Source organism: Brachybacterium sp. J144 (assembly GCF_036321705.1).
GTDB lineage: Bacteria > Actinomycetota > Actinomycetes > Actinomycetales > Dermabacteraceae > Brachybacterium.
Window position 1 is genome coordinate 1 of the sequence record NZ_JAZDCG010000005.1, and the last position, 175,824, is coordinate 175,824.

The 175,824-nt window shown below is 71.4% G+C and carries 165 protein-coding genes and 4 tRNA genes; 104 read left to right on the forward strand and 65 right to left on the reverse strand.

Going from position 1 to position 175,824, the window contains the following annotated elements; all coding sequences use genetic code 11:
- Positions 1-385 precede the first annotated feature (385 nt).
- Positions 386-2,077, forward strand: coding sequence for an alanine/glycine:cation symporter family protein (locus V1260_RS03065; protein WP_329745328.1), 1,692 nt, complete (start codon positions 386-388; stop codon positions 2,075-2,077).
- Positions 2,078-2,169: 92 nt separating this feature from the next.
- Complete coding sequence (gene ilvD / locus V1260_RS03070; RefSeq protein ID WP_329745329.1) at positions 2,170-4,002, forward strand: dihydroxy-acid dehydratase; 1,833 nt, start codon at positions 2,170-2,172, stop codon at positions 4,000-4,002.
- A 123-nt stretch (positions 4,003-4,125) separates the two neighbouring features.
- Here the strand turns inward: ilvD and cobA are convergent, their stop codons facing one another.
- The 7 genes from cobA to V1260_RS03105 form a co-directional block, all read right to left on the reverse strand.
- Positions 4,126-5,751: a uroporphyrinogen-III C-methyltransferase gene (gene cobA, locus V1260_RS03075; protein WP_329745330.1), complete on the reverse strand. Its 1,626-nt coding sequence runs from the start codon at positions 5,749-5,751 to the stop codon at positions 4,126-4,128.
- Positions 5,748-6,164, reverse strand: coding sequence for a nitrite reductase (NAD(P)H) small subunit (locus V1260_RS03080; protein ID WP_329745331.1), 417 nt, complete (start codon positions 6,162-6,164; stop codon positions 5,748-5,750). The genes cobA and V1260_RS03080 overlap by 4 nt, the downstream gene beginning before the upstream one ends.
- Positions 6,164-8,839: a nitrite reductase large subunit NirB gene (gene nirB, locus V1260_RS03085; protein ID WP_329745332.1), complete on the reverse strand. Its 2,676-nt coding sequence runs from the start codon at positions 8,837-8,839 to the stop codon at positions 6,164-6,166. The genes V1260_RS03080 and nirB (V1260_RS03085) overlap by 1 nt, the downstream gene beginning before the upstream one ends.
- 202 nt (positions 8,840-9,041) lie before the next feature.
- Positions 9,042-10,367 (reverse strand): sulfate adenylyltransferase subunit 1, encoded by a 1,326-nt coding sequence (locus V1260_RS03090; RefSeq protein ID WP_329745333.1) that lies wholly within the window; start codon positions 10,365-10,367, stop codon positions 9,042-9,044.
- Positions 10,367-11,293 carry a sulfate adenylyltransferase subunit CysD gene (cysD, locus tag V1260_RS03095; protein ID WP_329745334.1) on the reverse strand — a complete coding sequence of 309 codons (927 nt, stop codon included), beginning with the start codon at positions 11,291-11,293 and terminating at the stop codon, positions 10,367-10,369. The genes V1260_RS03090 and cysD overlap by 1 nt, the downstream gene beginning before the upstream one ends.
- On the reverse strand, positions 11,290-12,168 hold the full coding sequence (locus V1260_RS03100; protein WP_329745335.1) for a phosphoadenylyl-sulfate reductase: 879 nt from the start codon (positions 12,166-12,168) through the stop codon (positions 11,290-11,292). The genes cysD and V1260_RS03100 overlap by 4 nt, the downstream gene beginning before the upstream one ends.
- The gene (locus V1260_RS03105) at positions 12,165-13,913 is read right to left on the reverse strand and encodes a nitrite/sulfite reductase (protein WP_329745336.1); all 1,749 of its coding nucleotides are present in this window, start codon (positions 13,911-13,913) and stop codon (positions 12,165-12,167) included. Before V1260_RS03105 ends, V1260_RS03100 begins: the two co-directional genes overlap by 4 nt.
- Before the next feature lie 338 nt (positions 13,914-14,251).
- On the opposite strand from V1260_RS03105, the gene V1260_RS03110 reads away from it, so the two are divergent.
- The 17 genes from V1260_RS03110 (at position 14,252) to V1260_RS03190 (ending at position 35,522) form a co-directional block, all read left to right on the forward strand.
- Entirely contained in the window at positions 14,252-16,015 is a 1,764-nt protein-coding gene (locus tag V1260_RS03110) for an acetolactate synthase large subunit (protein ID WP_329745337.1), read from the forward strand.
- Positions 16,016-16,056: 41 nt separating this feature from the next.
- Positions 16,057-16,572: an acetolactate synthase small subunit gene (ilvN, locus tag V1260_RS03115; RefSeq protein ID WP_329745481.1), complete on the forward strand. Its 516-nt coding sequence runs from the start codon at positions 16,057-16,059 to the stop codon at positions 16,570-16,572.
- Between the two features lie 143 nt (positions 16,573-16,715).
- Positions 16,716-17,747 (forward strand): ketol-acid reductoisomerase, encoded by a 1,032-nt coding sequence (gene ilvC / locus V1260_RS03120; RefSeq protein WP_329745338.1) that lies wholly within the window; start codon positions 16,716-16,718, stop codon positions 17,745-17,747.
- A 108-nt stretch (positions 17,748-17,855) separates the two neighbouring features.
- Positions 17,856-18,014, forward strand: a complete 159-nt coding sequence (locus tag V1260_RS03125) for a hypothetical protein (protein ID WP_329745339.1) — start codon at positions 17,856-17,858, stop codon at positions 18,012-18,014.
- A gap of 39 nt (positions 18,015-18,053) precedes the next feature.
- Positions 18,054-19,175 (forward strand): hypothetical protein, encoded by a 1,122-nt coding sequence (locus V1260_RS03130; RefSeq protein ID WP_329745340.1) that lies wholly within the window; start codon positions 18,054-18,056, stop codon positions 19,173-19,175.
- A gap of 151 nt (positions 19,176-19,326) precedes the next feature.
- Positions 19,327-20,934 (forward strand): phosphoglycerate dehydrogenase, encoded by a 1,608-nt coding sequence (serA, locus tag V1260_RS03135; protein WP_329745341.1) that lies wholly within the window; start codon positions 19,327-19,329, stop codon positions 20,932-20,934.
- A gap of 41 nt (positions 20,935-20,975) precedes the next feature.
- Positions 20,976-22,046, forward strand: a complete 1,071-nt coding sequence (locus V1260_RS03140) for a 3-isopropylmalate dehydrogenase (RefSeq protein WP_329745342.1) — start codon at positions 20,976-20,978, stop codon at positions 22,044-22,046.
- Between the two features lie 54 nt (positions 22,047-22,100).
- Positions 22,101-23,192 carry a branched-chain amino acid aminotransferase gene (locus V1260_RS03145; protein WP_329745343.1) on the forward strand — a complete coding sequence of 364 codons (1,092 nt, stop codon included), beginning with the start codon at positions 22,101-22,103 and terminating at the stop codon, positions 23,190-23,192.
- A 1-nt stretch (position 23,193) separates the two neighbouring features.
- The gene (gene cimA, locus V1260_RS03150) at positions 23,194-24,825 is read left to right on the forward strand and encodes a citramalate synthase (protein ID WP_329745344.1); all 1,632 of its coding nucleotides are present in this window, start codon (positions 23,194-23,196) and stop codon (positions 24,823-24,825) included.
- 25 nt (positions 24,826-24,850) lie between these two features.
- Positions 24,851-25,372, forward strand: coding sequence for a glycine cleavage system protein R (locus tag V1260_RS03155; protein ID WP_329745345.1), 522 nt, complete (start codon positions 24,851-24,853; stop codon positions 25,370-25,372).
- Between the two features lie 224 nt (positions 25,373-25,596).
- A complete protein-coding gene (locus V1260_RS03160; protein ID WP_329745346.1) occupies positions 25,597-26,838 on the forward strand; it encodes a nitrate/nitrite transporter in 1,242 nt (413 codons plus the stop codon).
- 27 nt (positions 26,839-26,865) lie between these two features.
- Positions 26,866-30,603, forward strand: a complete 3,738-nt coding sequence (locus V1260_RS03165; protein ID WP_329745347.1) for a nitrate reductase subunit alpha — start codon at positions 26,866-26,868, stop codon at positions 30,601-30,603.
- Between the two features lie 26 nt (positions 30,604-30,629).
- Entirely contained in the window at positions 30,630-32,264 is a 1,635-nt protein-coding gene (gene narH, locus V1260_RS03170) for a nitrate reductase subunit beta (protein WP_329745348.1), read from the forward strand.
- Complete coding sequence (gene narJ / locus V1260_RS03175) at positions 32,264-33,112, forward strand: nitrate reductase molybdenum cofactor assembly chaperone (protein ID WP_329745349.1); 849 nt, start codon at positions 32,264-32,266, stop codon at positions 33,110-33,112. Before narH ends, narJ begins: the two co-directional genes overlap by 1 nt.
- Positions 33,109-33,840, forward strand: coding sequence for a respiratory nitrate reductase subunit gamma (gene narI, locus V1260_RS03180; RefSeq protein ID WP_329745350.1), 732 nt, complete (start codon positions 33,109-33,111; stop codon positions 33,838-33,840). Before narJ ends, narI begins: the two co-directional genes overlap by 4 nt.
- Positions 33,840-34,121 carry a DUF6457 domain-containing protein gene (locus V1260_RS03185; RefSeq protein ID WP_329745351.1) on the forward strand — a complete coding sequence of 94 codons (282 nt, stop codon included), beginning with the start codon at positions 33,840-33,842 and terminating at the stop codon, positions 34,119-34,121. Before narI ends, V1260_RS03185 begins: the two co-directional genes overlap by 1 nt.
- Positions 34,122-34,253: 132 nt before the next feature.
- Positions 34,254-35,522, forward strand: coding sequence for an MFS transporter (locus tag V1260_RS03190; RefSeq protein ID WP_329745352.1), 1,269 nt, complete (start codon positions 34,254-34,256; stop codon positions 35,520-35,522).
- Here the strand turns inward: V1260_RS03190 and V1260_RS03195 are convergent.
- Both V1260_RS03195 and V1260_RS03200 read right to left on the reverse strand, forming a co-directional pair.
- The gene (locus tag V1260_RS03195; RefSeq protein WP_329745353.1) at positions 35,491-38,046 is read right to left on the reverse strand and encodes a DEAD/DEAH box helicase; all 2,556 of its coding nucleotides are present in this window, start codon (positions 38,044-38,046) and stop codon (positions 35,491-35,493) included. The two genes, V1260_RS03190 and V1260_RS03195, sit on opposite strands and share 32 nt — an antisense overlap.
- Before the next feature lie 16 nt (positions 38,047-38,062).
- Entirely contained in the window at positions 38,063-38,623 is a 561-nt protein-coding gene (locus V1260_RS03200) for a hypothetical protein (protein WP_329745354.1), read from the reverse strand.
- 466 nt (positions 38,624-39,089) lie between these two features.
- Between V1260_RS03200 and V1260_RS03205 the strand changes: the two genes are divergently transcribed.
- A complete protein-coding gene (locus V1260_RS03205) occupies positions 39,090-39,281 on the forward strand; it encodes a hypothetical protein (RefSeq protein ID WP_329745355.1) in 192 nt (63 codons plus the stop codon).
- A 73-nt stretch (positions 39,282-39,354) separates the two neighbouring features.
- Here the strand turns inward: V1260_RS03205 and V1260_RS03210 are convergent, their stop codons facing one another.
- Entirely contained in the window at positions 39,355-40,302 is a 948-nt protein-coding gene (locus V1260_RS03210) for a 3-methyladenine DNA glycosylase (protein WP_329745356.1), read from the reverse strand.
- A 190-nt stretch (positions 40,303-40,492) separates the two neighbouring features.
- Between V1260_RS03210 and V1260_RS03215 the strand changes: the two genes are divergently transcribed.
- Positions 40,493-41,068: a DUF2199 domain-containing protein gene (locus V1260_RS03215; RefSeq protein WP_329745357.1), complete on the forward strand. Its 576-nt coding sequence runs from the start codon at positions 40,493-40,495 to the stop codon at positions 41,066-41,068.
- A gap of 36 nt (positions 41,069-41,104) precedes the next feature.
- Here V1260_RS03215 and V1260_RS03220 read toward each other — a convergent pair whose 3' ends face one another.
- Positions 41,105-42,199, reverse strand: a complete 1,095-nt coding sequence (locus tag V1260_RS03220) for an LLM class flavin-dependent oxidoreductase (RefSeq protein ID WP_329745358.1) — start codon at positions 42,197-42,199, stop codon at positions 41,105-41,107.
- 122 nt (positions 42,200-42,321) lie between these two features.
- Here V1260_RS03220 and V1260_RS03225 point away from each other — a divergent pair, with 122 nt between their 5' ends.
- The 6 genes from V1260_RS03225 (at position 42,322) to V1260_RS03250 (ending at position 46,135) form a co-directional block, all read left to right on the forward strand.
- Positions 42,322-43,107, forward strand: coding sequence for a fumarylacetoacetate hydrolase family protein (locus V1260_RS03225; protein WP_329745359.1), 786 nt, complete (start codon positions 42,322-42,324; stop codon positions 43,105-43,107).
- Positions 43,108-43,141: 34 nt separating this feature from the next.
- Positions 43,142-44,671 carry a glutamate--tRNA ligase gene (gltX, locus tag V1260_RS03230; protein WP_329745360.1) on the forward strand — a complete coding sequence of 510 codons (1,530 nt, stop codon included), beginning with the start codon at positions 43,142-43,144 and terminating at the stop codon, positions 44,669-44,671.
- 178 nt (positions 44,672-44,849) lie between these two features.
- Positions 44,850-44,921, forward strand: a tRNA-Gln gene (locus V1260_RS03235).
- A 35-nt stretch (positions 44,922-44,956) separates the two neighbouring features.
- A tRNA-Glu gene (locus V1260_RS03240) sits at positions 44,957-45,029 on the forward strand.
- A 26-nt stretch (positions 45,030-45,055) separates the two neighbouring features.
- A tRNA-Glu gene (locus V1260_RS03245) sits at positions 45,056-45,128 on the forward strand.
- Positions 45,129-45,316: 188 nt separating this feature from the next.
- On the forward strand, positions 45,317-46,135 hold the full coding sequence (locus V1260_RS03250; protein WP_329745361.1) for a universal stress protein: 819 nt from the start codon (positions 45,317-45,319) through the stop codon (positions 46,133-46,135).
- Between the two features lie 48 nt (positions 46,136-46,183).
- Here V1260_RS03250 and V1260_RS03255 read toward each other — a convergent pair whose 3' ends face one another.
- Positions 46,184-46,918 (reverse strand): IclR family transcriptional regulator, encoded by a 735-nt coding sequence (locus tag V1260_RS03255; RefSeq protein ID WP_329745362.1) that lies wholly within the window; start codon positions 46,916-46,918, stop codon positions 46,184-46,186.
- Positions 46,919-47,057: 139 nt separating this feature from the next.
- Here V1260_RS03255 and leuC point away from each other — a divergent pair, with 139 nt between their 5' ends.
- The 7 genes from leuC (at position 47,058) to V1260_RS03290 (ending at position 53,959) form a co-directional block, all read left to right on the forward strand.
- A complete protein-coding gene (leuC, locus tag V1260_RS03260) occupies positions 47,058-48,470 on the forward strand; it encodes a 3-isopropylmalate dehydratase large subunit (RefSeq protein WP_329745363.1) in 1,413 nt (470 codons plus the stop codon).
- A gap of 10 nt (positions 48,471-48,480) precedes the next feature.
- Positions 48,481-49,095, forward strand: coding sequence for a 3-isopropylmalate dehydratase small subunit (gene leuD, locus V1260_RS03265; RefSeq protein WP_329745364.1), 615 nt, complete (start codon positions 48,481-48,483; stop codon positions 49,093-49,095).
- A gap of 97 nt (positions 49,096-49,192) precedes the next feature.
- Positions 49,193-50,509: a UDP-N-acetylglucosamine 1-carboxyvinyltransferase gene (murA, locus tag V1260_RS03270; protein ID WP_329745365.1), complete on the forward strand. Its 1,317-nt coding sequence runs from the start codon at positions 49,193-49,195 to the stop codon at positions 50,507-50,509.
- A gap of 4 nt (positions 50,510-50,513) precedes the next feature.
- Positions 50,514-51,068: a hypothetical protein gene (locus tag V1260_RS03275; RefSeq protein WP_329745366.1), complete on the forward strand. Its 555-nt coding sequence runs from the start codon at positions 50,514-50,516 to the stop codon at positions 51,066-51,068.
- Between the two features lies 1 nt (position 51,069).
- On the forward strand, positions 51,070-51,843 hold the full coding sequence (locus V1260_RS03280; RefSeq protein ID WP_329745367.1) for a lysophospholipid acyltransferase family protein: 774 nt from the start codon (positions 51,070-51,072) through the stop codon (positions 51,841-51,843).
- The gene (locus tag V1260_RS03285; RefSeq protein ID WP_329745368.1) at positions 51,840-52,829 is read left to right on the forward strand and encodes an NAD(P)H-dependent glycerol-3-phosphate dehydrogenase; all 990 of its coding nucleotides are present in this window, start codon (positions 51,840-51,842) and stop codon (positions 52,827-52,829) included. The genes V1260_RS03280 and V1260_RS03285 overlap by 4 nt, the downstream gene beginning before the upstream one ends.
- A 14-nt stretch (positions 52,830-52,843) precedes the next feature.
- Positions 52,844-53,959 (forward strand): D-alanine--D-alanine ligase family protein, encoded by a 1,116-nt coding sequence (locus tag V1260_RS03290; RefSeq protein ID WP_329745369.1) that lies wholly within the window; start codon positions 52,844-52,846, stop codon positions 53,957-53,959.
- Positions 53,960-54,019: 60 nt separating this feature from the next.
- Here the strand turns inward: V1260_RS03290 and V1260_RS03295 are convergent, their stop codons facing one another.
- On the reverse strand, positions 54,020-54,511 hold the full coding sequence (locus tag V1260_RS03295; protein ID WP_329745370.1) for a DUF3515 family protein: 492 nt from the start codon (positions 54,509-54,511) through the stop codon (positions 54,020-54,022).
- A 27-nt stretch (positions 54,512-54,538) separates the two neighbouring features.
- Between V1260_RS03295 and thiL the strand changes: the two genes are divergently transcribed.
- Positions 54,539-55,501, forward strand: a complete 963-nt coding sequence (gene thiL, locus V1260_RS03300; RefSeq protein ID WP_329745371.1) for a thiamine-phosphate kinase — start codon at positions 54,539-54,541, stop codon at positions 55,499-55,501.
- Between the two features lie 36 nt (positions 55,502-55,537).
- The gene (locus V1260_RS03305) at positions 55,538-56,617 is read left to right on the forward strand and encodes an NAD(P)-dependent alcohol dehydrogenase (RefSeq protein WP_329745372.1); all 1,080 of its coding nucleotides are present in this window, start codon (positions 55,538-55,540) and stop codon (positions 56,615-56,617) included.
- Between the two features lie 225 nt (positions 56,618-56,842).
- Here the strand turns inward: V1260_RS03305 and rpmB are convergent, their stop codons facing one another.
- Positions 56,843-57,037, reverse strand: coding sequence for a 50S ribosomal protein L28 (rpmB, locus tag V1260_RS03310; protein WP_329745373.1), 195 nt, complete (start codon positions 57,035-57,037; stop codon positions 56,843-56,845).
- 216 nt (positions 57,038-57,253) lie between these two features.
- Here rpmB and V1260_RS03315 point away from each other — a divergent pair, with 216 nt between their 5' ends.
- The 9 genes from V1260_RS03315 to V1260_RS03355 are packed head-to-tail and all read left to right on the forward strand — an operon-like array spanning position 57,254 to position 64,367.
- Positions 57,254-59,425, forward strand: coding sequence for an ATP-dependent DNA helicase RecG (locus tag V1260_RS03315; RefSeq protein WP_329745374.1), 2,172 nt, complete (start codon positions 57,254-57,256; stop codon positions 59,423-59,425).
- A 1-nt stretch (position 59,426) separates the two neighbouring features.
- Positions 59,427-60,017 carry a 16S rRNA (guanine(966)-N(2))-methyltransferase RsmD gene (rsmD, locus tag V1260_RS03320; RefSeq protein WP_329745375.1) on the forward strand — a complete coding sequence of 197 codons (591 nt, stop codon included), beginning with the start codon at positions 59,427-59,429 and terminating at the stop codon, positions 60,015-60,017.
- Positions 60,018-60,026: 9 nt separating this feature from the next.
- Positions 60,027-60,626, forward strand: coding sequence for a GNAT family N-acetyltransferase (locus V1260_RS03325; RefSeq protein ID WP_329745376.1), 600 nt, complete (start codon positions 60,027-60,029; stop codon positions 60,624-60,626).
- Positions 60,623-61,003 carry a DUF3224 domain-containing protein gene (locus V1260_RS03330; RefSeq protein ID WP_329745377.1) on the forward strand — a complete coding sequence of 127 codons (381 nt, stop codon included), beginning with the start codon at positions 60,623-60,625 and terminating at the stop codon, positions 61,001-61,003. Before V1260_RS03325 ends, V1260_RS03330 begins: the two co-directional genes overlap by 4 nt.
- 18 nt (positions 61,004-61,021) lie before the next feature.
- Positions 61,022-61,504, forward strand: a complete 483-nt coding sequence (coaD, locus tag V1260_RS03335; RefSeq protein WP_329745378.1) for a pantetheine-phosphate adenylyltransferase — start codon at positions 61,022-61,024, stop codon at positions 61,502-61,504.
- Between the two features lie 25 nt (positions 61,505-61,529).
- Positions 61,530-62,069: a YceD family protein gene (locus tag V1260_RS03340; RefSeq protein ID WP_329745379.1), complete on the forward strand. Its 540-nt coding sequence runs from the start codon at positions 61,530-61,532 to the stop codon at positions 62,067-62,069.
- The gene (gene rnc / locus V1260_RS03345) at positions 62,069-62,821 is read left to right on the forward strand and encodes a ribonuclease III (RefSeq protein ID WP_329745380.1); all 753 of its coding nucleotides are present in this window, start codon (positions 62,069-62,071) and stop codon (positions 62,819-62,821) included. The genes V1260_RS03340 and rnc overlap by 1 nt, the downstream gene beginning before the upstream one ends.
- A 2-nt stretch (positions 62,822-62,823) precedes the next feature.
- Complete coding sequence (gene mutM / locus V1260_RS03350; RefSeq protein WP_329745381.1) at positions 62,824-63,747, forward strand: bifunctional DNA-formamidopyrimidine glycosylase/DNA-(apurinic or apyrimidinic site) lyase; 924 nt, start codon at positions 62,824-62,826, stop codon at positions 63,745-63,747.
- Positions 63,748-63,779: 32 nt separating this feature from the next.
- Positions 63,780-64,367 (forward strand): response regulator transcription factor, encoded by a 588-nt coding sequence (locus tag V1260_RS03355; protein WP_442878111.1) that lies wholly within the window; start codon positions 63,780-63,782, stop codon positions 64,365-64,367.
- A gap of 29 nt (positions 64,368-64,396) precedes the next feature.
- Here V1260_RS03355 and V1260_RS03360 read toward each other — a convergent pair whose 3' ends face one another.
- The 5 genes from V1260_RS03360 to V1260_RS03380 are packed head-to-tail and all read right to left on the reverse strand — an operon-like array spanning position 64,397 to position 71,463.
- Positions 64,397-65,518 carry a sensor histidine kinase gene (locus tag V1260_RS03360; RefSeq protein WP_329745383.1) on the reverse strand — a complete coding sequence of 374 codons (1,122 nt, stop codon included), beginning with the start codon at positions 65,516-65,518 and terminating at the stop codon, positions 64,397-64,399.
- Complete coding sequence (cydC, locus tag V1260_RS03365) at positions 65,515-67,113, reverse strand: thiol reductant ABC exporter subunit CydC (protein ID WP_329745384.1); 1,599 nt, start codon at positions 67,111-67,113, stop codon at positions 65,515-65,517. The genes V1260_RS03360 and cydC overlap by 4 nt, the downstream gene beginning before the upstream one ends.
- Positions 67,110-68,798 (reverse strand): thiol reductant ABC exporter subunit CydD, encoded by a 1,689-nt coding sequence (cydD, locus tag V1260_RS03370; protein WP_329745385.1) that lies wholly within the window; start codon positions 68,796-68,798, stop codon positions 67,110-67,112. The genes cydC and cydD overlap by 4 nt, the downstream gene beginning before the upstream one ends.
- A gap of 35 nt (positions 68,799-68,833) precedes the next feature.
- Entirely contained in the window at positions 68,834-69,892 is a 1,059-nt protein-coding gene (cydB, locus tag V1260_RS03375) for a cytochrome d ubiquinol oxidase subunit II (RefSeq protein ID WP_329745386.1), read from the reverse strand.
- A 14-nt stretch (positions 69,893-69,906) separates the two neighbouring features.
- Positions 69,907-71,463 (reverse strand): cytochrome ubiquinol oxidase subunit I, encoded by a 1,557-nt coding sequence (locus V1260_RS03380; RefSeq protein WP_329745387.1) that lies wholly within the window; start codon positions 71,461-71,463, stop codon positions 69,907-69,909.
- Positions 71,464-71,849: 386 nt separating this feature from the next.
- Between V1260_RS03380 and V1260_RS03385 the strand changes: the two genes are divergently transcribed.
- The 5 genes from V1260_RS03385 (at position 71,850) to proB (ending at position 78,323) form a co-directional block, all read left to right on the forward strand.
- Complete coding sequence (locus V1260_RS03385) at positions 71,850-74,678, forward strand: Rne/Rng family ribonuclease (protein ID WP_329745388.1); 2,829 nt, start codon at positions 71,850-71,852, stop codon at positions 74,676-74,678.
- A gap of 234 nt (positions 74,679-74,912) precedes the next feature.
- Positions 74,913-75,221 carry a 50S ribosomal protein L21 gene (gene rplU / locus V1260_RS03390; RefSeq protein ID WP_329745389.1) on the forward strand — a complete coding sequence of 103 codons (309 nt, stop codon included), beginning with the start codon at positions 74,913-74,915 and terminating at the stop codon, positions 75,219-75,221.
- 44 nt (positions 75,222-75,265) lie between these two features.
- Entirely contained in the window at positions 75,266-75,520 is a 255-nt protein-coding gene (gene rpmA / locus V1260_RS03395) for a 50S ribosomal protein L27 (RefSeq protein ID WP_329745390.1), read from the forward strand.
- A gap of 107 nt (positions 75,521-75,627) precedes the next feature.
- Positions 75,628-77,136, forward strand: a complete 1,509-nt coding sequence (obgE, locus tag V1260_RS03400; protein ID WP_329745391.1) for a GTPase ObgE — start codon at positions 75,628-75,630, stop codon at positions 77,134-77,136.
- A gap of 2 nt (positions 77,137-77,138) precedes the next feature.
- Complete coding sequence (gene proB, locus V1260_RS03405) at positions 77,139-78,323, forward strand: glutamate 5-kinase (protein WP_329745392.1); 1,185 nt, start codon at positions 77,139-77,141, stop codon at positions 78,321-78,323.
- 3 nt (positions 78,324-78,326) lie between these two features.
- On the opposite strand, the gene V1260_RS03410 is transcribed toward proB, so the two are convergent.
- Positions 78,327-78,956 carry a DedA family protein gene (locus V1260_RS03410; protein WP_329745393.1) on the reverse strand — a complete coding sequence of 210 codons (630 nt, stop codon included), beginning with the start codon at positions 78,954-78,956 and terminating at the stop codon, positions 78,327-78,329.
- A 50-nt stretch (positions 78,957-79,006) separates the two neighbouring features.
- Here V1260_RS03410 and V1260_RS03415 point away from each other — a divergent pair, with 50 nt between their 5' ends.
- From V1260_RS03415 to V1260_RS03455, 9 genes are all read left to right on the forward strand, one after another.
- Positions 79,007-80,275, forward strand: coding sequence for a glutamate-5-semialdehyde dehydrogenase (locus V1260_RS03415; RefSeq protein WP_329745394.1), 1,269 nt, complete (start codon positions 79,007-79,009; stop codon positions 80,273-80,275).
- A 55-nt stretch (positions 80,276-80,330) separates the two neighbouring features.
- Complete coding sequence (locus V1260_RS03420; protein WP_329745395.1) at positions 80,331-80,516, forward strand: hypothetical protein; 186 nt, start codon at positions 80,331-80,333, stop codon at positions 80,514-80,516.
- Positions 80,517-80,520: 4 nt separating this feature from the next.
- Positions 80,521-81,144, forward strand: coding sequence for a nicotinate-nucleotide adenylyltransferase (nadD, locus tag V1260_RS03425; protein ID WP_329745396.1), 624 nt, complete (start codon positions 80,521-80,523; stop codon positions 81,142-81,144).
- Positions 81,122-81,721: a hypothetical protein gene (locus V1260_RS03430; RefSeq protein ID WP_329745397.1), complete on the forward strand. Its 600-nt coding sequence runs from the start codon at positions 81,122-81,124 to the stop codon at positions 81,719-81,721. Before nadD ends, V1260_RS03430 begins: the two co-directional genes overlap by 23 nt.
- On the forward strand, positions 81,718-82,095 hold the full coding sequence (gene rsfS / locus V1260_RS03435) for a ribosome silencing factor (RefSeq protein WP_329745398.1): 378 nt from the start codon (positions 81,718-81,720) through the stop codon (positions 82,093-82,095). The genes V1260_RS03430 and rsfS overlap by 4 nt, the downstream gene beginning before the upstream one ends.
- Entirely contained in the window at positions 82,092-82,727 is a 636-nt protein-coding gene (locus tag V1260_RS03440; RefSeq protein ID WP_329745399.1) for a histidine phosphatase family protein, read from the forward strand. The genes rsfS and V1260_RS03440 overlap by 4 nt, the downstream gene beginning before the upstream one ends.
- Before the next feature lie 70 nt (positions 82,728-82,797).
- Positions 82,798-82,873: transfer RNA gene (locus tag V1260_RS03445), tRNA-Ala, on the forward strand.
- Positions 82,874-83,098: 225 nt separating this feature from the next.
- On the forward strand, positions 83,099-83,770 hold the full coding sequence (locus V1260_RS03450) for a hypothetical protein (protein WP_329745400.1): 672 nt from the start codon (positions 83,099-83,101) through the stop codon (positions 83,768-83,770).
- Between the two features lie 794 nt (positions 83,771-84,564).
- A complete protein-coding gene (locus V1260_RS03455) occupies positions 84,565-84,918 on the forward strand; it encodes a hypothetical protein (RefSeq protein WP_329745401.1) in 354 nt (117 codons plus the stop codon).
- Positions 84,919-84,931: 13 nt separating this feature from the next.
- Here the strand turns inward: V1260_RS03455 and V1260_RS03460 are convergent, their stop codons facing one another.
- Positions 84,932-85,339 (reverse strand): MerR family transcriptional regulator, encoded by a 408-nt coding sequence (locus V1260_RS03460; protein WP_031306891.1) that lies wholly within the window; start codon positions 85,337-85,339, stop codon positions 84,932-84,934.
- 63 nt (positions 85,340-85,402) lie between these two features.
- Between V1260_RS03460 and fdxA the strand changes: the two genes are divergently transcribed.
- From fdxA to V1260_RS03500, 8 genes are all read left to right on the forward strand, one after another.
- Positions 85,403-85,723, forward strand: a complete 321-nt coding sequence (gene fdxA / locus V1260_RS03465) for a ferredoxin (RefSeq protein WP_031306890.1) — start codon at positions 85,403-85,405, stop codon at positions 85,721-85,723.
- 84 nt (positions 85,724-85,807) lie between these two features.
- Entirely contained in the window at positions 85,808-86,824 is a 1,017-nt protein-coding gene (locus V1260_RS03470) for an arsenic resistance protein (RefSeq protein WP_017822359.1), read from the forward strand.
- A 130-nt stretch (positions 86,825-86,954) separates the two neighbouring features.
- Positions 86,955-88,076 (forward strand): tyrosine-type recombinase/integrase, encoded by a 1,122-nt coding sequence (locus V1260_RS03475; protein ID WP_329745402.1) that lies wholly within the window; start codon positions 86,955-86,957, stop codon positions 88,074-88,076.
- Positions 88,054-88,404 carry a helix-turn-helix domain-containing protein gene (locus V1260_RS03480; RefSeq protein WP_017822357.1) on the forward strand — a complete coding sequence of 117 codons (351 nt, stop codon included), beginning with the start codon at positions 88,054-88,056 and terminating at the stop codon, positions 88,402-88,404. Before V1260_RS03475 ends, V1260_RS03480 begins: the two co-directional genes overlap by 23 nt.
- The gene (locus tag V1260_RS03485; RefSeq protein WP_329745403.1) at positions 88,401-89,894 is read left to right on the forward strand and encodes a hypothetical protein; all 1,494 of its coding nucleotides are present in this window, start codon (positions 88,401-88,403) and stop codon (positions 89,892-89,894) included. The genes V1260_RS03480 and V1260_RS03485 overlap by 4 nt, the downstream gene beginning before the upstream one ends.
- Before the next feature lie 128 nt (positions 89,895-90,022).
- Positions 90,023-90,382, forward strand: a complete 360-nt coding sequence (gene cmtR / locus V1260_RS03490; RefSeq protein ID WP_329745482.1) for a Cd(II)/Pb(II)-sensing metalloregulatory transcriptional regulator CmtR — start codon at positions 90,023-90,025, stop codon at positions 90,380-90,382.
- On the forward strand, positions 90,379-90,981 hold the full coding sequence (locus tag V1260_RS03495; RefSeq protein ID WP_193866805.1) for a cadmium resistance transporter: 603 nt from the start codon (positions 90,379-90,381) through the stop codon (positions 90,979-90,981). The genes cmtR (V1260_RS03490) and V1260_RS03495 overlap by 4 nt, the downstream gene beginning before the upstream one ends.
- A 362-nt stretch (positions 90,982-91,343) precedes the next feature.
- Positions 91,344-93,335, forward strand: coding sequence for a cytochrome c oxidase assembly protein (locus tag V1260_RS03500; protein ID WP_329745404.1), 1,992 nt, complete (start codon positions 91,344-91,346; stop codon positions 93,333-93,335).
- Positions 93,336-93,381: 46 nt separating this feature from the next.
- On the opposite strand, the gene V1260_RS03505 is transcribed toward V1260_RS03500, so the two are convergent.
- Complete coding sequence (locus V1260_RS03505; RefSeq protein ID WP_329745405.1) at positions 93,382-94,035, reverse strand: copper resistance CopC family protein; 654 nt, start codon at positions 94,033-94,035, stop codon at positions 93,382-93,384.
- A gap of 166 nt (positions 94,036-94,201) precedes the next feature.
- Between V1260_RS03505 and V1260_RS03510 the strand changes: the two genes are divergently transcribed.
- Both V1260_RS03510 and V1260_RS03515 read left to right on the forward strand, forming a co-directional pair.
- Complete coding sequence (locus V1260_RS03510; protein WP_329745406.1) at positions 94,202-94,576, forward strand: ArsR/SmtB family transcription factor; 375 nt, start codon at positions 94,202-94,204, stop codon at positions 94,574-94,576.
- The gene (locus tag V1260_RS03515) at positions 94,576-95,508 is read left to right on the forward strand and encodes a cation diffusion facilitator family transporter (protein WP_329745407.1); all 933 of its coding nucleotides are present in this window, start codon (positions 94,576-94,578) and stop codon (positions 95,506-95,508) included. The genes V1260_RS03510 and V1260_RS03515 overlap by 1 nt, the downstream gene beginning before the upstream one ends.
- Positions 95,509-95,605: 97 nt before the next feature.
- On the opposite strand, the gene V1260_RS03520 is transcribed toward V1260_RS03515, so the two are convergent.
- The 10 genes from V1260_RS03520 to V1260_RS03570 form a co-directional block, all read right to left on the reverse strand.
- Entirely contained in the window at positions 95,606-96,433 is an 828-nt protein-coding gene (locus tag V1260_RS03520; protein ID WP_329745408.1) for a C40 family peptidase, read from the reverse strand.
- A 340-nt stretch (positions 96,434-96,773) separates the two neighbouring features.
- Complete coding sequence (locus V1260_RS03525) at positions 96,774-97,616, reverse strand: cytochrome c biogenesis CcdA family protein (RefSeq protein WP_329745409.1); 843 nt, start codon at positions 97,614-97,616, stop codon at positions 96,774-96,776.
- Positions 97,613-98,212, reverse strand: a complete 600-nt coding sequence (locus tag V1260_RS03530; protein WP_017822345.1) for a TlpA family protein disulfide reductase — start codon at positions 98,210-98,212, stop codon at positions 97,613-97,615. Before V1260_RS03530 ends, V1260_RS03525 begins: the two co-directional genes overlap by 4 nt.
- A gap of 67 nt (positions 98,213-98,279) precedes the next feature.
- Positions 98,280-98,915, reverse strand: a complete 636-nt coding sequence (locus tag V1260_RS03535; protein ID WP_031306885.1) for a vitamin K epoxide reductase family protein — start codon at positions 98,913-98,915, stop codon at positions 98,280-98,282.
- Positions 98,896-99,543, reverse strand: a complete 648-nt coding sequence (locus V1260_RS03540; protein ID WP_329745410.1) for a DsbA family protein — start codon at positions 99,541-99,543, stop codon at positions 98,896-98,898. The genes V1260_RS03535 and V1260_RS03540 overlap by 20 nt, the downstream gene beginning before the upstream one ends.
- Positions 99,540-101,582 (reverse strand): heavy metal translocating P-type ATPase, encoded by a 2,043-nt coding sequence (locus tag V1260_RS03545; protein ID WP_329745411.1) that lies wholly within the window; start codon positions 101,580-101,582, stop codon positions 99,540-99,542. The genes V1260_RS03540 and V1260_RS03545 overlap by 4 nt, the downstream gene beginning before the upstream one ends.
- Complete coding sequence (cmtR, locus tag V1260_RS03550; protein WP_031306883.1) at positions 101,579-101,959, reverse strand: Cd(II)/Pb(II)-sensing metalloregulatory transcriptional regulator CmtR; 381 nt, start codon at positions 101,957-101,959, stop codon at positions 101,579-101,581. The genes V1260_RS03545 and cmtR (V1260_RS03550) overlap by 4 nt, the downstream gene beginning before the upstream one ends.
- A gap of 414 nt (positions 101,960-102,373) precedes the next feature.
- Entirely contained in the window at positions 102,374-103,033 is a 660-nt protein-coding gene (locus V1260_RS03560; protein ID WP_329745412.1) for an arsenate reductase ArsC, read from the reverse strand.
- A 9-nt stretch (positions 103,034-103,042) separates the two neighbouring features.
- Positions 103,043-103,474, reverse strand: a complete 432-nt coding sequence (locus tag V1260_RS03565) for an arsenate reductase ArsC (protein WP_329745413.1) — start codon at positions 103,472-103,474, stop codon at positions 103,043-103,045.
- Positions 103,475-103,502: 28 nt separating this feature from the next.
- Positions 103,503-103,868, reverse strand: a complete 366-nt coding sequence (locus tag V1260_RS03570; protein WP_087484024.1) for an ArsR/SmtB family transcription factor — start codon at positions 103,866-103,868, stop codon at positions 103,503-103,505.
- 81 nt (positions 103,869-103,949) lie between these two features.
- Between V1260_RS03570 and arsB the strand changes: the two genes are divergently transcribed.
- Genes arsB through V1260_RS03585 form a run of 3 tightly spaced genes read left to right on the forward strand, consistent with a single transcriptional unit; the run spans position 103,950 to position 106,859 of the window.
- Complete coding sequence (arsB, locus tag V1260_RS03575; RefSeq protein WP_329745414.1) at positions 103,950-105,041, forward strand: ACR3 family arsenite efflux transporter; 1,092 nt, start codon at positions 103,950-103,952, stop codon at positions 105,039-105,041.
- A 22-nt stretch (positions 105,042-105,063) separates the two neighbouring features.
- Positions 105,064-105,492, forward strand: a complete 429-nt coding sequence (locus V1260_RS03580; RefSeq protein WP_329745415.1) for an arsenate-mycothiol transferase ArsC — start codon at positions 105,064-105,066, stop codon at positions 105,490-105,492.
- 26 nt (positions 105,493-105,518) lie between these two features.
- Complete coding sequence (locus V1260_RS03585) at positions 105,519-106,859, forward strand: FAD-dependent oxidoreductase (protein WP_329745416.1); 1,341 nt, start codon at positions 105,519-105,521, stop codon at positions 106,857-106,859.
- A gap of 244 nt (positions 106,860-107,103) precedes the next feature.
- Here V1260_RS03585 and V1260_RS03590 read toward each other — a convergent pair whose 3' ends face one another.
- Both V1260_RS03590 and V1260_RS03595 read right to left on the reverse strand, forming a co-directional pair.
- On the reverse strand, positions 107,104-109,569 hold the full coding sequence (locus tag V1260_RS03590; RefSeq protein ID WP_329745417.1) for a heavy metal translocating P-type ATPase: 2,466 nt from the start codon (positions 109,567-109,569) through the stop codon (positions 107,104-107,106).
- Positions 109,570-109,609: 40 nt separating this feature from the next.
- Positions 109,610-109,819 (reverse strand): heavy-metal-associated domain-containing protein, encoded by a 210-nt coding sequence (locus V1260_RS03595; protein WP_329745418.1) that lies wholly within the window; start codon positions 109,817-109,819, stop codon positions 109,610-109,612.
- Positions 109,820-110,026: 207 nt separating this feature from the next.
- Here V1260_RS03595 and V1260_RS03600 point away from each other — a divergent pair, with 207 nt between their 5' ends.
- Complete coding sequence (locus V1260_RS03600) at positions 110,027-110,359, forward strand: hypothetical protein (RefSeq protein WP_329745419.1); 333 nt, start codon at positions 110,027-110,029, stop codon at positions 110,357-110,359.
- Here V1260_RS03600 and V1260_RS03605 read toward each other — a convergent pair.
- Positions 110,356-110,781, reverse strand: a complete 426-nt coding sequence (locus tag V1260_RS03605) for a heavy metal-responsive transcriptional regulator (protein ID WP_329745420.1) — start codon at positions 110,779-110,781, stop codon at positions 110,356-110,358. The two genes, V1260_RS03600 and V1260_RS03605, sit on opposite strands and share 4 nt — an antisense overlap.
- Positions 110,782-111,027: 246 nt before the next feature.
- Here V1260_RS03605 and merA point away from each other — a divergent pair, with 246 nt between their 5' ends.
- Together merA and V1260_RS03615 are read left to right on the forward strand one after the other, a co-directional pair.
- Entirely contained in the window at positions 111,028-112,470 is a 1,443-nt protein-coding gene (gene merA, locus V1260_RS03610; RefSeq protein WP_329745421.1) for a mercury(II) reductase, read from the forward strand.
- A gap of 94 nt (positions 112,471-112,564) precedes the next feature.
- Positions 112,565-112,954, forward strand: a complete 390-nt coding sequence (locus tag V1260_RS03615; protein ID WP_329745422.1) for a heavy metal-responsive transcriptional regulator — start codon at positions 112,565-112,567, stop codon at positions 112,952-112,954.
- Between the two features lie 546 nt (positions 112,955-113,500).
- Here the strand turns inward: V1260_RS03615 and V1260_RS03620 are convergent.
- On the reverse strand, positions 113,501-113,980 hold the full coding sequence (locus V1260_RS03620; protein ID WP_329745423.1) for a GyrI-like domain-containing protein: 480 nt from the start codon (positions 113,978-113,980) through the stop codon (positions 113,501-113,503).
- On the opposite strand from V1260_RS03620, the gene V1260_RS03625 reads away from it, so the two are divergent.
- Complete coding sequence (locus tag V1260_RS03625) at positions 113,967-114,458, forward strand: alpha/beta fold hydrolase (protein ID WP_329745424.1); 492 nt, start codon at positions 113,967-113,969, stop codon at positions 114,456-114,458. The two genes, V1260_RS03620 and V1260_RS03625, sit on opposite strands and share 14 nt — an antisense overlap.
- Here V1260_RS03625 and V1260_RS03630 read toward each other — a convergent pair.
- The 6 genes from V1260_RS03630 to V1260_RS03655 all read right to left on the reverse strand — a co-directional run bounded on the left by V1260_RS03630 (position 114,421) and on the right by V1260_RS03655 (position 119,165).
- Complete coding sequence (locus V1260_RS03630) at positions 114,421-115,035, reverse strand: endonuclease III (protein ID WP_329745425.1); 615 nt, start codon at positions 115,033-115,035, stop codon at positions 114,421-114,423. The two genes, V1260_RS03625 and V1260_RS03630, sit on opposite strands and share 38 nt — an antisense overlap.
- Positions 115,032-116,042: an ABC transporter ATP-binding protein gene (locus tag V1260_RS03635; protein WP_329745426.1), complete on the reverse strand. Its 1,011-nt coding sequence runs from the start codon at positions 116,040-116,042 to the stop codon at positions 115,032-115,034. Before V1260_RS03635 ends, V1260_RS03630 begins: the two co-directional genes overlap by 4 nt.
- Positions 116,039-116,809: an ABC transporter permease gene (locus tag V1260_RS03640; RefSeq protein ID WP_329745427.1), complete on the reverse strand. Its 771-nt coding sequence runs from the start codon at positions 116,807-116,809 to the stop codon at positions 116,039-116,041. Before V1260_RS03640 ends, V1260_RS03635 begins: the two co-directional genes overlap by 4 nt.
- On the reverse strand, positions 116,806-117,579 hold the full coding sequence (gene modA / locus V1260_RS03645; protein WP_329745428.1) for a molybdate ABC transporter substrate-binding protein: 774 nt from the start codon (positions 117,577-117,579) through the stop codon (positions 116,806-116,808). Before modA ends, V1260_RS03640 begins: the two co-directional genes overlap by 4 nt.
- Positions 117,576-117,995, reverse strand: coding sequence for a TOBE domain-containing protein (locus V1260_RS03650; protein ID WP_329745429.1), 420 nt, complete (start codon positions 117,993-117,995; stop codon positions 117,576-117,578). Before V1260_RS03650 ends, modA begins: the two co-directional genes overlap by 4 nt.
- Before the next feature lie 117 nt (positions 117,996-118,112).
- Positions 118,113-119,165 (reverse strand): YeiH family protein, encoded by a 1,053-nt coding sequence (locus V1260_RS03655; protein ID WP_329745430.1) that lies wholly within the window; start codon positions 119,163-119,165, stop codon positions 118,113-118,115.
- Positions 119,166-119,236: 71 nt separating this feature from the next.
- On the opposite strand from V1260_RS03655, the gene V1260_RS03660 reads away from it, so the two are divergent.
- Genes V1260_RS03660 through V1260_RS03680 form a run of 5 tightly spaced genes read left to right on the forward strand, consistent with a single transcriptional unit; the run spans position 119,237 to position 122,767 of the window.
- Positions 119,237-120,154, forward strand: coding sequence for a LysR family transcriptional regulator (locus V1260_RS03660; protein WP_329745431.1), 918 nt, complete (start codon positions 119,237-119,239; stop codon positions 120,152-120,154).
- Between the two features lies 1 nt (position 120,155).
- Complete coding sequence (locus V1260_RS03665) at positions 120,156-120,521, forward strand: cupin domain-containing protein (RefSeq protein WP_329745432.1); 366 nt, start codon at positions 120,156-120,158, stop codon at positions 120,519-120,521.
- A gap of 4 nt (positions 120,522-120,525) precedes the next feature.
- Complete coding sequence (locus tag V1260_RS03670) at positions 120,526-121,443, forward strand: NYN domain-containing protein (RefSeq protein ID WP_329745433.1); 918 nt, start codon at positions 120,526-120,528, stop codon at positions 121,441-121,443.
- A gap of 4 nt (positions 121,444-121,447) precedes the next feature.
- The gene (locus V1260_RS03675) at positions 121,448-122,332 is read left to right on the forward strand and encodes a uroporphyrinogen-III synthase (protein ID WP_329745434.1); all 885 of its coding nucleotides are present in this window, start codon (positions 121,448-121,450) and stop codon (positions 122,330-122,332) included.
- Between the two features lie 60 nt (positions 122,333-122,392).
- Entirely contained in the window at positions 122,393-122,767 is a 375-nt protein-coding gene (locus V1260_RS03680) for a DoxX family protein (protein WP_329745435.1), read from the forward strand.
- Between the two features lie 22 nt (positions 122,768-122,789).
- On the opposite strand, the gene V1260_RS03685 is transcribed toward V1260_RS03680, so the two are convergent.
- Positions 122,790-123,947, reverse strand: coding sequence for a benzoate/H(+) symporter BenE family transporter (locus tag V1260_RS03685; protein ID WP_329745436.1), 1,158 nt, complete (start codon positions 123,945-123,947; stop codon positions 122,790-122,792).
- Between the two features lie 83 nt (positions 123,948-124,030).
- Between V1260_RS03685 and V1260_RS03690 the strand changes: the two genes are divergently transcribed.
- Entirely contained in the window at positions 124,031-125,017 is a 987-nt protein-coding gene (locus V1260_RS03690) for a squalene cyclase (RefSeq protein WP_329745437.1), read from the forward strand.
- Here V1260_RS03690 and V1260_RS03695 read toward each other — a convergent pair.
- On the reverse strand, positions 124,992-125,933 hold the full coding sequence (locus V1260_RS03695; protein ID WP_329745438.1) for an SMP-30/gluconolactonase/LRE family protein: 942 nt from the start codon (positions 125,931-125,933) through the stop codon (positions 124,992-124,994). The genes V1260_RS03690 and V1260_RS03695 overlap by 26 nt on opposite strands.
- 124 nt (positions 125,934-126,057) lie before the next feature.
- On the opposite strand from V1260_RS03695, the gene V1260_RS03700 reads away from it, so the two are divergent.
- Positions 126,058-126,429: a YciI family protein gene (locus V1260_RS03700; protein WP_329745439.1), complete on the forward strand. Its 372-nt coding sequence runs from the start codon at positions 126,058-126,060 to the stop codon at positions 126,427-126,429.
- Positions 126,426-127,688, forward strand: a complete 1,263-nt coding sequence (locus V1260_RS03705) for an RNA polymerase sigma factor (protein ID WP_329745440.1) — start codon at positions 126,426-126,428, stop codon at positions 127,686-127,688. The genes V1260_RS03700 and V1260_RS03705 overlap by 4 nt, the downstream gene beginning before the upstream one ends.
- Positions 127,689-127,692: 4 nt before the next feature.
- Here V1260_RS03705 and recQ read toward each other — a convergent pair whose 3' ends face one another.
- Positions 127,693-129,525 (reverse strand): DNA helicase RecQ, encoded by a 1,833-nt coding sequence (recQ, locus tag V1260_RS03710; protein WP_329745441.1) that lies wholly within the window; start codon positions 129,523-129,525, stop codon positions 127,693-127,695.
- 36 nt (positions 129,526-129,561) lie between these two features.
- The gene (locus tag V1260_RS03715; RefSeq protein ID WP_329745442.1) at positions 129,562-129,951 is read right to left on the reverse strand and encodes a hypothetical protein; all 390 of its coding nucleotides are present in this window, start codon (positions 129,949-129,951) and stop codon (positions 129,562-129,564) included.
- Positions 129,952-130,131: 180 nt separating this feature from the next.
- Here V1260_RS03715 and V1260_RS03720 point away from each other — a divergent pair, with 180 nt between their 5' ends.
- The 3 genes from V1260_RS03720 to nirD are packed head-to-tail and all read left to right on the forward strand — an operon-like array spanning position 130,132 to position 133,975.
- On the forward strand, positions 130,132-131,004 hold the full coding sequence (locus V1260_RS03720) for a formate/nitrite transporter family protein (RefSeq protein ID WP_329745483.1): 873 nt from the start codon (positions 130,132-130,134) through the stop codon (positions 131,002-131,004).
- Positions 131,001-133,559: a nitrite reductase large subunit NirB gene (nirB, locus tag V1260_RS03725; RefSeq protein WP_329745443.1), complete on the forward strand. Its 2,559-nt coding sequence runs from the start codon at positions 131,001-131,003 to the stop codon at positions 133,557-133,559. The genes V1260_RS03720 and nirB (V1260_RS03725) overlap by 4 nt, the downstream gene beginning before the upstream one ends.
- Positions 133,559-133,975: a nitrite reductase small subunit NirD gene (nirD, locus tag V1260_RS03730; protein WP_329745444.1), complete on the forward strand. Its 417-nt coding sequence runs from the start codon at positions 133,559-133,561 to the stop codon at positions 133,973-133,975. Before nirB (V1260_RS03725) ends, nirD begins: the two co-directional genes overlap by 1 nt.
- Before the next feature lie 19 nt (positions 133,976-133,994).
- On the opposite strand, the gene V1260_RS03735 is transcribed toward nirD, so the two are convergent.
- Complete coding sequence (locus V1260_RS03735; RefSeq protein ID WP_329745445.1) at positions 133,995-135,902, reverse strand: glycoside hydrolase family 127 protein; 1,908 nt, start codon at positions 135,900-135,902, stop codon at positions 133,995-133,997.
- Positions 135,903-136,015: 113 nt separating this feature from the next.
- Between V1260_RS03735 and V1260_RS03740 the strand changes: the two genes are divergently transcribed.
- On the forward strand, positions 136,016-137,017 hold the full coding sequence (locus V1260_RS03740) for a LacI family DNA-binding transcriptional regulator (RefSeq protein ID WP_329745446.1): 1,002 nt from the start codon (positions 136,016-136,018) through the stop codon (positions 137,015-137,017).
- Between the two features lie 55 nt (positions 137,018-137,072).
- Here V1260_RS03740 and V1260_RS03745 read toward each other — a convergent pair whose 3' ends face one another.
- A complete protein-coding gene (locus tag V1260_RS03745) occupies positions 137,073-138,386 on the reverse strand; it encodes an ROK family transcriptional regulator (RefSeq protein WP_329745447.1) in 1,314 nt (437 codons plus the stop codon).
- Positions 138,387-138,561: 175 nt separating this feature from the next.
- Between V1260_RS03745 and V1260_RS03750 the strand changes: the two genes are divergently transcribed.
- From V1260_RS03750 to V1260_RS03765, 4 genes are read left to right on the forward strand one after another with little or no spacing between them, the layout of a single operon-like run.
- Positions 138,562-139,521, forward strand: a complete 960-nt coding sequence (locus tag V1260_RS03750) for a Gfo/Idh/MocA family protein (protein WP_329745448.1) — start codon at positions 138,562-138,564, stop codon at positions 139,519-139,521.
- A 32-nt stretch (positions 139,522-139,553) separates the two neighbouring features.
- Positions 139,554-140,561: a Gfo/Idh/MocA family protein gene (locus V1260_RS03755; protein ID WP_329745449.1), complete on the forward strand. Its 1,008-nt coding sequence runs from the start codon at positions 139,554-139,556 to the stop codon at positions 140,559-140,561.
- Between the two features lie 32 nt (positions 140,562-140,593).
- Complete coding sequence (locus tag V1260_RS03760; protein ID WP_329745450.1) at positions 140,594-141,496, forward strand: endo alpha-1,4 polygalactosaminidase; 903 nt, start codon at positions 140,594-140,596, stop codon at positions 141,494-141,496.
- A 28-nt stretch (positions 141,497-141,524) separates the two neighbouring features.
- Entirely contained in the window at positions 141,525-142,700 is a 1,176-nt protein-coding gene (locus tag V1260_RS03765; protein ID WP_329745451.1) for an AI-2E family transporter, read from the forward strand.
- Between the two features lie 4 nt (positions 142,701-142,704).
- Here the strand turns inward: V1260_RS03765 and V1260_RS03770 are convergent, their stop codons facing one another.
- The gene (locus tag V1260_RS03770; protein WP_329745452.1) at positions 142,705-144,357 is read right to left on the reverse strand and encodes an ATP-binding domain-containing protein; all 1,653 of its coding nucleotides are present in this window, start codon (positions 144,355-144,357) and stop codon (positions 142,705-142,707) included.
- Positions 144,358-144,470: 113 nt separating this feature from the next.
- Between V1260_RS03770 and V1260_RS03775 the strand changes: the two genes are divergently transcribed.
- Positions 144,471-145,136, forward strand: a complete 666-nt coding sequence (locus V1260_RS03775; protein ID WP_329745453.1) for a hypothetical protein — start codon at positions 144,471-144,473, stop codon at positions 145,134-145,136.
- A 20-nt stretch (positions 145,137-145,156) separates the two neighbouring features.
- Here V1260_RS03775 and V1260_RS03780 read toward each other — a convergent pair whose 3' ends face one another.
- The 8 genes from V1260_RS03780 to V1260_RS03815 form a co-directional block, all read right to left on the reverse strand.
- Entirely contained in the window at positions 145,157-145,855 is a 699-nt protein-coding gene (locus V1260_RS03780; protein ID WP_329745454.1) for a YesL family protein, read from the reverse strand.
- The gene (locus V1260_RS03785) at positions 145,852-146,796 is read right to left on the reverse strand and encodes a carbohydrate ABC transporter permease (RefSeq protein WP_329745455.1); all 945 of its coding nucleotides are present in this window, start codon (positions 146,794-146,796) and stop codon (positions 145,852-145,854) included. Before V1260_RS03785 ends, V1260_RS03780 begins: the two co-directional genes overlap by 4 nt.
- A gap of 10 nt (positions 146,797-146,806) precedes the next feature.
- On the reverse strand, positions 146,807-147,799 hold the full coding sequence (locus V1260_RS03790; protein ID WP_329745456.1) for an ABC transporter permease: 993 nt from the start codon (positions 147,797-147,799) through the stop codon (positions 146,807-146,809).
- Between the two features lie 31 nt (positions 147,800-147,830).
- Positions 147,831-149,459 (reverse strand): extracellular solute-binding protein, encoded by a 1,629-nt coding sequence (locus V1260_RS03795; protein ID WP_329745457.1) that lies wholly within the window; start codon positions 149,457-149,459, stop codon positions 147,831-147,833.
- 59 nt (positions 149,460-149,518) lie between these two features.
- The gene (locus V1260_RS03800) at positions 149,519-151,441 is read right to left on the reverse strand and encodes a glycoside hydrolase family 127 protein (protein ID WP_329745458.1); all 1,923 of its coding nucleotides are present in this window, start codon (positions 151,439-151,441) and stop codon (positions 149,519-149,521) included.
- A gap of 132 nt (positions 151,442-151,573) precedes the next feature.
- On the reverse strand, positions 151,574-152,596 hold the full coding sequence (locus V1260_RS03805) for a LacI family DNA-binding transcriptional regulator (protein ID WP_329745459.1): 1,023 nt from the start codon (positions 152,594-152,596) through the stop codon (positions 151,574-151,576).
- Entirely contained in the window at positions 152,593-153,588 is a 996-nt protein-coding gene (locus tag V1260_RS03810; RefSeq protein ID WP_329745460.1) for a LacI family DNA-binding transcriptional regulator, read from the reverse strand. Before V1260_RS03810 ends, V1260_RS03805 begins: the two co-directional genes overlap by 4 nt.
- 98 nt (positions 153,589-153,686) lie before the next feature.
- Positions 153,687-155,231, reverse strand: a complete 1,545-nt coding sequence (locus tag V1260_RS03815) for a UDP-N-acetylglucosamine 1-carboxyvinyltransferase (RefSeq protein ID WP_329745461.1) — start codon at positions 155,229-155,231, stop codon at positions 153,687-153,689.
- A 100-nt stretch (positions 155,232-155,331) separates the two neighbouring features.
- Here V1260_RS03815 and V1260_RS03820 point away from each other — a divergent pair, with 100 nt between their 5' ends.
- Positions 155,332-155,949, forward strand: coding sequence for a DUF1345 domain-containing protein (locus tag V1260_RS03820; RefSeq protein WP_329745462.1), 618 nt, complete (start codon positions 155,332-155,334; stop codon positions 155,947-155,949).
- Positions 155,950-155,992: 43 nt separating this feature from the next.
- Here the strand turns inward: V1260_RS03820 and V1260_RS03825 are convergent, their stop codons facing one another.
- Entirely contained in the window at positions 155,993-156,520 is a 528-nt protein-coding gene (locus tag V1260_RS03825) for an HNH endonuclease (protein WP_329745463.1), read from the reverse strand.
- Between the two features lie 335 nt (positions 156,521-156,855).
- Here V1260_RS03825 and V1260_RS03830 point away from each other — a divergent pair, with 335 nt between their 5' ends.
- From V1260_RS03830 to V1260_RS03845, 4 genes are all read left to right on the forward strand, one after another.
- On the forward strand, positions 156,856-158,559 hold the full coding sequence (locus V1260_RS03830) for a cation:proton antiporter (protein WP_329745464.1): 1,704 nt from the start codon (positions 156,856-156,858) through the stop codon (positions 158,557-158,559).
- Positions 158,560-158,596: 37 nt separating this feature from the next.
- Positions 158,597-159,925: a hypothetical protein gene (locus tag V1260_RS03835; RefSeq protein ID WP_329745465.1), complete on the forward strand. Its 1,329-nt coding sequence runs from the start codon at positions 158,597-158,599 to the stop codon at positions 159,923-159,925.
- 95 nt (positions 159,926-160,020) lie between these two features.
- Positions 160,021-160,269: a hypothetical protein gene (locus V1260_RS03840; RefSeq protein WP_329745466.1), complete on the forward strand. Its 249-nt coding sequence runs from the start codon at positions 160,021-160,023 to the stop codon at positions 160,267-160,269.
- Positions 160,266-160,445: a hypothetical protein gene (locus V1260_RS03845; protein ID WP_329745467.1), complete on the forward strand. Its 180-nt coding sequence runs from the start codon at positions 160,266-160,268 to the stop codon at positions 160,443-160,445. The genes V1260_RS03840 and V1260_RS03845 overlap by 4 nt, the downstream gene beginning before the upstream one ends.
- Before the next feature lie 68 nt (positions 160,446-160,513).
- On the opposite strand, the gene V1260_RS03850 is transcribed toward V1260_RS03845, so the two are convergent.
- Entirely contained in the window at positions 160,514-162,049 is a 1,536-nt protein-coding gene (locus V1260_RS03850) for a peptide MFS transporter (protein ID WP_329745468.1), read from the reverse strand.
- A 105-nt stretch (positions 162,050-162,154) separates the two neighbouring features.
- Entirely contained in the window at positions 162,155-163,660 is a 1,506-nt protein-coding gene (locus V1260_RS03855; protein WP_329745469.1) for a phytoene desaturase family protein, read from the reverse strand.
- 69 nt (positions 163,661-163,729) lie between these two features.
- On the opposite strand from V1260_RS03855, the gene V1260_RS03860 reads away from it, so the two are divergent.
- From V1260_RS03860 to V1260_RS03875, 4 genes are all read left to right on the forward strand, one after another.
- Positions 163,730-164,578, forward strand: coding sequence for a siderophore-interacting protein (locus V1260_RS03860; protein ID WP_329745470.1), 849 nt, complete (start codon positions 163,730-163,732; stop codon positions 164,576-164,578).
- A gap of 104 nt (positions 164,579-164,682) precedes the next feature.
- Entirely contained in the window at positions 164,683-165,990 is a 1,308-nt protein-coding gene (locus tag V1260_RS03865; RefSeq protein WP_329745471.1) for an O-acetylhomoserine aminocarboxypropyltransferase/cysteine synthase family protein, read from the forward strand.
- 59 nt (positions 165,991-166,049) lie between these two features.
- Positions 166,050-167,192 carry an FAD-dependent oxidoreductase gene (locus V1260_RS03870; protein WP_442878110.1) on the forward strand — a complete coding sequence of 381 codons (1,143 nt, stop codon included), beginning with the start codon at positions 166,050-166,052 and terminating at the stop codon, positions 167,190-167,192.
- Between the two features lie 10 nt (positions 167,193-167,202).
- The gene (locus tag V1260_RS03875) at positions 167,203-167,952 is read left to right on the forward strand and encodes a PIG-L deacetylase family protein (protein ID WP_329745473.1); all 750 of its coding nucleotides are present in this window, start codon (positions 167,203-167,205) and stop codon (positions 167,950-167,952) included.
- A 55-nt stretch (positions 167,953-168,007) separates the two neighbouring features.
- Here V1260_RS03875 and V1260_RS03880 read toward each other — a convergent pair whose 3' ends face one another.
- The 3 genes from V1260_RS03880 to V1260_RS03890 all read right to left on the reverse strand — a co-directional run bounded on the left by V1260_RS03880 (position 168,008) and on the right by V1260_RS03890 (position 171,353).
- Positions 168,008-168,796, reverse strand: coding sequence for a Fic family protein (locus V1260_RS03880; RefSeq protein WP_329745474.1), 789 nt, complete (start codon positions 168,794-168,796; stop codon positions 168,008-168,010).
- 65 nt (positions 168,797-168,861) lie between these two features.
- The gene (gene metG, locus V1260_RS03885; protein ID WP_329745475.1) at positions 168,862-170,661 is read right to left on the reverse strand and encodes a methionine--tRNA ligase; all 1,800 of its coding nucleotides are present in this window, start codon (positions 170,659-170,661) and stop codon (positions 168,862-168,864) included.
- Between the two features lie 11 nt (positions 170,662-170,672).
- Positions 170,673-171,353 carry an HAD-IA family hydrolase gene (locus tag V1260_RS03890; protein ID WP_329745476.1) on the reverse strand — a complete coding sequence of 227 codons (681 nt, stop codon included), beginning with the start codon at positions 171,351-171,353 and terminating at the stop codon, positions 170,673-170,675.
- Positions 171,354-171,473: 120 nt separating this feature from the next.
- Here V1260_RS03890 and V1260_RS03895 point away from each other — a divergent pair, with 120 nt between their 5' ends.
- Positions 171,474-172,355 carry a DUF817 domain-containing protein gene (locus V1260_RS03895; RefSeq protein ID WP_329745477.1) on the forward strand — a complete coding sequence of 294 codons (882 nt, stop codon included), beginning with the start codon at positions 171,474-171,476 and terminating at the stop codon, positions 172,353-172,355.
- A gap of 3 nt (positions 172,356-172,358) precedes the next feature.
- Here V1260_RS03895 and V1260_RS03900 read toward each other — a convergent pair whose 3' ends face one another.
- The gene (locus V1260_RS03900) at positions 172,359-173,150 is read right to left on the reverse strand and encodes a DUF899 family protein (RefSeq protein ID WP_329745478.1); all 792 of its coding nucleotides are present in this window, start codon (positions 173,148-173,150) and stop codon (positions 172,359-172,361) included.
- A gap of 191 nt (positions 173,151-173,341) precedes the next feature.
- Here V1260_RS03900 and V1260_RS03905 point away from each other — a divergent pair, with 191 nt between their 5' ends.
- Complete coding sequence (locus tag V1260_RS03905) at positions 173,342-174,724, forward strand: UTP--glucose-1-phosphate uridylyltransferase (protein ID WP_329745479.1); 1,383 nt, start codon at positions 173,342-173,344, stop codon at positions 174,722-174,724.
- A 530-nt stretch (positions 174,725-175,254) separates the two neighbouring features.
- Here the strand turns inward: V1260_RS03905 and V1260_RS03910 are convergent.
- The coding region (locus V1260_RS03910; protein ID WP_329745480.1) for a transposase at positions 175,255-175,824 on the reverse strand (570 nt) is incomplete at its 5' end.

The window sequence follows — 175,824 nt, forward strand, 5'->3', positions numbered from 1 at the left end:
CAGGAGCCGCGTAGGGGGATCACCACCCCGCTGGGGGGGCTTCGCCGCTCCTGGCATGTCCGGGGTGACGACGGCCGACGAGCTCGCCACCTCGCGCCCTGCCGCGTCGGGACTCCCGACCGCAGAACTATGAGGTCGGTCACTCCGAAGGTCAACAGAAGGTCACGAATCTGCGCGGCGGATTGTCCGACGATCGGCACGTTCGGTTCGGCGAAAGTCCACGTCATGCAGGCCTTCCCGCTGGCCGTCGGCGCGATGCGCGGGCCGCGGGGCGGCGACTACTCCTCGGTACATTCATCTGTCGCATGCCGCAGGCACTGACCTCACGGTGCTGCGTCCCCGATCACCGAGCAGGCGGTGACCCCGCCGAAGGAGTGCCCGCCCGATGTCTGGAATCGATGCCGTCGTCGAGACGATCTTCGGCCCCATCGCCGCTGTCCTCAGTGCCGTCGTGTTCTACGAGGCCCCCATCTTCGGCGGCGTGCCGATCATCGTCGTCTGGCTCATGGCGGGCGCGGTCTTCCTCACCGTCTGGCTCCGCTTCCAGCCGATCACGGGCCTCAAGCACTCGATCGGCGTGATCCGCGGCCGCTACACCGCCAAGACCGACCCCGGTCAGGTCTCCAGCTTCCAGGCCCTGGCCACGGAGCTCTCCGGCACCGTCGGCCTCGGCAACATCGCGGGCGTGGCCATCGCGATCACCGTCGGCGGACCCGGCGCCGCGCTGTGGATCGCGATCTTCGGCTTCTTCTCGATGAGCGTGAAGATGGCCGAGGCGACCCTGGGCGTCATGTACCGCACGATCAACCCCGACGGCACCACCGAAGGCGGGCCGATGCACTACCTGCGCGACGGCCTGGCGCAGATCGGCCGGAAGCGCCTCGGGCGCGTCCTCGCGGTGATGTACGCGATCTTCGCGCTGTTCGGCGTCTTCGGTGCGGGCAACCTCTTCCAGGCCAATCAGGTGGCCGCGATCGTCGCCTCCTCCACGGGCAGCGATTTCCTCGGTGCGAACCAGTGGCTGATCGGCGCGGTCATGGCGGTCGTCACCGCGATGGTGGTCCTCGGCGGCGTCAAGAAGATCGCGCAGTGGACCTCCGCGATCACCCCGGCCATGGCCGTCCTGTACGTGGCGTGCACCCTCGCCATCATCGTCCTGAACATCGGGGCACTGCCCGGGGCGATCTCCACCATCGTCACCAGCGCCTTCACGGCCGACGGGGTCACCGGCGGCATCGTCGGCGTCGCCGTGGTCGGCATCCAGCGCGCCCTGTTCTCCAACGGCGGCGGCATCGGCACGGCGGGTATGGCCCACAGCGCCTCGAAGACGAAGGAGCCGGCGACCGAGGGCTTTACCGCCCTGTGGGAGCCGCTGATCGACTCGATCGGCGTGTGCATGCTCACCGCGCTCGCCGTGGTGATCACCGGGGCCTATCGCGAGGGCGGCGAGGACGGCGTGGCCCTCACCGCGAGCGCCTTCGCGACCGTCGCCGACTGGTTCCCGGTGCTGCTCACCGTCGCAGTCGTGCTCTTCGGCTTCTCGACCATCCTCGCGTACGCCTACTACGGCGAGCTCAGCGCGAAGTACCTCTTCGGCAGCTCGGCGCTGGTGCAGAACGGCTTCCGCATCGCCTGGGTGCTCGCCGTCGTGGTCGGTGCCGCGATCTCCCTGGACTCCGTCATCGCGTTCTCCGACGCGATGTTCTTCCTGATGTCCATCCCGAACCTGCTCGGCATCTACTTCCTCGCGCGGACCCTGCGCCTGGAGATCCTGCGCCACAAGTACCGCGTGAGCGTCGGCGCACTGACCGAGGTCGAGCCCGCGCTGCAGGTCGGCATGGGCGATCATGAGCCCACCGCGGAGCAGGTCGCCGCCGAGGAGCGCCTGACCCTCACCGAGGAGCTGCGTCTGGCCGAGCTGCACCGCCAGCTCGCGGAGGACCCGGACTTCCCCGTCCGCGCCGATCACCACGACGACGACCTCGCCTCGCCGATGGGGGAGACGGACTACGAGGGCTGGGGCGAGGAGCCCGACCCGGAGGGCGAGGCGCGGACCCCCGCGCCCGCCGGCACCTGAGTCCGACGGGGACGCAGCAGGGGCTTCGGCCGCACTGTCCACGTCCGGATGCTGACATCCCCATCTCGCATCTCGGAGAGTAGACTCGGCGCATGCCTCAGCTCCGTTCCCGCACCTCGACCCACGGCCGCAACATGGCCGGCGCCCGCGCCCTCTGGCGCGCCACCGGTATGACGAGCGGCGACTTCGGCAAGCCGATCATCGCGATCGCGAACTCGTACACGCAGTTCGTGCCCGGCCACGTCCACCTCAAGAACCTGGGCGACCTGGTCGCGAGCTCGATCGCGGAGGCCGGCGGCATCTCCAAGGAGTTCAACACCATCGCGGTCGACGACGGCATCGCGATGGGCCATGGAGGCATGCTCTACTCGCTGCCGAGCCGCGACGTCATCGCCGACTCGATCGAGTACATGGTCAACGCCCACACCGCGGACGCGCTGGTGTGCATCTCGAACTGCGACAAGATCACCCCCGGGCACCTCATGGCCGCGATGCGCCTGAACATCCCGGTCATCTTCGTCTCCGGCGGTCCGTCCGAGTCCGGGAAGCCCGTCGAGGGCGTCACCGAGCACCGCCTGGACCTGGTCGACGCCATGTCGCTGTCGGCGGACGACTCGATCACCGACGCGCAGCTGGCCGAGGTCGAGGAGAACGCCTGCCCGACCTGCGGCTCGTGCTCGGGCATGTTCACCGCGAACTCCATGAACTGCCTGACGGAGGTGCTCGGCCTCTCCCTCCCCGGCAACGGCACCACGCTCGCCACCCACGCCTTCCGCAAGGAGCTCTTCCTCGAGGCGGGGCGGAAGATCGTCGAGCTCACCAAGCGCTACTACGAGGACGACGACGAGTCGGTCCTGCCCCGCTCGATCGCCACCAAGGCCGCCTTCTCCAACGCCATGGCGATGGACGTGGCGATGGGCGGCTCGACCAACACGATCCTGCACATCCTCGCCGTCGCGATCGAGGGCGGGGTCGACTTCGGCCTCGACGACATCGATCGCATCTCCCGGTCCGTGCCGACCCTGTCCAAGGTCGCGCCGAACGGTACCGCGCACGTCGAGGACGTCCACCGCGCCGGCGGTATCCCGGCGATCCTCGGCGAGCTGGATCGGGCCGGGCTGCTGGACCACACCGTCCACACCGTGCACTCCCCGGACCTTCAGAGCTGGCTGGACGAGTGGGACGTGCGCGGCGGGAAGGCCTCGAAGAAGGCCGAGGCCCTGTTCCACGCCGCTCCGGGCGGGGTGCGCACCACCCAGGCGTTCTCCACCACGAACACCTGGGACGAGCTCGACCTCGACGCCGAGAACGGCGTGGTCCGCTCCGTCCCGCACGCGTACACGAAGGACGGCGGCCTCGCGGTGCTCAAGGGCAACCTCGCCCGCGAGGGCGCCGTGTTCAAGACCGCGGGCGTCACCGAGGACCTCTTCCACTTCGAGGGCACCGCCGTGGTCTGCGACTCCCAGGAGGAGGCGGTCCAGAAGATCCTGGACAAGACCGTGAAGGCCGGCGACGTGGTGGTCATCCGCTACGAGGGCCCGCAGGGCGGTCCCGGCATGCAGGAGATGCTCTACCCCACCTCCTTCCTCAAGGGGCGAGGCCTCGGCAAGACCTGCGCGCTGATCACCGACGGCCGCTTCTCCGGCGGAACCAGCGGCGTCTCCATCGGCCACATCTCCCCGGAGGCGGCCGAGGGCGGGCTGATCGGCCTCATCGAGGACGGCGACCGGATCATCATCGACGTCGACAAGCGCCTGCTCGAGCTCGACGTGCCAGGCGACGAGATCGCCCGCCGCCGGGAGAAGAAGGGACCGCTGCCGTGGCGTCCCGAGCACCGCGAGCGCCAGGTCTCCCAGGCCCTGAAGGTCTACGCGCACCTGGTGCGCTCGGCGACCTACGGCGCGACCCGCCGCCCGCTGGACTGAGAGCGAGGCGCGCGGCGCCAGTCTGACGGTCGCGCCCGGACGCGATGACGGCGGGGGACCCGCGAGGCCCGGAGGGGGCTCGCGGGTCCCCCGCCGTCACGTCTGTGGGGGAGGGCCGCCGGCTCAGGCCCCCAGCGCGGCCTCGTAGCGCTCGAGCGCGATCTCGGCGACGAGCTCGTGGTCGCCGAGGGGTGCGGCGACCACATCGGCCCCGGCACCGGAGACCAGGTCGTGGAAGTGGCCGGGGGCGAGCACATAGCTCGCGACCACCACCCGCGACCCGTCGGCCAGCCCCGCGCGCGCCGCGGTGACGGCGTCGGCGACCGAGGGCGTCGCGGCATAGGCGAAGCCGACGGTGACCTCCCGGCCGAGTCGCGCGGCGAGCTGCCGCGCCGCCTCCTCGACCTGGGCGACACCCTCCGGATCGCGGGTGCCGGAGCCCGCCATGACCACGGCGTCGCCGTCCCGCAGCCCGGCGTCGTCGAGGCGCTGCGCCATCACCTCGGCCAGGCGCGGATCGGGGCCGAGCGGTCCGGTGGCCGTCGCGGCACGGCCCGCGACCGCCCCGCCGATGTCGTCCTTCACGTGATAGCCGACGGAGAGCAGCAGCGGCACGACCACGGCCTGCACCGTCTCCGCTTCCCGGGTGCGCATCTCGGCGAGCTCCGCATGGGCGGCGACCACGGCCGCGACGTCGGGGGCCTGCACGTCCACGAACGCCTCGCGCACGGGACCCGGGGCGTGTGCGGCGATCCGGGTCAGCAGGGCGCGCAGCACGTCGCGGCCCTCGCGGGAGCGAGTGCCGTGGGAGCAGCCGATCAGCACCGGCGCCGTGCCGGGAGCGACGGGCGTCGGGAGACCGTCGGCGGGCAGGCCCTCGGCGATCTCCGCACCCTCCGCGAGGGCCTCGCGCCCCGCGCCGTGCGCCGGGGCGTCGGCCGCGGCGGCGAGTTGCTCCGGGTGCAGGAAGCCCTCCGCAGCGGTGCGCCCCACCACGATCACCGCGGGATGCCCGATGCCGGCGCCTTCGACGACCCGCTCGATGTCCGCGAGGGTGCCGCGCACCGTCCGCTGGGTCGGGAGGGTCGCCTCCTGCACCACCGCCACCGGGGTGGCGGGGTCGACGCCGTTCAGCAGCGCCTGGGCGACGAGGCGCGGCAACCAGCCGACCCCCATCATCAGCACCGTCGTCGTGCCCGGGTCGGCCAGCGCCGCGAGGTCCGCGGGGCCGAGGTCGCCGTGGGCGTTGACGATGTGCACGGCGACGGCGGTGCCGCGCTGGGTGACGGGCACGTCGCCAGCCGCGGGACCGGCGAGGGCCGAGGTCACGCCCGGCACGACCTGGACGTCGATCCCGGCGGCGCGGCAGGCGAGGACCTCCTCGCCGCCGCGGCCCAGCACGAACGGATCCCCGCCCTTGAGGCGCACCACCCGGCGCCCGTCCTGCGCGAGCCGCACGAGCAGCGCCCCGATCTCCTCTTGGGAGAGGGGATGCGCGCCGGGCCGCTTGCCGACGTCGATCACCTCGACGTCGTCCGCGAGCTCATCGAGCAGGGAACGCGGGCCGAGCCGGTCGGCGACCACCACGTCGGCCTGGCGCAGCAGCGTCAGGCCACGCACCGTGATCAGGTCCCACGCGCCGGGGCCGCCGCCCACGAGGGCGACGGTCCCGGGCTCGAGGCGAGCCTCGACCAGGCGGGCCTCGACCTGTGGGTCCTCAGCAGGGTGGGACGCGGGCTGCCCGCTCACGCCTCGTCATCCTGCGGCCCCGTGCCCGGGCGCGGGGCCGCAGCGACGTGCACCTGACCGTCGCGGACCTCGACGTCGAACACCCGGATCGGCTTCTTCGCACCGCCGCCGGCATCGATGACGGCTCCCGTCGAGAGGTCCCAGGTCTGCTTGTACATGGGGGAGGACAGGGTGGGGACGAGCCTCTCCGCGTCCTCGCCCTCGACCGTGAGCCGGTGGGTTCCGACCAGGCCGCGGGAGAGGATGTTCGATCCCGAGTAGGGGTCGTGCTGCTGGACGGCGTGCACGCTGCCGTCATCCAGCAGGAACACCGCGATCTGGGTGCCGTCCGGCAGGAGCGCGGCCGAGCCCCGCTCCGGGGTCAGGGCCTCGAGCGGGCAGATCGCCACGAGGGAGTCGGCGGGGGCGGTCATCACTGGTCCTCCTGCGAGAGATGGGCGGCGCCCGCGAGGGCGTGCTCCTTCGCCGCGAGCGGCGTCGGGAAGGTGTCGGCCGGATCGTCCTCGGGACGCGCGGGGCGGATCTGCTCGCGTTCGATCACGTAGCGCAGGCTCTTGTCGTGCAGGTCCGGGGCGTTGATGAACGACACGAACTTGGCGCGGCGCTCGGGGTCGTTGACCGCCTCGGCCCACTCGTCGACGTACGAGTCGGCGTGGCGCTGCATCGCGGCCTCGAGCTCCTCGCCGATGCCGAGGGAGTCCTCGACGACCACGCGTCGCAGCTCGGCGATGCCCCCCGGGTACTCCTCGACCCAGCGGGCGGTCCGCTGGAGCTTGTCCGCCTGGCGGATGTAGAGGATCAGGAAGCGGTCGATGCAGCGCTGCAGCGTCTCGTCGTCGAGATCCTCGACGAGCAGCTGGGCGTGCGCGGGCTGGGCACCGCCGTTGCCGCCGACGTACAGGTTCCAGCCGCGGTGCGTCGCGATCACGCCGACGTCCTTCGCCTGGGCCTCGGCGCACTCGCGGGCGCAGCCGGAGACGCCGATCTTCAGCTTGTGCGGGGAGCGCAGGCCGCGGTAGCGCGCCTCGAGGCGGGCGGCCATCGCGGTCGAGTCTCCGACGCCGAAGCGGCACCAGTTCGTGCCGAGGCACGACTTCACCATGCGCAGCGACTTGCCGTAGGCGTGGCCGGACTGGAACCCGGCTGCGACGAGGCGTTCCCAGATCTCGGGCAGCTGCTCGAGGCGCGCCCCGAACATGCCGATCCGCTGGGCGCCGTTGACCTTCACGTACAGGCCGTAGTCCTTCGCGACCTGCGCGAAGACGAGCAGCTTCTCCGGGGTGACCTCGCCGGCGGGCATCGCGGGGATGACCGAGTAGGTGCCGTCCTTCTGGATGTTCGCCATGACGTGGTCGTTCGTGTCCTGGAGCGAGCCGAGCTGGCGGCCGACGGGGTTGTGCCGCTTGCCCGCGAGCGCCCCGAGCGAGGACAGGATCGAGGCGACCGTCGGGCGGCACACCGCGCAGCCGCGCCCCGCCCCGGTGCCGTGCGCGGCGACGACCTCGGTGAACGTCTCCTGGCCGCCCTCCTCGACGAGCTTGTACAGCTCGGCGCGGGAGTGGTCGAAATGCTCGCACAGGGCGCGGGAGACCTCGATGCCGCTCTTCGCGAGCTCCTGGTTCAGGATCTTCGTGAGGGTCGGGACGCACGAGCCGCAGACGGTGCCGGCGGTCGTGCACTCCTTGATCGCGCCGACGGTGTGGCAGCCCTGCTCGTTGACCGCGTGGCGCACGGCGCCCGCGGCGATGTTGTTGCACGAGCAGACGACGGCGTCATCCGGCAGCTCGGCGCCCGCGAGCGCGTCGCCGCCGCCCTCGGGGGCGATCACGGCCGACGGGTCCGCCCCGAGGGCGCGCCCGGTCAGCGGCCGCAGCTGCGAGTACAGGGAGATGTCGCCGACGAACACCCCGCCGAGCAGGATCGTCGCGTCGTCGGAGAGCACCAGCTTGCGGTACTGGCGGTGGACCGGGTCGACGAAGGACACCTCGAGCGCGTCCGGGGTCATGGCGTTGACGTCGCCGAAGGCCGCGGCGTCCACGCCGACGCCCTTGAGCTTCGTGCCGTCCTCGGCGCGGGAGTGCGTACGGGCGCCGCCGAGGAAGCGGTCCACGACCACGTCGGCCATGTCGTTGCCGGGGGCGATCAGGCCCGCGCACACCCCGTCGAAGGAGGCGCACTCGCCGATCGCCCAGATGTCCGGGTCGGAGGTCTGGCAGCTCTCGCCGACGACCACGCCGCCGCGCTCGCCGATCACGAGCCCGGCCTCGCGGCCGATCCGGTCGCGGGGGCGGATTCCGGTGGAGAAGACCACGATGTCCGCGGGCAGCTCGCTGCCGTCGGTGAGCTCGGCAGTGCCCATCGCGCCGTCTTCGGCCGGGCGGAACGCGGTCGCGCCGACGCCGGTGCGCACGTCGATGCCCTTGTCCTGGATCAGCAGGCGCAGCATCTCGCCGCCGCCGTCGTCGAGCTGGACGGCCATGAGGCGGTCCGCGAACTCGACCACGGTCGAGTGGGCGCCGAGGCCCTGCAGCGCGGCCGCGGCCTCGAGGCCGAGCACGCCACCGCCGACGACGACGCCGCGGACCTCGCGGCCCAGCGTCTCGCCGCGCTCGGCGACCCAGGCGGCGAGGGACTCGACGTCCGCGACCGTGCGGTAGCTGAACGAGCCGGGCAGGTCCTTGCCCTCGGCGCGCGGCGCCCAGGCCCAGGAGCCGGTCGCGAGCACGAGCCGGTCGTACTCGTGGACGGTGCCGGAGGCGCAGGTGACGGTGTGCGCGGAGCGGTCCAGGGACTCGGCCTTGTCGCCGGTGACGAGCGTGATGCGGGGGTCGTCCCACACGCCGGTGTCGAGGGACAGGAGGTCCTCGCGGCGATGATCGAACCAGTCCGACAGGTGCACGCGGTCGTACGGCCGCTGCGGCTCCTCGCCGATCACGGTGAGGGTCCAGTCGCCGTCCGGATCCGCGGCGCGGAGCCGGGCCGCGAAGCGGTGGCCGGTCATGCCGCCGCCGACGACGACGAGCTGCTGGCCGGCCAGCGGGTGCTGCTCCGGGGCGGGGGCAAGGGGGGAGTGTCCGGGGGTGCTCATGCTCAGCTCACGTGCCTCTTTCCAGGGGATCGACAAGAGCCACCGTACGTGGAACCGAGCGCTGTGCGCAGGGACTTTCGGACGTTGGACCGGTCCCGTGGAGGTGATGCGCCGGGCCCCGCGCTAGGCGACGGCGCGCCCGGCGCGGGGCCGTGAGGCGACCGATGCCGGCCCGGCGCCGGAACAGCGGGGGAGCGGAGCGTCAGGCGCGCAGCCGGGCCTGCACCATGCCCGCGGCGAGCGTGGTGCCGGACTGCGGGTCGATCACGAGGAACGAGCCGCCGTCGCGGGTCGCCGCGTAGGGCTCGAGCGGCAACGGCTCGGCGAGCTGCAGCTGCACCTGCACGAGGTCGTTGAGCTCCGCCTGGTCGGCCGCGACGGTCTCGAGCGACTCGATGTCGAGGCGCTCGGTGATCGCCGAGACGCGCGCCTGCACGGTGCGGGTGCCGTGCTTGACGAGCACTCGGGCCCGCTCGCGCAGCGGGGTCTCCGCGAGCCAGCAGAGCACCGCCTCGGTCGTGTCCGTGGGGGAGGGGGCGGCGCCGCCCGCGAGGACGTCCCCGCGAGAGATGTCCAGCTCGTCGGCGAGGCGCAGCGTGACCGAGAGACCCGCCGCGGCCTGCTCGACCGGGGAGCCGGCGACGTCGATACCGGTCACGGTCGTCGAGCGGCCGGAGCCGGCGACGGTGACGGGATCGCCGAGCGCGACGGTGCCGGAGGTGATCAGCCCCGCGTAGCCGCGGTAGTCCACGTGCGCGGGGTCCACCGCGCCGTGCTGCGGGCGGATCACGAGCTGCACGGGCAGGCGCAGGTCGCCCTCGCGCTGGTCGGCGCCCGGGGGGAGGGTCTCGAGCAGTGCGAGCAGCGTCGGCCCCTCGTACCAGGCGGTGCGCTCCGAGCGGGTCACGACGTTGTCGCCGTGCAGCGCGGAGACCGGGACGACGTGCAGGTCGCGCAGCGCGAGCGAGTCCGCGATGCGGCCCAGGTCGGCGCTCACCTGCGCGTGGACGGCCTGCGGATCGTCGACGAGGTCGATCTTGTTGAGCGCGACGAGCACGTGCGGGACGCGCAGCAGGGCCGAGATCGCGAGGTGGCGGCGGGTCTGCTCGACCACGCCGTTGCGGGCGTCGACGAGCACCACGACGACGTCGGCCGTCGAGGCGCCGGTGACCGTGTTGCGCGTGTACTGGACGTGCCCGGGGGTGTCGGCCAGGACGTAGGAGCGCTCGGCGGTCGCGAAGTAGCGGTAGGCGACGTCGATCGTGATGCCCTGCTCGCGCTCGGCGCGGAGGCCGTCGGTGAGCAGTGCGAGATCGGCAAGCTCGCCCTTCCAGCCCCGCTGGCGGCTGGCCGCCTCGACGGAGGCGAGCTGGTCGGCGAAGACCGACTTCGTGTCGTGCAGCAGGCGGCCGATGAGAGTCGACTTGCCGTCGTCGACGCTGCCGGCGGTCGCGAGGCGCAGGAGGGTCGGGCCGGGATGGCCCGCGCCCGTGCCCTCGGGGGCGAGGAGCAGATCGGCGGTGGTCATCAGAAGTAGCCCTCCTTCTTGCGGTCCTCCATGGCGGCCTCGGAGATCCGGTCGTCCGCCCGGGTGGCGCCGCGCTCGGTGATGGTGCTGGCGGCGACCTCGGCGAGGACGGCCTGTACGTCGAAGGCCTCGGAGAGCACGGCCCCGGTGCAGGACATGTCGCCGACGGTGCGGTAGCGGACCGTGCGCCGGGTGGTCTCCTCGCCCTCGCGCAGGCCGCCCCAGTCGCCGGGGCTGAGCAGCATGCCGTCGCGCTCGACGACGTCACGCTCGTGCGCGTAGTACAGCGAGGGCAGTTCGATCTGCTCGCGGGCGATGTACCGCCACACGTCCAGCTCGGTCCAGTTCGACAGCGGGAAGACGCGCACGTGCTCGCCGGGACGGTGACGGGTGTTGTAGAGGTGCCAGAGCTCGGGCCGCTGGTTCTTGGGGTCCCACTGCCCGAAGGCGGAGCGCAGGCTCATGATGCGCTCCTTGGCGCGGGCCTTGTCCTCATCGCGGCGGCCGCCGCCGAAGACCGCCGTGAAGCGGTGCTCCTCGATCGCGTCGAGCAGCGGCATGGTCTGCAGCGGGTTGCGGGTGCCGTCGGCGCGCTCCTCGAGGCGACCGTCGTCGAGATAGTCCTGCACGGAGGCGACGAGGAGCTCGACGCCCATCTCGGCGACGGTCCGGTCGCGGAACTCGATCACCTCGGGGAAGTTGTGGCCGGTGTCGACGTGCAGCACCGGGAAGGGGATCGGGGCGGGCCACAGCGCCTTCGCGGCGAGGTGCAGCATCACCACGGAGTCCTTGCCGCCGGAGAAGAGCATGACGGGACGCTCGAGCTCGGCGACGGTCTCGCGGATGATGTGGATGGCCTCGGCCTCGAGGGCGTCGAGCAGGCCGGCCGGGGCGTCCACGCGCGGCGCGGGGGCGAGGGCGGTCATCGGTCCTCCTGGGTGGGGCTGAGGGAGATCAGGACGGGGGCGGTGCGGATGGCCGGGGCGGATCCAGCCGACGATCCCGCGGCGGGGTCCGCTTCGGTGCCGCCGTCGCCGGGGTGGAGTCCGCACTCGGTCTTCTGGGTGCCGGCCCAGCGGCCGGCGCGGGGGTCCTCGCCAGGGGCGACGGGACGGGTGCAGGGGGCGCAGCCGATGCTCGGGTAGCCCTGGTGCAGCAGCGGGTTCTCCGGCAGGGAGTGCTCGCGCGAGTACGCCATGAGCCGATCGTAGGACCAGGTGACGAGCGGGTTGATCTTGACGAGCCCGAAGGCCTCGTCGAAGGTCACCACGGGGGAGCCGGCTCGGGTCGGTCCCTCGTCGCGGCGCACGCCGGTGACCCAGGCGTCGTAGCCGCCGAGCGCCTTCTTCAGGGGGGCGACCTTCCGCATGCCGCAGCAGGACGCGGGATCGCGGTCGTGGAGCTTCGCGCCGTGCTCGGCGTCCTGCTCGGCGACGGTGCGCTCGGGCAGCACGTCCACCACCGTCACGTCGAGCTCGCGGGCGACACGGTCGCGGGTCGCGAGGGTCTCGGGGAAGTGGTAGCCGGTGTCGAGGAAGAGCACGTCCACGCCGGGGCGGTGGGCGGCGACGACGTGGGGGAGCACCGCATCGGCCATCGAGCAGGCCACCGTGAGAGAGTCCCCGAACGTCTCGGCGGCCCACCGAGCCGCGGCGTCGGCGAGCTCATCGGGGCCGAGCTCCGCCTCGAGGGCCGCGAAGCGCTCGGCGCCCTTCGCCGCGAGGGTGCGCAGGCGGGCGATCCGCTCCTCGGGGGTCTCGGCGGAGCCCTCGTCCTGGTGGGCGCGTTCGGTCGTGGTCATCGCAGCTCCTCCTCCTCGGCACGGTGCGCCCAGGCTGCGAAGGTCTCCCCGTCGGTGCGACCGTCCGCGAAGCGGCGGACGACGCGCTCGACGTAGTCCGGCAGCTCCGTGGCGGCGACCTTGTGCTGGCGCAGCGTGCGCCCCAGCTGGGGCCCCTCGAGACCGGGTGCTGAGAGCGATCCTCCCAGATGGACCTGGAACCCCGGGACCTGCTCGCCGTCGTCGGTCGTGATGATCTGTCCCTTGAGCCCGATGTCTGCCGTCTGGATGCGGGCGCAGGAGTTGGGGCAGCCGTTCAGGTGCAGGCTGATCGGCTGTCCGAGGCGCGGCTCGACGTCTGAGAGGCGGCGCTCGAGCTCGTCGACCGCCGCCGTCGCGGTGTCCTTGGTGTCCACGATCGCGAGCTTGCAGAACTCGAGGCCGGTGCAGGCCATCGTCGAGCGGCGCAGGGCGCTGGGCCGGGTGCGCAGCCCGAGGGCCTCGAGGCCCTCCACCGCGTCCTGGACGCGGTCGGCGGGGACGCCCAGGACCACGAGCTTCTGGAAGGCGGTCAGGCGCACGGAGTCGGCGCCGACCTCCTCCACCAGATCGGCGAGGCGGGTCAGGAGGTCGCCGCGGATCCGGCCGACCGTGGGGGCGGCGCCGATGTACGAGCGGCCGTCCTTCTGGAGATGCACGCCGACGTGGTCGCCCGGCCCGGTGGCCGGGGCGGGGGCCGGACCGTCCGGGAGGGCGTAGCCGAGGTACTCGGACTCGAGCACCTCGCGGAACCGCTCCGTGCCCCAGTCGGCGAGCAGGAACTTCAGCCGCGCCTTGTTGCGCAGGCGACGGAAGCCGTAGTCGCGGAAGATCCGCACCACGCCGTGCCACACGTCGGGTGCCTGCTCCTCGGTGACGAAGACGCCCAGGCGCTCGCCGAGCCGCGGGGCGGTGGAGAGCGCGCCGCCCACCCAGAGGTCGTAGCCGGGGCCGAGCTCGGGGTGGACCACGCCCACGAGCGAGATGTCGTTGATCTCGTGGGCGACGTCGAGGCTGGGGTGCCCGGTGATCGCGGTCTTGAACTTGCGCGGCAGGTTCGCGAGCTCGGGGTCGCCGATGTAGCGGCGCTTGATCTCGGCGATCACCGGGGTGGGGTCGATGATCTCGTCGGCGGCGATGCCGGCGACGGGGCTGCCGAGGAAGCCGCGCGGGGTGTCGCCGCACGCGGTGGTGGTCTCGAGGCCGACGGTGTCCAGCCGGCGCCAGATCTCGGGCACGTCCTCGATCTCGATCCAGTGGTACTGCACGTTCTGGCGATCGGTGAGGTCGGTCGCGCCGCGGGCGAAGTCGGTGGAGATCGAGCCGAGCACGCGGAGCGCGGCGGGGGAGAGGGCGGCACCGTCGGTGCGCACGCGGAGCATGAAGTAGCGGTCCTCGAGCTCATGCGGCTCGAGCTGCGCCGTGCGGCCGCCGTCGATCCCGGGCTTGCGCTGGGTGTAGAGGCCCCACCAGCGGAAGCGGCCGTGGAGGTCGTCACCGGGGATCGCGTCGAAGCCCTCGCGGGCGTAGGTCTCCTCGATGCGGGCGCGCACGTTGAGCCCGTTGTCCGCGGCCTTGAACTCCTCGTTGGGGTTCAGCGGCGCCGTGCCGTCGACCTTCCACTGCCCCTGCGGCTTGCCCGAGCGGGAGGGGCGCACCCGCGGTGGGGCGGCGTGCGCGGGAGCTCCGTCGGCGGGCGGACGGGTGCTGAGATCGGTCGACTCCATGCCCACAGAATGACGAGTAATGGAGGCAATTACAAACGCTTTGGTCATCCGGTGTCATGCACGGCACTCCCGCGTCATGCGCGGGCATCGGACGTCTCGCATCCCGGACCGGGGTGGCTCGGCGGGGGTGAGGGCCTATGCTGTCGCCATGCATCTCGACATCCTCGTAGTTCTCGAGCGCGGCTGACGCCCGTTCGTCCTTCGAGCACGTCACCGCGCCCCTCCCTGAGCCCCAGGCGGAGGGGCTTTTTCGTGCCCCCGGTCGGGTGCGATCCCTCGGGAGGGGAACGGCCGCAGTCCCCGCCACGACCACCGTCCGAGACGACGAAGGAGTTCCGATGACCGGACAGCAGATGACGGGCGCCCAGGCGCTGGTCGAGTCCCTCGAGCATGCCGGGGCCGAGGTCGTCTTCGGCCTCCCCGGCGGGGCGATCCTGCCCACCTACGACCCGTTGATGGACGCCAAGAAGCTGCGCCACGTGCTGGTCCGCCACGAGCAGGGCGCCGGCCACGCGGCGAGCGGCTACGCGCACGCCACCGGCAAGGTCGGCGTGTGCCTGGCGACCTCGGGCCCCGGGGCGACCAACCTGATCACCGCGATCGCCGACGCGCAGATGGACTCGATCCCGCTCGTCGCGATCACCGGCCAGGTCGGCTCGTCCTTCATCGGGACCGACGCCTTCCAGGAGGCCGACATCGTGGGCATGACCATGCCCGTGACCAAGCACAACTTCCTGGTCTCCGACGCCGACGAGATTCCCAAGGTCATCAAGCAGGCCTTCCACATCGCCTCGACCGGCCGGCCCGGCGCCGTGCTGGTGGACGTCACCAAGGACGCGCAGCAGGCGATGACCGAGTTCGTCTGGCCCGAGACGCTCGACCTGCCCGGCTACCGCCCCGAGTCGCGCCCGCACAGCAAGCAGATACGCGAGGCGGCGACCCTCCTGCTCGAGGCCAAGCGTCCCGTCTTCCTGCTCGGCGGCGGCGTGCTGCGCGGCCGCGCCTGGGAGGAGGTCGGCGAACTGGTGGACGTCTCTGGTGCCCCCTTCGTCACCACCCTCATGGCCCGCGGCGCCCTCCCGGACTCGCACCCCAGCCACCTCGGCATGCCCGGCATGCACGGGACCGTCGCGGCGGTCTCGGCCCTGCAGCGGGCGGACCTGATCGTGAACATCGGTGCCCGCTTCGATGACCGCGTGACCGGTCGCCTGGACTCCTTCGCCCCGAACGCGGCGATCGTCCACGCCGACATCGACCCCGCGGAGATCTCCAAGAACATCGAGACCGACGTGCCGATCGTGGGCCAGGCCGCCGATGTCGCCCGGGCCCTCACCGCCGAGCTGCGCAGCCGGCTGGATGCGGCGGAGAGCGACCCCCGCGACTACGACGCCTGGTGGAGCGCGCTGGACCTCCTGCGCGACAACTACCCGCTGGGTTGGACTGAGACCGACGACGGCCTGACCGCCCCGCAGAAGGTCATCTCCCGCCTCGGCGCGCTCTCCGGACCCGAGGCGATCATGGTCGCCGGCGTCGGACAGCACCAGATGTGGTCCGCGCAGTTCGTCCAGTACGAGAACCCGCTCACCTGGATCAACTCGGGCGGCCTCGGGACCATGGGCTACTCGGTGCCCGCCGCCATGGGCGCCAAGGTCGGCCAGCCGGACCGCGTGGTCTGGTCGATCGACGGCGACGGCTGCTTCCAGATGACCAATCAGGAGCTCGCCACCTGCGTCATCAACGACATCCCGATCAAGGTCGCGGTCATCAACAACTCGAGCCTCGGCATGGTGCGCCAGTGGCAGAACCTGTTCTACGACCAGCGATACTCCAACACCGAGCTCAACACCGGTCACGGCAGCCGCCGCATCCCCGACTTCGTGAAGCTCGCCGACGCGTACGGCGCCGCGGGCCTGCGCTGCGAGCGCGACGAGGACATCGACGACACCATCCGCCAGGCGCTCGAGATCAACGACCGCCCCGTGGTCGTGGACTTCACGGTGAGCGCCGACGCGATGGTGTGGCCGATGGTCCCGGCCGGCGTCTCCAACGACGAGATCCAGATCGCCCAGGGCATGAGCCCCGAGTGGGAGAGGGACATCTGATCATGAACGCCGCTTCCGCCCCGTCCACCTCGGAGTACGTGATGACCCCCCACAGCCAGACCCTGTCCGTCCTGGTGGAGAACAAGCCCGGCGTGCTCACGCGCGTCGCCGCCCTGTTCTCCCGCCGCGGCTACAACATCTCGTCCCTCGCCGTCGGCCCCACCGAGCACCCGGAGATCTCCCGTATCACCGTGGTGGTCGACGTCGACCAGCGTCGTCTCGAGCAGATCACCAAGCAGCTCAACAAGCTCGTCAACGTGCTCAAGATCGTCCAGCTCGAGCCCCGCCAGACCGTCCAACGCGAGCTGATCCTGATCAAGGTCACCGCGGACTCCTCGAGCCGTACCTCGGTGCTCGAGATCGTCCAGATGTTCCGGGCGAAGGTCGTCGACGCGGCGACCGACTCGGTCACCATCGAGGCGACGGGAACGCAGGACAAGCTCTCGGCGCTGCTGGGGATGCTCGATGAGTTCGGCATCCGCGAGATCGTGAAGTCGGGTGAGGTGGCCATCGGCCGCGGCGCCCGGGCGATCACGGACCGCGCGCTGCTCGGCTGACCGCGAGCCGCTCGCGGGGTCTCACATCCGGAGACACCCTCTCATCATGCAAGACTTCCGGCGCTAGGATCGACCTGACGCCGGCGCCGCTGCACCGCATCGCGGGCGGCGCGGACCCCGACCCACAGAACAAGGAGCACATCGTGGCGGAGATCTTCTACGACGACAACGCTGACCTCTCGATCATCCAGGGCAAGAAGGTCGCGGTGATCGGCTTCGGCTCGCAGGGCCACGCCCATGCGCTGAACCTGCGCGACAGCGGCGTCGAGGTCCGCGTGGGCCTCCGCGAGGGCTCGAAGTCCGCCACGAAGGCGCAGGAGGAGGGCCTGGGCACCGGCACCGTCGCCGAGGTCTCCGAGTGGGCCGACCTGATCATGATCCTCACGCCGGACCAGGACCAGCGGAAGGTCTTCGCCGAGTCCATCCAGCCGCACCTCAGCGAGGGCAAGGCGCTCGCCTTCGCGCACGGCTTCAACATCCGCTTCGGCTACATCGAGGTCCCCGCCGGCGTCGACGTCCTGCTGATCGCCCCCAAGGCCCCCGGCCACACCGTGCGTCGCGAGTTCGTCGCCGGCCGCGGCATCCCGGACATCGTCGCCGTCGAGCAGGACGCCACCGGCTCCGCCTGGGACCTCGCGCTGTCCTACGCCAAGGGTATCGGCGGCACCCGCGCCGGCGTCATCAAGACCACCTTCACCGAGGAGACCGAGACCGATCTCTTCGGCGAGCAGGCCGTGCTCTGCGGCGGCATGAGCCACCTGGTCCAGGCCGGTTTCGAGACCCTCTCCGAGGCGGGGTACCAGCCGGAGATCGCCTACTTCGAGGTCCTCCACGAGCTCAAGCTGATCGTCGACCTGATGTGGGAGGGCGGCATCGCCAAGCAGCGCTGGTCGATCTCCGACACCGCCGAGTTCGGCGACTACGTCTCCGGTCCCCGCGTCGTCACCGACCAGACCAAGGCCGACATGAAGGCGATCCTCGCCGACATCCAGTCCGGCGCCTTCGCGAAGCGGTTCATCGAGGACCAGGACAACGGTGCGAAGGAGTTCCAGGAGCTGCGCGCCAAGGAGGCCGAGCACGAGATCGAGAAGGTCGGCCGGGACCTGCGCAAGATGTTCTCCTGGTCCACCTCGGGCCTGGATGACGACTACACCGAGGGCAGCGCCGCGCGCTGATCCCACCCGGTCGCCCGACGGCGGCGGGCGCACCCCAGGGTGCGCTCGCCGCCGTTTCTCATGAATGATGTCGTGGACAGCTGTCCGAGATATCAGGGGGATCAGAGGATGAGCATCAGGTCGATCGCACGGCCGACGACGCGACGGACCGCGATGGCGGGCCTGGGGGCGCTGAGCGTCATGACAGCGGCCGGGGCCCGCGCGCTGCTGCCCAGCGCCGAGCCGTCGGACGCCGAGGGCCAGGATGCGGAGGAGCAGGCGGACTAGACCACGCCGCCGAGCCCCGAGGGGGAGGAGCCGACGCCCGTGCCCGGCGGCACCTTCGCGGGCTGGGCCGCCGAGGTGGACCTCCAGCTCGTCGAGCTCGACACCGCGGCTGCGGATGAGCGGTTCGGCACCCAGCAGGGGATGCTCGTGCGCACGGATCGCTTCGGGACCTGGTGGTCCCCGGGATTCGCCGAGGACTCTCCGGTGTTCACCGCCGCGCCGGTGCAGATCGACCCCGCGGCCGAGGAGGCCCTCGGCGGGAGCGAGGCCCTAGCCGGGGCCGCCACGGGCGTCCTGGTCCAGAGCATCCTGCACGTGCTCGACACCCCGCTGCTGCTCGAGGCGGACAACTCCCGCTCCGGCGAGATCGCCTCTGCTCTCGTCGAGTCGCTCGGGCTGGACGAGGCGTTCCTCCCGGCCTTCGACGATCTCTTCGCAGAGAACCCGATCGCCGGAGCCCTCGTCGACGGGGAGGGACTCCCGGAGCAGTACGGCATGGAGCCGCTCCCGTACCCCGAGGACGGCCACCGCATGCACCTGCTCGACGCCGTCACCGAGGTCGAGATGCTCGAGCTGCCGGAGCTCACCGGACCCCTCCTCCTCGCGTCCTCCCGGGGTGCCCTCCCGGTGGAGACCGCCGAGGGGGAGCGGCAGCTCGTGTGCACCGCGACCTTCGGCCTGGCCCTCGCGGTCGACGGCCGCAGGGCGCTCATGCTCTTCGCGACCGGTGCGGCGCCGAGCGTCCACCTCGAGGACCCCACGGCCCTGCCGGTCGTCGCGGGCACCGCGGTCCCCGAGGACTGGGAGGAGCACACCCTGCGTGATCTCAGCGTGGCGCTCCCGCCCGGGCTCGGCGACCCCGAGGTCTCGGAGATCGCGCTGAACTTCTCCGCCGGCGAGCGCCGCGCCACGATGGCCCGCCATCGGCTCCCGATCCCCTCCCCGTACCCCCTCGCCGCCACGCGGAACGTCGCTCGTGCCCAGATCCCCGGGGCGGAGCTCGCCGCGATCGAGCACGGCAGGGGCCCGGGCGGCCGCTTCTCCGTCGGCGTCACGGTTCATCGCGGGGATGAGCAGTTCTCGGTCCGCCTCCATGACCTCGCCGACGATGAGAGTGCTCTGTTCGCCCATCAGCTGCTGGCGGGGCTGCGCCTCGGCTGATTGCCTCGGAGGGCGACGCGGCATCCAGGTCTCGCATCGTGACCGCCGTTCCCGCATGGCGGACACGCGACTACTCTGGTCCCGAAGGCCCTGAAACCCGTCGCCCCCGAGGATGAGTGCGACGACCACCATCCGCACCGGAGGAGATTCCGTGACGCGTCCTGTCGTGCTCATCGCTGAGGAACTGTCGCCCGCCACCGTCGAGGTCCTCGGCCCCGACGTCGAGGTGCGCAGCGTGGACGGCACCGACCGCCCGGCGCTGCTCGCCGCCGTGGCCGAGGCCGATGCCCTGCTGGTCCGCTCCGCGACCCAGGTCGACGCGGAGGTCTTCGCCGCCGCGGGACGGCTCAAGGTCGTCGCCCGCGCCGGAGTGGGCCTGGACAACGTCGACGTCGCCTCCGCCACGACCGCCGGGGCGATGGTCATCAACGCTCCCACCTCGAACATCGTCTCGGCGGCGGAGCTCGCCGTGACCCTGATCCTCTCCTCGCTGCGCCACCTGGCCCGCGCCGATGCCTCGGTGAAGGCCGGCAAGTGGGAGCGGAAGCAGCTCACGGGCGTCGAGCTGCTCGGCAAGACGGTCGGCGTCGTCGGCTTCGGCCGCATCGGCCAGCTCGTGGCCGAGCGCCTGGCCGGTTTCGGCGTCGAGCTGCTCGCCTACGACCCCTACGTGAACCACACCCGGGCCGCCGAGCTCGGGGCGCGCGTGGTCGAGCTCGACGAGCTCATGCGCGCCTCCGACATCGTCACCGTGCACATGCCCAAGACCCCGGAGACCACAGGGCTGATCGGCGCCGAGCAGTTCGCGCTCGCCAAGCCCACCCTGCACATCGTCAACGCCGCCCGCGGCGGGCTGATCGACGAGGAGGCGCTGTACACGGCGCTGACCACCGGGCAGATCGCCGGTGCCGGCCTGGACGTCTACACCTCCGAGCCGCCCGCCACGAGCGAGACCGCAGCGCGCCTGCTCGAGCTTGACAACGTCACCCTCACCCCGCACCTCGGCGCCTCGACGGCCGAGGCGCAGGAGAAGGCCGGCGTGGCCGTCGCCAAGTCCGTGCGCCTCGCTCTCGCGGGCGAGCTCGTCCCCGACGCCGTGAACGTCGCCGGCGGTGCGATCGACGACCTGGTCCGCCCGGGCGTGGCGCTCGCCGACCGCCTCGGCCAGCTCTTCACCGCGCTCGCGGCCGAGTCGCCCGAGCTGCTCGAGATCGTCGTGCGCGGCGAGATCGCCACCCACGACGTCACCGCGCTCAAGCTCTCCGCCCTCCGCGGACTGTTCCGCGGCGTGGTCACCGACCAGGTCAGCTACGTCAACGCCCCCGTCATGGCCGAGGAGCGCGGCATCACCGTGCAGCTGCAGACCGAGGAGGCCTCCGAGCGGTTCCGCAACGTGATCTCGCTGCGCGGCACGCTCCGCAGCGGCGAGGTCGTCTCCGTCTCCGGCACCCTCAGCGGCGTCGAGCAGGCCCACAAGCTCGTCGAGGTGGGCGGCCACGCGCTCGAGGTCCCCCTGAGCGACCACCTGCTGCTGATCCGCTACGAGGACGGACCGGGCCTGATCGGCCAGTACGGCGCCCGACTGGGCGAGGCGGGCGTGAACATCGCCGGCATGCAGGTCTCCCGCGCGGGCAAGGGCCCCGGCGCCGAAGCCCTCGTGGTCCTCGACCTGGACTCCTCCGTGGACCGCGAGCTCGCCGAGCGCATCGGCGAGGACATCGGTGCCCACTCGATCCACGCCGTCGACCTCGTCTACTGACCCCGACCCTCGCGCCCGAGCGTCCCCGAAGGAGCACCACCATGAGCACGACCTCCGCGTCCACCACCCTGCGCCTCGCCGTCATCGAGGGAGACGGCATCGGTCAGGAGGTCGTCCCGCAGGGCCTGCGAGCCCTCCGGGCGGCCCTGGAGCCGGCCGGCGTCACGGTCGAGACCACCGACTTCGACCTCGGGGCCGGCCGCTGGCACCGCACCGGCGAGACGCTCACCGACGAGGACATGGCCCGCCTCGCCGAGCACGACGCGATCCTGCTCGGCGCGGTCGGCGATCCTGGGGTCCCCTCGGGCGTCCTCGAGCGCGGCCTGCTGCTGAAGCTCCGCTTCGGCTTCGACCACTACGTGAACCTGCGTCCCACCCGGCTCTTCCCGGGCGTGGCGACGCCGCTCGCCGAGCCCGGCGAGATCGACTTCCTGGTGGTGCGCGAGGGCACCGAGGGCCCGTACGTCGGCAACGGCGGCTCGATGCGCACCGGCACCGAGCTGGAGGTCGCCACCGAGGTGTCCCTCAACACCGCCGTCGGCGTCGAGCGGGTGGTCCGCTACGCCTTCGAGCAGGCCGCGGCCCGCCGGGGGAAGCTCACCCTGGTGCACAAGCACAACGTGCTGGTGCACGCCGGGCACCTGTGGCGGCGGATCGTCGAGCAGGTCGGGGCCGAGTACCCCGCGGTCGCCGTCGACTACGCCCATGTCGACGCGATGATGATCTATCTCGTGCAGGACCCCTCGCGCTTCGACGTGATCGTCACCGACAACCTCTTCGGCGACATCGTGACCGATCTCGCGGGCGCCATCGGGGGCGGCATCGGTCTCGCGGCGAGCGGCAACGTGAACCCCACCGGGGCCTTCCCGTCGATGTTCGAGCCCGTGCACGGCTCGGCACCGGACATCGCCGGCCAGGACAAGGCCGATCCCACCGCCACGGTGCTCTCGGTCGCGCTGATGCTCGACCACCTGGGGCACGTCGAGCCGGCCGCCGCCGTGCGCGCCGCGGTCGAGAACGACCTCGCCGCCCGGGCCGAGGACCCCTCGCTCTCCACCCGCGGGACGGTCGCGATCGGCGACGCGCTCGTCGCCGCGATCTCCGGGCGCTGAGCCCGCACCTGCCACACTGACCCCACCCGCCCGATCCTCGAGGAGGACCCACCCGTGAGCGCGCTCGCCTACCCCCAGTCCGACACCACCCGTCGCATCGGCGACGACGAGCGCGCCCGCATCCTCGCCGCCCCCGGCTTCGGCCAGCACTTCACCGACTTCATGACCCATGCCCGGTGGACCGTCGAGGGCGGCTGGGCCGGGGGAGAGGTCATCCCGTTCGGACCGCTCCAGCTCTCCCCGGCCTCGGCCGTGCTGCACTACGGCCAGGAGATCTTCGAAGGCCTCAAGGCGTTCCGCCACGCCGACGGCTCGGTGTGGACCTTCCGTCCCGAGCGCAACGCCGAGCGGCTCGCGGCCTCCGCCCGTCGCCTCGCGCTGCCCGAGCTGCCGGTCGAGGACTTCCTCGCCTCGCTGCGCGCGCAGGTCGCGGCCGACGAGCCGTGGGTGCCGGAGCCGACCGGCGAGCAGTCGCTGTATCTGCGTCCGTTCATGATCGCCAACGAGGAGTTCCTCGGGGTCCGGGCCTCCCACGTGGTCGACTATTACGTCATCGCCTGCCCGGCGGGCGCCTACTTCCCGCGGGGGGTGCAGCCTCTCGTCGTGTGGATCACCGACGAGTTCGCCCGCGCCGGGGCCGGGGGCACCGGCGCCGCGAAGTGCGGCGGCAACTACGCGTCCTCCCTCCTGGGCAAGGCGCAGGCGGCCGAGCACGGGGCCGACGAGGTGCTCTTCCTCGACTCCGAGACGCACACCTCGATCGACGAGCTCTCGGGCATGAACGTCTTCGCGATCACGGTCGACGGCCGGATCCTCACGCCGTCACTCAGCGGCTCGATCCTCGAGGGCGTCACCCGCTCCTCCATCCTCACCCTCGCGGCGGATCGCGGTCTCGAGCCCGTCGAGCAGCGCCTGGTGATGGACGACGTGCTCGCGCAGCTCGCGAGCGGCGAGATCACCGAGATGTTCGCCTGCGGCACGGCCGCCGTGATCACGCCGATCGGGGAGTTCCGCCATCCGGGCGGCGCGCAGCCCGTCGGCGACGGCGGCTCCGGCGCGACCACCCTCGCCCTGCGCCAGGAGCTCACGGACATCCAGTACGGCCGGGTGCCCGACCGTCACGGCTGGCTCACCCGGCTGGTGTGAGATGACGAGCACCGCCCGCCCCACACCTAGCGCCGTGGACGGCTTCCACCTCTACGACACGACTCTGCGCGACGGCTCCCAGCAGGAGGGCCTGACGCTCTCCGTCGCGGACAAGCTCGCCGTCGCGCGCCTGCTCGACGAGCTGGGCGTGACCTACATCGAGGGCGGCTGGCCGGGCGCGGTCCCGCGCGACACCGAGTTCTTCGCCCGGGCGGCGACCGAGCTCGAGCTGCGCACCGCCCGTCTCGCCGCCTTCGGCGCGACCCGCAAGGCCGGCGTCATCGTGACGGAGGACCCGCAGGTCGCGGCGCTCGTGGACTCGGGAGCCCCGACTATCACGCTCGTGGCCAAATCGGATCTGCGCCATGTCCTCGACGCCCTGCGCACCACGGCCGAGGAGAACCTGGCGATGGTGCGGGACACCGTCGAGCACCTGCGGGGACTGGACCGCGAGGTGTTCGTCGACGCCGAGCACTTCTTCGACGGCTACCTGCACGATGCCGACTACACCGTCTCCGTGGTGATCGCCGCCTACGAGGCCGGTGCGGCGGCGGTCGTCCTGTGCGACACCAACGGCGGGATGCTCCCGCACCAGGTGACCGAGATCGTCGAGGACCTCCGCGGCCGACTCGACGCCGCCGGGCTCGCCGACGCGCGCCTCGGTGCCCACACCCACAACGACTCCGGCTGCGCCGTCGCGAACGCCCTCACCGCCGTGCGCGCGGGCATCACCCACGTGCAGGGATGCGTCAACGGCTACGGGGAGCGCACCGGCAACGCGGACCTCGTCACGCTCCTCGCCGACCTCCAGCTGAAGATGGGCCTCGAGCTCCTCCCCGCGGAGACCCTCGCCGAGACGACGCGCATCGCCCACGCGATCGGGGAGATCGTGAACATGCCGGTCACCTCCCGCGCGCCCTACGTGGGGGCGAGCGCCTTCGCGCACAAGGCCGGCCTGCACGCGAGCGCGATCCGAGTGGACCCGGATCTCTACCAGCACATGGATCCGCGCGAGATCGGCAACGACATGCGCATGATCATCTCGGACATGGCCGGCCGCGCCTCCATCGAGCTCAAGGGCCGCGAGCTCGGCTTCGACCTCGCGGGGGATCCGGAGCTGCTCTCGCGGCTCGCGGCGACCGTCAAGCAGCGCGAGGCGGAGGGCTACTCCTACGAGGCGGCCGACGCCTCCTTCGAGCTCCTCGTCCTGGACCAGCTCGGTCAGGTGCCGTCCTACGCGACCGTCGAGTCGTGGCGCGCCACCTCCCAGCAGCTGCGCGACGGCACCCTCGAGTCCGAGGCGACGGTGCGCCTGCTCGCCGGGACGGGCGAGGACGCGGAGCGGCGGGTCGCGATCGCCGAGGGCAACGGCCCGGTCAACGCCCTGGACCTCGCCCTGCGCTCCGCCCTCCGCGAGCGCTACCCCGAGATCGACGACTTCGAGCTGCAGGACTTCAAGGTGCGCATCCTCGACGCGCAGCACGGCACCGATGCGACCACCCGGGTGCTCGTGCGGACCTCCGGGCGCGGTCTCGAGTTCCAGACCGTGGGCGTCGGCCCGAACGTCATCGAGGCCTCGTGGGAGGCCGTCTTCGACGCCTACACCTACGGCCTGTACAAGTCGGGCGTCTGAGCCCTCGAGCCACTACCCTGTGACCATGACCACTTTCGTGCTGACCGCCATCGGCGAGGACCGCCCCGGCCTCGTCTCCGCCCTCGCCTCCGTCGTCGACGAGCACGGAGGCAGCTGGGTCGACAGCCAGCTCGCCCTGCTCGCCGGTCACTTCGCCGGGATCGTGCAGGTCGAGGTCCCGGCCGAGCGGACCGAGGCGTTCCTGGACGCCCTCCCCGCCCTCGCGGGAGAGGTGGGTCTGCAGGTCGAGGCCGCGAGCGGGACCGGCGCGGCGGCGCAGGGCGGGGAGTCCTTCCGTCTGCACCTGCTCGGCCAGGACCGCACCGGCATGGTGCGCGAGGTGACCTCGGCGCTCTCCGCGCAGGGCGCCACCATCGACGGTCTGCGCAGCTGGACCCGGGACGCCCCCGAGGGCGGCGGTGTGCTCTTCGAGGCCGAGGCCGAAGTGCGCCTGCCCGCGGGCGGTTCGGATGCGGCGGTGCGGGAGGCCCTCGAGCAGATCGCCGCCGAGCTCATGGTCGACCTGGAGCTCGACGCCCCGGAATGAGGCGTCGAGAGCGCGAGGAGGACGAATTAGGTGATCTCCGGATCGCATAATTCGCTGCTTTCCGACGAGTGACAGAAGAATTCCTCGAGAAGGGGCTCCATCGGGACGGAAGTCCCCTATGGTGGCCGTACGGGCCGAGAATGCTGGAGGCGCACAGTCCCCCTGTGGTGCGTCGTCGAGAACAGGTCGGCCCGCGCGTCCGCACTCGCCCGAGGAGCGCCTCGATGTCCGGGTCCCCACCCTCCGCCGTCACCTCGACCACCTCCCCGTCGACCGTCCCGCCCGGGGCCTGGCGAGCCCTTCTGCTGGTCACCCTGGGCTTCGGAGTGAACTTCTGGGCATGGGCGCTGCTGAGCCCGCTCGGCCCCGTCTACGTCGAGCAGGGCCTCGCCCAGGATGCCTCGCTGATCGTCGCGCTGCCGGTCCTGGTGGGCTCGCTGGGCCGGATCCTCATGGGCGCGCTCTCGGACCGCTTCGGCGGGCACCTGATGTTCCCGCTGGTCTCCCTGCTCACCGTGATCCCGGTGCTGTTCATCGGCCTGATCGGCCAGTACTCGTATTCCACGCTGCTACTCGGCGGATTCTTCCTCGGCATCGCCGGCACCACCTTCGCCATCGGCGTGCCCTACGTGAACTCCTGGTTCCCGCCTGCGAAGCGCGGCATGGCCACCGGCCTCTACGGCGTGGGCGTGGGCGGCACCGCGATCAGCGCCTTCACCACCGTGCCGCTGGTCGATGCCATCGGGGACGTCGCCCCCTTCGTGCTCACCGCGATCGCGCTCGTGGCCTACGCCGTGGTCGGCTGGCTGTTCATGCACGACGCCCCCACCTGGACGCCGTCGAAGCGGAGCATCATCGCCCAATCCCTCGCGGTGATGAAGCTGACGGTGACCTGGCAGGCTTGCTATCTCTACGCCTTGTCCTTCGGCGGCTACGTCGCCTTCTCCGTCTTCCTGCCCACGATGCTGAAGAACTGGTACGGGCTGGAGACCGCCGACGCCTCCTTCCGGATGGCCGGATTCGTCATCGTCGCCGTGATCATGCGCCCGCTCGGCGGGACCCTCTCGGACCGCCTCGGCGCGGTGCGCACCCTGCTGATCTCCTACACCGCTGTCGCTCTCGCCGCGCTGCTTCTGGCCTTCCAGCCCGCGCTGATGCCGCTGGGCACGATCGCCTTCATCGTCATGGCCGCCGGCCTCGGACTCGGCTCCGGCGCCGTCTTCGCCCTGGTCGCGCAGACCTCCGAGCCCTCCGTGGTCGGCTCCGTGACCGGCTTCGTCGGCGCCGCGGGCGGCCTGGGCGGATTCGTCCCGCCGCTGGTGATGGCCGCGATCCACGCCGGCAGCGGCAGCTACTCCCTCGGCATCGTCCTGCTGCTGCTCGCCACGCTCGGAGCGATCGTCGTCACCCTCTTCGTCGCGCGCGGCGCCCGCTCCGCCGCTCCCTCCGACGCCCCCGCCACCTGACCCCGTCCCCTCCCGGGAGGAGCACCCATGAGCATCCAAGACCGCACCAATCCCGGCGGAGGGATGGACTCGCCGCTGTTCGACGCGCTGATCGGCGCCCGGCGCATGTTCAGCCGGTCCGAGCGGATCAGCGAGGACAACCGCGAGACCCATCGCGTGGGCGGCCGCGGCGGCGACTCCTTCTACCGCGAGCGATGGAGCCACGACAAGGTGGTCCGCTCCACCCACGGCGTCAACTGCACCGGCTCCTGCTCCTGGAAGGTGTACGTCAGGGACGGGGTGATCACCTGGGAATCGCAGGAAACCGACTACCCTTCCGCGGGCCCCGACCGGCCCGAGTACGAGCCGCGCGGCTGCCCCCGAGGCGCCTCCTTCTCCTGGTACACCTACTCGCCCACCCGGGTGCGCTATCCCTACATCCGCTCCGAGCTGCTGCGCATGTTCCGGGAGGAGAAGGTGAAGGCCCCGGGGAACGACCCGGTCGAGGCGTGGAAGGCGATCGTCTCCGACCCCGAGAAGGCGAGGCGCTACAAGCGCGTCCGCGGCAGAGGCGGCCTCGTGCGGGCGAGCTGGGAGGAGGCGGAGGAGCTCGTCGCCGCCGCCTACGTCCACACCGTCAAGGAGTTCGGCCCCGACCGCGCCACCGGCTTCTCGCCGATCCCCGCGATGAGCCAGGTCTCCTTCTCCTCCGGCGCCCGCTTCCACCAGCTCATCGGCGGCTCGATGCTGTCCTTCTACGACTGGTACGCGGACCTCCCGCCCGCCTCCCCGCAGGTCTTCGGCGACCAGACCGACGTGCCCGAGTCCGGGGACTGGTGGGACGCGGCCTACCTGATCATGTGGGGCTCGAACGTGCCCCTGACCCGCACCCCGGACGCGCACTGGATGGCCGAGGCCCGCTACCGCGGCCAGAAGGTCATCTCCGTCGCCCCCGACTACGCCGAGAGCGTCAAGTTCGCCGACGAGTGGCTCGCCCCGCATCCCGGCACCGACGCTGCGCTCGCCATGGCGATGGGCCACACCATCCTGCGCGAGTTCTACGTCGAGAAGCAGGTGCCCTATTTCGAGGAGTACTCCACCCAGTACACCGACCTGCCCTTCCTCGTGCAGCTCGAGCGGCGCGAGGACGGGAGGCTCGTGCCGGGCAAGTTCCTCGTCGCGAGCGAGGCGGGGGAGCACCGCACCGCGGAGGCCGCGACCGAGCACGCCGACTTCAAGCCCATGATGTTCGACCGCGCGAGCGGCGGGGTCGTCGTCCCGAACGGCACCCTCGGCCACCGCTTCAGCGCCGACGGGGAGGGCCGCTGGAACCTCGAGCTCGGCGATCTCGACCCGGCACTGTCGCTGCTGGGCCACCACGAGGACGTCGCCGAGGTGCTACTGCCCCGCTTCGACACGGCCGGCCAGGGAGGCCGCGGCGACGTCGCCCGCGGCGTCCCCGTGCGGGAGATCGACGGCCGGATCGTCACCACCGTCTTCGACCTGCTGCTCGCCGAGTACGGGGTGGGCCGCGAGGGCCTGCCGGGGCAGTGGGCGCGGGGCCTCGACGACGCCGAGGCGCTCTACACCCCCGCCTGGCAGGAGACCATCACCGGCGTGCCCGGCGTCGCCGCCGCCCGCATCGCCCGCGAGTTCGCGCAGAACGCGATCGACTCCGGCGGCCGGTCGATGATCATCATGGGCGCCGGCACCAACCACTGGTTCCACTCCGACACCATCTACCGCTCCTTCCTGACCCTCACGAACCTCTGCGGAACCCAGGGCGTCAACGGCGGCGGCTGGGCCCACTACGTCGGCCAGGAGAAGGTCCGCCCGATCACCGGCTGGCTCCACCTCGCCAACGCGCTGGACTGGACCCGGCCGCCACGCCAGATGACCCAGACGACGTATTGGTACATGCACACGGACCAGTGGCGCTACGACCGCTTCGGTGCCGACACCCTCGCTGCGACGACGGGCGCGGGCCGCTTTGCGGGCACCACCACGGCCGATGCCGTCGCCCTGTCCCAGCGCCTGGGCTGGCAGCCCTTCTACCCCCAGTTCGACATCTCGTCGCTCGACGTCGCCGACCGTGCCGCCGAGGCGGGCCAGGAGACGATCCCGTACCTCGTCGACCAGCTTCGGAGCGGCGGCATCAGCTTCGCCGCCGAAGACCCGGACGCCCCGCAGAACCATCCGAAGATCTGGTCGATCTGGCGGGCGAACACCCTGGGCTCCTCCGCCAAGGGCGATCAGTACTTCTTCCGTCACCTGCTCGGGGTCGACTCCGCCGCCACCGAGGAGGAGACCCCGGAGCACCTCCGACCCCGGGACGTGCGCTGGAGGGACGAGGCGCCGATCGGCAAGGTCGATCTAATGCTCACCCTCGACTTCCGCATGACGAGCCACACCCTCCACTCGGACGTCGTGCTGCCGGCGGCGACCTGGTACGAGAAGCACGACCTGTCCACGACGGACATGCATCCCTTCGTGCACTCCTTCAACCCGGCGATCTCCAACCCTTGGGAGTCGCGCACCGACTGGGAGACCTGGGCCGGGATCGCGCGGCGCTTCAGCGAGCTCGCCGAGACCCATCTCGGCACCCGCACCGACGTCGTGGCCTTCCCGCTCCAGCACGACACCCCCGGCGAGCTGGCGACCCCGCACGGGCGCGTGCGCGACTGGAAGAAGGGGGAGTGCGAGCCGATCCCGGGCCTGACGATGCCCACCCTCGTCGAGGTCGAGCGGGACTACACGCAGATCCACGCGAAGTTCACCTCGATCGGCCCGCTGCTGGAGACGCTCGGGATGACCACCAAGGGCATCACCTACGACGTGAAGGACTACGTCGCCGAGCTCGGCCGCCTCAACGGCGTCCACCGCCACGGCTCCGCCGCCGGGCGGCCGAGGCTCGAGACCGACCTGCAGGCCTGCGAGTTCATCCTGGGCTTGTCCGGCACCACCAACGGCCACATGGCTACCGAGGGCTTCAAGACCCTCGAGAAGCGCACCGGCATGGCCCTGCACGACCTCGCCGCCGAGAACGAGGGCAAGCGGATCCATTTCGCCGACACCAAGGCCGCCCCGGTCCCGGTGATCACGAGCCCCGAATGGTCGGGCTCGGAGTCCGGCGGGCGCCGGTACAGCCCCTTCACCATCAACGTCGAGCGCAAGAAGCCCTGGCACACCCTCACCGGCCGCCAGCACTTCTACCTCGACCACGACTGGATGCTCGAGATGGGCGAGGCGCTGCCGGTCTTCCGGCCTCCGCTCGACATGACCGCCTTGTTCGGCGAGCGCGCGCTGGGCACCACGGACGAGGCCGGGACATCGATCTCGGTGCGCTACCTGACCCCGCACAACAAGTGGGCGATCCATTCGATGTACATGGAGAACTTCTTCATGATGAACCTCTCCCGCGGCGGCCAGACGATCTGGATGAGCGTCGAGGACGCGGAGGCCGTCGGAATCACCGACAACGACTGGATCGAGGCCACCAACCGCAACGGTGTGGTCGCCGCCCGGGCGGTGGTCTCGCACCGCATGCCGAAGGGCACCGCCTTCATGCACCACGCCCAGGACCGCACCGTGAACGTGCCGCTGACCGAGCGGGACGGCATGCGCGGCGGCATCCACAACTCCCTGACCCGGATCATGCTCAAGCCCTCCCACCTCATCGGCGGATACGGCCAGCTGTCGTACGCCTTCAACTACTACGGCCCCACGGGGAACCAGCGCGACGAGGTCACGATGATCCGCCGGCGCACCGCCCCCGTCGAGTACTGAGCTCCGAGAGCACAAGGAGAGACGACATGAGAGTCATGGCCCAGATGTCGATGGTGATGAACCTCGACAAGTGCATCGGCTGCCACACCTGCTCGGTCACCTGCAAGCAGGCCTGGACCAACCGCTCCGGCACGGAGTACATCTGGTTCAACAACGTCGAGACCCGTCCCGGGCAGGGCTATCCGCGCGGGTACGAGGACCAGGCGACGTGGAAGGGCGGCTGGGAGCTCGGCGCGAACGGCCGGCTGAAGCCCAAAGCCGGCGGGCGCCTCTCCAAGCTGCTGCAGCTGTTCTCGAACCCGAAGCTGCCCGGCATCGAGGACTACTACGAGCCCTGGACCTACGAGTACGACAACCTCCTCAACGCCCCCGCGCAGCAGTCGGCCATCCCCACCGCGCCCCCGAAGTCCCTCATCACGGGGGAGCGCACCCAGATCCAGTGGTCCGGCAACTGGGACGACGACCTCGGCGGCACCTACCTCCACAAGGACAAGGACCCGATGCTCAAGGGCATCGAGGACAAGGTGCAGTTCGAGTTCGACCAGACGTTTATGTTCTACCTGCCCCGCATCTGCGAGCACTGCCTGAACCCCACCTGCGTGGCCTCCTGCCCCTCCGGCGCGATCTACAAGCGCGAGGAGGACGGCATCGTGCTCGTGGACCAGGACGGCTGCCGCGGCTGGCGCATGTGCATCACCGGCTGCCCGTACAAGAAGATCTACTTCAACCACCGCACCGGCAAGGCCGAGAAGTGCACTTTCTGCTATCCCCGCATCGAGCAGGGGGAGCCGACGGTGTGCGCCGAGACGTGCGTGGGACGCTTGCGCTACATCGGCCTCGTCCTCTACGACGCCGACCGCGTCACCGAGGCCGCCTCGACCCGGGACGAGAAGGACCTCTACCGCGCCCAGCGCGACCTGATCCTGGATCCGAGCGACCCCGAGGTGATCGCGGGCGCGAAGGCCTCCGGGATCCCACACGACTGGATCCTCGCCGCCCAGAAGTCGCCGACCTATCGGCTCATCAAGGACTACGAGGTCGCGCTCCCGCTGCACCCCGAGTACCGCACCATGCCGATGGTCTGGTACATCCCGCCGCTGTCGCCGGTGGTTGACGTGGTGCGGGACACCGGCTACGACGCGGAGGACGCGGAGAACCTCTTCGCCGCGATCGACGCGCTGCGCATCCCGGTGGAGTACCTCGCGAACCTCTTCACCGCCGGGGACGTCCCCACGGTGGAGCGGGTGCTGTACCGCATGGCGGCGATGCGCTCCTACATGCGCGACATCAACCTCGACAGGGAGCCGAAGGAGGGCATCGCGAACGCCGTGGGGATGGACGGCGAGAGCATGCAGGAGATGTACCGCCTGCTCGCCATCGCGAAGTACGAGGACCGCTACGTCATCCCCGTCGGCCACCACGAGTCCGCCCACGACCTCGAGTCCACCGGCACCGACTGCCCGCTGAACGCTCCGGGCGGCCCCGGCATGGGGATGTCCCCGCCGGAGGAGACGATGGGGCTGTCCGGCCCCGGCTACGCCACCAAGCGCCAGCAGAACGGTCCCGAGCGACCTGAGGGCGTCCGGATCAACCTGCTGAACTGGGACGGACGCGGCCGGCCCGACGGGCTCTTCCCGAGCCCCGCCGCAGGGGGTGCCTGATGGGTGCGCTCGCCCGCCTGCTCGGCCGGCGCACGGCCGACAACGGCTCCCCAGGCGGCGGCGGGACCGGCACCGCCACCGTGACCCCGCCCCCGACCCGCGGTCGCTCGCCGCAGGACCTGCTGCATGCCGCGGGTCTGTCCACCGAGGAGCTGCGCATCACCTGGCTCGCGGTCTCTTGGCTGCTGAGTTATCCCGACCAGGACGTCCGCTCCCGGTTCGGCGACCTCCGCACGCTGGTCCAGGATCTCCCAGACCGCGTCCGGGAGCCGCTCGAGCTCACTCTGCGCGCCCTGACGGTGAGGGATGCCGTCGCCGTCCAGGAGCAGTACGTGGACACCTTCGACACCCGGCGTCGAGGTTGCCTGCACCTGACCTACTTCAGCCACGGCGACACCCGCCGCCGCGGCATGGCGCTGCTGCGCATCAAGCAGGACTTCCGGGCCGTCGGGGTGGAGATCGATGACCGGGAGCTACCTGACCACCTGCCGCTCGTCCTCGAGTTCGGCGCTGGGCACGACGCGGAGCGGGGCGCGAAGATCCTGCGCTCGAACCGTCCCGGGGTGGAGCTGCTGCGGCTGCACCTCGAGGACATCGCCTCTCCATGGCACGGGGCGCTGGTGGCGCTGTGCGCGACGCTCCCGCCCCTGGATGCTGAGGACCGCGCCGCGGTGCTGCGCCTGGCGGAGGAGGGGCCGGAGGAGGAGACCGTAGGCCTGGACGGTTACGGGCTCGACGCCGACGCCGCGGCGCTGGGCGGACAGACCTTCGCCGCGAACGGCTGCGACTCCCGGGCCACCGCCCCCGGCCCGGTTCCCGTGGACCTCCTGAGAGGACGACCGTCATGACCGACACCTCGACCCTGGACCTGCTGCTGTGGGTGGTGCTGCCCTACATGGTGCTGGTGGTCTTCGTGCTCGGGCACGTGTGGCGCTTCCGCGCCGACCGCTTCGGCTGGACCACGCGCTCGAGCCAGATCTACGAGTCCAAACTGCTCTCGATCGGCTCGCCGATGTTCCACTTCGGCATCATCGGGATCTTCTTCGGCCACGTGGTGGGGCTCGGGATCCCCAAGTCCTGGACCCGCTTCCTCGGCATCTCCGACCACCTCTACCACCTCATGGCGGTCACCATCGGACTCGCCGCGGCGGTCGCCTGCGTGGGCGGGCTGCTGATCCTGCTGTATCGCCGGCGCACGAACACCCGCGTGTTCGGCGCGACCACAGTGGGGGACAAGATCATGTACCTGCTGCTGACCTCCACCATCCTCTGCGGGGTGCTCGCCACGCTGGTGCACACCACCTTCGGCGCCTACGACTACCGAGAGGGCGTCTCGATCTGGTTCCGGGACTTCTGGACCTTCCGGCCCGATCCGTCGCTGATGGGAGAGGCTCCGATCTTCTTCCAACTGCACATCCTCTCCGCGCTGCTGCTCTTCGCGGTGTGGCCCTTCACTCGCCTGGTGCACGTCTTCGCCGCCCCGGTGGGGTACCTGAACCGGCCGTACATCGTCTACCGCAGCAAGGACCCGCGACGGGAGTCCGAGCGCCGCGGGTGGGAGAAGGTGGACTTCTGATGGCGGCGAGAACCCCCGTGACCCGGCAGTGCGACTGGGAGACCGAGCTGCTGCCCTGGCTGCGGGAGACCTCCGCACTGCTCGAGGTCGGCGGCGTGGACCTCGACGTGGACCGGGTGCACCGGATGACGGGCGTGGTCGCCGAGGGCGTGCAGCGTTCGATGGCACCGATCGCCGCGTTCCTCGTCGGGGCGGCGGTCGCCCGGGGTGCCGGCCTCGAGGAAGCCTGTGCAGCGGTCGAGGAGCTCACCCACGCCCGGGCGGCGACCACGGTGTCCTGAGCCGACGAGCTGTCGAGGGCTTCGTGACCGAATCGTGATCGGTGGTCTTGCCGGCGACCGGGGGACTGGTCCGGGGGCGCGGGCGCTCCCACGCTGAGGGCTCACCCGCCGTCCCGTGAGAGCTGAGTCCCCGTGACCTCGTCGCCGCTCGCCCCGCCTGCCCCGCCTGCCCCGCCTGCCGATCTCGCCCTGCCCCCAGCACCGAGCGTCGCCCTGCCCGCCGGGGCGGTGCGCGCCCTCGTGCTCGCCACGCTCGGTTTCGGCGTGAGCTCGTGGGCCTGGGCGCTGCTGAGCCCGCTCGGTCCGGTGCTCGTGGAGCGCGGCACGATCACCGACGCCTCCCTCGTGGTGGCCGTGCCCGTGCTCGTCGGCGCGCTCGGCCGGGTCCCGATCGGAGCCCTCACGGACCGGTTCGGCGGTCGGGTCATGTTCACGGCCGTGTCGCTCGCCGCCGTCGTGCCGGTGCTGCTGCTCGGCCTCGTCGGCCAGGACTCGCTCGCCGGACTCCTGCTCGGCGGGCTGCTGCTCGGCATCGCCGGCACGGCCTTCGCGATCGGCATCCCCTACGTGAACTCCTGGTTCCCGCCCTCGCGACGCGGGATGGCGACAGGCGTCTACGGGGCGAGCATGGGAGGCACGGCGATCGCCGCCTTCACCACGGTGCCGCTCGTGCGGGCCGGCGGAGAGGCGGCGCCCTTCCTCGTGGCCGCCGCCGCGCTCGTCGTCTTCGCCGTGGTCGCGGCGACGTCGATGCGCACCGCGCCGACGTGGCGCCCGGCGCTCGGTAACCCCGCGCGGGCGACGGCAGCGGCTCTGCGCCTGGCCGTGACCTGGCAGGCGAGCGCGCTGTACGCGCTGTCCTTCGGCGGCTACGTCGCGTTCTCCGTCTTCCTGCCGACGCTGCTCGTGCGCTGGTACGACCTGGAGCCGGGGGAGGCGGCGCTGCGCACTGCGGGCTTCGTGGTGATGGCCGTGCTGCTGCGCCCGCTCGGCGGGGTGCTCTCGGACCGGTTCACCGCCGCCCGCACGCTCCTGGTGTCCTATGCGGCGCTGACCCTCGCCGCCGCCGTCCTCGCGCTGCACCCGCCGCTCGCCCCTACCGGCACGCTCGCGCTCCTGCTCGCCGCCGGCGCCCTCGGCCTCGGCGCCGGCGCGGTGTTCGCTCTCGTCGCCCGCGTCGCCCCCGCCGGGGAGATCGGCGCCGTGACCGGCGTGGTCGGCGCTGCCGGCGGGCTCGGCGGATTCGTCCCACCGTTGCTCATGGCGGCGACGATGCAGGGTCTGGGCAGCTATGCGCCGGCGCTCGTGGCGCTTCTGCTCGCGGCGGTCGGGGCGATGATCCTCACCGTGCGCGTGGGACGCCAGGGCGTCAGCGGGAGCTCATGTCCCCCACGTGGGTGATGGCGAGGACCGGTTCCCCGGCTTCGTCGGTCGCCTCGAGGTCGAGCTCCGCCTCGATCGCCCAGTCGTGGTTGCCGTCGGGGTCGTCGAGCACCTGCCGGATCTCCCAGCGCCGCGACTCCTCGGTGATCTGCAACAGCTTGGGGGAGCGGGCGGGGGCGTCGATGCCGACGTGGTCGTAGGTGTCGTAATAGGCGTCCATCGCCTCGGCCCACGCGGCCCGGTCCCAGCCGGAGGCGCCGTCGAGCTCCGCGAGGCGCTGCTCCCGCTCGAAGGCGAAGTGCTCCACGCGCTGCCACATGGCGGCCCGGACCATCGTGCGCAGCACCTTGGTCTGCGCGGAGAGGCCGCGCGGGGTGCTGGGGCGCACCTCCTCCTCGGCGGCGGGTCCGTCCTCGGGATGGCTCAGCGCCTCCCACTCGTCCAGCAGCGAGGAGTCGATGCCGCGCACCAGCACTCCGAGCCATTCGATGAGGTCCTCGAGCTCCCCGGTGCGCAGGTCCTGGGGGATGGTGCGGCGGAGCGCCTGGTAGGCGTCGGAGAGATAGCGCAGCACGATGCCCTCGGAGCGCTGCAGCCCGTACCGCTGCACGAACTCGGAGAAGGTCTGTCCGGTCTCGTGGATTTCGCGCACGATCGACTTGGGGGAGAGGTCGTCCTCGCGCACCCACGGCCGGGTGCGGGCATAGATCGCGAGAGCCGCCTCGAGATCCTCCGCGAGGGGCTTCGGCCAGGTCACCTCGTCCAGCTGTGCCATCCGCTCGGTGTACTCGACCCCGTCGGCCTTGAGCTCCGCGAGCAGCTCGCCCTTGGCGGCGTTCTGCTGGGCGAGCAGGATCTGGCGGGGGTCCTCGAGGATCGCCTCGATGATCGAGACGGTGTCCAGGGTGAGGCTCTCGGACTCCTCGTCGAGCGAGTCGATCATCGCGATCGCGAACGGGGCGAGGGGCTGGTTCATGGTGAAGTCCAGCTGGAGGTCCTCGGTGAGGGCGAGGCGCCGTCCCAGGTGGTCCGGATCGGGGAGTCGCTCGACGATCTCGGCGTCGAGGAGGCCGCGCAGGATCGTCAGCGCCTCCCGCTGCAGGCGCAGCTTCTGGGCGCGGGTCTGGTGGCTCGCGTGGATCAGGTGCCGTCCGGCGGCGATCGCGTCCCCGGGGCGGGCGATCAGGGCGAGCGCCATGCCGGGGGTGATCTTCAGGTGCGGCCGCAGCGGCTCCGGCGCGTTCTCGACGAGCTTGGTGAGGTTCTGCTCGGACCAGGAGACGGCGCCCTCGGGCACCTTCGGCTTCGGCTCCTTCTTCCGCTTCTTGGCGGAGTTCGGGGCGGTGCCGGACTCCTCGCGGGCGCGCTGCTTGGCGAGCTGCCGCTCAAACTCGACGGTCCACGGCGGCGCCTGCACCACGACGTGGCCGATGGTGTCGTAGCCGGCGCGGCCCGCGCGTCCGGCGATCTGGTGGAACTCGCGGGCGTTCAGCAGCCGCATCCGGTTGCCGTCGAACTTCGCGAGCCCGGTGAGGAGCACGGTGCGGATCGGCACGTTGATGCCGACGCCGAGGGTGTCGGTGCCGCAGATCAGCTTCAACAGCCCGGACTGGGCGAGCTTCTCGACGAGCCGGCGGTACTTGGGCAGCATGCCCGCGTGGTGCACGCCGATGCCCTCGCGCACGAGCTTGGAGAGCACCTGGCCGAAGCCCTTGGCGAAGCGGAAGTCGCCGATGATCTCGCGCACCTGCTCCTTCTCCGCCGGCGTGAGCACCTTCTGTCCCAGCAGCGCCTGGGCCTGCTCGAGCGCCTCCTTCTGGGTGAAGTGCACGATGTAGACGGGGGCGTCGCGATCCTGGAGGATCTGGGCGATCGTGTCCGGCAGCGGGGTGAGCGCCCAGCGGAAGTCCAGGGGCACCGGCCGCGGTGCGTCGGCGATGACGCTCACCTCGCGGGAGGTGCGCGCCCGGAGATCGTCGACGAGCGCCGTGACGTCCCCGAGGGTCGCGCTCATCAGCACGAACTGGCAGGCGGGCAGTTCGATCAGCGGCACCTGCCAGGCCCAGCCGCGCTGGGGGTCGCCGTAGTAGTGGAACTCGTCCATCACGGCGAGGCCGACGTCGGAGGTGGGGCCGTCACGCAGGGCGTGGTTCGCGAAGATCTCCGCGGTGCACACGATGATCGGGGCGTCGTGGTTGACGCTCGAGTCACCGGTCATCATGCCCACGTTCTCGGCGCCGAACTGCGCGACGAGATCGAAGAACTTCTCGCTCACGAGAGCCTTGATCGGGGCGGTGTAGTACGAGCGCTCACCCCGCGCCATCGCGGCGAAGATCGCGGAGTAGGCGATCGTGGTCTTGCCCGAGCCGGTGGGCGTCGCGGCGATGACGTGGTCGCCCGCCGCGATGGCGAGCAGCGCCTCCTCCTGATGGGGATAGAGGGTGCGGCCCACCGCCTCCTGGGCGGCGACGAAGCCGTCGACGATCGCGTCCTGTCCGTTCGCGGGGGAGCTCGGGGGGAGGAACGGGGTCAGGGTCGCCATGGGGCCAGTCTGCCAGTCAGCGCTGTCTCTGGCCGGACAGCCAGCGCCGATGCGCGTCGATCGCCTGCCGGGTGGGCAGCTGAGGGAGGCGCCAGTCCCGGTAGGCGGGATCCCGTCCTTCGCCCCGCAGGAAGAGGTTCTGGAAGGCGGTGACGATCGAGATGATCCGTTCCCCGTCCACGGTGACGATGCGCGTGGCGCGGCGCCAGTACCAGTGATCCGCGGTCTCGACCAGCGCGACGCGCTCCCAGGGGATCCAGTGGTCGCGCAGGAAGCCGCGCGCCTCGATGCCGGCGGTGCGCACTACGAGCGCCATCCGCGCCTGACGCCAGGTCATGAGGAGCAGGGCTCCCCACGACAGCAGGATCACCACGCCGAGAGCGACGAGCATCGCCAGGAGAGCGGGGGGCGGGTCGGCCGTGAGCAGGTAGACGACGACGGCGACGAAGCCCAGCAGGATCAGGCTCGCGAAGCCGGCGCCGAGGAGCTGCAGCACGCGCAGCACGGGGAGGAACTGCGCGGTGTACAGGACCTCCCCGCGATCTGCAGGGTCGGGACCGGCGGCTCTGACGGGCATTCCTCCATTCTGCCGCTACGCCGAGCACTCGCCGACGGAAGGAACGCCATGCCGGCCAGACGCTCCGAGGATCCGCGGTTCGATCCCGCTCGGGAGACCGCGGAGGTAGTGCGCGAGCACTGGGACGACGCGGCCCGCCGCGCCGCGCGACCCGCCCCCATCGAGCGATCGTTACCTGATCGTGACATGAGTCACGATCCGTCGGAGAGCTCCGGGCAGGGTGACCCCCCGGGGCGCCGAGGTGACCAGCACGATTGCTGCGCCCGGCGAGCCGGAGGCGGATGTCCAAAAAGCTACCGATCGGTAGCAAACGGGAAGTCAGGCGGATCGTGCGAGTCCGGAGATGCCCGACTCCCCAGGGGTCGTGACCCGCATCACGCGACATAGCGTGCCGCCACGGCCCAACCGGGTCGTCATCCCTCGTCCTCCGTCTCCTCCGGAGGATCCCTGCGAGAGGCGTCCGCTGATGCACACCTCTCCCCTTCGCCGCTGCACGAGACTCCTGGCCGGCGCCGCCCTCGTCGGCGGCCTCGCGATCGCCGGTGCCGGTGCCGCCACCGCCGATGGCGCGGACGTCGAGCGCACCGCCTTCTCGAGCGCGGCGCAGTCGGACAGCGACGAGTACTGGACCTCCGCCCGGATGGAGGCGGCCGCTTGAGCGACCACCCCCGACGTCGACGGGCCGGCAGCCGTGTGCTGCCGGTCCGTCGACGTCCCGGTGACCGACGCGATCAGCCCGCGGGGGAGGGCAGGCCGTCCAGCGCCGCGAGGATCCTCCCGCGCAGGGTGTCGGCCGCCACTGCGAGATCCCGCTGTCGCCGGACGTACTCGGCCTTGCCGGCCGGGGTCTCGATCGGCACCACCCCGTAGCCGAGGGGGCGGACGTCATAGGGGCTCGCCTCCATGTCGAGCACCCGGGTCGCGCGCGCGTGCTCGAAACAGTCCAGCACCAGCTCGGAAGGGACCAGCGGGGTCAGCTTCGCCGCCCACTTGTAGAGGTCCATCCCGACGTGCAGGCACGCGGGGTTGTCGAGCTCGACCTGCCGCGCGCGGGTCGGTCGGAGAGCGTTCCGGGGCGCCGACGTGGGGGTGAAGAAGCGGAAGGCGTCGAGGTGGGAGCAGATCAGGTTCTCCCGCTCGACCACGGCATCGGTCTCCGCCTGGCCGAGCCGCAGAGGGAGGTCCTCATGGCGCTGCTCGCCGGGGCGGAGGCCGTGCACCATCGCCCACTCGTGCAGGCCGAAGCATCCGAACTCGGGGCGCCGGTTCGTCAGCGAGGACGCGCGCAGGAGGCGGGTCATGAAGCCCAGAGCATCCGCCCGCTCGGTCAAGAAGCGGCCGACGTCGGCCCGGCGGCGCTGCGGCTCGCCGGGCAGGTCGACGTACCAGGAGCGCCGGCCCTGCTCGTCGACGTCCGCGATCGTGGGGGTGCCGTCGGCGCCGCGATCCGCGGCGACCTCGTACGCGGTGCCCCAGCCGGGATGCCAGCGCCGCAGCCGCGCGGGGGAAACGGGGTAGTAGGTGAACAGGAAGTCCTCGACGGGATGCTTCTCCCCGCGCGCCTTCCGAGCGCGATGCGCCGCCGTCAGGTCGTCCGTGCGCTCCTCGTGGGCCTGGCGGGCAGCGCGGGCCGCCGCGGCGTCGAGCACGACGGCCGGGCGGGGGAGGACGGGAGACATGACGGTTCCTCCTCTTTCCGGTCGCTGGGCGGGGACATCCTACGGACCCGGTCCCCGGGGACCGTTCCTCCCCAGGACCCTGCTGTCCACACCGCCGCCCCGCGCCCGGTGACGGGAGCGCCCGGCGACCTACGGTTCCCGGACGGACCGGGGCGCGCCGTCTCGGCCGACCGATCACGAGGGGACTGCCATGGACTTCTACTGCGACGATTGCCTGCGCACGCATCATGGGGCCGACGGGACCGAGCACGCCCCGTGGCCCGTGCACGACTACCTGGGGCCGGATGTGCTCGCCGAGCTAGGGCCGCTGGAGATGATGTCCCTGTTCCTCGAGGGCGGCCTCTGCCTCGTCGCCGGACCCGAGGGCATCGAGTGCTACGTGCAGGTGCTGCTGACGCTTCCCGTCTTCGGGGAACCGGGACGTGCGCTGCACTACGCGCCGTGGGCGCGCGTCGCCCCCGAGGATCTGCTCGAGCACATGGCGGCCCTCCGGGAGGCGGAGCGGCGCCGCGCCCGCCGGAGCGCGCGGCGACGCCACCCGGTGCTCTCCGAGTTCGACGGCGTGCTCGCGACGGCCCTTCCCGACTACCCGGACAGCCTCGGGCAGCCGGTGCGTCTGATCGCTCGGGAGCAGGGGGAGCCGACGACGATCGTGCCCGACCCGTCCTCGGAGCATCCGCTCGCCCGCGACCTGCGCGACGGGATCAGCCTCCAGGAGGCGGAGCTGCGGGTGCGCTCCCTGGCGCTGACGGACCTCGCGGCCTGAGGGAGGGGCGCGGGCTCGCCCCTCCCGCCGCGGCCGTCACGAGGCGAGCAGCTCCCGCACGCGCGGGATGACCTCGGTGCCGTAGAGCTCGATCGAGCGCATGAGCTGCTCGTGCGGCATCGGTCCGCTCGCGTACTTGAGGTCGAAGCGATCGATGCTGAGGGTGCGGATCGTCCCCGCGATCTTCCGGGCGACGGTCTCGACGCCGCCGGCCACGAGCGCCCCGTGGTGCATCTCCTGGTCGAACTCCGCCATCCCCGCCGGCGGCCAGCCACGCTCGCGGCCGATCTCGGTGCGATTGCGGATCCAGTGCGGGGCGAGCTGCTCCCGGGCGGTGGCATCGTCCTCGGCGACGTGGCCGGGGGAGTGGACCCCCACCGGCAGCCGATCGTGTCCGAACTGGGCGACCGCGTCGTGGAACAGGTCGACGAAGGGAGTGAAGCGTTCGGCCGGGCCGCCGATGATCGCGAGCATCAGCGGCAGGCCGTGACGGGCGGTGCGGATCACGGAGTTGGGGCTGCCCCCGACGGCCACCCAGGTGGGCAGCGTCCGCTCCATGCGCGGGTGCACCAGCTGGTCCTTCAGTCCGGGCCGGTGGGTGCCGGACCAGGTGACGGGCTCCTGGGGGAGGAGCGCCGCGAACAGCTCGAGCTTCTCCTCGAAGAGCATCTCGTAGTCCTGCATCGAGTAGCCGAACAGGGGGAAGGACTCGGTGAACGAGCCGCGGCCGACGGTGATCTCGGCGCGTCCCTCGGAGAGTGCGTCCAGGGTCGAGAAGCGCTCGAACACGCGGATCGGGTCGTCGGAGGAGAGCACGGTCACGGCGGTGCCGAGCGTGATGCGCTCGGTGCGGGTCGCGAGACCGGCGAGGACGATGTCCGGGGCGCTCACGGCGAAGTCCGGGCGGTGGTGCTCGCCGATCGAGAAGTGGTCGATGCCGACGCGGTCGGCGAGCTCGCCCTGGGCGACGATGTCGCGGATCACCTGGGCGGGGGTGACCGGGTTCCCGTCGAGATCGACGGTCACGTCGCCGAAGGTGTCCAGGCCGAAGGTGATGCGCGCGGGATCGAGCGGGGCGCGGTCGGCGGGAGCGGTGCTGTCGCTGCTGCTCGTGCGGTCGGTGGTGCTCATGATGCTCCGTCCCGGGTCAGGACCCGACAAGAGGTAGTTGATAGTTGAATCATATGGCATCGGGTCCCGGAGGGACAGGCCCCGCGTCGGCCCGTCGGGGACCGGGACCTAGACTGGCGAGCATGCGCATCGCCCGATTCACCACCGGTGAGGACCCCATGTACGGGATCGTCCAGGAGAAGGACGGCCGGGACATGGTCTACGGCATCACCGGCGACCCCCTGTACACCGAGATCCGCCCCACCGGCACCATCACGCCCCTCGAGGACGTGCGCCTGCTCGCCCCGGTCATCCCGCGCTCGAAGGTGGTGTGCGTGGGTCGCAACTACGCCGCCCATGCCGCTGAGCTCGGCAACGAGGTGCCCGACCAGGCTCTGTTCTTCCTCAAGCCCAACACCGCCGTCGTCGGCCCCGGAGACCCGGTGGTCGTGCCCTCCTACAGTCAGGAGGTGAGCCTCGAGGCGGAGCTCGCCGTGGTCATCAAGCGCATGGCCAAGGATCTCTCCCCGGAGCAGGTCGCCGATCATGTGCTCGGCTACACCTGCGCCAACGACCTCACCGCCCGCGACGCGCAGCGCGGCGAGAAGCAGTGGTTCCGCGCGAAGGCGTTCGACACCTCCTGCCCGATCGGTCCCTGGATCGAGACCGATCTCGATGTCGCCAGCCCCGGAGGCCTCTTCATCTCCTCGGCGGTCGACGGCGAGACCGCCCAGCAGGGCAGCACGGCGGACATGATCCGCTCCGTCGCCGAGCTCGTCGCCGAGATCTCCTCCGTCGTCACCCTGCTGCCGGGCGATCTCGTGCTCACGGGCACCCCCGCCGGGGTGCGCACGGTCGAGCCGGGCGCCGTCATCGACGTGACCATCGAGGGTATCGGCACCCTCAGCAACCCCCTCGTGCGCCGCTGAACGGCGCCCACCGCACACCCCAGGAGCGTCCCGCGTGACCACCGCCCCCGTCGTCCCTTCCACCGCGCCCTCCGACGAGGTCCGCGTCCGGTTCTGCCCGAGCCCGACCGGCACTCCCCACGTCGGCCTCGTGCGCACCGCCCTGTTCAACTGGGCGCACGCCCGCCACCACGGCGGCAAGCTGATCTTCCGCATCGAGGACACCGACGCCGCCCGCGACAGCGAGGAGTCCTACCGCCAGCTGCTCGAGGCCATGCGCTGGCTCGGCATCGACTGGGACGAGGGGGTCGAGGTGGGCGGACCCGACGGCCCCTACCGCCAGTCCCAGCGCGGCGAGATCTACCAGGGCGTCATCGCGAAGCTCAAGGACGCCGGGCACATCTACGAGTCGTTCTCGACCGCCGAGGAGATCGCCGAGCGGCACCGCGTCGCCGGCCGCGACCCGCAGCTCGGCTACGACGGCTACGACCGCGAGCTCACCGAGGAGCAGAAGGCCGCCTTCCGTGCCGAGGGTCGCGAGCCCACCTGGCGCCTGCGCATGCCCGACGAGGACCTCAGCTTCGTGGACCTGGTGCGCGGCGAGATCACCTTCAAGGCCGGCTCCACCCCCGACTACGTCGTGGTGCGCGCCAACGGGCAGCCGCTCTACACCCTCGTCAACCCCGTCGACGACGCCCTCATGCGCATCACCCATGTCCTGCGCGGGGAGGACCTGCTCTCCTCGACGCCGCGCCAGATCGCGCTCTACCGGGCCCTCATGGACGTCGGCGTCGCCGATCGCATCCCGCAGTTCGGTCACCTGCCGTACGTGATGGGGGAGGGCAACAAGAAGCTGTCCAAGCGGGACCCGGAGTCCAACCTGTTCCTCTACCGGGATCAGGGCTTCACCCCCGAGGGCATGGTCAACTACCTGGCCCTGCTCGGCTGGGGCTACAGCGCGGACCAGGACATCTTCTCCCGCGAGCAGTTCGTCGAGCGGTTCGACGCCTCCGACGTCAACCCCAACCCTGCGCGCGTGGACCGCAAGAAGGCGATGGCCATCAACGCCGACCACATCCGCCTCCTGCCCGAGGCCGAGTTCGTCGAGCGCCTCGTGCCCTACCTCCAGGCCGGCGGAGTCCTCGGCGAGGTCGTCACGCCCGAGCAGCAGGCCCTGCTGGTCGCGGCCGCGCCGCTCGTGCAGACCCGGATGAACCTGCTCGGCGAGGCGCCGGACCTGCTCCGCTTCCTCTTCGCCGCCGATGAGGACCTCGAGGTCCAGGACGAGGCCCTCGCGAAGATCGGCGACGACCCCGTCGCGGTGCTCGAGCGGGCCATCGCCGAGATCGAGGCCGTGCCGGCGGACTCCTTCACCGCCGAGCTGCTCGAGCCGGCCCTGCGCCAGGCCATCGTCGAGGACATGGGCATCAAGCCGCGCCTCGCCTTCGGGCCGCTGCGCAGCGCGATCTCCGGCCGTCGCATCTCGCCGCCCCTGTTCGAGTCGATGGAGCTGCTCGGCAAGCCCTCGAGCCTCACGCGCCTGCGGGCGCTGCGCGACCGTTTGAGCGCGGTGTCTCCGGAGTGAACCGACGGTGACGCGAGGGGGTGCCGAGCCTCACAGCCCGAAAGGCCCCTCTCGCTTTGCCCCTCCGGCCGCGAGCCGCTAATGTTGTACCTCGGTACGGCACCGCGGGAGATCGCGGACCGGAGGGCTCCAGAGGGCCCGAGGGTTCGGGAAACACCTCGGAATCGTGCTCTCACCATGGGGTATGGTGTAATTGGCAACACAACGGTTTCTGGTACCGTCATTCTAGGTTCGAGTCCTGGTACCCCAGCGCTGAACGTCTCCTCCGGGAGATGGACAGTCCGCGCCCCGTTCGTCTAGCGGCCTAGGACGTCGCCCTCTCACGGCGGTAACACCGGTTCAAATCCGGTACGGGGTACGAGCGAGATCCTCGGATCTCGCGGCGCCCCGTTCGTCTAGCGGCCCAGGACGTCGCCCTCTCACGGCGGTAACACCGGTTCAAATCCGGTACGGGGTACGGACAAGGAGTCGATGCCACTGGCATCGGCTCCTTTTTCTTTGCGCTCATTGCGCTTGCTGCGCTCGTTGCTCTCTTGGCCCTCGTCGGTCGTCGCGAAAGCTCAGTCCTCACGGTTCGCGCAGTTCCCCTCCGCGTCCTTCCCGATCCGCGTTCCCTGCGCAGGTCATCCGGAGTATCGTCGGGACATGACGAACACCTCACCGCCGAGAGTGACCGTAGGCCTCGCCGATGCCGAGGAGTCCGACCTCGCCGTCCGCTGGGCGGCCCGGCATGCACAGCGCATCGGAGGCACCCTCCACCTCCTCCACGCCTTCATGTGGACCGAGCTCGACGTCGACACCGACCCGATCCCCGGGATGGTCGGCTCCGGCATCCGCCAGGCCGCCCAGACCCTCGTGAAGGAAGCCGTCGCGATCGCCCGCGCCGAGGTGCCCGATCTCGAGATCACCTCCGAGGTGGTCGACGGCAACGCCGTGCCCGTCCTCGTGGCCGGCAGCACGGGCTCCGAGGTCATGGTCGTGGGCGGTCGGGGCATGGGACGGCTCATGACCCTCGTCGTCGGCTCGAAGAGCCTCGCCCTCGCCGCCCGCGCGCACTGCCCCGTCGTGGTCGTCCGCGGACATCTGGGGGAGGAGGGGCCGATCGGCGTGGTCCACGACGGCACCACCGCCGTCGCCCTCGAACGCGCCGCGGATCTCGCCGCCGCCTATGACCGGGACCTCCACCTGATCCTGCGGGCGGATACCGCCGCCGATGCCGCCGAGTCGATCAGGGTCGAGGTCGCCGAGCGCCTCGCGCTGAGCCATCCCGGCGTGTTCGTGCGCGGGGTCACCGTCGCCGCGACCGAGAGCGCGAAGGAGCTGATCCGGGCCAGTGAGGATGCGGCGCTCATCGTCGTCGCGGGAGAGCACGCCAAGGGACCCGACGGGCCGATCTCCGCGCCGCGTCGCCTCGTGACGGTGCTGCGCTATGCGCACGCACCGGTGTGGATCGAACGAGCCTGACCCGATACCGGGACGCTCGCTCGGTTCGCCGTCACATCGCGGCGGCGATCAGCCGCCCGCGCGGCGCAGCAGCTCGGTGAGGTGATTGGCCGAGCTCATCACCGAGGCGGCGTGGAGGCGCCCCGGCTGCCGCGTGAGACGCTCGATCGGCCCCGAGATGCTCAGCGCCGCGACGACCCGGCCGTTCGGGCCGCGCACCGGGGCGGAGACCGAGCCGACGCCCGGCTCGCGCTCGCCGATGGACTGCGCCCAGCCGCGCCGGCGCACGGCGGACAGCTGCGTGGCGGTGAAGCGCGCGCCGAGCAGGCCGCGGTGGAGCCGGTCCGGCTCCTCCCAGGCGAGCAGGATCTGCGCGGCGGAGCCCGCCTTCATGGTGAGGGTCGATCCCATGGGGACGGAGTCCCGCAGGCCGATGGGGCGCTCGGCCGCGGCCACGCAGATGCGGTGGTCGCCCTGGCGCCGGTAGAGCTGTGCGGACTCGCCGGTGTGGTCCCGGAGCGCCGCCAGCACGGGGCCGGCGGCCGCGAGCAGACGGTCCTCGCCGGCGGCCGCGGCGAGCTCGCCGAGGCGGGGGCCGAGGATGAAGCGGCCCTGCATGTCGCGGGCGACCAGATGGTGGAACTCGAGGGCGACGGCGAGGCGGTGGGCGGTGGGGCGCGCGAGACCGGTCGACTGCACGAGCTGGGCCAGGGTCGCGGGGCCCGCCTCGAGGGCGCCGAGCACGACGGCGGCCTTGTCGAGCACGCCGACGCCGCTGCCGTTCTCCTCCGGGGTGTTGTCCATGCTCCGATATTGCCGTCTTATTCCCTGAGACGCAAGTGCAGGGGCATCCCGGTCGGATGACGATGGTCGGGCGCTCGCACCCCGAGCGCGTTCCAGCAGGCGGACACGTCCCCGACCCCGGGGGCAGGGAAGGATCGACATGGCGGGGACTCTCGCGGAGAAGGTCTGGGCGGATCATGTGGTCCGTCGCGGGGAGAACGGGGAGCCGGACCTGCTCTACATCGACCTCCAGCTCCTGCACGAGGTGACCAGCCCCCAGGCCTTCGACGGCCTGCGGCAGGAGGGGCGCGCCCCGCGCCGCCTCGACCAGCAGCTCGCGACCGAGGACCACAACACCCCCACGATCGACATCGACAAGCCGATCGCGGACCTCACCTCGCGCACCCAGATCGACACCCTGCGCCGCAACGCCGAGGAGTTCGGCGTGCGGATCCATTCCCTCGGGGACAAGGACCAGGGCATCGTCCACGTCGTGGGACCGCAGCTGGGGCTGACCATGCCCGGCATCACCGTCGTGTGCGGCGACTCCCACACCTCGACCCACGGCGCCTTCGGGGCGCTCGCCTTCGGCATCGGCACCTCCGAGGTCGAGCACGTGCTCGCCACGCAGACCCTGCCGCTGAAGCCCTTCCGCACCATGGCTGTCACCGTGAACGGCTCGCTGCGCCCCGGCGTGACCGCGAAGGACATCATCCTCGCCGTCATCGCGAAGATCGGCACCGGCGGCGGTGCGGGCTACGTGCTCGAGTACCGCGGCGAGGCCATCCGCGCCCTCTCCATGGAGGGCCGCATGACGATCTGCAACATGTCCATCGAGGCCGGCGCCCGCGCGGGCATGATCGCGCCCGACGAGACCACCTTCGAGTACGTGAACGGCCGCCCCCACGCCCCCCGCGGCGCGGACTGGGACGAGGCCGTCGCCTACTGGCGGACCCTGCGCAGCGACGACGACGCCGTCTTCGACGCCGAGGTGATCATCGATGCCGACGAGCTCGAGCCCTTCGTCACCTGGGGCACGAATCCCGGTCAGGGCCTGCCGCTCTCGGCGACCGTCCCCGCCCCCGAGGACTTCACCGACGACACCTCGCGCACCGCCGCCGAGAACGCGCTGACCTACATGGATCTGGTCCCCGGCACCCCGCTGAAGGACATCCGGGTCGACACCGTGTTCATGGGCTCGTGCACCAACGGGCGCATCGAGGACCTCCGCGCCTTCGCCGAGACGATCAAGGGGCGGAGCAAGCACCCCGAGGTGCGGGTGCTGGTCGTCCCCGGCTCCGCCCGCGTGCGGATCCAGGCCGAGCAGGAGGGTCTGGACCAGGTGTTCCTCGACTTCGGTGCCGAGTGGCGTCAGGCCGGCTGCTCCATGTGCCTGGGCATGAACCCCGATCAGCTCAAGCCCGGCGAGCGAGCCGCCTCGACCTCCAACCGCAACTTCGAGGGCCGGCAGGGCAAGGGCGGTCGCACGCACCTGGTGTCCCCGGTGGTCGCCGCCGCGACCGCCGTGCGCGGCACCCTGTCCTCGCCGTCCGACCTGCTGACCAACGCCTGAGGAGCCCGCCATGGAAGCCTTCACCACCCATACCGGCATCGGCGTCCCGCTGCGCCGCAGCAATGTCGACACCGACCAAATCATCCCCGCCGTCTACCTCAAGCGGGTCACGAAGACCGGCTTCGACGACGGCCTCTTCAACGCCTGGCGCAGCAACGATCCCGACTTCGTGCTGAACCGCGAGCCCTACACGCGGGGCTCCGTGCTCGTGGCGGGCCCCGACTTCGGCACCGGCTCCTCCCGCGAGCACGCCGTCTGGGCGCTGCGCGACTACGGCTTCAAGGCCGTCCTCTCGAGCCGCTTCGCGGACATCTTCCGCGGCAACTCGGGCAAGCAGGGCCTGGTCGCGGGAGTCCTCGCCCAGGACGACATCGAGCAGCTGTGGAAGATCCTCGAGGAGGCCCCGGGCACCGAGGTGACCGTGGACCTCGAGGCGCGCCAGGTGCGCGCCGGCGATGCGGTCTTCCGCTTCGAGATCGACGACTACACCCGCTGGCGCCTGATGGAGGGGCTGGACGACATCGGCCTCACCCTCCGCCACGAGGAGGACATCACCGCGTTCGAGGCGAAGCGCCCCTCGTGGATGCCGAAGACGCTGCCGGCCCGGACCGCCGAGACGGAGTGATCCTCTCCCGGAGGTCGGGGGCGGGCCAGGGCGCTCCGGTATGGTGTGCCGGTCAGACCCGGGTGCCTGGGCGCCCGACCTCCGAGGACAGGACACCATGAGCTCGACTTTCCATGTGCGCGGCGGACGGCCGCTCGACGGCGAGATCACCGTCCGCGGCGCGAAGAACCTCGTCTCCAAGGCGATGGTGGCGGCGCTGCTCGGCGAGGCCCCCAGCGTGCTGCACTCGGTCCCGGACATCCGTGACGTCCAGATCGTCTCCCAGCTGCTCTCGATCCACGGGGTGAAGGTCGAGCGCGACGTGGAGGGCGGGGTCCTGCGCATGGACCCGTCTAACGTGGAGCGCGCCCACGCCGCGGAGATCGACGCCCATGCGGGCAGCTCCCGCATCCCGATCCTCTTCTGCGGCCCGCTCCTGCACCGTCTCGGCGAGGCGATCATCCCCGACCTCGGCGGCTGCCGCATCGGCGACCGGCCCATCAACTACCACCTCGACGTGCTGCGCAGCTTCGGCGCCGAGGTCGACAAGCGCGAGCTGGGCATCTACATCACCGCCCCGAACGGCCTGCACGGCACGACCATCAACCTCGAGTACCCGAGCGTCGGGGCGACCGAGCAGGTGCTGCTGACCGCGGTCCGCGCCGAGGGCATCACCGTCCTCACCAACGCCGCGGTCGAGCCCGAGATCGAGGACCTCATCTCGGTGCTGCAGAAGATGGGCGCGCTCATCACCCTGCAGACCGACCGCACCATCACCATCGAGGGCGTCGCGCACCTCGGCGGCTACGAGCACGTCGCCCTCCCGGACCGCATCGAGGCGGCCTCGTGGGCCTGCGCGGCCCTGGTCACCAAGGGGTCCGTGTTCGTGCGCGGGGCGCAGCAGAAGCCGATGTCGACCTTCCTGAACACCTTCCGGAAGATCGGCGGCGGCCTCGACATCACCGAGGCCGGCATCCACTTCTTCCACCCCGGCACCCCGCTGCGGGCGATCGCGGTCGAGACCGACGTCCACCCCGGCCTGATGACCGACTGGCAGCAGCCGCTCGTGGTCGCCCTGACCCAGGCCGACGGCATCTCGATCATCCACGAGACGGTCTACGAGAACCGGCTCGGCTTCACCTCGGCGCTCAACGACATGGGCGCCCACATCCAGGTGTACCGCGAGTGCCTCGGCGGGTCCTCCTGCCGCTTCGGCCGCCGCAACTTCAACCACTCCGCCGTGATCTCCGGCCCCAAGCCGCTGCGCGGGGAGGAGATCACCGTGCCCGACCTCCGCGGCGGGTTCTCGTATCTGATCGCCGCCCTCGGGGCCGAGGGCGTGTCCACCATCCACGGCATCGATCTGATCGACCGCGGCTACGAGTCCTTCCGCGACAAGCTGACGGCGCTCGGCGCCGAGTTCTGGGAGAAGTGACCTGATGACCCTCGACGGCTCCCGCGGCGCGGCCGGCTCGCTTGCCCTGCGCGACATCCCGATCCCCGACTACTGCGATGTGGTGATCGTCCCCACCCGCGGGGTCGAGGAGTCGGATCCGCGGGTGTGGGCCGAGGCGATCTTCTCCCACGAGAACACGCCGCTGTCGAAGCGGGGGATGCTCGCGCTGCGCGACGAGGCGATCCGCCTCTTCGACATGGTGCCGCCGCCGGAGAAGGACTTCGTGGCCGACGAGGTGGTGGGCTCGGAGGCGCTGATCAAGGACGACGACGCGAACCTGCAGGTCCGCATCGGGATCGCCCTGCTGCCCGGCGGGGACCTGCTCCAGGTCACCACCGCCGTGAAGTACCGCTCGGTGCGGGGCCGCATCGCCTTCGCCCCGCGTCGGCTGATGCATGCCGCGGCGGTCAACACCCTCGCCCGTCGGGCGCCGACGACGCTGCGCCGCCGGACCGTCACGTCGACCTCGACGGTCCGCCACCTCACCGGTCAGGCGACCCGCAAGGCCCTCGGCCGCTCCACCGCCACGGAGGACTGACATGCCGCGGCGCGATGTCAGCCGCCGGGCCGGATGGGTCATCGCCCTCGCCCAGATCCCGCTGCGCCCGCTCCTCGCGCTGCTGACCCGGCCCCGCTGGATCGGGGTGGAGAACCTCCCTCCCACCGGGGCGGTCATCGCGTGCGGCAACCATCTCAGCGCCCTCGACGCGCTCTCCTACGGCCATCTGCTGCAGGCCGGCGGCATCGCCCCGCGGTTCCTGGCCAAGGAGGCGATGTTCCAGGTGCCCGTGCTCGGCGCGCTGCTGCGCGGCGCCCAGCAGATCCCCGTCTCGCGCGGCACGGGCCGCGGGGCCGACGCCCTCACGGCCGCCAAGCGGGCGCTCGGCCGCGGGGAGATGCTGATGGTCTTCCCCGAGGGCACCTACACCCGCGACCCCGAGCTCTGGCCCATGCAGGGCCGCACGGGGGCGGCGCGCCTGGCTCTCGCGACCGGGGCGCAGCTGCTGCCGATCGCCAGCTGGGGCGGTCGCCGCCTCTGGCCCGTCGGTTCCCCGATACCGCATCCCGGCCCGGGCCGCCGCCTCACCGTGCGGGTGGGGGAGGCGTACTCCGTCTCCCGCCTGGCGGGGGAGACCGAGCAGCAGGCGGCGCTGCGGATCACCGAGGACCTGATGCGGCGCATCACCGCCCTGCTCGGCGAGATCCGCGGCGAGGAGCCGCCGTCGGCCCTGCACGATCCGCGCGGCGATGCGCACCGCCCCGAGATCGGCCGCACCGATCCGGGCTTCCGACCTCCGAGGCAGCGGTCATGAGGCGCCTCGCGGTCCTCGGCGCGGGCAGCTGGGGGACGACCTTCGCCCAGGTGCTCGCCGACGGCGGCTCCGAGGTGATGCTCTGGGCGCGCCGCGAGGAGGTCGCGGCAGAGGTCCGGACCGAGCATCGCAACAGCGCGTATCTCGGCGAGCACCTGCTCCCCGAGGCGGTCGGCGCCACCTCACGGATCGACGAGACGCTCGAGGGGGCCGACGGGATCGTCCTCGCCGTCCCCGCCCAGTCGCTGCGCGCGACCCTCGCGGCCTGGCCTGCGCTCCCGGAGGTGCCAGTGCTGTCGCTGATCAAGGGCATCGAGCGCGGCACCGACGCGCGGATCAGCGAGGTGATCGCCCAGGCCGGCCGCACCGACCCCGCACGGATCGGGGTGCTCTCCGGCCCGAACCTCTCCGGGGAGATCGCTCGCCGCCAGCCCTGCGGCAGCGTCGTCGCGGCTCCCGACCATACCCTCGCCGAGTCGCTCGCCATGTGGTGCCAGACGTCCTACCTGCGGGCCTACACCTCCACCGACGTGATCGGGGTCGAGATCGCCGGAGCCGTCAAGAACGTCATCGCGATCGCCGTCGGCGCCGCGACCGGGCTGGGGCACGGCCACAACACCACCGCCTCCCTGATCACCCGGGGCCTCGCCGAGATCACCCGGCTGGGCGTCGCCCTCGGCGGCCGCCCCGAGACCTTCGCGGGCCTCGCGGGGATGGGCGACCTGGTCGCGACCTGCTCCTCCCCGCTCTCCCGGAACCACCGCCTCGGCCTCGCCCTCGGACGCGGGCTCGACGTCATGTCCGCCGCGCAGGAGGTCGGCCAGACGGCCGAGGGGGTCGCCACGGCCCGCGCCGTCGGCGATCTCGCGGCGCGGCTCGGGGTCGACATGCCGATCACCCGCGCGGTCGTGGATGTCGTCGATCACGGTGCCCGCATCGAGGACGTCACCACGGCCCTGCTGTCGCGGTCGATCCGCCCCGAGTGATTACCCTGGCCAGCATGAGAACCACCGTCGCCCTCCTGTTCGGCGGCCGCAGCGGCGAGCACGGCATCTCGTGCGTGACCGCCGGCGGCATCCTCTCCGCGATCGACCGGGAGCGCTTCGACGTGCTCGCGATCGGCATCACGCGGGCGGGGCGCTGGGTGCAGGTCTCCGCCGACCCCTCCGACTGGACGCTCGTCGACGGCAACGCCCCCGAGGTCCACGACACCGGGGTCGAGGTGCTGTTGCCCGCCGTCCGCCACCGGGCGGGGGAGCCGATCGTGCTGCGTGCGCTCGACGACGGCGCGGTCCGCGACCTGGCGGAGGTCGACGTGGTCTGGCCGCTGCTGCACGGCGCCTACGGCGAGGACGGCACCGTCCAGGGCCAGCTCGAGATGCTCGACATCCCCTACGTCGGCTCGGGCGTAATGGCCTCCGCTGCGAGCATGGACAAGGCAGCGACGAAGACCCTGCTGCGCACCGCGGGCCTCGAGTGCGCCCCCGGCATCGTCGTGCACGAGGATCACTGGGCCCGGGAGGAGGGCCGCGTCCTCGCCCATCTGCAGGAGCACCACCCGCTGCCCTGGTTCGTCAAGCCCGCCCGCGCCGGCTCGAGCCTCGGCGTCTCCCGCGTCTCCCGCCCGGAGGACCTCGGCGCCGCGATGAAGACCGCCTTCGCGGAGGATCCGAAGGTGCTCATCGAGCAGGGCATCGTCGGCCGCGAGGTCGAGTGCGGGGTGTTGCAGGGACGCGACGGCGGCGAGCCCCGCACCACCATCCCCGGCGAGGTCACCGTGGGCGACGACCTCGAGTTCTACGACTACGAGTCGAAGTACTTCGGGAAGGGCACCGTCTCCATCGACGTGCCGGCCTCCCTGCCCGATGCGGTCCTGGAAGAGGTGCGCGAGGTCGCCTCCCGCGCCTTCACCGCCCTGGGGCTGGAGGGCCTCGGCCGGGTGGACGTGTTCGTCACGGAGGACTCCCGCGTGGTGATCAACGAGGTCAACACGATGCCCGGCTTCACGCCGTACTCGATGTTCCCCGTGCTCTGGAAGAACATGGGACTGTCCTATGCGGACCTCATCGCGGACCTGGTCGAGCAGGCCGCGGCACGGCGGCTCGGCCCCCGCTGAGCCGGAGGAGCGGCGCGGCCCGGGGCAGCGCGGGGCGTCGTGTCCCGGCCGCCGACGGCCTCAGGCAGCGTCGCCCGGACCGATGCAGTAGGTGGAGGCGACCGTGTTCGCGCTGACCACCCGGGAGAGGTCGAGCGCCGCCGCCGAGGGCTGGTCCGGGGCGGCCGAGCTCGGCACCGACACGTCGATCGCGGGCTCCCGGCCGTAGGTGGTGTAGAGGAAACCGCCGTCGATCTCCGAGACGATCCAGTCGATCCGGACCCCGTCCCCGTCCTCGAGGGTCGTGCACCGCTCCGTAGTGGGGCCGGGTGGGGTCACGCCGCAGCGCATCACCACGGTGTCCTCGCCGGAGCCCCAGGCGGCGGTGCCCTGGCTGGAGGTCTCCGTGCGCGCCAGGCCCAGCACCTCCTGCGGCGCCCCGATCACCACGTCGGCGCAGGTGGGGTCCGCGGCGAACTCTCCGGAGGGCACCGTCACGGTGCCGCAGGCGGTCAGGGTCGCGGCGAGCACGCCGGCGGCGGCCAGGGCGAGGGGACGACGGAGGACGAGCACCCGTCGAGCCTACGGCACACTGGCCCCATGACCTCGACGCCGCCCTCCGGGGAGGCGGGCCTGCTCGCCCGCATGCTCCCGCACCTGAGCCCCTCCCCGCTCGCCGAGGTCGGTCCGGGCGACGATGCGGCGGTGCTCCGCCTGCCCAGCTCGCGCCTGGTCGTCTCGACCGACACCCTCACCGAGGGCGTGGACTTCCTGCCCGGGGTGATCACCCCGACCCAGCTCGGCCGCCGCGCCGCGGTCCAGAACCTGGCCGACATCGCTGCGATGGGCGCCCGTCCCCACGCCCTCGTCGTCTCGGTCACGGCCCCCGCGGGGACCGACGGGGGCGTCTTCGAGGAGATCGCCGCCGCCCTCGGAGCTCGCGCGGAGGCCGACGGCGCGCACGTCGTCGGCGGCGACCTGGGCCGCGGCGACCTGCTCTCGCTGACCGTCACGGCGCTCGGCACCCTCGCCGCGGGGGAGGTCCCCGTGCTGCGCTCCGGCGCCCGCCCCGGGGATCTGCTCGCCGTCGGCACCGAGCGATTGGGCCGCTCCGCCGCCGGACTCGCTGTCGTGCTCGCCGGCCGCGACGAGCCCGCCGAGCTGGTGGCCTTCCACCATGCCCCGGAGGTGGACCTCCGCCTCGGCTGGACCGTCGGGCGCGCGGCGAGCGCGATGCTCGACCTCTCCGACGGGCTGGTGCGCGATGGCGGCCGGATCGCCGCCGCCTCCCGGGTCGTGATCGACCTCGACCCCGATGCCCTCGCCCCCGACATCGAGGCCCTCCGGCCCCCGGCGCGGGACGAGGCCGAGGCGCGCGCCTGGGTGCTGCACGGCGGCGAGGAGCATGCGATGCTCGCGACCTTCCCACCGGGCGCGGTCCCCGCGGGCTTCCGGGTGCTCGGCGCGGTGCGCGCCCCGGCGGCGGGGGAGGAGCCGGCGATCCTGCTCGGCGGTGACCGCATCCCCGGAGGTGGTTTCGACCACTTCGCGGACGGGTCGTAGGCTGGACGGCGGTCCGTTCCCCCGAAGGAGACATCCATGCCGATCACCGTGAAGGCCCTGCAGAAGACCGGCCCGGAGCAGCCGTTCCGCGTCACCACCATCGAGCGCCGCGATCCGCGCCCGACCGACGTCGTCATCGACATCAAGGCCGCCGGCATCTGCCACAGCGACATCCACACCATCCGCAACGAATGGGGCGAGGCGCACTTCCCCCTCACCGTCGGCCACGAGATCGCGGGCGTCGTGTCCGCGGTCGGCGCCGAGGTCACCGACTGGTCGGTCGGCGATCGCGTGGGCGTCGGCTGCATGGTCGACTCCTGCGGCGAGTGCGCGCAGTGCCTCGCGGGCGAGGAGCAGGCGTGCCTCGAGGGGAACGTCGGCACCTACAACGCGAAGGACGTCGACGGCACGATCACCCAGGGCGGCTACGCCGAGAAGGTCGTGGTCGACCAGCGCTTCGTTCTGCGCATCCCCGACGCCCTGGACTTCGACGTCGCCGCGCCGCTGCTCTGCGCCGGCATCACCAGCTACTCGCCGCTGGCCCGCTGGGGCGCCGCGGAGAAGCGAGCCGACGGCTCGCCGAAGAAGGTCGCGGTACTCGGCATGGGCGGTCTCGGACACATGGGCGTGCGCATCGCCGCCGCCATGGGCGCCGAGGTGACCGTGCTGTCCCGCTCCCGCAAGAAGGAGCAGCTCGCCCTCGACCTCGGCGCCCAGCGCATGCTCTCGACCACCGAGGACGGCTTCTTCTCCGCGCACCGCGGCGAGTTCGACCTGATCCTCAACACGATCAGCGCCGACATCGACGTGGACGCCTACCTGCGCCTGCTCGTGCCGCGGGGCGTGATGGCGGTCGTGGGCCTGCCGCCCGCGAAGCAGCAGCTCTCCTTCGGCACGCTGATCGGCGGCGGCCGGGTCCTCGCCGGCTCCAACATCGGCGGCATCGCCGAGACCCAGGAGATGCTCGACTTCTGCGCCGAGCACGGCTTCGGCGCCGAGATCGAGGTCGTCGGCGTGGACGAGGTCGACGCGACCTACGACCGCGTGGTCGCCGGCGAGGTGTTCTTCCGCGCGGTCATCGACACCTCCACCTTCGCGGGCGCTGCCGCGGAGTGATCCTCAGGCACAGCCCCCTACGGCTGTTCTGCTGCGAACAGCGGACGAACAGTGGAATGATCCGCAGGGGGCCGTGCTCTCGGGCCCCGCTCCGTAGGCGGTAGCCGGGCCGCGCTGGGCCGGACGCCTCCCGGGCCACGGTCCCGGAAGGCGGCCCCGGAACACGAAGGAGCCCCCACCCGATCGGGTGGGGGCTCCTTCGGAAAAAGGTCCTGGCGGTCTCGCTCAGGCGCCGAGGGTGCTGACCTTGCCCGCCTTGAGGCAGGAGGTGCAGACGTTCACCTTCTTGCTGGTGCCGTTGATCACGGTCCGGACGGACTGGATGTTCGGGTTCCAGCGACGCGAGGTGCGGCGGTGCGAGTGGGACACGCTCTTGCCGAAGCTCGGGCCCTTGGCGCAGATGTCACACGTGGAAGCCACTGTCGTCTCCTGAAAGTCGAATGCTGATCGAGGTGCCCGACCATCTCTGGGGTGCAGAGTCGGCGACCTCGGAGGTCAGGGCAACCACGGCATCGTAGCCCATCCATGCCTCCCGACTGAAGGGGAGAGGGGGCCCGACGGGCTGTGGACTCCGACACAGCCCGCGGGCCAGGTGGCACGATGGGCACATCATCGCACGTCGGACGGAGGAAGCGGATGGCCAGAACGCCCCGGACCACCTCGGGATCGATGCCGCTCTCCGAGCTGTTGATCTCCAAGGAGTCCCGTGCGATGGCGTCCTTCGCGGTGCGCGATCTCGACGAGATGCTGCGTTTCCCGCCGCGGCGCTATGTCACCCCCGCGCCGCTCCGTTCCCTGCGCGAGGTGCAGGACGGCGAGGAGGTCTCGGCGATCGTGACCGTCGGGTCGATCCGCGACCGCAGCATGCGCTCGCGTCGCGGCCACCTGCTCGAGGTCGAGGTCTCCGACGGCAGCGACACCCTCGAACTGGTCTTCTTCCTCAGCCATGCCGGCCAGGTCGAGTGGCATCGTGCCCGGATGGGGCAGGGCGGCACGATCCTCGTGCGCGGCACGGCGCACCGCGATCAGCGGCGGGGCCGCTTCCAGATCGCCCACCCGGAGTACGAGCCCGTCGACGACACCCCGGCCGCGCGGGCCCAGGCGCTGCGACCCCGGCCCGTCTACCCGCTGAAGAAGAACATCGCGCAGGCCACCATGCGCTCGGCCACCGCCGTCGGGCTTGAGAACGCGAAGCTGCTGCGCCGCCCGGTGCCTCCGGAGGTCCTCGCCGCCCGGGGGCTGCCCGCCCTCGAGGACGCGGTGCGCCTGCTCCACGATCCCGCCGATCTCGACGAGGCGCGGCGCGGCCGCGACGTCCTCGCCTTCGAGGAGGCCTTCGTGCTGCAGGCGATCTTCGCCGAGCGCCGCGCCCGCGACGAGCGCACCCCGGCCCCTGCGCTGCGGGCGGACGGTCCGTTGCAGGGCGAGTTCGATGCCCGGCTCCCCTTCGCCCTGACCGCCGGTCAGATCACGGTCGGCGAGGAGATCGCCGAGCGCATCGCCCGCGAGCACCCCACCTCCGTGCTGCTCCAGGGGGACGTCGGCTCCGGCAAGACCGTCGTCGCGCTGCGGGCCATGCTCCGCGCCGTCGACTCGGGTCACCAGGCGGTGCTGCTCGCTCCCACCGAGGTGCTCGCCGAGCAGCATCACCGCACGATCACGGCGCTCCTCGGCGATCTCGCCGGGGCCGGGCGTCTCGACGGCCACGCCGACGCGACCCGGGTACGCCTGCTCACCGGCTCCCAGCGCACCGCCGACCGCCGCGAGACGCTCCTCGACGTCACCAGCGGTGCCGCCGGTATCGTGATCGGTACCCACGCGCTGCTCACCGAGACCGTCGAGTTCGCGGCCCTGGGCCTGGTGGTCATCGACGAGCAGCACCGCTTCGGCGTCGATCACCGCCGGCGCCTGCGCGCCAAGGGTCCCGAGGGGCGCAGTCCCCACGTCGTGGTGATGACGGCGACGCCGATTCCGCGCACGGCGGCGCTCGCGACCGTCGGCGATCTCGACGTCCTCTCCCTGCGGGAGAGCCCCGGGCACCGCCGCGGCGTGACCAGCTTCGCGGTGCACGAGTCCCTCCCCGCGTGGGAGCGGCGCATGTGGGAACGGGCCGGGGAGGAGATCAGCGAGGGCCGCCAGGTGTTCGTGGTCTGCCCCCGGATCGACGAGGACGAGGAGGTCCCCGAGGGGGAGGAGCCTGCTCGCGGCGTGCTCGCGACCGCCGAGCGGCTGGCCCGTCGGCCCGAGCTCGGCGGCGCCCGGATCGGCGTCCTCCACGGCCGGATGAGCGCCGAGGAGAAGCAGGAGACCATGGCGCGCGTCCTCGACGGTCGCCTCGATGTGCTGGTGGCGACCACCGTCATCGAGGTCGGGGTCGACGTGCCGAACGCATCGGTGATGATCGTCCTGGACGCGGAGCTCTTCGGCGTCTCCCAGCTGCACCAGCTGCGCGGCCGCGTCGGCCGCGGCGAGCACCCCGGCCTCGCCTTCCTCGACACCCGCGCCGTGCCCGGCTCCGAGGCGTCCCGGCGCCTGGAGACCATCGCCGGGGCGACCGACGGCTTCGAGCTCGCCGAGAAGGACCTCGCCCACCGCGGCGCCGGCGACCTCGTGGGGGAGGAGCAGTCCGGGCTGCAGCGCACCCTGCGCCATCTCGACCTGCGGCGCGACGCCGAGCTCGTCGAGCAGGCCCGCGAGGACGCCTTCGCCCTGCTCGAGCAGGACCCCGAGCTGACCGACCACCCGGCGCTCGCGGCCGCCATCGCGGACCGCCTGCGCCATGCCGACCCCGACGTGGAAAGGAGCTGAGATGCCGCGGCTGATCAGCGGAGACCTCGGCGGACGCACCATCCCCGGACCGCCCGGGAAGGGGACCCGCCCCACCTCCGACCGGGTGCGGGAGGCGCTCTTCTCCCGCCTCGACGGCTGGGACGCGCTGCGCGGCGCGCGCGTCCTGGACCTCTACGCCGGCACCGGCGCTCTCGCGCTCGAGGCCCTCTCCCGTGGCGCGGCCCGCGCCCTGCTGGTCGAGCTGCATCCGCCGACCGCGAAGCAACTGCGGCGCACGCTCGAGGAGCTCGGCCTGCGCGGCCGCGCGGAGGTCCGGGCCGGACGCGCCGAGACGGTCGCCGCACAGCTGGCCCCCGGCGCGGACTGGGACCTGGTCTTCCTGGACCCTCCCTACGACGTGCCCACCTCCGCCCTCGAGGAACTGCTGGAGGTACTCCGTCCGGCCCTCTCCGACGAGGCGCTCGTGGTGATCGAGCGCTCGAGCCGCACCTCGCCGATCACCTGGCCCACCGGCTGGACCGACGACGGCACGAAGACCTACGGCGAGACGGTGCTGCAGTTCGGCGGGCCCGATGTGCGCGTCGACGGCACGGCGCACGCGGAGGACTAGCCTGAGCGTGTGACCCGCACCCTGCTCGAGCTGACCTGGCCGAGGCGCACCGACCGCCTCGCGCTGCGCCCCGCCGAGGCCGCCGACGCCGCACGCATCTGGCCCTGGTACGGACGGCCGGAGGTGCAGGAGTGGACCACCACCCTGCCCGAGGACCTCCCCGCCCTCGAGGCCTGGTGGACCGACCCGGACCGGCTCGGATCGACCTTGGTCGCTCTGCGCGGCGAGGAGATCGTCGGCACCGGCATGATCAAGGTCGGCGACGCCTGGAGCCAGGCCGACATGGTCGAGCGGGCCCGCGGCACCGTGGCCGAGCTCGGCTGGACCCTCGACCCCGGACACCAGGGCGAGGGCCTCGGCACCGAGCTCGCCGCCGCCCTGCTGCAGATCGCCGTGGAGGACCTCGGACTGCGCCGCGTGACCGCCGAGTGCTTCGCCGACAACGTCGCCTCGCGCCGCGTCATGGAGAAGATCGGCATGCGCCAGGAGGCGCACAGCCGCCAGGACTCCCTGCACCGCAGCGGGCAGTGGCTCGACGGCGCCTCCTATGCCGTCCTCGCCGAGGAGTACTGGGAGCAGCGCACCGGAGGGGGCAGGATGGCCCCATGACGACGCTCACGGCCACCTTCACCATCGCGATGACCCCCGGCGACCGACTCCACCCCGCCGAGGCCCGCCTCGACCTCGAGAAGACCTGGACCGGGGATCTCGACGGCACCAGCCGCGGCCTCATGCTCACCGCCGGTGATCCCGCGACCGGCAGCGCCGGCTACGTCGCCCTCGAGCGCTTCGAGGGCACGATCGGCGGCCGCCGCGGCGCCGTGACCCTCCTCCAGCTCGGCACCATGGCCGAGGGCGAGCCCGAGCTGCGCTACGCGTTCGCACCCGGCTCCGGCACGGGAGAGCTCGCGGGCCTCACCGGCACCCTCGAGATCGGCGAGATCGACGACGCCGGCGTGCACACGGTGAGCATCACCCTCGGCTGACCGCACTACAGTGTCGGCATGCGCACCGTCGTCCTGCCCGGGTCCTTCGACCCCCTGACCCTGGGACACGTGGACCTGATCCGCCGCGCGGCCGCCCTGGACCTGCACGTGATCGTCGCCGTCTCCCACAACCCCGCGAAGCAGGGTCTGCTGGGCCTCGATGCGCGCCGCCGGGTCATCTCCGAGACGCTCGCGGCCGAGGGCCTGGACAGCTCCGCGGAGGTCCGCACCCTCCCCGCGGGCCTGCTGGTGGACTTCTGCCGCGAGGTCGGGGCGGGCGCCGTCATCCGGGGCCTGCGCTCCCAGCTGGACCTCGCCTACGAGGAACCGATGGCACGGATGAACCACCACCTCGCCGGGGTCGACACCGTGCTGCTGCTGACCGACCCGACCCTCGCGCACATCTCCTCGAGCCTCGTGCGCGAGGTCCACGCCCTCGGCGGCGACGTCTCCGACATGCTCCCCGCCCCCGCCCTGGCCGCGCTCCGCGCCGCCTCCTGATCCGACTCCCGAGAGGACCCCTCCCATGAGCGTCGCGTCCGACCTCCGCTTCGATGCCGTCGACCTGATCGGCCGCACCGGATCCCACCGCCACGTCGAGCGCACCGTCGCCGCCGGCGCCCCCGAGAGCGATGCCGTCGCCATGACCGTCCCCGAGGGCGGCGAGCTGTTCGTCGAGGCCGAGCTCGAGTCCGTGGTCGAGGGCATCTACGTCCACGGCACCGTGACCGCCCGCCTCCAGGGCGAGTGCTCCCGCTGCCTCGACCCCGTCGAGCAGGACGTCGTCGCCCGCGTCGACGAGCTGTTCCTGTACCCGGAGAAGGTCAAGGCCGCCGACCGCGAGGACTCGGTGCTGCTCGAGGGCGACGAGGTCGACCTCGGTCCGCTGGTGCGCGACGGCCTCGCGATGGAGGCCGAGGAGCGCCCCCTGTGCCGCGAGGACTGCCCCGGCCTCTGCCCCCAGTGCGGGTTCCGCATGGAGGACGACCCGGAGCACGGCCACGACGTGACCGATCCGCGCTTCGCGGCGCTCGAGGGCTTCTTCGACGCCGGCGAGGAGCGCTGATGGCGCGCAGGCGCCGCGCCACCGAGGCCGCCGACCCGGCGGGGCTGCTGGATCATCTGCCGCTCGACGGTGCGCAGTCCGCGGATCTGCGCGCCTCGGGCCTGCTCGACCTCGCCCTGACGCACCGCTCCTGGTCCTACGAGAACGACGAGGTGCCCCACAACGAGCGCCTCGAGTTCCTCGGCGACGCCGTGCTGCAGCTCGCGATCACCGAGAAGCTCTACGCCGACCACCCGACCCTCCCGGAGGGCGACCTCGCCCGGCGCCGCGCCGGCACCGTCTCCACGCGCGCGCTCGCCGTGATCGCCTCCCGCCTGGACCTCGGCGCGTACGTGAAGCTGGGCCGCGGGGAGGACCTCACCGGCGGCCGGGCGAAGGCCTCGATCCTCGCCGACACCACCGAGGCCGTGATCGGCGCGGTCCATCTCGCGCTCGGTCAGTCCGTCTCGCGGCGCTTCGTGCTCGAGCTGATGGAGCCGCTGCTGAGCTCCGACGAGTTCCTCGAGACCAGCTACGACTTCAAGTCCCGCCTGCAGGAGATCGCGGCCGCCGCCGGGCAGTCCCCGTCCTACGTGCTCACCGAAGGCGGGCCCGAGCACCAGAAGCTGTTCACCGCGACGGTGACCGTCGCCGGGGTGGTCACCGCGAGCGGCGAGGGCGCCTCGAAGAAGGACGCCGAGCTCGCGGCCGCCCAGCAGGCGGTCCGCGCCGTCCTCGCCGAGCGCGGCGAGTCCCTCATCCCGCGGGGCTGAGCGTGCCCGAACTGCCCGAGGTCGAGGTGGTGAGGCGCGGTCTCGCGCCCCGCACCGTCGGTCGGACCATCACCGCGCTCGAGGTCCTCGATGCCCGGTCCCTGCGCCGCCAGGACGGGGGTGAGGACCGGTTGCGCGCCCTGCTCGTCGGTCGCTCGATGACCGCGGCCGCGCGCCGCGGCAAGTTCCTGTGGTGGCGGCTCGCCGAGGCCGACGGCGCCGAGTCCGGCGAGGCTCTCCTCGCCCACCTCGGCATGAGCGGCCAGCTGCGACTGGTCACCCCCGGCGGCCCGGATCCGCAGCGCCATCGCCGGGTGAGCCTCACCCTCGACGACGGGGCGCGGGTGGACTTCATCGACCAGCGGCTCTTCGGCGGGCTCTGGAGCAGCGATCTGGTCGAGGCGGCCGACAGGCGCCTCGCGGCGCTCGGCAGCCCCGATGCCCTGCTGCCCGTCGACGCCGCGCACATCGCCCGCGACCTGCTCGATCCCGCTCTCGACCTCGCGGAGGTCGCCCGGACCCTGCGTGGCCGTCGCCGCGCGGTGAAGTCGCTGCTGCTGGACCAGGGGATCGTCTCCGGGATCGGGAACATCTACGCCGATGAGGCGCTGTGGGCCGCCCGGGTCCGCTACGACACCCCCGGCTCCGCCCTCTCCCAGCGCACGGCGCTCGCGCTGCTGCGCGCCGCCCGGGCCGTGATGGAGCGGGCCCTCGACGTGGGCGGGACGAGCTTCGACGCCCTCTACGTCAACGCGCAGGGGGAGCCGGGGTACTTCGCCCGCAGCCTCGCCGCCTACGGACGCGAGGGGGAGCCGTGCCGACGGTGCGGTAGATTCATCGAGCGGGCCATCTCCCAGGGCCGAAGTAGCCATTATTGCCCCCGCTGTCAGCGCAGCACGGGCGTGACCAGGAAGGACGCCGAGTGAGCGCGACCGACGAGCAGGCCCCGATCCGCGTGATGCTGGTCGATGACCACGAGGTGGTCCGCCGCGGCATCGTCATGGCGATCGAGGCGTCCGCGTCTCTCAAGGTGGTGGGGGAGGCGTCCTCGGTGGCCGAGGCCCGTCGTCGACTGCCCGCGATCCGTCCCGATGTGCTCGTCGTCGACCTGCAGCTGCCCGACGGCACCGGCATCGACGTCATGCGCATCGCTCGCGAGCTCGACCCCGAGCAGCAGATGCTGGTTCTGACGAGCTTCGACGACGACGCCGCGCTGCACGAGTCGCAGGCCGTCGGCGCCCGCGGCCTGATCCTGAAGTCCGCGCGCTCGCAGGAGATCGTCGAGGCGATCCGGGCTGTCCGCGCGGGCCGCACCCTGTGGCCCGCCGATCAGGACGAGGGCACTCCGGAGCTGTCCCCCTCGGACCAGCGGATCGTCGACCTGATCGGTGACGGCCATTCCAATCGCGAGATCGCCGAGCAGCTCGGCATCGCCGAGAAGACTGTGAAGAACCGGGTCACCGTCATCCTGCAGACGCTCGGGATGCAGCGCCGCACCCAGGTCGCGGCGATGGTCGCGGCCCGTCGGCGCGCCGGCTGGAAGTGACCCTGCGCCGCCGGTAAGCGGCACGCGCCTCAGCCCGTCGGGAGCGTGACCCGCCACGAGATCATCGTGCCGGGCTCGAGGCTGATCGCATCGACCCAGCCAGAGTGACGGCGGGCGCGGCTGGACATGTTCGCGAGGCCCGAGCGGCGCCGCACCGTCGGATCGATGCCGCGGCCGTTGTCGGAGACGTTGACCTGCACGACCCGGTCCACCCCCTCGGAGAAGACGCTGATCGAGACGGCGACGGCCGTGGCGTGCGCGTGGCGGGCGGCGTTGGCGAGGCACTCGCGCACCACCGCAACGACGTCCTCGGCGATCTCGGGCGGCAGTTCGGCATCCATCTCGGAGGGGTGCGGGGGCAGCCGCAGCGCGGGCACGAAGCCGAGCCCGGAGGTCGCCAGTCCCACCTCGTGCCGCAGCTGCTCGGTGAGGGTCGCCTCCGCCCGCTCGCGGCGCAGCGACTGCACGATCTGACGGATCTGGGCGACCGCGTTCTCGACCCCCTGCACGGAGGAACTGATCGAGGCGCGCAGGCGCGTGTTCGAGGGCGGCTCGCCCTTGTCGGAGAGCGCATCGGTGAGCCCCTCGAGCTCCATGCCGACGGCGAACAGTTCCTGGATCGCGAGATCGTGGAGGTCGCGGGCGATCCGCGAGCGCTCGTCGTCGAGCTCCGCGGACGAGCGCAGCGACGGCACGCGCAGGGCGAGCGCGATGAGGCCGGCGAGGGCGTCGAGCCGCTCCCGGTCCGCGGCGGTGAACGGGGCGGCGTCCTCTCCGCGGATCGCCGCGAGCGCTCCCAGTCCCTGATCGGCGCCGTCGATCACCGCGCACAGCGCGGTCGTCCCCAGCAGCTCGCCAATCACCTCGATCCGCTCCGCATCCGCCTCGAGCAGGGCCCGGCCCAGCGGACCTCCGGGGCCGATCTCCTCCCCGAGCAGCTTCTCCTGGTCGGCGCCCTCGACGATCTCGACCGACCAGCGGCCCTCCTCGAGGGGGAGCACCAGCAGGGCGCTCCTCGCCGCGAGGTCGGTGCGGGCCGAGCCCACCAGGAGCGTGAGCAGGTCCTCGGTGTCCCCGCCGGCGAGGACGGCGCCTGCGAGGTCCTGGATGCGCGGTCGGTCGGCGCGCGCCGGGGGAACGGTCGGGCTCATGGGCTCTCCTCGAGGTGCAGGACGGGGGCGGAGGCGGGGATCGCCTCGGTGCGGTGGGTGACCACCACGACCGTCGACGCCGCCGGGACCAGGCTCTCATCACCGGGGGTGAGCAGCGCGCGGAGCAGGGCGTCGCCCCGCTCGGGGTCGAGATGCTCGGTCGGCTCGTCGAGCAGCAGCACGGGGCCGCGGCGGAGCAGGGCGCGGGCGAGCAGCAGGCGGCGTCGCTCGCCGCCGGAGACGGTGGTGCCGTCCGGCCCGAGCATCGCATCGAGCCCCGCCCAGTCCTTGAGGCCGACGGCGGCGAGGGCCGCGCGCGCCTCCGCGTCCGTCACGTCGCGGCGCACCACCTTGAGGTTCTCGCGCAGCGTGGTCGCGAAGACGTGCTGGTCCTCGGCGAAGAAGGTGACGGCCTCGCGCAGCGAGCCGGCGTCGGTGGTGACCGTGCCGTCGAGCGGGGAGAGGAGCCCCGCGAGGGTCGCCAGCAGTGTCGACTTGCCGACGCCCGAGCCGCCCGTGATCGCCAGGCGCGCCCCGGGTGCCAGGTCCAGGTCGAGATCCTGCACCCGCGGCGAATCGGCGCTCCAGCCCGCGGTCAGGCCGCGCGCCGTGAGCCGCGCGCGCTCGCGCCGCTCGGTGGGGACGGCCGGCTCGCTCTCGCCCTCGGGGCCGAGCAGCGCGGTGAGCCGCCGCTCCGCCGCCCGGGTACGGGCGAGCTGCGAGGCCGCGGCCGGCAGGGCCGTGGAGGCCTCGAAGGAGGACAGCGGGAGCAGCAGCAGGATGCCGATCTGCCCCGCGGAGAGCGCTCCCGCCTCCCAGGCCGCGCCCGCGGCGAGCAGCGAGCCGAGGACCGCGAGGACCATCGCGGCGGGCACCGCGGCGGCGGCGATCGCGGCGGGCAGGGCCGCCCGGTCCACGGCCCGGTCATGGCCCTCCTGGCGGGCGGCGAGCTCGACGAGGACCTCCTCGAGTCGACCGTCGAGACGCAGCGAGGTCGCGTCGTCGAGAGCCTCGAGCGCCGCGGCGGTCACTCCGGAACGGCTCTCGAGCACCGCCTCCTCGGAGAGGCGCGCGGCCCGGTGCGCGGCGAACGGGGCGAGGAGGCTCGCCGCGGCGAGGGAGAGGAGCATCGCTCCGGTCGCCGCGAAGGACAGCGGCGCGAAGGTCGCGAGGACCACCACCGCCATCACCGCGGCCACGAGGGCGGGCACGACCGCCTTGATGACGTGGTCGCCGAGTTCCTGGGCGTCGTCGCCGAGCCGGGCGAGGAGGTCGCCGCGGCGCAGCCGGGTCAGGACATCCCCGGGCCGGGTCGCGAGGGCGGTGAAGAGGTTCGTGCGCAGCGTGACCACGCCGCGCAGCGCCACGTCGTGGGTGAGCATGCGGTCCAGCCAGCGGAAGACGCCGCGGGAGACGCCGAGCGCGCGCACGCCGACCACGGCGACGGTCAGGTCGAGCACGGGCGGCATGGTCCAGGCGCGGGTCACCAGGTAGGCGGAGACGGCGGCGAGCGCGAAGGCGGCGCCGAGGGTGGCACAGGCGGCGAGCACGGCCGCGGCCAGCCGGCCGACGGGGATCTCGAGTATGCGGATCATGCCAGGGCCGCCTCGATGTCGGCCCGCGCCACCGCGGTCTCGTCGTCCGCGCGGGCGACGAGGGCCGATCGGTGCGCGATCACCAGGACGGTCCGCCTCTGCGCGCGCAGAGTGTCGATGAGGTCGAGGACGACCGCCTCGGACGCTCCGTCGAGGTGGGCGGTGGGCTCGTCGAGGACGACGAGCGGGGCGGGGGAGAGGAGCGCCCGCGCGAGCGCGAGCCGCTGCCGCTCCCCGAGGGAGAGCCCGTGCCCTGCGCGACCCAGCACGGCGTCCCGGCCGCGGGCGGCGATCACCCGGTCCAGGCCCGTGGCCGCCGCGGCCGCGGCGAGCTCTGCCTCGGTGGCCTCGGGGCGCGCGGAGCGGAGCACCTCCCAGAGGGTGCCCGGCGGCAGCACGGGACGCTGCGGGAGATGGGCGACCTGGTCCCAGAGGCTGCGGCGCTCGAGCTCGCGCACGTCATGGACAGTGCCGTCGGCGGCGATCACCTCGGCCCGGCCGTCATCGGGGGCGAGCAGGCCCAGGAGCACCTGCACGGCGGTGGTCTTGCCGCTCCCGGAGGGCCCGGTGAGGGCGTGGACGAGGCCGGGGCGCAGCTCGAGATCCGCCCGCTCGGGGGCGAGGCCGTCCCGCGAGCGGACCGACACCCCGCGCAGCGCGAGGGTCGCGCCGCGCAGGTCCGGGGCGGGGAGGGTGCCGTCCTCCGGGATCGGCTCCTCGAGCACCTCGAAGGCGGCGTGCACCGCGGCGAGGCCGTCGGTCGAGGCGTGGTACTGGGCGCCGACGTTGCGCAGCGGCAGGTACAGCTCCGGGGCGAGGACCAGCACCGCGAGGGCGGGGGCGAGGTCCATCTCGCCGTAGACCAGGCGCATGCCGATGCTCACGGCGATGAGCGCGACGCACAGGGTGGCGAGCAGCTCGAGCACCATCGAGGAGAGGAAGGCGTAGCGCAGCGAGCCCATCGCGGAGGCCCGGTGGCGGTCGCCGAGGGTGCGCACGGTCAGCTCGGGCCCGCGCTCGCGGCCGAGGGCCCGCAGCGTCGGCAACCCGTCGACGAGGTCCAGCAGCTGGGCCCACAGCGCGCGCATGTCGGCGATCAGCGCCTCGGAGCGGCCGACGGTCAGCTTCCCGACCAGGATCATGAACAGCGGCACGAGCGGCAGTGTCACCACCGCGATGACGGCGCTCAGCGGGTCCAGCAGGCCGATCGTGAGCAGGCACAGCGGGGTCACGGTGAGGGCGAGCAGCAGCTGCGGGACGTACCCCACGAGGTAGGGGCGCAGCTTCTCCAGGCCCGTGGTGGCCAGCGCCGCGAGGTCGGCGCCGCGACCGGCGCCGGCGCGCGGGCCGAGCTCGGCCGCATGCGCGACGACCCGGCGGCGCAGCTCGCCGATCGCGTCGGTCGCGGCCCGGTGCGCGGTCCGTTGCTCGACGAGCACGGCCGCCGCACGGACCGCGAGTGCTCCGAGGAGCCCGAGGAGCAGGGCGGGGGAGTCCCCGGGCAGGCGGTGGTCGATGAGCAGCGCCGCGCCGAGGCGAGCGATCAGCAGGGCCGTCGCGATCACCGCCGCCGCCTGCACCAACCCCAGGACGACGGTGAGCGCGACGTGGCGCCGGGCGGCCCGCACCTCCCGCACGAGGCGGGGGTCCAGGGGCGCCCGGCGCGCCGGGGAGGAGCTGCTCACGGGGGTCAGGATGCTCGAACACCCGCCAGTAGGGGTCAGGGACGGTAGGCGCCGCGGGCCCGCTCCATCAGCGGGGAGCCGGACGCGGGGCCGGAGTCCTCGCCGATCCGATGGCGGAACACCCGGTAGGTCCAGATCGTGTACGCCAGGACGATCGGGAGCAGCACCGCGAGCGCCGCCAGCATCAGGGTGAGGGTGTGCGGGGTCGAGGAGGCGTTCACGACGGTGAGCGAGTTCGCCTGATCGTTCGTGGCCGGCAGGACGTACGGGAACAGGCCGCCGAAGAGGGTGACCGCGGCAGCGATGATCGCGGTGGCGGTCGCGCCGAAGGTGAGCCCCTCGCGCCGCATCCGGGTCAGCGGCACGACCGCGACCAGGGCCAGGGCGGCGAGCAGCAGCGGGATCCAGGTCAGGCCCGAGCGGGAGTGGGCGAGCTGGAACCAGAGCAGGAAGGCGGCGCCGGCGACGATCGTGGGCCAGACCAGCACCGCGGCGCGGCGGTGCATGTCCTCGCGCAGCGGCCCCTCGAGCTTGAGGGTCAGGTACACCGTGCCGTGCAGCCAGAAGAGGAGGACGAACACGACGCCGCCGAGCAGGGCGAAGGGGTTGAGCAGGCCCAGCAGGGACGTGGTCACCCAGTGGTTCTGGTCGATCGCGACGCCGGCGACGATGTTGCCGAAGGCGACGCCCCACAGCAGTGCAGGGGCGAAGCCGCCGATCACGTGGACCACGTCCCAGGAGGTGCGCCAGCGCTCGGAGTCGACCTTGTCCCGCCACTTGAAGGCGCAGACCCGCACGATCAGCACCAGCAGGAGCAGCAGCAGGGCCAGGTAGAACCCGGAGAAGAGCGTCGCGTACCACTCGGGGAAGGCCGCGAAGAGGAGCGCGCCGCCGGTGATGACCCACACCTGGTTGCCGTCCCAGACGGGGCCGATGGTCTTCACGATCGTGCCGCGCGCACCGGAGCCGCGCCGCCAGGAGGCGGCCACGTTCATCTGCACGCCGAAGTCGAAGCCCTCGAGGACGAAGTAGCCGGCGAAGAAGAACGCGATGATCGCGAACCAGGCGGTCTGCAGGAGAGTCGGATCGAGCATCGTCGGGTCCCTTCTCAGTAGTCGAAGGCGAGGGTGGGGGTGTCCAGCTCGTCCGTGTCCGGATCCCGCTGCGGCAGCGGCACGCCCTTCAGAGCGGCCTGCTGCATCATCCGGAACCAGATCACCGCGAGCACGCCGTACACCAGGGTGAAGGCGACGAGCGAGGTCACGACCATCCACGCGGGATGACCGGAGACGCCCTGCAGGGTCATGAGGCGCACCGTCGGATCGTCCGGATTGGGGTGGACCACCCAGGGCTGACGGCCGATCTCCGTGAACACCCAGCCCGCGGCGTTGGCGAGGAAGGGCATCGGGATCGCGAGCACCGCGAACCACTTCAGGGCCCTCGACCCGGTGGTGCGGGCGTTCTCGCCCTTCCCGCGGGTGACCCACAGCGCCCAGACGGCGAGGATCCCGCTGAAGGCGGCGAGCCCCATCATCAGGCGGAAGGACCAGTAGGTGACGAACAGGTTCGGTCGGTAGTCGACCTCCACCTCGTTACCGTGCACGTCGATCGCGGTGGCGCCGAACTCCTCCTTGTAGAGCTCGTTGAGGTCCTCCACGCCCATCAACGTCGCGTCGAAGGTGTGCGTGGCGAGGAAGGAGGTCACGTACGGCACCTCGATGAGGTGGGTGACGTCCTCGCACTGCTCGGAGAAGGCGTCGGGGCCGCCGACGGTGAGGATCGAGAAGCTCGCCCCGGTCTCGGTCACGCACAGCGCCTCGGCCGACGCCATCTTCATCGGCTGCTGCTTGAACATGATCTGGGCCTGGAAGTCGCCCGAGACCACCAGCACCACGGCGGAGAGGAACATCATCGCCACGCCGAAGCGGAGGGTGGGGCGGAAGAGGTCGCGGGCGGCGAGATGGTGATCACGCCCCTCGGCGGTCTCGCGGCCCAGCTCGTCGGCCTTCCGATGATGCTTGACCATGTGCCAGGCGGCGATGCCGGTGACGAAGGCGCCCGCCACGAGCCACGCCCCGGAGATGACGTGCGGGAAGGCGGCGAGCGCGGTGATGTTGGTGAGGACCGCCCACAGCGAGCCCTGGGAGGGGTCGAGCTCGGCCCGCCCGGTCTCGGGGTTGAGCACGGCGCCGACGGGGTGCTGCATGAACGAGTTCGCGGCGATGATGAAGTACGCCGAGAGCATGGTGCCGATCGCGACCGCCCAGATCGTCAACAGGTGGATCTTCTCGGGCAGCTTGCCCCAGCCGAAGATCCACAGTCCCAGGAAGACGGACTCGAGGAAGAAGGCCGCCAGGCCCTCGAGGGCGAGCGGCGCGCCGAAGACGTCGCCGACGTAGCGCGCGTACTCGGACCAGTTCATGCCGAACTGGAACTCCTGGACGATGCCGGTCGCGACGCCGATGCCGAAGTTGACGATCAGCATCGAGCCGAAGAACTTCGTCACGCGGGTCCAGGCGTCCTTCCGGACGGGGTCCTTGGCCCGGACCGCGAAGGTCTGCAGCAGGGCGACCATGAGCGAGAGGCCGATGGTCAGCGGCACGAAGATGAAGTGGTACACGGTGGTGATGCCGAACTGCCACCGTGCGAGATCGAGGGCTTCCATAGGGATCCTCCCGGGAGTACGACACGCTGTCACGAAACCTACGGCGCAGGTCGCGGGACCTCGGGGACCATGGTCCTCTCCCGTGCCCCCGAGGGCCAGCGGCGCGCGCCGGACCGGAGACCCGACGCACCGGGGCGGGAGCCCCTCGCTGTGCCATACTGACCACGGCGCTCCTCCGCCCCGCACCGGGTGGAGGAACCTCCCGGCGTCGGACCCGTCGGTGCACCGGCCACGCGAACCTCGCGACCGCTGTGCTCCCGCGACCGGCATCGCTGCGCTCCCTTCCAGGGAGCTGCGCGACGGCGAGGGCCTCAGACTTCCGTCCCCAGGGACGATGATCATCCGGGACCAGGGTGCGCTGGACCCGCCAGAAGGAGACGGCCCCCATGGCTGACAGCACCACCACCCCCGATCCCGAGCAGACGGGACAGGATCCCGAGGCCCCGGCCCCCGCGCGTCGTCGCCGCCGCGCTGCGGGCGCCCCCGCGGGCGCTCCCGCCCCGGTCGTCGTCGAGGAGGCGGCGCCGAGCGCGCCCCGCACCGTCGTCGCCGCGCAGAGCGAGGAGCCCGCGGAGCCGACGATCATCGCCCCCAAGCGCACCCGTCGTCGGGCCGGCGCACCCGCCGGTGCCCCCGAGCCGGTCGCCGCACCGGAGCCGTCGGCCGCGTCGAGCCGTGTGGCCGAGGAGGTCGACCGGGCCGACGAGATCAACGCGGCTGACGAGGTCGACGAGTCGAGCGAGACCAGCGAGGCGCAGGAGACGACGGAGACCGAGCCGCGCCCCGACTCCGTGGTCGAGGACCTCCGGGCCCTGGCCTCCTCGCGCTCCGAGGAGAACGCCGACGAGGACGAGGACCGCGCCCGCCGCCGCGAGCAGGTGCAGCTCGACTTCGCGTCCCTGCTCTTCCAGGCACCCACCCCGCGCCCCGCCGTCGAGCGCTCCGCCGAGGACCCGCGCCGCGGCGCCGAGGACGAGGACGACGACGTGCAGGAACGGTCTGACCGGGCTGATCGGGCTTCCCGCCGCGACCGCAACGACCGGGACGACCGGGACGAGAGCGACTCCTCCGACGGCGAGGACCGCGACGGCTCGACCGAGGACTCCTCCGACGAGCAGCAGAGCTCGTCCGGCGGGTCCCGCCGTCGCCGTCGCCGCGGCGGCCGCGGACGTCGCGGCCGGGGCCGGGGCGAGGACGGCCGCGGCGAGGACGAGGACTCCACCGAGGGCAGCGAGGACTCCGGCTCCGCCGCGGACACCGAGCGCTCCGCGGAGCGCGGCGACTCCGCCGACGCCACGGACACCTCCGAGACCGGGGACTCCGAGGATGAGAGCGGCGAGGACGGCGGCTCGGGTTCGGGTTCCACCAGCTCCCGCCGTCGGCGTCGCCGCCGCCGCTCGGGCAGCTCCTCCGACGACTCCACCTCGCCCGATGACCCGCCGAACACGGTGGTCAAGGTCCGCGAGGCCCGGGACGAGGTCAAGGCCGTCAAGGGCTCGACCCGCCTGGAGGCCAAGCGCCAGCGCCGCCGCGAGGGCCGCGACGCGGGCCGCCGCCGCAACGTGATCACCGAGGCGGAGTTCCTGGCCCGCCGCGAGTCGGTCAAGCGCTCGATGGTCGTGCGCGAGCGTCCGGGCCGCACCCAGATCGCGGTGCTCGAGGACGACGTGCTCGTCGAGCACTACGTCGCGCAGAAGGCCCAGACCTCGATGGTCGGCAACGTCTACCTCGGCAAGGTGCAGAACGTGCTGCCGTCGATGGAGGCCGCCTTCGTCGACATCGGCAAGGGCCGCAACGCCGTGCTCTACGCGGGCGAGGTGAACTGGGATGCCGTGGGCCTCGAGGGGCAGCCGCGCCGCATCGAGCTCGCCCTGAAGAGCGGCGACTCGGTGCTGGTCCAGGTCACCAAGGACCCGATCGGCCACAAGGGCGCGCGTCTGACCAGCCAGATCTCCCTGCCCGGGCGCTATGTCGTCTTCGTGCCCGGCGGCTCCATGACCGGCATCTCCCGCAAGCTGCCCGACACCGAGCGGGCGCGCCTGAAGAAGCTCATGCGCCAGCTGATCCCCGAGGACGCGGGCGTCATCGTGCGCACCGCCGCCGAGGGCGCGAGCGAGGAGGAGCTGACCCACGACGTCGAGCGCCTCCGCGCCCAGTGGGAGAAGATCACCAAGGCGCAGAAGTCGAAGTCCGCGCCGGTGGCCCTCTCCCAGGAGCCGGACATCGCCATCAAGGTCGTGCGCGATGTCTTCAACGAGGACTTCACCTCGCTCATCGTCGAGGGCGCCCAGGTCCACGACGACGTCCACGAATACGTCTCCGATGTCGCCCCGGATCTCCTCGAGCGGGTCACCCGCCACGTGGGGGAGAAGGACGTCTTCGCCAAGCACCGCATTGACGAGCAGCTGCTGAAGGCTATGGACCGCAAGGTCTACCTGCCCTCCGGCGGTTCGCTCGTGATCGACCGCACCGAGGCCATGACCGTGGTCGACGTCAACACCGGCAAGTTCACCGGCTCCGGCGGCTCCCTCGAGGAGACGGTCACCAAGAACAACCTCGAGGCGGCCGAGGAGATCGTGCGCCAGCTGCGGCTGCGCGACATCGGCGGCATCATCGTCATCGACTTCATCGACATGGTGCTCGAGTCCAACCGGGACCTCGTGCTGCGTCGCCTCGTCGAGTGCCTCGGCCGGGATCGCACCAAGCACCAGGTCGCCGAGGTCACCTCGCTCGGCCTGGTGCAGATGACCCGCAAGCGCGTGGGCCAGGGCCTCGTCGAGACCTTCTCCACCACCTGCGAGCACTGCCACGGCCGGGGTCTCGTCGTCGACCTCGACGGCGAGCACCAGCACTCCGGCGGAGGCAACGGCTCGGGCGGCAGCGGCGGCGGATCCGGCGAGGAGGGCTCCTCGAAGTCCTCCAAGCGGCGCAGCCGGCGCTCCCGCGGCGGGGCGAAGGAGGAGTCGACCTCGCACGAGGAGCTCGACGGCGAGGTCCACCGCCTCGCCGGCGACGCCGACTCCCGCGCCCTCGCCCGCGCGACCATCGCCTCGATCGCGGCGGCCTCCGCGGGGCATGCCGCCCCCGAGGTCACCGTGGACGGCGAGGTCGTGGCGGTCGCGCAGGACGCGGCTCCCGCGTCGGGCGACACGGCCGAGGCGGAGTCTGACGATGAGTCCCAGGCGTCGCCGGAGACCGGATCCGCGGGGGAGTGACCCGTTCCACACCGGGTGTGACCGCGTTCTCGCAGGTCGCAGGCTCCCAGTGGTTGACCGGCCGTTCACGGGATCGTAAGCTGATCCCTGGCGCAAACGCGTCGCAGTCGTGTCCCCGGTGTGCACCGCGCGACCGCATCTCCCGCTCTCGGGCGGTCGACGGTCGCAGGTCCGCGGTTCGCTCCGAGCGGGGCGCATGACTCATGAGCAGAACTCACAAGATGGAGCAGTGACGTGGTGTACGCAATCGTCCGCGCAGGCGGTCGTCAGGAGAAGGTGTCGGTCGGCGACACCATCGTGATCAACCGCGTGGCCGGCGAGACGGGCGACAGCATCGAGCTCGCTCCCGTGCTGCTGGTCGACGGTGACAAGGTGACCTCCGCCCAGGCCGATCTGGCCAAGGTGACGGTCTCCGCCGAGAAGGTCGAGGACCTCCGCGGCCCGAAGATCCGCATCCTCAAGTACAAGAACAAGACGGGCTACAAGAAGCGCCAGGGCCACCGCCAGGAGCTCACGCGCCTCAAGATCACCGGCATCGCCTGATCACCCCCAGAGACGTCTGAAGACTCGAGAGAAGGTCATCCCTCATGGCACACAAGAAGGGCGCAAGCTCCTCCAAGAACGGTCGCGACTCGAACGCCCAGCGCCTTGGCGTGAAGCGCTTCGGCGGCCAGGTCGTCGGCGCCGGCGAGATCCTCATCCGCCAGCGCGGCACCTCGATCCACCCCGGTGACGGCGTGGGTCGCGGCAAGGACGACACCCTGTTCGCGCTCACCGCGGGCACCGTCCAGTTCGGTCGCAAGCGCGACCGTCGCGTGGTCAGCGTCGTCGAGACCGCCTGATTCACCCGTCCCGGCCCGCCGGGACACCCAGCGTTCCCTCGAGGGGCGGAGCCGACCGTGCTCCGCCCCTCGCGGCATCCCACCCCAGCAGCAGGGAGATCCCACCCATGGCCACCTTCGTCGATCGCGTCGTCCTCCAGGTCGTCGCCGGGTCCGGCGGCCACGGCGCCGCCTCCATCCGGCGTGAGAAGTTCAAGCCCCTCGCGGGCCCCGACGGCGCCAACGGCGGCCGCGGCGGCGACGTGATCCTCGAGGTCGACGCCTCGACCACGACCCTGCTGAGCTACCACCACAAGCCCCACCAGCGCGCGACGGGCGGCCACTTCGGCATGGGCGACCTGCGCCACGGGGCCCGCGGCGAGGACCTCATCCTCCCCGTGCCCGACGGCACCGTGGTGAGCGACGACCAGGGCCGCGTCCTCGCGGACATGGTCGGCATCGGCACCCGCTTCATCGCCGCCCGTGGCGGCAACGGCGGCCTCGGCAACGCGGCCCTCGCCTCGAAGCAGCGCAAGGCCCCGGGCTTCGCCCTGCTCGGCGAGCCGGGCCAGGAGCGCACCCTCACCCTCGAGCTGAAGTCCGTGGCGGACGTCGCCCTCGTCGGCTTCCCGAGCGCCGGCAAGTCCTCGCTCATCGCCGCGATGAGCGCGGCCCGGCCGAAGATCGCCGACTACCCCTTCACCACCCTGGTCCCGAACCTCGGTGTGGTCGAGGCGGGGGACCACCGCTACACGATCGCCGATGTGCCCGGGCTGATCCCCGGCGCGAGCGAGGGCAAGGGCCTGGGCCTGGACTTCCTCCGCCACATCGAGCGCTGCCACGTGATCGTGCACGTCCTGGACGCGGCGACGATGGAGACGGACCGCGACCCCGTCGGCGACCTCGAGACCATCGAGGCGGAGCTGCGCGCCTACGACGCCGAGCTGCCGCTGATGGACCGCCCCTCCGTGATCGTGCTGAACAAGACCGACCTCCCCGACGGCGAGGACATGAGCGAGATGGTCCGTGACCGCCTCGCCGAGCGCGGGGTGCCGGTGCTCGAGGTCTCGGCCGTCTCCCGCAAGGGCCTGCGTGAGCTGTCCTTCGTGCTCGGCGATCTGGTCGAGCAGGCACGGGCGGCGCTGCCCGCCGCTCCGGTGGCCCCGATCGTGCTGACCCCGGAGGCCGTGGACGCGGTGGAGTTCCGTGTGGTCACCGAGCAGTACGACGGCGCGACCGCCTACCGCGTGCGCGGAGACAAGCCCGAGCGCTGGGTGCGCCAGACCGACTTCACCAACGACGAGGCCGTCGGCTTCCTCGCCGATCGCCTCGCGAAGCTCGGCGTCGAGGAGAAGCTCTTCGCCGCCGGCGCGGTCGCCGGCTCGGCCGTGATCATCGGTCCTGGACAGGACGCCGTGGTCTTCGACTGGGAGCCCACAATGGTGGGCGGCGCCGAGCTGCTCGGCGCCCGCGGCTCGGACCGCCGGCTGGAAGACCACCACCGCCCCACGCGCGATCAGAAGCGCGAGGAGCAGAAGGAGCGCACCGCCTCCCGCCTGGCCCGTCTCTCGGCGATGGAGGAGGAGCGCCGCGCCGGCCACTGGGCCGATCCGACGATCGACGACGAGGAGAACTGACCATGGTCACCGTCCCCGCGGAGCCGCATCAGCCGGCGCGTCTGCTCGCGCGCACCGACATCCCCGGACCGCGCCGCGCGGTGGTCAAGATCGGCTCCTCGAGCCTCACCCGCGCCGACGGGCACCTGGACGAGACGGCGCTGCGCCTCATCGCCGACCAGGTCGCCGAGCTCCTGCGCCAGGACTGGGACGTGGTGCTGGTGTCCTCCGGCGCGATCGCCGCGGCGCTCGGCCCGCTGGGTCTCGAGACGCGTCCCCGGGACGTGCCCACCCAGCAGGCCTGCGCGGCCGTCGGCCAGACCCTGCTCGCGACCGCCTGGGCGGCGGCCTTCGGTGCCCATGGCCGCCGTTCGGGACAGCTGCTGCTCACCGAGGCCGACGTGATCCGCCCCGACACCTATCGCAACGTGCGCTCGGCCCTCGAGGCGATGCTCGCCATGGGCGTCATCCCGGTGATCAACGAGAACGACACCACGGCCACCCACGAGATCCGCTTCGGCGACAACGACCGCCTGGCCGCGCTCGTCGCCCAGCTGCTCGGCGCGGACCTGCTGGTGCTGCTCACCGACGTCGACGGGCTGTACACCAAGAACCCCGCCGACCCCGATGCCGAGCGGATCAGCGTGGTCGACGACTTCGCCGCCCTCGTGGATGTCAAGGTCGGCTCGGTCGGCTCGAAGGTCGGCACGGGCGGGATGGTCACCAAGCTCGACGCCGCCCACCACGCCGCGACGACCGGCACCGCCACCGTGCTCACCCGCGCCTCCCGCTTCGGCGAAGCGGTCAGCGGGAAGGACGTCGGCACCTTCTTCCCGGCGCAGACCGGCCGGCGCCGCTCGCGCCTGGTGTGGCTGCGGTACGCGACCCGCGGTGCGGGCACCCTGCGCCTGGACGAGGGTGCGGCCGCCGCGATCAGCTCGCGCCGACGCTCCCTCCTCGCGGTGGGCATCACCGCCGTGGACGGCGCCTTCTCCGCCGGGGTGCCGGTCGACCTCGCCGCGCCCGACGGCACCGTGATCGCCCGCGGCCTCGTCGCCTACGGGAGCGAGGACCTGCGGGTCATGGCCGGGCTGACCACCGCGGAGCTGCGGGAGCGGCTCGGGGAGAACTACGGCCGCTCGGTGGTGCATCGCGATGCGATGGTCATCCTCGGCTCCCCGTTGCGCCCCACCGACGCGAGCGCCTGAGGTTCAGGCCTCGGGGAGGACCACGCCGGGTGAGCGGTCCCCGCGGGCGGCTCGGCTCGTGCGGACCCGCTCGATGATCAGGCCCACCAGCAGCGCAAAGCCGACGCCGAGCAGCACGCCCAGCAGCGGCTGGTCGCGGAAGGCGAGCCCGCCGATCATGCCGATCCCGACGTTGTAGATCGCCCAGGCCGAATCGGCCAGCAGCGCCCAGGCCACGAACCGCCAGCGCGGGTAACGGACCATGCCCGAGGCGAGCGAGGTCGCGGTGCGGCCGCCCGGGATGAAGCGGGCGCCGACGATCAGCATGCCGCCGCGGCCGAGCAGCCCCCGCTCGGCCCAGGCGAAGAGCTTCTCCCCGGCCTGGAACCGACGCAGGCGCTGGGCGAGGGGCCCGGCCCGCCGACCCAGGTGTTGCGCCGTGACATCGCCGATCAGGGCGCCCGCGACCGTCGCGGCCAGCAGCCACCAGGCCTCGGGGGAGGACTGCACCACGGCGTACGCCCCCGCCGTGATCACCACGGTCTCGCCCGGCATCACCGGGAGCACGGAGTCGATCGCCACCACCGTGAGCACGACGAGGTAGAGCCATGGCGACGCCATGACCACGTCGAGCAGGTGCATCACGGAGTCCATCGACCAGACGCTACGGACCCCACCTGGGGGAACCCTCGTAGACTCCCCGCATGGACGCTGAGACCCTCGTGACCGACGCCGCCCGTGCTGCGAAGCGCGCCCAGCCGCAGCTCGCGCGCCTGCACCGGGACCGCAAGGATACGGTCCTGCTCGCCATGGCGGACGCCCTGGTCGCCCGCGCGGACGAGATCACCGCCGCCAACGCGCTGGACCTCGCGGCCGCCGACGACTCCGGGATGGCCGCGGGCCTGCGGGACCGCCTCGCCCTGGATCCGCAGCGGGTGGCGAGCATCGCCCAGCAGCTGCGCGACGCCGCCGCCCTGCCCGATCCGGTCGGGGAGGTGATCCGGGGCTCCGTGCTCGCCAACGGGCTCGAGCTGCGCGAGGTGCGGGTCCCGCTCGGCGTGGTCGGCATGGTCTATGAGGCCCGGCCCAATGTCACCGTCGACGCCGCGGGCCTCGCCCTGAAGTCCGGCAATGCCGTCGTGCTCCGCGGCGGCTCCGCCGCCCTCCACTCCAACACGGCGCTGATCGCCGTGCTGCGCTCGGTGCTCGCCGATCACGGCCTGCCGGAGGACCTGGTCGTCGGGATCGACGAGCACGGCCGCGAGGGGGTGGACGTGCTGATGCGCGCCCGCGGCCTGGTGGACGTGCTGATCCCGCGCGGCGGGGCGGGCCTGATCCGTCGCGTCGTCGAGAACTCCCTCGTGCCCGTCATCGAGACCGGCACCGGCAACACCCACGTGCTGGTCGACGCGAGCGCGGACCTGGACCAGGCGGAGGCGATCGTGCTGAACGCGAAGACGCAGCGGATCGGCGTGTGCAACGCGCTCGAGACCCTGCTGGTCCACCGCGGGATCGCCGAGCAGGCTCTGCCCCGCCTCGGCACCGCCCTCGTCGGCGCCGGCGTGACCCTGCACGCGGATCCCGCCGCCCGCGAGATCCTCGCCACGGCGGGCGTGGAGTCCACCCCGGCCGAGCCCGCGGACTGGGACACCGAGTACCTCGCCCTCGATCTCGCCGTCGCGGTGGTGGAGGATCTCGACGCGGCCCTCGAGCACATCCGCGAGCACTCCACCGGGCACACCGAGTCGATCCTGACCAGGGATCTCCCCAGCCAGCAGCGCTTCCTCGCCGAGGTCGACTCCGCCGTGGTGATGGCGAACGCCTCGACCCGCTTCGCCGACGGCGGGGAGTTCGGGTTCGGCGCCGAGATCGGCATCTCCACCCAGAAGCTCCACGCCCGCGGGCCGATGGGGTTGACGGAGCTCACGACCGGGAAGTGGATCGTCGTGGGACAGGGGCACGTGCGCCCGTGAGGCCTGGCGGTTGTGGGATGATGGCCCGGTCCACCATGGAAAGGCCCCGTTCACAATGATCGACCAGCTCCTGATCCTCGCCGAAGCCGGCTCGCACTCCGCCGAGGGCGGTCTTCCCCCGGCCGTGATCGGCCTGGGCATGTTCGTCTCCCTGATGATCCTGCTCGGCGTGACCCTGCTGACCGGCGGTCTCAACCAGCGCAAGCGGTCCGGGGAGAACGACCACTCCGGCGATCACTGAGCGCGTGGAGCTGCAGCGCCGACGCATCGGCGTGATGGGTGGGACCTTCGATCCGATCCATCACGGGCACCTGGTCGCGGCGAGCGAGGTGCAGAGCGTCTTCGGCCTCGACGAGGTGGTCTTCGTCCCCACCGGTCGTCCCTGGCAGAAGGCGGATCGGGAGATCTCCGATCCCGAGCACCGCTACCTGATGACCGTCGTCGCGACGGCCGCGAACCCCGTGTTCACGGTCTCCCGCGTCGACATCGACCGGCCCGGCTCCACGTACACCATCGATACCCTGCACGACCTGCGCCGCCAGCATCCCGACGCGGACCTCTTCTTCATCACCGGCGCCGACGCGCTGCAGTCCATCCTCACCTGGAAGGACTCCGAGGAGATCTTCTCCCTCGCGCATTTCGTCGGCGTGACCCGGCCCGGCCACGAGCTGGACACCGAGGGGCTCCCGGCCGACGGGGTGACCCTCATCGAGGTGCCGGCGATGGCGATCAGCTCGACCGCATGCCGCGAGCGGGTCGCCGCCGGTGCGCCCGTCTGGTACCTCGTGCCCGACGGGGTGGTGCAGTACATCAACAAGTACGCCCTCTACACAGGAGGTGACCGCGATGACCGAGTCGGAGACGACTGAGAGCGCACCGCGCCACGGCCGGCGCGCCCGCGCGCTGCCGCCCGAGGAGATCACCGGCCCCGTCGCTGTGACGGCCGCCCCGGGGATCCGGGGAGCGGTCGCCGCGCCGACGGCCGACGCCCCCGTGCCGACCCTGCGCAAGTTCGGCCGCCGCGCCCGCATCATCGAGCTGAGCGAGGCGCCCGAGTCCGTGCCGAGCGCGCCCGTCGAGGGGTCTGCGGCGGATGACTCCGCGTCGGGACAGACGGCGGGTGCGGAATCCACGACCGCGACCGTCGTCATCGACCGCGACAAGGACGGCGTGGAGCTCGGCGAGCTCTCCGTCTCCGAGGCGCCCGATCCGCGCCCCGCGCCCCGCTTCGAGGGGCAGGTGCTGCACCGCCCCGAGCGCTCGGGCGGTCGCCCGCTGCTGTGGCTGGTGTGGATCCTCATCGCCGCGGCCCTGGTGGCTCTCGTGGTCCTGCTGCTGACCGGCATCATCGGCCCCGCCCAGGCGCAGGCCCTCGCCGGGCTGCTGCCCGTGCACCCGATCGACCCGTCCCTCGTCCCGCCCCTCCTGGAGGAAGCATCCGCGTGAGCGCCCCCGAAGAGTCCCTCGATCTCGCCCGCGTGGCCGGCCAGGCCGCCGCCGACAAGCTCGCGGCGGAGGTGATCGGCCTCGACGTCTCCGAGCAGGTCGTGATCACCGACGTCTTCCTGGTGTGCAGCGGCGACTCCGAGCGGCAGGTCTCCGCGATCGTCGACGGCGTCGAGGAGGAGCTGCTGAAGCAGCGCCGCCGCAAGCCCCTGCGCCGCGAGGGGGAGCGCGACGCCCGCTGGGTGCTGCTCGACTACGGCGACATCGTCGTGCACGTCCAGCACGCGGAGGACCGCGCCTTCTACGCTCTCGAGCGGCTGTGGCGCGACGCCCCCGTGATCGATCTACAGATCGACGCGGACCGCGGGGAATGAGCTCCGCCGCCCCGACGCGGCTGGTGCTGGTGCGGCACGGCCAGACGGACTACAACCGCGACGGCCGCCTGCAGGGGCAGGTCGACATCCCCCTGAACGAGACCGGTCGCACGCAGGCACGGGCGGTCGCACGCGCCGTCGCCCAGAACCCGCCCGATCTGATCCTCGCGTCCCCGCTCGGCCGCGCGCTCGAGACGGCGCGGACCATCGGCGAGGCGTGCGGACTCCCGGTGAGCACCGACCAGGCTCTCGTCGAGCGCGGCTTCGGACAGTGGGAGGGCCTGCACAGCGATGCGATCCGCGCCCGCTGGCCGCAGCAGCTCGCCGACCACCGCGAGCATCGCCGGGTCGACGGGCTCGGTATCGAGAGCCGCGAGGGGGTCGCCGAGCGCTTCGCGGCGAGCTGCCTACGGCACGTGGGGGAGAACCCCGGGCAGACCGTCCTGATCGTCGCGCACGGCGCCGCGATCACCCTCGGCATCACCGAGCTGCTCGGCCTGCACACCTCCGAGTTCCGCGGCCTCGCGGGCCTCGAGAACTGCCACCGCTCGGTGCTCGAGCCGCTCTCCGCGGACCCCGAGGGGCGGCGGATGAGGTTGCTGTCACACAACCTCAGTCCCGATTTCACCTGAGTCCAGGGACGATGTAATATCGACGAGTCGCCTCGAGGGGCGGCACCGACGTGGTGCGAGAGCACCGCACGGGGCTATGGCGCAGTTGGTAGCGCGCTTCCATGGCATGGAAGAGGTCAGGGGTTCGAATCCCCTTAGCTCCACCATCTGGTCGAAGTTCCAACCCTGCCCCACTGATCGTGGGGCAGGGTTTCTTCGTCGTGCTCCAAGTTGATGTCGGGGTGGAGTTGGCCGGTGCGTTGCCAGAACTCGGCGTGAGTCGGTTTGTGGGGTCGAGGATGGTCTCGTAGATGCCGGTGAACTCCGAGGTCAGGTTGAACCGTCGGGACCGCGATGCACGGTCTGATCCCGCCCCTACGCATGGAGGCATGGTGACCCGGCTCGAAGTTCTCGGGGAGCTGCAAACCGATCCCAACGGGCCGCTGGCAAAAAGGGGGCGTGGCGGGGAAGACCTATGGAGCCTCCTGGTCGCGTACGGACGGATGCTCTGGCCGCCGGAAGGGCGGGCCGGGTGGTTCTCCGGGCTCGACGCCCAGCTCCGGGACGCGTCCAGAACTGACGGACCACTGGCGATCATTGAGACGACTGCACCCGCCGAAGATGCCCTCCTGACGAGCCTGGTCCTCAGCGTCGCGCAGGTGCTTCGTGCCTGCGGCCGGGCCGAGATCACTGGATTACGGGTCTCGACTGAGATCACCGACACCGGACCGAGCTGGCAGCCGAGGAGCTGGATCGCAAACCTCGCCCATCGCACCGACAGTGCAGAAGGAATCAGGGTGTCGCTGCACTGCCCTTCATCGACGGGCGCCGACGTCCTTCCCACTACAGGCCATTTCGGGGACGGAATCCGTGAGCTTCTCTTCCTTGGAGGCAGGGACTATCCCCGCTCGACTGAGGCCACGTCGTCCGGTGTGGGCCTGCTCGTCGAGGAGATGAGGTGGACCGAGCTGCACGGCGCCTACCTCATCGACCTCTCGGTCCTCGCAATCCATGCCGCAGGGTTTCGCGGCGAGGTGACGATCTCCGCGCAACCGCCCGACTGAGGCCGAGGGTCAACGCCAGATCGGCGCCGACTCCTCGGCGTCACCGCTACGCGGCGCTGCCTATCGCGAAAGCCTGTTCTTGGCGGCGGTCGGTGCGACACTCGTCATCGGAGTGGCACTCCTGTTGGGGTGCGCATCCCGCTCCAAGGGACAGAAGACGTCGAGCGGGGTGCCCGAGGGACAGTCGACAGCCGATCAGCGCTGGCTGACGCACCCATAACGCCTCCCTCACTCGTCCCAGGACTCACGCGTCTTCGGCCACGGCCAACCGCAGCTCCGGCTGCTCCACGCAGCTGTACAGCGTTGATCGGCTGATTCAATTCTCTGAAGCTCCCTCGGCTTCGTGCCTCGTCGACTCGGCCGCGCGATGGCCCGCCTTTCTCGCCGAGTGTTGCGTCTGAACCACTTCCGCCCTCGGAATCCGGTCCAGATGCAGCACTCGATGCCGTCCGGGGGAGGGCGCGGGTGGTCTAGGGCGGAGCTCGCCGGACGCGCGGGGGTCGCGGGAGGGACACTCGTGCGCATCGGGGACGTGCAGGGCGGAGCGGGTCGAGAGGAGAGCGGCGTGGGATATGCGGACTGGCCCGGGGTGATCGACCCGGAGGCGCTGTCCTCCGGGTTCGTGGCGGAGGTGCATCGCCTGGCCGATGCGGCACGGGCGGGGGCCTGGCCGGAGGTGCTCGAGGCGCTCGACTCCTCCCACTGGCTCACCGTGAACCAGTGGCGGATCGGCGGCGACTCCTGGTACGCCCCGCTGCACCAGGCCGCCTGGCGGGGGGGCGCCGCGGAACGTGGTGGAGGCGCTCCTGCGCCGTGGGGCGTGGCGGTCGCTGCGCACCGCCGACGGCGACCGGCCCGTGGATCTCTCGACCCGGCGCAGGCACGACCACCTGGAGGATCTGCTCGCCGTGGCGGATCTCGAGCCCGGGGAGGTACACCGCCATGACGCCTGGGACCGGCACATCGCCGCCCTGATCGCCGCGCGCACCGCGCATCTGGACCCGGTGCGGCTCCGGCCGGTGCCCACCGAGCTCCTGGCCCGCGAGAGCGACCTGCGGCTCTGGCTCGCCGTCCCGGGCATGTACGGCGGATTCGGCATCACGCGCAGTCTGAGCATTATTGATCAGATGCAACCCTGGTGTTCGTGAGTCGCTTGGCTTCCTAGTGCCCGGCGAATGCCCTGAACGCGCACTCCGACCGGCAGCGCTCGTCGCTGTCCGGGCAAGCGTCGACGTGAGCCTGCGCCTTATGTAACTGTCCTTGCAGGTCAATCAGGGTTCGCAGCTGTTTCTCGACAGCGGTGATCTGCATGGCCAACAGTGGCTGGAGCGTGGCCTTGACTCCCGTGCAGGTGCCGTTGTCCGCGAGGTCGAGGAGGCGGCGGATCTCGGGCAACTCGAGGCCGAGCCGCTTCGCCGAAGCGATGAAGTCCAAGCGCTCCAGGTGGCCCACGTCGAAGTCCCGGTATCCGTTGGCGCTCCTGTGCGCGGTGAGGATACCGAGCCGCTCGTAGTAGCGCAGCGTGCTCGTGGGCACTCCTGTGCGCTCGGCGACCTCGGAAATCCTCATGCTCCGACCATAGGGGGCTCCGGCTTGACCTTCAACCTGGGTTCAAGGTTTAACGTCCTGGGAATGACGTATGTGATTGCGCCGCCCTGCGTGGATGTGAAGGACCGTGCGTGCATCGATGAGTGCCCGGTCGACTGCATCTACGAGGGGCAGCGAATGCTCTACATCCACCCCGACGAGTGCGTCGACTGCGGAGCCTGCGAGCCGGTCTGCCCCGTCGAGGCGATCTACTACGAGGACGACCTGCCCGACCAGTGGTCCGACTACTACCAAGCCAACATCGAGTTCTTCGACGAGATCGGCTCGCCCGGCGGGGCAATGAAGCTGGGCATGATCCGCAAGGATCACCCGATCGTCGCCGCACTGCCACCGCAGAACGGATAGAACAGCGGGTCCTGACCCAGGCCGCTCGACCCTGGATGCGATTGCGCATCCAGCACTGGTACGAGAAGGAACCTAAGGAGACTCATGCGCGCGAGCGTGGAATGGATGGAGCGGCACCAGGTGGTGCTCTACGTGGCGGGCCTGGCTCTCGGGGCCATCGTTGGATTGGCCTGGCCTGCGGTTGCTCATCCTGCGGAGCTGGCGATCCACCCGGTGCTGGCGCTACTGCTGTACGCCACGTTCCTCGGGATCCCCTTCGGCAGGATCGGGCGGGCGTTCCGGGACTGGCGGTTCCTTTCGACGATCCTCGTCGTCAACTTCGTCTTGGTGCCGTTGATCGTCTGGCCGCTCTCAAGGATCGTCGCCTCCGACCAGGCACTCCTCGTTGGCGTCCTGTTCGTGCTGCTCACCCCTTGCATCGATTACGTCATCGTCTTCTCCGGCCTCGCGGGCGGCGACGAGGAGCGGCTCCTGGCTGCGGCACCGTTGCTGATGATCGCTCAGATGCTCCTGTTGCCGCTGTACATGTGGCTCTTCGTGGGCGCGGAGTTCGCCAGCTCCATCGAGGTCGCGCCGTTCGTAGAGGCGTTCGTGCTCATCATCGCGCTTCCCTTCTTGGCCGCGGCACTGACCCAGCTCGCCGCTGCCCGGTCACGGGCCGGCAGGAAGCTCGAACAGGTTGCTACCGCGGGGATGGTGCCGCTGATGGTCACGACGCTGGCGGTCGTCGTCGCTTCGCAGATCTCCGGCGTGAGCGCCCGGCTCGGTTCACTGCTCCTGGCGGTGCCGGTCTACGTCCTCTTCGCTGCAGTGATGGTGCCGGTCGGGATGCTGGCCAGCCGCATTGCAGGCCTCGACGTACCTGGAAGGCGTGCGGTCGTCTTCAGCGGCGCGACTCGCAACTCACTCGTCGTTCTGCCACTGGTGCTCGCCTTGCCGGCTGCGTTCGACATTGCTCCTCTCGTGGTGGTGACCCAGACGCTCGTCGAGCTCGTCGCCATGGTCGTCTTCATCCGGCTCATCCCGCTCGTCATCCCCGCGCGGCCGGGAGCCGGTACTGACCGGACCCTTGCCGCACAAACCTCAGAGATCGAGACGTAGTCCCGGTCCAAGGTGCTCGTGAGCGATGACCGCATCCCCTCAGCGCCCGTGGACGTGTTGGCGGTACGGGCCACCCGACGCGACCAAGGTTTAGGTGCATCATTGTTGCGGTAGATGCAATACTGGGTAGATGGACCAGGACCCCCGTGGCGTCTCACCACTTCGCCAGCTTCGCAACGTGCGGGCGCTGGACGAGGGGCGCTTTGTGTTCGAGGCGATGCTCTCGGGCTGGGCGGATCAGCAGAGCAGTCGAGGACTCGCTGAGCGGACGATCGGGAGCCGTGAGTTGGTCATCCGGAGGTTCGAGGAGTTCGCAGGACGTTATCCGTGGGAGTGGTCGCCGGGTGACTTGGAGGATTACACGACCCAGGCGAAGTCTCGACAGCGGCCGGCGACCCCCTCCACGATCCGCGGGTATCACTCCATCATCCGGCTGTTCTGCGACTACCTCACCGATCCTCGGTACCGGTGGGTGGCGGACTGCGAAGAGCGCTTCGGATCAGCGCCGCAACAGGTCTGCCACGAGTGGAACACGCTCGCGCACCTGGTTGACTACGAGGGCCGTCCGCAGCGGCGAGCACTTACCTATGACGAGATTGAGCAGTTCTTCACCGTTGCCGATCGCCGCGTCGAGACGATCCTCCAGCGGGGCCGGAAGGGAGCCCTCGCAGCGCTTCGTGACTCCCAGATCTTCAAGATGATCTACGCCTACGGGCTGCGTCGGGCTGAGGCTGTGGGTCTGGACGTGGCGGACCTGCGGCCCAACGGTGTGGCTCCGCGCTTCGGACGCTTCGGTGCTGTCGATGTGCGCTGGGGCAAGGGTGCACAAGGCTCGGGCCCGCGACGCCGGTCGGTACTCACGATTCCCGAGCTGGACTGGATCACGGAGGGACTGGCCCAATGGATCGACCACGCCCGACCTCGCTTCACCGCCGGATCGGCGGGGCCTCTGTGGCTGACCGAGCGAGGTACGCGTGTCTCGCTGCGCTACATCGACCTCCGCTTCGCCCAGCTCCGCGACGAAGCAGAGCTGCCGTCAGAGCTCAGCGTGCACGCTCTGCGCCACACGTACGTCACCAACCTCATCGAGTGGGGATACGCCGAGAAGTTCGTGCAGGACCAGGTCGGGCACGCGTACGCCTCGACGACCGCGATCTACACCTCCGTCGGCGACGACTTCAAGAACCGCATGATCAACCGAGCACTCTCCCGGATCTATGGAGGACCCCATGCCGAAGACTCCCGCCCCTGACGCGCCGATCACCTGGAACCTGCGCCCGCTCATGGCTGCGGCCGGGATGTTCCAGACCACAGACCTGATCGAACCGCTGCTCGCCCAGGGAGTACATCTTTCCCGCGAGCAAGTGTTCCGCCTGGTGACGAAGACTCCCGAGAGACTGAACGTCGAGGTGTTCGCCGCTCTCTGCCGGATCCTCGAATGCACCCCCAACGACCTCATCAAGATCCCGAAGGTCCAGACCGAGCGACCACGCCGAGCAGCCGGCGCTCCAGATGCCTCTGGCCCGGCAATCGGTGACCTGCGTCCGATCCGCGCCAAGCTGCACCGCCCACACGAGTGAACCGAACAGGGCGCACCGATGGCCACCAGGTCGGCTGCGACAGGTGCACCCGTCACGTCGCAGCCCGGTACTGGATCCTTGAGCAGCACATCTGCAACTCCTGCTACTCAAGGCTCCGCCGACACCCCGGACGCTGCCCCGAGTGTGATCAGGTCAAGGTCCTGGCTTTCTACGACTCGGACCGGCACATCGTCTGCGCGACCTGCGCCGGCGTACCGCCGCGGTTCGCGTGCACCACCTGCGGAAGCGAGGAACAGCTCACCGGATCCCAGTGCGGCACCTGCCGACTGACCGAGCGCCTTCGTGCTGCCCTCGCAGACGACAGCGGTGAGATCCATCCCGGCCTTGCCACCCTGTATGACCACCTGCTGACGGCACGCGACCCGCGCACGGTGGTGCGATGGCTGCGCAAGGAGCCGGCCGGGACGACGCTTCGCGCTATGGCCGCTGGCGATCTTCCGATCAGCCACTCCACGCTCGATGCCCTCCCGCTCTCGCCTCGCGTGCGGTACTTGCGCCACATGCTCATCAGCGCCGGAACGCTCCCGGCCATTGACGTACTGCTCAATGACCTCGAGAAGCACGCCACCGCCTTCATTGCCAGCCTTCCCAGGGAGCACGGCGCGGTCACCGGCCAGTACTTCCGCTGGCAGCTGCTTCGCAAGGCCAGACAGCGATCCGCGGTGCGAGCAGTGACCCCTGGGGTCTACAGCACACGCTCCACCGAGCTACGCAAGATCGCGGGCTTCCTCTCCTGGCTCGACACGAACGGGCTCTCCCTGTCATCGCTGGACCAGGCTTCCGTTGACCGCTTCTTCGCCCACCACCACTCCCAGGCGGCAGTTGGCACGTTCCTGAACTGGGCGATACGGCAAGGCCTGACAAATCCGGTGCAGATCCCTGGACGGAAGCCGGCCCCGCCGCGCCCCCCGGTCCCCGACGACATCCTCTGGGCCAAGGTCGACCAGCTCGTCGATGATGAGTCCATCCCGCTGGGAAGTCGCCTCATCGGCCTGCTCGTCCTCGTGTTCGCCCAGCGGATCAGCGACTGTGTCCGCCTGCGCCGCTCGGACGTCACGGATGACGAGACGATGCGGATCGCGCTGGGACGGACTCCACTCACCCTTCCCAGCCCCATCGCCGCGCTGCTGCGGCATCATCTCGAGGAGCTGAGCACTCGGCGGCCCTACCTCGACGGCGGACCAGATTGGCTCTTTCCCGGGGCCACGCCTCACTGCCACGTCAGCGAAGCCAGCGTCGCCCTCCACCTCGTCCCGCACAAGATCCATGCCCGAGAGATCCAGCAGGCCCGGATCGACCACCTCGTGCAAACTGTGCCGGCCAGCGTCGTTGCAGACATGCTCGGCATCAACATCAACACAGCAGTCAGGCATGCCGCGCGCACCAACTCGAGATGGGGCAACTACCCCGAACTACGAGCGTCGCCCACTGGGGAATGGTGCACGGGCGAACGATCCCGTCCGCGATGACCGGGGACACCCCGGTGAGGCGGCGGGAGAGGTCTAGCCGGCTGTGGGTTTTCTTTGGCAGGGAGCGGGTGAGGGATCGCCTCGCCGCCGTCGACACACTGTTCAGTTTTCGGTATATAGTTCAGTGCATGCTGACTATAGCTTCTCGTCTCGATGTGATGAACCGGTTGGGTCGCGCGCTGGCCGACCCGACCAGGTCCCGGATTATCCTGGCTCTGCTCGATGGGTCCGCGTATCCGGCGGAGCTGGCCCGAGATCTGGAGCTGACACGTTCCAACGTGTCCAACCACCTCGCATGCCTACGCGATTGCGGGATCGTGGTCGCCGAGCCCGAGGGTCGTCGGACACGATATGAGATCGCCGATTCGCACCTGGCGCAGGCCCTGACGGCACTGGTCGATGCCACCCTGGCAGTGGACGAAGACGCCCCGTGCATCGACCCTGCCTGCTCGCTTCCCGGATGCGACGCAGCTGGGGAGGGCGCATGATCCTCACCTCGGTCTTACAGGCGATGGGCCTCTTCGCAGCGACCAACATCGACGACATCATCGTGCTCTCCCTCTTCTTCGCTCGAGGGGCAGGCCAGCGCGGCACTACCGCCCGCATTCTGGTCGGCCAATACCTCGGGTTCGCCGGCATCCTCGGTGCCGCGGTCCTGGTGACCATCGGTGCCGGAGCGTTCCTGCCCTCGGCAGCCATCCCGTACTTCGGTCTCATCCCTCTGGGCCTCGGCCTGTGGGCCGCGTGGCAGGCCTGGCGCGGAGACGATGACGATGACGACGACGAGGCCAAGGTCGCCGGCAAGAAGGTCGGCGTGTGGACAGTCGCAGGCGTCACCCTTGCCAACGGCGGCGACAACATCGGCGTGTACACCCCTGTCTTCCTCAGCGTGGAACCTCTCGCAGTAGTCGCCTACTGCATCGTCTTCCTCGCCCTCGTCGCGGTCCTGGTGGCCCTGGCAAAGTTCGTCGCCACTCGCCCACCGATTGCCGAAGTCCTCGAACGCTGGGAGCACATCCTCTTCCCCATCGTTCTTATCGGTCTCGGCATCGTCATCCTTGTCAGTGGCGGAGCTTTCGGCCTCTGACTCAGCTAAAGCAAACACAGGTCCCGGGCTCGATAGATCGGTCCCGGAACCTGGACCCGGGACACTTCGTCGCGTCGGCATCGTCCGAGCGGAGTCCGGATCTGAGCCCCGACGAGTTCCCACCGTTCAACGGGGAGGGCTTGCTCATGGTGAGCTCGTCTGAGTTCCAGCGCGCACCGGTCGATGGCTAGCCTGACCGGGGCTAGTGGAGTAGCTGGCGCAACGGTGAACGGGAGACAGGACAGCATGAGGATGATCGGTACGCCCCGGGGGCTTGCCCATGCGGCGAACGCAACGACCGCAGAGACGGTCGTCTCGCCGGTACGCGCAGCGGGCGCCGAGACGCGCTGCGGGGTGACCTGGTGACCTCGACGCGCACCAGGATTCTCGTCGTAGGTGCTGCGGTGCCGTGGGCTCTGCTGTGGACGGTGATCGCGGCCGCTATGGCGGGAGCACCGGTCTCGATGGAGCTGATCGATGCGGGCCCGGTGGTGCGGTGGGGATTGCCGATCGTCGATGTCCTTGGTGATCTGGTCGGTGCCGCTACCGTGGCGTGCCTCGTGCTGGCGCTCGTCGTGTTGCCCCGCCGTGCGGAACCGTCCGCGTCGGAGGCTGGTCAGGATCACGCTGCTGTCTCTCGATTCCATCCGGCGTACGAGCGGGCACTCGACATCGGCATGGGCCTGGCAATGGTGTGGTCGATGCTGCTGGTCGTCCGGATGGTCCTCGGCTATGCCTTGGCGGCGGGCCAGGCACCGTTCTCACCGCGCTTCGGCTCTGATCTCCTGATGTACATCACCCGGCTCGAGCTCGGTCAGTACCAGCTCGCCGGCGCGGTGTTCGTCGCTGCCGCCTCGACGATGTTGATCGTCGTGAGGTCCCGCGCAGGGCTCCTGATCGCGTTGGGCTTGGTGTTCGCGACGTTGGTGACGAAGTCGATGACGGGGCATGCCGCGGGGCAGACCTCTCACGAGGCGGCCACGAGCGCGATGATCGTGCACCTCGTGGCTGCCGGAGTGTGGCTGGGCGGCCTGGCGCTGCTCGTGCTGCTCGTGGGGCGGCTCGGAGCACGACTGGGGGACGCCGCCGAACGATTCAGCGTCCTGGCACTTGCTTGCTACGGAGCGTTGGCCGCTAGCGGCGTCGCCTCTGCCCTGGTCCGGCTCTCCGCTCCCCTGGATCTCGTGACCACGGCGTACGGGTGGATGCTCGTGCTGAAGACGGCGCTGCTGGTGCTGCTGGGTGGAGCAGGCTGGTGGCAACGCCGTCGGGTGCTGGTCCGCCTGCGGGACTCGGACCGCCGGAGAGACTTCCTGTGGCTCGCTGCGGGGGAAGTCTTCCTGATCGCCGCGGCGACTGGACTCGCTGCCGCACTGTCGAACACGGCGCCTCCGGTGCCGGACGAGCCCGAACCGGTCACCTCGACGGCTGAGGCGCTGACCGACTACCCCTTGCCCGCTCCGCCCGAGCTGACGGCACTGCTCACGACCTGGCGTGTTGACGTCGCCGGAATGGCGCTCGCCCTCGGTCTCGCTGTCATCTACCTCTGGGTACGCGTGCGCCGCCCTGTGAAGGACACGGGCGGACGGCCATGGCTCGTGGGCAGGACGTCCGCGTGGATCGTGGGATGCGTGGTCATCTTCTGGGCGACGAACGGGGCACCGGGGGTGTACGCACCCGTGCAGTTCTCCGTGCATCTGGGCCAGCACGCCCTACTTGCTCTGGTGGCAGTCCCGCTGCTGGTCGCCGGTCGTTTCGGTGACCTCGTGCGGGATCGGATTGCTCCTCGGTCGGATGGTTCTGCAGGACTGCGCGAGCTCGTCGACTGGAAGCCTCGCTCCCGCGTGGGTCAGCGGCTCGCCCATCCGGCGGCGTTGGCGCTGCTCGGCGCGGCGGGATTCGCGGCGATCTATCTGACCCCGGCGCTCGGCGCGGGATTGCATACCGCGCCGGGCCGACTGATCGTACTTACTGCCGCCGTGCTGGCCGGTGTTGCTGTGGCGCTGCCGTTCCAGGGCAGGGCGCTGGGCGGGGGCACGGTCGCTGGGGTGGAGCGCTGGGTGGCCTTGTCTGTGGGGACCGGCATTCTTGCTGGCTTGGCGCTTGTGGTGGCGCTGGCGCTCCCGGTCGTGGAGCCCGACTGGTTCGCGGCGATGGAGCGGACCTGGGGCACCGATGCGCTCGGCGATCAACGACTCGGTGGCCGGGTCCTGCTGGCGATGGTGCTGGTGCTGGCGGTCCTGCACGGCGCACTGATACCGCGTTCACGCCGACGCAGCGACGGACTCTCGGCCGATCGTGACGCCCCAGCGTGGCAGCGAGCTCGCTCAGCCCCTAGGCCCGGCTCGTCGTGACGAGTTGCCCCTCAGCGGGTGCCTGGTGGTCAGGTGGTGAGGCGGGTCAGTCGGTGCCGCGACCGGAGTTGCGGCGGAGGCGAACGGTGATCGCGCCGATGACGGCGAGCACCAGGAGCAGGGCGAGGCCGCCGAAGATGATCCCCAGGGGGAGGCCGCTCTCGCTCTGCGGGGCATCTGCCTGCTCGGCAGCGGTGGCTTCGGCGCTCGACTCCTCCGTGCTGGGGGCGGGCGCCTCCTCATCTGATTTGGAGTCTGCTGTGGCCGTGGTCTCGGCGCCGACCGTGACGGTGAAGTCGACTGTGCCCTCGATCGGGTGGCCGTCCGAGGAGACGACACGCCACAGGACCTGATAGTCGTCGGCGGGCAGCGGCGGCAGGTCGATCGATGCCGTGTTACCGGACACGGTGGGCGTCGCGGTGAAGATCTCCTCGCCGGCGGAGGTGGTCAGTCGAATGACCGGAGTGAGGTTGAGAACCTCGTCGCTGTAGGTGAGCTCGAGCATCTCGGGAGCCTGCTCGAAGCTCTCACCGGCTGCCGGGCTCGACGAGATCAAGGTGTCGTGCGCCGATGCTGCGGGCAACAGGGTGGGCACCCCCAGCGGCATCAGCACGGCGGCGAGCAGCCCGACCAGGCTGGCCAGCATGATACGCGCCGTCGCCTCGGTGGTTCGGCGCGCAGCCGTCGTGTCCGCCGTCATGAATTTCTCCTCCTCGGGTGACCCCTCGTGCGGGCTGTTTTGTCCCCGTGACCGGGGCGCATCGAGTGTAGCGACGTGCCACGAGCGACCCCTTCGCTCATCTCCCAGGATCGACTCGTCCAGTCCCACCCCTTTACAGAACCCCACACGACGATATCATCGTCATATGACGATTGATTCGATCCCGGCCGAGCCGCAGTTCGAGGTGGCAGACAGTCATGCCGCGCTCTTCCATGCTCTCGCCGAACCCACACGCTTGGCTCTCCTTCAGCACCTCTCGACCGGTGAGCACCGAGTTCGCGACCTTGTCGAGCACATGCACCTTGCCCAGTCGACCGTCAGCAAGCATCTCTCGTGCCTGCGCGACTGCGGTCTGGTCACCGCGCGCACTGAAGGCCGCGCATCCTGGTTCGCCCTCGCCGATCTGCGCCGACTGAGCGATCTGCTCGAGGTGGCGGACGACCTGCTCGATACCTCCGGGACCACCCTGTCCCTGAAGAACCACCGCAACCACGAGAACCTCGAGGACGGGGACCTCTGATGAACTCAGGACACGACCACTCGCACGGCGGCAGCGGGTCGAGCACCGCCCGGACGCGACTCGCCATCGCCTTCGCGATCACCGCCGTCATCGTGCTCGCGCAAGCGGTCGGGAGTGTCGTCACCGGCAGTCTGGCCCTGCTCACGGACACGGCGCACGCCCTCGTCGACGCCTCCGGTCTGCTGGTCGCGCTGATCGCGGCGACCATGATGCTGCGCCCGGCGAGCAGCGGCCGGACCTGGGGTTTTGCTCGTATCGAGGTGCTGGCGGCCTTGGCCCAGGCCACGCTCCTGATCGTGGTCGGCACCTACACCGCCGTTGAGGGCATTTCGCGACTGACGGATCCCCCAGAGATCGCCTCGGGTGAGCTGCTCATCTTCGGTGTGATCGGGCTGGTCGCGAATATCGCCGCGATCCTCATCCTGGCCGGAGGCAAGGATTCGAGCCTGAACATGCGTGCCGCGTTCCTCGAGGTTCTCAATGACGCTCTCGGTTCGCTCGGCGTGATCACGGCCGCGATCGTGATCCAGGTGACCGGGTTCCAGCAGGCCGATGCACTGGCCGGTTTGTTCATCGCCGCGTTGATCGTGCCTCGGGCGTTCCGCATCATGGCCGAGACGCTGCGGATCCTCATGGAGTACACCCCGAAGGGTGTGGATCTCGATCAGGTGCGCGAGCACATCCTTGCGCTCGACCACGTCCAGGATGTCCATGACCTGCATGCCTCGGCGATTGGGAGCAATCTGCCGATCTTCTCGGCGCACGTCGTCGTCGGGGAGGAGTGCTTCGAATCAGCCCACGCACTGCGGATCCTCGAAGAGGTCCATGTCTGCGTCAGGACGCACTTCCCGGTAGCGTTCGAGCACGCCACGATCCAACTGGAGAGCCCGTCCGTGCATCGAGGTGAATCCGAACGTCCATTGCACTTCTAGCGCCTACGGATCCGATCATCACTTGACCGCAGGCGAGAGCGACAAAAGGCGCGCACCCCACTCGATGGTGGGGTGTGCGCCGCGGTAGTCGCTGGGCTCAGCGGAAGGAGACGAAGGTGGGGTTGCCCCAGATGGTGCGCTCGGTGACGGCGCCGGGGGAGCGGCCTGCATCGACGACCTTGTCGCCGCCGGCGTAGATGCCCATGTGGCCGGGCCATACGACGAGGTCGCCGGGCTGGGCCTCGGACTTGGAGATCTGGGTGCCGGCGTCGACCTGCTGACCGGAGGTGCGCGGAAGGTCGATGCCGACCTGCTTGTAGGCGTACTGGGTCAGGCCGGAGCAGTCGAAGCTCACGCCCGGGTTGCTCGAGCCCCAGGAGTAGGCGGCACCCATCTGGGTCCGTGCGGCGTCGACGATCGCCTGCCCGGTGCTGCTGGAGGAGGATGCGGGCGTAGGAACCGACGCACCACCACCGCCGATACCGGGCACGGAACCGTTGAGCGAGCCGCGCGTCTCGGGACCCACCACGCCATCGACCTGCAGTCCGTTGGCCTGCTGGTAGTCCTTCACCGCACCATGGGTGCGCGGGCCGAACTTCCCATCGACGGCGAGTGAGGCACCTTCATCGTTCAGTGCGGACTGGAGCTGCTCGACCGAGGCACCCTGGGATCCCCAGCGAAGCTTCTCGGAGGAGTCCAGAGCCTGTGCCGGCGCCGGAGCAGCGGGTGCGGCGGCCTGCGTGACCGCGGAAGGCACGGTTGCGGGAGCTGCGGGTGCTGCCTGGGCCGCGCCACCGGCGAAGGCGGAGCCGAGGAGCACGGTGCCGAGGACGGCGGCGCCGCCGGTGCCGCGCAGGGCGCGTCCGCTGTGGCGAAGGGGGGTGATTGCGCGGCCAGCCGCGCGATGGGAATTGCTCGTGGCCATGAATGTTCTCCGTGAATATCCCCGCACATGCACGGGGCTGTCTGGCATTTGGTCGCGGCAACGTCGACAGCAGAGGAAGCGTCGGGAAGGAATCTCGCACCTCGTCACCGGTGCAACCAACGTACCGACCGAAACACCCTCGCAATAGCGTCATGTGCGACCCCGACCGACGATTTCGCCTTCTCTTGAACACTCTCGCCACATGGGCCCCGGGGTCACATCCTCTCTTTACCAAACGCCGATGCCGCAATGGGGTAGACGTCACGAGTGCAGTCGAGGTGGACGGACCCCATGTCGGTCACCGGCAGCAGATCGGCAGGAGAGAATGCCTTCGTGAGGCTCACACGACGGGCTGGAACGTGGCGATGGAGCCTTGCAGCTGATCCATCCATGAGGCCCACATTCCCGTGAGCAGCAGCAGGCCGATCGCCATGAGTAGCGCCCCGGATAGAACTCCAATGAGGCGGCGATGGCGTGCAAGTGCCCTGCTCACGCCCATCGCCCTGTCAAGCAGCAGGGCACTGAGGACGAAGGGAACACCCAGTCCGAGCGAGTACGCGAGCGCCAGGGTCGCGCCCCGAGCTGCGGACGCTCCGTCGGCGCCGGCATCGAGGGAGAGCGCGATGATCGCGGCGTAGGTGGGGCCGATGCATGGGGTCCAGCTCAGCCCGAAGACGAAGCCCATCAATGGGGCTCCCAGAAGGCCAGCATCAGGACGTTTCCTGGACACCTGGAAATTTCCTGTCAATCGAGGGAACGCGCCCATGAAAATGAGTCCCATGAACATGACGACCACGCCTGCCACCCGATTGATCCATACTGCGTGCGCCTGAAGGAGATATCCCATCGCGCCGGCGAACCCGCCCAGCGCCATGAATACCACCGCGAAGCCCGCGACGAACAGCAAGCTGCCGCCCAGCATTCTCCCAGTTCCGGCACGGAAAAGGGTCGTCGGTCGTTGCGCCTTCCCAGTATTCTCAGGCGTTTGCCGGGGTGGCTTGGTGGTCTTCAGTCCTTGTCCGGCGAGCCCGGAGACGTAACCGAGGTAGCCCGGCACGATGGGCAGCACGCACGGTGAGAGGAACGCGATCAGGCCTGCGATCGCGGCGACGGTGATGGCCAGCAGAAGGGACCCGGACAGGGCGATCGACTGGAAGGTCTCCGCGAGTCCGTTGATGCTCACGCGGCTCCTTCGGCGAGAACGGCGTCGAGCATCGATCTCAGGATGGAAGGGTCGATCGCTCCAGAGATCCGACCTGCGACTCGGCCGTCATGGTCGAGGACGAGAGTAGTGGGAACTGCGTTGGGCGCGACTTGGCCGCGCAGCTGGTACATGATCTCTGCGTCAGAGTCCGGCAGCGAGGGATAGGTGATGCCGTAGGTCTCCTCGAAGGCCCCGGCGGGACCTGCCGAGTCACGGACGTTGATCCCGATGAACGACACGCCCTGGTCGGCGTACTCCTCGTGGATCGCTTGAAGATCCGGGGCCTCCACCCGGCATGGCGGGCAGGAGGCGTACCAGACGTTGACCACCAGCACCGATCCCCAGTGGTCTGAGGAGTCGAACCGTTCGCCCTCGTAGCTGGTCCCGGTGAACACTGTGGGTTCGGCGCGATCGGCGGGAGCGATCTCTGTGGTCACGCCGTTGCCGGAGACGTATCCGGCGTCCTCGGAGTCGTAGCGGTCTCCGGTATCAGTGCTGCCGCAGGCAGTGAACAGACCGGTGGCGGTCAAGAAACCGGTGGCGTACAGAATCCGTCGCCGGGAGTGGGCGCGCATGTGCTCGCTCCTTCAAGGTGATCGAGAGGGGATTGGTGGGTGGGCGGAGATGTGAGCTCTCCGGCGCTTAGAACAGCGTGGACCAGTAGTCCCAGAACCTCACGGCGATGAGTGCCAGGATCACGAGGTACCAGGCCACAAGCATCGGGATGCGGAACTCGATTACGAGACGGGCACCCCGGCGAATGGCCGGGGTGGAGCTGTCTGCCAGAGCGCGGAGATGGTGAATCGTGGTGAACCAGAACAGCGGGATGGTCACTGCCCACACGACCATGCAGTAGGGGCACAGTGCCCCGATCTCGTACAGGCTCTGCCCGATCAGCCACTGCACGAAGAGCACCGCAAAGGTCACGCCTGCCTGGATGAGCACACTCATCCAGCGCGCCACACGGGCGCCGGCGAGGAACGCGAATCCGAGCGCGAGAACGGCCGCGAAGCCGGCGATGCCGAGGATCGGGTTGGGGATGCCGAAGGCTGAGGCCTGCGGGGTGTCCATCACGGAGCCGCAGGAAAGCACCGGATTGAGACTGCACGAGGGGACGTAGCTGGGGTCCTCGATCAGAGCAATCTTCTCGACCAACAGCACAACGGCCATGACCAGGCCGATAGCGCCGCTGACGGTGAAGAGCATCCCCAGGCCGCGCGGAGCCCTCGAATCCCGAGGCTCCCCGGCGGCCGGGCCGTCAGCCTTCAAGTGCGGCATCGAGAGGATCCGTGAGGTCCTCGACGCGGGTGGGCTCCAGGCGCTCCCCGTCGACGAAGAAGGTGGGAGTGCTGGTCACGCCGAGCGCCTCCGCGTCGGCAGCACTCTGCTCGATGCGTTCGAGGGTGGCCGGATCGTCATAGACTTGCTCGAAGCGTTCCATGTCGAGCCCGAGCTCCTCGGCGTACCCGAAGAACGCCTCCCGCTGCGAGGTCTCCTGGTGACTCCACTCGGCGGAATTCTCGAACAGCGCCTTGTACATGGCTTCGAACTCGCCCTGCTCTCCGGCGGCCTCAGCCGCCTTGGCGGCTTCGACAGAATTTCCGTGCAACGGCAGGTACCGCACCACAAAGGTCACGCGGTCGCCGTACTCGGCGCGAATCTCCTCGATCGTGGGGTACAGGGACAGACACGCCTCACATTCGAAGTCCAGGTACTCCACGAAGACGGCATCGCCACCTTCGGACAGCCGGGGACTGTCTTCTCGCACGAGCTGGGCTGACGCGGAACCCGTGCCCTCGGCCGGCGCCGATTCCTGCTCGTCGGGGTTGAGGAAGATGATGAACCCGGCGAGGACCAGCGCAGCTGCTGCGATCAGTCCCAGGGTGAATTTTGTGCTCCTGCTCATGCGGCGGGTCCTCCCACAGTCGACGTCTCGCGCAGATCCTGCCGGATCGGCCTGGACGGCCCCTGCGCGCCCACCCCTTGTGTGCGTGCGGCCCGCATGCCGTTGGCGATCACCACGACTTCGGCGACCTCGTGCACGAGCACCACTGCGGCCAGACCCAGCACCCCGAACAGTGCCAGCGGGAACAGCACCACGATGATCGCCAGCGCGAGGGCGATGTTTCCGGTCATGATGCGGCGGCCCCGGCGAGCATGTGCCAGAGCGGCCGGGATCTGTCGCAGGTCCGTGCCGGTGAAGGCGACGTCGGCCGACTCGACTGCTGCTGCCGTGCCGGTCGCTCCCATCGCGATGCCCACGGTCGCTGACGCGAGGGCGGGCGCGTCGTTGATGCCGTCTCCGATCATCGCGGTCGGAGCCTGCTCCGAGAGGCGACGGACGTGGGCGGCCTTGTCGGCGGGCAGCTGCTCGGCATGGACTTCCTCGATGCCGGCCTCTGCCGCGATCGCGCGAGCGGTCAGGGTGTTGTCTCCGGTGAGCATGACGGTGCGGATGCCTTGGGCATGCAGCGCAGCAACCGTCGCGGCAGCTTCCGGGCGCAGCTCGTCGCGGACGCCGACAGCGCCGATCACCTGGCCGTCCTCCTCGACCAAGACGACGCTCATTCCACCTGCGGCCATCTCGTGGGTACGGTCCTCGAGCTGGCCAGGGGAGATCCAGCGGGGACTTCCTACGCGCATCAACCGGCCACCGATGTTGCCGGTGATGCCGTGTCCGGGGGTTTCCTGGACATCGTCGGCGTCCACCGTGGTATCTGTTGCGGCGAGGATGGCGGTGGCGAGGGGGTGAGCGCTGGCGGATTCGAGAGCAGCGGCCGCTACGAGGACCTCCTCGCGGCTGCGGCCCTCGCTTGTGGCGACATCCACGACCCTGGGTTCGTTGCGGGTGAGCGTCCCGGTCTTGTCCAGTGCAACAGTGCGGATCGTCCCGAGCTGTTCGAAGGCGGCGCCGGACTTGATGACCACGCCGAGCTTGCTCGCGGAGCCGATCGAGGAGATCACCGTCACCGGCACGGCGATCGCCAACGCGCAGGGCGACGCGGCGACGAGCACCACCAGGGCACGCTCGATCCAGATCGCCGGTTCTCCGGTGAGGACGCCGATCAGTGCGACCAGTGCGGCGACGATCAGCACCACGGGGACGAGGGGGCGGGCGATGCGATCAGCGAGGCGCGCACGTTCGCCCTTGGCGGCGTGGGCCTGCTCGACCAGGCGCACGATCTGGGTCAGCGAGTTGTCTCGGCCGTCAGCCGTAGCGCGCAGTGATAGAGAGCCCGAGCCGTTGACCGAACCGGCATGCACCTCATCCCCAGGGCCGACCTCGACCGGTATGGACTCGCCCGTGATCGCGGAGGTATCCATCCAGGAGCGCCCGGAGACGATGACCCCGTCCGTGGCCACCTTGTCGCCCGCGCCGAGCAGGAGCACGTCGTCGGTGCGGACCTCCGCAGCCGCGATGGTCTCGGGACCTCCCGGGCGTGAGACGCGGGCAGTCTCGGGGATGAGCGCGAGCAGTGCCCGCAGGCCCTGCTTCGCGCGATCCATCGACCGGTCCTCGAGCGCCTCTGCGAGGGAGAACAGGAACGCCAATGCGGCGGCTTCGCCGATGTGCCCCAACAGCACCGCACCGAGCGCGGCAATGGTCATCAGCAGGCCCACGCCGAGCCGACCGCGTCCACGGCCCTGCACAAGGCGACGCAAAGTGCCGGGGACGAAGGTCCAGGCCCCGGCCAGCAGGGCGAGAACGTGGGCCGCGAGAGCGACTGTGCTGAGCCCTGCCCAACCGATCAAGAGCCCCGCTACCCACAAGACACCGGATGCGACCGGCAGCATCAGCGCACGATCGCGCCACCACGGTGAGAGCTGTTCGAGCTCGAGTGCCTCCGGCGGATCCGTCAGGCCGCTACTTCCGCAACATGCATCCTCCACCACTGGGGCCACGGGCGGTGCGGGCTTCTCGGGGCCGCAGCATTCGTCGCTCATCGCGTGCCCGCCTTGGAACGCACCTCGACGGAGGCATCGCAGCACAGCGGGATGCCGCAGTCCTCATCGGTGCACGGACGGCCATCATCGACCGCCAGCACAGTCTCGACCAGCCCTGAGAGCGCCTTGGTCAGATGCGCGTCGGCGATCTCGTAGCGCGTGCGCCGCCCCTCGGGGGAAGCGACCACGATGCCACAGCCGCGCAGGCAGGAGAGGTGATTGGACACGTTGGTACGGGTCAGCGACAGCTCTTCCGCCAGTACGGCGGTATAGCCGGGATGGTCGAGGATCGACAGCAGGATGCGGGACCGGGTTGGGTCGGCCATGGCACGGCCGAGACGATTCATGACCTCGAGGCGCGAAGCTTTAGTCAGCATGCACTGACCATACAGCTGCGGCTGCCGCCAGCGGTACCGCCTTGACGCGGGCAGTGATGTTCTCAGCCGCCACCCGCAACTCACAGATGGTCCTCCCGCTCGCGCTATCGCTTCCCGATGCCCTGGCGATCGCACCACGCGCAGTGGTTACTCAGACTCTCGTCGAACTCATCGCCATGATCGTCCTCGTCCGCCTCCTACCTGCCACCGTCCCGAGGAAGACGACAATCCCGTAACTGGTCGTTTAGGACACGGGTGCCCGCCGGGATGCCCCTCGGCGGTGCACGCAGACTGCAACGTCGCCACGAGCTGCGTTCACCGCTGTGCGCGGCTCGGCGGAGAGTAATTCTCAACCGAACGATGCCGACCCCCGGTAACCGGGGAATTATGAAGTTATGTCTCTCCTTGCGTTGGTCAGTGGGACGTCGCGGATTCAGGGAGGATTTCGGCCAATAGGTTGCGAACGTGGGTGTCGATGTCGTCGCGGACTTGGCGTGCTTGCTCGAGTGTGCTGTCTGCTGGGTCGCGGAGGTCCCAGTCTTCGTAGCGCTTGCCGGGGTAGATCGGGCAGGCATCCCCGCAGCCCATGGTGATGACCACGTCTGCCGCGCGGACGACATCGTCGGTGAGGGGCTTGGGGAACGCGGAGGCTAGATCGATCCCGATTTCTCGCATGACTTCCACGGCCCGCGGGTGCAGTGCATCGCTGGGTGTGGAGCCGGCGGATCGGACGTGCACTCGACCAGCAGCGTGGTGATCCAGCAGTGCGGCGGCCATCTGGGAGCGGCCTGCGTTCTGGACGCACACCAGCAGCACTTCGGGGACATCGTGCGGGGCGGCGCCCTTGGACTGGGCGAGCGCGGTCAATCGGTCTCGAGCGAAGCGCTCGGTGAGTGAGGGCAGGTGTGAGGTGATCTTGGAAGTGCGAGCCAGGGCGGTGTAGGACTCGAAGACGTATTGGTCGACCGTTTCGGTGGCGAACACTCCGGTGAAGCGGCGGGAGAGGTCCTCGGTGATGCTGTGGAGGACGTGCTCGGCGCTCAGGAGCGAAGGGGTCTCACGCTGCGATGTCATCTTGACCCCTCAGTTCTGAGCCGGGGCGGTCGGGGCGTCCTGCGGGAGGAGGCTGGCAATGAGTTCCTCGATGCGTGCGCGGATCTCATCGCGCACGGGGCGAACCTCTACGACTCCTTTGCCGGCCGGGTCCTCGAGCTTCCAGTCCTCGTACCGCTTGCCGGGGTAGAACGGGCAGGCATCCCCGCAGCCCATGGTGATGACGACGTCGGAGGCCTGGACGGACTCGGGGGTGAGGATCTTCGGATTCTGGTGGGAGATGTCGATGCCGACCTCGGCCATCGCCTCTACTGCGGCGGGGTTGATCGAGTCGGCGGGCGCGGAACCGGCGGAACGCACCTCGATGCGGTCACCGGCGAGCTCACGCAGCCATCCCGCCGCCATCTGGGAGCGGCCGGCGTTGTGGACACAGACGAACAGGACACTGGGACGTGCGGTCACGAGGATCTCCAAAGCAGGCAGTAGGGAATCAGGCGATATCGAGGAAGGCGCGGAGTTCTGCGAAGGCCGACGGAACGACGGAGTAGTGGGCCCAACGACCCTTCTGCTCGCGCGTGAGCAGGCCGGCGTCGACGAGCTTCTTCATGTGGTGGCTGACGGTGGGCTGGCTGATCCCGAGCGGTTCGGTGAGGTCGCATGCACAGACTGAATCGCAGCCCTGGGTGGCGACGTGGGAGAGGAGCCGGAGGCGTGTGGGATCGGACAGCGCCTTGAGCAGGGACGCGATCCTCTCGGCGTCGACGATGTCGACGGGCCCGGCGGACAGCGTGCAGCACTCGTCGGACGGGGTGCTCTCCTTGATCCCGGCAGCAACAGTCTGGGTCGTCGTGGTCATGCCCTCACCTTACATTGACAGTCATCGATGTACAGCATAGCGTTCGGATCGATATCCGTCGATGGAAGGTGCCGAACACTGATGAGTACGACCACCAAAAACGTGGAGCAGCCACGCGTGATGAAGGAGATGTCCTTCCTGGATCGCTGGCTGCCGGTATGGATCCTGGCCGCAATGGTCGTAGGGCTCCTGCTGGGACGGTTCATCCCCGGCCTGAACACCGCTCTGGAAGCGGTGAAGATCGGCTCCGTCTCCCTGCCTATCGCGATCGGGCTGCTGGTGATGATGTATCCGGTCCTCGCTAAGGTCCGCTACGACGAGACCCGCCGCATCGGCGCGGACAAGCGACTGCTGATCTCTTCGCTGGTGCTGAACTGGCTGATCGGCCCTGCACTGATGTTCGCGCTGGCGTGGATCTTCCTGGCCGACCTGCCGGAGTACCGCACGGGCCTGATCATCGTCGGCCTCGCCCGCTGTATCGCCATGGTGCTCATCTGGAACGATCTTGCCTGCGGTGACCGCGAGGCTGCCGCCGTGCTCGTCGCGATCAATTCCGTCTTCCAGGTCATCGCCTTCGGTGCCCTGGGCTGGTTCTACCTCCAGGCGCTCCCCTCGTGGCTGGGGCTGCCGACCACGTCGGCAGAGTTCTCGATCGGCGCGATCGTCCTCAGCGTGCTGATCTTCCTCGGGATCCCCCTGGTCGCCGGGTTCCTCACGCGCGTGGTCGGGGAGCGAGCGAAGGGCCGTACCTGGTACGAGGAGCGCTTCCTCCCGAAGATCGGCCCGTGGGCCCTGTACGGGCTGCTGTTCACCATCGTGTTGCTGTTCGCGCTCCAGGGCGACGCGATCATTTCCGCTCCGGGGGACGTGGCCCGTATCGCCCTGCCGCTGTTGGTCTACTTCGTGGTGATGTTCCTGGGGTCGTTCCTGGTCGGCCGGGCGATCGGCCTGAACTACGCGAAGTCCACGACCGTCGCCTTCACCGCCTCGGGCAACAACTTCGAGCTCGCCATCGCCGTCGCCATCGGCACCTTCGGCGTCACCTCCGGCCAGGCTCTCGCGGGTGTCGTCGGCCCCCTGATCGAGGTCCCCGTCCTCGTCGGCCTCGTCTACGTCGCCCTTGCGATGGGTCGCCGCCTGTTCCCCGGCGACGCCACCGTCCCTCCCCGATGACCAGCAGAAAGATCGAGTCACGATGACTACGAAACGTCCCGCAGTCCTGTTCGTGTGCGTGAAGAACGGCGGCAAGTCCCAGATGGCCGCGGCCCTCATGCGCCACCACGCCGGAGACGCCGTCGAGGTCCACTCCGCCGGCACCCGGCCCGGCAGCTCCATCAATGCGCAGTCTGCGGAGGCGATCGCCGAGGTCGGTGCGGACATGTCCTCCGCTGTTCCGCAGCCGGTCACCCCGGAACTGCTGCGCAGCGTCGATCACGTGATCGTCATCGGTGGCGAAGCCGTCATCGAGCCGGTCGACGGGATGGCAGCGCCGGTGACCACCTGGCACACCGATGAACCCTCCCACCGCGGCATCGAAGGGATGGAGCGCATGCGCCTGGTCCGCGACGACATCGACGCTCACGTCCGCGCGCTCCTGACCGACCTCACCCAGACCTCGAACTGACCTCACCAGCAGCAAGGAGTCCCATCGTGCTCACCACCGCAACGACCTCGCATCCCGTAGTCATCATCGGCGCCGGCCCCATCGGCCTGGCCGCCGCCGCCCAACTCTCCGAACGCGGCCTGCCGTTCGTCGTCCTCGAGGCCGGATCCACGGCAGCAGCGGCGATCACCGATTGGGGACACACCAGGCTGTTCTCCCCGTGGCAGTACAACCTCGATGCCGCCGCACAGCGCCTCCTCGAGGCCAGCGGCTGGATCGCCCCCGATAGCGAGGCTCTGCCGACCGGTCACGAACTGCGCGAGCAGTACCTCGAACCTCTCGCGCACCTTCCTCAGATCGCCGAGTCGATCCGTTACGACGCGCGAGTGACCGCTGTCTCCCGCGCTGGCATGGACAAGACCCGCACTGCACGTCGCGAGGAGACACCCTTCCTGGTCCGGATCCAGACCGCTGATGGATACAGCGACGACGTGCTCGCCTCCGCCGTCATCGATGCGTCCGGCACCTGGTCCGCGCCGAATCCGCTGGGCCAGGCGGGGCTCCTCGCTCCCGGTGAACGACAGGCCCTCGCCGCGGGTCGCATCACACCGCCACTACCCGACGTGCAGGGCCGTGATCGCGAGCGCGTCGCCGGCAAACGCGTCATGGTGACGGGTGCCGGCCACTCGGCCGCCAATACCCTGCTGGACCTCGCAGAACTGGACGCCGCCACCACGATCATCTGGGCCGTTCGCACCGCTGACCTCACCCGCGTGTACGGGGGCGGCGAGCAGGACGAGCTCGCAGCGCGGGGAGCCCTCGGCTCACGACTGCGCCAGCTTGTCGACTCCGGACGCATCGAGGTCCTCACCTCGTTCACCATCACCCACTTCAGCCTCGAGGACTCGTTGACTGTTCATGCGGTGACCCCGAACGGGAAGCGAGAGGTGAGCGTCGATGTGCTGGTGCCAGCCACCGGGTTCCGCCCCGATCTCGGAATGCTCGCTGAGCTTCGCCTGAACCTGGACCCAGCCGTCGAGGCACCTACGCAGCTGGGACCGCTCATCGACCCCGAGTTCCACTCCTGCGGTTCGGTCGAACCCCACGGGGAGCGAGTCCTCGCCCACCCGGAGAAGAACTTCTACATCGTCGGCATGAAGAGCTACGGACGCGCGCCCACGTTCCTCATGGCGACCGGCTATGAGCAGGTCCGCTCCATCGCGGCGGCGCTGGCCGGCGACCGCGAAGCAGCAGACGCGGTCCACCTCGAACTGCCAGAGACCGGCGTGTGCACCACCGACCTCGGCGGCAGCTGCGACGCCCCCGCCCCAACCAGCGACGCCTGCTGCTCCAGCCCGCAACTGGTCGAGCTCTCCGTCGGCCGATAAATAGACAGCGGGACGGCACAACGCTCAGTGCCGTTCCGCTGGGCTACACCCGAGGGCGCAAACCTGTGCCAGATCGGCCGTAATTGGCGCTGTGGGACGGGAAGATCTATAGGCACAGATTCCGGTGAAGCGGAGGGAGAGGTCCTCGGCGATGCTGTGGAGGACGTACTCGGTGCTCAGGAGCGAGGGGGTCTCGCGCTGGTACGCCGAGAGGGAGATGCTCCTGTCCGGCCCTCTGGCTGGGTCACGTCAGGTGCGTGCCCAGCGGCTCGGGTTCGGTGTCTTCCTCTGGGGTGCGTCCGACGCTGCCGATGGCCTGGAACAGGAGGGAGGGTCTCCCGCCGAGAGAGTTGACGAAGATCGTGGTCACGGACAGGGCCATCGCGACCATCGCCCAGACCGGGTAGACCAGCCCGGTGGCGGCGGCGGGGATGCCGATGCCGTTGAACACGAACGCCAGGGCGACGTTCTGCCGGGTGCGGTGGTAGCTGGACCGACTCAACTGCTGTGCGGTCAGGATCGCGCGTAGGTCGTCGCGGACGATGACCACGTCGGCGGACTCCATGGCAATGTCGGTCCCGCCGCCCATGGCGATGCCGACGTCGGCCTGCATCAGGGCGGGGGCGTCGTTGATGCCGTCCCCGACCATCGCCACCCGGGTGCCGCCAGCCTGGAGCTCGCGGACGAGGTCGGCCTTGTCCTCGGGCAGCACCTCGGCCCGGACCTGCTCGATGCCGACCTGTGCGGCGACGTGGGCGGCGGCCCGCTCGTTGTCGCCGGTCGCCAGCACCGGGGTGATGCCTGCTGTCCGCAGCTGCTCGACGGCCTCGACCGCCTCGGCGCGAATCTCGTCGCCGAGGGCGATGACACCCAGCAGGTGCCCGTCGGCAGCGACGGCCACCACGGTCCGTCCGATGTTCTCCAAGCGCTGGACGGTGGCCGCGACGGGGGTCAGGTCGATGCCGTGGTCGGTCAGGAAGCCGGGCCGCCCCACCACCACGGTCTGCCCGTCGACGGTGGCGGTGACACCGAAGCCGGTGACCGAGGCGAAGTCCCGGGCGGCCGGTACCGGCAGGCCGCGGGCGGCGGCGGCGGTGACGATGGCCCGCGCCAGCGGATGCTCGGAGGGGGCCTCGGCCGCCGCGGCGGTGGCGAGCACGTCCGCCTGACCGGTGCGGGCCTCGATCTCCCGGACGGCGGGCCGGCCCTTGGTGAGGGTGCCGGTCTTGTCCAGCACAATGGTGCGGACCTGTCCGAAGGTCTGGAACGCCTCCCCGGTGCGCATGATGATGCCCCGGTCGGCGGCCTCCCCGGCGGCGCGCACGATGGCCAGCGGTGCGGCGATCCCCACCGCGCACGGGTAGCCCATGACCAGCACGCCGATGCCGGCGAACACCGCCCGGCGCACGTCGGGCTCCCCGGCCAGCGCCCAGGACCCCAGCAGCCAACCGACCAACGCGAGAGCGGCCACGATCAACACGGTGGGGGTGTAGACCCGCAGCACCCGGTCGACCAGGTGCAAGATGCCGGGCTTGAGCGCCCGGGCGTCCTCGACATGGCGCACCACCTGGGCCAAGAAGCTATCCGCCCCGGCCCGGGTTGCCTGCACCAGCAGGGTGCCGGCACCGTTGATGGACCCGCCGATCACCTCGCCGCCGGCCGACCGTTCGGCCGGGACCGGCTCGCCGGTGACCAGGGACAGATCGAGGGTGGAGTAGCCCTCGACCACCCGGCCGTCGATCGGTACCCGGTCCCCGGGCCGGATGCGCACCAGGTCACCCTCCGCGACCTGGGCGACGGGGACCTCCTGCTCGGCACCGTCGCGAACCAGGCGGGCGGTGTCCGGCTGCAGGCTTAGCAGCTTGCGCACGGACTGGCTGGAGCGGGTCTTGACCAGCAGGGAGAGCCACTCGGAGAAGATGTGGTAGTTCGTGACCAGCACGGTCACCGCGAAGAAGGGCGCGGTCGGGTAGTCCGGAAAGGCGCCGGTCAGCCCGATGATTCCGCCGATGATGCCGGCGAACGCGCCGACCTCCAGCAGCACGTGCTGGTTGAGGATGCCGCGCCGTGCGGCCTGGTAGGCCATTCGCAGGATGTGTGGGGCGACGGTGAACACCACCGTCAGGGCCAGGGCCCCGGTCAGCCACCCGGCGGCCGGTTCCCCGATCAAGCCCCACTGGCGAGCCGTATAGGCCAGTGCGGCCGGGGCGAGCATCGCCACGGCACCGAGGGCGGCGCGGACACGGCCGGCTGGGCGCAGGATCGCGTAGGAGACCGGGACCATCAGGGCCACGACCGACGCGGGCACCAGCACCGACCAGATGCCGGAGACCTCCAGGATCAGGGCAATGGCGGTGAGGCTGACCGCGATCGCGGCCAGCAGGCGCTTGCCCTCCCGGACGAGCTCGGCCTCCTCCTCCTCGAACGGGCGGAGCTTGCGCGGGTCGTACAGGTCGTAGCCGATGTCGCGCAGTATGCCGAGGATGGCCTCCGGCCGGATGAGGCCCGGGTCGTAGTCGACCAGGGCCTGCTCATGGGTGAGGCTGACCGCGACCTTGTCCACGCCGGGCTGGCGGCCCAGCGCCTTCTCGATGGTGCCCGTGCACAGTGAGCAGTGCAGGCCCGCGATCCGTGCCCGGAGCCGGGCATGCCCGGCCAGGTGATTGGGCTCCTCCGCCCACAGCTGGTCTTCCTGTTCCGTCTGAGTCACAGTGCTCGTTCCTGTCTCGGAGTCGTTGCCCTGCGCCGGTTCACTCGATGACCGGGTAGCCGGCCGCGGCGAGCCGCTCGGCAATCGCTGCGGTGCTGGTCTGGGAACTGTCGAAATCCACCCTCACCTGGTTGGTGGCGGAGTCCGGGGCAACGTCCCGCACGCCACCAAGGCGGGTCAACGCCTTGCGGATCGCGTTCTCACAACCGCCGCAGTGGATGTCCTCGACACGGAACGTCTGAGTAGTCATCACACACACCTCCTGTAGGTGCGACCGAGCATAAACCTTCCATTCGACTGGAAGGTCAAGCGGGGGGCCTCTATCCCGCGATTGGTGACGAGGCCGCCCGGGCTCGACCGGGCGGTTGGCCCTCCCGTTCTCAGGAAGGCCGAAGGCGGTCATGGCCGGTAGAAGAGCGCCCGCGCTGGAGGGCCTGCACGAAAGGGCCGAACCGCCATGCCACTTAGCGACCACCGAGCCCAGCAGGTGATGAACACCCTGGCCGCATGTGTCGTGAAGCATGCGGAGTGCGCCAAGGACTGCGCGAACCAAGGCAACGCGGACCTGGCCGACTGCATCTCGCCGTGTTCTGACTGCGCCCCGCTGGGTCGGGCGTGCATCCCGCTGCTCGCCCGCGGCAGCGAGTTCTCCGCCGCGATGTGCGGCACGTGCCCCGACGCTTGTGAACGATGCGCGCAGGAGCGCGGCCGTGCCGGCATGCTCGAGTGCGCCGAGGCCAGCCGGGCCGCGGCGGAGGCTTACCGACAGGTGACCGGTGCCGCCGCCTAACCCACCCGGGGCCGCTTGGGCGAGGCCGCCTTGTGTCGGACGTGCTCGATCAGCCGGCAGGTCCCGCTGGTCTCCGGCAGACGGTCGGCTTCGGCCGCAAGCTCGGTCAGCTGCCGACGAAGGCCTTCCAGCTCTCGGATTCGGCGGTCGATGGTCTCCACCTGGGCATCCAGCACACCGTGCACGTAGGAGCACGGGGCCTCTCCGCGTTCGCGGAAGGTGAGGATCTCCTTGACCTCGTCCAGGGTGATGCCCAGACGCTGGGCCGTGCGGATGAACGTCAGCCGGTCGGCGTAGGACCCGTCATAGTCCCGGTAGCCCGACGGGGTGCGAGCCGGCGCCGGCAGCAGCCCGATGGACTCGTAGTACCGGATGGTCTTCGGATTCACGTCACCAAGCCGGGCCAGCTCTCCGATCTTCATCCTCGTATATTACAGCCAGATGGAAGGTTTTGCGGTCGCGGCGGACCCGCTCCGCCAAGACGCGGCGGCGTCGAGTTCGATGAAACGACCTCTCGGCGTGTGCGGGCGGGGCTCCCGAAACCAGTGCTTGCGAGATGCGGTCACCTCGGCGGCTTGACCTTCCCCTCCAGGGCAAGGTGCAGGCTGAAGGCAACACTGCACACGGGAGGCGCCACGGGGGCCTCCCCAAAGGTTTTGGGAGGACCCATGTCGGACGCTGTCACCTCAGAGGTCGACCTGGCGATCATCGGGTCCGGGGGCGGTGCCTTCGCCGCCGCGATCCGTGCCACCACGCTGGGCAAGCGGGTGGTGATGATCGAGCGGGCCACGGTCGGGGGCACCTGTGTGAACACGGGGTGCGTGCCGTCCAAGGCGCTGTTGGCCGCGGCCGCGGCCCGGCACACCGCGCTCGACGCCACCCGGTTTCCCGGGATCACCGCGACCGTGGGGCCGGTGGACATGCCGGCTCTGGCCACGGGCACGGCCGAGCTGGTCGAGACGATGCGGGCCGAGAAGTACCTCGACCTGATCCGGGAGTACGGCTGGGACCTGATCCGGGGCGAGGCGGCGTTCGCCGGCACCCCCCAGGACCCGGTGCTCGAGGTCACCGGGCCCGATGGCGCCCGGTCACGGGTGCGAGCGGCCCACTACCTGGTGGCCACCGGCTCTGCCCCGGTCGTCCCGGAGATCCCGGGCCTGGGCGCGGTCGACTACCTGACCTCGACCACTGCCATGGAGCTGGCCGAGCTGCCGGAGTCGCTGCTGATCCTCGGCGGCGGCTACGTGGCCCTGGAGCAGGCGCAGCTCTTCGCCCGGCTGGGCGCGCGGGTGACCCTGGTCGTCCGCTCGCGGCTGGCCTCCCACGAGGAGCCCGAGGTCTCCCGGACCCTGGCGAGCGTCTTCGCCGACGAGGGGATCCGGGTGCTCCGCCGCGCCACCCTCTCCTCGGTCGCCACCGACCCGGACACCGGGGAGGTGCTCGCCAGCGTCACGGGACCCGGCGGGCCGGAGACGGTCCGGGCCTCCCACGTGCTGGTCGCGGTCGGGCGGCGCCCGGTGACCGAAGGGCTACACCTCGCGGCGATCGGAGTCGAGACCGGTGCGGACGGGGAGGTCCTCATCGATGTCCGCACGCGCACCTCCCACCCCCGGGTGTGGGCTGCCGGGGACGTCACCGGCCACCCGCAGTTCGTCTACGTCGCCTCCGCCCACGGGGTCACCGCAGTGGAGAATGCCTTCAACGACGCCGGCCAGGAGCTGGACTACACCCACCTGCCCCGGGTCACCTTCACCACCCCGGCCGTGGGCGCGGTCGGGATGACCGACCAGCAGGCCCGCGCGGCCGGCATCCGCTGCGAGTGCCGGGTCCTGCCCCTGGAGCACGTGCCGCGGGCCCGGGTCAACCGCGACACCCGCGGGTTCGTCAAGATCGTCGCCGACGCCGACACCGGGCGCATTGTTGGCATCACGGCGGTGGCGAAGGAGGCCGGAGAGCTCGCCGCGGCCGGGGTCTACCTCCTGGCCGCGGGCATGACGGTCGACCAGGTCGCCACCCTGTGGTGCCCGTACCTGACGATGGCCGAGGGGCTGAAGATCGCCGCCCAGTCCTTCCGCACCGACGTCTCCAAGCTCTCCTGCTGCGCCGCCTGAACCCCGGCACCCCCGCCCCCGGTCGTCCCCCCGCCGGGCAGTAGCCTTGTCCCGAGGAGACCGGCCCGGAGGCGGTCCTGGAGCGAGGTGTGCCGTGCGTATTGGTGAAGCCGCCGCAGCGGCCGGCCTGACCCCCAAGGCCCTGCGGTTCTACGAGCAGCAGGGACTGCTGCCCCCGGCCGCACGCTCGGCCAACGGGTACCGCGACTACCCGCCCGCGACGCTTGCGCGCCTGCGCTTCATCCGCCGCGGCCGGGCCGCCGGACTCACCCTGGCCGAGATCCGGGACATCCTGCGGACCCGCGACGCTGGCCAGCCCCCGTGCGCCCACGTGGCCGACCGGCTGGCCCGACAGCTGACGGCCCTGGACCGGCAGATCGCCGAGCTCACCGCCCGGCGCGCCACCGTGGCCGAGCACTACGAGACCGCCGCTCACGGCGAGCCCTCCCGGTGCGATGCCCAGCAGATCTGCAGCTATTTGTGAAGCGGGCCCGCACGCATACCGGTCCATGACGGGTTTCCTCGCAGACGCAGACCGCCACTTAGCGATCACAGAAGACCGCCATGTAGCGATCACATCCACACATCGTGCCCACCGTCGTCCCGATCAAAAAGACGGCTGTTCCATAACGGGCTGTCTAGGACACGGGCGCTCTGCCCCGCTGGGGTATACCCAGTGGCGCACCCAGACCGCGACGTCGCCACGGTTGAGAGCATGGCCCCGCAGAGCATTTCGTGACAGATCTGTCTACCGTGCAGCGCCGAACACCTCAACGTGACATCCGGAGGACCTGCTCCCTGGCCAACCGAGCACCCGCGGCACGAGATGCATCACTGTTGCGCGCGGATCAGCCGGAGAATAATTCTCAACCAAACGATGCCGGTCCCCGGCAACGGGGATCGGCTGCGCGTGACGAGCACGAGTCGGATCGTCGGCGGCTGGGGACAGGAACACGAGATCACCGAGGCCGGCTGCGAGCTCGTGGCGGACGGCCTGGACTGAGCCGAGCCGTCCCGGGACGGTCTCGCCTCAGGGCTGGAGTCGGCGCACCGGCTGGCGCAGCACCGTGCGCAGACGCTCTGGGGCGGCCCGTCGCGGATCCCCGAGATAGATCTCGTGGTGAAGGCCGGTCCGCTCGAGGCCGCGAGACGGAATCTCCTCATCGTGCATCCGCTCGAGCACGGGCCCCTCGGCGTCATACGGGCCGACGTGCAGGGTCTGCACGCAGAGCCCTCCCTCGAACTCCTCCCAACGGACCGCGGAGCCCTCCCTCACCGCGTCCACGTCGGCGGCGGTGATCCACTCGGGCGTCATGAGCATCAGCCGCCACTGCCAGCGGTCCTTGTCGCACCGGGAGGTGAAGGCCTCCATATCCTCGGCCCACCACAGACCTTCGAGCGGCGGGACCACGTCATCCCGGCCCAGTTCCCGCGTCGAGCGGAACGTCAGCCGGTAGGCGAGCGGGTAGAGCGCCCCGAGCGCCGCCTTGTACTCCGTGATCAGCCGCACCGGGACCAGCGAGCCGGAGTTCGCCGACCCCTGGGCGCTGCAGGCCTTCGCCGACTGGCGCGAGGCGGAGCAGGGCCGGGACGCCGAGGCGTGGATCGCTGTCTTCCAGCGCTTCACGGCGGGACCGCATCGCACCCGCGAGCAGGTCGATCCGGCGGTGTGGGAGCTCATCGACACCATGGCCCGCGACACCCTGGCCGAGCACCTGCGGGTCGGACCCGACGGGCTGCCGCTGCCGCCGGAGCCGCCCACCCCGGTCACCGGCACCTGGGATCGCCTCGGGTCGATCACCGTCCCCGTGCTCGCCCTCTCCGGGGCGCTCGACGGGGACGACCATCGCGCGATGGGCGCGCGGCTCGCGCGCTCGGTCGGCGGGCCCTCCCGCCATGTCGAGATCCCCGAGGCGGCCCACTACCCGAATCTCGAGGCGCCGGAGCGGTTCACGGGCGAGGTGCTCCGGCTCCTCGGCGCCCTCTGAGCTTCCCCTCCTCGACGATCAGCCCGTGCAGCTCCGCGAGCTCCGGCACGCTGAATCCCGCCACCGCGAGCGCGGGGCGGATCGCCCGGGCGAAGGCTCGGTAGGACCCGGGCACCTCGGCGCCCCGGGCTGCGAGGGCCCGCCGGGCGTACTCGTCGCACAGGAACGCGGGCCGACGGAAGCAGTAGAGCGAGATCGCGTCGGCCGTCTCCTCGCCGATACCCTCGACGCCCAGCAGCTCGCGACGCAGCGCCTCGTCCGGGAGGTCCGCCGCCGGGACGGCGCGCGCCGCCCACCAGGTGGCCAGCGCCTGCACGCGACGCGGTTTCGTGCGCGGGAAGCCGGCGGCGCGGACCAGCTCCCGCACCCGCTCCTCCTCGGCCGCGGCGAGCGGGGCGGCCTCCCGGAGGCCCGCGTCGGCGAGCGCCGCGAGCGCCGCGGCGGCCTGCTCCCAGCGGCTGCGCTGGACCAGCACCGCGCCGAGCGCGATCTCGAAGGGCTCCTCCCCGGGCCACCACCAGCCCAGCGGGCCGTGGCGGGCGAGCAGCTCCCGCTGCAGGTCCCGGAGGTCGATCACGCCTCGTAGGCTGTCACGTCCTCCGCGGCGACCGCCAGCCGCACCGCGGTGCCCGGCACCAGATGACGGCGGGCGACCTCCTGGGGAGGGAGGTCGGCGGCGAGGTCCTCGGTCTGCACCCGCACCAGGTCCCCGCGCGGGGCGAGGCTCTGTACGGTGCGTGGCAGTCCGCCGTCCTCGACGAGCCGCACCGCGGCCGGGCGGAAGGCGGCGAGGACCGCCGTGCCCGGGACGAACGCGCAGCGGGCGGAGAGGCCCTCGCCGCCCCCGAGCGCCACGCGACTCCCGTCCCAGGTGCCGCTGACCAGGTTCAGCCCGGCGAAACGGGCCGCGAATGCCGTACGGGGGCGGGCGAGCAGCTCGGCCGTCGGCCCCTGCTCCCGGACCGTGCCCTGATCCAGCACGATGACGCGGTCGGCGAGGGTGAGCACGTCGAGCACGTCGTGGCTGACGATCAGCGCGGTCCGCTCGGCGAGGAAGTCGCGCAGCTGCTCGCGGAGCGTCGGCGCGACATCGACGTCGAGCGCCGCCATCGGCTCGTCCAGCAGCAGCAGCCGGGGATCCGCGGCGAGGGCGCGGGCGATCGCGACCCGCTGCGCCTGCCCGCCGGACAGCTGCGTCGGCCGACGCCCCGCGAGCGCACCGATCCCCAGCTCGTCCAGCCAGCGATGGGATTCCTCCCGCGCCCGCGACCGCGCCATCCCCTGGGAGCGCAGGGCGAAGCGGATGTTGCCCGCCGCGGTGAGATGCGGGAAGAGCACCGGATCCTGTCCGAGGGTCGTCACCCGGCGCCGGTGTGGCGGGACCCACGCGCGGGGCCCCGAGAGGATCCGCCCGTCGAGCGCGACCTCGCCGGAGGACGGGCGGAGGGTGCCCGCGACGAGGGCGAGAGCCGTCGACTTCCCCGCCCCGTTCGGACCGATCAGCGCGACGGTCTCCCCGGCGGCGACCTCGATCTCCAGGTCCACCCGGCGCTCGGTGACCGCGGCGCGCAGCGACAGGCTCATGCCGCACTCCGCCGGTGTGCGAGGGCGATGACCACGATCGCGACCAGCATCAGCAGGAAGGACAGCGCGACGGCCGCCGCGGGGTCGCTCTCGCGTCGGAGGTAGATCTCGAGCGGCAGGGTCCGGGTGGTGCCCTGCAGCGAGCCGGCCACGGTGATCGTCGCCCCGAATTCGCCGAGCGCCCGGGCGAAGGACAGCACGGTCCCGGAGCCGAGGGCGGGCAGCACGAGCGGCAGCGTGATGTGGGTGAGGACGCGCGTGGGCCGCGCGCCGAGAGACGCGGCGGCCTGCTCGTAACGGGTCCCCGCCGTGCGCAGCGCCCCCTCGAGGCTCAGCACCAGGAAGGGCAGCGCCACGAAGGTCTGGGCGAGCACCACGGCGGTGGTGGAGAAGGCGATCTGCACCCCCAGCACCTCAAGGTGCCGCCCCAGCAGACCCTGCCGGCCGACGGTGTAGAGCAGCGCGATGCCGCCCACCACCGGCGGGAGCACCAGCGGGATCAGCACGAGCGAGCGCAGCAGCGACAGCCCGCGGAAACTCGACCGGGCCAGCAGCAGCGCCATCGGCACCCCCAGCAGCACGCACAGCACCGCGGTGGTGAGCGAGGTCTGCAGGCTCAGCCGCAGCGCCGCGAGCGAGGACTCCGAGGTGATCAACGCCCAGTACCCGGTCCACTCCACCCGGCTCGCGAGCGCGAGGAGCGGCACGAGCACGAACAGCCCGCCGAGGACAGCGGGGATCAGGACCCAGCGGGGGAGGGAGCTCATGCGCCGCCGAAGCCGTACTCGGCGAGGACCGACTGCCCCGCCTCACCGGTCACGAGGTCGATGAACTCCTGGCCCAGCTCGGCATGCGCCGCGTCCTTCACCGTCGTGATCGGGTAGACGTTCACCGCCTTCGAAGCCTCCGGGAAGGCGATGCCCTCCACCGCGTCCCCGGCCTTGCGGACGTCGGTGACGTAGACCAGGCCCGCATCCGCCTCGCCGCTCGTGACCTTGTTCAGCACGTCGGTGACGGACTGCTCCTCGCTCACGGGGGAGAACTCGAGCCCGGCCGCCTGCTCGACGGTCTCGGACGCGGCGCCGCACGGCACCTCCGGCGCGCAGACCACGAGGTTCAGCCCCTCCTCGGTGAGGGAGGCCAGATCGGTGACGCCCCCGGGGTTCCCGGCCGGGACGGCGATCATCAGGGTGTTCGTCGTGAAGTCGACGGGATCGGCGGCCTCGAGCCCGACGTCGGTGAGCTTGGCCATGTTCCGTTCGTCGGCGGAGGCGAAGACGTCTGCGGGGGCGCCCTGCTGGATCTGCTCGACGAGGGTCGAGGAGCCGGCGACGTTGAACTCGACGGTGACGCCGTCGTGCTCGTCCTCGAACTGCTGCCCGAACTCCTCGAACGGCTCCTGCAGGGACGCGGCGGCGAAGACCTGCAGGGTGACCGCCTCCTCGGCGGATCCGGCCTCCTCGCCGCCGCCGCCGCAGCCGGCGGCGAGGAGGGCGAGGGCCGCGGCCGCGGCGAGCAGGCGGATGGGGTTCCTCATCGGGAGGCTCCTTCTCGGAGCTCGGGGGCCGCCTCGATGACGACCGTGGTGGCCTTGACGACGGCGCTCGCGACCTTGCCGGGCTCGAGCCCCAGCTCGCGCGCGGCCTCGCTGCTCATCAGGGACACGACCCGGAAGGGGCCGCACTGCAGCTCCACCTGGGCCATGACGGTGTCCATCACGACCTCGGTCACGAGGCCGACGAATCGGTTGCGGGCTGACGAGGCGGTCCGCCCGTGCGCCTCGGGGGTCACGGCCAGCTTGCGGGCGAGCCGCGCGACCTCCGTGCCCTCGAGCACCCGGCGCCCGGCGGCGTCGGTGCCCGCGGGCATCGTGCCCTTCTCGATCCATCGGCGCACCGTGTCCTCGCTGACCCCGAGGAAGGTGGCCGCCTCGCGTACCCGCAATTGCGTCATGAAGGGCAGTCTAAACCCGCAGGTGCGGCGAACAACAGGCAGACCGTCCTCAAGGAGCGGTGGGACTCTCCGCGGCGCGAACGGTGCGGACCGTGAGCGGTGCGGTGGGCCGACGGATCAGCCGGCCAGCAGCACGCCGCCGAGCCCGATCCCGGCGACCAGCAGCGTCGAGAGGGCGGCGAGCACGACGGGCCGGCCGCCCACCTGCAGTAGCCGCCGCAGTCGCACCCCGGTCCCGAGGGCGAACATCGCCGCGGCCAGCAGCAGGGTCTGCAGGAACGAGCCGGCCTCGAGTGCGACCGACGGCAGCGGGACGATCGAGCGCAGCGCCACCATCGCCAGGAAGCCGAGCACGAACAGCGGAACCAGCGGAGGCCGCGTCCCGTCGGCCCGCCCCGCGCGGCGCTGCTGGAGGCTGAGCACCGCCATCACCGGGGCGAGCAGCACCACCCGGGCGAGCTTGACAACGACCGCCACGGCGAGCGCCCCGCCGCCGAGGGCGCCGCCCGCGGCGACCACCTGGGCCACCTCGTGGATCGAGGCCCCGGCCCAGCGCCCCGCCGTCCCGGGCGCCAGATGCAGGAGCGCGGCGAGGGCCGGCACCGCCGCGATCATCACCGTCCCACACAGCACCACGAGCGCGATCGCGGTGATGGTGCGCTCCTCGTGCTCGTCTTCGGGATCGGTCACCCCGGCGGCCGCGGCCACGGCGGCGGCCCCGCAGATCGAGAAGCCGCAGGCGATCAGCAGCGTCAGCCCGCGCTCCACGCCGAGCAGCTGGCCGAGCCGCACCGTGCCGAGGATCCCCAGGGTCACGACCGCGAGGACCACCAGCAGCATCGGGGCGCCGAGGGCGAGGAGGTCGCCGAGGGCGACCTGCAGCCCGAGCAGCACGATGCCGACGCGCAGCAGGCGCTTCGCGGCGAGGGAGAGACCGGGCGCGAGGGTCTCCGGGAGGGAGGTGGCGTTGGCCAGCACGATGCCGACGACGATCGCGACCACGAGCGCGCTCACCCCCGGCAGCAGTGGCACGAGCAGCATCGACCCTCCCGCGACGCCCAGGGCGAGCAGCAGACCGGGGGTGATCCTCCGCAGATCCCCCGCGACACGGGACGGGCGATGCTCGCGGGTGTCGACGGCCGGGGCGACGGGGGAGAGGGTCTCGTGCATGTGACCTACTGTGTCGGCGTGAGAACGCTTCCGGTAGAGAGCAGTTCGCGAGCGGGGCATATGATTCTGATATGCCTGAGGTGCCCTCCCGACTCCCGAACCTCGCCTCCCTGCAGCTCTTCCTCGCCGTGGTCGACGAGGGCGGCCTCGGGGCGGGTGCTCGGCGCCTCGGCCTCCACCAGCCCAACGCCAGCCGGGTCATCGCCCAGCTCGAGGCCGAGGCCGGCACCGCGCTCCTCGAGCGCGACCCCCGCGGCTCCCGCCCCACCTCCGCCGGACTGCTCTACGCCGCCCACGCCCGGGAACTCATCGCGGTGGCGGACGAGTTCTCCGCGTGGCTGCAGCACAGCCGCGACGAGGACTCCCGCGAGCTGCACGTGGGCGTGAGCATGACCATCGCCGAGCACCTCCTGCCCGCCTGGCTCGCCGAGCTGCGGCGCCGCAGCCCCCGCGTGCGGGTCGACCTCGAGGTGCTCAACTCCACCCGCGTCCTCGCCGGCATCCACGATGGCCACCTGCAGCTCGGATTCGTCGAGACCCCGCACGTGCCCCGCACCGTGCACGCGCTCATGCTGCGCGAGGACGAGCTCGTGGTGGTCGTCGCCCCCGGCCATCCCTGGGCCTCCCGGGAGGAGCCGCTGCCGCTCGCGGAGCTCGCCGCGACGCCGCTCGTGGTGCGCGAGGGCGGCTCCGGCACCCGCGACGCCTTCGAGGAGCTCGTCCCCGCCGCCGCCCGCACCGACCCCGTCCAGGAGCTCGGCAGCAACGCCGCGGTGCGCATCGCCGTCGCCTCCGGCGCCGGACCCGCCGTGCTCTCGATGCTCGCCGTCCGCGACGCCCTCGGCTCCGGACAGCTCCACCGCGTCCCCGTCGGCGGTGCCCGCCTGCGCCGCCCCCTGACCGCCGTGTGGAAGGGACCGCGCCGCCTCAGCGGCCCGGCCGCCGACCTCCTCGACGTCGCCACCTCGCCCCCTGCCCCCAGGAGCTGACATGCCGATCCTCACCCGCACCTCCGAGCAGCCCGACCTGCCGCGCCGCGGCGCCGTCTGGTCCCTCACCGGCCACGACCGCGAGCTCGACGCCAACCTCATCCGCCTGCCCGCCGGGGACGAGATCCCCGCCCACCTCGGCGCCGAGGTCGACACGCTGATGCACGTCGTCCGCGGCTCCGGCACGCTCGTCACCGACGACGGCGAGGAGGAGCTCGCCCCCGGCGACCTCGCGCTCCTGCCGCGCCGCACCCGGCGCGGATTCCGGGCCGGGGCCGACGGGCTCGAGTACCTCACCGTGCACCGCCGCCGGCAGGCGCTGCGTATCGGTCGGCGCGAGGACCTGCCCGCACCTGGGGCAGACTGACCCCATGGCAGAGATCCACGACCCCCGCATCGCCGTCTACCTCGACTTCGACAACATCGTCATGTCCTGGTACGACCGGGTGCACGGACGCAACGCGTACAGCCGCGACCGACAGCGGATCGCCGAGGACCCCACCGCCCCCGAGATCGCCGAGCGGCTCGCCGCCGCGACCGTCGACGTCGGCGCGATCATCGACTTCGCCGCCTCCTACGGCACCGTCATGCTCACCCGCGCCTACGCCGACTGGTCCTCCCCGGTCAACGCCGAGTACCGCGACCAGCTGGTCTCCCGCGCCGTCGACCTGGTCCAGCTCTTCCCCGCCGCCGCCTACGCGAAGAACGGCGCCGACATCCGCCTCGCCGTCGACACCGTCGAGGACATGTTCCGCACCCCCGACCTCACCCACGTGGTCATCGTCGCGGGCGACTCCGACTACGTCCCCCTCGCCCAGCGCTGCCGACGCCTCGGCCGCTACGTGGTCGCCATGGGCGTGGCCGGCTCGACCGCGAAGTCCCTCGCCGCCGCGTGCGACGAGTTCGAGTCCTACGACAACCTGCCCGGGGTCGAGCTCACCGGGACCGAGCGCTCCGGCCCCTCCCGTCGGCGTCGCCGCGCGACTCCCGAGCCCGCCGCGAGCACCCGGACCAGCGAGGACGCCACGACCCCCGCGGAGGAGCCGGTCGAGGACGATCCCCATGCCGTCGCCGCCGCCCTCCTCGAGCGCGCCCTCGAGCTCGGCGACCGCGGCGACGGGGAATGGCTGCACTCCTCCGCCGTGAAGACCCACATGCGCCGCATGGACCCGAGCTTCAGCGAGAAGGCCCTCGGCCACCGCAGCTTCTCCGACTTCCTCAAGGCCAACGCCGACATCGCCGTGCTCGAGGAGACGGGGCACGAACGCCTCGTTCGCGCGAAGGACTGATCCGATGGCCGACCCGCGCACAGACCCCGCCGCCGCCGCCCCCGGCGCCGCCCCGTTGCTCTCGACCGCGCTCTCCGGGCGCCGCATCGTCGTGGCCGTGGACCGCAAGGCGGAGGAGCTCTCCGCGGCGCTGCGCCGCCATGGCGCCGAGATCGAGCACGCCCCGCCCATGTCGACCATTCCGCACATCGATGATGCGGCGCTGCTCGAGCGCAGCCGTGAGCTGATCACCGCGCCGCCGCAGATCCTCGTCGCCCTCACCGGGATCGGCTTCCGCGGGTGGATGGAGGCGGCCGACGCGGCCGGCATCGGCGAGGAGCTGCGCACCGCCCTCGCGGGCGCCCGGATCGTGGCCCGCGGCCCGAAGGCCCGCGGCGCCGTGCAGCGGGCGGGCCTGTCCGTCTCCTGGACCGCTGAGGGCGAGGTCGCCGCCGAGGTCGCCGAGCATCTGCTCGCCCGCGACCTCGCGGGGGCGCGGATCGCCGTCCAGCACCACGGCTCGGGGTCCGACGGGCTGGACGCCCTGTTCACCGGGGCGGGCGCCGAGGTCGTGAGCCTGACCGTCTACCGCTGGGGGCCGACGAAGGACCCCGCGGCGCTGCGCGCCTCGGTCGAGCACGCGGGCGGGGGAGCGGCCGACGCGGTCGTCTTCACCTCCGCCCCCGGTGCGCAGGCCTGGCTCGAGGACGCCGAGGCCGCCGGGATGCTGCCCGCGATCCGGGAGCGGGCCCGGGCGGGGGAGCTTTTGCTCGCCGCCGTCGGGCCCGTCACCGCCGCCCCGCTCGAGGAGCGCGAGCTGCCGAGCCTGCAGCCCGAGCGGATGCGCCTGGGGTCCCTGGTGCGCGCCGTCGTGGCGCACTACGGCGGCTCCACCAGCGAGTCCGCGTGACAGAACCTCCCGCGGGGAGGAGAATCGAGCACCCGCCCGGGCGACCGAGGAGTGTGCGCCATGAACGTGTTCCTGTGGATCCTGGCCATCGTGCTGACCGCCGCCTTCCTGGGCAGCGGCCTGATGAAGATCCTCACGCCCCGCGAGCAGCAGATCCGCCGCACCCCCTATGTCGAGGACTTCCCGCAGAGCTGGATCCGCGGGATCGGGGTGCTCGAGGTGCTCGGCGCCGTCGGTCTGATCCTCCCCGCCGTGACCGGGGTGGCGCCGCTGCTGGTCTCCGCCGCGGCGGCCGGTCTCGCGATCACCATGGTCTTCGCCGCCATGGTGCACGTGCGCCGCGGGGACGGCATCGCCGCGGCGCTGCCCGCGATCGTGCTCGCGATCGCCTCCGTGGTGCTCGCCTGGTCGCGCTTCGGGCCGTACCCGCTCTGATCCCGCGCGGCGCCGGTGCAGCTCAGCGTTGGTGCAGCAGGGCCCGCAGCAGCAGCCCGGCGAGCAGCGCCCAGAAGGCGGCGCTGATCCCCGCGACCGCCACACCCGAGGCGGCGATCAGCACCGTGACGCCCGCGGGGATCTGCTCGGCGGGCTCGGCCAGCGCCGCCCGCAGCGAGGAGACGAAGGTCGAGATCAGGGCGAGCCCCGCGACCGCGGCGATCACGCCCTCGGGGGCGAGACCGATCAGCTGCGTGAACGCCGCCGCGCCGAGGCCCAGCACCACGAGCACAACCCCGTAGGTCCCGCTCGCCACCCAGCGCCGGGAGCGGTCCTCCCCGGCCTCCGGCCCCGCGGCGAGGGCCGCCGTGATCGCCGCGAGGTTCACGCCGTGCCCGCCGAGCGGCGCGCCGACGAGGGTGCCTGCCCCGGTGACCAGCATCGAGCGCCGCCACGGCACCTCATAGCCCAGCCCCCGCATCACCGCGACCCCCGGCACGTTCTGCGAGGCCATCGTGACCAGGTACAACGGCAGGGCGATCCCCACGAGCGCCCCGGGGTCGAGCTGCGGCACCGTCAGCTCCACCCGGGGCGCGAGCGCCGAGACCGGCACGCCGCCGCCCGGGCGGAGCACGGACACGACGATGACCGTCGCCGCGGCCCCGAAGGCGAGGGGAGAGGCCCAGCGCGGCGCGAGGCGCAGCGCGAGCGCCCACACCGCGATCACGGGTCCGACGGCGAGCGGGTTCGCGGCGACTCCGAGCACCGGTCCGAGGCACAGCTGCAGCAGCACCCCGGCGAGCATCGCCTGGGCGATCGACGTCGGGATCCGGCTCATCAGATGGGAGAGCGCGGGCACCAGCCCCGTCAGCAGCACCAGCACACCCACCACGCAGAAAGCCCCCACCGCGGCGGGCCAGCCGCCGTCGGCCGCCCCCGTCGTCGCGAGCAGCGCCGCGCCCGGGGTCGACCAGGCGATGGTCAGCGGCAGGCGCGACCACACCGACAGCAGGATCGAGCACAGCCCCATCAGCACGCTCACCGCGAGCAGCCCGCTCGCGGCCTGCACGGGGCTCGCGCCCACCGCCTGCAGGCCCGCGAGCACCACCACGAAGGAGCTGGTGAAGGCGACCAGACCGGCGACCACGCCGGCGGAGACGGGGCGGGCGAGGTCGGTCATGGTGCGGAGGGTATGTCCCCGGTAGTGCGGAGTTCTCGGCCGCCCGCCGCTCGGACGCGCCGGATCGGTGGCAGGATCACCCCATGAGCGACGCTGCCCCCTCAGGTCCCGCCCCCGTCCCCGACGTGATCGCCTGGCTGCTGGACTCCGATCCGACCCTGCGCTGGCAGGTCGAGCGCGACCTGCTGGACCGCCCGGCGAGCGAGTGGGAGGCGACCCGGGCCCGTATCGCCACCGAGGGCTTCGGTGCGGAGCTGCTCTCCCACCAGGGCGAGGACGGGCAATGGGCGGGCGGTGCCTTCTTCCCCGCCGGCTTCTTCGACGATCCCGAGACCAAGGACCTGCCCGGCCAGCCGTGGACCGCGACCACCTGGTCGATGACCACGCTGCGCGAATGGGGGATGGACCCCGCGCCGCTGATCGCCCGCGACACCGTCGGCCTGCTCGCGCGCAACTCCCGCTGGGAGTACGAGGACCTGCCCTACTGGGGCGGGGAGGTCGACTGCTGCATCAACGCCATGACGCTGGCCAACGGGCTCTGGCTCGGCGCCGACGTCGAGCACCTCGCGACTTGGTTCGTCGAGCACCGGATGGCCGACGGCGGCTGGAACTGCGAATGGGTCGAGGGCAGCACCCGCTCCTCGGTCCACTCGACCCTCAACGCGCTGCGCGCCCTGCTCCTGCACGAGCAGGCGACCGGCGGCACCGAGGAGACCCGGGCGGCCCGCGCCGCGGGGGAGGAGTACCTGCTCGAGCGCGAGCTGACCCATCGGCTCTCGACGGGCGAGCAGTGGGGCCCGTGGGTCGACCACTTCCTGTACCCGCCGCGGCACGTCTACAGCGCGCTGCGGGCGCTCGACCACTTCCGGCGCGCGGACCGCCGCGATCCGCGGATGGCCACGGCCGTGGGGATGGTGGAGCAGGCGCAGCAGGCCGACGGCACCTGGCTGCAGCAGCACGCGCTCCCGGGTCACATCTGGTTCGAGGTCGACAACCCCGTGGGGCAGCCCTCGAGGTGGGTGACCCTCGAGGCGCTGCGCGTGCTCAGATGGTGGCGCGACGCCGGCTGACCGCATCCCGCGTGGTGGTGCGGATCCGGTACAGGCTCGTCGAGGCCGTCACGTAGAGGGTCCGGCCGTCGTCCCCGCCGAAGCACAGGTTCGCCGTCAGCTCGGGCACCGGGATCTCCGCGAGGCACTCCCCGGCTGGGGAGAAGACCTGCACCCCGGAACCCGAGGAGCTCCAGATCCGACCCTCGACGTCGACGCGGATCCCGTCGGGCAGCCCCGGCTCGATCTCGACCAGCACCCGGCCGTTCTTCGCATGCCGCCCGTCGACCACGTCGTACACGTGGATCGCGTGGCCGCGCGGCCGGCCCGCGGAGAGCTCCTCGTCGGCCGGGGAGAGGGAGGAGTCGGCGACGTAGAGCAGCGACTCGTCGGGGGAGAGGGCCAGCCCGTTCGGCGCCTCCACGTCGATCACCACCGGGCGCACCTCGCCCGAGGCGGGGTCGACCCGGAACACGTAGCGGTCCCCGTACTCCTCCTCGCCCACGTGCCCCTCGGCCGGCTTGCGGATCCCGTAGGACGGGTCGGTGAACCAGATCGCCCCGTCGGCGGCGACAATGACGTCATTGGGGGAGTTGAGCCGCACCGCACCGAAACGATCGACCAGGGGCTGCGGGGCGTGTGCGGCACCCGGCGCGACGGCGGTGTCGCGCTGCACCGCGCGGCGGCCGTGGGAGCACTCGATCACGGTACCGTCGAGGTCCAGGGTACGACCGTTGGTGAACTCGACGTCCTCGGCGAAGACGCTCAGCTCCCCGGTCTCCTCCGCGTACTCGAGGATCCGGTTCCCGGGGATGTCGCTGAAGCGCACCGCCCGCCGCGCCGCGATCCACAGCGGTCCCTCCGCCCAGCTGGCACCGGTGGCGACGCGCTCGAGAACGGCGCCGGGCTCGAGCAGGGACGGGTCGGGGATCGTCATGGAACCGATCCTAGGTGCTGCACGTCACGACGGATCGGTGACTAGCCTGTCGATTCCCGGCACCTCGCGCGACGACACCCTGAGGACGGCGAGAGGCGCCGCCCCGCATCGAGGAGATGATCCCATGGCCCGCTACACCGTGTTCCTCTACCACCTCGCCGATCAGCGGGAGACCGACCCGGAGGTGCTCGCCGCCCAGATGGCCGAGCACGACACCCACGGCAAGGAGCTGGTCGAGGAGGGCGTGATGATCTTCGGCAGCCCGCTCGCCGATCACGACGCGACCACCTCCCTGCGCGCCGGATCCGTCGTCGACGGCCCCTTCGTCGAGGTCAACGAGGTGGTGGTCGGTTTCTACGTGATCGAGGTGCCGGATCTCGACGCCGCGCTCGCCGTGGCGCGCCGCAACCCGATCCTGCACCAGGGCGGCGGGGTCGAGGTGCGGCCGATGGCCGCCGAGGAGGAGCCCGGCACCCACGGCGAGGTGGTGCGGTGAGGGATCCGTCCCTCGCCGCGGCGCTGGCCGCCGCGCACCGGACCCACTGGGGCCCGGTGCTCGCGGCCACCGCCGCCGTCACCCGCGACCTCGACCTCGCCGAGGACGCGGTGCAGGAGGCCTTCGCCCAGGCCGTCACCGCCTGGGCGGAGCAGGGCGTGCCCGATGCGCCGGGCGGCTGGTTGACCGTCGCCGCACGCCGCCGCGCCCAGGACGCGATGCGCCGGGCCGAAACCGGGCGGCGCGCTCTCCCGCAGCTGATCTGGGAGGCGGAGCACCCCGAGGAGGGCACGCCCGAGGCCGACCCGGAGAGCACCGTCCGCCGCGCCGACGGGCAGATCGCCGACGAGGCCGACCCGGTGGTCCGCGACGAGCAGCTGCGCCTGATATTCCTCGCCGCGCATCCGGCGCTCGCCCCCGAGTCGCGGATCGCGCTGACGCTGCGGCTGGTCACCGGGCTCCCCACGGAGCGGATCGCGGCCGCCTTCCACGTGCCGACGCCGACGATGGCCGCCCGTCTCACCCGCGCGAAGAAGCGTATCGCCCTCAGCCGCATCCCCTGCCGCGTGCCCGAGGCCACCGAGCTGCCCGCCCGCACGGTCGACGTGCTCGATACGGCCTCCGTGCTGCTCTCCCGCCCCGACGACGCGGTCCACGACGCCGCCCAGCACCTGCTGGAGGTGCTCTCCGAGCTGCTGCCCGGCAGCACCGAGCCGGCGGGACTGCTCGCCCAGACCCTGCTGCTGCGCGCCCGCGCCGCGACCCGGCACGACGAGCGCGGCCGCCCCGTCGCCCTCTCCGACCAGCACCGTTCCCGATGGGACCGGACGCTGATCGCGCGGGCCGATGCCCTGGTCCTGGACGCCCTCGCGGCCGGCGGGCGCGGCCCCTACCTGCTGCAGGGCGCGATCGCCGCCGCCGTCGCCGTCCCCGACCGGCACGAGGACGTCGACTGGGAGGAGGTCGTCGCGCTCTACGACGCCTTGCTCGCGCACTGGCCCACGGCGATCGTGCGCCTCGGCCGGGGCGTCGCCCTCGCCGAGGCGCGCGGCGCCCGGGCGGGGCTCGAGGAGCTGGATCCGCTCCTCGGCGAGCTCGGCGATCACCGCCGCATCCACGTGATCCGCGGGGAGCTGCTGCGCCGGCTGGGGCGTCACGAGGAGGCCGCGGGCGCCTATCGGGAGGCGCTCGCCCGTCCCGGCGAGGCGGTGGAGGAGGACCTGCTGCAGGACCTGATGACCAGCCTGACCGACAGCTGAGCGCTCAGCCGGCGAGCGCCTTGAGCACACCCTCGCCGTACTCGGCGAGCTTCTTCGCCCCGACCCCGCTGACCGTGCCGAGCTGGTCGACGCTCGTCGGCGCGGTCTCGATGATCCCCACCAGGGTCGCGTCGGAGAACACCATGTACGGCGGGATCTGCCGCTCCCGCGCGACCTCGGTGCGCCACGTGCGCAGCGACTCGAAGCGCTCCCGCGCGGCGGGCTCGAGCGCGTCGGCCGCCCGGGGGCCGCCCCCGGTGCGGGCGCTCCGGGACCTGCCTGCCTTCGCCGGGGTCCGGTCGACGGCGAGCTCGAGCGTCCGCTCGCCGCGCAGCACCGGGCCCGCCTCCGGACCGGGCACGAGCACGCCGTACTCGCCGACGGACTCGACGATCCGCGCGGAGAGGAGCTGGCGCAGGGCCGAGCGCCACTGCCGCTCGCTCAGCTCGGTGCCGATGCCCCAGACGCTCAGCTGGTCGTGCCGCGACTGCCGGGAACGGTCCGACTCGCGGCCCAGCAGCACGTCGATCACCTGTCCCGAGCCGAAGCGCTGATCGCGTTCCCGGTCCAGGCGGATCAGGGCCGAGAGCAGCTTCTGCGCGGCGACCGTGCCGTCCCAGGTCTCCGGCGGGCTGAGGCAGGTGTCGCAGTTCCCGCACCGCTCCTCGGTCTGCTCCTGCCCGAAGTAGCGCAGCAGGCGGGCGCGGCGGCAGGTGACCGTCTCGCACAGCGCGAGCATCGCGTCGAGATGGGCGCGGGCGTTGCGCTTGAACTGCTCGCTGCCCTCGCCGTCGTCGATGAAACGGCGCTGGCTGACCACGTCGCCCAGCCCATACGCCATCCACGCGGTCGACGGTTGCCCGTCGCGACCGGCCCGGCCCGTCTCCTGGTAGTAGCCCTCGACGGATTTCGGCAGATCCAGATGCGCGACGAAGCGGACGTCGGGCTTGTCGATCCCCATGCCGAAGGCGATGGTCGCGACCATCACCAGGCCCTCCTCGCGCAGGAACCGCTCCTGGTGCTCGTGCCGGACCGCCGCGTCGAGGCCCGCGTGGTAGGGCAGGGCGGGCACGCCCTGGGCGACGAGCCACTCGGCGGTCTGCTCGACGGAGCGCCGCGAGAGGCAGTAGACGATACCCGCCTCCCCGGGATGCTCGGAGCGGATCAGCCGCAGCAGCTGCTCGCGAGCACGGTCCTTCGGCTCGATCCGGTACTGGATGTTCGGACGGTCGAAGCTCGCCACGAAGTGCCGGGCGTCCTGCATCGCCAGGCGGTCGGTGATCTCGCGGTGCGTCGCCTCGGTGGCGGTCGCGGTGAGCGCGATCCGCGGCACCCCGGGGAAGGCCTCGGCGAGGACCGACAGCCCCAGGTAGTCGGGGCGGAAGTCATGCCCCCACTGCGACACGCAGTGCGCCTCGTCGATCGCGAACAGGGCCAGGCGGGCCCGGCGCAGCAGATCCTGGGTGCGGGGGAGCACCAGCCGCTCCGGCGCCATGTACAGCAGGTCCAGCTCTCCGGCCAGCAGCTGCTGCTCGACCGCCTGCGCCTCATGCGGCTCGAGCGTCGAGTTGAGGAAGGCGGCCCGCAGACCGACCGCCTCGAGCGCCGCGACCTGGTCCGCCATCAGCGCGATCAGCGGGGAGATGACGATGCCCGTGCCCTCGCGCAGCAGCGAGGGGATCTGGTAGCACAGCGACTTGCCGCCGCCGGTGGGCATCAGCACCACGGCGTCCCCGCCCGAGGCGACCTGCTCGATGATCTCCGCCTGCTCGCCGCGGAAGGCGTCGTAGCCGAAGACGGTGGAGAGGATCGAGAGCGCGTCGGGGCCGGCAGTCATGCCCGCCAGCCTAAGCGGCGATCAGCGGGTTCCCGGTCAGTCGCAGTCGTCGCAGACGCCGGTCGCGGGCAGGGCGAGGAAGCAGCTGGGGCAGACGGCGAGCGGACGGTCCGCCTCCGCGGCCGCCTCGCCGCGCCGCTGGAAGCAGGAGAGCTCGAGGCCCGTCGTCCACGGGGCCTCGGCGAGCTCCGCGGGAGCGTGGTCCTTGGCGAAGGTGATGTACCCCGGGTACAGGTGCATCACCGAGCGGCCGGCCGCATCCAGCGCGGTGACCGAGCCGTTGGAGGGGGTGCGGTAGAACTGCTCCGCCCCGGTGCGATCGAGATGCTCCCCGATCAGGCGGACGTCGCCGACCGACCAGCGGGAGTTCCAGGAGAGGGCTTCGTCACGGGTCATCCTCTGCCGCCCGGCGGCAAGATCGTCCATGAGGTCAGGGTAGGCCAGGACCCCCGGGAGGAGAAGGGCGATCGGCGAGGCCGGGCCGTGGGACGCCGGGTCACGGGAAGGTCACGGGACCCCCGCAGACTTCTCGTCGAGGTGACAGTCGCGCACTCTGTGGTCCCCGACACCCCACTCCCAGGAGCCGCCATGAATGCAGAGCCCATGATGACCGCGGTCACCCCGACCCAGCTGGTCGACCGACTCACCGCAGCCGGCGCCGCCAAGGTCGGGTACTCGACCGGCACCACCCTGCTGCGGGCCGTGATGGGCGGGGCGATCCTGGCGCTCGCCGCCGCCTTCGCCGTCACCGTGTCCACCCAGACCGGTCAGCCGCTGCTCGGCGCGCTGCTCTTCCCGGTCGGCTTCATCATGCTCTACCTCATGGGCTTCGACCTGCTCACCGGGGTGTTCACCCTCGTACCCCTGGCATGGATCGCCCGCCGCCCGGGCGTCACGCTCTCGTCGATGCTGCGCAACTGGGGACTGGTGTTCCTCGGCAACCTGATCGGGGCGGTGGCCGTCGCGGTGCTCATGGCCATCTACTTCACCTACGGCTTCTCGAGCGAGCCCAGCGCCGTCGGCCAGGCGATCGGCGAGATCGGCCACGGCCGCACCGTCGGGTACGCGGACCACGGTGCCGCCGGGATGCTCACCCTGTTCGTCCGCGGAGTGCTGTGCAACTGGATGGTCTCCACCGGCGTCGTCGCCGCCTTCCTGACCGACAACCTGCTCGGCAAGATCGTCGCCATGTGGATGCCCGTCATGCTCTTCTTCTACATGGGCTTCGAGCACTCGATCGTGAACATGTTCCTGTTCCCCTCGGGCCTGCTGCTCGGCGCGGACTTCACCCTCATGGACTACCTGATCTGGAATGAGATCCCGACCGTGGTCGGCAACCTCGTCGGCGGCCTGACCTTCGTGGGACTGCCGCTGTACTTCGCCCACCGCGCCCGCACGAACAGCTCGGCCCCCACCCCGGAGGCCCCGCGCGCCGGCGCGATCCCCACCCCGGCGCTCGCCGCGGGGACCGCCCGATGAGCCGCCGCGTCGTCGTCGTGGGCGCCGGCATGGTCGCCCACCGCTTCGCCGAGAGCCTGCTCTCCCGCAGCGCGGAGCCGCTCACGCTCACCCTCCTCGGGGACGAGGGTCGCGCACCCTACGACCGGGTGGGTCTGACCTCCTACTTCCACGGCGCCGACGCGGAAGCCCTCACCCTCGACCGCGCCCCGTTCGAGGACCCCCGCGCCACGGTGGTCCCGGGCGACCGTGCGGTCGCGATCGACCGGGACGCCCGGACCGTCCGCACCGCCTCCGGCGCGGAGCATCCCTACGACGAGCTCGTCCTCGCCACCGGCTCCACCGCCTCTCGCCCGCCGATCGAGGGCGCTGAGGGACCCGGCCGGTTCGTCTACCGCACCCTCGACGACGTCGAGGCGCTGCGGGTGGAGGTGGAGCAGCTCGCCGCCCGCCTCGACCGGCCCGTGCGGGGCGCCGTGATCGGCGGCGGCCTGCTGGGCCTCGAGGCCGCGGGCGCCCTGCAGCAGCTCGGCGCCGAGGCGACCGTGCTGCAGTCCGGGGACCGCCTGATGTCCGCCCAGCTGGACCTCCCGGCGGGCACCGCCCTGCAGCGGCTGATCGAGAAGCGCGGCCTCGCCGTGCTCACCTCCGCCCGCACCCGCCGCATCCGCACCGGGGCCGACGACGGGATGTTCGTCCTCGAGCTCGAGGACGGGCGCGAGGTGGACTGCGATCTCGTCGTCCACACCGTCGGCGTCCGTCCCCGCGACGAGCTCGCCCGCGCGGCGGGACTCGCCGTCGGCCCCCGCGGCGGCGTCGCGATCGACGCGGGCTGCCGCACGAGCGACCCCGCGATCCTCGCGATCGGCGAGGTCGCCGCCTTCGGCGGGCTGTGCGTGGGCCTCGTCGCCCCCGGCTATGCGATGGCCGAGGTCGCCGTGGACCGGCTGCTCGGCGGCAGCGCGTGCTTCGAGGGCTTCGACCTCTCCGCGAAGCTCAAGCTGTCCGGGGTCGAGGTGGCGAGCTTCGGCGACGCCTTCGCGACCGCCCCCGGCGCCCTCGACGTGGTCTACGCCGATCCGGTGCGCGGGGTCCACACCAAGCTCGTCCTCTCCGACGACGCGCGCACCCTCCTCGGCGGCATGCTCGTCGGCGACGCCTCGGCCTACGGGGCGCTGCGTCCCCTCGTCGGCGGCCCCCTCGGTGCGGATCCCGCGGCGTACCTGCTGCCCGAGGGGGCCGGGGCCGCGCCGCGCGCCGAGCTGCCCGACGAGGCGGTGGTCTGCTCCTGCGCCGGGGTCACCGCCGGCACCGTCCGCCACGCCGTGCGCGAGGGCGGCTGCACCGACGCGGCGGCGGTCACCGCCTGCACCCGCGCCGGCGCCACCTGCGGCTCCTGCGTGGTGATGGTCAAGGGCCTGGTCTCCGCCGAGCTCACGAAGCTCGGGCACACCGTCTCCAGCGCGCTCTGCGAGCACTTCGACATGTCCCGCCGCCAGCTCTTCGACGCGGTGCGCGTCGCCGAGCTCACCACCTTCTCCGGGGTGCTCGAGCGCTTCGGCACCGGCCGCGGCTGCGACGTGTGCAAGCCCGTGGTCGCGAGCATCCTCGCCGTGCTCGTGCGCAATCACGTCCTCGACGGTGAGAACGCCTCCCTGCAGGACACCAACGACCACGTCATGGCGAACATGCAGAAGGACGGCACCTATTCGGTGGTGCCGCGCATGCCCGCCGGCGAGGTCACCCCCGCCGGGCTCGTGGCCGTGGGCCGCATCGCCGAGGACTTCGGGCTGTACACCAAGATCACCGGCGCCCAGAGGATCGACATGTTCGGCGCCCGCCTCGAGCAGCTGCCCGAGATCTGGAGCCGCCTGATCGACGCCGGCTTCGAGTCCGGTCAGGCCTACGGGAAGGCGCTGCGCGCCGTGAAGTCCTGCGTGGGCTCGACCTGGTGCCGTTACGGGGTCCTCGACTCGGTGGGCATGGCGGTCCAGCTGGAGCTGCGTTACCGCGGGCTGCGCTCCCCGCACAAGCTCAAGGTGGGCGTCTCCGGATGCGCCCGCGAGTGCGCGGAGGCGCGGGGGAAGGACGTCGGCGTGATCGCGACGGCGCAGGGCTGGAACATGTACGTCGGCGGGAACGGCGGGGCGACCCCGCGCCACGCCGACCTGCTCGCCGAGGGGCTGGACGACGAGGCCCTCATCCGCGCCATCGACCGGTTCTTCATGTACTACATCCGCACCGCGGACAAGCTGCAGCGCACCGCCCCCTGGGTGATGGAGCTGGAGGGCGGCATCGACGGGCTGCGGGAGGTGATCCTCGAGGACTCCCTGGGGATCTGCGCGGACCTCGACGCGGCCATGGCGGCGCACGTCGAGGACTATCGCGACGAATGGGCCGCGACCCTCGCCGACCCCGCGAAGCTGCGCCGCTTCCGCTCCTTCGTCAACGCCCCGAGCACCCCCGACCCCTCGCTCGCCTACGTCCCCGAGCGCGGGCAGCGGCGGCCCGCGAGCCCCGAGGAGCGCCGCGAGGGCCACGTCCTGATCGCCGGAACCACCCTGGAGGTGCGCTGATGACCGCCCCGCAGACCGACACCACGTCCGCGACCGACCGCACCGCGACGACCGCGGAGCCCCTCGCCTCCGCCGCGCGCTGGCTGCGGGTCTGCACGCTCGCGGACCTCGACGTCGAACGCGGCAGCGCGGTGCTCCTCGGCGAGGACCAGCTGGCCCTCTTCCGCCTCGCCGACGGCACGATCGTCGCGACCGACAACCGCGATCCCTACTCGGGGGCGCAGGTCATGTCCCGCGGGATCGTCGGCTCCCGGGGCGAGGTGCCGACCGTCGCCTCGCCCATGTTCAAGCAGGTCTTCGACCTCCGCACCGGCCACTGCCTGGACACCAAGGGCAAGGAGCCCGCCTCGCTGCACCTCTGGCCGCTCCTGGTGCGCGGCCATGAGGTGTACGTGCTGCACGGCGGGACGTGGTGAGCGGGGGAGCCCTTCCAGCTCACCCCCGCGGCGCGACCGGCAGCCACACCCGCATCGGCCCGATCTCCCGGTTCGCCCACGCGTAGTAGGGGATCGCGCGCCAGGCGTGCGGAGTCGGAGCGGCCGACGGGGCATCCCAGGGCAGATAGGAGACGCCGTCCTCAGGCGCGGCCGCGGCCGCTCCCGGGAGATCGAGGGCGACCACCCCGTCGAGGTCCTCGAGCACCTGCTCGGCGACCGGTGCGGCGGGATCCACGAGCGCGTCGTCGACCCGCTCGGTGCCCTGCTGATCGGCCTGCTCGAGGGCGTAGACCAGGGGCCCGCGCTCGAGGGCCACCGCTCCGCGGGAGGCGTCCGCACGATGCGGGGCGCGCACGAAGCGCGCGGTCATCGGCAGGTCCAGCACGATCTTCTCGCCCGGGACGAAGACCCGCTGCAGGGGGAGCGTCCCCGGCCGGGCCTCGCGCTCGCCCTCGGCCGTGGTGACCGTGGCGCCCTCCGCCCACGCGGGCACCCGCAGCGAGAGGGTGCGCGGCTCCTCCGGCGCCGCGAGCACCAGGATCCGCACGCGCCCGCGATGCGGGTACTCGGTCTCGACCGCGATCTCGAGACCGCCGCCGGCCCAGGTGCCGCTCGCGTACTGGTGCAGCTGCAGCCCGGCCTCGTCCGCGGTGGCCAGGTACTGGTCGAGGGCCGAGAGCGTGCGCATCACGTTCGGCGGGCAGCAGGCGCAGTCGAACCAGCCGCGGCGGCCGTGGACGATGGACCGGCCCTCGTCGGCGATCGCCCCGTCGCGCAGCTGAAGGGAGTTGACGTAGAAGAACTCGGTGCCGGCCAGTGACACGCCCGGCAGCACGGCGTTGAACAGGAAGCGCTCGATCGCGTCGGCGTAGACGGGATCACCGGTCGCCAGCAGCAGGCGCCAGGCCCACTGCACGGCGGCGATCCCCGCGCAGGTCTCCGCGTAGCCGCGGTCGGTGGACAGCTCGAAGGGATCGCCGAAGGCCTCCCAGTCCCAGCGCGAGCCCATCCCGCCGGTCACGTACGCCTTGGTGTGCAGGGCCGTGGTGAACAGGGACCGCAGGTGCTCGAGAAGGTCGGCGTCGCCGTCCTCGATCGCGAGGTCCGTGGCGCCCGCGGCGAGATAGAGGGCGCGCACCGCATGCCCCTCGACCGTCTCCGTCTCCCGCACCGGCACCCGGTCCGAGAAGTAGCCCGGATTCGAGATCGCGTTCGCGTTGCGGCCGCGGGCATCGGTCAGGTGCCGGGCGAGATCGAGCGCGTCGCGGCGGCCGGTGAGCCGGAACAGCTCCACGAGCGCCATCTCGATCTCCGGGTGCCCGGGCACGCCCTGGTGCGCTCCCGGGGCGAAGACCTCGCCGAGATGGTCGAGGATCCGAAGCGAGACCTCGAGCAGGGAGTCCTCGCCCGCGGAGCGGGACACCGCGACCGCCGCCTGGAACAGATGCCCGTAGCAGTACAGCTCGTGGTTCCAGGCGAGGTTCGAATAGCGCTCCTCGGGGGAGTGGCGCAGCTGGTGCACCGCGTTCAGATAGCCGTCCTCCTGCTGAGCGGCGGCGACGATCGCCGTCACCTCCTCGAGCAGCCCGCGCAGCTCGGCATCCTCGCCGCGGCCGAGCTCATATCCGACGGCCTCGAGCCACTTGTACGCATCGGAGTCCTGGAAGATCATGCCGCGCGCCTCGCCGGTCGCCGCGCCCGCCGCGATCCGGAAGTTGTCGAGCGTCCCGGACTCCTCGAGCTGACGGTGACCCGCGCGGAGCGCATCCCGGCGGTTGCGCTCCTGGCGCAGCGCCCAGAAGCCGCCGGTGATGCGACCGGCACCCGGGGCGAGGGGACGCAGGGAGGTCGGTGCGACGGGGGAGACGGGCGGAGCGAGGGCGACGGCGGTGTTCCGCGGGGTCATGGGCTCTCCTTCGAGGCGGATGGTCGGCGGCGTGCAAAGAAAACGTTTGCCTGATGGTGGTCAGTATTCTCCGCGGGACACGCCGCCGCAAGGGTCTCGCGTAGAGTCCTCCCATGTCATCGACGCGCCCCACCTCCCAGGCTGTGCGGATCGCCGACGTCGCCCGCGCCGCAGGAGTTTCCGTGGGGACCGTCTCGAAGGCGCTCAACGGCACCGGCAGCCTGCGCGAGGAGACCCGGCGCCACGTGCAGGAGACCGCCCGCCGGCTCGGCTTCGTCGCCGATGCGCGCGCCCGCGGCCTCGTCTCCGGCCGCACCTACACCGTCGGCTTCGTGACCACCGACAGCTTCGGCCGCTTCCTGCTGCCGATCCTGCGCGGGGCCGAGGACGCCCTCGCCGTCGGCCAGATGGCCGTGATCCTGGCCGACACCCGCGACGACCCCGCCCGGGAGCAGCACCTGCTGCGCTCGTTGCGGGCGCGCCATGTCGACGGGCTGCTGGTCACCGGGCGCAGCACCGACCCCCGCGAGCCGCTCGACGTGGACATCCCCGTCGTCCATGCTTTCTCCCCGTCCACGGACCCCACGGGCCACGCCGTGCTCAGCGACGAGGAGGAGGCCGCCGCGCTCGCCGTGCGCCACCTCCTCGCCCTGGGGCGGACGCGGATCCTGCACCTCACCGGCCCCGCCCACCACCGTTCCGCCCAGCTACGGGCGCGGGCGGTCGAGCAGGCGGCGGGGGAGCGTCTCGCCGGACCCGTGCACTACGGCGAGTGGAGCGAGGAGTGGGGCAGACGCGCCATCGACCTCGCCCTCGCCTCCGGCACCGAGATCGACGCGGTCTGCGCCGGCTCCGACCAGATCGCCCGTGGCGCCGTGGACCGGCTCCGCGAGCTCGGCCGCCACGTCCCCGGCGAGATCGCGGTCACCGGGATCGACGACTGGGACGTGATCGCCCTCGCCGCGCGGCCCCAACTGACCACCGTCGACCTCTGCCTCGGCGAGCTCGGCCGACGCGCCGGGCAGATGCTGCTCGACCTCATCGAGGGGCGCGAGATCCTCGAGCCGCGCGTCGTCGTCACCCCGCGCCTGCAGGTGCGGGGCTCGACCGTCTGAGCGCCGCGGAGAGCGGGGCCTGCGGAGGGCGGGTGCCCGGCCGGGAGCCGGACGCTCAGCGCGCGGCGGGGGAGAGCTCGTGCTCGAGGTAGAGGGTCGCGGCACCGATCGCGGCGGCGTCGTCGCCGAAGGTCGAAGAGCGCAGCACCACCCGCTCCGGCACGCCCGCGTCCGGCAGGGCCCGCTCCCGCACCCGCGGCATGGCGAGCGGCTCGAGGATGCGCCAGTAGGGACCGCCGATCAGCACCAGGCACGGGTCGTGCACCCAGATCAACGAGCGCAGGGCCTCACCAAGCGCCGTCCCGTGCGCCTCGATCTGTTCCCGGGCGAGGGTGTCCGGCCTCGTGCCCGCGGAGCCGGTCGCGCGGTGGGCGAGGGCTGCGAGGCGCGCGGAGGTCGTGGAGGGGCCGACGGGGTCGGAAGGCGTTCCGGGGCCGGGGGAGCCGGTGCGGTCGTTCTGTTCGGCCGGCCCGGCGTCGCCCGCTCGGGACAGCATCCCGGCGACGTCTGTGAAGGTGGAGAGGCAGGCCAGGCGACCGCACTGGCACAGTTCCCCGGGCAGACCTGTGGGGAGGTGGCCGATCTCGCCGGCTTGGGTGGTCGATCCGGCGTGCACCCGCCCGCGCGCGGCGACGGCGGATCCGATGCCCGCGCCGACGTAGACGTACAGCGTGGTGTCCTCGCCCGTCGGCCGATCGGGCACCGCCGCGTCCCCGGCGCGCCGACCGCCCGCCCAGAGCTCCGCGGTCAGGGCGGCGGTGGTGTCCTTGTCGAGGACCACCGAGCGGCCGGTCGCCGCCGAGAGCTCGGCCACGAGGGGCACGTTCCGCCAGCCCGGCAGCCAGGGCGGGTTCAGGACCACGCCGGCGACGGCGTCCAGCGCGCCCGGCGAGGCGACGCCGATGCCCAGCAGGGCTTCGGCGGCGTCCCTCCCGTCGGCCGTGCTCCAGCCGTGGCGGCGCAGATCCTCCAGCAGCGACTCGAGACCAGCGGCGATGCGGCGGATGTCGCCCGACGGGTCGTCCCCGGGCGGCGGCAGGGTGCGCTCGGCGACCACCTGCGCCTCCAGGTCCACGATCACGACGGAGATCCCGGCCGGGTCCAGGTGCACCCCCGCGGCGAGCAGGGCGCTCGGGACCATGCGCAGCACGGTGCGGGGCTTGCCGCGACCCACGCCGCGGGTGCCCGCCGTCTCGATCAGGCCGCGCTCGAGCAGGCGCCGGGTGATGAGGGAGACGGCCTGACGGGAGAGTCCCGAGCGCCGCATCACCTCGGACTGCGAGCTGCCTTCCCGGGCGCCGCGGATCGCCTCGAGCACGACCAGCTCGTTGCGCGCGCCGAGATCCGCCATCGATGCGCCCTGCGCCATGTGGGACCTCCTGCTCCGCCCGGTGGATGCCGTGATGCTCCCACACACCCGGGAGGCGGGGCGGGAGCGTCCGTTGCATTTAGTCCAACAGTGTGAGTAGTCTACGTCACAACCCGAGGACCGGTGCATCATGCCTGGTCCGACCCTAGATTCTGAGTTCCGGGAGTCCCCCATCATGACCCAGCCCCTGCGCATCGCCGTGCTCAGCGCGTGGCACGTCCACGCCGAGGAGTACGGCCGCGCCGCGCTCGACCACCCCGACACCGAGCTCGTCGCGGTGTGGGACGACGACGCCGAGCGCGGGCAGGCCCTCGCCGACACCCTCGGCGTCGAGTTCACCGCCGACCTCGAGGCCCTCCTGGCCCGCGAGGACCTCGACGGCGTCACCTGCACCACCGCGACCACCGACCACGACGACGTGCTCGGCCGCACCCTCGCCGCCGGCAAGCACGTCTTCACTGAGAAGCTGCTCTCGCCCACCGTCGAGGGCTGCGATCGCCTGCTCGCCGCCGCGACCGAGAACGGCGTGCAGTTGACCGTCTCGCTGCCGCGCCTCTCCCACGGGTACACCGTCGCCCTGCGCGAGGTGCTCGAGGCCGGGACCCTCGGCCGCATCACCTACTCGCGGGTGCGCCTGGCCCACAACGGCTCCACCGCCGACTGGCTGCCCGCCCGCTTCTACGACCCGGCCGAGGCCATCGGCGGCGCCTTCTCCGATCTCGCCGCCCACCCGGTCTACCTCACCCAGCTGATCCTGGGCGAGGAGGTCGCGAGCGTCCGCGCCGCCTACACCGACATGACCGGTCGCGGCGTCGAGGACAACGCCGCCGTCACCGTCACCACCCCCGACGGTGCCATCGGCGTCATTGAGACCGGCTTCGTCACCCCGTCCAGCCCCTTCACCATCGAGGTCCACGGCACCGACGGCTCGCTGCTGTACGGCTTCGACGAGGGGCGCATGCGCCTCGGCACCGCCGAGGGCTGGCGGGACGTGGAGGTCCCGGCGGACATCGATCCGCCCTTCGTCCAGTGGGTGACGGCCATCCGCACCGGCACCCCCACGGCCGAGAACCAGCGCCGCGCCCGCGCGCTCACCGCCCTCACGGTCGCCGCCAACGACGCGGCCGACCGCTGACCCCGACCCACCCCGATCCAGGAGGATCCCCCATGACCGTCCAGCTCCCCGTCCGCATCGGCCTCATCGGCGGCGGCGGCATCGCAGGCGCCCACCTCAAGGGCTACGCCACCATCCCCGACCGGGTGAAGGTCACCGCGATCGCCGACGCGGTCCCCGAGACCGTCGAGAAGCGCGTCGCCGAGACCGGTGCGACCGGCTACGCCGACTTCCGCGAGCTGGTGCAGGACCCGAACGTCGACGCCGTCGACATCTGCCTCCCGCACCACCTGCACAAGGACGCGATCGTCGCCGCCGCCGAGGCCGGCAAGCACATCCTCTGCGAGAAGCCGCTGTGCCTCACCGCGGAGGAGGCCGCCGCCGTCCGCGACGCCGTGCAGAAGGCGGGCGTCACCCTCATGTGCGCCCACAACCAGCTGTTCATGCCCGCCGTCGCGAAGGCGAAGGAGGTCATCGACTCCGGTGCCCTCGGCGACGTCTACGAGGTGCGCACCACCGACTCGTTCTACAACGACTTCGACCCCGAGTCGATGGGCTGGCGCGGACACTCGAAGACCTCCGGCGGTGGCGAGTACATCGACACCGGTTACCACCCCACCTACCTGCTGATGCACCTCTCCGGAGGCCGCCCCTCGCAGGTGTTCGCGATGATGTCCACCCACCGCCTGGACTTCATGGAGGGCGAGGACTCCGCCCAGGTGCTGGTCCGCTTCGACAACGGCTCGGTCGGCCAGCTCGTCACCTCCTGGGCCTACGACGCCGCCCCCGGCACCGACCGCTTCTCCGTAGTCGGCAACAAGGGCTCGCTCAGCTCCGACGGCTCGACCCTCCGCGTCAAGCTGCGCGGCGAGGACGAGCAGGTCTACGCGCATGAGCCGGTCGACACCTTCGCCGCCGAGATCGACGACTTCGTGACCTGCCTCGAAACCGGTCGCCGTCCGCTGAACACCGAGGAGGAGGGCATCGCCGTGCTGGGCATCATCCTGGCCGCCTACGAGTCCGCCCGCACCGGCAAGGCGGCGGACGTCCTCAGCGTGTGAGGGAACCCGCGGGACGGGCCTACCCTCGGGGCATGAGCCTCGCAGCGGAGCCCGCCCCGCGCATCGTCCCGACGCCCCCGCGACGCCCTGCGTCGACGGGGGCGTCGGCGTGTGTGCTCCTGCTCGCGGTCGCGCTGCTCACGGGGTGCGGGAGCGGGGACGACGGGGGCACGAGCGGAGCCGGGACGGGTGTCGATCGGCCCGCGTCGAGCGGGCTCCCGCGCAGCGGAGCCTTCGACTACCAGCTCGGCGGGGTCTCCGACGGGGAGTTCGCCGTCGTGGTTCGCGATCCGGCCGACGGGCCGCTGCCGGGCGCCTACTCGATCTGCTACGTGAACGGCTTCCAGACCCAGCCCGACGAGGCCGAGGTCTGGATGGCCCATCCCGAGCTGCTGCTGCACGCTGCGGACGGCGCGGCGGTCGTCGATCCCGACTGGCCCGACGAGCTCGTGCTCGATCCGTCGACGGCCGTTCGGCGCGAGGGGATCCTCGCCCTGATCGGCCCCGAGATCGACGCCTGCGCAGAGACCGGCTTCGACGCCGTCGAGCTCGACAACCTCGACGTGGCCGAGCGCTTCGACCAGCTCGATCCCGCCGGGGTGCTCGCCCTCGCGGGGGACTACGTGGACCGGGCCCACGCCGCCGGCCTCGAGGTCGCGCAGAAGAACGCGGCGGAGCTCGCCCCTGCCGCGCGCACGGAGCTGGGCTTCGACCTGGCGGTGGTCGAGGAGTGCGGCGCCTACGACGAGTGCGCCGCCTACCGGGAGGTGTACGGGGAGGCATTCGTCCAGATCGAGTACCCGGACTCCCTCGCCGCGCAAGGGGTCACCTTCGCCGCGGTCTGCGCCGACGCCGACCGCGCTCCGCTGACGGTGCTGCGCGACCGGGACCTGGTGCCCGCCGGGGAGCCCGGTCATCTCCGCGAGCAGTGCTGAGCGGGACCGCTCGCCCTACGATGCCCGCATGAGCTCTCCCGTCCCCGCGCGCGACCCCGGTTTCTCTCGCGGGTTCCCGCGCGGTCTCGTGCTGCTGCTCTCCCTCGCCGCGATCTGGCTGGTGCTCGCGGGGATGCGGGAGCTCGCCGGACTCGTCGTCCCGGTCTTCCTCGCCCTGAACCTGATGATCGCCGCGCAGCCGCTGAGCGATCTGATCCAGCGGGCGGGAGCGCCGCGGCTCCTGGGGTCCCTCGCCGCCATGGTCGCGGTGCTGCTAGCCCTCGGAGTGTTCTTCCTCGCGATCGTCTGGTCGATCCGCACCCTGGTCCTCGAGCTGCCCGAGTACTCCGCCTCGTTCAACGAGCTGCTGCAGCGCAGCCTCGAGGCCCTCGCCGAGGTCGGGGTGAGCCAGGAACAAATCAGCGCCTGGCTCTCGCAGTTCAGCTTCGCGAGCCTGTTCGGCCTGCTGAACCAGGCGCTGAGCTCGGTCAGCGCGGTGGGTGGCCTCGTCGCCGCCGCGGTCGCGACGATCATCTTCTTCGGCCTCGACGCGACGGGCCTGCCCGAGCGCATGGCGGTCATCGAGCGGCTGCAGCCGCGGATCGCGCACGCCCTGGCCGATTTCGCGCTCTCGGTGCGCACCTACTGGCTCGTGACCACCGTCTTCGGTGCGGTGGTCGCAGTGATCGACGGGCTCGCGCTGTGGGCGCTGGGGGTGCCGCTGCCGGCCGTCTGGGCGGTGCTGCTGTTCGTCTGCAACTACATCCCCAACATCGGCTTCGTGATCGCCATGGTGCCGCCCACGCTGATGGCGCTGCTCGACCAGGGGCCGTGGACCGCGATCGCCGTCATCGCCGTGTGCGTTGTGGTGGCGATGGTGCTCCAGGGACTCGTGCAGCCGCGCGTCACCGGCCGCGCCGTGGGACTCGCTCCGAGCATCTCCTTCCTCTCGGTGCTCTTCTGGTCCTGGGTCCTCGGGGCGGCCGGTGCGCTGCTCTCGGTGCCGATGACCCTGCTGGTCAAGGAGCTCCTGGTGGACGCCGACGACGAGGCGCGCTGGCTGAACGCCTTCGTCGCCGACTCCCCGCGCGCCGCGCTCGAGTCGCCGCAGGAGCGCGTCGAGGGCGCTGCGCGCGCAGGCGGCGCGTCGGCCGGCGGGGACCCGCCGTCCGCGGCGACTGGGGCACCCGAGGCAGGGGAGTGACCGCTCAGGAGGTTCCGCCGAGCTGTTCCCAGACCTCCGGCCCGCCCGCGTCCCAGATGTCCCCGGGATCGGCGACGACCACCAGCAGCGAGCGGGCTCGGGAGAGCCCCACGTAGAGCAGCTGCGCGGCCCGCTCGTCGGTGCGGAAGCCGTTGACGGCGAGGATCACGACCCGCCGCTCGAGGCCCTTGATGTTCAGCACGTGGCCGTAGAAGACGTCATCGCCCGCGAAGAACTCGTCCCAGTAGACGTCGTGGCCGCCCGCTTCGATCCGCGCGACCTGCTCGGGATGGCGATGCAGCGTGGTGATCAGGGCGATGTCCCCGGGCGCCCAGCCCTCGTCGAGGAGTTCCTCGACGAGGTCGTCGGCCGCCGAGACCGCCTCCTCGGCGGTCGAGGGGATGAAGCGCACCGGGAGCCCCTCGTCGAGGCGGGGGCGCTGCTCGAGGGCGGTGAGCGGGGCGAAGGAGCGTGCGATCGCCCGGGTGTTGCGGAGGTTCTCGTCGAGCGGGAAGGGGTTCAGGGTGATCGGCGCGCGGCCCTCGCGGTCGAAGACCGTCTGGTGCTCGTCGGTGAAGACGAAGAGCACGCCCGTCTCGGGATCCCGCAGGCAGGGCAGCAGCGCGTCCCACCAGGTGTCGGAGAAGTCCTGCGCCTCGTCGACGACGATCGCGTCGAACAGCTCGTCCTCGGACTGCGCGTCGGCGACCTCGGCGAGGCGGGCCGGGAGATGTTCCTCGTAGTACACGGTCGGGGGTCCGTCGAAGGCCTCGAAGTCCTCGGCGCCCCAGCGCACCGGCAGGTCGTGGAAGAGCCCCACATAGGCCGGTCGCTCCTCGGCAGGCCAGGTCGAGGCCTGCAGCTCGAAGTGCCGGGCGAGGCCCCGCGAGTAGCAGAGCAGGGCGGTGCGGAAGCCCTCCCGGGCGAGGGTCCGGGCTTTGATCATCGCGAGGTGGGTCTTGCCCGAGCCTGCTCCGCCGACGATCTGGGCGCGGTGCTGGAAGCGGAGCAGCGAGATCGCGCGCTCCTGCTCGCGGGTGAGCTCGTTGGACTCGTCCTCGAGGGCGTCCGCCAGCAGCTGCTGGTTGCGGATCGCGTGCTGGGTGGTGCGCAGCCGCTTCACGAGCACGTCGCGCTGGAGCTCGTCGAGAGGACCGGGTCCCTGGCGGGCCTCCGTGTTGAGCGCGGCGACGATCCGCTCGGCGATCCGCGGCAGATCGGTCCCGTCGATGATCAGGCTCCGCGGCGCCTCCGGGACCTTCCAGCCCGACGGCAGCTCCGTGTAGGGCAGCACGGCGAGGTGCACCGCTCGGCCGACGGGCCGCGAGGTGGCGCCCTTCAGATAGTGCAGGATCGCGTGCTTCGCCCGCTGGGCCTGGTCCAGCGGGGCGATGGGCAGGAGATGGCTGCCGTTGCGGTCCGCCTGGCGCCACTCGCCGTCGACGACCGAGACCGTTCCGCCCTTGACCTCGATCACGGCGAGGCCCACGCCCGGCCACAGCACCACCAGATCGGCCTCGACCTCGACGCCGCCGCCCGTGATGCGCTGCCCGGTGAGGATCGCGGCGCTCGGCGGGAGCTGATCGACAAGCTCCCTCCACACGGCGCGCTCGGCGGCGGAGGCGAACTCGGGGTTCTCGGGCAGCAGGATCGGCATGGCGCTCCCTGGGGTCGGCGGGGCGGGGTGGACGCCCAGCTCAGGCTAACCGCTGGGCAGGCCCCGCGGCGGGGCATCGCTCATCCGTCGGACCCGCACGGTAGACAGGGGACATGAGCACCGACGCCTCGCCGTCCTCCGCCCTCGAGACCCTGGCGCATGAGTACGCCCACTTCTGGGTGGACGGCGGGGACGCGCGCTGGCTCGTCCACGCCTGGCGCACCCTCGCCGTGGTCGGCGCGGTGCCCGAGGAGCTCCCCGCCCGGGGCGTGGCCGCCGCGGATGCGCGGATCCGGCTCGCGGCGCTCGCGAGCTTCTCCGCCCTCTTCCAGCAGGTCGTCGACGGGAATCCCGACGGGCCCGAGCCGCCCGAGCTCGTCGGCGGCCCCCACGGGCTGGTCGAGTCCGAAGTGATGGCGTGGATGGGCGAGCACGGACTGCAGACCATGGCGCAGCTGCTCGAGCAGGCCACCGACCACGACGACTCCGCCCCGGACACCGTGCCGTGGGGCCTGGACCCGAGCGACGTCGAGAGCTGCCTCGACGCCGTCGCGGGCGAGATGCTGCGCGCCTACGCGGCGCTGCGGCCCCATGCCGAGTTGTTCGCGGAGCTGTGGGCGCAGCGCTGGCCGCTCGAGCCCACCGAGCTGGACCCGGGGGAGTGCTCCCGCTATCCGCTCACCAGGGCCCAGCTCGAGGCGGCCCTGAACCCGTTCAGCGTCGACGCGGCCACCGCCCACGACTGGCTCGAGCAGCACCTCGCGGCGCTGGGCACCTGAGCGGGGACCGTCGCCGGGAGTCAGCTCCGTGCGGTTCGATCCGGATCGGAAGGGGCGGGAAGGGCTCCTGACCTCCAGCACAGCAATGAGACGAGCCAGCAGGTGGGGAGGATGCCGACGACCGGGAGCAGACCAGGCAGCGTCCCCCACAGCCAGAGGGTCGCCGCGAGCACGGCGGCGATCGAGAGGGTGAGGGGAATCCGCGCGGCCATCAGCACCATCGTCATCCGGAGCAGTCTGGGGAGCGGGTCGGTGAAGTGGGCGGAGAGCGGCCACACCACGACAGAGACGAGGGCCCACAGGACGGTCAGGACGACGAGGACCCCGCTCGCGAACCCCGTCACTTCCCCGATCCCGGCGCGGACGACCAGCCGGTCGACCAGGAGGAGCGCCCATCCTGCCACGAGGAGGGCCCCGAGCCACTGAGAACGCCCGAACTCCGACCTCCAGGCGCTCCAGAACGAAGCCCACAGACGGTCTCGGCGCAGGGGCGCCGATCCGTCCCGCTCGCGTGCGGCGTCGACCAGGTCAGCACGGAGGACGGAGTGGACGGCGGCGGTGGCGGGGAACAGGCCCAGGACCGCGCCGCCGGCGAGGACGCCCAGGATCCACAGCAGGTGCAGAAGGAAGAGTCGCAGCCCGAGTTCCCCGAGGCCCACGTGCCAGCGGACGAGCGAGGGCATCAGCCCCCGTCGTCCCGCGGCGGTTGTGGCAGTCATCCCTTCACCGAGCCGATCAGGACGCCCTTCTCGAAGTACCGCTGCAGGAACGGGTAGAGGATGATCACCGGCAGGGTCGACACGATGATCACGCCGTACTTGATCTGGTCCGCATAGCGCTGGCCGTAAGCGCCTCCCGATCCGCCCGCGCCGCCGGCCCCTCCGGAGAACGCCTGGTTCGAGAGGAGGATGTCGCGCAGCACGATCTGCAGCGGTTGCTTGTCGTAGTCGCGCACGAATATCAGTCCCGTGAAGAAGTCGTTCCAGTGCTGGACGAGGTAGTACAGGCCGATCACGGAGATCAGCGCCTTCGAAAGCGGCAGAGCGATCGTCGCGAAGAAGCGGAAGTAGTCGACGCCGTCGATCATCGCGGCCTCGAACAGCTCCTCCGGCAGGGAGTTCTCGAAGAACGCGCGGGCGATGATGAGGTTGTAGACGTTCAGGGCCGACGGCAGGATGAAGACGAGCCAATTGTCGAGTAGCCCGAGATCCCGGTACAGCAGGTAAGTCGGGATCAGCCCGCCGCTGAAGAACATCGTGAAGGCGAAGAAGAGCATCAGCGGACGCCGCGGTCGGAACTCCCGGCGGGAGAGCGCATAGGCCGCCGGCAATGTGACGACGAGATTGAGCAGGGTTCCGACGACGCTGTAGATCAGCGTGTTGCGATATCCCGTCCAGATCCGCGAGTCCTCGAAGATCTGCTGATACCCGAAGAAGCTGATGTTCCGGGGGAAGAAGACGACATTGCCGGTCGCCACGGCGGTGGGATCGCTGATGGACGCGATCATCACGAAATAGATCGGGTACAGGGTCGCGAACAGCACGGCGCCGCAGATGACGACGATCGTGACGACGAAGGGCAGATCGCCAGAGCCGATCCTTGTGCGGCGCCGGTTCGCTGCGGGGCGGGACGCGCTGGGGGCGGTGGAGGTGGTGCTCATCGGGTTCTCCTCACCACAGGCTCGTGTCGGAGGCCCGCTTGGCGATCTGGTTCGCCAGGACGAGGAATCCGAAGTTGATGATGGTGTTGAAGAGGCCGATGGCCGTGGAATAGCTGAACTGGCTCGAGAGGATGCCGATCTTGTAGGTGTAGGTCGCGATGACCTCGGAGACCGGCAGGTTGAGCGTGTTCTGCATCAGGAACACCTTCTCGAACCCGGTGTTCAGCACCCCGCCCATGTTCAGGATCAGCAGGATGATCATCGTCGGCACCAGGGCTGGGATGTCGACGTGGCGGATGATCTGGAACCGTGTGGCGCCGTCGATCCGAGCTGCCTCGTAGAGCTGGGTGTTCACCCCCGCGAGCGCCGCCAGATAGATGATGCTGTTCCAGCCCGTGTGCTGCCAGATGTCCGAGATGACATACACCGGCACGAAGGCCGAGGTGCTCCCCAGGAAGTTCACGTCCTCGAGGCCGAAGAAGGCCAGGAACCGGGTGATCAGCCCGGTGCTGGGCGAGAGGAACACCTGCAGCATTCCCACGATCACGACGATCGAGATGAAGTGCGGAAGATAGGTGACGGTCTGGACGAACCGCTTCAGCCGGCTGCGGAGGATCTGATTGACCACGAGGGCCAGCAAGATCGGGGAGAAGAAGCCGAACACCAGGGTCGACAGGCTGATGACGACCGTGTTGCGCATCAGCTCCCAGAAGAGCGGGCTCTCGAAGAACTGGATGAAGTACTTCAGCCCCACCCATTCCCCGCCGGTGAGCCCCGAGGCGAAGTCGAACTCGCGGAACGCGAGCTGGATCCCGTACATCGGGACGTAGGCGAAGACGGCGACGAAGGCGATGGCCGGGGCGAGCATCACCCACAGCTGCCAGTAGCGGCTCAGGTGATGTCGAGCCCGGGCCGCCATCCGGCGGTGCGGGCGGGCCTCCTGCGGTGCTGGCGGTGGGCCCGACGGGGCGCGTCGCCCGGGGGCGGCGACCTCGGTGCTCATGGGTGACTCCTTCCGATGCGAGGTCGGCGGTTCAGGACTTCGAAGCCATGTACTCGTCGTAGTAGCGCTGCATGGTCGCGATGTTCTCGGCCACGCCCGTCTCCTCGACCTCCGCCACGTACGCATCCCACTGCTCGTCGATCCCGCCGTTGGTGACCCACTCGGCGAACCTCGTCATGGTGGAGTTCATGAGCGTCGTGTTCACGAGGGTCATCGCGTTGAGGTCCTCGGTGCTCATCTTGATGAACATGCCCGGGTAGACGTCCTTCTCGAGGTCCATGTTGTCGATGGCGGGCTGCAGCGGGACCGCCTCGTCATTGGCTTCCTGGAGGTCGGTGGGCAGCTCGACCTCGATGTCATCGCGGATCCACATCGGGCCGTTGTCGGCGAGCGAGGAGGTCCACTTCCACGTCGAGGGGTCGGTGCCGTCGGCAGCCGGCAGGACGCGGTAAGAGTTGTCGCCGGTCTTCTCGATGTTGGGGCCGATGTCGCCGAAGAGGACCTGGATCGACATGTCCTGCTCGTAGAAGGCGTTGATGGCCTGGAGCGCCGCCTCCTTGTTCTTCGAGGTCGCTGAGAGCAGCACCTGGTTGGCCGGGAAGTTCTCGCCGTTCTGGTCGAAGCTCCAGGTGACGGGCTCGGTCTGGCCGGCGGTCACCTGGAGCACGCCCATCGCCTCGTACTGCTCGTAGATCTCCGGACCGAAGCGGTCGGACCGAGTCCAGCCCCAGGTGAAGCCGACCGTCGCGACGCCGTCGCCCGGCCCGCGGGCGACCGACTGATAGGTCGAGTAGTCCTGGGTCATGACATCGCCGGAGATGAGACCTTCGGCGTTGCAGCGGGCGAGGAAGGAGACGACCTCGCGGTAGCGCTCGTCGGTCAGGAAGTTGCCGACCGTCCCGTCCTGCAGGAAGTAGCCCTGGCCTCCGCCACCGGCGAGCGGCAGGCCGGTACTGCCGAGCAGGAGGATTGACTGGAAGTACCCGAAGCCCCCGGTGCCGACGGGGCTCCAGTCCATCGGGATCACGGCCGCTCCGGTCCCGGTCGGGTCCCCGTCGCGGAACGCGATGAGGACGTCGAAGAGCTCGTCCCAGGTGGTCGGCATCTCGAGGCCGAGGGTATCGAGCCACTGCCGGTTGATGTACTGGTGCTGCACCGTCGGCGGCCAGAAGCGCTTGTACCCGGGCACGGCGTAGATCTCCCCGTCGGGTCGGGTGGCGAGGGCCCTCAGCTCGGGTTTCGCCTCGAACATGGCCTCCACGTTCGGCAGTGACGCGAGGTCGTCGGTCAGATCATCGAAGAGGGTCCCGTAGGTGGCCAGGTCGGTGTCGTTGATCGCGTTGGTGCCGACGATCAGGTCGGGGATGTCTCCGGCGGCCAGCATCGTCGACTTCTTCTGGTCCCAGTCGGCCGAGACCTCCTCCCACACGATCGGGATGCCGGCGGCCTCCTCGAGGGCGGCGGTCCAGGCCATGTCCGCCATGGGCTTGGTCAGCGAGTGCTTCAGCACGAGGATGCGCAGCTCGCCCTCTTTGCTGCTGGCGTTACGCCCTCCGCAGGCGGTGAGAGCGCCGGTGAGCGCGACGGAGGTGGCGAGGCCGCCGAGCACGGTGCGGCGACGCGGGGTGAGGGGAGAAGAGGGGCGGGTGGTTTTCGACATCGTTGTCTCCTGCGGGGTGAGGTGCGGCGGGTGCCGCGGGGAGGTGGAGCGGTTTCGGGTCAGTCAGCGAGGGGGAGCCAGATGCGCATGGCTCCGGGGCCACGGTTCCCCCAGGTGGCGAAGGGGACGGCCGTGATCTCTAGGGGAGCCTTCGGGGAAGCGTCAGTCTCCTCCGCGGAGGAATAGAGGGTGGGAGCGGGGGGCGCGTGCTCCACGAGCAGCGGGATCGCCCGGTCTTCGGCGCGCGGGTCCCGCGGCACCGTCGAGGTCCGGACCCGTACGTCGTCGAGCGCGACTCCGTCCGGGACGTCGACCTGCTCGAGGCAATAGACGATGGGGCCCCGCTCGAGGGCCACGCATCCGCGCAGGGCGTCCACTCGCGGATGGGCGGACGTCCACCGCGGGGGCATGTCGAGGGTGAGGCGGGTGCCGTCCACCTCGTCGAGGCCCAGGCGGAGCCGCCCCTCGGTGAGCTCTGCGGCGGTGATCGCCCGGGCGGTGCCGTCGGCCAGGACCACCTGCCCGGTGCGCACCCAGCCGGGAAGGCGCAGGGAGATCCCCGCCTCCGGCCGGCCGGAGGCGGACGCGAGGTGCAGTCGGATCTCCCCGGTCGTGGGATACCCGGTCTCGAGCCGCAGCGTGCCCTGCCCGATCTCCTCGGGGAGGTCGATCTCGGCGGAGGTCCACTGCAGGATCTCCAGGGTCGCGACATCGCCGCTGCGGCGGACTCCCGCGACGTAGCTCCCCAGCTGCGCGATCACGCGCGCGATGTTCGGCGGGCAGCAGGCGCAGGCGTACCAGGGCTGGCGCTCGGCCGGAGCGTTCTCCTCGTCGAAGCGGTCCGGGCGGCGCTGCATCGGGTTGGAGTAGAAGAAGCGGGTACCGGTGACGTCGACCGACGCGGCCAGAGCGTTGTGGATCTCGCGCTCGATGACGTCCGCGTAGCGGGGGTCGTCGCCGGCGAGCATCATGCGCCAGGTCCACTGGAGGTCCGCGATGGTCGCGCAGGTCTCCGCGTAGGCGCGATCAGAGGGCAGCTCGTAGTCGTTGCCGAAGGACTCGTCCCGATGTCGGGAGCCGAAGGCGCCCGACAGGTACATCTTGCGCTCGTGGGCGCGATCCCACTGCTCACGCTGGACTTCGAGGAGGGCTGTCTCGCCGGTCTCGAGGTAGAGGTCGGTGACCCCGGCGTTGAGGTAGAGCTGCCGGACGGCGTGCCCGGTCGGATCGACAGCCTCGCGGACGGGCCGATGATCCTGGAAGTAGTGGGTCCCGAGGTGCCCGCCGGGCAGGATGTCCCGTCCGCGCTGATCGACGAGATGCTGGGCGAGGACCAGGAATCGCTGTTCGCCGGTGTGGCGGTGGAGCTCGACCAGGGCGGTCTCGATCTCGGGATGGCCGGGGATCCCGTCCTCGCGCCCGGGGCCGAAGCGGCGCTCGACCAGATCGACGAAGCGCACGGCGATCTCCAGCAGGTCGGCACGCCCGGTCGCACGGTCCAGGGCGATCGCTGCCTGGAGCAGATGGCCGAGGACGTACATCTCGTGGGTCCAGTGGAGCTCGGCGAAGCGCTTCTCGGGGTGGACTCCTTGGATCCAGGTGTGGAGGTAGCCGGTGGAGTCCTGGACCCGCTTTACGAGCGCGATCATCTCGTCGAGCCACGCCTCGTGCTCCGACGTCCCTGAGCGGGCGATCTCCCAGGCCACCGCCTCGATCACCTTGTAGAGGTCGGAGTCGGCGAAGACGAACCCTCGATGATCGGCCCCGGACTCCCCGACCACGCGACGGAAGTTGTCGATCACGCCGGAGGCCTCGAGCTGGGCGATGCAGTGGGGGATCGTGGCTTCGGCGTTGAGCTGCTGCCAGGCGCCCAGACGTGATTCGGGGGAGAGCCGCACCGCGCGGAGATCGAGCGGTATCAGACCCTGCTCCCGGGAGGAGCGGGGGAGGGCGGGGGCGATCCGGGGACGCCGAGAGGTCATCGATGACTCCTGAGATGTCGTGTGATGGGCGTCATCCTGCGGTGCGTGATTAAGCGTTGTCAAGGCCGGACACAACGTTGCAGAGTCGGCGTGACCGAAGCGTGACCCCGAGCGCACGGGTCGGAGGAGAGGTTAGGCGGTGCGCTGAGCGAGCGTCGAGCTGCGGACGACGAGCTGTGTCGCCGCCATCTCCCGTCGTGCCGGGCTCCGATCGCCGTCGAGGCGGGAGCGGAGCATGGAGACGGCGAGGCCGGCCATCTCCGGCGCCCCGGGATCCACGGAGGTGAGGGGAGGGGTCATGAAGGCGCCCTCGTCGGTGTTGTCGAACCCCGTGATCGCCACGTCCTCGGGGATGCGCAGCCCTGCCCGCGAGATCGCTCGCATCGCCCCCGAGGCGACAGCATCGTTGACGCACATGATGCCGTCGAAGGCGACACCGGTGCGGAACAGGCCGATCACGGCCTCCTGGCCCGTCTCCCGACGGTCCCAGTCCGACCCCGCGACCTGCAGCCGCGGGTCCGGCTCGAGCCCCAGCTCGGCGTGCGCGTCGAGATAGCCGCGATGGCGCTGGCTCTTCGTGGAGTCGAGCCAGGGATCGGCGACGTAGGCGATGCGTCGACGACCGGAAGCCAGGAGGTGGCGCGCCGCGGCGAGGGCTCCCTCGTACTCGCTCATCACCACGCAGTCGATTCCGTCTGTCGGGGACCCGCCGACCTGCACGACCGGCAGCGGCGGCGTCCGGCCCTCGAGCAGTTCCGCGGTGATGAAGTGCGGACAGACGATGACCCCGTCGACGTCTCGGGTGGTGCGCCCGAGGACGGCGTCGCGCTCACTCTCGGGGGTGCGCGAGAGGCGCAGGGTCGTGGTCAGTCCATGCACCTCGAGGGCCACCGCCAGCGACTCTGCAATGCGGGCGAAGTAGGGCTGCTGGAGGTTCGGGACGAGGATCGCCACACGTCCTGCGCTCCCGGCGGCGAGCCCTCGGGCGGCGGCCGAGGGGACGTATCCGAGCTCCGCGGCCGCCGCCCGGACGGTGGCCTGGGTGGCCTCGGAGACGCGGATCGTCCCGCGCTCGAGTCCGCGCAGCACGTGGGAGGCCGCCGCCGGGGAGACTCCCGCCCGCTCGGCGACCTGGGAGAGGGTGACCCGCCTCATCGCGCGCTCCCGAGGCCCAGCGTCGACTCCCCGCGGAGCAGGTTGACCGGCAGGAGGGTCCGGGCGGGCGGTCGCGAGGCGTCGTCACGCCGAGCGCGCAGGAGGTCGAGCGCGTGACGGGCGATCTCCGCGATGTCGATGTCAATCGTGGTCAGCGACGGTGTCGTGAACCGACCGTCGGGGAGGTTCCCGTGTCCGGTCAGGAGGGTCCGGGACGGGATCGCCACCCCGTGCTGCCGGAGCGCGGAGAGCGCGCCGATCGCGAGCTCGTCGTCGGCGCAGACGAGGGCGCCGGGAGTGCGGCCTTCGGCGATCAGCACCTCGGTGAGCGCCTGGCCGCTCGCGCGGTCGGCCCGTCGCTCGGGGCGGAGGACGGTACTGCGCGGGAACTCCCTCTCGAGGGCGGCAGTGAAGGCGTCGGGCGTCGTCGCCGGCAGGCCGAGGATCGTGATGTCGTCGGCTCCGAGCGTCCTCAGGTGCTGGCCGAGCAGGCGCGCCGCCGCCGTCTCGTCGACGTCGAGCGTCGCGACGCGGGGCGGGGGTGACTCTGCGTCCCCTCCGGTGAGGAGCGCGACGACCGGCAGCGTCGGATCGAGGTCCTCGAGCACGTCGTCCGGAAGGGGTCCGAGATGGATGGCGCCGTCGAAGGTCGACCCGAGTGCGGAGAGGGTCCTCCCGACGCGTTCCGGTCGGCCGCGACTCGGCTCGAGCGAGATCTGCAGGTCGTGCCGGGTGGCCTCGAGGACCAGGGCCTCGGCGAACTGTGCGAGCCGAGGGGAGCGCAGGTCGTCGAGGCTGAGCGCGATCAGCCCGGTCCGCCCCGTCCGCAGTGAGCGGGCGTGGGTGTTCGGCTGCCACTGGAGCTCCTCGATCGCGGAGCTCACGCGGGTGCGGAGCTCAGCGCTGATGTTCGGATGGCCGTTGACCACGCGGGAGACGGTCTTGACCGAGACGTCGGCGAGCGCCGCGACATCCTTCATCGTCGGCGGCATCGACCCTCCTTCCCGCCTGGTCAGCGACCGGACCCCGACTCGGAGGATAGCCCGGGGCGGGCCGCAGGACGCTCCGCTGGGGTCGCGATCTCCGCCCCTCAGATGTCCCGGAACACCTCGATGCGGGCGCCGAGGGCGTTGAGGCGCTCGGCGAGATCCTCGTAGCCGCGGTTGATGACGTACACATTGCGCAGCACCGAGGTGCCCTTCGCGGCGAGCATCGCCAGGAGGATCACCACGGCGGGGCGCAGGGCGGGCGGGCACATCAGTTCGGTGCCGCTCCAGCGGGTCGGGCCCTCGATGAGTACGCGGTGCGGGTCCATGAGCTTCACGTTCCCGCCCAGCTTGGTGAGCTCGGTGAGGTAGATGGCGCGGTTCTCGTACACCCAGTCGTGGAGCAGGGTCTGCCCCTCGGCGGTCGCGGCGATGACCGCGAAGAAGGGCAGGTTGTCGATGTTCAGCCCGGGGAAGGGCATGGGGTGGATCTTGTCGATCGGGGCCCGCAGCTGCGAGGGATGGGTGGTGATGTCGACCAGGCGGGTCTCGCCGTTGCGGGCGAGGTACTCCTCGCTGCGGTCGTAGCGGAAGCCCATCTCCTCGAGGATCGCCAGCTCGATCTCGAGGAACTCGATCGGCACGCGGCGCACCGTGATCGAGGACTTCGTGACGATCGCGGCGGTGATCAGGCTCATCGCCTCGATCGGGTCCTCGCTCGGGGCGTAGTCGACGTCCTGGGAGATCCGCGAGCGGCCGCGGACGCGCAGCGTGGTGGTGCCGATGCCGTCGATCTCCACCCCCAGACGGACCAGGAAGAAGCACAGGTCCTGGACCATGTAGTTGGGGCTCGCGTTGCGGATTACGGTCTCGCCCTCGGAGCGGGCCGCGGCCAGCAGCGCGTTCTCGGTGACGGTGTCCCCGCGCTCGGTGAGCACGATCGGACGGGAGGGTCCGGGGGCGTCGGCCGACGCGGTCGCCTGGTAGTGGCCGTCGGTCGCGACGACCTCGAGGCCGAAGGGGCGCAGGGCGGTCATGTGCGGCTCGACGGTGCGGGTGCCGAGGTCGCAGCCTCCCGCGTAGGGCAGCTGGAAGGACTCGGCGCGATGCATCAGCGGACCGAGGAACATGATGATGCTGCGGGTGCGACGGGCGGCGTCGGCGTCGATCGCGGAGAGGTCGAGGCGCTCCGGCACCTGCAGCTCGAGGTCACCGTCGTCGTTCAGCCAGCGGGCGCGCACGCCGATCGAGGTGAGGACCTCGAGCAGGCGGTTCACCTCCTCGATGCGGGCGACCCGGCGCAGGGTGGTGGTGCCGACGTTCAGCAGCGAGGCGCACAGCAGGGCGACTCCCGCGTTCTTCGAGGTCTTGACGTCGATCTCGCCGGAGAGGGTGGTCCCGCCGTGCACACGCAGGTGGCTGGGGCCCGACGTGCCGAGGCTGACGAACTCGGAGCGCAGTGCCCGGCCCAGTTTCGAGAGGGTCTCCAGGGTGAGGTTCTGCTGCCCCTTCTCGATGCGGTTGATCGCGCTCTGGCTGGTGCTGAGCTGCTCGGCGAGCTGGGCCTGGGTGAGGCCCGTGCGCAGGCGGGCGTCGCGGATGATGCCGCCGATCCGCTCCAGGTAGGTGGTGTCCTCGGTGATCGTCATGAGCGCGACCGTATCTCATCTATGAGATAACGATTCCCAGGCGGGGTGCGGTGCTCGTCACTGTCCGTGATCCGACCTCCGTGGTCCTACGATCGACGCCATGCGTCGGCGTATCCTCCTCGCGACCGGGCTCGGCCTCGTGGCCGGCGCCCTGCTGCTGCTCGTGGTCGACGTGCCGCTCGCCGTGATCAGCGGGATCGCCGTCGCCGAACTGAGCTTCCTGCTGCGATCGTGGTGGGTGCTGTGGCCCAAGGACGCCGAAGCCACGCGGGAGCACGCCGGCGACGAGGACCTCGATCCCGCCGTCGACACGACGCTCGTCGCCGTGCTCTCCGCCCTCGCGGTGATCTCGATCGTGGTCCTCCACCTCGGCTCCGCCGGGCACGAGCCGCTGCGCAGCATCGGCGCGGCCGTGACCCTGCTCGGCGCTTTCGGTGCCTGGGCCAGCGTCCACCTGACCTACGCCGTCCGCTACGCCCATCGCTTCTATGCGGCGGGCGGCGGGCTGGACTTCAGCAGCGATCTCCCGCCGCGCTACTCCGACTTCCTCTACGTCAGCTACTCGGTGGGCATGACCTACGGCATCACCGACACCGACACCACCGATCCCGTCATGCGCGGCATGGTGCTGCGCCACGCCCTGCTGAGCTTCGCCTTCGGGATGATCGTCCTCGGCGCCGCCGTCAACCTCGTCGCGGGAGCCCTGGGCCTCGCCTGAGCCGACTCGGACGGACCGCGCCGTCGCCGCCCGTCGGCTGTGCTCAGGCGGGGACCGGCAGCGGTTCGACGTGCCCGCCCACGCGGTAGGAGAGCGAGGGGTCGTAGGGCTCGACGCGCAGATCCATCCCCGCCTCCTGCGGTGTGCGATCCGCCTTGCGGTTGTTGCACTCCTTGCAGGCGGAGACCAGGTTCAGCCAGGACGAGGGGCCGCCGCGGGAGACGGGCAGGATGTGGTCGACCGTCGCGAGCAGCGCCTCGCTCGGCGGGGTCTTCGACACGCTGCGCCCGCAGTAGGCGCAGGTCCAGTGGTCACGCTCGTGGACCGCCCGGTACGAGAAGCCGATCGACCGCTGACCGATGCCCTCCACCCAGGCGCCCGAGAGCTCGTGGGTCAGCTCGAGGGCCAGCGGCACGATCCGATCCTCGACGAGCGTCAGCTCGACCGGGTTCGCGACCTCTCGGCGGATCATCCCGAAGGCGTGCCGCACCGTCGTGGTGTGCAGCAGCTCCCCGATCCCGGTCCCGGGGTCGTACCCCAGGTTGAACACCTTCACCTGCGACATGCTCATCACCTCGTCCCTCGTCCGCGGATGCGCGCCATGACTCGACCTGGCCGCGGGAGGGGAGAGCTCGCGACCGGCACGAGCAGTGTGACCCGGATCCCTGCCCGGTCACCATTGAATTGTCCGGCACGGGCCCTCCCGGCAGATGGCATCCGCGTGTCGTGTCGCCGAACACGAGGTGCCGATCCCGTCGTGCCGATCCCACTGTGCCGATCTCGTGGAGCGCCGCGCGGGAGTCCCGGCGGACTCCCCGGGACAGGGTGGGATGCTGTGCCCGCGAGCGTCGAGACCGACGCCCGACGCCCGGACGACGACCCGACCCGATCCGCACAGGAGGACCCGTGCACCTCGAGCAGCTGGAGATCGTCGGCGTGATCGCCGTGCTCGTGATCGTCGCCGCCTCGCTGGCCTCGCGCCGGCTGGGCCTCGCGACTCCGATCCTGCTGGTCCTCGTCGGCCTGGGCGTGAGCCTCGTGCCCGGCATGCCGCGGATCGACGTGCCGCCTGAGCTGATCCTCACCGCCGTGCTCCCGCCGCTGCTCTACTCGGCGGCCGTCAACATGCCCGTGGTCGACTTCCGCCGCGACCTGCGCACCATCACGGCGCTGTCGGTCGTCCTGGTGCTCCTCTCCAGTCTCGGCGTCGGCCTGCTGCTGTGGTGGATCTTCCCCGACCTGTCGCTCGCCGCCGCGATCGCGGTCGGTGCCGTGGTCAGCCCGCCAGACGCCGTGGCCGCGACCTCCATCGGCAAGCGGCTCGGCCTGCCGCCCCGGCTGCTGACCATCCTCGAAGGGGAGGGGCTCGTCAATGACGCGACCGCCCTCGTGCTCCTGCGCACCGCGGTCGCCGCCACCGCGGGCGCCTTCTCGTTCTGGCGGGCCGCCGCGGACTTCGCCTACGCCGTCGCGATCGCCCTCGTGATCGGCGCCGTGGTGGGCATGCTCGCGGTCCGCATCCGCTCCCGCATCGATCAGCCCGCGCTCACCACCGCGATCTCCTTCGTGGTGCCCTTCGTCGCCTTCCTCCCCGCTGAGCTGCTGCACGCTTCCGGGGTGCTGTCCGTGGTGGTCGCCGGTCTCGTGACCGGGGCCGCCGGCGTGCGCCGGCTCAGCGTCCAGGACCGCTCCGCGGAGCGCACGAACTGGACCACCGTGCAGCTCCTGCTGGAGAACGGGGTCTTCCTGCTCATGGGCCTGCAACTGGTGACCCTCGTGGACGACGTCGCCGACGTCGGCCTGTCGGTCCTCACCGCCGTCTGGGTGGGCCTGCTCGTCGTGCTCGCGCTCGCCCTCATCCGGCTCGCCGTGGTCGTGCCCGTGGTGCACTCCGCCCGACGGCGCCAGGACGATCACCGCCACACCGAGGCGAAGATCGGCAGGATCCTCGAACAGGTCTCGTCCGACGAGCGCCTGCAGCAGCACCCCGCGCTGCCGAAGGCGGAGCGCTGGCTGCGCCGCCGTCGGGCCGACGCCCGTTTCTACGCGGAGAACGGTCTGGGCTGGCGCGGCGGGGCGGTGATCGCCTGGTCCGGGATGCGCGGAGTGGTCACGCTCGCCGCGGCCCAGTCGCTGCCCACCGACTTCCCCTATCGCACCCAGCTGGTGCTCATCGCCTTCGTGGTCGCGCTCGTGACCCTCGTCGGTCAGGGCGGCACGCTGCCGCTGTTGATCCGCCTGCTCGGCATCCGCGGGAGCGACGCCGAGCGGGAGCGGCGCGAGCTGCAGCTCCTGCTCTCGGAGGTGGGCGAGGCAGCCGTCGCGCAGGTGCTCGACAACCCCTCGCTGCGGCGCCGGGACGGGGGCGAGTTCGCCCCGGAGGTGCTGCACGCCGCCCGGGCCTGGCAAGAGCGGATGCGCCAGGACCCTCCCCGGGAGGACGAGGGCGATCCGGTGCGCGCGCAGATGCCCGAGCTCCTGACCCTCGTCCAGGAGGCGCAGCGCGACGCGCTCGACGAGGCCCGCTCGACCGCCGCCTACGACTCCCACGTGATCGCGCGGGCGCAGAAGCTGCTGGACCAGCGGGCGCTGCGCGGGGACGCGCCGTGATCTGGCCGTCCCGCCCGCGGACCGGCATGCTGGGGGCATGACGGCATCGCAGGGTCCCCGGCAGGGGCCGCACGGCGGCGAGGAGCGTCGCACCTCCCTGCTCGCCGACCTCCTCGCGTGGCGGCGGCGCGAGCTGCCCGTCGGCGCCGAGGAGGAGGCGCGCCTGATCGGGACGCTCCTGCGACTCAAGGACGAGCAGCTCGACAGCCCCGATCCGGAGGAGTGGACCGAGGACCTCGCCACGGAGCTCCTCACCCGGGCGGTGCCGCGGCACGTCGTGCAGACCCGCGAGGACTCGATGGAGCTGGTCCCCGCCCTCCGGCAGCTCTTCGCGTTCCTGCAGGAGACGGGACGCTGGCGGGAGGACGCCCCCACCCCCGGAGCGGCCTCGCTGCTGCTGCAGAGCCTCGAGTTCCCGACCCTCGAGGCGGCCGACGACCCGACCCGCCGCTCCTTCTCGACCAACGTCCTCGGCTACGGACTAGAGCGCGGGGTCGACCTCCACGACGCCGAGGAGCTCGCCGCCTACATGCGCTGGTACACGACGCGCTCCGACGAGGACCGGGTGGCGCTCGCCGAGCTCGGCACCCTCGCCCGGATCTCCGACGCCTACGACCGGGAGACGGCGCTCGAGGTGCTGCGCGCCGAGCCGCCGAGCCGAGCGGAGCAGGCGAGCTGGCCCTGGTTCATCCCGGAGATCGGCGAGGGCCGCTCGGGCGATGACCCCCTGCTCGAGGAGGACCCCGACCCGGAGCTCTACCGCCGCAACGGCCTGCTGCGCGCGGCGGAGGCGATCCTCGACGTGGTGGGGGAGGGATGCCGGGTCACGGACTCGGGGGCGCTGGGCCGCGCGGAGACGGTTCGCGTGAGCGAGCTGCTCGGCCTCCCCGCCGGCGCCCGCAGCATGTGGCACCGTCCGGAGATCGCCGGGGCGTGGGTCGCGCTGCTCGACGGCGGCTGGCTCGCCCTCGGCGCTCGGCGGGTCACCGCTCTCGCGGGGCCGGTCCCGTTCCGCCCCTTCTCCGAGGACCCGTCGGCCTTCGCCGAGTGGGGGCATGCGGTGCTCACCGCCCTGCTGCTGGGCCGACACGCCCGCGCGGGCGGGGAGGGCGGCTTCCGGGGCCTTCCGGAGACCCTCGCCGCGCTGGTCAGCGCGTGCGTCGACGGCGGGGTGGATCTGCCGGTCGCGCAGGTGATCCACGAGGCGGACCACAAGAGCCTGGAGGACCTGGTGCTCGTGCGCCGGGACCTCGACGACCTGGTGCGCTGCGGCCTTCTCGAGGGGGACGGCTCCCACATCGAGGGCTCCGCCGCCGTGCTCACGGCGGTGCTGACCCTCCTGGCCGAGCGGCGCGGTCAGATCTGAGGCGGGGCGGGTGCTCGTCCGCGACCCCTGACATCTGTCATCGATCCGCCGCCGACCCTCCGGTCACCTCGGGTCCCGGACCTAGCGTGGCGAGCATGGACACACCCTCGACCACCCCCACGACCTCACTCTCGACCGCTTCCGTCGCCTCCGCCCCGAGCCCGGTCCGCCGAGTGCAGGTGCTCGCCGTGAGCATCGCGGGCGGCCTCGCCGTGCTGCTCTACCTCCTCCACCTCCTGCTCGGCGGGGACGCGGGGGCGGGCCTCCGCGCCGCGGCGGTCGCCTGCGCGTTCGTCGCGGCTCTTGTCGGCGTGAGCTTCGCCGTCGTGGGAGAGAAGCGATGATCCCGGCGCTGATGGTCGTCGGCGCCCTCGCCGTGCTCGTGTTCCTCGCGTCCCTGGTGCCGGGCCTCCTGCACGGCTGGGACCACCCGACGGCGCGGCTGCTGCTGCGGATCGCCGCGGCGCTCGGCATCGTCTGCGCGGTGCTGGGGGTCCTCCTCGCGATCCTCGGCCCCTGAACGTCACGAGCCGCCCTGCCCTAGGGGGCAGGGCGGCTCGTGCGGACGGGCGCGCCGGGGCGCTGCGGTCAGCGCACGCCGCGCATGCCCTTCGCGACGGGTCGGGCGATGGCCAGCATGATCAGGCCGATCCCGATCGTCACGGCGCCGAGCACGCCGAAGTAGGCGACCTCGGCATCAGCCGAGTAGAAGCCCGCGAGGGAACCGGACAGGGCGGTGCCGAGGGCGACCGCCAGGTTGTACAGCGCCATCATCATCACCGGGTAGGACCGCGGGGCGAGCTTGGTCGCCAGCGAGAGGCCGACCGGGGAGATCCACAGCTCGCCGAGGGTGGCGACCAGCATGATCATCGCGATCCACAGCACCGGCACCGAGACCACCGAGGACATCGGCAGGAACAGCACGAAGGCGGCGCCCATGAGGGCGATGCCCACGCCGAACTTGGTGGGGGTGGTGGGATTGCGGTGACCGAGCTTCGTCCACAGCGCGGCGAACAGCGGCGCCAGCACGATGATGAAGAACGGGTTGAAGGACTGCACCCACGAGATCGGCATCTCCCAGCCCAGGATCTCGCGGTTCAGCCGCGTGTCCGAGTACAGGGTGATGACCGTGAACTGCTGCTGGAACAGGGCGAAGAACGCCGCGGTGCCGATGAACAGCGGGATGAACGAGACCACGCGCGAGCGCTCGTCGCCATCGAGCTTCTTCGACGTGAGCAGCAGGGCGAAGATCGCCACGGCGCCCACCACCGCCAGCACGGAGACGATCGTAGCGAGGTTGCCGGGGTTCACGATCCCCGTCGTCGCCAGGAGCACGGCGAGCACCACCACGACCACGGCGATGCCGGCCCAGAGCGGGTACTGCGAGCGCGGCAGCGGATCGGGGACGCGGTGCACGGAGGCGGGCAGGCCCTTGCGGGTCAGCGCGTACTGGGTCAGGCCGATCGCCATGCCCACGGCCGCGGCGCCGAAGCCGAGGTGGAAGCCGAAGGACAGCTGGAGGTAGCCGGTCAGCAGCGGGCCCAGCAGGCCGCCGATGTTGATGCCCATGTAGTAGATCGAGAAGCCCGCGTCGCGGCGCGGGTCATCGACCGAGTACAGCGAGCCGACGAGGGTGGCCGCGGTCGACTTCAGACCGCCCGAGCCGACGGCCACGAGCAGCAGGCCGACCACCAGTCCAGGGACCCCCGGGATCACGGCGAGGGAGATGTGGCCCACCATGATCATCACGGCGGAGCCGAAGAGGGTCTTCTCCGGGCCGAGCAGCCGGTCCGAGACCAGCGCGCCGAGGATCGAGAAGATGTAGACCGAGCCGCCGTAGGCGCCGACGATGCCGAGCGCCGTGGTCTCGTCGATGCCCAGGCCGCCCTGGGTCGCCGAGAAGTACATGTAGATGGCGAGGATGCCCTGCATGCCGTAGAAGCTGAAGCGCTCCCACATCTCGACGCTGAACAGGTTCGCGAGCGGGGCCGGTTGTCCGAGGAAGAGGCGGCCCGAGGGGTTGTGCTCCGTGTCGTCGGAGGGCTCGACGGCGAGGTCGGCGGCTCCGGCGACAGGCGCCGTGGGCTCCGGACGGCCGGGGGATCGAGGGTCTGGTGAATTCACGGGAAGACATCCTGCGCCTTCCTCCGACGCATTGCCAGCCTCGACGTGTCCGTGTGACCGGTCGTTCATCGCTGCAGACGTCAGAAAACTCTGCCGCTCTCCGGCTCAGAACCGGACGGAGAGGCGAGGCGAGAGGTCCGGGGACTCCTGGATCCCGAACTCGTGGCGCAGGGCCCGACGCGCCGCGTGCCAGCCGTTCATCCCGTGCACGCCGGGGCCCGGCGGGGTCGCCGCCGAGCACAGGTACCAGCCGGAGTCGGCGAGGCGGTAGGGGTCCGCGGACGGGGTGGGTCGGGCGATCATGCCCCACATCGTGACCCGCCCCATGGTGACGTCGCCGCCCACGAGGGAGGCGTTGTGGCGGGGCATGTCCGCGGCGCAGATCCCGCGGGAGGCGACGACGACGTCCCGGAACCCGGGGGCGAAGCGCTCGATCTGCGCGGTCACCGCCTCGGTCGGGTCGGTGCGGTCCCCGGCGGGCACGTGGGCGTAGGCCCAGAGCGGTCGCAGCCCGCCGACGATCCGGCTCGGATCCGCGACGGCGGGATCGCTCACCAGGGTCATCGGCCGACGGGGGAGCCGTCCCGCCGCGACCTCGGACTCCGCCGCGGCCATCTCCTCCCGGGACCCGCCGAGGTGCTGGGTGCCGGCGCGGCCCACCTCCGGATCGCGCCAGGGGACCGGCCCGGAGAGCACGAAGTCGACCTTCGCCGCGGCGTCCCCGTGGGGGAAGCGGCGCAGCGCCGTCTCGAGCCGACGGGGCAGCCGGTTGGCGAGGATCTCGGCGGCGGCGCCGGCGGTGGTGTCGAGCAGAACCGCGCGCGCCGGCGGGACGTCACGCCAGGTCCGCACGTGGTGGCCGGTGATGATCTCCCCGCCGTGCGCCTCGAGGTCGTCCACGAGCGCGTCGACGATCCGGCCCGAGCCGCCGACGGGGATCGGCCAGCCGACCCCGTGCGCGATCGTCCCCAGCAGCGCCGCGGTGGCGCTGAGCGCGAAGGAGGGCATGCGGCCGATCGCGTGCGCGGCGACGCCGCCCAGCAGGGCGCGGGCGCGCTCGGTGCGGAAGGGCAAGTCCCAGGCGGGGCTTCCCTGCAGTCCGAGGAGAGCCCCGAAGAGGGGTGCGGCGAGCACCCCGCGCGGGGTGAGCAGCTCCGGCGGCAGGGAGCGCTTGTCGCCGAGCGCGAGGGCGACCACCTCGTCCTGATGGGCGGCGAGGGTGCCCATCACGGCACGCCAGGCGGGCCCGTCGGCTCCGAGCCCGGCCGCGGTGCGCTCGACGTCGTGCCAGGCGATGGCCGCCGGGGCATCGTCGAGGGGCTGGGCGTAGGACGCCTCGGGGGAGACGAGCCGCACTCCTCGTTCGGTCACGTCGAAGTCGCGGAAGAAGGGGCTCGCGAGGGCGAGGGGCTGCACCGCGGAGCAGATGTCGTGCACGATCCCGGGGGCGAGGCCCAGGTCGAGGGTGCGCGCTCCGCCGCCGACGGTGTCCTGCGCCTCGAGCACCTGCACCCGCAGTCCGGCCCGGGCCAGGGTCACGGCGGCCGCGAGACCGTTGGGGCCCGATCCGACGACGACGGCATCGACCTCGTGGGTCGCAGAGGGGGTCATGCCCTCACCCTAGAGGTCGACGACTGGACAGGCATTTTCGAAAGCGGGATGTCGCGTAATGTGGGGGACATGGAGACCACCACCGCCCCCGAAGCCCCGGCCCGTCGGCCCCAGAAGCGCCAACAGGCCGTGCTCGAGGTGAGGAGCAAGACCCGCCTCTCCCCGCGCCTGCTCCGCATCACCCTCGGCGGTGAGCTGTTCTCCGCCCTGAACCGCAACGAGCAGGCCGACGCCTATGTGAAGCTCCTGCTCCCCGATCCCTCCACCGGCCTGCAGCCCCCCTTCGACCTCGAGCGCCTGCGCGAGGAGAGCCCCGAGCTCCTGCCCTCCCGCCGCACTTACACGGTGCGCCGCTGGTTCGACGACGAGCAGGCCATCCAGCTGGACGTGGTGCTTCACAGCGCCGCGGACGGCCAGGCGGAGGGCGTCGCCTCCCGCTGGGCCGACGCGGCGCAGCCCGGGGACCGCGTGGCCCTGATGGGGGCCGGGGGCGGGTACACCCCGGAGCAGTCCACCGCCCGTCACCTCCTGATCGGGGACCACTCCGCCCTCCCGGCCATCGCGGCATCGCTCGAGGCCATGGATCCCGCCGCCGTGGGTTTCGCCCTGATCCATCTCGACCATGAGGAGGACCGGCTGCGCCTCGAGGCGCCGGCGGGCGTCGAGGTGCGCTGGGTGATCGGGGATCGCGAGCGGCTGCTCGAGGCCGTCACTGCCCTCGACCTCGCAGAGACCGCGGGCCTGCAGGTGTTCTGCCACGCCGAGCGCGGTCTCACCAAGCGCCTGCGGCGCGTCCTCGTCGCCGAGCGCGGCGTCCCCCGCGAGCAGATCTCGATCTCCGCGTACTGGGCGCTGGGCCGTGTCGAGGACCAGTTCCAGGCCGAGAAGCGCGAGCCGATCGGCGCGATCGACGACTGATCCGGTGCGGCGGGTGACCCGAAGGGCCACAGTCCGTCACACGGCTCGCGATGGTGCCGTCCCCTCCTCGATGCTGGCTGGACCGCATCGACAGGAGGGGGAGCATGAGCACCGCAGCGATCCACGCCGGCTGGCGCGCCGACGACGCCCACGGCGCCGTCGTCCCGCCCGTGTACGCCACCAGCGCGTATGCGCACGAGTCCCACGCCTCCCTGCGGGATCTCTTCGCCCGGCGCTGCGACGGCTTCGCCTACTCCCGCTCGGGCAACCCCACCACCGCCGTGCTGGAGCGCCGGATCACCGCGCTCGAGGGCGGGATCGGCGCGATCGCGGTGGCGAGCGGGCAGGCGGCGACCACCATCGCGCTGCTCGCCCTGTTGGAGCCGGGCAGTCACCTCGTCGCCTCCTCGCTCCTCTACGGCGGGACCACCGAGTTCCTCGACGACACCCTTGCCGACCTCGGCGTGACCACCACCGTCGTCGACCCCGCGGATCTCACGGCCCTCGCCGCCGCGATCACCGAGGACACCCGAGCCGTGCTCGTCGAGTCGATCGCGAACCCCGGCGCCCAGCTCGTGGACCTGCCGGCGATCGCCGAGATCGCCCACGCCCGCGACGTGCCCGTCGTCGTCGACTCGACCCTCGCGAGCCCCGCGCTCTACCGGCCCGGCGAGCACGGGGCAGACCTGGTGGTGCACTCGGCCACCAAGTACCTCTCCGGCCACGGCACCACCATCGCGGGCCTGATCGTGGACACGGGGCGCTTCGACCCACGACGATGTCCCGCGCGCTGGACGCGCCTGACCACGCGCAACCGCCGCTTCGGGGTCACCTTCGCCGACGACTACGAGCGCGGCTGCTCCGGACTGCTCGCCTACGCGCGGGCCAAGTACGTCACCGACCTCGGCGCGACCCTCCCCGCCGCGAGCGCCCAGCAGATCCTCGTCGGCATCGAGACGCTCGACCTGCGGATGCGCGCGCACAGCACGACGGCCGCGGACCTCGCCGCGCGCCTCCACGGAGCGGACGGCGTCGAGCGCGTCTCGCATCCCACGATCCCCGGTCGCCCGGACGCCCCGCTCGCCCGGCGCGACTTTCCCCGCGGGACCTCGGGGGTGTTCTCCCTCGAGCTGGCCGGCGGGGAGGCCGCCGCGGCCGCCTTCTGCGACGCGCTGGAGCTGTGGACCCTCGCCGTCAACGTCGGCGACGCCCGCTCGCTGGTGTGCCATCCCGGCACCACCACGCACTCCCACCTCACCGAGGCCCAGCGCCTCGCCTGCGGCGTGACCCCCGGGACGGTGCGGCTCAGCGTCGGACTCGAGGACGTCGAGGACCTCTGGGAGGACCTCCGCCGCGGACTGGCCGCCGTCGCGGCCCTGCCCGCCGCCGACGAGGCGGCGCCGGTGCCGTAGCCCGCGTGATCCCGCTCGCTCCCGGGAACACCGCCGGCCCGGCGAGGGTTCTGGGAACCATGGAGGCCAGAGGGGTCAGAGGGGTTAGAGCGGCCAGAGGGGTCAGAGCGGTCAGGGACGTCCAGGTGGTGGTGATCGGCGCCGGGCAGGCCGGTCTCTCCGCGGCCCACCATCTGCACCGGCGTGGCATCGCCCCGGTCGCGGTGCTGGATGCGGAGGACGGCCCCGGCGGCGCCTGGCGCCATCGCTGGGACAGCCTCACGATGGCGACCGTCAACGGGATCCGCGAGCTGCCGGACATGCCCGTCCCCGCCGTCGATCCCGACGTCCCCGCGAACCGGGCCGTCCCCGAGTACTTCGCCGCCTTCGAGCGGCAGCAGGGGATCGAGGTCGAGCGACCCGTGCGGGTCACCCGCGTCGAGGACGACCCGTCGGCCGCTCCCGGATCGCAGCGGCCCCTGCTGGTCCACTCCGTCGGCCCGGACGAGCGCGCCCGGCCCCTGCTCCGCACCCGCGCCGTGCTGAACGCGACCGGCACCTGGACCCGGCCCTTCGTCCCCACCGTCCCCGGGGCGCGCGACTTCCGGGGCCATCAGCTGCACACTGCGGAGTACGTCGCCGCCGAGGAGTTCGCCGGGCTGCGGGTCGCGGTGGTCGGCGGCGGGATCAGCGCGCTGGGCCACCTGCAGGAGATCTCCGAGGTGGGGGAGACATTCTGGTACACGCGGCGGGAGCCCGTGTTCCGCGACCGCGAATTCACCGAGGAGGCCGGTCGCGAGGCCGTCGCCGGGGTCTGGGACGCCGTCCGGGAGGGGCGGCCCGTCGGCAGCGTCGTCTCCCACACCGGGCTGATCTGGACTCCCGCGCTGCGCCGCGCCGCCGAGGCCGGGATCCTCACGCGGCGGCCGATGTTCGCGCGGATCCTGCCGGACGGGGTGCTCGAGGTCGACGGCAGCCGCACCGCGCTGGACGTGATCCTCTGGGCGACCGGGTTCCGGCACGAGCTGCGGCACCTGCGGCCGCTGCGCCTGACCGGTCCGCTCGGCGGCATCGCCATGGACGGCACGGCCGTCGCCTCGGATCCTCGCATACACCTCGTCGGCCACGGGCCCGGCGCGTCGACGATCGGCGCCAACCGCGCCGGTCGCGCCGCGGTGAATCGTCTGGTGAGGGACCTCGACCGGGAGCTCGTCCGCGCCTAGGGTGTGCGCCATGGACGCTGCCGCACCGTTGCCCCCGTTGCCCGAGGACGGGCTGCGCCGCGTGCTCTGCGTGGTCGCACATCCCGACGACATGGAGTACGGCGCCTCCGCCGCCGTCGCCGCCTGGACCGAGGCCGGCTGGGAGGTGACCTACCTGCTGCTGACCCGCGGCGAGGCCGGGATGGCCGAGCCGCCGGAGAGCGTCGGCCCGCTGCGCGAGCGCGAGCAGCGCAGCGCCTGCGAGCGCGTCGGCGTCACCGACCTGCGGTACCTCGGCCACCCCGACGGGATGCTCGAGGGCACGCTCGCGCTCCGCCGCGACATCGCCCGGGTGATCCGCCAGGTGCGACCCGACCTCGTGCTCACCGCGAACTTCGAAGTCGAGGCCTACGGCGGGCTGAACCAGGCCGACCACCGCGTCGCAGGGCTCGCCGCCGTCGATGCCTGCCGCGATGCCGCGAACCCGTGGGTGTTCCGCGAGCTCGCCGAGCAGGAGCAGCTCGCCCCGTGGTCCGCGCGGGCGGTCGCCATCGTCGGGCATCCCCAGCCGACCCATGCGCGGGCCGTCGGTGCCGACCACGTCGAGGCCGCGGTCGCCTCGCTCCAGGCGCATGCGGCCTATCTCGCCCACGTCACCGGTCATCCGGCGCCCGAGGTGCTGATCCCCGCGATCCTCGCGCAGGGCGGCGCTGCCGCGGGCACCGAGCACGCCGTCGTGCTGCGGGTCGTCGACCTGGGAGGACTCGGCGGCGAGGAGTGAGCGGAGGGGCCGGGGTCGGCGTGGCGGGGCCTCGCGGGGTGAGCCCCCGCGGGGATCAGCCGGCCCGGCGGCCTTGCTCCGCGTAGTCGTCGAGCACGGCGAGGATCCCGCGGTGCTGCCAGATGCGGTTCCGGGAGCGACCCGTCGCCTCCTCCAGCACTCCGGAGGCGGTGAGCTGGTCGAGCGCCCGCTGCACGGACATGGCGGGAGCGTCCAGCTCGCGGCGCAGATGCGCCGCGTTCACGATCGGCTGCGCCACGAGCAGGGGCAGGACCCTCCAGGCCAGCGCGTGACGTCGCACTCCGGACAGCAGCTCCCGCGCCTCCTCCAGCTGCGCCGCGAGGTCGTCCACGAGGGCGGTCCCCGTGACCGCGGCATAGCGAGCCGCTCGCGAGAACTCCTCGACGATCGGTCGGGCGTCGCCCGCCCGGAAGGCGGTCAGCGCTGCGGTGTAGGCCTCGAGGTGGGTGAGCAGTCCGGCGGAGAGCGGGGCCGTGGCGCGCAGCATCCCCTTGCCGCGCAGCAGGGCATGGACCAGCGCGCGTCCCGTCCGGCGGTTGCCGTCGACGAACGGGTGGATGGTCTCGAACTGCGCGTGGGCGATCGCCGCGTGCAGCAGCACCGGCAGCTCATCCGTGGACAGGAAGCGGATCAGATCCTCGAGCGCGGCGGGCACAGGGGAGCGGGGAGCGACGCCGCGTACGGACCCGAGCCGCGTCGTCGCGACCCCCGGGAGGCGAGCCCGTCGTCGGGCACCCGCCAGTGCCCCGGGCGGGAGCTCGCGGCGGGGACGACGAGCGGATCCGGACCCGGAAGTGTGCTCATGACGCGATTCAAGTAACACGTTCTCTGGAAAGTGTTACTAGAGGAAGCGGTGCCGAGCAGTTCGTCGACTCCCGCCGGAGCGGATCAGTCCTGCGCCGCGGTCTCGAGCCGCTCGAGCTCCTGAGCCGCGATCTCCGGATCGAGCTTCACGAAGATCGGAGTCGGCTTCACGACCGTCTGCCCCACGACCACGGGACGATGCTCCCAGGCGGGGGCGCCGGTGTAGTCGCCGGTGATGATCGGGTAGCCGGGGCCGCCGTCGAGATCCTCGACCTCGTCGATCCGCGGCATCGGGGCGATCACCCGGTCGCCGCCCAGCGCCCTCTCCACGGCGTTCGCCGAGGAGGGGAGGAACGGGGAGATCATCGTGTTGAGGTCGGTGACCGCCTGGGCCAGCACGTGCAGGACCGTGAGCAGGCGCGGACGCTGCTCCTCGGCCTTGAGCTTGAACGGCTCGGTCTCGGAGACGTACCGGTTCGCCTCGCCGACCAGTCGCATCACCTCCGCGATCGCGGCCCGCTGACGGTGGGCCTCGATGAGCCCGCCGACGGTGGTGAAGCCCTCGCGGATCGCGCCGAGCAGCGTCTCATCGATCTCCTCGAGCTCGCCCGCGGCGGGGATCTCGCCGACGTTCTTGGCGATCATCGCCGCGGTGCGGTTGACCAGGTTGCCCCAGCCGGCCACGAGCTCGTTGTTGGTGCGCGCGACGAACTCGGTCCAGGTGAAGTCCGCGTCCTGATTCTCCGGGCCCGCGGCCGAGATGAAGTAGCGCAGCGCGTCGGCCTGGTAGCGGTCCAGGACGTCGCGCACGTAGATGACCACGTTCTTGGAGGAGGAGAACTTGCGCCCCTCCATGGTGAGGAACTCGGAGGAGACGACCTCGGTGGGGAGGTTCAGCACGCCGAAGCCGCCGGGCTCGCCCCCCTTGTCCCCCTGGCCGTTCTGCGCCAGCATCTCCGCCGGCCAGATCTGCGAGTGGAAGACGATGTTGTCCTTGCCCATGAAGTAGTAGCTGAGCGCCTCGGGATCGTTCCACCACTTCCGCCAGGCCTCGGCATCGCCGCTGCGCCGCGCCCACTCGACCGAGGCCGAGAGGTAGCCGATCACTGCGTCGAACCAGACGTAGAGGCGCTTGGTCGGCTGGTCCTCCCAGCCGGGCACCGGGATGCCCCAGTCGATGTCGCGGGTCATCGCGCGGGGCTTGATGTCCTCGAGGATGTTCTGGCTGAAGCGGATCACGTTCGGGCGCCACAGCCCCGTCGCCTCGCGCTCGTCGAGCCAGCGACCCAGCTCCGCGGCGAGTGCGGGCAGGTCGAGGTACCAGTGGGTGGTCTCGACGAACTCCGGCGTCTCGCCGTTGATGCGGGAGACCGGATCGATCAGATCGGTGGGGTCGAGCTGGTTGCCGCAGGCGTCGCACTGGTCTCCGCGCGCCCCGGGGGTCTTGCAGATCGGGCAGGTGCCCTCGATGTAGCGGTCCGGGAGGGTGCGTCCGGTCGACGGGGAGATCGCCCCGTGGCCGGTCCTCTCGATCATGTAGCCGTTGTCCCGCACGGTCACGAACATGTCCTGCACCACCTGGTAGTGGTTGCGGGTCGTGGTACGGGTGAAGAGGTCGTAGCTGAGCCCGAGCGCGACGAGATCCTCGACGATGAGGCGGTTGTTGCGATCGGCGAGCTCCCGGGCGGTGAGGCCCTCCTCGTCCGCCTTCACGAGGATCGGCGTGCCGTGCTCGTCGGTGCCGGAGACCATGAGCACGTCGTGGCCGGCCATGCGCATGTACCGCGAGAAGACGTCGGAGGGGACGCCGAAGCCGGCGACATGGCCGATGTGGCGGGGACCGTTGGCGTACGGCCAGGCGACCGCGGACAGGACTGTGCTCATGGGGATCGATTCTAGGGGAGGCGGGGCCCGGTGCGGCTCGCGTCGTCCGGGCGGTGCAGCACCGCGTGCCATCCGCACGCCCGAGCGCCCTCGATGTGACGCGGCGAGTCGTCGAGGAGGACGATCCGCTCCGGCGGCACCTGCTCCCCGAGCACCTCCTCGATCCGCCGACGGGCCCGGGCGAACGCCTCGGGGTCCGGCTTGGCCGCGCCGAGGTCCGCCGTGTTGAGCAGGAACCTCCGGTCGTCGCCGACGACGTCCCCGAGCTCGAGCTCGGCGAGCTCCTCGGGGACGCGGTCGGTGCCGTTGGTGAGCACGAGGACCGCGGTGCCGGACGCTCGCAGCGCGAGCAGGGCGGAGCGCACGCCCTCGTCGACGACCGCGGTGGTCGCGGCCCAGCGGTCCACGGCGGCGCGGGCGAGGTCGGGGCGGCTCCCCGCCGCCACCAGCTGCTCCGCCGCGAGCTTGCGCCAGCGGGCGTGGGTGCCGCGGCCGCGCACCACCTCGTCGAGGTAGGGGTGCCCGAGGATCGCGTCGACGCTCGATCCGCTCGCGGTGCCGGTCATCGCGTCGAGCTCGTCCCACAGCGACGGGTCGAAGACGCGCAGCACGCCGTCGAGGTCCGAGACCACGACGCGGATCCGCGCGGTGGTCACGAGGTCGTGGAGGACACGAAGGGAGTCGTGGGGCACGGCACCATCCTAGGGAGCGGCCCTCCCGCGCCCGCTCCTCCCCGAGAGCTCCCCGCTCTCTCCCCGGAATCCTCCCGACTTCCCGCGGGAACCTGCGCACCGCCTGCCCAGACTGGTGCCATGAGCCCCCAGCGACCGCCCTTCACCCCGCCCGAGGAGCGCCTCGACCGGTGGGCGCAGCGTCGCACCGCCGCGCTCACCGGCGCCGCCGGGGCGCGACGCAGAGTTCTCGTGGAGGTCGCCGTGTTCGGGCTCAAGCAGTCCTGGGCGTGCGTGTTCGGCGCCGCCATGCTGCTGCTCCTGGTCGCCGCGCGCACGCTGTACCCGGAGGATGCGCCGATCGCGCGGGCCGACGTGCTCGTCGTCGCGGCGATCGCGCTGCAGGTCGCGATGCTCGCCCTGCGCCTCGAGAGCCTCCGCGAGATGGGGGTGATCGCCGTTTTCCATGTCGTGGGCACCGTGATGGAGCTGTTCAAGACCTCCGTCGGTTCGTGGCAGTACGAGGCCGAGGGGATCCTGCGGATCGGGGAGGTGCCGCTCTACACGGGGTTCATGTACGCCGCCGTCGGCTCCTACATGGTGCGCGTGATGCGCCTGTTCGACCTGCGCTTCACCCGCTACCCGCCGCTGTGGGCGACCGTTCTGCTCGGCGCCGCGATCTACGCGAGCTTCTTCACCCACCACTACCTGCCCGACGCCCGCTGGGTGCTGCTCGGGGGCGTGGTCGTCCTGTACGGGCGCTGTCTGATGACCTTCCGGGTGCACCGCCGGGCTCCGTGGCGGCGCCTGCCCGTCCTCGCCGCCTTCCTCGGCGTGGCGCTGCTGCTGTGGATCGCGGAGAACGTGGGCACCGCGGCCGGGGCCTGGATCTACCCGCATCAGCAGGAGGGCTGGCACCTGGTGCCGCTCTCGAAGCTGGTCTCCTGGCTGCTGCTGATGATGGTGTCGGTGGTGCTGGTGACGCTCGTCCACCGGCCGCGGGGGCCCGATCCGGCTCCGTGATGCTCAGTTATGCGTGCCCGTTCGGCCGAGCGTCGTCTCGGCCGTCGCGCCGGGACGCGTCCACTGCGCCGCGGGCCGGCCCGTCGGTCCCCAGGTCGGGTTCCCGTCGACGTCGATGCGCCAGAGCCAGCAGGCGTCGTTCCCCGCGACGCGTCCCGGGGGCATGTCCTGCCACGCCTCGCGGCGGCCGAAGGCCGTGAGGTCGAGCAGGCCGAGGGCCGGATCGGCGACCTCCGTGCCGCGCCCCGTGATCGCATAGGTGAGGAACACCCGCTCGCCGTCGCGCAGGTAGCACTGCAGGTAGCCCATGTCCCCGCCGATCGGCGCCGGGGTGTCCCGCACCGAGAAACACGGCTCGGTGTAGCCCATGAAGGCGACGAAGGGCTCGACCTCCTCCCACGCGCCCGTGGTGAGGATCGCGAAGGACACCCCGGGGGCGCGCAGGTAGGCGGAGTCCTGCAGATGCCAGGCCGTGAGGGTGCAGCCCTCGCACTGCCCCTGGTGCGGGGCGCCGTCCCACCACATGTGCTGGTAGACGAGGAGCTCCTCGCGGCCGTCGAACAGGGTCCGGAAAGGGACCGGGCCGTTCGGGCCGACCACGGTCGCGTCGCCGTCGACCTCGAGCATCGGCATGCGACGGCGCTTCGCCGCGAGCGCATCCCCCGCGCGCGTGTGCGCCTTCTCCTCGACCAGGAGCTCGGCGCGCGCCGCCTCCCAGGTCTCGCGGTCCACCACCTCGGGCAGACCGGTCGCGGCGGGACGGGACGGGGCGGGGACGGGATCGGACGAGGACATGGCGCCCCCCAGGGCTCACTCGACGGACGACGGTGCCCGGCGCTGGTGCTGAGTCAAGCACCGCTCCGCGGCCGGGGGAAGGGCCCGGAGCGGTTCGAGGCGACCGCTGCCCAGAGGGCAGTTCCCGGTGAGCGGTCCCGATGCGGACCTCGCGGCGCGGTCCGACGGGCGGGAGTCGATACGCTGTCGGCATGAGCACCGAAGGACTCGCCGCCGCCCAGCAGAAGATGGCCGACGCCGGGGTCGCACAGACCGCGATCGACGTCTTCACCCACTACTACGGACAGCTCGAGGAGGGGGTCACCGGCTCGATCCCCGAGGGGACGATCGAGCCCTATCTCGACCCGCCCCGCCTCGAGGACGTCTCGATCGACCCGGCGCACGCCAAGTCCGTCTTCGACCAGCTGGTGGTCATCAACCTCAACGGCGGGCTCGGCACGTCGATGGGCATGGACCGGGCGAAGTCCCTCCTGCCCGTCCGTGACGGGAAGAGCTTCCTCGAGCTGATCGTCGAGCAGGTCCTCGCCGCCCGCCGCGCGACCGGATCCCGCCTGCCGCTGGTGTTCATGAACTCCTTCCGCACCCGAGAGGACACCCTCGAGGTGCTCGCGAAGTACCCGGATCTGCCCGTGGGCGACCTGCCGCTGGACTTCCTGCAGAACAAGGAGCCCAAGCTCCGCGTCGACGACCTCCACCCGGTCACCTGGGAGGCCGAGCCCGATCTCGAGTGGTGCCCGCCCGGCCACGGGGACATCTACACCGCGCTGCAGACCTCCGGCCTGCTCCAGCAGCTGCTCGACGCCGGTTTCAAGTACGCCTCCGTCTCCAACTCCGACAACCTCGGCACGGTCCCGAGCCCGGTGCTTGCCTCGTGGTTCGCCTCCACCGGCGCGCCCTACGCGGCCGAGCTGTGCCGCCGCACCCCCGCCGACCGCAAGGGCGGCCACCTCGCGGTCCGGAAGGCCGACGGCCGGCTCATCCTGCGCGACACCGCGCAGACCCCGGCCGAGGAGATGGACTACTTCACCGACGAGCACCGCCATCCGTTCTTCCACACCAACAACCTGTGGTGGGACCTCGAGCAGCTCCAGGCGATCCTCGCGGAGCGCCAGGGGGTCATGGGCCTGCCCCTGATCCGCAACGAGAAGACGGTTGACCCCTCCGACAAGGGCTCGACCCCCGTCTACCAGATCGAGTCCGCGATGGGCGCCGCGATCGAGGTGTTCGACGGGGCGACCGCGATCGTGGTGGGCCGCGACCGGTTCCTCCCGGTGAAGGCCACGAGCGACCTGCTGCTGGTCCGCTCCGACCTCTACGACCTCGACGAGCGTGGCGCCCTGGTGCAGCGAGCCGAGTCGGTGCCGACCGTGTCGCTCGATCCCGGCTCGTACAAGCTGATCGGCGACTTCGAGGCCCGCTTCCCCCAGGGGGTCCCCTCGCTGCGCGAGGCCCGCAGCGTCGACGTGCAGGGGGACTGGACCTTCGGCGCCGACGTCTCGCTAATCGGCGACGCCGTGCTCGGCGAGGAGGGCGGCGCGGTGCCCGAGGGCGCCCGCGTCGGCACCGCCGGCTGAGCGCTGCCTGTGGACCGCTACTTCTGGCCGAGTGCTGCGTTTGGACCGTTCTTCTCGCCGAGTGCTGCGTTTGGACCGCTCTGAGGGTCCGGTGACGGTCCGAACGCAGCACTCGATACCGCCTCCTCCCGCCGAGTGCTGCGTTGCGACCGCTTCTCCCGGGTGAGTGTTGCCTTTGGACCGCTTCTCCCGGGTGAGTGTTGCCTTTGGACCGCTTCTCCCGGGTGAGTGTTGCCTTTGGACCGCTTCTCCCCGTCGAGTGTTGCGTTTAGACCGCTTCGAGGGTCCGGTGACGGTCCGAATGCAGCACTCGGCGCGGCGACGAGGGACGCCTCTGCGGTCTCGTCGGCGAAGTCGGAGCCTGATCCTGACGTCTGTCACCGGAATGGGGAGGACCCATGCGTTCCCGCGGTGACCTGGGCGATGTGCAGGGACACGGGGGACCACGCTGCGGTCGGCCGATGCTGTGGGCATGCCGCACGCCCCGAGCCCGCTCCCCGAAGGCCTGACTCATGCCGTCTTCAGGCTCTTCAGAGTTGAGTGTGGGGTGAGGCGTCGAGGCCGCCGGTGATGAGGAGCATTCGGAGGCGGTAGTGCTCGAAGTTCCGGAACCCACGGGCAATACGGCGGCCGAGCTCGATGATCCCGTTGACGGCCTCGGTGCCGCCGTTGCTCGCGCCTTCGGTGTCGAAGTAGGCCAGGAACGCCGTCTCCCAGCGTCGCAGGGTCTTGCCCAGCCTCGCGATCTCGGGGATCGGACAGCTGGGCAGCGTGTCGATGAGCCGCTGGGCGAGTCGACGTCCCTGCGCGGGCGTGGGCTGGTGGAACACGTCTCGGAGGTCTTGGGAGCAGCGGTAGGCGACTTCGACTGCGATGTGCGTGGAATCAGCTGCGAACGCAGTCTCCAGCCGTGCCTGCTGGCGTGTGGTGAGACGTTCACGCCCAGCGCGGAGGATGTGGCGGATCCCGTAGAGAGGATCACCCTTGCGGCCGCGATGACCGAGGGTCTCCTGCTGGATCCGGCGGCGAACGTCATCGACTGCAGCGCCGCCAAGCTTGACGATGTGGAACGCGTCCAGCACGCAGGTGGCGTCCTCGAG

Excerpts from the sequence above, each read along its gene's own strand:
- V1260_RS03845 (WP_329745467.1), top strand. The coding sequence starts at position 160,266 with ATGATCCCGGCGCTGATGGTCGTCGGCGCCCTCGCCGTGCTCGTGTTC.
- V1260_RS03475 (WP_329745402.1), top strand. The coding sequence starts at position 86,955 with ATGGACCAGGACCCCCGTGGCGTCTCACCACTTCGCCAGCTTCGCAAC.
- V1260_RS03785 (WP_329745455.1), bottom strand. The coding sequence starts at position 146,796 with ATGAGCACCACCTCCACCGCCCCCAGCGCGTCCCGCCCCGCAGCGAAC.
- nirB (WP_329745332.1), bottom strand. The coding sequence starts at position 8,839 with ATGAGCACCCCCGGACACTCCCCCCTTGCCCCCGCCCCGGAGCAGCAC.
- V1260_RS03600 (WP_329745419.1), top strand. The coding sequence starts at position 110,027 with ATGCCACTTAGCGACCACCGAGCCCAGCAGGTGATGAACACCCTGGCC.
- V1260_RS03545 (WP_329745411.1), bottom strand. The coding sequence starts at position 101,582 with ATGAGCGACGAATGCTGCGGCCCCGAGAAGCCCGCACCGCCCGTGGCC.
- V1260_RS03535 (WP_031306885.1), bottom strand. The coding sequence starts at position 98,915 with ATGCCGCACTTGAAGGCTGACGGCCCGGCCGCCGGGGAGCCTCGGGAT.
- narI (WP_329745350.1), top strand. The coding sequence starts at position 33,109 with ATGACCGACACCTCGACCCTGGACCTGCTGCTGTGGGTGGTGCTGCCC.
- merA (WP_329745421.1), top strand. The coding sequence starts at position 111,028 with ATGTCGGACGCTGTCACCTCAGAGGTCGACCTGGCGATCATCGGGTCC.
- V1260_RS03675 (WP_329745434.1), top strand. The coding sequence starts at position 121,448 with ATGGCCGACCCGCGCACAGACCCCGCCGCCGCCGCCCCCGGCGCCGCC.
- V1260_RS03860 (WP_329745470.1), top strand. The coding sequence starts at position 163,730 with ATGGAGACCACCACCGCCCCCGAAGCCCCGGCCCGTCGGCCCCAGAAG.
- V1260_RS03460 (WP_031306891.1), bottom strand. The coding sequence starts at position 85,339 with ATGAGGATTTCCGAGGTCGCCGAGCGCACAGGAGTGCCCACGAGCACG.
- V1260_RS03275 (WP_329745366.1), top strand. The coding sequence starts at position 50,514 with ATGACCCTCGACGGCTCCCGCGGCGCGGCCGGCTCGCTTGCCCTGCGC.
- V1260_RS03670 (WP_329745433.1), top strand. The coding sequence starts at position 120,526 with ATGGCAGAGATCCACGACCCCCGCATCGCCGTCTACCTCGACTTCGAC.
- V1260_RS03470 (WP_017822359.1), top strand. The coding sequence starts at position 85,808 with ATGCGCGCGAGCGTGGAATGGATGGAGCGGCACCAGGTGGTGCTCTAC.
- V1260_RS03420 (WP_329745395.1), top strand. The coding sequence starts at position 80,331 with ATGATCGACCAGCTCCTGATCCTCGCCGAAGCCGGCTCGCACTCCGCC.
- V1260_RS03480 (WP_017822357.1), top strand. The coding sequence starts at position 88,054 with ATGCCGAAGACTCCCGCCCCTGACGCGCCGATCACCTGGAACCTGCGC.
- V1260_RS03160 (WP_329745346.1), top strand. The coding sequence starts at position 25,597 with ATGTCCGGGTCCCCACCCTCCGCCGTCACCTCGACCACCTCCCCGTCG.
- obgE (WP_329745391.1), top strand. The coding sequence starts at position 75,628 with ATGGCCACCTTCGTCGATCGCGTCGTCCTCCAGGTCGTCGCCGGGTCC.
- cydC (WP_329745384.1), bottom strand. The coding sequence starts at position 67,113 with ATGATCCGCATACTCGAGATCCCCGTCGGCCGGCTGGCCGCGGCCGTG.
- V1260_RS03735 (WP_329745445.1), bottom strand. The coding sequence starts at position 135,902 with ATGACCCCGCGGAACACCGCCGTCGCCCTCGCTCCGCCCGTCTCCCCC.
- V1260_RS03690 (WP_329745437.1), top strand. The coding sequence starts at position 124,031 with ATGAGCGACGCTGCCCCCTCAGGTCCCGCCCCCGTCCCCGACGTGATC.
- V1260_RS03905 (WP_329745479.1), top strand. The coding sequence starts at position 173,342 with ATGAGCACCGAAGGACTCGCCGCCGCCCAGCAGAAGATGGCCGACGCC.
- V1260_RS03255 (WP_329745362.1), bottom strand. The coding sequence starts at position 46,918 with ATGGACAACACCCCGGAGGAGAACGGCAGCGGCGTCGGCGTGCTCGAC.
- V1260_RS03790 (WP_329745456.1), bottom strand. The coding sequence starts at position 147,799 with ATGAGCACCGAGGTCGCCGCCCCCGGGCGACGCGCCCCGTCGGGCCCA.
- V1260_RS03665 (WP_329745432.1), top strand. The coding sequence starts at position 120,156 with ATGCCGATCCTCACCCGCACCTCCGAGCAGCCCGACCTGCCGCGCCGC.
- cimA (WP_329745344.1), top strand. The coding sequence starts at position 23,194 with ATGACGAGCACCGCCCGCCCCACACCTAGCGCCGTGGACGGCTTCCAC.
- cydB (WP_329745386.1), bottom strand. The coding sequence starts at position 69,892 with ATGCTCGATCCGACTCTCCTGCAGACCGCCTGGTTCGCGATCATCGCG.
- V1260_RS03360 (WP_329745383.1), bottom strand. The coding sequence starts at position 65,518 with ATGAGCCCGACCGTTCCCCCGGCGCGCGCCGACCGACCGCGCATCCAG.
- V1260_RS03290 (WP_329745369.1), top strand. The coding sequence starts at position 52,844 with ATGAGAACCACCGTCGCCCTCCTGTTCGGCGGCCGCAGCGGCGAGCAC.
- V1260_RS03760 (WP_329745450.1), top strand. The coding sequence starts at position 140,594 with ATGAGCCTCGCAGCGGAGCCCGCCCCGCGCATCGTCCCGACGCCCCCG.
- V1260_RS03495 (WP_193866805.1), top strand. The coding sequence starts at position 90,379 with ATGATCCTCACCTCGGTCTTACAGGCGATGGGCCTCTTCGCAGCGACC.
- V1260_RS03110 (WP_329745337.1), top strand. The coding sequence starts at position 14,252 with ATGACCGGACAGCAGATGACGGGCGCCCAGGCGCTGGTCGAGTCCCTC.
- narH (WP_329745348.1), top strand. The coding sequence starts at position 30,630 with ATGAGAGTCATGGCCCAGATGTCGATGGTGATGAACCTCGACAAGTGC.
- rpmA (WP_329745390.1), top strand. The coding sequence starts at position 75,266 with ATGGCACACAAGAAGGGCGCAAGCTCCTCCAAGAACGGTCGCGACTCG.
- nirD (WP_329745444.1), top strand. The coding sequence starts at position 133,559 with ATGACCGCCCCGCAGACCGACACCACGTCCGCGACCGACCGCACCGCG.
- modA (WP_329745428.1), bottom strand. The coding sequence starts at position 117,579 with ATGAGGAACCCCATCCGCCTGCTCGCCGCGGCCGCGGCCCTCGCCCTC.
- V1260_RS03650 (WP_329745429.1), bottom strand. The coding sequence starts at position 117,995 with ATGACGCAATTGCGGGTACGCGAGGCGGCCACCTTCCTCGGGGTCAGC.
- fdxA (WP_031306890.1), top strand. The coding sequence starts at position 85,403 with ATGACGTATGTGATTGCGCCGCCCTGCGTGGATGTGAAGGACCGTGCG.
- V1260_RS03815 (WP_329745461.1), bottom strand. The coding sequence starts at position 155,231 with ATGACGATCACCGAGGACACCACCTACCTGGAGCGGATCGGCGGCATC.
- proB (WP_329745392.1), top strand. The coding sequence starts at position 77,139 with ATGGTCACCGTCCCCGCGGAGCCGCATCAGCCGGCGCGTCTGCTCGCG.
- V1260_RS03250 (WP_329745361.1), top strand. The coding sequence starts at position 45,317 with ATGACGAACACCTCACCGCCGAGAGTGACCGTAGGCCTCGCCGATGCC.
- metG (WP_329745475.1), bottom strand. The coding sequence starts at position 170,661 with ATGAGCACAGTCCTGTCCGCGGTCGCCTGGCCGTACGCCAACGGTCCC.
- V1260_RS03355 (WP_442878111.1), top strand. The coding sequence starts at position 63,780 with ATGCTGGTCGATGACCACGAGGTGGTCCGCCGCGGCATCGTCATGGCG.
- V1260_RS03605 (WP_329745420.1), bottom strand. The coding sequence starts at position 110,781 with ATGAAGATCGGAGAGCTGGCCCGGCTTGGTGACGTGAATCCGAAGACC.
- V1260_RS03680 (WP_329745435.1), top strand. The coding sequence starts at position 122,393 with ATGAACGTGTTCCTGTGGATCCTGGCCATCGTGCTGACCGCCGCCTTC.
- V1260_RS03515 (WP_329745407.1), top strand. The coding sequence starts at position 94,576 with ATGAACTCAGGACACGACCACTCGCACGGCGGCAGCGGGTCGAGCACC.
- V1260_RS03210 (WP_329745356.1), bottom strand. The coding sequence starts at position 40,302 with ATGTCTCCCGTCCTCCCCCGCCCGGCCGTCGTGCTCGACGCCGCGGCG.
- thiL (WP_329745371.1), top strand. The coding sequence starts at position 54,539 with ATGACCTCGACGCCGCCCTCCGGGGAGGCGGGCCTGCTCGCCCGCATG.
- V1260_RS03900 (WP_329745478.1), bottom strand. The coding sequence starts at position 173,150 with ATGTCCTCGTCCGATCCCGTCCCCGCCCCGTCCCGTCCCGCCGCGACC.
- V1260_RS03125 (WP_329745339.1), top strand. The coding sequence starts at position 17,856 with ATGAGCATCAGGTCGATCGCACGGCCGACGACGCGACGGACCGCGATG.
- V1260_RS03140 (WP_329745342.1), top strand. The coding sequence starts at position 20,976 with ATGAGCACGACCTCCGCGTCCACCACCCTGCGCCTCGCCGTCATCGAG.
- V1260_RS03185 (WP_329745351.1), top strand. The coding sequence starts at position 33,840 with ATGGCGGCGAGAACCCCCGTGACCCGGCAGTGCGACTGGGAGACCGAG.
- V1260_RS03380 (WP_329745387.1), bottom strand. The coding sequence starts at position 71,463 with ATGGAAGCCCTCGATCTCGCACGGTGGCAGTTCGGCATCACCACCGTG.
- narJ (WP_329745349.1), top strand. The coding sequence starts at position 32,264 with ATGGGTGCGCTCGCCCGCCTGCTCGGCCGGCGCACGGCCGACAACGGC.
- V1260_RS03580 (WP_329745415.1), top strand. The coding sequence starts at position 105,064 with ATGACTACGAAACGTCCCGCAGTCCTGTTCGTGTGCGTGAAGAACGGC.
- V1260_RS03505 (WP_329745405.1), bottom strand. The coding sequence starts at position 94,035 with ATGACGGCGGACACGACGGCTGCGCGCCGAACCACCGAGGCGACGGCG.
- V1260_RS03700 (WP_329745439.1), top strand. The coding sequence starts at position 126,058 with ATGGCCCGCTACACCGTGTTCCTCTACCACCTCGCCGATCAGCGGGAG.
- V1260_RS03795 (WP_329745457.1), bottom strand. The coding sequence starts at position 149,459 with ATGTCGAAAACCACCCGCCCCTCTTCTCCCCTCACCCCGCGTCGCCGC.
- V1260_RS03640 (WP_329745427.1), bottom strand. The coding sequence starts at position 116,809 with ATGAGCTCCCTCCCCCGCTGGGTCCTGATCCCCGCTGTCCTCGGCGGG.
- V1260_RS03200 (WP_329745354.1), bottom strand. The coding sequence starts at position 38,623 with ATGCCCGTCAGAGCCGCCGGTCCCGACCCTGCAGATCGCGGGGAGGTC.
- V1260_RS03285 (WP_329745368.1), top strand. The coding sequence starts at position 51,840 with ATGAGGCGCCTCGCGGTCCTCGGCGCGGGCAGCTGGGGGACGACCTTC.
- V1260_RS03530 (WP_017822345.1), bottom strand. The coding sequence starts at position 98,212 with ATGCGCGCCCACTCCCGGCGACGGATTCTGTACGCCACCGGTTTCTTG.
- cmtR (WP_031306883.1), bottom strand. The coding sequence starts at position 101,959 with ATGCTGACTAAAGCTTCGCGCCTCGAGGTCATGAATCGTCTCGGCCGT.
- V1260_RS03105 (WP_329745336.1), bottom strand. The coding sequence starts at position 13,913 with ATGGAGTCGACCGATCTCAGCACCCGTCCGCCCGCCGACGGAGCTCCC.
- V1260_RS03810 (WP_329745460.1), bottom strand. The coding sequence starts at position 153,588 with ATGCCGCCGACGATGAAGGATGTCGCGGCGCTCGCCGACGTCTCGGTC.
- V1260_RS03820 (WP_329745462.1), top strand. The coding sequence starts at position 155,332 with ATGCGTCGGCGTATCCTCCTCGCGACCGGGCTCGGCCTCGTGGCCGGC.
- V1260_RS03315 (WP_329745374.1), top strand. The coding sequence starts at position 57,254 with ATGGCCAGAACGCCCCGGACCACCTCGGGATCGATGCCGCTCTCCGAG.
- V1260_RS03090 (WP_329745333.1), bottom strand. The coding sequence starts at position 10,367 with ATGACCACCGCCGATCTGCTCCTCGCCCCCGAGGGCACGGGCGCGGGC.
- V1260_RS03510 (WP_329745406.1), top strand. The coding sequence starts at position 94,202 with ATGACGATTGATTCGATCCCGGCCGAGCCGCAGTTCGAGGTGGCAGAC.
- V1260_RS03165 (WP_329745347.1), top strand. The coding sequence starts at position 26,866 with ATGAGCATCCAAGACCGCACCAATCCCGGCGGAGGGATGGACTCGCCG.
- V1260_RS03560 (WP_329745412.1), bottom strand. The coding sequence starts at position 103,033 with ATGACATCGCAGCGTGAGACCCCTTCGCTCCTGAGCGCCGAGCACGTC.
- V1260_RS03745 (WP_329745447.1), bottom strand. The coding sequence starts at position 138,386 with ATGGCGCAGGGCGCATCGATGGCGGATCTCGGCGCGCGCAACGAGCTG.
- V1260_RS03895 (WP_329745477.1), top strand. The coding sequence starts at position 171,474 with ATGAGCCCCCAGCGACCGCCCTTCACCCCGCCCGAGGAGCGCCTCGAC.
- leuD (WP_329745364.1), top strand. The coding sequence starts at position 48,481 with ATGGAAGCCTTCACCACCCATACCGGCATCGGCGTCCCGCTGCGCCGC.
- V1260_RS03280 (WP_329745367.1), top strand. The coding sequence starts at position 51,070 with ATGCCGCGGCGCGATGTCAGCCGCCGGGCCGGATGGGTCATCGCCCTC.
- V1260_RS03835 (WP_329745465.1), top strand. The coding sequence starts at position 158,597 with ATGACGGCATCGCAGGGTCCCCGGCAGGGGCCGCACGGCGGCGAGGAG.
- V1260_RS03520 (WP_329745408.1), bottom strand. The coding sequence starts at position 96,433 with ATGGCCACGAGCAATTCCCATCGCGCGGCTGGCCGCGCAATCACCCCC.
- V1260_RS03195 (WP_329745353.1), bottom strand. The coding sequence starts at position 38,046 with ATGGCGACCCTGACCCCGTTCCTCCCCCCGAGCTCCCCCGCGAACGGA.
- V1260_RS03570 (WP_087484024.1), bottom strand. The coding sequence starts at position 103,868 with ATGACCACGACGACCCAGACTGTTGCTGCCGGGATCAAGGAGAGCACC.
- V1260_RS03715 (WP_329745442.1), bottom strand. The coding sequence starts at position 129,951 with ATGGACGATCTTGCCGCCGGGCGGCAGAGGATGACCCGTGACGAAGCC.
- V1260_RS03800 (WP_329745458.1), bottom strand. The coding sequence starts at position 151,441 with ATGACCTCTCGGCGTCCCCGGATCGCCCCCGCCCTCCCCCGCTCCTCC.
- V1260_RS03635 (WP_329745426.1), bottom strand. The coding sequence starts at position 116,042 with ATGAGCCTGTCGCTGCGCGCCGCGGTCACCGAGCGCCGGGTGGACCTG.
- V1260_RS03340 (WP_329745379.1), top strand. The coding sequence starts at position 61,530 with ATGAGCGTCGCGTCCGACCTCCGCTTCGATGCCGTCGACCTGATCGGC.
- V1260_RS03330 (WP_329745377.1), top strand. The coding sequence starts at position 60,623 with ATGACGACGCTCACGGCCACCTTCACCATCGCGATGACCCCCGGCGAC.
- V1260_RS03100 (WP_329745335.1), bottom strand. The coding sequence starts at position 12,168 with ATGACCACGACCGAACGCGCCCACCAGGACGAGGGCTCCGCCGAGACC.
- V1260_RS03685 (WP_329745436.1), bottom strand. The coding sequence starts at position 123,947 with ATGACCGACCTCGCCCGCCCCGTCTCCGCCGGCGTGGTCGCCGGTCTG.
- coaD (WP_329745378.1), top strand. The coding sequence starts at position 61,022 with ATGCGCACCGTCGTCCTGCCCGGGTCCTTCGACCCCCTGACCCTGGGA.
- V1260_RS03775 (WP_329745453.1), top strand. The coding sequence starts at position 144,471 with ATGAGCACCGACGCCTCGCCGTCCTCCGCCCTCGAGACCCTGGCGCAT.
- V1260_RS03065 (WP_329745328.1), top strand. The coding sequence starts at position 386 with ATGTCTGGAATCGATGCCGTCGTCGAGACGATCTTCGGCCCCATCGCC.
- arsB (WP_329745414.1), top strand. The coding sequence starts at position 103,950 with ATGAGTACGACCACCAAAAACGTGGAGCAGCCACGCGTGATGAAGGAG.
- V1260_RS03410 (WP_329745393.1), bottom strand. The coding sequence starts at position 78,956 with ATGGACTCCGTGATGCACCTGCTCGACGTGGTCATGGCGTCGCCATGG.
- nirB (WP_329745443.1), top strand. The coding sequence starts at position 131,001 with ATGAGCCGCCGCGTCGTCGTCGTGGGCGCCGGCATGGTCGCCCACCGC.
- V1260_RS03855 (WP_329745469.1), bottom strand. The coding sequence starts at position 163,660 with ATGACCCCCTCTGCGACCCACGAGGTCGATGCCGTCGTCGTCGGATCG.
- V1260_RS03740 (WP_329745446.1), top strand. The coding sequence starts at position 136,016 with ATGTCATCGACGCGCCCCACCTCCCAGGCTGTGCGGATCGCCGACGTC.
- V1260_RS03870 (WP_442878110.1), top strand. The coding sequence starts at position 166,050 with ATGGAGGCCAGAGGGGTCAGAGGGGTTAGAGCGGCCAGAGGGGTCAGA.
- ilvD (WP_329745329.1), top strand. The coding sequence starts at position 2,170 with ATGCCTCAGCTCCGTTCCCGCACCTCGACCCACGGCCGCAACATGGCC.
- V1260_RS03305 (WP_329745372.1), top strand. The coding sequence starts at position 55,538 with ATGCCGATCACCGTGAAGGCCCTGCAGAAGACCGGCCCGGAGCAGCCG.
- V1260_RS03540 (WP_329745410.1), bottom strand. The coding sequence starts at position 99,543 with ATGAGCAGGAGCACAAAATTCACCCTGGGACTGATCGCAGCAGCTGCG.
- V1260_RS03780 (WP_329745454.1), bottom strand. The coding sequence starts at position 145,855 with ATGACTGCCACAACCGCCGCGGGACGACGGGGGCTGATGCCCTCGCTC.
- V1260_RS03805 (WP_329745459.1), bottom strand. The coding sequence starts at position 152,596 with ATGAGGCGGGTCACCCTCTCCCAGGTCGCCGAGCGGGCGGGAGTCTCC.
- V1260_RS03225 (WP_329745359.1), top strand. The coding sequence starts at position 42,322 with ATGCGCATCGCCCGATTCACCACCGGTGAGGACCCCATGTACGGGATC.
- V1260_RS03385 (WP_329745388.1), top strand. The coding sequence starts at position 71,850 with ATGGCTGACAGCACCACCACCCCCGATCCCGAGCAGACGGGACAGGAT.
- ilvN (WP_329745481.1), top strand. The coding sequence starts at position 16,057 with ATGACCCCCCACAGCCAGACCCTGTCCGTCCTGGTGGAGAACAAGCCC.
- V1260_RS03755 (WP_329745449.1), top strand. The coding sequence starts at position 139,554 with ATGACCGTCCAGCTCCCCGTCCGCATCGGCCTCATCGGCGGCGGCGGC.
- V1260_RS03825 (WP_329745463.1), bottom strand. The coding sequence starts at position 156,520 with ATGAGCATGTCGCAGGTGAAGGTGTTCAACCTGGGGTACGACCCCGGG.
- V1260_RS03430 (WP_329745397.1), top strand. The coding sequence starts at position 81,122 with ATGACCGAGTCGGAGACGACTGAGAGCGCACCGCGCCACGGCCGGCGC.
- V1260_RS03080 (WP_329745331.1), bottom strand. The coding sequence starts at position 6,164 with ATGACCGCCCCCGCCGACTCCCTCGTGGCGATCTGCCCGCTCGAGGCC.
- recQ (WP_329745441.1), bottom strand. The coding sequence starts at position 129,525 with ATGACTGCCGGCCCCGACGCGCTCTCGATCCTCTCCACCGTCTTCGGC.
- V1260_RS03595 (WP_329745418.1), bottom strand. The coding sequence starts at position 109,819 with ATGACTACTCAGACGTTCCGTGTCGAGGACATCCACTGCGGCGGTTGT.
- V1260_RS03155 (WP_329745345.1), top strand. The coding sequence starts at position 24,851 with ATGACCACTTTCGTGCTGACCGCCATCGGCGAGGACCGCCCCGGCCTC.
- V1260_RS03415 (WP_329745394.1), top strand. The coding sequence starts at position 79,007 with ATGGACGCTGAGACCCTCGTGACCGACGCCGCCCGTGCTGCGAAGCGC.
- V1260_RS03695 (WP_329745438.1), bottom strand. The coding sequence starts at position 125,933 with ATGACGATCCCCGACCCGTCCCTGCTCGAGCCCGGCGCCGTTCTCGAG.
- V1260_RS03765 (WP_329745451.1), top strand. The coding sequence starts at position 141,525 with ATGAGCTCTCCCGTCCCCGCGCGCGACCCCGGTTTCTCTCGCGGGTTC.
- leuC (WP_329745363.1), top strand. The coding sequence starts at position 47,058 with ATGGCGGGGACTCTCGCGGAGAAGGTCTGGGCGGATCATGTGGTCCGT.
- V1260_RS03750 (WP_329745448.1), top strand. The coding sequence starts at position 138,562 with ATGACCCAGCCCCTGCGCATCGCCGTGCTCAGCGCGTGGCACGTCCAC.
- V1260_RS03770 (WP_329745452.1), bottom strand. The coding sequence starts at position 144,357 with ATGCCGATCCTGCTGCCCGAGAACCCCGAGTTCGCCTCCGCCGCCGAG.
- rsmD (WP_329745375.1), top strand. The coding sequence starts at position 59,427 with ATGCCGCGGCTGATCAGCGGAGACCTCGGCGGACGCACCATCCCCGGA.
- V1260_RS03840 (WP_329745466.1), top strand. The coding sequence starts at position 160,021 with ATGGACACACCCTCGACCACCCCCACGACCTCACTCTCGACCGCTTCC.
- cysD (WP_329745334.1), bottom strand. The coding sequence starts at position 11,293 with ATGACCGCCCTCGCCCCCGCGCCGCGCGTGGACGCCCCGGCCGGCCTG.
- rnc (WP_329745380.1), top strand. The coding sequence starts at position 62,069 with ATGGCGCGCAGGCGCCGCGCCACCGAGGCCGCCGACCCGGCGGGGCTG.
- V1260_RS03220 (WP_329745358.1), bottom strand. The coding sequence starts at position 42,199 with ATGAGCACCACCGACCGCACGAGCAGCAGCGACAGCACCGCTCCCGCC.
- V1260_RS03215 (WP_329745357.1), top strand. The coding sequence starts at position 40,493 with ATGGACTTCTACTGCGACGATTGCCTGCGCACGCATCATGGGGCCGAC.
- V1260_RS03440 (WP_329745399.1), top strand. The coding sequence starts at position 82,092 with ATGAGCTCCGCCGCCCCGACGCGGCTGGTGCTGGTGCGGCACGGCCAG.
- V1260_RS03865 (WP_329745471.1), top strand. The coding sequence starts at position 164,683 with ATGAGCACCGCAGCGATCCACGCCGGCTGGCGCGCCGACGACGCCCAC.
- V1260_RS03205 (WP_329745355.1), top strand. The coding sequence starts at position 39,090 with ATGCACACCTCTCCCCTTCGCCGCTGCACGAGACTCCTGGCCGGCGCC.
- murA (WP_329745365.1), top strand. The coding sequence starts at position 49,193 with ATGAGCTCGACTTTCCATGTGCGCGGCGGACGGCCGCTCGACGGCGAG.
- V1260_RS03720 (WP_329745483.1), top strand. The coding sequence starts at position 130,132 with ATGACCGCGGTCACCCCGACCCAGCTGGTCGACCGACTCACCGCAGCC.
- V1260_RS03875 (WP_329745473.1), top strand. The coding sequence starts at position 167,203 with ATGGACGCTGCCGCACCGTTGCCCCCGTTGCCCGAGGACGGGCTGCGC.
- V1260_RS03660 (WP_329745431.1), top strand. The coding sequence starts at position 119,237 with ATGCCTGAGGTGCCCTCCCGACTCCCGAACCTCGCCTCCCTGCAGCTC.
- V1260_RS03655 (WP_329745430.1), bottom strand. The coding sequence starts at position 119,165 with ATGCACGAGACCCTCTCCCCCGTCGCCCCGGCCGTCGACACCCGCGAG.
- cmtR (WP_329745482.1), top strand. The coding sequence starts at position 90,023 with ATGCTGACTATAGCTTCTCGTCTCGATGTGATGAACCGGTTGGGTCGC.